A 230,686-nucleotide genomic window follows, 5' to 3' on the forward strand; every position below is an offset into this window, starting at 1 on the left:
TCCATCCCGGCCCTGCTTGCCGGCAATGCCGTGGTGGTCAAGCCGGACAGCCAGACGCCGTACTGCACGTTGGCCAACGCCGAGCTGCTGTATCAGGCGGGTCTGCCGCGCGATCTGTTCGCGGTGGTTCCCGGGCCCGGGTCAGTGGTCGGCACCGCGATCGTCGAGAACTGCGACTACATGATGTTCACCGGTTCGACGGCCACCGGGCGGGCACTGGCCGAGCAGTGCGGTCGCCGGTTGATCGGGTTCTCCGCGGAACTCGGCGGCAAGAACCCGATGATCGTCACCAAGGGCGCCAACCTGAAGGTGGCCGCCAAGGCCGCCACCCGCGCCTGCTTCTCCAATGCCGGTCAGCTGTGTATCTCGATCGAGCGGATCTACGTCGAGCGGGAGGTCGCCGACGAGTTCACCGCCAAGTTCGCCGAGCAGGTGCGCAACATGAACCTGTCGGCGGCCTACGACTTCACCGCCGATATGGGCAGCCTGATCTCCGAAGATCAGATCAAGACCGTGTCCGGCCACGTCGACGACGCAAAAGCCAAGGGCGCCAAGGTGGTTGCCGGTGGCAACGCACGCCCCGACCTCGGCCCGCTGTTCTTCGAGCCGACCGTGCTGTCCGGCGTCACCGACGAGATGGAGTGCGCGCGCAACGAGACCTTCGGCCCGCTGGTGTCGATCTACCCGGTCGATTCCGTCGCCGAGGCCGTCGAGAAGGCCAACGACACCGAGTACGGCCTCAACGCGAGTGTGTGGGCGGGATCGAAGTCCGAAGGTGAGAAGATCGCCGCACAGATCAGCTCCGGCACCGTCAACGTCGACGAAGGTTATGCCCTGGCATTCGGCAGCACCGCGGCCCCGATGGGCGGTATGAAGGCCTCCGGGGTCGGACGCCGCCACGGTGCCGACGGGATCCTCAAGTACACCGAGTCGCAGACCGTCTCCACCGCGCGGGTGATCAATCTCGATCCGCCGCTGGGGATCTCGCAGACGTTCTGGCAGAAGGCACTCACCCCGATGATCCGGGCGCTGCAGAAACTGCCCGGCCGCTAGTTTCCCAGCGCGAGCAGACGCGGAAGTACCCGAAACTGCGGGCTTACGGGTACCTACGTGTCTGTTCGCCAGAAAGAATCAGCCCCGGCCGGCCGGCTACACGCAGACTCAGCTTCCGGCGATGCCGTCCAGGCGCTTGGTGGCAGCTTCGAAACCGCTCACCAGCTCGGCGATGATATCGGCGGCCGGCCGGATCTCGTTCATCCGGCCTACGACCTGACCCACCGGCATCGCGACCGCGGTCGGGTCATCGGACTGGCTCATCCGCTGATGCGCCTCACCGACCAGGATGTTCTGCAGCGGCATCGGCAGCGGTTCGGGGGCGTCCGGTGCATCCCAGGCGTCGGTCCAGCGGCTCTTCAGGATCCGGGCGGGCTTGCCGGAGTAGATCTTTCGGCGCACGGTGTCGGCGGAGGTGGCGTTCAGCAATGCCTCCTGGATCACCGAGGCACCCGACTCGCGACGCACACCCAGGTCGTATTCGGCCGCCGTGAGGAACGCCGAACCCATCCACACACCCTGAGCACCGAGCGCCAGGGCCGCGGCCACCTGCCTGCCGCTGCCGATCCCGCCTGCAGCGAGCACCGCGGCCTTACCGTCGACTGCGTCGACGATTTCCGGCCACAACACCACCGAGCCGATCTCACCGGTGTGCCCTCCGGCCTCATGTCCCTGGGCGATCACGATGTCGACTCCGTTCGCGACATGGCTGAGCGCATGCTTCGCGCTGCCGGCCAGCGCGGCCACCGGGACACCTGCCTTGTGGACCTGCTCGATGACGTCGTTGGGCGGCGAACCCAGCGCGTTGGCGATCAGCTTGATCGGATGGCGCAACGCCACCTCGACATGGCTTCGCGCCACCGAGTGCAGCCAGCCCAGCACACCGGTGTTGTGCTCACCCTCCTCGGGAAGAGGCGGAACGCCAAGATCGGCAAGGGTTTTCGCGACGAAGTCCCGGTGAGCCTGCGGGATGAGCTTGTCGATGTCGACGGCGCTGCCCTCGGTCGGGATCTTGTTGGGCATCACCACGTCGACGCCGTACGGCTTACCGTCGGTGTTGGCGTCCATCCACGACAGCACGTTTTCCAACTCGTCGGGATCGTTGAACCGCACGCACCCCAGCACTCCCAGACCGCCGGCCCGGGTGACCGCCGCGGCCACCTTTTCCGACGGGGTGAAGACGAAGATCGGGTATTCGACCCCGAACCGTTCGCAAAGGTCGGTCTTCACGACTTGGCTCCGACGTGATTGGCGTGCACCTCGTCAGCCGCACGCTCCTCGGTGGTGTCCTTGGCCCAGCGGTAGTCAGGCTTGCCCGCAGGCGAACGCTTAACCTCGTCGACCAGCCACAGGCTGCGCGGCACCTTGTATCCCGCGATCTCGCTGCGCACGAACGTGTCGAGATCGGCCAGGGTCGGACGCGCACCCTCGCGTGCCTGCACCACCGCGGCGACGTGCTGACCGAAACGCTCGTCGGGCACACCGACCACGAGCGCGTCGAACACGTCCGGGTGGCCCTTCAGCGCGGCCTCGACCTCTTCGGGGTAGATCTTCTCGCCGCCGGAGTTGATCGACACCGAGCCGCGGCCCAGCATGGTCACGCTGCCGTCGGCCTCGACCTCGGCATAGTCACCCGGGATGGCATAGCGGACCCCGTTGAAGGTCCGGAAGGTCTCGGCGGTCTTCTTCTCGTCCTTGAAGTAACCGACCGGGATGTGACCGCACTTGGCGATGATGCCGCGCACGCCCGAGCCCGGGACCACCTCGTTGCCGTCCTCGTCGAGCACCTTGGTGTTCTTGTCGATCGTCACCCGCGGGCCGCCGGTGTGGCTCTGCCCCTTGGCCACCACGGAGGTACCGCCGAAACCGGTCTCCGACGAGCCGATCGAGTCGGTGATGATCCGGTTGGGCAGCAGCTCCAGGAACTTCTCCTTGAGGCTCGTGGAGAACAGGGCCGCGGTGCTGGCCAACAGGAACAGCGACGACAGGTCGTACTCGTTACCCGCATCCTGGTGGGCCAGCAGCGCATCGAGCAGCGGCCGGGCCATCGCGTCACCGGTGAAGAACAGCAAGTTGACCTTGTGCTCGTGGATCATCCGCCACGCCGCGTCGGCGTCGAACTCCGGCATCAGCACCACGGTGTGGCCGGTGAACAGGGCCATCCAGGTGGCCGACTGGGTCGCGCCGTGGATCATCGGCGGAATGGGCAGCCGGATCATCGGCGGGTTGGCGACGGCCTGCTTGGACAGGTCGTATTCGTCGGCGACGGGCTCGCCGGTGGCGAAGTCGGTGCCGCCGAACAGCACCCGGTAGATGTCCTCATGACGCCACATGACGCCCTTGGGGAAGCCGGTGGTGCCGCCGGTGTAAAGCAGGTAGATGTCGTCCTCGCTGCGCGGGCCGAAGTCACGCTCGGGTGAGTGCTCGGCGATGGCCGAGTAGAACTCAACGCCGCCGTAGCGCTGGAAGTCGTCATCTGACCCGTCTTCCACCACCAGGACGGTCTTCACATTCGGGGTCTCCGGCAGGACGTTGTCCACCCGGTCGGCGTAGCGGCGCTCATGGATCAGCGCCACCATGTCCGAGTTCTCGAACAGGTACTTCAGCTCGCCCTCGACATAGCGGAAGTTGACATTGACCAGGATCGCGCCGGCCTTCACGATGCCCAGCATCCCGATGACGATCTCGATGCGGTTGCGACAGTAGAGGCCGACCTTGTCGTCCTTCTTGACGCCCTGGGCGATCAGGTAGTGGGCCAAACGGTTGGCCTTCTCCTCCAACTGCGCATAGGTCAGCTGTTCGTCGCCACAAATCAGGGCAACACGGTCAGGCACAGCGTCGATGGCATGCTCGGCAAGATCCGCAATATTCAGAGCCACAGAACCTAAACTAGAACGTGTTACATTTCGAGACAAGTCTGGGTTGGAAATGCATAGGAGCTGGCACCCGTGAGCGATACCGAAAAAGGTCCCGACGCCCTCATTGAGCAGCGCGGACACACGCTGATCCTGACATTGAACCGGCCCGAGGCGCGGAACGCGCTTTCCACCGAGATGCTCTCGATCATGGTCGAGGCCTGGGACCGCGTCGACAACGATCCGGAGATCCGCACCTGCATCCTCACCGGCGCCGGCGGGTACTTCTGCGCGGGCATGGACCTCAAGGGCGCGACCAAGAAGCCGCCGGGCGATTCGTTCAAGGACGGCAGCTACGACCCGTCACGTATCGACGGTCTGCTCAAGGGCCGTCGGCTCACCAAGCCGCTGATCGCCGCGGTCGAGGGCCCGGCCATCGCCGGCGGCACCGAGATCCTGCAGGGCACCGACATCCGGGTGGCCGGCGAGAGCGCCAAGTTCGGCATCTCCGAAGCCAAGTGGAGCCTGTACCCGATGGGCGGCTCGGCGGTCCGCCTGGTACGCCAGATTCCCTACACCATCGCGTGCGACATGCTCTTGACCGGACGGCACATCACCGCCGCCCAGGCCCTGGAGTACGGCCTGATCGGTCACGTCGTTCCCGATGGCACTGCGCTGGAGAAGGCCCTGGAGATCGCCGAGGTGATCAACAACAACGGCCCGCTGGCCGTGCAGGCGATCCTCAAGACCATCCGCGAGACCGAGGGCATGCACGAGAACGAGGCGTTCAAGCCCGACACCGCCAACGGCATCCCGGTATTCCTGTCCCAGGACGCCAAGGAAGGCCCGCTGGCCTTCAAGGAGAAGCGCGCGCCCAAGTTCCAGATGCGCTGATTCGTGGCGCGGCCACCGGTGCCGGCACTGTTCTAGCCTGCGGCCGGCACAGACCGCCGTCGTCGCGATTTCGCCCCCGCCAACTGTCCTCGTCGTGGCACTGAGCAGCTCTATACTCGTGCCAACTTTGCCGGGACGGGAGCCGGGCATGCCTGAACGCGATGAGGCGTCTGCGCCGACCGCCGACAACTCGGTACGCCGTGGCCTGTTACTGCAACTCGCCCTGCGAATGCTCATGGCGATGTTCATCGGTGTGGCCCTGCTGTCGCAGCCTCCGCACTCGAGCCTGTGGCTGCACCGGGCAATTTTCGCCGGCTACGTCGCGGCGGTCTCGGTGTGGAGCTGGTGGGCGCTGCGCTCTGCCGATCGGTTGGGCGGAGGAACCCGGCGATCGGTGGCGCTGCTCATGCTGTGCGTGGATCTCCTTGCGGTAGCGATCATTTCAATGGAGACCGGGATCAGTTCGGCAGAGACCTGGACCTCCGGCGTGGTACAGCACGGGCTTTTCCTGATCCCGCTGATCGCGGCAGCGCAGCTCGATCCCGTTGTCAGCGCCGCGATCGCGGTCCCAACGGTGGTCACATTCTTTGTGGTGAGCTGGGTCGACAAGGCCGCCAACGGCAATGAGCCCTGGGGGTCGATCCTGGCGCGGACCGCCGTGCTGTTCGGCTTGGCTGCCGGGTCCGTCGCGTTGTCGTGGATTCAGCAATCAAGAACCAGGACCATCACCAGCCTGGCCCTGGAGCGGGCCCGCCTGCTCGAAGAAGTGATCAGCCTGGAGAAGCGCGAACGCCAATCGCTTTCCGAACGCCTGCACGATGGTGCGCTCCAGTACGTGCTGGTGGCGCGACGCGATATGGAGGAGGTCCGGGACGGATCGGTCGACGGGATGGACCGCGTCGACTTCGCCTTGGCGGAGTCCTCCCGCCTGCTGCGTGACGTGGTCCGTGAACTGCATCCCGAAGTCTTGGCCCGGGCCGGCCTCAAAGCGGCGATGACCTCACTTGCCGACGGCATCGCGACGCGCACCAACCTCGCAGTCCAGTTGGACGCCGACAGCTGGCCCGACGACTTACGCACCGACGCCGATCACCTGATCTACAGTGCAGCTCGGGAATTCTCGACGAACGCCATCAAGCACGCGCAGGCCGACAATCTACGGTTCACCTTGGGGTACAACGGCATTCAGGCCGCATTGCACATCGCAGACGACGGCGTTGGCATTCCACCGGAGCGTCTGGCGCAAAGCGTCGAAGACGGCCACATCGGGTTCGCCTCGATTTGCGCCAAGGTTCTGGCTGCGGGCGGCACATTCGTGGTCGCGGGCGCGCCCGGAACCACCGTGTCGATTTCGGTGCCCGCGAAGTGCACCACCGACGCGAACCTCCAGATGAAGTAGTCGTTGCCGCAAAACTGAGGCCCCGCTCGATGTTTCGAGCGGGGCCTCAGTGTCAAGCCGTCAATGCAGCGCTAGCGCCAGTGCCCGGGCGGACGCGGTCCCCAATGTCCGGGCGGGGGCGGCGGCGGACCCCACGGCCGTGGCGGCTGTCCCTTATACCGATCTGACGCAGCCGACGAAGAGGATAGTGGAGATCATGGTGGACGCCGTTGCCATAAAAAAAATCTTCTCTAGAGCTGTAGTGCTAGCGTGACGGGCAACGGCGGAGCGGGCGGTGAGAACAGTGGAGCCGGTCCGCCGAACTGCAGGCTCGCCGGCGCCGGACCGGCCATTGGCTCTGCGCTGGCTTGAGCCGCCATACCCACGGCCCCGGCGAACAGCGCCCCGCTCACCAGCAACCCACTCAACACACTTCGCCCAGGTAAATGTCGTGCCATCTCGTGCACTCCTCTAGTCGTCGCGTCATCCCCCGATATTGCGAGACTATCTAATTAGGCTAGCTAGGCGAAACTCGTGAGACCGTTACACAGCGGATGCTTAACCAACGCATAGGGATACACAGCAGGCGATACACCAAGGGACGCTGGGCGCCGCGTCTGTGCTGAGCCCCAGCCGCTAAGCCCCGACCGGAGCGCTCGGAGTGAACACGACCGGCATCGATTCCGGGCCGCTGACGAAGTTGGCCGGACGCAACGGCAACTGATTGTCGTCGGCCAACCGCAGATCGGGCAGCCGTTCGAGCAACCGTTCGAGCATCAGGCGCAGCTCCAGGCGGGCCAGTTGATTACCCAGGCAGAAATGTGTCCCGAATCCGAAAGCCAAGTGACTGTTGGGGTTTCGATCGATGCGGAATTCGTCAGGATTCTCGAAAACGGCTTCGTCGAAGTTGGCCGACTCGAACATCAGCATGATCTTCTCGCCGGACTTCAAGTCTGTTCCATGGAAGGTGGTGTCGGCGGTCAGGGTGCGGCACATGTTCTTGACCGGTGAGGTCCAGCGCAGGGCTTCCTCGATCGCGCCGGGCAACAGGGACTGATCAGCGACCAGCCTGTCCCACTGATCCCGGTGCCGCAGCAGCTGATCGGTCCCACCCGAGAGCGTGTGGCGCGTGGTCTCGTCGCCGCCGATGAGGATCAGCAGCGTCTCCATGACGATCTCGTCATCGCTCATCTTCTGCCCCTCGACCTCGGCATTCACCAGGATCGAGAACAGGTCATCGGTCGGCTCGGCGCGGCGCTTGGCGATCACCTCCATGGTGAACGCGGTGTAGGCGGCAAATGTCTCCATCAGCATGTTGATGGCCGTCTCGTCGAGATGCGAACTCAGCCCGCAGACCAGGTCATCCGACCATTTCAGCAGCATGTCCCGCTCGGTGGGCAACACACCGAGCATGTCACCGATCACCGCCATCGGCAGCGGGGCGGCGATATCGCGGACGAAATCGCATTCCCCGCGTTCACACACCGCATCGATGAGGGTGTCGCACAGGCTCACGATCGAGGGCACCTTGTCCATCACGCGCTTGCGGGTGAAGCCGGAATTGACCAGCTTGCGGCGCAACACATGTGCCGGATCGTCCATGTCGATCATGTACGGCATGCCGGGCTGATCGGGGCGGATCCCACCGGCGCTGGAGAACAGCTCGGGGTTGCGCTCGGCATCGAGCACCGCCTGGTAGCTGGCCGCGGCGGCCTGACCGTTGCGGTCCCGGAACACCGGCGCGTTGGCGCGCATCCACCGGTAGGCCTCCCGCGCGCCACTGTCGGCGTAGAAGCGGCCGTCAGCCAGATCGACGTCGGGTTTGGTGGGCAGTACCTGAGTCACGAAATCTCCTTGGCGTCAGCGAACGTCATCTGCACATTGCGAACCGAACTGGACAACATCGCCCGTTTGGGCAGTCCCAGGGCCGCCAGTTCTTCGGCGTACGGGTGGTCACCGAGCCGGACCCGGGCCCCGCCCGGCCGATAGCGCACGCCGGAATTCCGCATCGTGCCTTCGGTTTCGCGCAGCACCCCGTCGAGGTGGGAGAAGGTCGACTGCACCTGTGGTTTGGCGGTGAACCGGGATGGAACGGGAAGCCCGGGTTTGAAGTCCATCCCCACCGCCAGCTTGCCGTCGATACTCACATCGAAGCTGAACGGCCTACCGTCACGAACGGTAAAGTCCGCCAAGACTTTCGGATAGCCCCAGATCTGCCGGCCGGCTGCCAGGGTGAACTCCCCGTCGACCGGCAGGTGATGCACGAAAGCGCCGGCCGAACCAAGGCCGCGCAGCCCGGCCTCCTGCGAGCCGGGCCGGTTCACCATGACGTTGGTGCCGTATTCCAGATACGGTCCGAGGTCGCCGTCGACGTAGTGCATCAGCATCAGCACGACGATCGCCCGCTGCGGCCTGCGCCGGTAGACCTGCAGACCGCTGTAGTCGATCATCCGCTGCGCGGCGCCGGCGTCCACCGAGAACATCGCCATGTGCTGTTCGGCGGTGCGAATCTGCACCGGCATGGTCAGCACGGTGCCGGCGACGGTGTGCTGCGAGGGCCCGGAAGTTGGCGCGCTGTGACTCACGCCATAAATCTAGAACCTCGAGTAGACACATCGCAAGGAAGTGTCTAGTCGTTCAGACGAGAGCGGCAAGATCCTTGATCTGCTCGACCGAGCGAGCCCCGACCACCATCATGGTCACGCCCGAAGCCTCCCAGGCCTTGATCTGCTCTTTGACGTAGTCGAGGTTACCGACGATCGCGGAGTCATCGACCAATTCGTCGGGGATGATCTTGGCGGCTTCGTCTTTCCGGTCATTGCGGAAAAGCCGGGTGACGTCGTCGACGACCTCGGCATATCCCATCCGCCGGTAGACCTCGGCGTGGAAGTTGGTGTCCTCCGAACCCATCCCACCCATGTACAGCGCCAGGTGCGGCTTCATCAGCTCCATGATCGCCGGCCGGTCGTCGGTCACCACGACCTGCGCGGTGGCACAGATCTCGAAGGTCTCCCGGGTGCGCCGAGCACCCGGCCGGGCGAATCCCTCATCGAGCCATTCGTTGTACATACCGGCGATGCGCGGCGAGTAGAAGATCGGCAGCCAGCCATCGGCAATCTCGGCGGCCATCGCGACGTTCTTGGGCCCTTCGGCACCCAGCATCACCGGGATGTCGGCACGCAGCGGATGGGTGATCGGCTTGAGGTTCTTGCCCAGCCCGGTGGTGCCCTCGCCGGTCAGCGGCAACGGGTAATGCGGGCCGTCGCTACGCACTGGGGCCTCCCGCGCCCAGACCTGACGCAGGATGTCGATGTACTCGCGGGTGCGGGCCAGCGGCTTCGGGAACTTCGCGCCGTACCAACCCTCGACCACCTGCGGGCCGGAGACGCCGAGCCCGAGGATGTGGCGGCCGCCGGACAGGTGATCCAGTGTCAGCGCAGCCATCGCGCAGGCGGTCGGGGTACGGGCGGACATCTGGATGACCGAGGTCCCCAGCCGCATGCGGGTGGTTTCCCGGCCCCACCAGGCCAGCGGGGTGTAGGCATCCGAGCCCCACGCCTCGGCGGTGAAGACGGTGTCGAAGTCCTCCGCCTCGGCGGCGGCGACAAGTTCGGCGTGGTTGGTCGGCGGCTGGGCGCCCCAATATCCGAGTTGAAGACCCAACTTCATTAGCTCGCCTTTCCACACACGGTTGAAACCATTCTTAGAACCTGTTCTACTCGATGCTGTGACCACAGGCCAAAGCAGCCCGGTGCAGATCGACAAGCATGAGCGGCCCCTCTCGGCGCCGCTGAAGCTCTCATTCGACTACACCCGTTCAGTCGGACCGCTCCTGTCCCAGTTCTTCACCGCACTACGTGATCGACGCATCGTCGGCGTACGCGGGTCGGATGGTCGGGTGCACGTACCACCCGCTGAGTATGACCCGATTACCTACGCGGCTTTGACCGAGGTCGTGCCCGTCAGCGCGGTCGGCACTGTGCAGTCCTGGACCTGGCAGTCGACGCCGCTCGGGGGTCAGCCACTGGACCGGCCGTTCGCCTGGGCGCTGATCAAACTCGACGGCGCGGACACCGCGCTGCTGCACGCCGTGGATGCCCCCGAGGGCACGCTGAAAAGTGGCGACCGCGTGCATGCCCACTGGATCGACGAGCCGGTCGGCGCGATCACCGATATCGCCTATTTCTTGCCCGGCGATACCGAAGAATCCGTGGAAGCATCGTCCAGTCCCGACGACCGCGAGCCGGTCACGGTGCAGGTGACGCCCAGCTTCATCGAGATCCAGCACACCGCATCCCTGCCCGAGACCACGTTCCTCAAGGCTCTCGAAGAAGGCAAGCTGCTCGGCGGCCGGACCAAGAAGGGCCGAGACGGCCAGCCCGGCAAGGTCTACTTCCCGCCGAAGGAAGCCGATCCCGCGACCGGGTTGGCGCTCGACGAGTTCATCGAGCTGCCGGACCAGGGCACGGTCACCACGTTCGCGATCATCAACATCCCGTTCTCCGGCCAGCGCATCAAGCCGCCCTATGTCGCGGCGTACGTGCTGCTCGACGGCGCCGACATCCCGTTCCTGCACCTGGTAACCGAGATCGACCCGGCGGACGTGCGGATGGGTATGCGCGTGCAAGCCGTGTGGAAGCCCCGCGAGGAATGGGGCCTGGGTATCGACAACATCGACTACTTCAAGCCAACCGGCGAACCCGACGCCGACTACGACTCCTACAAGCACCACCTGTAAAGGCCTGCAAATGACTGATATCGCAGTGGTGGGCTTCGCGCACGCGCCCCACGTCCGTCGCACCGACGGCACTACCAATGGCGTCGAAATGCTGATGCCGTGTTTCCACAAGCTCTATGAAGAACTCGGCCTCAAGCAGACCGATATCGGATTCTGGTGCTCGGGCTCTTCGGATTACCTTGCCGGCCGCGCATTTTCGTTCATCTCCGCGATCGACTCGATCGGCGCGATCCCGCCGATCAACGAGTCGCACGTCGAGATGGACGCGGCCTGGGCGTTGTACGAGGCCTACATCAAGCTGTTGACGGGCCAGGTGGAGACCGCGCTGGTGTACGGCTTCGGCAAGTCGTCCGCCGGCACGTTGCGCCGGGTGCTGGCCATGCAGACCGACCCCTACACCGTCGGGCCGCTCTGGCCGGACTCGGTGTCGATGGCAGGCCTGCAGGCGCGGGCCGGCCTGGATGCCGGCAAGTGGACCGCCGAGCAGATGGCTCAGGTGGCGCTGGATTCCTTTGCCGCGGCCGGTCGTACCGATAACGTGGCAGTAACCGGGACCATCAGCGACCTACTGGCCCAACCGTTCTTCGCAGACCCGCTGCGCCGTCACGACATCGCCCCGATCACCGACGGTGCGTCCGCGATCGTGCTGGCCGCCGGCGACAGGGCCCGCGAACTCCGCGAGAACCCGGCCTGGATCACCGGTTTCGAGCACCGGATCGAGACGCCGATCCTGGGTGCGCGGGACCTGACCACCTCGCCCTCGACTGCTGCGTCGGCCAAGGTGGCCACCGGTGGCGACGCGGGCTCGATCGACATCGCGGAAATCTACGCCCCGTTCACCCACCAGCAACTGATCCTCGCCGAGGCGATCGGGCTGGGTTCGTCGACGAAGGTCAATCCGTCTGGCGGCGCCCTTGCCGCCAACCCGATGTTCTCGGCCGGACTGGAACGCATCGGTTTCGCCGCGCAGCACATTTTCGACGGTTCTGCGCAGCGCGTCCTGGCGCATGCCACGAGCGGCCCTGCGCTGCAACAGAATCTCGTCGCGGTCCTGGAGGGCAAATAATGGCTAAGAATCTCGCCGCGGTCCTGGGCACCGGGCAGACGAAGTACGTCGCCAAGCGCCACGACGTCTCGATGAACGGTCTCGTGCGCGAGGCCATCGACCGGGCGCTCGCGGATTCCGGTTCGACGTTCGACGACATCGACGCCGTGGTGGTCGGCAAGGCGCCCGACTTCTTCGAGGGCGTGATGATGCCCGAGCTGTTCATGGCCGACGCCACCGGCGCGACCGACAAGCCGCTGATCCGCGTCCACACCGCAGGCTCGGTGGGCGGGTCGACCGCGATCGTGGCGGCCAGCCTGGTGCAGTCCGGTAAGTACAAGCGTGTGCTGACCATGGCGTGGGAGAAGCAGTCGGAATCGAATGCCATGTGGGCGTTGAGCATTCCGGTTCCCTTCACCAAGCCCGTCGGCGCCGGGGCGGGCGGATACTTCGCCCCGCACGTACGGTCCTACATCCGGCGCTCCGGCGCGCCCAACCACATCGGGGCGATGGTGGCGGTCAAGGACCGGCTCAACGGCGCGAAGAACCCGTTGGCCCATCTGCACCAGCCCGACATCACCCTGGAGAAGGTGATGGCCTCTCCGATGCTGTGGGATCCGATCCGCTACGACGAGACCTGCCCGTCGTCCGACGGAGCGGCGGCCATGGTGATCGGCAACGAAGACGCAGCGGAAGCTCATCTCGCCAACGGGCATCCCGTGGCGTGGATCCACGCCACCGCCCTGCGGACCGAGCCGCTGGCCTACTCCGGTCGCGACCAGGTCAATCCGCAGGCCGGCCGCGACGCGGCCGCCGCGTTGTGGCGCGATGCCGGCATCACCAGCCCGATCGACGAGATCGACGCGGCCGAGGTTTACGTGCCGTTCTCCTGGTACGAGCCGATGTGGTTGGAGAACCTCGGTTTTGCCGCCGAAGGCGAGGGTTGGAAGCTCACCGAGGCCGGCGAGACGGCCATCGGCGGGAAGATCCCGTTCAACGCCTCGGGTGGTGTGCTGAGCTCGAACCCGATCGGCGCATCCGGAATGATCCGGTTCGCCGAATCGGCCATCCAGGTCATGGGTAAGGCCGGCGACCATCAGGTCGAGGGTGCGCGCAAGGCACTTGGCCACGCCTACGGCGGTGGGGCGCAGTACTACTCGATGTGGGTTGTTTCGAGCGACAAGCCTGCCGCCACGTCATGACCATGAAGTACACCCTGAGCGTGGCCATGGGCCCGCTCGAGCATCTGACCGGATTGGCCCGCACCGCAGAGGAAGTCGGGTTCGATTCGATCGCGCTGCCCGACTCGCTGTTCTACATGGAGAAGCAGGCCGCGGACTATCCGTACACCCCCGACGGGTCCCGGATGTGGAATGCCGAGACCCCATGGGTGGACCCGCTGATCGCAGCGGCGTCGATGGGTGCGGCGACCTCGACGTTGCGGTTCTACACCAACGTCATGAAGCTCGGCTCGCGTAACCCGCTGCTGCTGGCCCGCCAGGTCGGTTCGGTGGCCAACCTGACCAACAACCGGTTCGGGTTCGGCGTCGGAATCGGCTGGGCACCAGAGGAATTTGAGTGGTGCGGGGTGCCGTTCGCCAAGCGTGGCGCGCGCGTAGACGAGATGATCGAGGTGCTCAAGCTCGTGCTCGGCGGTGGCATGGTCGAGTTCCACGGCGAGTTCTACGATTTCGAACGCCTGCAGATGAGCCCGGCACCGTCGGAGCCCGTGCCGTTCTACGTCGGCGGGCACACCCCGGTGGCCCTCAAGCGGGCGGCACGGGTCGGTGACGGCTGGACCAGCGCGATGATGACGTGCACACAGCTGGGCGAGACGGTGGCGGCGATCAATACGCTGCGGAGCGAATATGGCCGGGCCGATGTGCCTTTCGAGTTCCAGGCGGTGTGCATCGACAAGTTCGACCTCGACGGGCACCGCGAGCTGGCCGCCGCCGGCATCACCGACAACATCGTGATCCCGTGGATGCTCGAGGGCCTGGGCTTCGATGCTCCGTTGGAGAAGAAGCAGGATTCACTCAAGCGGTTCGCCGACACCTACATCCGCTCCGGCTGGCAGGACTGAGATGGCCATCACCAACCCTGAGCATCCAGCCCACCTGGCCGGCAAGCGATCCCGGGACGCGGTGGCCGCTCGGGACAAGCAGGCCTGGCTGGACAATTTCGCCGACGACGCGATCGTGCAGGACCCCATCGGGCCGTCGTTCTTCGACCCCGAAGGCAATGGTCACCGGGGCAAGGAAGCCATCGCCGCGTTCTGGGACAAGGCCATCGCCCCGACCGACAACCTCAAGTTCAACTTCGTCGACACGTTCCAGTGCGGCAACGAGGAAGCCAACGTCGGCAGCATCGTCACCACCATGGGCGGGCACCGGATCACCACCCCGGGTGTGTTCACCTACCGCGTGAACGACGAAGGTCAGATGGTCGCGCTGCGGGCCTTCTGGGAAGTGGACCGCGCGAGCGCGGAGAAGATCGAAGGCTAGCCAGCGCTCACGCGGCGGCGAAGGGTAGCTAGAGCTCGGCGAGCCCCGACAGGTAACGCTGGGCCAGCTCCCGGTACGCCGCCGGATTGCTCTGCACCCAGGTCTGTGCGCCGGTGCCCGCGATGGGTCCGCGGATCTTTGCGGGCGCGCCGGTGACCAACACCTCGTCGGGAATCTTGGTGCCCCCGACCACCAGGGAATGTGCCGCGATCAGGCTGCGTCGCCCGATGACCGCCCCGTCGAGCACCGTGCAGTGGTTGGCGATCAGTGCCTCCTCGCCCACGTGTGCGCCGTGCACTACGCACATGTGGGCCACGGTCGCGCCGGGCCCGATGTCGACGGGGATTCCCGGTGGCGCGTGCAGCACAGACCCGTCCTGGACGTTGGCGCCCTCACGGATGACGATCGGGGCGAAGTCGCCTCGCAGCACGGTGTTGAACCACACCGAGGCTCCCGCCTCGACAGTCACGTCGCCGATCAAAGTCGCCGTCGGGGCCACGAAAGCACTTGGGTCGACCACGGGCGAGCGGCCCTCGAACGAATACAGCGGCATCGTCCACATATACCGCAGGAAACTGGCGTCAGCGCGACGACGCGTACCCTGAACAGTAACTATGTCGCTCACGACAACAACCCGCCCCAAGTTCTTGCTCACCATCGGCCTTGCCACGGCCATCGTCGGCACGGCCGCAGCGTGCTCTCCAGCCGCTGATTCACCGAGTACGCCGTGGGTGGCCACGCCGTCCCCGTCGTCCTCTGCCGCAGCGCCGAAATCATCGAAACCGGAGGCATCCGACTACAGCCACCTGCTGCTGCAGGCCGAAGATGTCAGCATTCCGCCGGACACGTTCACCGCGCGGTCGAGCAACGTCAATCCCGATGGTCAGTCCGGAGCCAGCGCGTTGTTCGTCAACGCCGACGACACCAGGGCGATCGCCGACACGATCCTGATCTACCCGGATGCCGCGACCGCCTCCGCGACCCTCAAGCAGGCGTCCGCGGCCGTCAGCACGATGGTGACCGGCGGGCAACCGCAACCGGTGCCCGTGGGTTCGAACGGCACCGTCATCGCGGGGACCGCGCCCGACGGCTCCAAGGCGGTGACGCTGCTGATGTACACCCAGGGGCGCGCGGTGGTGCGCCTCGAGTTCGACAGCAACCCTGACGATCCGGTGCCACCGCAGACGGTGGCCAGCGTCGGACGCATGCAACAGATTGCTCTGCGAATCGGCCTTCCGGAGCGCGAGTAACCCCCGTTCACGATGGGTATGCCCCAGGTCACGCCTTAATTATTGCCAGAAGGCCGCAAAAAACTGTAACGTGTTCTAGTTAGAGAGCACCGATACGGGAGGCCCACCGTGACTACCGAACATGCCGGCATCAGAGAGATCGACACCGGCGCCCTGCCAGACCGCTACGCGCGGGGTTGGCACTGCCTGGGACCGGTCAAGGATTTCCGCGACGGTCAGCCACACTCTGTTGAGGCATTCGGCACCAAGCTGGTTGTATTCGCCGATTCCGAAGGCGACCTGAAGGTCCTCGACGGGTACTGCCGGCACATGGGCGGCGACCTGTCGCAGGGAACCATCAAGGGCGACACCGTCGCCTGCCCGTTCCACGACTGGCGCTGGGGCGGCGACGGCAAGTGCAAGCTCGTCCCCTACGCCAAGCGCACCCCGCGGCTGGCCCGCACCCGGGCCTGGCACACCGACGTGCGCGGCGGCCTGCTGTTCGTCTGGCACGACCACGAGGGCAACGACCCGCAGCCCGAGGTCCAGATCCCGGAGATCCCCGAGGCGGCCAGCGACGACTGGACCGAGTGGCAGTGGAACTCGATGTTGATCGAGGGCAGCAACTGCCGCGAGATCATCGACAACGTCACCGACATGGCGCACTTCTTCTACATCCACTACGGTCTGCCGACGTACTTCAAGAACGTCTTCGAGGGCCACATCGCCTCGCAGTACCTGCACAACGTGGGCCGTCAGGACATCGGCGGCATGGGCACCCAGTACGGGGAGTCCCACCTGGATTCCGAAGCCTCCTACTTCGGCCCGTCGTTCATGATCAACTGGCTGCACAACAACTACGCCGGTTACAAGGCCGAGTCGATCCTGATCAACTGCCACTACCCCGTGAGCCAGGACGCATTCATGCTGCAGTGGGGCGTCATCGTCGAAAAGCCCAAAGGCATGGACGAAAAGACCACCCAGAAGCTGGCCAACGCGATGACCGAGGGCGTCAGCCAGGGCTTCATGCAGGACGTCGAGATCTGGAAGCACAAGACCCGCATCGACAACCCCCTGCTGGTCGAAGAGGATGGCGCCGTCTACCAGATGCGCCGCTGGTACCAGCAGTTCTACGTCGACGTCGCCGATGTGACGCCGGACATGACCGACCGCTTCGAGATGGAGATCGACACCACCGCGGCCAACGAGAAGTGGCATGTGGAGGTTGAGGAGAACCTGAGGATCCAGGCCGAGCAGAAGTCGGCCGAGAAAGAAACAGCGCAGTCCTGATGACGACACGCAACGAGCGGAGCCAGGCCCCCGATGTCGAGGACCTGGCCCGCTCGATGCTGTTGCTGCACGGCGCGCATGACGATGACGATCATCACGCCGGCAGCGGCAGCAGTGCGGGTTCATCGTCCGGGTCATGGTCCAAGGCACCGGATTTCGCGTCCGATCCGCAACGCGCCGCCGCGGTCCGCGAGTCCAGCGCACGCGACCGCGAGCGCTACCTGACCTCAGGCCTGGTGTCGGTGGACTGCCGGTTCTGCCACGTGGCGGTCCAGGTGAAGAAGCTCAGCGCGGAACACACTTCGGTGCAGTGGAATTCCGAGGCGGTGCAGCGCTGTGCGACTTTCGAGGAGATCCGTTCCACCGGTGGGGATCCGGCCCGGGTCCGGTCATGCCCGCGACTGACCGACAGCATCAAACATGCGGTGGCCGAAGGGTGCCTGGAGGAAGTGTCCTCCGCCCCCTCTCCCGGCGACGGCTGATTTTCACAGCCCCTTGAACCGCTCCTTGACCGTCTCGGAGGTCAACCCGTAGTCGGCCAGTGAGTAGGTGTGCTTCGGTGCGCGCGGCCCCTGCTTGCTGGCGTTGTGACTGTCGATCATTGCCTGCCGCGCGGCATCGGTGAAGTCAATCCCGAACGTGCGGTAGATGCCTTCGACCGCACCGATCGGATCCTTGATGAACTCGAAGTAGTCCACATCGCAGAACTGGGCCGGATCGTGCCTGGCCCGTTCGGTGTTGAACAGCTCCAGGCCGCGCGACCAGGTTTCCATGGCGTCTTCGCCGATCACGTTCCCGGTGAACGTGTTGGACCAGCCGGCGGTCGTGTGCTGCGACAGCGAGCACATCGAGGCCATGATGGTCTCGGCCGGGCGGTGGCACTGGACGACGAGGGCATCCGGATACGTGGCGAACAACGCATCGAGAGCGAACAGGTGACTGGGGTTCTTGAGCACCCAACGCTTTTCGGCCTCGTTGAGGCCGATCAACTGCAGGTTCTTGCGGTGCCGCGCATACGGCTTGGTCCAGTCCTGGTGGGCCAGCCACTGTGAGTAGGTCGGTACATGGGCCAGCGTCTCGTAGGACACCGAGTGCAACGACTGACGCAGCAACTGCCAGCATTCCTCGACCTCATCCGCGGTCATGAAATGCAGCCCGGTGTAATCCGGGTTCTCCTCATGCGCCTGCTTGAACCGGGCGTCGAGCGCACTGAAGACCGGGTTGTCCGGCCAGGTTTCCCGCGGCGGCCGCGGCTGCGGGAACTCCGCCAGCCACATCTCCAAACCCTGATGCATCGGGTCCGCGGCCAGTAACCGGTGGATCACCGTGGTCCCGGTGCGCGGCAGACCGGTGACGAAGATCGGCCGCTCGATCGGTACGTCGACGTGCTGCGGGTACTGCTTGAACGCGGCCTCCGAGACGAGACGGGCCACCAGCGCATTCCGGGTGAAGAAGCGCTGCATCTTGCTGCCGAGCTCGGTCAGATCGGCGTCGCGCTGGTAGGACTCCAGCAGCACCCCGAGTGCTTCGGTGTAGTTGTCGTCGTCGGCGCCGAAATCCTCCAGACCGCACGCCTTTACCGCCGAGGCGTGCAGATCCTCGACAGTGCCGACGTTTGTGCGTGCAGTGCTCATGCTTTGTATTCTCCACAGTTCACATCGAGGGCCTGGCCGGTGATGCCGCTGGACAGGTCGCTGGCCATGAACAGGATCGCCGAGGCTACCTCGTCCTCGGTCGGCAGCCGCTTGAGGTCCGAACCGGCCGCCGACGCGTTGTAGATCTGCTCCACGGTGGTGCCGTACTTCTGCGCCTGATGGTTGAAGTAGCCCTCCAGAGTTTCACCCCAGATGTAGCCGGGCAGCACCGAGTTGACCCGGACACCCTTCTCCCCCAGCTCGGTTGACAGGGTCTGGGACATGGCCAGCAGGGCCGACTTGGCCATCTTGTAGGCGCCGTACTTGGCCTGCGAGTGCCGCACGACCATCGAATTCACATTCACCACGGAGCCTTTGGCGGCTTCCAGGGCCGGAGTGAAGCCCTGGGTCATGCGCAGTGCGCCGAACACGGTCAGCTCGATCGCGTCCCGCATGTGCTCGAAGGTGGTGTTCGCAAACGGCTTCATGGACGGCACCCGGAACGCGTTGTTGATCAACACGTCAGCCTTGCCGTACTCCTCCATGGTGCGGGCCACCACGTTGGCAACCTGCTCCTCGTCGGTGATGTCGGTGCCCACCGCGAGCGCGCGCCGGCCCAGTGCCGTCACCTCTTTGGCCACGTCCTCGAGCCGCTCCACCGTGCGGGCGGCCAACACGAGGTCGGCGCCGTTCTCCGCACATCGGCGGGCCAGCGTCGTCCCGAGCCCGGGCCCGACACCGCTGATGACGACAACCTTGTTCTCGAGCAGTCCGGCCATCGGTCAGCCCACCATCCTTTCGCCAATAAGTTTCTGACGCAGCGCAATCCGCGCTCGCCACTCGTCGTCGGAAATCTTGTTGCTCTCGTAATACGGCAGTTTCTCGGCCAGCGAGCCGATGTCCACCAACTCTGCGGTCGGCCCGTCCTCGGCGGTCAGCTCACGCGAGACCCGCTGCCAGCGGAACTGCAGGTATCCCTTGGCGTGGCCCAACGTCTCACACCAGTTGGTGACCCCGGGATTGTTCTCGGACACCACGATCCGGATCTTGCCGTCCGGGTCGGCTTGCGCCTGAGTGCCGTTCAGCGAGGTCTGGTGGTTGATGTAGTCGAGAGAGATGTACCAGAGACTACCCAGCTGGAAGCCCAGGTAGGGCGCATCCGACACCGGCAGCGTGATGATCATCGCTTGGTCCGGTGTCATGTCGTAGTGCCCGACCGACGAGTATTGGGTGGCCAACCCGCCGGGAGTCAGGCGCGGTGCGGTCAGCTCGTTGACCGGCAAATTGTCGTAGAACCACTTCGGGAACTGCAGCCAGGTCTTGACCCGCTGCACGAGTTGCTTACCCGCAGTGGCGTAGCGCTTCTCGATGAGTTCCCGGGTCAGCGGCGCCGGCGCGGTGCCGGCGGTGTCGGTACGCGAGATCGCGAAGGTGCCGCGCTGCGCCGACCAGTCGTTGTAAACCTCGCGGATAACCAGCTGCGAAGGCGTGGCCGGACTGAACCGCCACTCGAAGGTGCCGTCGGCGGCGATGTCGAGCTTGCGATCGTCGAACGCGGTCTCACTGTCCGGAACGTTCGCGTCGGTGTACTCGCCGCCCAGCAGCTGGAAGCTGACGTCGGTGGTGGTGCCCCGCCGTCCGGTGACGACGTACTCGTGGCCGGGTTGAACCCGGGTGCCGAAGTACATGGTGTCGGGGTTGTCCAGGCCCATCTTCGTGAACGGCCCGGTTCCGCTGTGCAGGAACGGGTGTTCGCGGTCGTAGTCGAATGCGACGTGCGTGCACGCCGCGATGCATCCGGCCAGGTACTGCAGGCCCTCGAGGAGATCGGCGTCCGAGGAGATGAACGGCGCGGCGGTCACCAGGCGTTCCGCCTCGGCGATGGCGTCGGCCAGTGGTTGTGAGTACATCCAGCATCTGCTCTCTCGGTCCAATATTGGACCGCAGTGGTAGAGTTTCCTACCCGACACTAGAACGCGTTCCAATTCGAGTCAACGCCCGTTTGTCGCCAGGGAGGATCGATGTCAGACGCCGAGCCGGCCGGCCGCGCCTCACCACCCACTGCCCGCGTGGTGGCCATCCTGGATTTCCTCTCCCGCCACCCGCAGGAGCGGTTCGGGCTCTCCGAACTCACCCGCCGGGTCGGACTGAGCAAACCGACCTGCCTGGGCATCCTGAGCGCCCTCACCGAATCGGGCTACCTGATCCGGGACGGCGAAGACAAGACGTACCGCCTTGGGCCGAGCCTGATCTCGCTCGGCCACGCGGCACAGGAGTCGATGCGCGTCAACCCGGCCGCCCGAGCCGAGTTGCACGCGCTGTCAGCCACTTTCGATACCTCCGCGGGCCTGACCGCCGTGGTCGACGACCGCATCACCGTGCTGGAGGTCGTCGGACCGCCCGGCCGCGACGCCGGCGTACGGGTCGGGCAGAGTTATCCGTTCGCGCCGCCGGTCGGCTTGATGTTCGTGCTGTGGGACGACGCCGCGTTGCGGGCCTGGCTGGCCAAGGCACCGACCATCCCGCTGCGCACCGAATCTGCCCGGCTACAACGGGTTATCGAAAGCTGCCGCGCTGACGGATATCTGGTGGAGCGCCTGACCCCCGGCGGCCGCAGGCTCTACGCGCTGATGGCAGGGATGTCGACCAACCTGCCCGACGAGCTCCGGGCGCTGCTGAGCGAGTTGGTCTCCGACATCGGCGAGCGGGTGTACCTGCGCGACGAGGAGCCACCCGGTGTGCACAGTGGCCGCATCCGTTCGGATATCAGCGTCATCTCGGCGCCAGTCTTCGACCACTACCGGCGTCAGGTGATGGCAGTGTCACTGCACATCGGAACGGCCTTGACGGACAAGGAGATCGCCGATCGGGCCCGGGCATTGGTGGCCACGGCCGACGCGTTGACCGAACAGCTGGGCGGCATCAAGCCGACGCGGTGAAGCCGTTCAGAAGTTGTTGCAAGTGTCGAAGACCGTCTGCAGCAACCCCAGATAAGGCTGATTGGCCGGTTGAGCAGCGATGCCCTCGGCCATTCGCTGACGCTGATCCCGCGGCGCCTCGAGGAACTGCCCCAGAACCGACTGCACTGCCGGTGAAGCGCCGGCCATGGGACTCTGCGCATTGAGCGCACCCATCACCTGCGAATAGCTACAGCTGGTGTTCACAGCCGAATCAAGCCTGGGATCTGCAGACGCGACCCCCGCGCCGGCAGACAGGGATGTTGCCAAAACGCCGACGGCGACAGCCACTTTGATCGGCGATAGTTCAATCATGCGCAGACCTCCTCCCCCCGATGCCCGGGACTCTACCCGCCCAAAGTGAATGCGCTTAGGGTTTTGGCAATTTGCTACACCGACCGAAGATTCTGCCATTTGCCCAATTTGTCGATTTGTCGCCGCTATGCAGAACAGGCGCAGGCAAATCAGCGTTCGTCGGGCGGAAGCAGTAGCGAGCGAGCTACCGACCGGGGAGCCGTGTCCCTCAACAGCGCACTTGCCGGCCGCTGGCGCACCCGCTGCGGCCACCAGAACCAACGTCCCAGTAGCGCGGCGATGGACGGCGTCATGAGCGCACGCACCACCAACGTGTCCAACAGCAGGCCTATGCCGATCGTGGAACCCACTTGGCCGATGATCCGCAGATCACTCACCACCATCGACATCATGGTGAACGCGAAAACCAGTCCCGCGGTCGTCACCACCTTGCCGCTACCGCCCATGGCGCGGATGATGCCGGTGTTGATCCCCGCGCCGATCTCTTCTCTCATCCGCGACACCAGCAGCAGGTTGTAATCGGAACCGACCGCCAAAAGAATGATCACGGACATCGCGAGCACGAGCCAGTGCAGGTCTATCCCGAGAATGTGCTGCCAGATCAGCACCGAGAGCCCGAAGGCCGCACCCAGCGACAGCGCCACCGTGCCAACGATGACCAGCGCAGCGATCAGGCTGCGCGTCACCAGCAACATGATGATGAAGATGAGGCACAGCGCAGCGACTCCCGCGATCAGGAGGTCATAGGTCGAGCCGTCCCGCATGTCCTTGAAAGTCGGTGCGGTACCGGCCAAGTAGATCTTGGCGCTCTCCAACGGGGTGACCTTCAACGCTTCTTCGGCCGCCTTGACCACCGCGTCGACCCGCGAGATGCCTTCAGGTGTCGCGGGATCCCCGCGATGCGAAATGATGAAGCGGGCCGACTTCCCGTCGGGCGAGAAAAACAGGGTCATCGCACGCTTGAAGTCCTCGTTCTGGAGGACTTCGGGCGGCAGGTAGAAGGAGTCGTCGTTTCGGGCGGCGTCGAATGCCTGGCCCATCGCCGTGGCGTTCGCGCTCATCTCATCCATCATCGCGAGGGTGCCGGCCATGGTGCTGTGCATGGTCAGAATCGAGGCTCTCATCGCCTTCATGCTCGCGATCATCTTCGGGAACTGCGCCATCAACTGCGGCATCAGCACATCGAGCTTGTCGGTCTCCTGACTGAGCTCACGCAATTTGTCAGAGACCGCATCGACCCCGTCGATCGAGTCGAACAGGGCTCTTGTCGACCAACAAAATGGGATGTCGAAGCAATGCGGCTCCCAGTAAAAATAGTTGCGGATCGGCCGGAAGAAGTCGTCGAAATCAGCGACGTGGTCCCGTAGCTCATCGGTGACAGCTTCCAACTCGCGCGTGTTTACCGTCATTCGATGTGTCGTGGTGGCCATTTGCTGACCCACACTGGAAAGATGCTGGGTGACGTTGATCATTGTGGTCAGATCATCTGCCTGTTTCAACAGGTCCTTCATCCGATCCTTCTGGAACGGCATTACCTGTTTCTGATTGGCACTCTGCAAGCTGAGCAGGAACGGTATCGAAGTCCGGTCGATCGGGTTGCCCTCGGGTCGGGTTATCCCCTGCACGCGCGATATGCCCGGGACGGCGAAAATCCCCTTGGCCACCTTGTTCAAGATCAGCAGATCTGATGGATTGCGCATATCGTGGTCGGCTTCGACCATCATGATGTCAGGCGTCATTCGGGACTGCGGGAAGTGCCTCTCGGCCGCCGCATACCCGACGTTGGCCGGAATGTCGGCAGGTACGTAAAGGCGGTCGTTGTAGCTCGTCTGATAAGCCGGTAGAGCCAACAACCCGGTCAGTGCGATTGCGCAGGCGGTGACGAGAATGGGTCCCGGCCATCGGACGATCGCCGTCGCTAGCCGCCGCCACCGCCGGACGCTGATCTTGCGCTGGGGTTCGAAGAGCCCAAAACGACCGCCCACCGCGAGCACCGCCGGAACGAGCGTGAGTGCGACGGCGACCGCGACCACCATCGCGACCGCGGTCGGAAGGCCCATCGTCTGGAAGTAGGGCAGTCGGGCGAAACTCAGGCAGAAGATGGCTCCGGCGATGGTCAGCCCAGAGCCCAGGACGACCTTCGCCACACTCCGATATGTGGTGTAGAAGGCGGTTTCCCGATCTTCGCCGGCTTGCCGTGCCTCCTGATATCGGCCGAGGAAAAAGATGCCGTAGTCGGTTCCCACCGCGATGCCCAGCGATACCAGCAGGTTGACCGCGAACGTGGACAGCCCGATGACCTGGTGCAGACCCAGGAACGCGACCACCCCACGAGCGGCCTGAACCTGGATCCCCACCATGACGAGAAGGAGGACTGCGGTGACCACGGAACGGTAGACCAGGAGCAGCATGGTAAGGATCACCACGAGAGTGACGATGGTGATCTTGATGATGGATTTGTCCCCGGCGTGGTTCATGTCTGCGACCAACGGCGCGGGACCGGTGACGTAGGCCTTCACTCCCGGCGGAGCCGGTGTGCGAGCCACGATGTCGCGAATGGCTTCCACTGACTCGTTCGCCAAGGGTTCGCCTTGGTTACCAGCCAGATTCAGCTGGACATAAACGGCCTTGTTGTCTGCGCTCTGGACCGCCGGCGCGGTGAGGGGATCGCCCCAGTAGTCCTGCACGTGCTGCACGTGGCGGGTGTCGGCCTTCAACTGCCGCATCAGGTCGTCGTAGTAGCGGTGCGCCTCGTCGCCCAAAGGTTGTTGGCTCTCGACGGCAATCATCGCCACACTGTCGGAATCCGATTCGCCGAAGTTCTTGCCGATGCGTTGCATCGCATGGAACGACGGGGCGTCTTTGGGGACCAGCGACACCGAATACTGCCGGCCGACGTGTTCGAGCGACGGAATGGCGAAGGTCGCAACCGCGACGAACACCAACCAGCCGAGGATGATCGGCACCGCCAACCGGTGAATCGTCCTCGCAATACGCGGTGGCCCGTTACGCACCACGGTCAGCGTTCGTCGGGATTGAGCAACAGGGAACGGACCAGCGGTCGGGGCCCGATGGGCCTCAGCAGCGCACTGGCCGGTCGCTGCCGAACGTGCAACGGCCACCAGAACCATCGGCCCAGTAGGGCCGCGATGGACGGTGTCATGAAGGCACGTACGACCAGGGTGTCGAATAGGAGACCGATACCGATGGTGGAACCGACCTGGCCGATGGTGCGCACATCGCTGGCCAACATCGCCAACATGGTTGAGGCGAACACCAGACCGGCGATCGTCACCACCTTGCCGCTGCCGGCCATGGCGCGGACGATGCCCGTATTGATGCCCGCCGGGATCTCCTCTTTCATCCGGGACACCAACAACAGGTTGTAGTCGGAACCGACCGCCAACAGGATGATGAGTGCGATCGCGAGCACGATCCAGTTCAACTGGATGCCGAGGATGTGCTGCCAGATCAGGACCGACATGCCGAACGCCGCACCGAGAGACAGCGCGACCGTTCCCACGATCACCATTGCGGCAACCAGACTCCGAATCATGATCAGCATGATGATGAAGATCAGACACAGTGCGGCAATACCCGCGATCAGGAGGTCATAGGTCGACCCGTCCACCTGATCTTTCGCCATCGCCGAGCTGCCCGTGAGATAGAGCCTGGCGTTCTCCAGCGGTGTTCCCTTGAGCGCCTCCTCGGCCGCAGTCCTGATCGGGCCGACCCGCGAAATGCCTTCGGGCGTCGCCGGATCGCCTCGCTGCGAGATGAGCAGACGCGCCGTCTTTCCGTCCGGCGACAAGAACACGTCCATGACCCGCTTGAAGTCCGCGTTCTTGAATACATCAGGCGGGATGTAGAAAGAATCGTCATTCTGGGCATCGTCGAAGGCTCGGCCCATAGCCGTTGCGCCATCGGACATCTCGTCCATCTGAGCCAGGATCCCCGCCATGGTGCTGCGCATCGTCAGCATCATGGTCCGGGTGCTCTCCATTGTGGCGATCATGGCTGGAAACTGGGCGATCATCTGCGGCATGAGAATGTTCAGCTGATCGAGGTTGCCGATCAGCTGATGCATCGAGACGGTGAGCTTGTCGACACCGTCCAGCGCCTCGAAAAGCGATTTGATGGACCAGCACAGCGGGATGTTGAAACAGTGAGGCTCCCAGTACAGGTAATTGCGCACAGGGCGCCAGAAGTCGTCGAAGTCCGCCATGTGGTCCCGCAGCTCCAGCGTGGTGTCTTCGAGTTCGTGTGTCTTGCCCACCAGACTGTTGGTCGTGACGGCGAGTTGCTGCATCAAGCCGTACATGCGTTGCATCACGGCGATGGTCTTCGAAATCTCGTCGGCCTGGGTGAGCAAGTCGTTCATGCGGGCCTTCTGAAACGGCAAGAGCTGCAGTTGGCCGGCATTCGAGGCGCTGATGATGAACGGAATCGTCGTGTGCTTGAGGGGAATACCCTCCGGCCGGGTCGCGGCCTGCACGCGGGCCACCCCGGGGACGGCCAGAATGCCCTTGGTCAGCTTGTTCAGCACCAGAAAATCGGACGAGTTCCGCATGTCATGGTCAGCCTCGACCAGCAACACATCGGGCGAGGCCATCAGCGACTGCTGAAAATGCCTGCCGGCGGCCTCGTACCCGGCATTGGCAGGAATGTCTTTCGGTAGATACTTCTGGTCGTTGTAGCCGGCCTGATATGCGGGCAGCGCCAACAGCCCGATCAATGACACTGCACAGGCGGCGACGAGAATGGGTGCAGGCCAACGAACGATTGCCGTGCCGATGCGGCGCCATCGGCGAGCAATGATCTTGCGTTTGGGCTCGAACAATCGGAATCGACTGCCCAGCGCAAGGACCGCCGGGATCAGCGTCAGTGCCACCGCAACCGCCACGAGCATGCCGAGGGCACACGGAATGCCAAGGGTCCGGAAGTACGGCAAGCGGGTGAAGCTGAGGCAGAAAACGGCACCGGCGATGGTCAATCCAGATGCCAGCACCACCTTGCCGACGCTGCGGTAGGTGGTGTAAAACGCCAGTTCCTTCTCCTCGCCGGCCTGGCGCGCCTCTTGGTAGCGCCCGACGAAGAAGATGCCGTAGTCGGTGCCGGCTGCGATGCCGAGAGTCACCAGAAGATTGACCGCATAGGTTGACAGGCTGATCAGGCCCTGATCGCCGAGAAGTGCCACCACTCCTCGGGCCACCTGCAGCTGGATGCCCACCAGGAACAGCAGGATCACGGCCGTGAAGATCGAGCGGAAGAAGAACAGCAGCATCGTCAGGATCACCGCGAGGCTCAGGCCCGTCACGAGGAGGACGGTCTTGTTGCCGCTCGCGCTCAGGTCAGCGACCATCGCCGCCGGCCCGGTGACATATGCCTTGACCCCCGCAGGAGGTGAACTTCGGTCGACGATGCCCCGGACCACTTCCAGGGACTCATTCGACAGCGGTTGGCCAAGGTCGCCCGCGAGACCCATCTGGACGTACACGGCCTTGTTGTCGGCGCTCTGCGCCGCGCCGGACATGAGCGGATCTCCCCAGAAATCCTGCACATGCTGCACGTGGGTCGGGTCGGCCTTCAGCTGGCGGATCAGATCGTTGTAATACCGGTGTGCCTCATCACCGAGTGGTTGGTCGCCCTCCAGCACGATTATCGCCGCGCTGTTCGAGGTCGCTTCGTGGAAGTTCCTCCCCATGCGTTGGACCGCCTCGAACGATGGCGCGTCGTTGGGGATCAGCGATACGGAGTGCTCCTTCTCCACTTGCTCCAGCGGAGGTACGACGGCGCTCAACACATATGCGATCACCAACCAGCCGAGGATGATCGGCACCGCCAGCACGCGGATCATCCTCGGGATGAACGGCGGTTTGGCCTCCGGAGTCGGACCAGGAGCCGGGCTCGTCGTCGGGCTGCTCATGCGGCCTTCAGAAGGCAGTAGGTGAAAGCGCTTTCGCCATTCTCGACTCTTTCCGACTTCACCTTGTCATCGATGATGATGCGGCAACCGATTGTGTTGCTGTCACCCTGCGCGATGACATTGACCATCGATGTGGCCTCGCTCATCGGGAAATTCAATGACCATGGCAGGGTTGCCCCTTCGACGAACTGCGGCTCGGCGTCGACGTCGAAGTAGCTGATGTTGGCGACGGTCCCGGGCGGGCCAAATACCTCGTACACCAACTGCTTAGGGTCGTAGGGCTTGCGTTCTCCGAGTTCGGTGTCGGCGTAAGCAGGGCGGGTCTCAGAGCCGAAAACACGATGCAGCCGCAGAACGGTGAATCCTCCGGCACCCAGGATCACCAATATCAACAGCGGAATCCACACCCGCTTCAGAACCCCCACTATCAAGTACCCCCTGAATCCGCGGTCTAGTCCGGACCATCCACGCCGCAGGAGCCGGCGAAGCACATCGACCGCAATCCTCGGCGAGACATCGGCAATACTGATGCGGTTGGCATTCGAATCCAGCCAGGCGGAGTGGTCACGGCAGACACACGATAGCTCGGGCAGGACAGTTCGAACCTGACAAGTACATCACTCAGGCCACCTCCATATCGGTCCATTCCCAAGGTGATACGGGATCGTAATGCATATCGCACACCGTCGAAGTGGGAACGGAATTTAACGCAGCTAATAGTCTCGCGTCCCTGGGCAATCGCTGCGGGACAGCTGTGGGCCATGACAATTCCGTGGTTTCTACGCACGGCCGCAGGCATCGACGAGGAAGAAGTCCAGGATTGCCGCGTTCACCGCGTTCGGCCGCTCCAGGAAACCGAGGTGACCGGCATCGGCGATCTCGAGATATCGCCCGTTGGGCAACGCGTCTGCCACCTCTGCTCCCAGATACGGCGGCATCACAAGATCGTCGGCAAATCCGATGACAAGGACGTCGGTGGTGATCGTCCGGTAGGCGGGTCTCCGATCGCTCTGCGGCGCGACGCCATACTGGGCGCGAATACCCGGTGTCACCTTCGCCGGCCACCTGGTGAACATGTCGATCCAGTCACGTACGGCTTCCTCATCATTCAGCGTTTTCGGTGAAAAGCTCTCAAGCAAGCGAAGTTTCGCATCATAGGTGGCGGGTAGCCGCGCCCCGGCACTGGCCAGGTCCTCTTCGGCGGTACGGAAGAATTCCCGCGTACGGTCGTGACGTGCCCGGGTAGCCATCAACGCAGCCTGACTGACCAATTCAGGGTGGTGCAGCATCAATTCTTGTGCGATATATGAGCCCATCGAGACTGCCACCACCCGGACCGGGGCAATATCGAGTCGCTCGATCAGCTCGGCCGTGTCAGCGACCATCGTCGCCGAACTGAAGCCGTCGGTTTCCGATGTTGCGCCCACACCCCTGTTGTCGAAGGTGATCACCCGATATCCGGCGGCGCGGAATGCGGGTACCTGATGGAGATCCCAGGTCCGACCGACCCCGCCTTGACCGGCGATGAACAACACTGGCTCCCCGTCGCCGCCGTGATCGGCGTAGGCAAGGTTCACTTTCCATTCCCCGAACAGGCACTCACGCGTCCAGCCTGGCGAATTCGCCCTGCCGGTACTGATCGACACAGGCGGCGCGCCGGACCTTGCCACTCGTGGTGATCGGGATCGAACCGGGCGGCACCAGAACAAGATCTGCCACTCCCAGGCTGTGTGTGTTGAAGATGGCCGAGGTCACATCACGCTTGACGGCTGAGAGTTGCTCCGCGGGCACATCGGGTGACTCCGGCCGCTTCCTGAATTCGATGATAACGACCAGCTTTTCGGTAGGGCCGTCCGGGACCGCGATGGCTGCACACCGGCTGCGGCTGACCTCCTGGACCGTCGCCTCGATGTCGTCGGGAGAGTGATTACGCCCGTAAACGATCAGCAGATCCTTGATCCTGCCGATGACGTACAACTCGTCGTCGAACATGAATCCCGAGTCCCCGGTACGCAACCAAGGGCCTTCTGGCGTACCCACTGCCGGAGCGGCAATCCTTGCACCGAAGGTTGACTCGGTTTCATCCGGCCTGTTCCAGTAGCCGCTTGCGACGTTGTCGCCGTACACCCAGATCTCCCCGACGCTTCCGGGTAGACACTCGGCGTGGGTCTCGGAGTCGACGATCCTGATCGTCGGCGAGGCGGGAATACCGTAGCTGACCAGGGGTGTACCTACCCCGTTCTGGCAGCGCTGCGCAATACCGGCGGTCAGCGGTTCCGATTCGAAGCGCACGATGGCCGGCGGTTTACCCGATTCCCGCGTCGCGATGTACACCGTGGCTTCAGCCATCCCGTAGGAAGGTCGTATCACCGCCGGGTCCAGGTTGTGCCTGGCAAACCGCTGGGTGAACCGCTCGAGTGTTGCCGGGTGCACTCGTTCGCTACCCGTGATGATGGCGAGCACATTCGACAGGTCAAGCCCGGCCATGTCGTCGTCCGATGTCTTGCGCACCGCCAGTTCGAACGCGAAGTTCGGTGCGGCCGTGTAGGTGCGACCGTTCGTGGCCAGCATCTGCATCCACCGGGCGGGACGTTGCAGGAACGCCACTGGGCTGATCAGCACGGCCGGCACTCCGGCAAGCACCGGCGCGCACACCCCCAGATACAAGCCCATGTCGTGATAGAACGGCAGCCAGGACACGATGGTGGAGCCTTCGGGAATGACATTGTTGAATTCCGCGAAGTAGCCCGACGTCAACTGTTCGTAGTTGGCCAGCAGGTTTCGGTGCGACATCATCACTCCGGCCGGCCGCCGGGTCGAACCGGACGTGTACTGCAAATAGGCTGTGTCCGTCGCACTTTCGTTCCCCAACCCACCGCCTGCCGGGGCACCGAAATCCAGCGTGTCAACCTCGACGATCGCCGGAGCCCACACGGAATCCGATCTCACATACTCGGCCACTATGCCGGCGACCCCCGAGGTGGTGAGGATGACCGTTGGCGCCGCGTCTTGGAGCACCGAGCTGACCCGCTCATCGCTAACCCCCCCGAGCGGAACCGCCAGCGGAACGGCCATTCGCCCCGCCTGCATCGCGCCGAAGAAGGCGACGATGTAGTCCAGCCCCTGTGGCGCGAGTATGAGCGCACGGTCACCGGTTGAGCCGGACTTGCCGAGTTCTCGCGCAACGGCGCACGCCCGCCGGTACAGCTGCGAGTACGTCAAACTCTGCGCCGAGCCGTCCCAATCATTTTCGTAGTCAACAAACGTCACCGCAGTGTCGTCGCCCTGCAGACCAGCACGTTCTTGCAGCAGCGTCAAAATGGAAGCCTCGCCCACGGAAGTCAGACTATCGCGGTAAGCGTGCCGAGATATCCGGAACAGCCAGCAAACTAAATTTGAGTAGCCTTACGAATCACATCCACGTCATTCCGCGCCAACGTGCCAAAGTGAGCGAAACACTGACACGAAAGCGGCGAAATGCCTCTGATCTTGACTGTTAAGGCTTGAGCAGGCGAAAGGGCCCGAAGTAGTTGAAATCGCCTACATCTCACCTGTGGATTGATCCGATCGCGAGACAACTTTGCGCAGCGAACATACTGTTAACGTTTGTGAGCGCCCGCGACGGGCGTTGAGCCGTTAATGGACGCTCGCGACCAGCGATCAAATTCTGCGGCTCGGCGTACGAATGCAGGTATCCAGCCTCATCGCGGATGAACCGCGGAAAGGCTTGCCGGGAGGAGTGGCAGTTGAATGCATCCGAAATCGGGCGTGGGGGGCTTCCAGGAGCGGATGCCGGTATCGGCGCGACCCGCGGACCCGCCGCACCGGTCACCCCAGTCGCCGTCATCGGCATGTCCTGCCGGCTTCCGGGTGGCATCGACTCCCCCGAGCGCCTGTGGGAGGCGTTGATTCGAGGCGATGACCTGGTCACCGAGGTTCCGCCTGACCGCTGGGACGCCGACGAATACTACGACCCGGAGCCTGGGGTGCCCGGTCGGTCGGTGTCGAAGTGGGGTGCGTTCCTCGACGACGTTGCCGGCTTCGACGCTGAGTTCTTCGGCATCAACGAACGTGAAAGTGTCGCACTCGATCCGCAGCAGCGATTGTTGCTGGAGACCGCCTGGGAAGCCATGGAGCACGCCGGACTCACTCGTGATGTGCTTGCCGACTCACTGACAGGCGTGTTCGTCGGACTGACGCACGCCGACTACCAGATGCTGGCAGCCGACGCTCAGGTCCTGGAAGCGGCATATGGCTTCAGCGGCAACAACTTCAGCCTGGCCTCCGGCCGGATCGCCTACGCGCTCGGTGTGCATGGCCCTGCGCTCACGGTAGACACAGCGTGCTCGTCCGGCCTGACGGCGGTCCACCTGGCGTGTCGCAGCCTGCACGAGGGCGAGAGCGATTTCGCTCTGGCGGGCGGCGCCACACTCGCATTGGACCCGCGCAAGTTCGCTTCGGGTTCAGCCGAGGGCATGCTGTCGGCGACCGGGCACTGCCACGCCTTCGATGTCGCGGCCGACGGGTTCGTAAGCGGTGAAGGCTGTGTCGTGGTGTTGCTCAAACGGCTGCCCGACGCCATGAGGGACGGCGACCGCATCCTCGCCGTCGTACGTGGAACAGCTGCGAATCAAGACGGTCATACCGTGAACATCGCGACCCCGTCGGAAGCCGCCCAGACCGCGGTCTATCGGGCGGCCCTGACCGCAGCCGGGGTGGATCCCGGCACCGTCGGAATGGTCGAGGCGCACGGCACCGGGACACCGGTGGGTGACCCCATCGAATACGCCAGTCTGGCCAAGGTTTACGGCATCGACGGCCCCTGTGCACTCGCGTCGGTGAAGACCAATCTCGGACATGCCCAGGCGGCCTCGGGTCTTGTCGGGTTGATGAAGGCGGTCCTCGCCGTGCAGCACGGCGAGGTTCCACAGAACCTGCATTTCACCCGCCTGCCCGACAAGCTCGCCGAGATTCCGACCAATCTCTTTGTCCCGCAGGAGGCCACACCGTGGTGCACCAACGGGCACCACCCCCGGCGCGCAGCAGTGTCCTCCTATGGACTTTCGGGTACCAACGTTCACGCGATCGTGGAGGAGGCCCCGGTACCGGCGTCGGAATCCGAACCGGCCCAGTCGCCTGCGTCCTTGCTGTTCCCGCTGTCATCCACCTCGGCCGAAGAGCTGCGCCGCACCGCGGGCCGGCTCGCCGACTGGATACGAGCACACGACGATGTCGACCTGACGGATCTGGCCTACACCTTGGCCCGTCGTCGCGTCCATCGGCCGGTACGCACCGCCGTCAGCGCGGGTAGCCGACCGGAACTTGTTTCCGCCTTACGGGAGGTCGCCGACGGCGATACCCCCTATCAAGCCGCCGTGGGGCGCGACGATCGAGGACCGGTATGGGTGTTCTCCGGTCAGGGTTCGCAATGGGCGGGAATGGGCGCCGATCTGCTGGCGACCGAGCCGGTGTTCGCCGCCACCGTGGCGCAGGCCGAACCGATCATCGCGTCAGAGTCGGGATTCTCTGTGACCGAGGCGATGTCGTCGCCGGAAACCGTCAGCGGCCAGGACCGGTTGCAGCCGACATTGTTCACCATGCAGGTCGCCATGGCCGCCACCATGCGGGCACATGGCGTGCACCCCGGTGCGGTCATCGGCCACTCCCTGGGCGAAGGCGCAGCAGCTGTCGTCGCCGGGGCACTTTCACTCGAGGACGGGCTGCGACTCATCTGCCGCCGGTCTCGACTGATGTCCCGAATCGCCGGCAAGGGCGCCACTGCGGCCGTGGAACTGCCTGCCAAACAGGTGCTTTCGGAGTTGACCGGCCGGGGCATCAACGACGTTGTGGTGGCGGTGGTGGCTTCGCCGCAATCCACTGTCGTCGCAGGTACCACACAGACGGTACGAGACCTGGTGGCGGACTGGGAACAACGCGGGATCATGGCCCGCGTAGTCCCCGTCGATGTGGCCTTCCATTCACCTCAGGTGGAACCGATCGTCAGCGATCTCACCGAGGCGCTCGCAGATCTCAACCCTCTGACACCGGAGATCCCGTTCTATTCGGCGACCCTGTTCGACCCACGGGAGCAGCCGGTGTGCGATGCCCAGTACTGGGTGACCAACATGCGCAAGATGGTGCGCTTCGCCACCGCGGTACAGGCTGCGCTGGAGGACGGCCACCGCGTCTTCGCCGAGCTTTCGCCGCATCCGCTGCTCACCCGCGCCCTGGAACAGACCGCCGCCGGCCGCGAAACGCCGATGGCCGCCCTGGCCGCGATGCGCCGACAGCTTTCGATGCCGAACGGCCTGCGCGGGCTCCTGATCGACCTTCACAGTGCCGGCGCCGAGGTCGACTTCTCAGTGCTGTGCCCAAGTGGTCAGCTGGTGGACGCGCCGCTACCGTCCTGGACGCACCGCCGGCTGTGGCTCAGCGGCGGCGGCCAGGAAGCGCCGACCCACGGCGGTTGCACCATCGCAGTGCATCCGCTGTTGGGAGCCAACGTCCGATTGCACGAGGAACCGGAACGCTACGTGTGGCAGGCCGATGTCGGCACCGCCGCCCAGCCGTGGCTCGCAGATCACCAGGTTCGCTCGGTCCCGGTGCTTCCTGGCGCCGCGTACTGCGAGATGGCGCTGGCTGCCGCCCGGACCGTGGTAGGTGAGGTCTCAGAAGTCCGCGATATCCGGTTCGAGCGGGCATTGCTGCTGGACGAGGAGACGGTGGTCGGCGCCTCGGCGACGGTATCGTCTCCCGGCGTCGCCGACTTCACCGTCGAAACCGACGTGGAGGGCCAGCAGGCGCGGCACGCAACGGCTGTCCTGCGGGCCGCGGCGGATGAGATTCCGCCCAGCTACGACATATCTGCGATCATGACCGCTCATCCCTGCGCCGAGGACGGCACCGAGGTGCGTAATCGAGTGGGCCGGCATGGTATTCAGTACGGTCCGGCGTTCACCGGTCTCGTGACCGTGTACACCGGCGAGGCAGAGGCGCGCACGGTGCTCGCCGAGGTGGCGCTCCCCCGTTCGATCCGCTCACAACAGGACGCGTACGGGGTGCATCCGGCGCTGTTGGATGCTTGCTTCCAATCGGTCGAGGCTCATCCCGATGTCCAGGCGCTCGGCGGAGACGTGCTGGGGTTGCCGCTGGGGGTGCGACGGTTACGCACGTACGGCCCGGCCCGCAACGCGCACTACTGCTACACGCGGTTGACCGCCGCTGACACCACGGGCATCGAGGCCGACATCGATGTCCTCGACCCGGACGGCGCTGTGCTGCTGAGTGTGCAGGGACTACGCCTGGGGACCGGCGTATCCGCCAGCGCGCACGACGACCAGGTTCTCAGCGAGAGACTGCTCGCCGTCGAATGGCGTCAGCGGGAACTGCCGGAGGTGGAATACCCCGATGCCGGCTCGTGGCTGGTGATCAGCGCCGCTGCGGGCGCGGACGTGGTCGCCGACAAGCTGTGCGACATCCTGAAAGACCTTGGCGCACTGTGCACCAGCATGAGTTGGCCCAACCAGGCTGACGACTCACTCACCTGCGCGCAGCTCGCCAGTCATCTACGGGCCGGCCGATTCACCGGAGTGGTCATCGTGGCGGCGCCGAATGACGGTGACCACGCCGAACAGTCGCCGCTGTTGGGGCGTGAATATGTACGCCATCTGGTCCACATGACCCGCGAATTGCCGGAGATCCGCGGTGAACTGCCCCGCCTGTATGTCGTGACCCGCAATGCGCAGACAGTGGTGGCCGGCGATGTGGCCAATCTGGAGCAGGCCGAGCTACGCGGCCTGATCCGCGTCATCGGTACCGAACACCCGCATTTGGCCGCCACGCAGATCGATGTGGACCAGACCGTCGACGTGGATCAATTGGCCGCACAGTTGCTCAGCGGGTCCGATGAGGACGAGACCGCATGGCGCAACGGGCGGTGGTACGCCGCCCGGCTGTGCCTCGCCCCGCTGCGTCCCGAGGAGCGGCAGACCACCATTTCGCATCATGAACGCGACAGGATGCGGCTGCAGATCCGCACGCCCGGGGACCTGGAGTCGATGGAACTCGTAGCCTGCGAACATGTTCCGCCGGGACCGGGCCAGATCGAGGTCGCAGTGACCGCGTCCAGCATCAACTTTGCCGATGTACTGGTCGCTTTCGGCCGCTACCCCGCCTTCGACGGCCGACTTCCCCACCTCGGCATCGACTTCGCCGGGGTGGTGACCGCGGTCGGACCCGACGTCACTGACCACAAGGTCGGTGACCATGTGGGCGGTCTGTGTGCCGAGGGCTGTTGGGGTACGTTCGTCACCTGCGACGCCCGCCTGGCCACCACCTTGCCGGCCGGGTTGTCCGACCCCGAGGCAGCGGCACTGACCATCGCGACCGCCACCGCCTACTACGGCCTCAACGACATGGCCCGCATCAAGGCGGGCGACAAGGTGCTGATCCACTCGGCCACCGGCGGGGTCGGCCAGGCCGCGATGGCCATCGCCCGCGCCGCCGGCGCGGAGATCTTCGCTACGGCCGGCAGTGAGCAGCGGCGGCAGTTGTTGCGGGACATGGGCGTTGAGCACGTCTACGACTCCCGGACCCTGGAGTTCGCCGATCGGATACGCCAGGACACCCAGGGTTACGGGGTGGACATCGTGCTCAATTCGGTGACCGGCGCCGCCCAGCGGGCCGGCCTCGAATTGCTGGCGTTCGGTGGACGATTCGTGGAGATCGGCAAGCGGGACATCTACGGTGACACCCGGTTGGGACTCTTCCCCTTCCGGCGCAACCTCTCGTTCTACGCCGTCGACCTGGCGCTGATGTCCGTCAGCCATCCGGACCAGCTGCGGGAGTTGCTGTCGACGGTGTATCTGCTGAGCGCCGAGGGCGACCTGCCGATGCCCGAGTTCACCCGCTATCCGCTCGCCGACGCCGCCACCGCCATCCGGATGGTGAGCGGTGCCCAACACACCGGCAAGCTCGTGCTCGACATACCGCACACCGGCTCCACCCGGCTTGTGGTTCCGCCATCTCAGGTGCGGGTGTACCGGACGGACGGCGCGTACATCGTCACCGGCGGACTCGGAGGCCTTGGGTTGTTCATGGCCGAGAAAATGGCAGCCAACGGGTGCGGACGTATCGTGCTGTCCTCTCGGTCACAGCCGAGCGCACCGGTGTCGAAGATCCTCGATCGCATCCGCGCGACCGGTGTCGACGTACTGGTCGAGTGCGGCGACATCGCCGAAGCAAGCACCGCGGAACGATTGGTGGCAGTGGCGACCGCCGATGGGCTTCCGGTGCGGGGGGTGTTACACGCGGCGGGGGTGATCGAGGATGCTGCGCTGACCAACATCACCGACGAGCTCATCGAGCGGGACTGGGCACCAAAGGTCTACGGCGCGTGGAATCTGCACACTGCGACCGCCGACCAGCCTCTGGACTGGTTCTGCTCGTTCTCGTCGGCGGCGGCGCTGGTCGGTTCACCCGGGCAGGGGGCCTATGCCGCGGCCAACAGCTGGCTGGACGCCTTCAGCTTGTGGCGCCGGTCCAAGGGATTACCGGGCTCCGCCATCGCTTGGGGCGCGTGGGGGAAGATCGGCCGCGGGACCGACCTGGCCGAAAGCGCCGGAATCGCCATTGCGCCCGACGAAGGTGCGTATGCGTTCGAAGCATTGCTGCGTCACGACCGGGCGTATACCGGCTATGCGCCGATCACGGGCGCGCCCTGGTTGAGCATGTTCGCCGAACGCAGCCCGTTCGGCGAGGCATTCCGATCAACCGGCCAAAGTTCAACGGGCACCAGCAAGCTGCACGCCGAACTCGATGAGCTGCCCCCGGAAGAGTGGGCCGGCAAATTGCGGCATGTCATCTCCGATCAAGTGAGCGTGATCCTGCGCCGCAGTGTCGACCCCGACCGGCCCCTCTCCGAGTACGGCATGGATTCACTGGGAGCACTCGAACTACGAACCCGCATCGAGAACGAAACCGGAATACGGATCTCGGCAACAGGAATCACCACCGTTCACGGTCTGGCCGACCTGCTGTGCGAAAAGCTCCTGCCCGCAGGAGCGACCTGACATGCCGGATGGCAAGCGGTTGAATCAGCCGAGTCAGATCGCCTACAGCAAACATTCGACCAGGCAGGCGAAACGAGGCGCCCGCAGACGAGCAAGTCCGCACCCGAGTCGCGCGGTAAACCATCGGCCGCCTTCGCCAATCCTTTACCCACACCAGGTGGCAGATCCGGAGCCGATCAGCATCTCAAGCTCACTGATTCGGCCTCCACCGACAGCACCACGCGAAACCATTTACTCGACAATCGATCTGAACAATTCGACACCAACAAAGTTGGGAAGAGCAGCAGAGTAGTACCGAGATCGGCGGAACCGATGCGCGATGGGGCCGCGTCGTTCAGGTTCCGCACACCACGACTTGTGCAGCCCCGCGGATTCGCACGGCCAAACGAGCCCGAAATCGCCAAGATGAAGTTTCGAGAATCCGAACAGCAAATAACAACCAAGGTAGGATTTCGGTCATGTGGGGCTCGTTGGTAGTACTAGCACTTTTGACCACGATCAATCCGGTGCGCCTCGGAATCATCCTCTTGGTGCTCTCGCGGCCACGACCCGTGCAAAATCTGCTCGCTTACTGGGCGGGCGCAGTGCTGATAGGAATGGCCAGCCTCGTCATTCCACTCATCGTGCTCCACTCCACTCCGGCGTCCTCCGCATTCGCGAGGAAATTTGCGCACCCCACCGCGGACCCGCTCACCCAGCGCATCACAATCGGCCTGGGCGTACTTCTGCTGGCGATCGCCGCATTCATGGTGGCCCGCAACTTGTTGCGCAAACCCGCCGCCGTAGGTAGTCATCGGAGGCCGACGGGAGACGGCGTTGGCACCACCTCCACACTCGTGGATGATGCGGGCGCGCCACCGGCCATCACAAAGCTGTTGTACTCCAGCCCGGCCGACTCCGATGCCGATCCAAAATCTCCGCGGTTGCTCGGCCGAATCCGCGAAGCCTGGCAGAACGGGTCACCCTGGATCCCCTTCGTCATCGGGATCATCGTGGTCCCACCACTCGACGGGATTCTGTTCGCCCTGGCCATCGTCGTCGCGTCAGGCGCGTCGTTCCAGGTCCAGTTGATCGCACTGATCGCATTCGTCTTCGGCGTACTTCTGGTGGAAGAGTTCATTCTCGTCAGCAATGCAATCGCACCGGCGAAAACCCAAGCGACACTGCGCAAACTGCATGAATGGGCCAGCGCCCATCGTCAGACGTTCGCGGCCGCCATCTGCGCAGTGGTCGGGGCCTCCCTGGTACTCCGGGGCTTGGGCGGCCTCTGATCCGAGCCGCTGGCGATCCAGGCCGACGCGCCCTGGCCGTGGCTTAACTACAATCGCGCAATTGATCACCGTACTGGCTCAACGAATCTGCTGCCAGCATCTCGTAATGCGTGCAGTCCACTGAAAATGTGCTGACTCGACCCGAAACGTAGGGGCGCCAACTCCTCAGCAGCAGTTGCGGATTCATCCGGTTGCGGAACATTCGCCACCGCGACTCCGGTGCGGAGTCACCGAGTCTGCCGTTCACATGTTGCCGAGCGGAGAACAGTGCCATGTCCCCGTCGAACACCTCAGGTGTGTGATTGCGGTAGAGCGATTGATTCGCAATGACGCTTCGAACCATGAATTCCAGCACCGCCTGAGGTGGTAATGCGAGTTCCGAATTCTGCTGCCGGATCAGCTCTTCAGCTTTCGGCCTGGTAAGGAGCATCGATTTCATCGGGACCCGTACCCGATTCGCCAGCAGCAGACGTTCCAGCACCAGACTCTGGGCCACCGCTGGGTTCTGTTCCAGAGTCTTGTTGGCGATGAAACCGCCGACGACCTTGTTACTGACCGGCGCAGGGTCCAGGAGGACAAGGCTTTGGATGTCGCAACCACGGTGTTGTAGTTCGATCGCCAGTTCATGCGCGACGGCCCCTCCGAACGACCAGCCGAGAATCCGGTAGGCGCCGTGCGGTTGGACAGTCTGCAGCCTGTCGGCGTAGCACTTCGCCATGTCACGGATACTGACCGGGTCACTTTCTCCATCCCCCGACATCTGGTTGATACCGATGATCGGACAATCCAGATACGCAGCCAGGGCGCGATATGACCAGCTCAGCCCGAATACATCGTGGATACACCAGATCGGAGTGCCGTTTCCTTCTTGAAGGACTTCCACGGGGACGACTTCAGTCGCGTTGTCATGCCTGCCGATCTGCCGGCTGAGGCTTCGCACGGACGGCGCGAGGAACAAGGACCGCACCGCCAGATCGGCATCCAATGATTGGTTTATCACGGCGACAACCCGCATGGCAGACAACGAATCTCCACCCAGGTCGAAGAACGAATCATCCACGCCGACCCGCTCCAGACCGAGAACCTGGGCATAGATATCGGCGAGGACCTTCTCAGCCTGAGTCGTGGGTGCGCGGTATCCGTCGCTGAGGTCGGTGTAGCCGGGTGCGGGCAGAGCGCGTGTGTCGAGTTTGCCGTTCACCGTCAACGGCAGTGCGTCAAGGGCCATGACCACGGCGGGCACCATGTAGGTCGGTAACCGCTTGGCCAGCTCAGCCCGCACATCCGTCAATTCCGCTGAGCCAGTGACATAGCCGATCAGGCGCTTGTCGCCGGCGCCGTCTTCTCGAGCGATGACCACCGCCTGCTCGACCCCGTCGATTTCAGCAAGCGCGGCGCGCACCTCTGCCAGTTCGATTCGATACCCGCGGATCTTGACCTGCTCGTCAGAACGACCGACATACCTGAGTTGCCTGTCGGAGCCCCAGCGCACCAGGTCGCCCGTACGGTACATCCGTGCCCCCGGCGCACCGAAAGGACATGCCACAAATCGAGACGCGGTCAGACCGGTGCGGCGCCAGTATCCGGTCGTCACCGCACCGCCGGCCACGTACAACTCGCCTGTCACCCCCGGGGGCACCGGACGCAGCCACGTATCCAGGACGAACATGGCCGCCCCGGGCAGGGGTGAGCCGATCGGCGCACCTCTGCCCGCAGTCAACGGTGCGCTCATCGCGACCCACACGGTCGTCTCGGTCGGGCCGTACGCATTGATCATCACTCGTCCGTAGGACCATTGATCCACGACGTCTGCCGGGCACGCCTCGCCGCCCACCAGTACGGCGGCCGATTCCAGAGCGCCCGGCGAGATTGCCTGCAGGGCTGAGGGTGTCAGGCTCACCACCGTTGCGCTTTCCGCCAGCAGCAGTGCCTCGAGGTCCTGCGGTGAGCGAGTCACGTCTTCAGGCACTACTAGCAACCGCCCACCGTGCAGCAGTGCGCCCCAGATCTCCCACACCGAGAAGTCGAACGCGTAGGAATGGCACTGAGTCCAGGTCTGACCAGGTGAGAGATCCAGGCCGACATCGAGTGCGCCGAACAGCCCGATAACGTTGCGATGAGTTACCGCAACTCCTTTCGGTCTGCCGGTCGTACCCGAGGTGTAAATGAGGTAGGCGATGTCATCGGCGGCCGGCGCGGACAACCCAGTGCACGGGTAGTTCTCGATCGCCGGGTCATTGATGTCAATGACGTCCATCCCCTGGCCGTCCAGCCGGCCCGCCAGCGCAGCTGTCGTCACCGCGACAATCGGCGCGGCATCAGCCACCACGAACTCAATCCGCGCATCAGGATGCAGCGGGTCGATCGGCAGATAGGCGGCTCCGGCTTTCAGTACCGCCAGCAGCGCCACAATCGCCTCCGCGCTGCGCGAGAACAACAGTGCGACGTGCTGTCCGGGACCCACTCCGTGACCAACCAGACTGTGCGCCAGCCGGTTCGACGCTCGATCCAACTCCGAATAGCTCATGGACCGGCCGTCGAAGGTCAACGCCGCCGATTCCGGTGCCCGCTGCACGCGCTGGGCGAACGCATCCGGTACCGATACGCACGGCGATTCTTGCCGGTCCAGCAGCGCCCGATTGCCAGCCTGGTCCAAACAGGTGCGCTCGTCGCGATCCAGTAGATCCACCGACGAAAGCCTGCGCGTCGGGTCCGCAGTCATGGCCGTGAGGACGCGTTGCAGCCGATCGATCAGCGTCTTGATAGTCGACTCATCGAATACGTCGGTCCGATACTCCATCGACCCGCTGATGCCGGCAGAATCGCCCGCCCGGGTCCAGCGTTCTGCCAGCGAGAGCACCAAGTCCATCCGAGCGGTGTGCGTGTCGGCGGCCAGCGGGGTGACCTGCAGGTCACCGAACCTCAGATCCTCGACGACACCCTCTGTCGGGCGCGCGAAGTTCTGCCAGGCCAACATCACTTGCACGACAGGATGGTGTGCCAGGGTGCGGGTGGGGTTGATGCGGTCGACGAGCACCTCGAAGGGCACATCCTGATGCTCGTAGGCAGCCATGCTGCGTTCCCGCACCTGACCGACCAACTCGGCGACTGTGGGGTCACCGGCAACATCGACCCGTAACACCAGCGTGTTGATGAATACGCCCACCAGATCACCGAGAGCCGGATCATCACGCCCGGCGATCGGAAAACCGACTGCCACATCGGTATTGGCGCTGAGGCTCGCCAGCAGCACGGCGAGCGCCGCCTGGACAACCATAAAGTTCGTGGCGTTGTTATCGCGAGCCACCGCACGCAGCCGGTCCTGGAGCTGCGCCGGCCAGTTCAGCTCCACACTGGCGCCGCGATAGTCGGCTGCCGGCGGGTAAGGCCGGTCCGTGGGCAACTCAAGCCGCTCGGGCAACCCCGCCAACTCGTTTTCCCAGTATGCCAATTGGGCCGCGATCGGGCTTTCGCCATCAGTCAGATCACCCAACTGTTCGCGTTGCCACAACGTGTAGTCGACATACTGCACAGGCAACGGCACCCACCGCGGTTGGGCTCCGCGAGACCGACTCTCATAGGCAACGTTCAGATCTGCGATCAGCCGGGCCATCGACCAGCCGTCCGCCGCGATATGGTGCACCACGGCACCAAGCACATACTCATCTGCAGCGAGCTTGAACAGGCGTGCAACGAAGGGAATCTCGGCGGCCAGATCGAAACAATGCCGCACAGTTGCACCGACCGCCTCGCGCAGTTGATCTGAGGACCAGCCGACCACGTCAACGACCTGCCAACCGAAATCTGCGTGCTCGGACGGCACCACCACCTGCTGCGGCACTCCGTCCACCGCGGGGAATATTGTCCGCAAGCTCTCTTGCCGGGCAACCACATCGACAAGGGCTGCCCGTACGGTGCCAGGATCCAGCTGGCCACGTAGCCGCACCACCACCGGAATGTTGTAGATCGGCGACGGCCCATATAGCTGTTCCAGGAACCAGAACCGACTCTGCGCGAAGGACAACGGAACCGTTGCGGGCCGCGGCCCAGCGACCAAGGGCTTACGTGCACTTCCGTTCGCGCCGATGCGCGGCGCCAATTGGGCAACCGTCGGCGTCTCGAACAACATGCGCACGGCGATCTGTGCGTCCAGGGACTTGTTCGCAGCGGCGACCACCCGCATCGCTGACAGAGAGTCGCCGCCCATGTCAAAGAACGAGTCGTCGACACCCACGCGCTCGACCCCGAGCACCTCGGCATAGATCCCGGCAAGGATTTCCTCGACAAGTGTGGCCGGGGCTCGGTACGGCGCCGCCTTGTACTCGGGTGCCGGCAGCGCGCGGGTGTCGAGTTTCCCGTTCGATGTCAGTGGCAGCGCTTCCACCACCATCAGCGCCGCCGGAACCATGTAAGCCGGCAGTCGCGCTGCCAGCGCACCTAGCGTCCGGTCGGGGTCCACGGCGCCGGGGACTGATTCGACGACGTAGCCGACCAGACGTCTGTCGCCCGGATTGTCCTCGCGGACCACCACAGCCGCTTGGTCTATCCCATCCAGATCGGCCAAGGCGGTTCGGATCTCACCGAGTTCGATGCGGTAGCCGCGGATCTTGACCTGCTCATCGGCGCGCCCCAGGTAGCGCAACTGTCCGTCGGCGGCCCAACACACCAGGTCCCCGGTGCGATACATCCGGGTTCCGGATCCCCCGAAGGGGCAGGCCACGAACCGTGACCCGGTCAACGCGGACCGGCCCATGTATCCGCAAGCCACACCCCGACCTGCCACATACAACTCTCCGACCACCCCGGCGGGCACCGGGCGCAACCATGGATCGAGCACGAACAATGCCGATGTGGACACCGGCCCACCGATCGGGACAACTCCGGTGCCTGCCGTCAGCGCTGTGCTCATCGACGCGTAAACCGTCGCCTCAGTAGGGCCGTAGGCGTTGATCACCACGCGCCCTGGTGCCCAGCGGTCCACCACGTCACCCGGACAGGATTCACCGCCCAGGAGCAGCGCTGTCGTTTCGAGGCCGTCGGGCGAGAGCGCCGCCACGGCCGACGGGGTCTGAGTCAGCACATTGACGTGCTCTGCGACCAGCATGTCGTGGAACATCTCCGGTGATCCGGCGATGTCTTCGGGCACCACGACCAGCCGTCCGCCGGTCAGTAGCGCAGCCCAGATTTCCCACACCGAGAAGTCGAACGCATACGAGTGGCATTGTGTCCAGACCTGATTCGTCGGCAGGGCAGCAGGCATCGAGACGGCGAGGTGGGTGAGGTTTTGATGCGTGATCCCCACCCCCTTCGGGGTGCCGGTGGTACCCGAGGTGTAGATCAGGTAGGCGATCTCGTCGGCCGCGGGTGCAGGCAAGCCCGTGTTCGGGTAGCCGTCGATGCGGACGTCATCGATGTCGATGACCAAGAGATCGGCTCCGTCGAACCGGTCCTGGTGCGCTGCGGAGCTGATCACGGCGCTCGGAGCGGCATCGGCGAACATAAACGCAATGCGTGAGTCCGGATGAGCGGGGTCCATCGGCACGTACGCCGCCCCGGCCTTGAGCACCGCCAGCATCGCCACGATCGCTTCGGTGCATCGGTTGAACAGCAACGCCACATTCTGTCCGTGCCCTACACCACCGCTGACGAGTAAGTGCGCCAACCGATTCGATGCCTCGTCGAGTTCTCGGTAAGACATCGACCCACCTTCGGAGGTCACCGCCAACGCCTGCGGGGCGCGTGCCACCTGTTGGGCGAACACCATCGGCACAGACGCCGGTGCGGTGGATCGGGTGAGCGCTGCGCGGTTGCCGATTTCCGTCAGTCGGTCGCACTCTCCGCCGGCGAGCACGTCCACCGACGAGATCCGCAGCGCGGCATCGGTGGTCACTGCCGCCACCACCCGCTGTAACCGCTCGATCAACGTTTCGATGCCCGCCGCGTCGAACACGTCGGTGCGGAACTCCACCGAACCGACGATGCCGTCGGGTTCTCCGACCCCGGTCCACCGTTCTTCGAGGGAGAACGCCAGGTCCATGCGGGCTGTCTGGGTCTCGGCGGGCAGTGGATTCACTCGCAGGCCACCCAGGAGCGGCTCAGCTGCCGGCTCACCGCCATCTGTTCCCGCGAGGTTCTGCCACGCCAGCATCACTTGGACCAGCGGGTGGTGGGTCAGGCCCCGTATCGGGTTGAGCCGATCGACGACCACTTCGAACGGCACGTCCTGGTGCTCGTAGGCGGCCAAGCTACGCCGGCGCACCTGAGCGATGAGCTCCTCGATGGTGGGATCGGCGTCGAGTTCGACCCGGAGCACCAACGTGTTGACGAAGAAGCCCACGAGATCGTCGAGCGCCGGATCGCACCGTCCGGCGATCGGGAAGCCCATTGCCACATCGCTACTCGCGCTGAGTTTCGACAGCAGTAACGCCAATGCGGCCTGCACCACCATGAAACTGGTCGCATTGTGTTCACGCGCTGCACGCGCTATCTGCTGCTGCAACTCAGCCGGCCACGCCACCGCCACGCTGGCTCCGCGATAGTCGGCCACCGGCGGGTATGGCCGGTCGGTGGGTAGTTCCAACCGCTCGGGCAGCCCGGCCAACGCCTGCTCCCAGTAGGCCAACTGCTTGCCGATGCGGCTGTCACCGTCGGCCACCTCGCCCAGGTGATCGCGCTGCCACAGTGTGTAATCCACGTACTGCACCGGCAACGGCTTCCAGTCCGGAGCTTGCCCGGCACATCTGCTGAGATAGGCCACACCGAGATCGCGGACCATCGGCGCGATCGACCAGCCATCAGCAGCGATGTGATGGATCACCGCCACCATCACATGTTCACTCTCGCCCACGCGGAGAAGCGTTGCACACAAGGGTATTTCGGCCGATAGATCGAAACAGTGCCGTACTGTTTCGTCGACGGCCTCGCCGAGTCTCTGGGCCGGCCAACCGCGGGCATCAATCACTTGCCAACCGAATCTGGCTTGCTCCGCAGGCATCACGATCTGCTGGGGCAATCCATCGGGCGCTGCGTACAGCGTGCGCAGGATCTCATGGCGCCCCACCACGTCGGCAAACGCCGCCCCGAGCGCGTCGGTGTCCAGCTCCCCGCCTATCCGGTACGCGGTGGGCATGTTGTAGACCGGTGACGGGCCTTCCAATTGATGCAGGAACCACAATCGCTGTTGGGCATAGGACAGCGGCACGACCACGGGCCGCTCTTGGACCCTCAAGGGCGCGCCCGCCCGCTCCCCGGCATAACCGGTGATCCATTCCGACAACCCGGCGACGGTGGGCGCGTCGAACACCACACGGACTGCGATGTCCACGTCCAGACTGGTGTTGATCGCGTTGATCAGCCGCATGGCTTTCAGTGACTCTCCGCCCAGGTCGAAGAACGAGTCGTCGACGCCAACGCGCTCCAGCCCCAGCACCTGGGCGTAGATGCCGGCCAGGATCTCCTCGGTGGCCGTACTCGGCGCCCGATAGCTGTCGACGTCGATGTACTCCGGCGCCGGCAGCGCCCGCCTGTCGAGTTTCCCGTTGACTGTCAACGGTATTGCGTCTACCACGACCACGGCTGCCGGAACCATGTACCCGGGCAATCGCTGCGCGAGCAAGGCACGGACAGCGGCCGGATCCGCGGTGCCCGTGACATAACCGACCAGCCGTTTGTCGCCGGGCCGGTCCTCACGGGCCACGACTGCGGCCTGATTGATCTCATCCAGGTCAGCCAGGGCAGACTGGATTTCACCCAATTCGATCCGATAGCCCCGGATCTTGACCTGCTCATCAGCGCGGCCGAGATATTGCAACTGCCCGTCCGCACCCCAACGGGCCAGGTCCCCGGTGCTGTACATTCGCGCTCCGGCATCACCGAAGGGGCACGCCACAAACCGCGAAGCCGTCAACCCTGCCCGGCGGATGTATCCGAACGCCACACCACGTCCCGCCACGTACAACTCCCCCACCACGCCCGGCGGGACTTCCCGAAGCCACCGATCCAGCACGAACACGGCAGCTCCCGGCACCGGCACACCGATCGGCACCACTCCTGTATTGGGCTGCAACGGGGCGCTTATCGTGGCGTACACCGTCGCCTCGGTCGGCCCGTAGGCGTTGATCATCACCCGCCCGGAGTCCGCCCATTCATCCATCACCTCAACGGGGCAGGCCTCACCGGCCACCACCAACGCCGCCGACTCCAAGCCCCTCGGTGAGAGCATCCCCACCGCAGACGGAGTTTGACTCAGAACACTGACCTCGTGCTCGATCAGCAGCGTGTGGAACTCTGCCGGTGAGCTCGCCACCGCTTCGGGGACGATCACCAGCCGACCACCGTGCAGCAGCGCGCCGAAGATCTCCCACACCGACACATCGAAGGAATAGGAATGCCACTGTGCCCAAGCCCGCGGCGACAGATGGTCGTCGAGGGATGCCAGCAGCTGAGTGACGTTCTGATGAGCGACCGCGACCCCCTTCGGCACACCCGTGGTCCCTGAGGTGTAGATCAGGTAGGCAAGATCGTCAGGAGCAGCTACGGGCAGCGGCGTGAAGGATTGCGCGGCAATGCGTGGGTCAGCGATATCGATCACGGTCACGCCACAGCCGTTCAGTCGCCCAGCCAGACCGGCAGTGGTCACAGCGGCGACCGGTTCGGAATCAGCAAGCATGAACCGGATCCGTGCGTCGGGGTGCATCGGATCGATCGGCACGTACGCCGCACCCGACTTCAACACCGCAACGATCGACACAATCGCTTCAGCACAACGGGAGTACAGCAACGCCACACACTTGCCGGGCCCGGCGCCGAGACCCACCAGCCACTGCGCCAAATGATTCGATGCCTGGTCCAACTCGCGGTATGTCTGTGTGTGGTCCCCGCACACCAGTGCCACGGCATCGGGTGTGGACGCCACCTGCTGCGCGAATCGCACGGGCACCGACACTGCCGGAGCTCCGGTTCTGGTCAAAGCTGCGCGGTTGCCGACCTCGTCCAACCGGGCATGGTCGACGATGTCCAACACGTCGACCGACGACAACGTCCTGGCCGGGTCTGTCGTGAATGCCACCAGCACCCGCTGCAACCGCTCGGCCAACACCTCGATGCTGGTCGCATCGAACACGTCGGTGCGGTACTCCACCATCCCAGAGATACCCGCAGGCGCACCGTCGTCGCCGAAGCACTCGCCCAGCGAGAACACCAAATCCATACGCGCTGTGGAGGTTTCCGCCGTCAAAGGTCTGGCCTGGACATCACCCAACACCGAGTCAGCAGCAGCACCGTTGGCCGGCCGGGTGAAGTTCTGCCAGGCCAGCATCACCTGAACCAACGGGTGATGGGCCAGCGATCGAGTCGGCTGGAGCCGATCCACCAGTACCTCGAACGGCACATCCTGGTGCTCGAGCGCGGCCAGGCTGCGCTGCCGCACCTGCTCCAGGACCGCTCCGACGGTGGGATCACCGTCCAGATCCACCCGCAGCACCAATGTGTTGACGAAGAACCCCACCACCTGATCGAGCGCGGCATCACCACGTCCCGCGATCGGAACTGCCACGGCCACATCAGAAGTCGCGCTGAGCTTCGACAGCAACACGGTGAGCGCGGCCTGCACCACCATGAAGCCGGTCACGCCATGGCCATGCGCCACCCGCGTCAGTTGCTCCTGTAGCTCGGCAGGCCACTCCACTGCCACGCTGGCACCGCGGTGGTCGGCCACCGGCGGATAGGGACGGTCGGTAGGTAGCTCCAGGCGTTCTGGTAGCCCGGCCAATGCCTGCTCCCAATACGCCACCTGCCCGGAGATGCGACTGTCCGGATCACCCAGCGCACCCAGATGCCCGCGCTGCCACAGGGTGTAATCCACATACTGCACCGGCAACGGCGCCCAGTCCGGCGCATTGCCCCCGCATCGCGCGGCATAAGCTCTGCCCAGATCTGCCACCAACGGTGCGATCGACCAACCATCCGCCGCGATGTGGTGCACCACCGCCACCAACACATATTCATCGGCATCGACCCGGAAAAGAGTCGCTCGTAAAGGAATCTCGTTGGCGAGATCAAACGACTGTGCTAACGCCTCCCCGATAGCCTCCGGCAGCCGGCCGTCGGACCATCCGCCGGCCTCAACCACCTGCCAACCGACGTCGACTTGGTCTACCGGAATGACCCGCTGCCGAGGAACTCCTTCGACCGCGGGAAACACCGTTCGCAGAGACTCATGGCGCTCCACCACATCGACCAGGGCTTGGCCGAGCGCAGCGACATCCAACCAACCACTTATCTGGTAGGCCACCGGCATGTTGTAGATCGGTGACGGCCCCTCAAGCTGATCCAGGAACCACAGCCGCTGCTGGGCGTATGACAATGGAATGACCGCCGGGCGTTGTTGGGCCACCAACGGCTCCCGCCGACCTGAACTCTCGCCGGCACGCGCCGCAAGCTCTGCCACCGAAGGTGTCTCGAACACCGCCCGAACCGCCAGATCAGCACCCAAACTGGCATTGATCCCATTGATCAACCGCGTCGCCGACAACGAATCCCCACCCAGGTCGAAGAACGAGTCATCCACCCCAACGCGCCCGAGACCGAGAACCTGCGCGTAGATCCCGGTCACGATCTCCTCGCTGGGAGTGCTCGGAGCCCGATAACGATCGACATCGAGATATTCCGGCGCCGGCAACGCTCGGCGGTCGAGCTTGCCGTTGACCGTCAATGGCAGGGTGTCCAGCACGACCACCGCGGTGGGCACCATGTAGCCGGGCAACTGTTGTCCCAACGCCGCACGGACTGCGCCTGGATCAACGTTCGCTCCGACCAGTTCGGTCACATACCCGACAAGGCGCTTGTCCCCCGGCTCCGGATCGGTAACAAATGCAACCAGAATCCTCTGCAAACGCTCCGCCAGATCAGTGACGTCGAAACTGGAGAACGGTTGACCCTTACCCATCGTGCTGAGGACCAATTCATCCCCGGCACTGGAGAAGACCAGACCGAAGCCGCCGACAACACCGGCATTGGTCAACGACGCCGAAGCCTCCGCACCACCGAAGTCCAACGTGAACGTAGACGGAAGGAAGTTGACACTCACCCGATTCGCCATCTGACCCGCCACCCGCGGGTTGATCTTGCGCTCTAGTGCGTGTACCGGAAAGCGCTGATGCTTCAGGGCTTCCTGTATGTGGCTCTCGACATCGTCGATGAATTCGGAGATCGACGTTGCGGGTGAGGCTTTCACCACCAGCGGCACCACGCCGGCCACCATGCCGGGCAGCGTCCGCGACTCTGGACTTACGCGCCGGCTGACCGGGAAGTCGAGCACGACGTCCGAGCCCTCAGCACACCACCCACGCACCAGCAAGGCACAAGCCGCGGTGATGACCGATGAACGAGCAACATTCTTCGACCGTGCCAGTATGTCGACTTGGCGCAGTACCTCCGAGTCGAATTGCGCTGAGGCAGAATACCAATGCTCCTCAGCGTCATCGACGGATTCAGTCTGCCAAGAGTTCGGGCCGGCTTCCGGTGGAAGATTCCCAGTCCAGTAGCCGTGGTCGTCGAGATACTCGCTGGAGGCTTCGTACTTCGACTCGTTGTCGATCAGATCGGCCAGCGATCCGAAGATCGGCGGGGGTATGGGTGCACCGGAGAAAACTGCGGAGTACACCGACGCGAGCCGAGACCCCACCAGCGCAATCCCGGTCCCGTCGAGCACGATGTGGTGACAGCACGCGATCAGGAAATGTTCATCGTCCCGTGTCTGGAACAGTGCAAATCTGAACAGCGGTCCGGCGAAAGACATTGGCGTGCGCTGGACGGAGGCCGCCATGTCACGGGCCTCTGCCACGGGATCGGACGCGCTGCGCAGGTCGTAGAAGGCCAACTCCACATCCGGGTGGTCGACCGCCTTTTGGTAGACCTGCCCATCCACCTCGAAGAAGGTGGCTCTGAGCGGCTCAGCCTCTCGCACCACTCGATGGATCGCCCACTCGAGGGCGTCGCGGTCGAGCGCGCCCGCGATTTTCACGAACAGACCGAGTAACCACTCCGTGCCGGATTCGGCCACGTCGTGCGCAAGCCAAATATCGAGCTGTGCGCGTGTTACCGGCAGCGACTGTTGATCAAGCTGCATCGGACTCTCCCACCGCAGTTTTTCGGCCCCCCGCGCCTGCTATTTGTCAGAGTCCCGCCAACCTGTCGCGCAGACTCTTCGGACGTATGTCAGGCCAGTTCTGTTCGATGTAGTCCAGGCAGGAAGCTCGATCCGCTTCGCCGTATACGACCTTCCATCCGGCGGGGACATCAGCGAACGTTGGCCACAGACTGTGTTGCTCCTCGTCGTTGACCAAGACGCGAAAGCTGCCATTGTCGTCGTCAAACGGATTGATGCTCACTTGGTCCTCCCCATCGTCGAGTAGACCAGTGAAAATCGATCGACAACCCGGCGCAGGCACCCAGCCCCGCCAGTTGCTTCACGATGCCTGTTTCCTGTGGCCCACTCCAGCTATGACGTTCTTGTTGCAGGGCGCCAGCATATCCACTTATCTTGACGAGAGTGCAGAAATTAGAAATCAAAGAATTTCCCGTTGCTACCTCTTCCCCATTCACCTTCTAACTTGTCACGAGTTCCGCGAATCGGCAAACCTTTTTCAGGCCCCGTCCTGACTCGCCGCCAGCTGGTACGACCGGTGGTGACCTGCGGGTTGGCCAGCCTCGGCTGATACGCCGCCAAATCCGGCTACCCCATGGACCGTGATTCCGGCGAAAACTGCGGCCGGCCACCCCGCCCAAGGTCGGACGAGAGCTGCTCCGCTGCGACCGTCGGGCGCGCAAACGGAGAGGAGAGGCTCCGCTCTGCGACAGCCAGCCTTCCGGCAGGGGCGGACACCCCGCTCGACGGGACGCCTCCACGCGCGGCGGACATCCCCACCCCGAGACGAACACAATGTCGTTGCCGGAGCTAAATGCCCAGCAACTACACAGTTTCGATCGGCATCCATCGGCAGTCTTGTCGAAGCGGCCGCACGTCGCGTGCGCAGGCACAACACGCTCGTCATGTAGCGCTTCGCAAGCGATGGGGTCGGCCCGCCGGGGCTAACACTCGAACGTCATCAGGCGAACACGACGACGCGCCCGGCGGCGGGGACTCGCCCGGAGATCTCACCTATGAATACGGCGACGACACGTCTGTAGTTCAATTCAGCGAAGCGAACAATCAGGGCATGGAACGCCGCAGACGCGCCGCAGCGCGGTAGAGGGCGCCGCCATCGAGCCGACCTTGCCGACCAGCAAAGTTTGTCGGTAGCGTAAGGAGCTTTCAATACGGGGTAATGGCCGCCAACGGCGAAGCGGATTGAGTTAGCCAGACCCGCCTTAGGTGATCTTGAATATGCAAAATCAAGATCGTTTGTATGAAATTTGCGATTGCAAACAGACAACCACTACGTACTGGCGCGGCGAAGCACTTAATACGCCCATTTTTGGCTAGTTTGGCAAACAACCGGCAGCCGAATAATGTTTGCAATTGATTAGACGTCTGTATGAAGTCTCCGGCGAACGCCGGAAACATTCAGCTGACGGTTGCCAGAACGAACGGCAAGACCCCGGGCGCTCCGGCATCACGCAGCAGTCGCGCGGCCATGGTCAGCGTCCAGCCGGTGTCCGTCATATCGTCGATCAGTAGCACCGGACCATCCCAGTGTCCGCCTGTCTCCTCGTCGGCGACACCCCTTTGCGGTCGTTCCCAGGCACCGTCCAGCGCCGCTACTCGGTAGGCCGAGTTCGCGGCGGTGACGGGCCGGCGCTCGGGGGTGTAGCTCAGGATGCCGAGATTCGTCAGCCGCCCGATCTGCGCCAGCCGCTGCACGGTCGACGAGATCAACGTCGGGTGCGTGAGGGAATCCAGCCCCATCACCGCCACCGGCCGCTGATCCCAGTCCCAGGCCTTGAGCACCTCGATGGCCGCGGCGATTACGTCGTCGGGCACCTCACCGTCAGGTTCGGCCAGAAGGCGCCGTAGCCGCGCTCCCCAGCCGAGATCGGTGAGTCTGCCGATAGCCCGACCCGGCGCGGCGCCCTCGGTGATCCGGCCGGACAGCGGCACCCCCAACGCAGCAAGCCCGGACGGCCACTGCTTGCGCGGGGCCACCAGGACACCGGGTCTCGACAACCGTTGCGCGGTGTCGGTGAGGATGTCCTGCGCCACCGCCGCCTCGTAACGTCGACCCGTGCAGTTGTCACAGCGCCCACACTGTGCGCCAGGCGCCAGCTCGGGATCATCGAGCTGGCCACGCAGGAACACCATCCGACAGCTGTCAGTCGCCTGATAGTCGAGCATCGCCCCTTGCTCCCGGCGGCGCGCCTCGTCCAGTGCCCGGTAGCGGGGCTCGTCATAACTCCAGGGCTGTCCGGTGCCGATCCAGCCGCCCTTCACCCGGCGGACCGCACCGTCCACGTCGAGCACCTTGAGCACCATCTCGAGACGCGACCGGTTGAGATCGACCAGCGGTTCCAGCGCCTGGGTGGATTGTGCCCGGTCGGTCTCCAGTGCACCGATGACGTGGCGCACCATGGATTCCGATGGGAAGGCCACCGACGCGAAGTACCTCCAGACGTCCTGATCCTCGGTGCCGGGAAGCAGGATCACCTCGGCGCTGTCGGTCGCACGCCCGGCACGCCCGACCTGTTGGTAATAGGCGATCGGAGACGACGGCGCCCCCAGATGCACGACGAAACCCAGGTCGGGTTTGTCGAAGCCCATCCCCAGCGCCGACGTCGCCACCAGTGCCTTGACCCGGTTCTCGAGCAGGTCGGCTTCCAGTTGTTCACGTTCGGTGGTGTCGGTCGACCCGGTGTAGGCGGCCACCTTGTGTCCACGCTCGGCCAGTAGTGCGGCCACGTCGTGGGCCTGGGCCACCGTCAGGGTGTAGATGATGCCGGAGCCGGGCAGGCCTTCCAGTTGTGCCGCGATCCACGCGGCCCGCTGCGCTGGGGTGCCCACCTGCACCACCGACAGACGCAACGACTCGCGATCCAGCCCGCCGCGCAGCACCAAGGTATCCGAACCGCCCACCCCCAACTGGGCCGCGACGTCAGTGACCACCCGGTCATTGGCAGTCGCAGTGGTCGCGAGAACCGGTACCTGAGAACCTAATTCGGCGATCAAGGTACGAATCCGGCGGTAGTCCGGCCGGAAGTCATGTCCCCAGTCGGAAACGCAGTGCGCCTCGTCGACCACCACCAGGCCCGCATCGGCGGCCAGCGCCGGCAGCACGTTGTCGCGGAAGTCGGGATTGTTGAGGCGCTCGGGGCTGACGAGTAGTACATCGAGTTCGCCGTCGGCCACCTGCCGGTGAATCGCGTCCCATTCGGTGACGTTGCCGGAGTTGATCGTGGCGGCCCGCACCCCGGCCCGCTCGGCAGCGGCCACCTGGTTGCGCATCAATGCCAGGAGTGGGGACACGATGACCGTCGCCCCGCGACCGGAGGCTCGCAGCAGCTTGGCCGCGATGAAGTAGACCGCCGATTTACCCCACCCGGTGCGTTGCACGACCAGTGCGCGGCGCCGCTGCACCACGAGGGCCTCGATCGCGGCCCACTGGTCATTGCGCAGCACCGCCCCGGGCCCGGCCAGTTGTTCGAGGATCGACTGGGCCTGCTCGCGGGTTGCCATGGCCCAATCATGCCGGGCGCGCCCGACACTGCCGAAATGCAACAGCCCGCTGAGCATTCAACTCAGCGGGCTGTTGTCGATCGAATCTCAGGCTTTCGCGGCCGCGGCTTCCTGTTCGCGCTTGATCTCCAGCGCGATGTCGATCAGCTGATCCTCCTGGCCGCCGATCAGCTTCCGCTGGCCGACGCGGAGCAACAACTCGTGGGCGGGCACCCCGTAGCGTTCGCCCTGGCGCACCGCGTGCTTGAGGAAGCTGGAGTACACCCCCGCGTAACCCATCACGAGCGCGTTGCGGTCCAGCAGGCACTCGGCCGGCATCGCCGGGGCGACGACCTCTTCGGCGGCATCTGCGATGTCGAAGAAGTCGATACCGGTCTTGACGCCGATCTTGTCGAACACCCCGACCAGCGCCTCGACCGGTGCGTTGCCCGCACCCGCGCCGAACCGACGGCACGAGCCATCGATCTGCTTGGCACCCGCGCGCACAGCCTCGACCGAGTTGGCCACCCCAAGGCCGAGGTTCTCGTGGCCGTGAAAACCAACCTGCGCATCGTTACCGAGTTCGGCAACCAGAGCCGCCACCCGGTCTGCGACACCTTCGAGCACCAGGGCACCGGCGGAGTCCACGACATACACGCACTGGCAGCCGGCGTCGGCCATGATGCGGGCCTGCTTGGCCAGCTTCTCCGGCGGAATGGTGTGGCTCATCATCAGGAACCCGACGGTCTCCAGCCCCAGCTCACGGGCGAGCCCGAAGTGCTGGATCGAGACGTCGGCCTCGGTGCAGTGGGTCGCGACGCGGCAGATCGAGCCGCCGTTGTTCTGAGCTTCCTTGATGTCTTCCTTGGTGCCCACACCGGGCAGCATCAGGAAGGCGATCTTGGCTTCCTTGGCCGTCTCGGCGGCCAACTTGATCAGCTCCTGCTCCGGGGTCTTGGAGAACCCGTAGTTGAAGCTGGACCCGCCCAGACCGTCGCCGTGGGTGACCTCGATGACCGGGACACCGGCGGCGTCCAGGGCGGCGACGATCGCGCCAACCTCGTCCTTGGTGAACTGGTGCCGCTTGTGGTGGGACCCGTCACGCAGCGACGTGTCGGTCATCCGGACGTCCCACGCCGGATTGAAGAAAATGTCGGTCATGCTTGCGCTCCCGTCCCTGCCGAAGCCCGATCCTTGGCGATCTCCTCGCCGACCTTGGTCGCCGCGGCGGTCATGATGTCCAGGTTTCCAGCGTAGGGCGGCAGGTAGTCACCGGCACCCTCCACTTCCACGAACACGGTGACCAGGTGGTTTCCACCGTTGACCACCGACGGTTCGTCGAACTGCGGTTCGTTGAGCAGGCGGTAGCCCGGCACATAGGTCTGTACCTCGGCCACCACGTCCTTGATCGACTGCGTGATCGCGGCGTGATCGGCATCCTCCGGAATCGCGCAGAAGATGGTGTCGCGCATGATCATCGGCGGCTCGGCCGGGTTGAGGATGATGATCGCCTTGCCGTTGCGGGCCCCACCGATGTCGCGCACGCCTGCGCTGGTGGTCTTGGTGAATTCGTCGATGTTGGCGCGGGTGCCCGGTCCGGCCGACGCCGACGACACCGACGCCACGATCTCGGCGTAAGGCACGTCCACCACACGACTCACCGCGTAGACCATCGGGATGGTGGCCTGGCCGCCGCAGGTGACCATGTTGACGTTCGGCGCATCGAGGTGCGCACGCAGGTTCGCCGGCGGAATGACGCCGGGGCCGACGGCCGCCGGGGTCAGGTCGATCGCGCGGATGCCGGCCTCGGCATAGCGCGGAGCAGCGTCCCGGTGCACGTAGGCGCTGGTGGCCTCGAACACCATGTCCGGCTTCTCGTTCTGGGCGAGCAGCCAGTCGACACCCTCATGGGAGGTTTCCAGACCCAGCTTGCGGGCCCGGGCCAGACCTTCGGACGCCGGATCGATGCCGATCATCCAACGCGGCTCCAGCCACTCCGAACGCAGCAACTTGTAAAGCAGGTCGGTGCTGATGTTGCCCGACCCGACGATGGCAACAGATGCCTTTTCAGCCATATCGGCTCCCTATCCTCGAAACATCATTCGAAAGAAAGATGTACAGAACCTAACCCCGCGAAGTCAGCGACGAAATCGCTGCCCGGAGGTGCATCTATCGCACGCGTGCACGAGCCCGGCAACACGATGTCACCGGCCTTCAGACGCACCCCGAAGCTCTCCACCTTGCGGGCCAACCAGGCCACCGCGGTGACAGGATTTCCCAACACCGCGTCGCTACGTCCCTCGGCCACGACCTTGCCGTGGTTGGTCAGGACGGCGTCGATATTGCAGATATCGATGTCCTTGGGCGACACTCGCGCTTCCCCCAGCACCCAGCCTGCGCTGCTGGCGTTGTCCGCGATGGTGTCGCACAACTTGATCTGCCAGTTGGTGATGCGGGTGTCGATCAGCTCGATCGCCGGGGCGAGCGCGGCCGTCGCGGCCAGCACGTCCTCCTCGGTGCAGCCGGCCCCGGGCAGATCGTCGGCCAGGATGAACCCAACCTCGACCTCGACGCGCGGGTACAAGAACTTCGACGAGGGCACCGGAACGTTCTCGAACACCTCCATCTCATCGAGGAGATGGCCGTAGTCCGGCTCGTCGACACCCATCATGTCCTGCATCGCCTTGCTGGACAGCCCGACCTTGTGACCGATGATGCGCGCGCCCTCGGCGACCCGCTGCCGGATGTTGATCAGCTGGATCTCGTAGGCGTCAACCACGTCGATATCGCCGTACCGGTCCGTGAGCGGCGTCATCGGAACCCGGCTCCGCTCGGCCTCGGCAAGATCGGCCGCGAGCTCGTCTCGCACCTCGACACTAAGCATTCTGGTGAATTCCCCTCGCTTCTTTGACCGGCGCAGTTGTCCACAGGCCCGGCAATTCTATAACGTGTTCTACATGACTGGACAGGAGTACGACGTTGTCGTGGTCGGCAGCGGCGCTGCCGGCATGGTCGCCGCCCTCACCGCAGCCCATCAGGGCCTCTCGACAGTAGTCGTAGAGAAGGCGCCGCACTATGGAGGTTCCACTGCGCGGTCAGGTGGTGGGGTGTGGATCCCGAACAACGAGATTCTCAAGCGTGACGGGGTCAAAGACACCCCCGAGGCCGCCCGCACCTACCTGCACAAGATCATCGGTGACGTGGTGCCGGCGGAGAAGATCGACACCTACCTCGACCGCTCGCCGGAGATGCTGTCGTTCGTCCTGAAAAACTCCCCGCTCAAGCTGTGCTGGGTGCCCGGGTACTCGGACTACTACCCCGAGACGCCCGGCGGTAAGCCCACCGGTCGCTCGGTGGAGCCCAAGCCGTTCAACGCCAAGAAGCTCGGAGTTGACGAGAAGGGCCTGGAGCCGCCGTACGGCAAGGTGCCGATGAACATGGTGGTGATGCAGCAGGACTACGTGCGGCTCAACCAGCTCAAGCGTCATCCCCGCGGCGTGCTGCGCAGCATCAAGGTGGGTGTCCGCTCCGTGTGGGCCAACGCCACCGGCAAGAACCTGGTCGGCATGGGCCGCGCGCTGATCGCCCCGCTGCGGATCGGCCTGCAGCAGGCCGGCGTCCCGGTCCAGCTGAACACCGCGCTGACGGATCTCTACGTCGAGGACGGGGTCGTCCGCGGTATCTATGTGGTTGATGCTCGCGACAGTTCCGCTGAGCCGCAGCTGATCCGGGCCCGCCGTGCGGTGATCCTGGGCTCCGGCGGATTCGAGCACAACGAGCAGATGCGAGTGAAGTACCAGCGCGCACCGATCACCACCGAGTGGACCGTTGGCGCGGTGGCCAACACCGGCGACGGCATCCTGGCCGCCGAGAAGCAGGGCGCCGCACTCGAATTCATGGAGGACTCGTGGTGGGGCCCGACGGTCCCGCTGAACGATTCGCCGTGGTTCGCCCTGTCCGAGCGCAACTCCCCCGGCTCGATCATCGTCAACATGGCCGGCAAGCGATTCATGAACGAATCGATGCCGTACGTCGAGGCCTGCCACCACATGTACGGCGGCGAATACGGCCAGGGCGCGGGCCCCGGTGAGAACATCCCGGCCTGGCTCATCTTCGACCAGCAGTACCGCGACCGCTTCATCTTCGCGGGTCTGCAACCCGGACAACGCATTCCGAAGAAGTGGCTGGAATCCGGCGTCATCGTCAAGGCCGACACCCTCGAGGAGCTGGCCGCCAAGACCGGTCTGCCCGCCGACGCGTTCGGCGCGACCATCGACCGGTTCAACGGCTTCGCCCGCTCCGGGGTCGACGAGGATTTCCACCGCGGCGAGAGCGCCTACGACCGCTACTACGGCGATCCGACCAACAAGCCCAACCCCAACCTCGGCGAGATCAAGCACGGGCCGTATTACGCGGCCAAGATGGTGCCGGGCGACCTGGGCACCAAGGGCGGTGTCCGCACCGACCTCGTCGGCAAGGTGCTACGCGACGACGACACCGCGATCGAGGGCCTCTACGCCGCAGGTAACGTGAGCTCACCGGTGATGGGTCACACCTACCCCGGCCCGGGCGGCACCATTGGTCCCGCCATGACCTTCGGATACCTCGCGGCCCTCGACATCGCCGCGGCCGCCCCGGCGGCGACATCAGACCAGAGGAAGGCTCACTAGTGCCGATCGATCTCGACAAGGCGCTGGGCGCCGAGCTGGAACCCATCGAGTTCTCCTGGACCAGCAGCGACATCCAGCTGTACCACCTGGGCCTCGGTGCGGGTGCCGACCCGATGGACGCGCGCGAGCTTCGCTACCTCGTCGACGACACCCCACAGGTGCTGCCGACGTTCGGCAACGTCGCGGTCAGCTTCCACATGACCGAGCCGCCCAAGGTGCAGTTCCCAGGCATCGACATCGAGCTGTCCAAGGTGCTGCACGCCAGCGAGGCGGTGAGCGTGCCCGGCCCGATCCCGACCAGCGGCACCGCGAAGTCAGTGCAGCGTTTCACCGAGATCTGGGACAAGGGCAAGGCCGCCGTCATCGTCAGCGAGTCGACGGTGACCGATCCGTCCGGCACGGTGCTGTGGACCACCAAGCGGTCGATCTTCGGCCGCGGCGAGGGCGGTTTCGGCGGCGAGCGCGGTCCGGCCACCTCGGCCGAATTGCCCGATCGCGCACCGGATATCGAGATCTCGTTGCCGACGCTGCCGCAGCAAGCCCTGCTGTACCGGCTGTGCGGTGACCGCAATCCGCTGCACTCCGACCCAGCGTTTGCCGCGGCGGCGGGCTTCGACCGGCCGATCCTGCACGGACTGTGCACCTACGGCATCGGCTGCAAGGCCATCGTCGACAACCTGCTCGACGGCGACGTGTCCCAGGTGGCGTCCTACGGCGCCCGGTTCGCCGGCGTGGTGTTCCCCGGCGAGACGCTGCAGGCCAACATCTGGAAAGAAGACGGCAAGTTCATCGGCGTGCTCACCGCACCGTCGCGGGACAACGCCGTCGTGCTGTCCGGTGTGGAGCTCGTCCCGGCGTAGCCTTCTTCTCTTCCCCGCTTTGTCACGCTGGAGTGGCTGTCGACCTCGACAGCCACTCCAGCGTTGCATTGTGGGCGAAGAACGGTTGACGATCAATGGCTTTGTCACGCCAGAGTGGCGCCTGACATCGATGGCCACTCTGGCGTGACAAAGTGAATGCCTCCGCGGCTGGCGCCACCGCGATAGCGCCACCGCGATAGCACAGACCCGCCGCGCCGTCATCTGTCATCGCAGCGTGGCTGTGGACAACGACTGTCACGCCAGCGCCTGTGGATAACCGACGTGACGGATATAGCATTGCGCTGCACACTTTCTCGCCATGGGAGATCCATTCGTCGGCAGTGAGGCCGTGGCCAACGGCGAGCTACGCAAGAGCGCACTCCGCACCAGATACACGAGAGTTTTCCGGGACGTCTACGTAAGCCGGGGCACCGAACTCACACCGCTTGTGCGAGCCAAGGCCGGCTGGTTGTGGTCTCAACGCCGCGGGATTGTGGCCGGAAACTCGGCAGCAGCTGTTCACGGCGCGCAGTGGGTTGACCTCGAAGCCCCGCTGGAAATGATCCACTCCAACCGCAATCCGCTTGCGGGCCTTCATGTTCGGACCGAAGAGATCTCAGATGACGAGATCATCTGGGTCGATGGGATTCCGGTCACCTCCGTCGCCCGCACCGCGCTAGATGTCGGTAGTTGGTATCCGCGGGATGACGCCGTGGCCGCGCTCGACGCATTGGCCCACGCAACTGACCTCAAGGCTGCCGACGTCGACCTGCTGGCGCAGCGATACGCCCGACGTCGGGGCATTCAATGCGCCCGCACAGCCTTGGATTTGATGGACAGCGGTGGGCAGTCTCCCAAGGAAACCTGGCTGAGATTGATACTCATCGACGGGGGCCTACCTCGACCGCAAACTCAGATCCCGGTTTACGACGGGCCAGGCGATCCATTTGCGTATCTCGACATGGGCTGGGAGGACATCAAAGTCGCAGCCGAGTACGACGGCGAGGAGCACCGGGCGAGCAGCTGGCGGTACGGCTGGGACCTCAGGCGAGCCGAGCGGATACAGCGCGAGGGCTGGATAAACATCCGGGTCTCGGCCGGCGAACGCGGAGACAATATTCTGCGCCGGGTGGTCGCGGCTCGGGCACAACGAATGTCACGCTAGCGCGACCCTCGATGTCGAGCGCCACTCTGACCTGACAAGGTCGGCGCCTCGGCAGCTCGGCCCGGCCCATTGTCACGCTGGAGTGACTGTGGGCGCCGACCGCCACTCTGGCGTGACAATGAACGCACGACGGGCGCCGCTTCGCACCGACGCCTGTCGTACCGAAACGCGGAACTACATCCGCTTCCAGAGATCGTCTCCACCGGAATGACGTGGGGCCTCGGGTGCCACCGGAACCGGGCCGGGAGCCGGCTGACTCGGGGCGGGCGCGGCAACTGGCGGCGCGGCCGCGGCGGGCGGTGCCGAATGTGCAACCGGCGGCGCCGCATGCGGAGCAGCCGACGCAGCCCCGCCGGACGGGGCATTCATCTGGGTCTCCCGCGCATCCAGACCGGCGTCGCGCCGGTCCTGCGCAACGTCGCGGTCGTTCTGCGCTGTCTCGCGATCGTTCTGCTGCTTGTCCCGATCGTCGAGCTTGGCTTCGCGTTCGTCCTGCTGCTGTTGGGGATTCGGGCCGCCGGGACCACCTGGGCCACCGGGCTCGCCGGCACCTGGTGCGCCGCCGTTCTCCGAACCGCCGCCCTTCGCGCCTTCCATGGCCTTCATCAACGGCTCCATCAGGGAGCCGAACTGCCCACCCATCTGGCCCGCCATCTGGGCGGGTGCGCTGGCCATCTGGCCCATCTGGCCCATCTGCCCCATCATCTGGCTGAGCTGGCCGACGCCCTGACCGCCGGAATCGTCGGCTTTCTCGTAGGCGCCCTGAGCGTCCGACAGCTTGGCGTTGAACATGTTTTCCTTGGCCGACAATGCCGTCACATTGGTGGTCAGCGAGGCCGCCAGAGTAGGCACGATGCCGGCGATGGTCATGCTCATCGCATCCTCACCGGGCTGAATCGACGGTATGTCGGGCATGCTCAACGATGCGGCGTCCCAGCCGAGCGTCCCGCCCATTGACAATGGACTACCCACGGTTGTCCCCTTCCCGTCGAGGTCGATCACCAATCGTCATAGTCGTCGTCACCATCCCCCGTGTCGTGTTCCAAAGGAGCCGGGACCGCGAGCCCGGTCGCAGTGCCCCCACCGCCACCGGCACGCTGGCCGCCGCCCATCATGCCCATGCCACCGCCCATGCCGCCGGCCGAGTTGGCCGCCGCCACTGGGGCGACACCGCCGACCACAGCGGCGCTCGCACCGGGATCGACCGAGACCGGTGAGGTACTGCCACCGCCTACCATCTTGGCCAGCAAGGGCGTCTGCGGGCTGCCGCCACCTGAGCCGCCGGGCAGACCCGCGGCCTTGACCATGCCCGCACCACTACTGGGACCGGAGCCCCCGGCCGCCGGATGGTTCGAGAACGCCGAGAACGGGCTGGGCCCACCGCCCGTGCCCTTGCCGCCCGAACCCAACATCGAGGTCAGCTGCTGCAGAGGCTGCGACAACTGCTGTAACGGTTGGGAGAGCTGCTGCGGAATCTGACTGGCCATCTGCGGGATCTGGCCGAGCATCTGCGGCAGCTGGCTGATCAGCTGCATCATCGAATCGGCACCCTTTTGGGCCGCCTGCTGCGCCTGGGCCGTCGGAGGGGTGCCGACCTGCGGAAGGTTGGCCACCGTGCTCAGGCTGTCCGCCATCTCCGCGGAGGCAGCCGAGACCGTCGCGGTGTTCTGCGCCAGCCCCGCCTTGACCCGGCTCTCGATCAGCTGCTGCGCATTGCCGAAGAACGACCCCGCGGCCTGGATCATCTCCACCTCATGCTGGACCTCTTGGGCCGCCGCATTCACGATGGTCTTGGTCTCGACCACGGACGCCGCCATTTTCGTCAACGCAGTGGAGATGGCCTGCGCCTGTAGGCCGTTGGCCTCGTGACCGCCGATCATCGTGGTCGCCTCGCCCGAAGCTGCCAGCGATGCGGCGCCTTCCCAGTTACCCTGCAGCTTCGACAGCTGACTGGTCTGTTGCGGGACGACGGTGCCACTGATCTTGGCGGCGATCTTCTGATACGACGCCGCTGCCGCGGTCAGCTGCCCTTCATCTACATTCGGCCACCCCGGACCGAGCAACGTCTGCGACCCGTACGGGCTACTGTCGCGCTCCACCGCCATACCGCGGCCCCCTTCTATGCGTGATGCACAACCGGAGCAAACATTACCGTGCCCGACGGGGGTGGCGATGCACCTTTATCCGAGGATCAATCCAGACGTCGGCACGCCGGTGCCCGCGGTGACCAACACATGCTCGACGCCGTCGACCTGGTTGACCGAGGTACCCCGCAACTGGCGCACGCCCTCGGCGATGCCGTTCATCCCGTGGATGTAAGCCTCACCGAGCTGACCACCGTGGGTGTTGATCGGTAGTCGGCCGCCGATCTCGATGGCGCCGCCGGCAATGAAGTCCTTGGCCTCGCCCTTACCGCAGAAGCCGAGCTCCTCGAGCTGGATCAACGTGTACGGGGTGAAGTGGTCATAGAGGATCGCCGTCTGGATGTCGTCGGGCGACAGGCCACTCTGCTGCCAGAGCTGACGGCCGACGAGGCCCATCTCGGGAAGACCGAGCTCGTCGCGGTAGTAGGAGTACATCGTGAACTGGTCGGTGCCGGCGCCCTGAGCGGCGGCCTCGATGATCGCCGGCCGGTGCTTGAGATCCTTGGCCCGCTCGGGCGTGGTGACCACGATGGCCACGCCGCCGTCGGTCTCCTGGCAGCAGTCCAGCAGCCGCAGGGGTTCGGCGATCCACCGTGAGTTCTGGTGGTCCTCGATGGTGATCGGCTTGCCGTAGAAGTGGGCCTTCGGGTTGTTCGCGGCGTGCTTGCGGTCAGCCACCGACACCGCACCGAAATCCGCACTCGTGGCGCCGTATTCATGCATGTAGCGCTGCGCGATCATCGCCACCGATGCGGCAGGTGTGCTCAGCCCGTGCGGGTAGGACCAGCTGTACTCCACGCCGCGCGAGTCGGCGTTGACGGTCAGACCGGTCATCACCTGGCCGAACCGGAACTCCGAGCGTTCGTTGAAGGCCCGGTAGGCCACAACGACTTCCGCGACACCGGTCGCGACGGCCAGGGCCGCCTGCTGGACGGTCGCGGCCGCGGCACCGCCGCCGTAGCCGATCTGACTGAAGAACTTCAGGTCCCCGATCCCGGTCGACCGCGCCACGGCGGTCTCCAGGTTGGAGTCCATCGTGAACGTCACCAAGCCGTCGACATCGGACGCCTTGAGGCCGGCGTCGTCGAGTGCGTCGAGCACCGCCTCGGCGGCCAGACGCAGCTCACTGCGACCTGAGTTCTTGGAGAAGTCGGTAGCGCCGATACCGGCGATGGCGGCTTTACCAGACAGGCTCACTGTAGCGCCCCTTGCGTTTGTGATGAGCGCTCGCGCGAAGAACCGAGAACGAGGGTGGACGTGGCGATGACATGGTTGCCAAGGCTGTTGCTGCCCACCACTTTCAGGCTCACCAGGTCGCCGTCGATCTCGGTGACCTCACCGGTGAAGGTGATCGTGTCGTAGGCGTACCACGGCACTCCGAGTCGCAGCTTGATCGATTTGATGAAGGCGTTCGGCCCGGCCCAGTCGGTCACGTACCGGCCGACCAGCCCGGTGTCGGTGAGGATGTTGACGAAGATGTCCTTGGATCCCTTGGCCTGCGCCAAGTCCCGGTCGTGGTGCACATCCTGGTAGTCGCGCGTCGCGATGGCGGTGGAGACGATGAACGTCGGGTCGCCATAGATCTTGAGTTCAGGGAGTGCAGTGCCCACTCGAACGTCGGAAACAGTCAGGCTCATGCTTGTGGCTCCCATGCGTACAACGTCCAAGCCGGGCTGATCTCACTATCCGGGAAGTCGAGATAGGTTGCAGTGACGGGCATGCCGATCTTCACCTGGTCGGCGGCGATCCCGCGCAGCTCACCCAGCATCCGGACCCCCTCCTCGAGTTCGACGAGGGCGATCACGAACGGCAGGCTGCGTCCGGGCACCTTCGGCGCATGGTGCACCACGTAGCTGAACACCGTGCCCTTGCCGGACGCCACCAGGTAATCGGACTCCGTCACCGGGTCCTTGTAGTCCTTCCACACCGCCGGCACCGGCGGGTGCTGCAGCGTCCCGTCCGGACGGCGCTGAATCCGAAGTTCGTGCGCATTGATGCCGTCCCAGAAGAACTTGGTGTCCCGCGACGAGGACGGCCGCATCAGTTTGTCCGGATCGAGATCCTCAGGAATGACCGCTGTTTCGGCTGACGCCTCCGCGGCAGGCTTTCCGGCCGGCAGAAACTTCATGATCCGCCAGTCCATGTCGGCAACTTCCTCGTCACCGACATGCCAGCGGATCTTCTGATTGATGAAGTAGCCCTCACCCAGCGCGGTCTGCTTGGGGCCGACGATGCCGACGATCTCGGCGCTCATCACCACCTGCTCGCCGGGCTCGAGGTAACGGTGATAAGTCTGGTCGCAGTTGGTGGCCACGACGCCGACATACCCGGCGTCGTCGAACAACTTCATCGCACGGCCCAGCGGATCATCGTCAGAGCGGGTGCGGCCCAAGCCCATCATGGTCCAGACCTGGATCATCGCCGGCGGCGCCACGATGCCGGGATGCCCGGCAGCTCTTGCTGCCTCCGCGTCGACGTAGATCGGGTTCTTGTCGCCGATCGCGTCAGTCCAGTGGTGAATCATCGGCTGATTCACCAGATCCCGGGCTACCGTCGGTTGGCTTCGCCCAGCCGCGATGATCTCGTCGATGCCTGCTTGCAGATCGCTCATCGGGTCACCCTCGGCACCCGCAGGCCCGACGCCGCGATCATCTCGCGCATGACCTCGTTGACGCCACCGCCGAAGGTGATCACGAGGTTGCGTTTGGTCATCTTGTCCAGCCAGACCAGCAGTTCGGCGGTCTCCGAGTCGGCCGGGTTGCCGCAAGTGCCGACTACCTCTTCGGCCAACCGGCCAACCTCTTGCAACCGTTCGGTGGAGAACACCTTGGTGGCGGCGGCATCGGCCACGGCGATCGTCTCGCCGGAGGCCGCGACCTGCCAGTTGAGCAGCTCGTTGATACGCCAGATCGACTTGATCTGTCCCAGAAGGTGTTTCACGGCATCCTGCTCGATCGGCGTGACACCGTCCGAGCCGGGCTTGGATGCCCAGGCGTGCACCTGGTCGTAGATGCCGGCGATGCGACCGGCGGGCCCGAGGCCGACCCGCTCGTGGTTGAGCTGGGTGGTGATGAGCTTCCAGCCGCCGTTCTCCTCACCGACGAGCATGTCGGCAGGTACGTGCACATCGTTGTAGTACGTCGCGTTGGTGTGGTGGGCCCCGTCGGACAGGATGATCGGGGTCCAGGAGTAGCCGGGATCCTTGGTGTCGACGATCAGGATCGAGATGCCCTTGTGCTTGGCCGCGGTCGGGTCGGTACGGCAGGCCAGCCAGATGTAGTCGGCGTCATGCGCGCCGGTGGTCCACATCTTCTGTCCGTTGACGATGTATTCGTCACCGTGACGCACCGCAGTGGTGCGCAGGGACGCCAGGTCGGTGCCGGCGTCAGGTTCGGAGTACCCGATGGCGAAATGCACTTCACCGGCGAGAATTCCTGGCAGGAATTTTTTCTTCTGTTCCTCGGTGCCGAGCGCCTGCAGGGTGGGGCCCACCGTCTGCAACGTGACCATCGGCAAGGGGATGTCGGCCCGGTTGGCCTCGTTGATGAAGATCTGCTGCTCGACCGGACCGAAGCCCAGGCCGCCGTACTCCTTGGGCCAACCGACGCCGAGCTTGCCGTCGCTGCCCATCCGCTTGATCACGGTGCGGTAGGCCTCGTTGTGCCGGTCGGTCTCCATCGCCGCGGCCTCTTCGGGCGTGATGAGAGTCGAGAAGTATTCCCGCAGTTCGGCTTGCAGCGCGCGCTGCTCCGGGGTCAGATCGATGAACATTACGCTCCCACCAAATCGAGTCGATGCGCTTGCCCGCCCAACAGCCGGGTCAGATCCTTGATCGAGGAGTAGTAGCGGTCCATCGGGTAGGTGATGTCCATACCCATACCGCCGTGCAGGTGATGGCACAGCCGCATGGCCGGAGCGGCCTGCGAGGTGAGCCAGTAGCCCAGGATGGCCAGATCCTCGTCGGCATCGAGGCCTTCGGCCAGCCGCCACAGGACCGAGGTGGACAGCAAAGAGATTGTCCGCGAGGCGATGTAAATCTCGGACAGCTGTGCGGCCACCGTCTGGAACGTCGAGAGCGGACGGCCGAACTGCTCACGGGTTGCCACATAGTCGGCGGTCAACCGCAGCGCGCCGGCCACCAGACCGGCCGCGAACGCCCCGGTGACGGCCAGCGCGAGCTCGTTGACCCGGCGCGCACTCGCACCGGCGAGCACGTCGTCGGCGTCGATCGCGACGTCGGCGAAGGTGACCACGTATTCGTCGGAACCGTTGGAGGTCGGGGTCTTGGTGACCGTCACACCGTCAGCCGTGGGCGACACCACCACCACCGCGTTGTCGGCGGTGACCACCAACCACTTCGCCGTTTCGGCGTAGGGCACACCGACTTTGGTGCCGTTGAGCTTACCGTCGGCATAGTTGGTCGCAGGCCGTTCCGGGAGCGACTTCCCCGGCTCGTTGAGCGCTGCCGACAGCACCGCGCCCGTGGCGACCCCAGCCAGATACCGATCCTGCTGGGCGTCGGAGGCCAGATCGAGCAGCGACACCAGACCTAGGCCGATGGTGGCCAGCGCCGCGCCGATGGTCCCGTGCCGACCGATCTCGGTCAACGCGGTGGACAACTCGGGCAGACCCAGACCGTCACCGCCGAGCCGGTCCGGCACCCCCAGCGCCGCGACCCCACCGGAAACCAGTGCATCCCAGGTGTTGTCACGCTCGAGAACGGACGTCACCACGTCAGCGACGGCCTGCTGCTCCGGGTTCGGTGTGAAATCCACCCGAATCCTCCTTGATTCGTTAGCGGGTCAGTGAGCTCAGGCTCAGGCCTGTTGTGCCGGCTCGCCGGCTCCGGCTTGATCTGCCGGCTCGCCGGCGACCGGGCACTTGCCCGTGAAGTCCACCGGCCAGTGCTTGATGCCGTTGAGCCAACCCGACTTCAGTCGCTCGGGATCACCGATCGGCTTGAGGTCGGGCATGTGATCGGCAACTGCGTTGAAGATCAGGTTGATCGTCAGGCGGGCCAGGTTGGCCCCGATGCAATAGTGCGCGCCGGTGCCACCGAAGCCAACGTGCGGGTTCGGGTCGCGAAGGATGTTGAATGTGAACGGGTCGTCGAACACGTTCTCGTCGAAGTTCGCCGAGCGGTAGGACATCACCACGCGCTCGCCGGCCTTGATCTTGACGCCGGAGATCTCGGTGTCCTCGCTGGCGGTGCGCTGGAAGGCCGAGACCGGCGTGGCCCAACGGATGATCTCGTCCACCGCGGTCTTCGGCCGCTCCCGCTTGAACAGCTCCCACTGATCGGGGTTCTGCGAAAACGCGATCATGCCGTGCGTGATCGAGTTGCGGCTGGTCTCGTTGCCCGCGACCGCCAGCATGATGACGAAGAAGCCGAACTCGTCGTCACTGAGCTTCTCGCCGTCGATGTCGGCCTCGATCAGCTTGGTGACGATGTCGTCCGTGGGGTTCTTGCCCCGCTCCTCTGCCATCTTCATCGCGTAGGTGATGACCTCGAAGGACGACGCCGCCGGGTCGATGTCCGCGTATTCGGGGTCGTCACCGGCGGTCATCTCGTTGGACCAGCGGAACAGTTTGTCGCGGTCGTCCTGCGGCACACCGAGCAGTTCGGCGATGGCCTGCAGCGGCAACTCGCAGGACACCTGCTCGACAAAGTCTCCGGTATCCGACGCCACGGCGTTCTTGACGATCTGCTGAGCGCGGTTGTTCAGCTCGTCCTCGAGCCGCGAGAGCGCCCGCGGAGTGAAACCACGAGAGATGATCTTGCGCAGCCGGGTGTGGTGCGGCGCGTCCATGTTGAGCAGGACAGCACTCTGCACGTCTACGGCCTCGCGGGGCATCTCCTGCGGCCAGACCGGGATCGCGCCGTTCATCGCACTCGAGAACACCTCGCTGCGCAGCGAGACGTCCTTGACGTCCTCGTGCCGGGTGACGAGCCAGTAACCCTTGTCGCCGAAGCCTCCGGTGCCACCGGGCACGTCGACCCAGTGCACCGGCTCGGCCCTACGGAGCTCGGCGAGCTCTTCCACCGGAAGGCCCTTGAGGTTGAGCTCGGAATCGAGGAAGTCGAATTCCTTGGAGATGTTTGGGCAGCCCATGTGTCTAACTCCTAGTGTCTGCAGCAAGCCGTGCGCGTAGCCAGCAATGCTTGAAACAACGTGGTCTAGTACCAATTGAGACCATTGAAACACGGCTTGACCGCAGATCAAAGGCAGTGATACATCCGCGCTTGTCAGAGTAATGAAACGTGTTCTAGCCTGGCTTCATGGGTAACCCTGTCATCGTCGAAACCACCCGCAGCCCCATCGGCAAGCGCAACGGCTGGTTGTCCGGCCTGCACGCCACCGAGCTTCTCGGAGCCGTCCAAAAGGCCCTCATCGAGAAGGCCGGCATTGATGCCGGCAGCGTCGAGCAGCTGATCGGTGGCTGCGTCACGCAGTACGGCGAGCAGGGCAACAACGTCACCCGGCAGTCCTGGCTGGTCGCCGGGCTGCCCGAACACGTCGGCGCCACCACCGTCGACTGCCAGTGCGGCAGCGCACAGCAGGCCAATCATCTGATCGCGGGCCTGATCGCCACCGGCGCCATCGACATCGGCATCGCCTGCGGCATCGAGGCGATGAGCCGGGTCGGCCTGGGCGCCAACGGCGGCGGCGCCCGCGCCGCGTCCTGGGACATCGACCTGCCCAACCAGTTCGAGGCCGCCGAGCGGATCGCCAAGCGCCGCGGCATCACCCGCGCCGATGTGGATGCGCTGGGTCTGGCGTCGCAGCTGAAGGCCAAGCAGGCCTGGGCCGAGGGCCGGTTCGACCGGGAGATCTCCCCGATCGAGGCACCGGTCATCGACGAGAACAAGCAGCCGACCGCCGAATGGAACACGGTCAGCCGCGACCAGGGTCTGCGCGACACCACCGCTGAGGGCCTGGCTGGGCTGAAGCCGGTGATGGAGGGCGGCATCCACACTGCCGGTACGTCCTCGCAGATCTCCGACGGTGCCGCGGCGGTGCTGTGGATGGACGAGTCCGTGGCAAAGGCGCTGGGCCTCAAGCCGCGCGCCCGCATCATCAGTCAGGCCAACGTCGGCGCCGAGACCTACTACCACCTCGACGGGCCGGTGCAGTCCACCGCCAAGGTCCTCGAGAAGGCCGGCATGAAGATCGGCGACATCGACCTGGTCGAGATCAACGAGGCGTTCGCTTCCGTGGTGCTGTCCTGGGCCCAGGTGCACGGCGCCGACATGGACAAGGTCAATGTGAACGGCGGCGCCATTGCGCTCGGCCACCCCGTCGGTTCGACCGGCGCCCGCCTGATCACGACGGCTCTCCACGAACTGGAGCGCACCGACAAGAGCACGGCGCTGATCACCATGTGTGCCGGTGGCGCGCTGTCCACCGGCACGATCATCGAGCGCCTCTAGTGGCCTTCAGTGAAGCCGAGCGCATCGCGGCCGCGCAGGCCTACATCGATGCGCTGGTGACGCATGAGGCCGACGCGGTGCCGTTCACGGCGGACTGCATCCGCATCGAGATGGGACTCAAGACGGGTCGTTCCGGAGATCACTTGCGCCGCAGCCTGAATCGCGGGCCGCAGTTCAAGTTGATCGAGAAGACGACGCCACCGGAATACAGCGTCGACGGCGACAACATCCGCGCCAAGTTCGACGTACTGACCAAGCCGCGCCTGTTCGGATGGCGGGTGTGCTCGCACGTCGACGAGACGTTCCTGATCCCCGCATCCGACGGGCAGATCCATCACATCCGCGCCTCCCTGACCCCGTTCCTCAGCCGCTAAGGTCCACCGCATGGCCAACACCCCCCGCCCGCTGAACGCCAAACAGGTCGAACGGCTCAACGCGAAATCGACCGGCACCGCCATCAAATGGATGTCGCGCGCCCAGACCTGGATCTTCAAGAAGACGGGCGGGCGGTTCGGCGACAAGTTCCTGCGCGGCGCCGAGGTCGGCATCCTGACCACGACCGGGCGCAAGTCGGGCGAGGAACGGGACAGCCCGCTGCTGTTCCTGCAGGAAGGCCGGCGCATCGTGCTGGTCGCCTCGCAGGGCGGCCGGGCCACCAACCCGATGTGGTACCTCAACCTGGTCGCCAACCCCAGGGTGAAGTTCCAGACCAAGCAGGAGACCCTCGAGCTGACCGCGCGCGACGCCACCGATGCCGAGCGCGACGAGTACTGGCCCAAGCTCGACGCCATGTACGCCGACTTCGTGAACTACCGGTCCTATACCGACCGCAAGATCCCGATCGTGATCTGCGACCCGGCCTGACCTGAGGTTCCGCGAGAGCGCGCCCCCGACCCTGAGGTCGGGGGCGCTTTCTGTTGCCAGGTGTCCCGGAGCTGACCAATTACGCAACTCTGAGTAGCAGAATTGACGAGTGAACAGAAGTTTGATTATGTTCTGTGAGCCCGCACACAGTGGACGTTAGGTGAGCGGCAGCCCACATTTTCGTAAACGACGGAGACCCTATGCAACGACCCAATCGACGCCGGGCTGCCGGTGCCGCCGCAACCACCCTGACTGCCTGTTCCTTGTTCGCCGCAGCGACCCTGCCCGCAGCAGCGATGACCGTGACCTTCATCCGGCACGCCGAGTCGCAGGGCAACGCCTCCGGATACATCGACACCAGCACTCCGGGGCCGCATCTGACCAACGATCAGGTGAACCAGAACGGCGGCGCGACCGGCCAGGAGCAGGCGTTGGCCTGGGCCAATGCTCAGTGTCCGACCGCGCAGTGCACCAAGTACGACGCGCTCTACGCCTCGACCATGATTCGCACCCAGGAGACCGCGGCGCCGTTCGCCGCCAAGCGCGGGCTGCCGGTCACGATCCTGGGTGCGTACGACCCGGACAACCCGCAGCGGAACTCCGGCGTGCAGGAGATCAGTGCCGGCATCTTCGAGGGCGTGCCCGAAGGTGAAGGCATCGGCCGCATCGGCTACATCGTCGCTCCCCTGGCCTGGACGTTGGGGCTGCAGTTCGTCTCGGTCCCGGGCGGTGAGAACGGCCTCGAGTTCAACGAGCGGGTCACGAATGCGCTCGCCGACGTGGAGTCAGACACCACGGACACCAATGGTGACGGCGAGATCGACGCTGCGGTGTTCTCGCACGGCGCCACCATCATGATGTGGACGATGATGAACGTCGACAACCCGAACCTGCTGCTGTTCGCGCAGCATCAGTTGAACAACACCGACACGGTCGTCGTGGAGAAGAATGCCGACGGCAGTTGGACCCTCAAGGAATGGGCCGGCCAAGAGGTTGGCGAGGCCGACTATGCGACCAAGATGCTCGTCAATGTGCGTGACCTGATCGTGGCGCCGCAGAAGGCGATCTACAACATGCGCACCCCCGTCCTGTCGCTCGACGCTCAGGGCGTCGTGACCACGGGCGCACAGGGCATCCAGGACGTCGCACAGGCCGGCGTCAAGTTCGTCACGGACTCGGTGACCGACACCGTCAACGCGATCACCGGCATCCCCGGCTCACTGGGCCAGTCGACATCGCAGATGTCGAAGCTCAGCACAGTGAGCGCCGTGGCCGACACCAAGGCTGATGTCGTCGACGACGTTGCCGAAAAGTCAACGCCGGCAACCGATAATGTCACGACGGAGCTCACGTCGACCGTCGAGAACGTCACCGAAGGTCCCACGACAGCGCTCGGGAAGACCGCCGAGCCGGCCAAGGCGAAGATCACCACCGCCCGTACCCCCAACGGCGCCACCACGCTGAGCGATGGCAACAAGGCAGAGCCGGGTAAGGCCGTCTCCGCGGTTCGCGACCGGGTCAACCGTGCCGCGGACGACGTGCGCAGCGGGATCGAATCCTCGGCCAAGCAGGCGCGTGAGACCGTCAAGAAGCTCGCCGGCGCCGACAAGGCTGCAAAGTCGGACAAGTCGGACAAACACGCGGCCAAGCCCAAGGCCAAACACGCCGCCTAAGCCACGAGCAGACGCAAACCTGCCCCAAATCGCTTGATTTGGGGCAGGTTTGCGTCTGTTCGGCAGAAGAAAGTTAGGCGCCGTAGACAGGAACCGCGGGGCGAGCCTTGGCCAGCAGGTCATTGACGACCGGGCCCAGCTCGGCAGGATCCCACTTGGCGCCCTTGTCGATCTGCGGTCCGTGCGCCCAGCCCTCGGCGACGCGGATCTTGCCGCCCTCGATCTCGAACACCTTGCCGGTGACGTCACGCGACTCGACGCTACCCAGCCACACCACCAGCGGGGAGATGTTCTCCGCGGCCATGGCATCGAAAGCCTCGTCCTGGGTGGCCATCATGTCGGCGAAGACGGTCTCGGTCATCCGGGTGCGGGCCGAGGGTGCAATGCCGTTGACTGTGACGCCGTAGCGACCCATCTCGGCAGCGGCCACCAGGGTCAGCGCGGCGATGCCGGCCTTGGACGCACTGTAGGTGGCCTGCCCGACGCTGCCCTGCAGGCCGGCACCCGAGCTGGTGTTGATGATGCGCGCATCGACAGTCTCGCCGGCCTTGGACTTGGCCCGCCAGTACGCGGCGGCGTGCTTCATGGTGGCGAAGTGCCCCTTGAGGTGCACGGCGGTGACGGCGTCGAATTCTTCTTCGGTGGCGTTGGCGAACATCCGGTCACGCACGATGCCGGCGTTGTTGACCAGCACGTCGAGGGTGCCGAAGGCATCAACAGCGGTCTGGATCAGGCCTTCGGCCTGCGCCCAGTCGGCGACGTTGGCACCGCTGGTGACCGCTTCGCCTCCGGCAGCGACGATCTCGTCGACCACGTTCTGCGCGGCGCTGCCACCACCAGCCGGCGAACCGTCCAGGCCCACCCCGATGTCGTTGACCACGACCCGGGCACCTTCGGCGGCGAATGCGAGCGCATGCTCACGTCCGATACCGCCACCGGCACCCGTCACGATGACCACGCGGCCGTCGAGCAATCCCATTGTCATGTCTCCTTTTTCGAATTACTTGATGTCGGCGGTCGTGGTGGACAGGTAGTGCGGCGGCTCGCCGCCACCGTGCACCTCCAACGACGCGCCGCTGATGTACGAGGCCGCATCCGAGGCCAGAAATGCTGTGGCCCAGCCAATATCAGCCGGCTTGGCGAGCCGCCCCAGCGGCACATTCCGCGAGATGGCAGCGATCGAGTCGGCGTCACCGTAGAACAATTCAGCCTGTTCGGTCTCGACCATGCCGACCACCACCGAGTTCATCCGGACCTTGGGCGCCCACTCGACGGCCAGGGTCGAGGTGAGGTTGTCGATCCCGGCTTTCGCCGCGCCGTACGCGGCCGTCCCCGGGGTGGGCCGGTGGCCGCTGACGCTGGAGATGTTGACGATGGAGCCGCCGGAGTCCTGGCTCTGCATCACGGCGTTGGCATGGGTGGACACCGAGAGTGCGCCGATCAGGTTGAGCTCGATGATCTTGGTGCTGAACTTCGCCGACGCGTCGGCGGCGAGCACGTATGGCGAGCCGCCGGCGTTGTTGACGACCACATCCAGGCGGCCGTGCCTCTCGACGACTGCGTCGATGAGCGACTTCACCGAGTCGTCATTCCGGATGTCGCAGGCGTGGAACTCGTAGGGCAGTCCCTCAACCGGACGGCGTGCGCAGGTCACCACAGTGGCGCCCTGACCGGCGAAAACCGCGCTGATTCCAGCGCCAACCCCTCGCACCCCGCCGGTCACCAGGACCACCTTGCCGGTCAAACCCAAATTGATGGCACCAGCTTCTGGCGTATCGGTCACTGTGCTAGCGTACCAAGCAAGTGCTTGCTTAGGTAGCGACCCCTTCAGGAAGTGGATTGATGACGATCACCACCAAGACAGTCGAGCCGGGCATCGTCTCGGTCACCGTCAACTACCCGCCCGTCAACGCCATCCCGTCGGCCGGCTGGTTCGAACTCGGCGATGCGATCACCGCTGCCGGCCGCGACCGCAGCACCCACGTGGTGATCCTGCGGGCCGAGGGTCGTGGTTTCAACGCCGGTGTGGACATCAAGGAAATGCAGAACACCGAGGGCTTCACCGCGCTCATCGACGCCAACCGTGGCTGCTACCACGCCTTCAAGTCGGTGTACGAGTGCGAGGTCCCCGTCGTCGCGGCTGTCAACGGATTCTGCGTGGGCGGGGGGATCGGCCTGGTCGGCAACGCCGACGTGATCGTGGCCTCCGATGACGCCAAGTTCGGCCTCCCGGAGGTGGAGCGCGGCGCCCTGGGCGCGGCCACCCACCTGTCCCGGCTGGTGCCGCAGCACCTGATGCGCCGGTTGTTCTTCACCGCCGCCACCGTGCCCGCCGAAACGTTGCACCACTTCGGTTCGGTGCACGAGGTGGTTCCGCGCGACGAGCTCGACGAGGCCGCGCTGCGCGTCGCCCGGGATATCGCCAGCAAAGACACCCGGGTGATCCGGGCGGCCAAGGAGGCGCTGAACTTCATCGACGTGCAGCCCGTCACGGCGCGCTACCGGATGGAGCAGGGCTTCACCTTCGAACTCAACCTGGCCGGTGTGTCCGATGAGCACCGGGATGCGTTCGCAGGAACCGAGAAGGGAAAGCAGTGAGCGACAAGAGAACAACTCTCGACGAGGCCGTCGCCTCGATCGAAAGCGGTATGACCATCGGCATCGGCGGCTGGGGCTCGCGGCGCAAGCCGATGGCCTTCGTGCGTGCCCTGCTGCGCACCGACGTCAAAGACCTGACCGTGGTCACCTACGGCGGTCCTGATCTGGGACTGCTCTGCTCGGCCGACAAGGTCAAGCGCGCCTACTACGGCTTCGTGTCCCTCGACTCGCCGCCGTTCTACGACCCGTGGTTCGCCAAGGCCCGCACCACCGGTGCGATCGAGGCCCGTGAGATGGATGAGGGCATGCTGCGCTGCGGCCTGCAGGCTGCCGCCCAGCGGCTGCCGTTCCTGCCGATCCGCGCCGGACTCGGCAGCGACGTCCGCACGTTCTGGGGCGACGAGCTCAAAACCGTGAAGTCGCCGTACCCGACCGACGGTGCCTACGAGGAGCTCGTCGCGATGCCGGCGCTGAACCTCGACGCGGCGTTCGTCCACATGAATCTCGGTGACGCCCAGGGCAATGCCGCCTACACCGGCATCGACCCGTACTTCGATGACCTGTTCCTGATGTCGGCTCAACGCCGCTTCCTCTCGGTGGAGCGCGTGGTCTCCACCGAGGAACTGGTCAAGGCCGTCCCGACGCAGGCCCTGCTGATCAACCGGATGATGGTCGATTCTGTGGTCGAGGCTCCGGGCGGCGCCCACTTCACCACCAACGAACCCGACTACCGGCGCGACGAAAAGTTCCAGCGCCACTACGCCGAGGCCGCCGGCTCCGACGAGACCTGGGCCGAGTTCGTCAAGACGTATCTGTCCGGTAGCGAGGCCGATTACCAAGCGGCCGTGCGGAAATTCAAAGAGGAGCAAGCATGATTGCCGTGACCCGCGCCGAGGTGTGCGCCGTTGCCTGTGCCGAACTGTTCCGCGACGCCGGCGAGATCATGGCCAGCCCGATGACCACCGTCGTCCAGATCGGTGCCCGGCTGGCCCGGCTGACCTTCTCCCCCGACATCGTGCTGACCGACGGTGAGGCCCGGATCCTGGCCGATACCCCGGCGATCGGCGCCCCCTTCACCGTCGAGGGCTGGATGCCGTTCAACCGTGTCTTCGAGACCCTGGCCTGGGGCAAGCGCCATGTGGTCATGGGCGCCAACCAGATCGACCGCTACGGCAACCAGAACCTGTCGGCGTTCGGCCCGATCCAGCACCCGACCCGGCAGATGTTCGGCGTCCGCGGCGCCCCGGGCAACTCGATCAACCACGCCACCAGCTACTTCGTGGGTAACCACTCCAAGCGCGTGTTCACCGAATCGGTGGACATCGTCTCCGGAATCGGTTGGGACAAGATCGATCCGGAGAACCCCGCCTACCGCTTCGCCAACGTCTACCGCGTGGTGTCCAACCTGGGCGTGTTCGACTTCAACGGCCCGGACCACCAGATGCGCGCGGTGTCGCTGCACCCCGGAGTCGAGGCCGATCAGGTCGCCGACAACACCTCGTTCGAGGTGCACGGCCTCGACGCCGCGGAAACCACCCGGCTGGCCACCGATGACGAGCTCAAGCTCCTGCGCGAGGTCATTGATCCGAAGTCGTTGCGCGACAAAGAGGTCAAGGTCTAGAGAATGGGCAAGCTCAAGACTCCGCTGACCGAGTTGGTCGGCATCGAGCATCCCGTCGTACAGACGGGCATGGGATGGGTGGCCGGAGCACGACTGGTCGCCGCAACCTCCAACGCCGGCGGCCTCGGCATCCTGGCGTCGGCGACGATGACGCTCGAGGAACTCCAGACCGCCGTCACCAAGGTCAAGGCCGCCACCGACAAGCCCTTCGGCATCAACATGCGTGCCGATGCGGGCGATGCCGGTGCGCGCGTCGACCTCCTGATCCGCGAAGGAGTCAAAGTCGCCTCCTTCGCTCTAGCTCCCAAGCCCGAGCTGATCGCCAAGCTGAAAGACGCAGGCGTCGTGGTGATCCCGTCGGTCGGCGCAGCCAAGCACGCCAAGAAGGTAGCCGGCTGGGGTGCTGACGCGGTGATCGTGCAGGGCGGGGAGGGCGGTGGCCACACCGGTCCGGTCGCCACCACGCTGCTGTTGCCCTCGGTGCTCGATGCGGTCAAGGACACCGGCATGCCGGTGATCGCTGCCGGCGGTTTCTTCGACGGGCGTGGCCTGGCCGCCGCGCTGACCTACGGTGCGGCCGGCGTGGCGATGGGGACCCGGTTCCTGCTGACCTCGGATTCCACCGTGCCCGACGCGGTCAAGGAGCGGTACCTGCAGGCCGCCCTGGACGGCACCGTGGTCTCCACCCGCGTGGACGGTATGCCGCACCGGGTACTGCGTACCGGCCTGGTGGAAAAGCTGGAGAGCGGTTCGCCGGCACGCGGTTTCGCCGCGGCGGTCGGCAACGCCCAGAAGTTCAAGAAGCTCTCGGGCATGACCTGGCTGTCGATGATCAAGGACGGCATGGCGATGCGGCACGGCAAAGAACTCACCTGGTCGCAGGTCGTGATGGCGGCCAACACCCCGATGCTGCTCAAAGCTGGTCTGGTGGAGGGCAATACCGACGCCGGCGTGCTCGCCTCGGGGCAAGTGGCGGGCATCATCAACGACCTGCCGTCGTGTGCTGAGCTGGTCGAGAAGATCGTCGATGACGCTGTCGCACACCTGCAGTCAGCGTCGGGTTACATCCAGTAAGTCTCTCGCCGAGCAGACACAGAATCGCCCTTTCCGATGCGAACGGGGCGATTCTGCTGGGGCCCCTCCCGCTTGCGGGGGACTGCTCGCGGTGATTCTCGGCCCTTGGCACAGTGGAGGCATGGATAACCGTCCCGTCCAGCACCCTGTGGTCAGGCGAGCCGCCGAGGAACTGCACAACTTCAACGGCAGGCACCCTTGGAGCCACAACGATCATTTCCACCGTTGGATCCTGGCCAATCTGCCCGCGCGCCAAGACTCCGCGATCGATGTCGGCTGCGGTCAGGGCGCTTTGGTGGCCCAACTGGCCGCTCGGTTCACGCACGTCCGCGGCACGGATCGTGATGCGGGCATGCGTGCCGAAGCTGCCCGACATTGTGCCGGGCTGACCAACGTCACCATCGACGAAGCCCAACTCGCCCAACTCGACGGGCCGGTCGATCTGGTCACCATGATCGCGGTACTTCACCACCTCGACGTCGAACAAGCTCTGATCGACGTCCAACGGCTACTTGCCCCCGGTGGACGGCTTCTGGTTGTCGGACTGGCTGCCCGCGCCTCGATCCGTGATACCGCGTGGGATCTGGCGTCCGCGGTGACCAACCCTTTTATCGGTCTGATCAAGCATCCGCGGCCAGTGCCCGGAGGTCCGGTGCCCCCGCCCTTCCCGGTTCGCGATCCGCAGCTCAGCTTCGACGAGCTGCAAGCGATGGTCCAGGGCGTCATGCCGGGCGCGACGATGCGCCGGCGGCTGGCGTTCCGACACACCATCTCCTGGACGAAGCCCGGCTGAGCCGAGCAGCCCGCGGTCCGAGGTTTGCCAACCGAACAGCCCCACCAAGGGGCGATTCTGTTCGATCCGCTGCTCGTGGCAAGGGAAAGCCGCTGCGCGGGCGGCTCACCACCCGACCGGCACGATTCGGGGCAGCGGTCCTGGCGATTGTTACCGGGGTGATAAATCATCAGGCCCAATTGGCGGCACGAACCGCTGGATTCCGGTCCACCCTCATACCTGATTTCGGTGACCATTCCGGCCGTCACCGCAGGTGAGGACAGCCATCACCGCCTCACCGGCAGCCCACTGTATGACTGTCGCGTTCCCGTGAAATGACTTGTGCGTTAACGCAATTTCACACCACTCCCCAACCCCCGGTGCGTTCTTTTGATGCCCCCCGCAACGCCCCTACGCTCGGTAATCAACAGGCCGGAGGGACAGATCGTGGTGGATTCACACGCGGGCAGCGCAACACCTGCCGATGCTTTGCTGCGACTGGGGAAGTACTTCCATCGCGGTGAGATTTCCGACGATCAGCGAACCCTCTACAAGATCGGTGGCCGCTCAGCCGACGACTTCTACCGGGACCGTTGGGCGCACGACAAGGTCGTGCGATCGACCCATGGCGTCAACTGCACCGGCTCCTGCTCATGGAAGATCTATGTCAAGGACGGCGTGATCACGTGGGAGTCGCAGCAGACCGACTACCCCTCGGTCGGTGCCGACAAGCCCGAGTACGAACCACGGGGTTGCCCACGGGGCGCATCCTTCTCGTGGTACACGTATTCCCCTGCCCGCGTTCGTTATCCGTACGTACGCGGGGTGCTGCTCGAGTACTACCGCGAGGCCAAGGAACGGCTCAAGGACCCGGTCCTGGCGTGGGCCGACATCGTCGAGGATCCGGAGAAGTCCCAGCGGTACAAGGCGGCCCGCGGCAAGGGCGGTTTCGTGCGCGCCGAATGGTGGGAGGCCGCCGAGATCGCCGCCGCTGCCCATGTCCACACCGTCAAGAAATACGGACCGGACCGCGTGGCGGGCTTCTCACCGATCCCGGCGATGTCGATGGTGAGCCATGCCGTCGGCGCCCGGTTCATCTCACTGCTCGGCGGGTCGATGTTGTCGTTCTACGACTGGTACGCCGACCTGCCGGTCGCCTCGCCGCAGGTGTTCGGGGACCAGACGGACGTTCCCGAATCGGCCGACTGGTTCGACGCGGGCTACCTGATCATGTGGGGCTCCAACGTCCCGGTCACCCGAACCCCGGACGCGCACTACATGACCGAGGCCAGGTACCGCGGCCAGAAGGTCATCGTGGTGTCGCCGGACTATGCCGACAACACCAAGTTCGCCGACGAATGGCTACCGGCGCGCCCAGGTACCGACGCGGCGCTCGCAATGTCGATGGGGCACGTCATCCTCAAGGAGTTCTTCGTCGAGCGGCAGACGCCCTACTTCACCGACTACGTCAAGAAGTACACCGACCTGCCGTTCCTCATCACGCTCACCGAACGAGACGGACGGGTGCTGCCCGGGAAGTTCCTCACCGCAGCCGATCTGGGCGGCGAGGCCGCCGAAACGGAAGCAGCCGAATCCAAAACCGTCCTCTTAGATCAGGCCGGGCGACCCGTGGTGCCCAACGGGTCTCTGGGACACCGGTTCACCGCCTCCGGCGAGGGGCACTGGAACCTCGACCTTCAGGGTGTTCACCCGATGCTGACCCTGCTGGGCAACCATGACGGCACCGCTACCGTCGCGCTGCCCCGGTTCGACAGTGACAAACCCGGCGTCATCGAACGCGGCGTACCGACCAGAATCGTTGCCGGACACCGGGTGACGACGGTCTTCGACCTGATGCTGGCGCAGTACGGAGTGGCTCGTGACGGGCTCCCCGGACAGTGGCCGTCCGGATACGACGACGCCTCGCAGCCCTACACCCCGGCCTGGCAGGAGGAGATCACCGGCGTACCGGCCCAGGCCGCCGAACGCATCGCGCGGGAGTTCGCCGACAACGCAGAACGTTCCAAGGGCCGGTCGATGATCCTGATGGGCGCCGGGACCAACCACTGGTTCCATTCCGATCAGATCTACCGGTCGTTTCTCACCCTGGTCATGCTCACCGGCTGTCAGGGCGTCAACGGCGGCGGCTGGGCGCACTACGTCGGCCAGGAGAAGTGCCGGCCGGTCACCGGCTGGGCCACGCTGGCATACGGGCTGGATTGGCAACGGCCGCCGCGGCAGATGCAGGGCACGGTGTTCTGGTACCTGGCGACCGACCAGTGGCGGTATGACCCGTTCACCTCGGAGGTGATGGCCTCCCCACTGGCCGAGGGCCGGTTCACCGGCCAGACCGCCGCCGACAACATCGCGCTGGCGACCCGACTCGGCTGGATGCCGAGCTACCCGACCTTCAACCGCAACCCGCTGGACCTCGCCGACGAGGCCGCCCGCCTCGGCAAAGACGCCTCGGAATACGTTGTGGACGGGCTCAAGTCGGGCCACCTGCAGTTCGCCTGTGAAGATCCCGACGCCCCGGAGAACTTCCCCCGCTGCCTGACGGTGTGGCGGTCGAACCTGCTCGGCTCCTCGGCCAAGGGCAACGAGTACTTCCTCAAGCACCTGCTCGGCACCGATTCCGCGGTGGAGGCCCGGGACGAGGACGGCATCCGCCCGCAGGAGGTGCGCTGGCGCGACGAAGCTCCCGCCGGCAAGCTGGACCTGCTGCTGTCCCTGGACTTCCGCAACACCAGTACGACACTGTTCTCCGACATCGTGCTGCCCGCGGCCACCTGGTACGAGAAGCACGACCTGTCCAGCACCGACATGCATCCGTTCGTCCACGCGTTCTCGCCGGCCATCTCACCGCCCTGGGAGACCAAGACCGACTTCGACGCGTTCCACCGGATCGCCCGTGGCTTCTCCTGGTTGGCCGAGAAGCATCTCGGAAAGCGCAAGGACATCGTGGCCATGCCGCTGCAGCATGACAGTGCCGATGCCACCGCCCAGCCCGGCGGTCGCGTGCTGGACTGGAGAGCCGGTGAATGCGAACCGATTCCGGGCAAGACCATGCCCCGGCTGGTCACGGTGGACCGCGACTATCCGGCGATCGCCGAGAAGATGGCCGCCCTCGGGCCGATGGTGGAATCCGTCGGGCTCACCACCAAGGGCGTGACCACGCATCCGGACGCCGAGGTCGAGTACCTGGGCGGCGTCAACGGCACGGTGGTCAGCGGCGTCGCGGCCGGACGCCCGTCACTGGCCAAGGACACCCACGCCGCCGAGACCATCCTCGCATTGTCGGGCACCACGAACGGTCGCCTGGCTGTCGAGGGTTTCGAGGCGCTGGAGCGTCGCACCGGGACCGAGCTGGTCGACCTGGCCAAGGAGAGCGAGGGCAAGCGAATCACCTTCGCCGACACCCAGGCCCGGCCGGTGCCCGTCAACACCTCGCCGGAATGGTCCGGCTCCGAGACCGGCGGTCGGCGATACTCCCCCTTCACCATCAACACCGAGCGGCTCAAGCCGTGGCACACGCTGACCGGACGCCAGCACTTCTATCTGGACCACGACTGGATGAGTGAACTCGGCGAGCAGCTGCCGACGTTCCGCCCGCCGCTGGACGTGACGGCGCTGTTCAATGAACCATCGGTGGGCAGCACAACCGGCGATGCGGGCGGCTCGATCACGGTGCGGTATCTGACACCGCACTCCAAATGGTCGATTCACTCTGCCTACCAAGACAACCTGTACATGCTCACGCTGTCTCGCGGCGGCCAGTGCATCTGGATGTCGGACGTGGACGCCGCCAAGATCGGGGTCAAGGACAACGACTGGATCGAGTGCACCAACCGCAACGGCGTGGTGAACGCACGGGCCATTGTCAGCCACCGCATGCCCGAGGGTCTGGTGTTCATGTACCACGCCCAGGACAAGGCCGTGGACGTGCCGCGCACGGAGAAGAACGGCAAACGCGGCGGGATCCACAACGCGCTGACCCGGATCATGATCAAACCGACGCACCTGATCGGCGGGTATGCGCAGCAGTCCTTCGCCCTGAACTACCACGGGCCCACCGGAAACCAACGCGATGAAGTCACCACGATTCGTCGTCGCTCGCAGGAAGTGGAGTACTGACATGAGAGTCATGGCGCAACTCGCGATGGTGATGAATCTCGACAAGTGCATCGGCTGCCACACCTGCAGCGTCACGTGCAAGCAGGCCTGGACCAACCGCAGCGGTGTGGAATACGTGTGGTTCAACAACGTGGAAACCCGACCCGGACAGGGCTATCCGCGCCAGTACCAGGACCAGGAGCGCTGGAAGGGCGGCTGGACGCTGAACAAACGCGGCAAGCTCACCCTCAAATCCGGCTCCCGGTTCAAGCGGCTGCTGAACATCTTCGCCAACCCAGACCTGCCGACCGTGTCGGACTACTACGACCCGTGGACCTACGACTACGAGAACCTGCTGTCGGCGCCGGCCATGGACACCACCCCGGTGGCCCGGCCGAAGTCGCTGATCACCGGGCGCGACACCAAGGTCACGTGGGGTGCCAACTGGGACGACGATCTGGGGGGCGGTCCCGAACAAGTGGGCCGAGATCCTTTGCTGGCCAAGGTGGCTGAAGTCTCGGAGAAGGTCAAGCTCGAGTTCGAGCAGACCTTCATGTTCTATCTGCCGCGCATCTGCGAGCACTGCCTCAACCCGGCCTGCGCCGCAGCGTGTCCGTCGGGCGCGATCTACAAGCGCTCCGAAGACGGCATCGTGTTGGTGGACCAGGACAAGTGCCGCGGTTGGCGGCAATGCGTCACCGGATGCCCATACAAGAAGATCTATTTCAATCACAAGACCGGCAAGGCCGAGAAGTGCACGTTCTGCTATCCCCGCGTCGAGGTCGGCATCCCCACGGTGTGTTCGGAGACCTGTGTCGGGCGGCTCCGCTATATCGGCGTGATGCTGTACGACGCGGACGCCGTGCTGGAGGCTGCCTCCGTCACCGACGACAAGGACCTCTACCCGTCACAGCTCGGAGTGTTTCTCAACCCGCACGACCCACGCGTCGTCGCCGAAGCCGAACGGGCCGGAATCTCACCCGAATGGATTGAGGCGGCACAGAATTCACCGGTATACCGGTTGATCGTCGACTACCAGGTGGCGCTTCCCCTGCATCCGGAGTACCGGACGATGCCGATGGTCTGGTATGTGCCGCCGCTGTCGCCGGTGGTGGACATCCTCAAGGAGACCGGCCACGACGGCGAGAACAAGAACAACCTGTTCGGCGCCATCGACACGCTGCGCATCCCGGTCGAATACCTCGCCGAGTTGTTCACCGCCGGTGAGGTGGGCCCCGTGCGGGCCTCTCTGCAGCGGCTTGCGGCCATGCGCGCCTACATGCGGTCGGCCAACCTCGGCGAAGAATTCGACGAGACCATCCCGGAATCGGTGCGCTTGAGCGGCGATGAGATCGAGGCGATGTACCGGCTGCTGGCGATCGCCAAATACCAGGACCGGTATGTCATCCCCACCGGGGCCGGCTCCGACGCGCACCGCCTCGATGCGCTGGCCACCGGATGCAGCCTGGATGACGACGGCGGGCCGGGAATGACCGCATACGACACCATGGTGGACAAGTTCCACCTGACCAACACCAATGATGCTGTTCCACAGGGTGATCCGACTCGGGTCAACCTGCTCAACTGGGACGGCCGGAGCACAGACGGGTTGTTGCCGACAACATGAAGCTACTCACCCGCGGCCGCAGAACAGGTGCAGGCAGTGCCCTGTCCGAGTATCAGCAACGCCTGGTGTGGCGCATCACCGCGCTGCTGCTCGACTACCCGACCGCCGAAACAGCCGACCTTGCCGGGCAACTGGACGCTGTCGCGGCGGAGCTCCCGGAGGCAGCACGAGCGCCGCTGACGGAGTTCCTCCGCCGGTTCGGCGAAACAGATCCGATGCAGCGCGCGTCGAACTACGTCGCGACGTTCGACATGCAACGGCGCAGCAGCCTGCATCTGACCTATTACGCCTACGGCGACACCCGCAAACGGGGTATGGCCCTGTTGCGGTTCAAGCATGCCTACCGCCAGGCAGGGATAAACGACGGCGACCTGGGTAATTCAGAGTTGCCCGACTATCTGCCGATGGTGCTCGAGTTCGGCGCGACCGTCGATCATGTCCAAGGTGAGCGGCTGCTGGCCGAGCACGTCCCGGTACTCGAGCTGCTGCGGCTCTCCCTGCAGGACAACGGGTCCTACTACACCGGGCTGCTGGCCGCGGTCCTTACCACGTTACCTCCGGTCAACACCGCCGACCGCCGCCGGATCGCGCAGCTCGCCGCCGAGGGCCCACCCGATGAGGATGTCGGCCTCGACCCGTTCGCGATGGACCCGATGGCATCTGGAGGAACCCGCCGATGAGCGCTTGCGCGAAGAGAGAATGGCAATGAGCAATGTGCTGTGGATGACCCTGCCGTACATTGCGTTCACCTCTTTCGGACTCGGGCATATCTGGCGCTACAAGGCCGACCAGTTCGGGTGGACCACACGGTCTTCGCAGATCTACGAGAGCAGGCTGCTGCGGCTGGGCAGCCCGCTGTTCCATTTCGGCATCCTCGGCGTATTCGCCGGGCATGTCGTGGGGCTGCTGATCCCGCAGTCGTGGACCTCGGCGGTAGGCGTCTCCGAGCACGTCTACCACCTGATGTCGGTGAGCATGGGATCGCTGGCCGGAGTGGCTGTGGTCGCCGGGGTGGGGATCCTGCTCTACCGCCGGGTCACTGTCCCGGAGGTCCGCACAGTCACCACGTTCAACGACAGGGTGATGTACCTGCTGCTCGTCGGGGCTCTGGCGACCGGGATGCTGAACACCCTGACCAACGTGTTCTCGACCTACAACTACCGCGAAACGGTGTCACCGTGGTTCCGCAGCCTGTTCACGTTGCATCCGGCACCGGAGCTGATGGCCGAATCCCCATGGACATTCCAGGCGCACGTCCTGATAGTGCTTGCCCTGCTCGGCTTCTGGCCGTACACCCGGTTGGTGCACATGTTCAGCGCACCGATCGGTTACCTGGTTCGGCCCTATGTGGTCTACCGCAGCCGTGATCCGCAGCGTGCGGACAAGAACCGCTACGCCAAGGCGTGGGTGACACCGCAGGCGCCACCCACGCGCAGCCGTTGGGTGTGAGGCTCAGCCGAGCACGTCACGGATCAGGCGTCGCGTGCCGACTTGTGCACGGTGACGCACCGTCGAGCTAGCTGTACCAATCGGGCAGCGAACACTAACGGGTGTACCGGGGGACGCCGGCCGTCGCCAAATCAGGACAGCGAGTCCACCACTGTCAAAAGTTCGGCCACACTGCCGATGACATGAGTGGCACCGGCGGCCGACAACTGGTCGGAATTGTGCGCGCCGGTGAGGACGCCGACCGAGGCCCTGGCCCCTGCGCGAAGCCCGCTGGTGACATCCGATGACGTGTCTCCCACAACAACCATCGATCGCACAGAGTCGGTTTCCGTACGCATCAGCGCAGTCAATGGCATGTCCGGATGTGGACGACCCCGGACGCCGGACCCCGGACACAACACCACGTCAGCGAGATCGTGCCAACCCAGCGCATCGATGATCGCCGACTGGGTGTCGGCGGCGAAACCCGTTGTCAGCGCGGTCTTGATACCACGCCCGCGCAGGGCGGCCAAGAGATCTTCGGCGCCCGGGATCGCACTGCAGTTACCGTCAGCTACCAGTTGTGCATAACACCGCTCGAACTCCTTGTTCGCGGCCTGCGCCTGTTGCTCGTTTCCGCCGGACAGATGCCGGAAGACCAGAATCTTCGACTGCCCCATGGTGTCGGAGACATAGCGCAACATCTCGTCACGGTCGGCATCGGTCTTCGACAGGCCCGCGAAACTGTCGGCGGCAAGAAACGCCTGCTGCACGAGACCGCTGTCCTGCACCGTGGTGCCGGCCATATCGAAGACGACCAGACCGATCGGCTGGTGGGTGTCGTTACTCATTTGTTGATTCCTTTTCCTCTGAAGTGAACAGCTCAGTACGTGCTGCAGGCGACGAGTTCCAGCTGAGCTCGCATCAACCGGCGCGCCCCGGCCGGCAGCGGCTTCAACGCATCGCGACGGCGACGCGCGGGGCGACACCGCCGCGGGCGGCTGCCACCGCAGCATCGATATCGGCCAGCGGATACGGCGGAGAAACCAGATCCGCAAACAGCTGTTGGGCCTCGGTGCGCGCCAGGAAGTCGACGGCTTCGGCCAGGTCGTCCAGACGATAGTTGTGACAACCGACCAAGGTGGTCAGGTTCTTGACGTACCCACTCGGTTCGAAACTGATCTCCGGGGCCGGCGACACCGATCCCACCAGTGCGATCCGGCCACCCACGTCAATGACCTCGAGTGCCGATTGCACCGCTCGGCTGCTGCCGGACAATTCCAGAATCACATCGGCGCCGTATTCCTGTGCCGCGCTGGACAGTTGATCGGGTGCACACACACTTGTCGCGCCGAACCGGACAGCTGCCTCACGCCGGCTCTCCTCGACATCGCAGGCGATGACGTGGCGCACCCCGGCGTCACGCGCATAGGCGATGGCGGTGAGGCCGAGCATTCCGCAACCCTGCACGATCACTACGTCGTCGGCACCGAGCCCGACGCGCCTGGCGGCGCAGACCACGGTGGCGGTGGCACAGTTTGCGGGCGCGGCCAGGGCCGCGGGTAGCGCGTCGGGCACCCGCACCAGACCGGTTCCCGCCAGCAGGTGGCAGTGGGTGGCCAAGCCTCCGTTGAACCTCCAGTGCTCATCGATGGCCTCGTGGCCGTACTTGCGCACCGACAGGCACTTCTGTGAAAGCCCGCGGCGACACCGCCGGCATTGTCCACAGGCCGTGCCGATGGTCCAGGTGATGCGATCACCGGGTCCGATCGGCTGACCGTCATGGCCGTTGACCGGCCCTCCGGTGGCCACCACAGTGCCGACCGCTTCATGCCCGAGCACTGTCGGCAGCGGGGTTGGGCGGTCACCATTGATCGTGTGCAGGTCACTGCCGCAGATGGTGGCCAGCTCGACACCGACCAACACCTCGCCGTCACGCAGCTGCGGCAACGGCTCCTGGCGCAGCGAGAATCCCGCGTCGACACCCGACCACACCGCCGCGCTGGTCTTCGTCATGGTTTGCATTGTCACTCCTTGGTCAATGAGGGCAGTTCGACTCAGCGCCGAATGGTGAGCGCAACCAGGGCACTGGCCACACATGAGGACGCGACGATCGGGAAGATCAGCCCGGTGTTTCCGGTGTCGTCCATGATGTGGCCCACGATCGGCTCGGCCGCCCCGGCGAACAGGTACGAGAAGAAGTTCACCACTCCGGTTGCCGTACCGGCCATTTGGGCTCCCGCGATATCGGGGCACAGTGCCCAGAACGAGGACTGCGGGCCGTAGACGAAGAAGCCGGTGAAAAACAGCACCACCATGCCTGCGACGGTGCCGAGGTTACCGAGGTACATCGTGATCGCGCACGCCGCACCCAGCGCCATGAACAGGAAGATCGGACGATCGCGGCGAGAACCGAACAGTCGGTCGGACAGTTGGCCGTTGACCAGTGCGCCGACGGCCATGCCCACCGGGAGCGCGACCGAAATCCACACCGGACTGATCGCGCCGCCACCTTTTTGCCAGTCCGCGCCCAGGAAGTACACCGGCACCCAGATCAACAGGCCGTAGCGGGCGGCGTTCTGGAAGCCGATTGCGATACCGGTCGACCAGATCTTCGGGTTGCCCAGCACGGCCTTGTACCGATCCAGCGAGCGGCTCGTATCGACATTGGCTGCCGACGGTTCGACCTGTTCGGCGTCGCGGGTGAACGAGGGTGGCGGGGTAACCCCGGCCGCCTTGGGGTTCTCCCGCGCAACCAGATAGAACGTAATGCCACCGACCAGCATGAGCAGTACCGGGATTCGGAAGATCCACTGCCAGTCCAATTTCAGTGTGTCCACCACAATCGTCGAGGTGATGAAGGCCAGCACCGAGGCCATACCTGCCGCGAAGGTGTAGAAGCCGAAGCTCTTTCCCCGTTCGTGTGGACCCCACCAGTTGGAGATCACCCGGCCGCCTGAGGGAAAGCCCATGGATTGGCTGAAACCGTTGGCGCCCCAGAATATGGCCAGCGACTTCGTGCCCACCGCAAAGCTGGTGCACCAGTTCAGGATTGTCGAGAGCACGGCTCCCAACGCCATCAGGCGCCGTCCGCCGAATTTGTCGGCCAGGTTGCCGTTGATCATCTGGCCGGCCGCATAGCACCACAACATCGCCCCGCTGATGGCGCCCAGGGTGGTCTTGCTCAGGCCCAGATCCTCCTCGATGCCGGGGATGGCAAAACCGAAGGTCTGTCGTCCGGTGTAGAAGAACAGGTAGCAGAACATCGCCGCAAGCAGCATCCGCCACTTCAACCGCGAGAACTTCGCCTCCGATACTGCGACGGGATCGAGTGTGCCCGTTGACTTTTCAAATGTGTTGGACATCGACTTCTTTCACGAGTCTGGTCGGCGGTACCGGTTATGCGGCTTGGGTCTGGTTTTCGGAAACGAGGGTGGTAGCCACCCAGAACGCGTCGTAGTTGTGCAGATACGCCAGTTGTCCGTAGGGCTCGTCGAGCGGTTCGGGACGGGGTAGTCGTCGGTTGACGATGAACGGGATCTGCAGCTCACCGAGTGCACCGTGCGAGCGCAGCGGGACGTCGAGCCCACCGAGGTCGTGCCATTGCTCGTAACGCCCTAGTACCCAATCGGTTTCGGCCAGGACAACAATGTCGCCCAACCGGTCGGCGGGTAGCCGAAAGCGGCGGGCGGCCGCCTCCCGTTCGAGGACTTCCTGCACTCCCTCAACCGCCCGCAGTCCGTCTATCACTGCACATCGGTCGGAATCTGCAGGCAGGTATACGGTGGCGAAGGAGCCCAGTGCACCGTGATGCACGGTGTAGGGATCGGTGATCGGCAGGATGACCCGGACATCGCCGGCGCCGACCCCGTCAGCTGAGATGCCCAGAATCCGGCGCACTTCGTCCTCGACATAGACGGCGTTCGGTTTGCCTGCGCTGTCGGTCTTGGCGCTCATCCCGTGGTCGGCGGTGAGCACAACGATCGCACCCAGCTCATCGAGTCGGGCCGCGTATGAATCGATCATCTCGTAGAACCCGTTGGCAACCTCGGTCCCCGGGGCATGTTTGTGCTGGATGTAGTCGGTCAGTGACAGGTACATCAGGTCGGCGCCGCGGGACTGCAAGATCGCCACGCCCGCGGCGAGGACGAACTCCGACAGCTCCGCCGAGTACACCCGCGGCAATGGTTTGCCGGTGAGCCGCAGAACGTCGTCGATACCGTTACCGGTCACGGTCGCCTCGTCGGCCTTCTCGGCCGAGAAGCAGATGCCCTTACGGTCCGGGGCGACGAATTCAGTTCCACCGGAAAGGCTCGGACCGGATTCCACCAGTCCCGCACCGAGCAGACGCCGCAGTTTGTCCTTGGCGGTGACCACCACGACGTCCAGGCCGGCGTCGTTGGCGGCAGCGAAGATCGTCGGCGCACGCAGGAACCGCTTGTCGTTCATCAGCACTTCTTCACCGGTTGCGGTGTCGAACATGTAGTTGCCACTGATGCCGTGCACATCCGGTGGGTGTCCGGTCGCGATCGAGAGGTTGTTGGGGTTGGTCAGGGCGGGCATGGCGCAATGCGCCGGCCAACAGACCCCGTCACCTTCGAGGACCCGGCTCAGCCACGGCATCCGGCCGGCCTTCATCGCTTCGGTGTGGTAGTCCGGCTCGCTGCCGTCGATACAGATCACCACGACCGGTGCGGCCGGTGGCGTATACGTTCGCCCGTTGACGCTGAATGAGTGGATCTCCACTGACGCTCCTGTTGCGTGCCGACAAGACCAGAACGCAGGTAAGAGTGCACGTGATCGGCGCCACACAGAACCCCTGATTTGGCTATAGCGGCTATAGCCCGGGCGACGAGTCCGGCCGGCCGGTCAGTTGGGCCAGGCCGCGATACCGTCGACCAACCGCGCGAACGCCTCCTCGGGAGGTGTCAGCACCCGGTCTGCCCGCCGGACCAGGTAGACGGTCCGGCTCGGCGGCGGGGGCTGCACCGACAATGCCACCAGCAGGCCGGACGCCCGTTCCCGCGCAGTCGAATGTTCGGACAGCAACGCCAGCCCGAGCCCGGCATGGACGGCCTCTTTGAGCGTATCGGGACCCCACAGGTCCCATTGCTCAGCCGCATCCAGCGACCACAGCCGCAATGCGGCCTCCTGCTGGCGTCGGGTCGCCGAGCCGACCTCGCGCATGAGAAATCGTTGTCCACCAAGGTCTTCGGTCCCCAGGGGTCGCCCGGCCAGCGGCGTTCCAGCGGCGGCGACCAACACCATTTCCTCTTGGAACAAGGGTTTGGCGACCAACTGCTCCTCGGCCGGAGTGTCAGCGCACAGTCCCAGCGCGACTTCTCCCCGCAGCAACCAGTTCTCTACCGTGTCCTCATTGCCGACGCGGATCTGACACTCGACTTTCGGTGCCTGCCTGCTGAATTCGGATACCAGGCTGGGCAACAGGTACGTGCCGAGGGTCGTAGTGCCGGCCAAAACGAGTCGGCCGGCCTGCAGTCCCTGCAGGCCGGCCACCTGACGCTCCAGGCTGTCCAGTAGGTCGAACACCTTCCGGGCGTGGTCGACGACGACCTCCCCGGCCGGAGTGGTCCGGGCGCCCTGGGCGCTGCGCTGGACCAGGTGTACACCCAGCGAGCTCTCCAGGTTTCGGACGTGATTGGAGACGGACGGCTGGCTCATGAACAGCTTCTTGGCCGCACCGGAGAATCCACCGGCGTCGACCACTGCCATCAACACTTCAAGCTGCGTCAGGCTCACCACCATGGGGCCATCATGGCCTGTCGTCCGGCTACGGCCAACTCGCCGTCACATCACCCTCCCACCGGCGGCGGCCATTGCGAGCAGACGTGAACCTGCCCCTTTTCGCTCGGAAAGGGGCAGGTTCACGTCTGTTGGGCGAAGAAAACTCCGCCGGAAAACTAGAGGCGCTCGATGATGGTCACGTTGGCGGTGCCGCCGCCCTCACACATGGTCTGCAGGCCGTAGCGACCGCCGGTGCGCTCCAGAGTGTTCAGCATGGTGGTGAACAGCTTGGCACCGGTGGCGCCCAGCGGGTGGCCCAGCGCGATGGCGCCGCCGCTCGGGTTGACCTTGGCCGGATCGGCCTTGGTCTCCTTGAGCCAGGCCAGCACGACCGGCGCGAAGGCCTCGTTGATCTCGACGGTGTCGATGTCGTCGATCGACAGGCCGGTCTTCTCCAGCGCGTACTGGGTGGCCGGGATCGGGCCGGTCAGCATCATCACGGGATCATCGCCACGTGCGCTGATGTGGTGGATGCGGGCGCGGGGCTTCAGGTTGTACTTCTTGATCGCTTCCTCGGAGGCCAGCAGCACGGCCGCCGCACCATCGGAGATCTGGCTGGCGAGCGCGGCGGTCAGCCGGCCGCCCTCGACGAGCGGCTTGAGCGAGGCCAGCTTCTCCAGCGTCGACTCACGCGGTCCCTCGTCGACACCGAAGTCGCCGACCGGGACGATCTCGTTGTCGAAGTGGCCGGCCCGGATCGCGGCGAACGCGCGCTGGTGGCTGTTGTAGGCGAACTCCTCCATCTCCTCGCGGGAGATGTCCCACTTCTCGGCGATCATTTCCGAGCCGCGGAACTGCGAGATCTCCTGGTCGCCGTAGCGGTGCAGCCAGCTCTTGGATTCGTTTGTGGGCGAGGTGAATCCGAACTCCTTGCCGACCACCATGGCCGAGGAGATCGGGATCCAGCTCATGTTCTGCATGCCGCCGGCCAGGATGAGATCGGCCGTGCCCGACATGATGGCCTGGGCGCCGAAGGAGATGGCCTGCTGGCTGGAGCCGCACTGCCGGTCGACGGTAACGCCGGGGACGGCCTCGGGATAGCCGGCGGCCAGCCAGGTCAGGCGGCCGATGTTGCCGGCCTGCCCGCCGATGGCGTCGACGCAACCGACGATGACATCGTCGACCGCACCCGGATCGACGTCGGTGCGGTCGAAGATCGCGCGGAACGCGTGCACACCGAGGTCGATCGGGTGCACCTGCGCCAGAGAGCCGTTCTTCTTGCCGACCGGAGTACGCGCGGCGTCGACGATGTATGCCTCAGGCATTAGTTGTCTCCTTTGACAGTGGCGTTCCCTGCGGTGATTCCGCCGAGGACGATGGCGAGGTATTGCCGGCCGACCTCTTCGGCCGAAAGCGGTCCACCCGGCTGATACCAGCGGACCGAAACCCAGGTGGTGTCGCGGATGAACCGGTACACCAGGTCGACGTCGATGTCCTGACGGAACGAGCCGTCGGCGATGCCCTGCTGCAGGATGTCCACCCACATCTTGCGCTGTTCCCGGTTACGTTCGTCGACGAAACCGAACTGCGGGATGCCGGACAGCCGTTTGGCCTCGTCCTGGTAGATCACCACCTGTGCGTGCCGGTGCTCGATCGCCTCGAACGAGGCCATGAACAAGCCGGTCAGCCGGCCCAACGGACTGGACTCCTCGTCGAGGATCTCCAGGTACCGCGCGAACAGCCAGTCCAGAAAGTCCCGCATGACTTCCTCGACCATCTGCTCCTTGGACTTGAAGTGGTGATAGAGGCTGCCCGACAGGATTCCTGCGGAGTCAGCGATATCGCGGACTGTCGTCGCCTTCAGACCGCGTTCGGCAAACATCGTCGCGGCAAGGTCCAGAAGCTCGTCGCGTCTGCTAGCCGGCTGGCTGGGCGTATCCGGCGCCATCGTCACAGCATAGCAACCAAGCGCTTGCTAGGTCACTTTCGGGGCGTTTTGTCATGCCGGGCCAGTTCGGCGCCCCGGCGATCAAGCCACCCGGCATGAACGGCGACACCGAGGCAGAGCACATCAAACAGTGGGTGAAGCAGCATTTCAGCAGCACAAAGGTTGACGGTGTGACGATCTACGATCTGACAAGCTCCGCTCAACCGAGGTCCGTTCCCCCTACATGGATTTGAGCCCGGCACAGCAGAGGCTGTGCCGGGCTCAAACGTTTTCGATCAGCAGGGCACGAACGGCGGGCACGGACCCCGTCCCGGAGGCGGCGGCAGTCCCGGCCCCGGCCCGAATCCCGGTCCACCCGGCCCCGGTCCGAATCCCGGTCCGCCGGGCCCACCCGGGCCACAGGGCGCTCCGGGCGGACACGGCGGAGGCGGCGCTGCCGCCGCAACCGCAGAGCCGATCGTCGCTCCACCGAACAGCGACAGTGCCAGCAGGGCCGAACCGGCGGCGGCCCGACGTTTCATCGTTCGCACAATCCACTTCCTCTCATCGTCGATCGCATACAACTCGCCGCCGCGGCAATACGTTGGGCGGCAGACGAATCGTCGCGAGACGCACTGTGCGGCCACTTTGCCGTCCCTATCGCCCAGCTATGAATCGCCACAGGAGATCTGTCGGACTTTCTCCTGCAGCTACTTCATAGGTGTGCCACAGAATCACCACAGTCGATGCATAACGCGACTTACGAGAATCTGCCGGTGCCCAGTTCCGAGGATGCCCCCGTTGAAACAACGATGGTCGCCACTGCGCGGGCCGTGATGACCCGCGCCGATGGCAGCCCGATTCGGGTGCTGGTCGTCGACGACGAACCCGGTCTGGCCGAGTTGGTGTCCATGGCGTTGCGCTACGAAGGCTGGCAGGTCTCGATCGCGGCCGACGGATCATCGGCGATCCGCCACGCCCACGAAAACCCGCCCGACGTCGTCGTCCTGGACATCATGCTGCCGGACATCGACGGACTCGAAGTACTTCGGAGACTGCGCGAGACACGGCCCGGGCTGCCACTGCTCCTGCTGACCGCCAAGGAGTCACTCGAAGACCGCATCGCTGGGCTCGCCGCCGGCGGCGACGATTACGTCACCAAGCCTTTCAGCGTCGAAGAACTGGTGCTGCGGTTGCGTGCGCTCATGCGGCGCACCGGCGTCTCCGACGACACCGGGGCATCGAAACTCGCCGTCGGCGACCTGGTGCTGGACGAGGACAGCCACGAGGTCTTCCGAGGCGGGGACGAAATTATTTTGACAGCAACAGAATTCGAATTGCTTCGATACCTGATGCACAACTCCAGGCGGGTGCTGACCAAGTCACAGATCCTGAGCCACGTGTGGAACTACGACTTCGACGGGCGTTCCAATGTCATCGAGTTGTACATCTCCTACCTGCGCCGCAAGATCGACGCAGGCCGCACACCGATGATCCACACGCTCCGCGGGTCCGGATATGTCCTCAAACCACCCCGCTGAGCCACGTTCACCGGTGCGGCTCCGACGCCCCCGGACGTGGTCGCTGCAAACCCGCCTGCTGCTGGTCCTGGCGGGACTGCTCACCTTTGTGTGCGTTGGCATCGGAGCCGGGACCCTGCTGGCCATGAACCATTTCCTGACCCAACAGCTGGAGCACCAGGTATTCGACGCGGGATCTCGGTCGGTGGTCTTCTACAACTTGGGCCCTCCGCCGTTCGTGCGGTTCGAAGGCCCCGGGCCGATGTTTCTCGACGGCCCCGGTCAGTCGGTCGGCACCGTAGGGGCTGTGATCACCGACGGCCACACCACAGAAGCGGCCGTGATCTCGGCCGACGGAGATCGACGGGAGCTCTCTCCCAAGGCATTCGAGCAGTTGTCCGGGATCGGGAAACAAACCCTGGTCCGCATCGACCTGGACGGACTCGGGGACTACAAGCTCGTCAGCGTCAGCGTCACCGGCGACGACGGGCAGACAGTCGTGGCGGGACTGCCGATGGCCGGCGTCACCAACACCCTGTTGTCGATGCTGGGCTTCTTCAGCGCCGTCGCGGCAACAGCGTTGATCCTGGCCACCACTGCCGGCATCGTGATCACCCGACGCCAGTTCGCACCGCTGGCGCGGGTGGCGGCCGCAGCGCACCGGGTTGCTCAGCTGGAACTCGACCGCGGGGAGGTCGCCCTGCCGACGCCCCTGGTTCCCGTCGACCCGGACAGTGCCCGCACCGAAGTCGGACAACTGGGTTCGGCCTTCAACCGGATGCTCGACCGCATCGCCGACGCGCTGGTAGTACGGCACGCCAGCGAGACACGGGTACGACAGTTCGTCGCCGAAGCCAGCCACGAACTGCGCACACCGCTGGCGTCCATCCGGGGCTACACAGAACTGGCTCGCCGCAGACTGGCCGGCTGCCCGGACGACCTGGCCCATGCGATCGAACGCGTCGACGCCGAATCAAAACGGATGACCCAACTGGTCGAGGACATGCTGTTGTTGGCGCGGATGGATTCCGGACGCCCGCTCGACTTCGAACCTGTCGACCTGTCCGAGCTCGCCGTCGATGCCGTGAGCGACGCCCACATCGCGGGGCCCGTTCATCGTTGGTCGGTCAATGTGCCCGACCAGCCGGTGCTGGTCGCCGGAGATCGGCTCCGGCTACACCAGATGCTGGCGAACCTGCTCACAAATGCCCGGGTGCACACACCCCCGGGCACCCGGGTCAACACCGCCCTGCGCCGAAACGGAGATGACCAGGTGGTCTTGACGGTTACCGACAAAGGGCCGGGCATCCCGCAGGATCAACAACCGGAGATATTCGAACGCTTCGCCCGCGGCGACTCGTCCCGGTCCCGGCGCGCCGGGAGCACGGGCCTGGGCTTGGCCATCGTGCGGGCACTCGTCAAGGCCCACGACGGCACGATCGAGGTTCGTAGCATTCCTGGCGAAACAGCGTTCGTCATAACGCTTCCCGCGATCCTGCCGGACTAGTCACCACTGCGGATGCGGCGCGCCGTCGTACGCGCCGCACCCGCAGGGTCGCTAGCGGGGGCCGGGACCGCCGGGATGGCCCGGGGTGGGTGCGGGAGCGCCGGGCCCCGGAGGCGGGCACGGCTGCAGCGGTGCACACGGGGCCGGGACGGGGCCCGGTCCGGGCGGCGGGGGCGGCGCGGCGTTCGCCACCCCGCTGAATCCCAGTGCGGCCAGTGACATTCCACCGACGATTGCGACTCCGCCGAGCAGGCGGCGCGGATGCGACTTCATTCTCATTCCTTTCCGTGCGCGGATCCTGATTGACACCTCGTGCACCGCAGTAACTTTGGTGCACGACAATCTCGTCACCGCAACGGAAACATTACATTCAGCACACTATGGAGACCCTGTGCGCAAACTATGCTAAGCATTAGAATCACGCTATTTGCAATATCTTTGGTGCAAATAGCGCTTCTCATAGCTACCGCATTGCTCGCTGACAGCGAATGCTCATGCACTCGCTCACTCGTCCTTCCAGTGCACCCGCCGTCAGTGCCGCCTCAATGGTGGCGGTCACTGGCGCGTCGTCGATAGGCCCCATGGCCGGTAGCACTGCGAGAAGCACCAGCAGAGAGGATCTCGCGGAAATCACGCGATTCTGGCGACCTACCGGTAGTCGTACGACCAGTACGCCGAGCAGTACTCCGGCAGATCGGTCACCACCGGACGGTCAGCTCGCGACCGCGAGAGATTGAACAGATACCACGGGTCCGATTCCGGGTCATCGGATCGCACGCAGGCGCGGATGTGCTCGGGTAACCGGTGCAGCGCAGGGTCGATGTCCGACGACAGCCGGGACAGGTATTCGGCGTCGAGTTGACCGTTCTGCTGGAACCGGTCGATGTTCCGATCGGCCACGAGCCGCTCGGGATTGAGCGCCGCCAACCCCAGCAGCGCCACCACACCGGCGACCAGCACCGCATGCGGCAGCCACCGGCCCGACATCCGCACTCCCGTCTCGGCGACGAGCAGAAAGACCACGCCCAGCCACAGCTCGATCGTCACCACCATCAGCCGATCAGTGCTGAAGCCGTACGCCTGCTGGTACAGCCACATCCGGTGAATGGCTGAGATCACCACGACAACCGATGTGGCGCAGAGTATTCCGACCAGTACCCGCAGCAGGCGACGGTCGGCCGCGTCGGCCCGGCCTGCCACCCTGATCACCACCCCGAGCACCAGCAGGGTCAGCGCCGAGACCCACAGCAGCTGCCAGAAGCCCTGCCGGGCATATTCGGCGTAGGTCAGCCCTTCGGTTTCCAGCACATGGGTGTGACCGCCGAACAGCACCGCGGCCTGCACCACCACGAACGCCAGGAACAGCGCGTCGAGCACGCCCAGCGGCAGCGCCCACTCCCAGCGGGGCACCGCCTTCATCGGCGCGGGCGCCAGGACATCGAGCCGCGGTGGGAATCGGGTCAGGTAGGCACCGCTGAGGACGAAGGACGCCACGATCCCGAAAACCACGACCCGCGCGATGGCGTCGACGCCATCGAAGGTCGGTACCAGGTTGCCGACCAGATGCGCGAAGGCCGCGTCCGCCGAAGCGAACAACGCACCGAACACGAAAGCCAGCAGCACGGTGAGACCGATGACGACGGCGACGCGACCCGGGTTGGCGACACCCACCCGGCTCGGCAATCCACGTCGCACCCACCCGCTCACCCGGGCCGGCAGGGCCCACGCCAGAAACGGCGCGCTGAACACCGCGGTCCAGGTCCGCCCGCCGAAAAGCGGGCACCAGCCGACGATCCAGGCCGCCATGATGCACAGCACACCCAGCCAATCGGCCGCCAGCAGCGCGGGTACCGCCAACAACGCCATGGTCAACGCCATCCCAGCCCACTCCGTGCGGGTCGGTCGGCGCTCGGCAGTGCCGAACACCACGACGAAAACCATGATCCCGACCACGAGGTAGCCGATGCTGAGCACGGACGGCCGCCACACCGCCGTCCCCACCAAACCTGCGGCGACGGCGAGGATCAGCGGTCGGCATGGCGCCGACGACAGCGGCTCGATCGGCCATACCCGCCCTGGCCACACCGTCCACCCGGGCTCGCCCGAGCTCGGCAGCGCCGGACCGATCAGCGGCGGTATCGCCGGTTGTCCCGGATATCGTGGAGCTTCAGGAACTCCTGGAACCACAGTCGTCATGGCAACCTCTCCCCCGTCGTCGATTCGGGAATGCCGACCTTGATCCGGCATCCCGCCCCGGTATCCATCACTTCGATTACCCCGCCGTGCAATTCGACTGCCCACCGCGCGATCGCCAGCCCCAGGCCCGTGCCACCGTCAGAGGTCGCACCGCGGGTGAACCGCTGGAAGACGCGCTCACGCTCGACGGCCGCGATACCCGGGCCCTGATCCGCCACTTCGAGCCGCAGGCCCGACACCTGACGAGTGGCCAGGACCATCACCCGGCCACCGGTCGGACTGTGCCGAATTGCGTTGTCCACCAGATTGACCACCACCTGCCGTAGCCGTGCCGGGTCGGCGACGGCCTTCAAGTCGGGCGGTGACACCCTGATGACGACCGGTATGTCGCTCGCCGACACAGCGACGTGTTCGACGGCGTCGCGCAGAAACTCACCGACGTCGAACCGACTGATCTGCAACGGAATCGCCCCGCCTTCGATACGGGACAGATCGAGTAGGTTGCTCACCAGCTCACCGAGGCGCTCGGTCTGAGACAGCGCGATCCGCATGGTCTGGGCGTCGGGCTCGACCACGCCGTCTACCACGTTCTCCAACACCGCCTGCAGTGCCGTGATGGGCGTGCGCAATTCGTGAGACACATTGCCGATCAGGCCGCGCCGGTACTCGTCGGCAGCCTCGAGATCGGCCGCCATCTGATTGAACGCGGCTGCCAATTGACCGATTTCGTCTCGGGAGGTGGCGCGCACCCGGATGCTGTAGTCACCGCGGGCCATCGCGCGTGCTGCCGCCGTCATCTGCCGCAGCGGCGAGGTCATCCCGTGCGCCAGGAACTGCGTCAAGATCAACGAAGTGGCGAGTGCGGCAAGCAACGCGTACCGGAACTGCCAGCTGGCGCCGACCCAGAAGGTGAACGAGGCCAGCAGGATCGCCCCGCCCACCAGCAGGCCGGTCTTGACCTTGAACGATGCGAATGGATCGAGCGGTCGAGGCAGCCGGTCCCACAGCGCGGTCACCCGGTCGGCGAAGCTCACCGCGGGACCTCCAGGGCGTAGCCCACGCCGTGCACCGTCCGGATCAGCTCGGATCCGAGCTTGCGGCGCAGTGCCTTGACATGGCTGTCCACGGTGCGGGTCTCCACCCCGGCGGCCCAACCCCACACGTGCTCCAGCAGGGTCTCGCGGGCCACCGCAGCCCTGGGCCGGCCGGCCAGGAACACGAGCAGATCGAATTCGGTTCGGGTGAGGTGGATCTCCCGGTCGCCCTCATGGACCCGACGCTCGCTCAGCTCGATGCGATAGTCGCCCACCGACAGCGGCTGGTCGCCGTTCGCCCGGTCCACCCGGCGCAACAGCACCCGCACCCGGGCCACGAGTTCGCGCATGCTGAACGGCTTGGTCAGGTAGTCGTCGGCACCGATACCGAGGCCGATGAGCATGTCGGTCTCGTCGGTGCGGGCAGTCAGCATCAGCACCGGCACGGGAAGCTGCGCCTGAATACGCCGGCACACTTCCAGACCGTCGAAGCCGGGCAGCATCACGTCGAGGACCACAAGATCAGGCGACGTTGCCAGCGCGGTTTCCACCGCCGACGGCCCGTCGACCGCCGTCTCCACCTCGAAAGCCTCGGCACGCAGTCGGGTCGCCACCGCGGCCAGGATGGTCGGCTCGTCGTCGACCACCAGGATTCGCTTCACGAACCCGACTCTAGGTGCAGGTTGTGGTGGTCACGGGCAGTGTTTGTGAAGATCCTGTGGAGACCGTCGCGAATTTGCTGTGGTCGGGTGTCGGGCGTTCTGGTTAGGCTGGCCGGGGTCAGTACGCATGTGGAGGGGCGGCGGTTGGATCAGCAAACGGTGTGGTCCACCGACGAGGTGCGTCAGTTTGCCGGGAAGGCGTACGCAGCGGGCCAGAAACTCGCAGGCGCGGCCGGTTGGTCCGGCACCGGTGCCACCCAGACCTTGGTGTGGGGCGACTTCCAGGGCAGCTGGCGTACCCCGTATCGCGTGCAGGTCAACCTGGTGGGCCCTACGTACAAATGCTCGTGCCCGTCGCGGCAATTTCCCTGCAAACACGTGGTCGGTCTGGTGCTGCGCTGGTGTGGCGGCAGCGTCGACGCCTCGTCGGAGGCTCCAGCGGGCCTCGTCGCGGCTCCCGCGGCTCCCGCAGCCCCGAAAGCGCCGCGTGAGGTCAGCGAGAAGGCCATCGCGGCACGCGAGCACAGCGTCAGCGAGGGCCTGGAGCAGCTCCAGCGGTGGATCGACGATCAGGTCCGCAACGGCATCGCCGGCATCAGCGCCGATCCGTACGCCGGATGGAGCGAGCCGATCGCCAAACGGATGGTCGACGCCAAGGCCCCCGGCCTGGCGCGCTGGTTGCGCAGCCTGCCCGGCCATCTCACCCACGACGAGTGGCCGCGGTTGATCATCGAGGATCTCGGGCTGATCCGGCTGCTGATCGACGCCTACCGCACGATCGACGCGCTGTCGGTGGAGACCGCGGCCGCGGTGCGCCGCCACATCGGATTCACGGTGCCGCGGGCCGAGGTGCTGGCCACCGAACCGGTCAACGACACCTGGCAGGTACTGGGCTACGCCGAGACCTTGGAGGATCGCTACACCACCCGGCGAATGTGGTTGAGCGGCACCGCCACCGGGCTCCTGGTTAACGTGCAGTCCACCGCGCCGAGCGGGGCGAGCTTCGACAACCGGCTCACCCCCGGGCGGGAGTTCACCGGCGGCGTGTACCCGTATCCCGGCGGCCCGTCGAGCTTCCGGGTCGCAATCCCCGACGGCGACGTGCCGACCGAGCCCATCGGGCAACTCGCGGTCGCCGGCACCGGGATCGATTCGGCGCTGGCCGGGCGGGCCCGCGCTCTGACGGTCGACCCGTGGTTGCTCCGGTACCCCGCGATCGTCGCCGCCCGGCCCGTAGAGCTCAGCAGGCCCAAGCGCCGCTACCTGGTCGACGCCTCGGGCAACGCGATGCCGGCGATCTGCGACGACGCCCGCTGGGCTCGACTGCAGGCCGGAAGCGGCGGCCGATTACTGCCGCTGCTGACGGAGATCACCACGGATGGGATCGATCCGCTGTCGATGTTGAGCGACGCGCCGCCATCGCGTCTGGCCGGACCGGCGGTGACCGCGCTGTGACCGCGCTGTGACCGCGCTGTGACCGCGCTGTGAGCGACTACCAACGGATGATCTCCGCCGCCACCGTCGGATTCGGTGCGAAACCCTTACCCGACAGCACATTCGATGTTCCGGTCGACGGCAGCGTTACGGCGGTGCACGACGCCGGCGACCCGGTCGGGTCGGTGCTACGGGTGGCCGGCCTCTACGCCGTCGCCCGGCGGGCCGGGCAGTTGCCGACGTCCGTCGAGACAGGCTCCGATCCGGCACCACCGGAAACCCGGCCGCTCATCACCGCTGCGCACGCCTTTCTCATCGAGCGGGCGCTGACGATCCGTCCCATCCTCGACGGCGTCCTGGCCGACATTGCGGCGGCAGGCCTCCGCCTCCCGCCGCGGCTCATCCCCGAGCTGTTGCGGATCCAGCAGATCGGCGTTGTGACACAGGAACTCTGGGTGGCGATCGGCAACGGTGGCCAGTGGTACGCCGTCGAACACTACGGCCGCGGACATCGCGCGCTGCGCGACGTTCTGGAGGCCCGGCCTACCGAGTGGCCCAAGGAAACCGGCTACACCCACGGCGACACCGCCAAACGCCTCGACTGGCTCGCCGCCGCGCGCGGACTCGACCCGGACCGGATGAAAGCCCGTGCCGCCCGTATCTTCTCGGTCAAGAAGGCGTTGCTCGGGGTGAAGGTCTCCGTCCATCCGCTACCCGGGCCCGACGCCGCCGCGGTTCGGGACGGGCTGAGCACCACCAAACCCGAAGCCGTCGTCGCACGCACGCCGATCGGGTTCTGGAGCGAGGTCTTCGGCGCGGTGGCACCGGAGAAGGTGGCTCGTGCGCTGTCCGACTCCGATCAGGCGGTGCTGGCCGCGCTGACGCTCAGCGCGCTGTGGGGTAACGACCCCACCTGGGCCGTGCCGCTGTTACAGCGTTGTCTGCCCGCCGATTACGCCACCTGCTACGACCCGTCCACCGCCCACCCGGCCATATCCGCCGAGATGATCCGCGCGCTCACCAACATCGCGGAGGCCGCACCGCTGGGGCGCGTCGTCGCGGGCCTGCCGCGACCGTTCGCCCCCGATGTCGCCGCAGCGCTGTTCGGATCCCTGGCCGGGGCCGGCTGGGGCACGGCACGCCAACGCCGCGAGGCCGCTGCACATCTGGCGGCCGGGTATCCACTGGACTGGCTGCGGCGCATCGCGACTCTCGTCGACCACACCGCAGACGAGGAACTGCACAAGTTCTACGCCACCGTTTTCGAGCTGCTCACCCTGCGATCCGACATTGCAAAGGAACTGTCCGATGACTGAAGCGACCCTGCTGCGTCCGCATGCCGAGCAGCTGTTCGCCGCGGAACTCGCGGCCCTGCGCGCCGCAGATGACAAGCCCGCGCCGCCGAACTGGTTGATGTCGCCGCACGCCGTCGTTCGTTATCTGCTCGGTGGGGAAACCGTTGACGGAGTGGAGATCACCCCGAAGTACATCGGCCCCCGGCGAATCGTCGAGGTGGCCGTGGCGACACTGGCCACCGACCGGGCGCTGCTGCTGCTCGGCGTGCCCGGTACCGCCAAGACCTGGGTGTCGGAACATCTGGCCGCAGCGGTGACCGGGGATTCGACGCTGCTGGTGCAGGGCACCGCGGGCACCGTCGAGGAAGCCGTGCGATACGGCTGGAACTACGCCCGGCTGATCGCCGAGGGCCCGTCACAGCAGGCCCTGGTCCCGTCACCGATCATGACCGCGATGCGCGACGGCAAGATCGCCCGCCTCGAAGAGCTGACCCGTATCCCGTCGGAGGTGCAGGACGCGCTCATCACGGTGCTGTCCGAAAAGACCTTGCCCATACCCGAACTCGGTAGCGAGGTACAGGCGACGCAGGGGTTCAACGTGATCGCGACGGCCAACGACCGCGACCGCGGCGTCAACGACCTGTCGTCGGCGTTGCGCCGCCGGTTCAACACCGTGGTCCTTCCGCTGCCTGCGAGCCTCGACGACGAGGTGGAGATCGTGACGCGCCGGGTGGCCGACATCAGCGGGTCACTGCAGCTGCCCGAGGTACCGACATCGGCCGACGAAATCCGCCGGGTCGTCACGGTCTTCCGGGAACTGCGCTCGGGGCTGACCGCCGACGGCCGCAACAAGCTCAAGCAGCCGTCGGGCACCCTGTCCACCGCCGAGGCGATCTCGGTGGTCACCCAGGGCATCGCGATGTCGGCACACTTCGGCGACGGAGTGCTCCGGCCGACCGACACCGCAGCCGGCATCGTCGGCGCGGTCGTGAAGGTTCCGGTCAACGACGCAGTGGTATGGCTGGAATACCTCGAGGCAGTGGTGCGCGAACGCGACGGCTGGGCCGACTTCTACCGGGCATCGCGGGACGTCCTGCACTCGTGACCACCCACGTCCTGGGTATCCGGCACCACGGTCCCGGATCCGCGCGTGCCGTGGTGTCCGAGCTGGACCGCATCCAGCCGGACATTGTGGTGATCGAAGGGCCGGCCGACGCGGACCGGCTCACCACCGACGTGGATGACACCGACATGGTGCCACCGGTGGCCATCATGGCCTACGCGGTCGATGACCCCGCGGTGTCGGCGTTCTGGCCGTTCGGCGGCTTCTCCCCCGAGTGGCAGGCTCTGCTGTGGGCCGCCCGCCACCGGGTGCCGGTACGGTTCTGCGATCTGCCCGCCGCCACTGTGCTGGCACAGCGCGATCAGCGGCACGCGGACGTATCGCGAGTTCGGGTCGACCCGATAGCGGCACTCGCCGACGCCGCGGGGTATGACGATCCCGAACGCTGGTGGGACGATGTGGTCGAATCCCGCACGGACGGAACTGGATTCGAGGCGATCATCGAGGCCATGCAGACGGTGCGGGAGCTCGAACCCGACGATGACGACCCCATCGAGCAGCAGCGCGAAGCACACATGCGTCAGGTGATCCGCAAAGCCGTCAAGGAATTCTCGACGGTGGCCGTGATCTGCGGGGCCTGGCACACTCCCGCATTGGCTGGGACACTGCCCCCGGCAAGCGCCGATTCGGCACTGCTGCGCGGCCTGCCCAAGGCCAAGTCAGCGACGGTGTGGGTGCCGTGGACGCATTCGCGGCTGGCCGCGGCGTCGGGTTATGGCGCCGGTATCCGCTCGCCCGGCTGGTATCAGCACGCGTTCCTGGAGCGGGAACGTCCGGTGGAAACCTGGCTCACGCTGGCGGCCAGGGCATTACGCGACCACGACATCTTCGTCTCCTCGGCCCACGTCATCGAAGGAGTCCGGCTGGCCAACGCGCTGGCCGCGATGCGGGGCCGGGCCCATCCCGGGTTGAGTGAGGTCAACGAGGCCACCGAATCCGTGCTGTGCGAAGGATCCGACACCCGATTCGGACTGATCGTGCGCGAGCTGGTGATCGGGGAGCGGCTGGGCGGCATTCCCGAACATCTGCCGATGGTGCCGCTGCTCGCCGACATCACCAAGCAACAGAAGTCATTGCGCCTCAAACCCGACGCAGGTGCCAAGCAGGTCACCCTCGACCTGCGCAAGCCGAACGACCTCGCGAAGTCCCATCTGCTGCATCGGCTCGCCGTGCTCGACATTCCGTGGGGCGAACCCGAGCTGACCACCGGGCAGGGCACGTTCAAGGAAGCCTGGACCCTGCAGTGGCAACCTGAGTTCGCCGTGAAGGTCGTGGTGTCGTCGGTATGGGGCAACACGGTGTACCGCGCCTGCAAGGCCAAACTGGCCGATACCGCCGAGACCGCTACGCATCTGGGACAGGTCACCGCGGCGATCGAGGCCGCTCTGCTCGGTGGGGTCGACGAAGCAGTCCCGCAACTGCTCGCGATCCTGGAGAACAAGGCCGCCGTCGACCGGGACCTCACCGAGCTCATGGCGGCCCTGCCTGCGCTGGCCCGGTCATTGCGCTACGGCGATGTGCGCCGCACCGACGCGGGTGCGCTCGGTGTGGTCACCACGTCGCTGCTGCGCCGCGTCAACGTCGGCCTGCCCTCGACGCTGACCGGGCTCGGCCCGGACGCGGCCGCCGAGATGCTCGCGCACGTCAACGCGGTCACCGACACCGTCGACCTGCTCGATGCCGACATCCGCGGGGAGTGGCTGGCCACGATCGCGCGTCTGGCCGATCGCGACGATCTGCACGGCAGCCTGGTCGGCCGTTTCGTCCGCATCGGCGTCGACGGAGCGGTGTTCACCACCAGCGAAGCAGCGCGACGCATGCGCCGCGCCTTGAGCATCGGGGCACCAGCCGACGAGAAGTCGGCCTGGATCGAGGGTTTTCTGTCCGGCAGCGGGCTGCTGCTGGTGCATGACACCGAACTGCTTTCTGTTATCGACGAATGGCTGACCGTTTTGACGGCAACGGAGTTCACTGACGTATTGCCGGTGGTGCGTCGGACCTTCAGCACCTTCGACGCGGGCATCAAACGCAACATCGGGCATGCGGTGGCCACGGCAGGCACCGCTGTCCACACCGAATTCGCCATCGACGCCGAACGCGCCCGCCCCGCGGTGATCGCGGCGGCGGCCATCTTCGCACGAGGTATCGCCCATGACTGACGAGACCATCTCCGACGAACGGGACCGCCGGTGGCGGCTGGTGCTGGGGTCGGACGCGGAGTCACTGCCGAGCCTGCAAGGCGGTGATGTCGACATGGACAAAGCGCTGTCGGCGCTCTATGACCGCAAAGGGGGACTCGGCGGTTCGGCTCCATCGGTGGCGCGTTGGCTGGGTGATATACGAAAGTACTTCCCCAGCACGGTGGTTCAGGTGATGCAGCAGGATGCCATCGAACGGCTCAACCTGCGCATGCTGCTGCTCGAACCGGAGATGATGGACAGCGTCGTACCGGACCTGTCATTGGCCACGACGCTCATCACGCTGGGGCAGGCCATTCCCGACGAATCCAAGGCGTCGGCCCGGGCCCTGGTGCGCAAGGTCGTCGAGGACATCGAGCGGCGCATCGCCGGCGGCACCCGGGCCACGCTGCGCGGGGCGCTGTCCCGCAATGCCCGCACCAGCCGTCCGCTGGCGTCCGACATCGACTGGAACCGCACCATCGCGCGCAACCTGAAAACGTTTCAGCCCGAACTGAACACGATCATCCCCGAACGGCTGGTCGGGTTCCGTCGGGCCGGCCGCTCGGTGACCAAGGACATCGTGCTGGCCATCGACCAGTCCGGGTCGATGGCCGAATCGATTGTGTACTCCGCGGTTTTCGGCGCGGTGATCGCCTCGATGCGGTCGCTGCGCACGTCGCTCGTGGTGTTCGATACCGAAGTTGTCGACCTCACCGACCTGCTCGACGACCCCGTCGACGTGCTGTTCGGCACTCAACTCGGCGGCGGCACCGACATCAACCGGGCCATCGCGTACTGCCAGACCCTGATCAGCCGCCCGGTCGACAGCATCTTCGTCCTGATCTCCGACCTCTACGAGGGCGGTGTCCGCGACGAGATGCTCGCCCGCGTCAGACAACTCGTCGACGCGGGCGTCCAGATGGTGGTGCTGCTGGCGTTGTCCGATTCGGGCGCACCGTCGTTCGACCGGGAGATCGCCGCCGATCTGGCCGCCATGGAGATCCCGGCGTTCGCCTGCACGCCCGACGCGTTTCCCGAGCTGCTGGCCCTGGCCATCAACAAGGGCGACATCCGCGGTTGGGCGGACCGAACCGGCCTCGCCCAGCGCGGGATGGACGCGCCCTAGGCCCGCTGGCTGGAAACCGAGATGACCTCGCCGGTGAGGTAGCTCGAGTAGTCGCTGGCCAGGTACGCGATGGTGGTGGCGATCTCCCAGGGTTCGGCCGCGCGACCGAACGCCTCATCCGAGGACAGCCGGTCCAGCAGGGCCGCATCGGCCGACTTCTCCAGGAACTTGTGCCGCGCGATGCTCGGCGACACCGCGTTGATCCGGACCCCGTGCTCGACGGCTTCGATGGCGCTGCACCGGGTCAGCGCCATCACACCGGCCTTGGCGGCGGCGTAATGGGACTGAGAATGCTGCGCGCGCCAGCCGAGGACACTGGCGTTGTTGACAATCACTCCACCGTGCTCGACGTCGCGGAAGTAGCGCAAGGCCGCGCGGGTCGCCCGCATCACCGAGGTCAGCGTGACGTTGAGGACGCGGTCCCACTCGTCGTCGGTCATGTCGACCAGCGGGGTTTCGCCCCCCAGACCGGCATTGTTGACCAGCACGTCCAGGCGGCCCATCTTTTCGACCGACCGGGCGATCAGCGCGTCGACCGCCTCGGTGGAGGTGACGTCGCAGACCACAGCCTCGACCCGACCCAGGCCGAGCTCGGCCAGCTGGTCGCGGGTCTCGTTCAACCGGCGCTCGTGGTAGTCGGACACCACTACGTCGGCACCCTCGAGCAGCGCACGCCGCGCGGTGGACGAGCCGATGCCGGTGCCCGCGGCGGCGGTGACCAGGACGACCTTGCCCGCCAAGAGGCCGTGGCCCTCAACCTCGTTCGGAGCGATGGACAGATCGGTCATCAGTCTTCTCCTATGGTCTTCGCACGAGCGCTCATCCGCGAGCCTCTCGGGGTAGGCCGAGCACCCGCTCGGCGATGATGTTGCGCTGGATTTCGTTGGACCCGCCGTAGATGGTGTCCGAACGGGAGAACAAGTACAGCCGCTGCCACTCGTCGAACTCGCCCCCGGGCAGCGTCAGCCCGGCCGTGCCCTGCACGTCCATGGCGATCTCGCCGAGCTCGCGATGCCAGTTGGCCCACAACAGCTTCGACACGTTGTCTTGGCCAGGTTGTTCGACATCCATGGTGGCCAGGGAGTAGGACCGCATGGCCTGCAGGCCGGTCCACGACTCGGTCAGCCGCTGGCGGATCAGCGGGTCGTCGGCCGCACCGGTGCGCTTGGCCAGCTCGACGAGGTTGGAATGCTCACGCGCGTAGCGGATCTGCTGACCCAGCGTGGATACCCCGCGCTCGAAGGTGAGCGTGCCCATCGCCACGCGCCAGCCGTCACCTGGCTGGCCGACGACGAGGGACGCCTCAGTGCGGGCGTCGTCGAAGAACACCTCGTTGAACTCGGAGTCTCCGGTCAGCTGGATGATCGGGCGGATCTCGGCGCCCGGCTGATCCAGCGGCACCAGCAGATAGGACAACCCGGCGTGCCGCTTGGAGCCCTTCTCGGTGCGCGCGACCACGAAGCACCACTGTGCCCAGTGTGCGAGTGACGTCCATACCTTCTGGCCGTTGATCACCCACTCGTCACCGACCAGCTCGGCCGTTGTCGCGACGTTGGCCAGGTCACTGCCGGCGTTGGGCTCGGAGTAGCCCTGGCTCCACAGCTCGGTGACGTCGAGGATCTTGGGCAGGAACCGCTGCTGCTGTTCGGGGGTGCCGTACTCGATGAGCGTCGGCCCGAGCAGTTCCTCGCCCAGGTGGTTGACCTTGTCGGGCGCGTTGGCGCGGGCGTACTCCTCATAGAAGGCGACGCGGTGCGCGACCGACAGGCCGCGGCCGCCGTGCTCCACCGGCCAGCCGAGGCAGGTCAGACCCGCCGCGGCCAGATGCTGATTCCACGCCCGTCGTTCTTCGAAGGCTTCGTGCTCACGCCCCGGTCCGCCCAGGCCCTTGAGCGCTGCGAATTCGCCTACAAGATTGTCTGCGAGCCACTGCCGGACCTCGGCCCGGAACTCCTGGACCTCTATCACCCCTGTAGGCTAACCTACCAAGCACTTGCTTTGTTAAGGGAGCATCGATGACGAGCGATCGCCGCACCGTTCCAGCGGTGCTGGACCGGATTGCCGTGCAGTATTCGGACCATGAGGCCCTGGTCAGTACCGCCGGCGGAGCCGGCGATCCAGCCTTAGATCAGCGACTGACATACCGAGACCTGCGCGCGCACGTACGCCAAGCCGCCGCGGCGATGATCGACCTCGGTGTCGAACCCGGCGACCGCGTGGCGATCTGGTCGCCCAACACCTGGCACTGGGTGGTGGCCTGCCTGGCCATCCACTACGCGGGCGCACAGATGGTGCCGCTGAACACGCGCTACACCGCCAGCGAGGCCACCGACATCCTGGCCCGCACCGAGGCTCCGCTGCTGATCGCCGCGGGCGAGTTCCTCGGATCGGACCGCGCCGCCGAGCTGAACCGCGATGCGCTGCCCGCTTTGCGCCACATCGTGCGGGTGCCGATCGACAAGAACGACGGCACGTGGGATGAGTTCGTGGCGCGAGGCACTGACCTCGAGGGCGTCGACGCGCGCGCCGCGGCGGTCCAACCCGACGACGTCTCCGACATCCTCTTCACCTCCGGCACCACGGGACGCAGCAAGGGCGTGCGGTGCGCACACCGCCAGTCGCTCGACGGATCTGCGGCCTGGGCCGAGTGCGGTCAAGTCACCAGCGCCGACCGCTACCTGTGCATCAACCCGTTCTTCCACAACTTCGGCTACAAGGCCGGCATCCTGGCCTGCCTGCAGACTGGCGCGACGCTGTACCCGGTGCTCACGTTCAAGCCCGAGCAGGTGCTGAAAACCATCGCCGAACAGCGCATCACTGTGCTCCCCGGTCCGCCGACCATCTTCCAGACCCTGCTGGACCATCCCAACCGCGCCGACTACGACCTGTCCTCGCTGCGCTTCTCGGTGACCGGAGCGGCCGTCGTCCCGGTGGTCCTGATCGAGCGGATGCAATCCGAACTCGACATCGATATCGTCCTGACCGCCTACGGCCTGACCGAGGCGGCCGGATTCGGCACCATGTGTAGCGCCGACGACGATGCCGTCACCGTGGCCACCACCTGCGGCCGGCCCATCGCCGATTTCGAACTACGCCTGGATGATTCGGGCGAGGTGCTCCTGCGCGGACCCAACGTCATGCTCGGCTACCTCGATGATCCAGCCGCAACGGCCGGCACCATCGACTCTGAGGGCTGGCTACACACCGGCGACATCGGCACGCTCGACGCGCGCGGCAACCTGACCATCACCGATCGTCTCAAGGACATGTACATCAGCGGTGGGTTCAACGTGTACCCGGCCGAGATCGAGCAGGTCCTGGCCCGCTTGGACGGGGTCACCGAATCCGCGGTGATCGGCATTCCCGACGAGCGGCTCGGCGAAGTCGGCAAGGCCTACGTGGTGCTCAAGCCCGGGGTGGCGCTCGATGAGGCCGCCGTGATCGCTTACGCGCGTGAGCATCTGGCGAACTTCAAGGCGCCGCGGTCAGTGGAATTTCTGGATGTGCTGCCGCGAAATCCGGGCGGCAAGGTGATCAAACCGGTGCTGCGCAGCAGAGGGACCCGAGAAGGGGTGCAATGGACCTGACATTCGACGACGAGACCGAGGCCTTTCGGGCCGAGGTCCGCGACTTCCTGACGGCCAACCGGGACTCGTTCCCGACGAAGTCGTACGACACCCTTGAGGGTTTCGAACAGCACCGCCGTTGGGACAAGGTGCTTTTCGACGCCGGACTGTCGGTGATCGCCTGGCCCAAGGAGTACGGCGGCCGCGACGCCACCCTGCTGCAGTGGGTGGTGTTCGAGGAGGAGTACTTCCACGCCGGGGCACCTGGCAGGGCCTCCGCCAACGGCACCGCGATGCTGGCCCCGACACTGTTCGCGCACGGCACCGAGGAACAACTTCAGCGCGTGCTGCCGAAGATGGCCAGTGGCGAGGAGATCTGGGCGCAGGCCTGGTCCGAGCCCGAGTCGGGCAGCGATCTGGCCTCGCTGCGCTCGACAGCCACGCAGGTCGACGGCGGCTGGAAGCTCAACGGACAGAAGATCTGGAGCTCACGCGCACCGTTCGGTGAGCGCGGCTTCGGCCTGTTCCGCTCCGACCCGGAGGCGCAGCGTCACAAGGGTCTGACCTACTTCATGTTCGACCTCAAGGCTCCCGGGATCACCGTGCGCCCGATCGCGCAGCTCGGCGGGGACACCGGATTCGGCGAGATCTTCCTCGACGACGTGTTCGTCCCGGACCACGACGTGATCGGCGGCGTGCACGAGGGCTGGCGCGCCGCGATGAGCACGTCGAGCAACGAGCGCGGCATGTCGCTGCGCAGCCCGGCCCGATTCGTGGCACCTGCGGAACGTCTTGTGTCGCTTTGGAAGTCGAATCCAGACCCGGTGTTCACCGACCGGGTGGCCGACGCCTGGATCAAGGCGCAGGCCTACCGGCTGCACACCTTCGGCACCGTGACCCGGCTGGCCAACGGCGGTGAACTGGGAGCCGAGTCCTCGGTGACCAAGGTGTTCTGGTCCGACCTGGACGTCGCCCTGCATCAGACCGCGCTGGACATGCAAGGACCCGACGCCGAGCTCGCAGACCACTGGACCGAAGGCCTGCTGTTCGCGCTCGGCGGCCCGATCTACGCCGGCACCAACGAGATCCAGCGCAACATCATTGCGGAGCGGCTCCTCGGCCTGCCGCGGGAGGCAAAGTGAACTTCGAAATCGACGAACAGCAGCGGGACTTCGCGGCCAGCATCGACGCCGCACTGGGCGCCGCCGATGTCCCGGCTGCGGTACGCGCGTGGGGTGACGGTGACACCGCACCTGGCGCCAAGGTGTGGGCACAGCTGACCGACCTCGGAGTGACCGCTCTGCTGGTGCCGGAGAAGTACGACGGCATCGAGGCCCACCCGGTCGACCTCGTCGTCGCCCTGGAGCGGTTGGGCTATTGGGCGGTGCCCGGTCCGGTGACCGAATCCATCGCCGTGGCACCGATCCTGCTCGCGAACGACGAACGCTCCGCACAACTCGCCTCCGGCGAGCTGATCGCCACCGTCGCGATGCCTCCGCAGGTGCCGCGCGCCGTCAACGCCGATGTCGCGGGACTTACCCTACTGGCCGCCGACGGTCAGGTCGGCGATGCGACGGTGGGCGCCGCCCACGATTCCGTCGACCCGGCCCGAAAGCTGTTCGACGTCACCGCATCCGGTGACACGCAGGCCGCGGACACCGCACGGGCCTACGAGTTCGGTGTGCTGGCGACCGCCGCCCAGCTGGTCGGTGCCGGCCAGGCCGTGCTGGATCAGTCCGTCGAATACGCCAAGCAGCGCACCCAGTTCGGCCGGATCATCGGCTCGTACCAGGCCATCAAGCACAAGCTGGCCGATGTGCTCATCGCCGTCGAAATGGCCCGCCCGCTGGTCTACGGTGCGGCGCTGTCGCTGGCGGAGGGATCGCCCCACACCGCACGTGACATCAGCGCCGCCAAGGTGGCCGCCGCCGACGCCGCGCTGCTGGCCGCCCGCTCGGCGCTGCAGACCCACGGCGCCATCGGGTTCACCCAGGAACACGACCTGTCCCTGGCACTGCTGCGCGTACAGGCGTTGCGCAGCACCTGGGGCGACCCCACTACCCATCGCCGTCGACTCCTGGAGGCCCTCTCGTGAGTGAAGAACGCCAACTGCTGCGGCAAACCGTCGCCGCGCTGGTCGACAAGCACGCCTCCCCCGAGGCCGTGCGCACGGCGATGGAATCCGAACGCGGCTACGACGAGAAGCTGTGGAGCCTGCTGTGCGAGCAGGTAGGCGCGGCCGCCCTGGTGGTCCCAGAGGAACTCGGCGGCGCCGGCGGCGAACTTGCCGACGCCGCAGTGGTTCTCGAAGAGCTCGGCAAGGCCCTGGTGCCCACCCCGCTGCTGGGCACCACGGTCGCCGAACTCGCCCTGCTGGCCGTGGGCGATCACGAACCGCTCGAAGGTCTTGCCGAGGGCGCGTCCATCGGCACCGTGGTGTTTGACGCCGAGTACGTCATCAACGGTGACGTGGCCGATGTCGTCATCGCCGCCGACGGGGAGAACCTGACCCGCTGGACCACGTTCACCGCGACCCCCAAAACCACCATGGATCTGACCCGGCGGCTGTCCGCGGTGATCCCCGGTGACACCGCCGCCCTCGGCGCCGATCCCGGCCTGTCCGACACCGCGGCCCTGCTGATGGCCGCTGAACAGATCGGTGCCGCGTCGCGCTGCCTGGACCTCACCGTCGCCTACACCAAGGACCGGGTTCAGTTCGGCCGCGCCATCGGCAGCTTCCAGGCGCTCAAGCACCGGATGGCCGATCTGTACGTCAAGGTGTCCTCGGCACGCGCCGTCGTCAACGACGCCATCGCCGACCCGTCGCCCACCACGGCTTCCCTGGCCCGCTACTTCGCCAGCGAGGCGCTGTCCGCGGTGACCGCCGAAGCCATCCAGCTGCACGGCGGCATCGCGATCACCTGGGAAAGCGACATCCAGCTGTACTTCAAGCGCGCCCACGGCAGCGCCCAGCTGCTGGGTCCGCCCCGCGAGCATCTGCGTCGGCTCGAAGCCGAAGTGTTCTAACGCGTGCCCATCTTTCGCCGAAATCGCATTCCAGCAGGCGTTTACTCGCACTTTCCCTGCTGGAATGCGGTTTCGGCAGTTAGGGCAGCGTTGCTAACCTCAGTTCGATGACCGATCACGTCGCACTACGAGCCGGGATCCCGCCGTTCCACGTCATGGACGTGTGGCTGGCTGCGGCCGAACGTCAACGCACGCACGGCGATCTGGTCAACCTCTCGGCCGGGCAGCCCAGCGCCGGGGCCCCAACTGCGGTGCGCGACGCCGCCGTCGCCGCGCTGAACGCGGGTCCACTCGGATACACCGTCGCGCTCGGTATCCCGGAGCTGCGCGCCGAGATCGCCGCGTCGTACCGCAAGTACGGCGTCGAGGTGAGTGTCGACGAGGTGGTGCTCACCACCGGGTCCTCGGGCGGATTCCTGCTGACCTTCCTGGCCTGTTTCGACGTCGGCGACCGGGTCGCGATCGCCAGCCCCGGCTATCCCTGCTACCGCAACATCCTGACAGCGCTGGGCTGCGAGGTGGTCGAGATCCCGTGTGGCCCCGAGACCCGGTTCCAGCCGACCGTCGAGATGCTCGAAGCGCTCGATCCCCCCGTGGCGGGCGTGATCGTCGCGAGCCCGGCCAACCCGACCGGCACCGTCATCCCGCCTGTCGAATTGGCCGCGATCGCTCGCTGGTGCGACCGGACGGGCGCGCGGTTGATCAGCGACGAGGTCTACCACGGCCTGACCTATCCGGGCGCCCCCGAGACCAGTTGCGCGTGGGAGACCTCGCGGAATGCCGTGGTGGTCAACAGCTTCTCCAAGTACTTCGCCATGACCGGCTGGCGGTTGGGCTGGTTGCTGGTGCCCACCGAACTGCAGCGTGCGGTCGACCGGCTCACCGGCAACTTCACCATCTGCCCGCCCGCGCTGGCACAGCACGCCGCGGTGGCCGCCTTTACCCCGGACGCGCTGGCTGAGGCCGACGGCCTGCTCTCGCACTACGCCGACAACCGCACACTGCTGCTCGACGGGCTGCGTGGCATCGGCATCGATCGGCTGGCGCCGGCCGACGGCGCCTTCTATGTGTACGCCGACGTCAGCGATCACACCGACGACTCCCTGGCCTGGTGCTCAAAGCTGTTGGCCGACACCGGCGTCGCCATCGCACCCGGCATCGACTTCGACACCGTGCGCGGCGGCGCCTATGTGCGGCTGTCCTTCGCGGGCCCGACCAGCGATATCGAAGAGGCGTTGCGCCGCATCGGTTCCTGGCTGAACTAGCTCGACTCTGCGGTGAGGGCGCGGCCCACCCGCACTTTCACACCCTGAGCGCAGAGTCGACGGCTTTTAGGTCGGCACGGTCCACGTCGGCCAGATCGATACCCTTGGTTTCCCTGGCGAAGTACACCGCGACCAGGGTGATGATCGAGGCACCGGCCAAATAGATCGCGATCGGCACCGACGAGCCGAATTCGCTCAACAACCGCACGGCGATGATCGGCGCCAGTGAACCCGCCACGATCGCGGTTACCTGATAGCCAAGGGAGACACCGGAATAGCGCATCCTGGTGGGGAACATCTCCGACATCATCGCCGGCTGCGGCGCATACATGAAGGCATGGAACAGCAGGCCGATGACGACGGCCGACATGATCACCAGATGGTTCTGGCTGTCCATCATCGGGAAGGCGAAGAATCCCCAGGCTCCGGTGGCGACGGTACCGATCAGGTACACCGGGCGCCTGCCGACGCGGTCCGACAATGCGCCGACCAGTGGGATGGCCACGAGGTGCACCGCATGGGCGACCAACAGCCAGCGCAGGATCGAACCGGTGTCAGCGTGCGCGTGCACCTTCAGGTACGTAATCGAGAACGTGACGACCAGGTAGTACATGATGTTCTCGGCGAAGCGCAGCCCCATCGCGGTCAGAACGCCGCGCGGGTAGCGCCGCAGCACCTCGACGGCGCTGAACGACGACGCCTTGAGCTGTTCGGCTTCCTGCTGTGCCGCAACGAAGATCGGCGCGTCGGTGACCTTCGTGCGGATGTAGTAGCCGATCAGTACCACCACCGCCGACAGCCAGAACGCGACCCGCCAGCCCCAGGACAGGAAATCCGAATCCGACAGGGTGCTGGTGAGTACCAGCAGCACGACGGTGGCCAGCATGTTGCCGACCGGAACCCCTGCCTGTGGCCAGCTCGCCCAGAAACCACGGCTCCGATCGGGGCTGTGCTCGGCCACCAACAGCACCGCCCCACCCCATTCGCCACCGACCGCGAATCCCTGGAGGAATCGCAGCACCACCAGCAGGGTCGGCGCCCAAGATCCGATCTGCCCGTACGTCGGCAGACATCCCATCAGGAAGGTCGCGACACCGACCAGAAGCAGCGAGAACTGCAGCAGCTTCTTGCGGCCGTACTTGTCGCCGAAGTGGCCGAACACGATGCCGCCCAACGGCCGCGCCACGAACCCGACCGCGTAGGTGACGAACGCCGCCAGGATCGCGTCCAGGTCGCTACCGGACTGCGCGAAGAACACCTTGCTGAAAACCAGCGTCGCGGCCGTGCCGTACAGGAAGAACTCGTACCACTCGACGACCGTGCCGGCCATGGACGCGGTGACGACACGTTTCAGGCCGGTGGTCGTCGAGAACTCAGCGAGGGCCTCAGTTCCGTTGTGATCGGCGGCACACATGGTGTGTGAGTATGCAGGTCGGTGTGACCCCGCGTTGGACTACCCCTGAATCAGCGGTGCGCCTGTGGCGGCCTGGACTTCGTCGAACGTGAGGCCTTCAGCGGCCTCGACAAGGGTGAGCGTGCCGTCGCCGGGGATGTCGATGACGGCCAGGTCGGTGATGATCCGGTGGACGACGCGTTCTCCGGTCAACGGCAGCGTGCAGCTCTCGACAATCTTCGGCTGCCCCGACTTGTCGACATGTTCCATCAGGACGATGACCCGACCGGCCCCGTGGACGAGGTCCATCGCCCCGCCCATGCCCTTGACCATCTTCCCCGGGACCATCCAGTTCGCCAGGTCACCGAAGCGCGACACCTGCATGCCGCCCAGCACGGCGACGTCGATGTGGCCGCCGCGGATCATCCCGAACGACAGCGCCGAATCGAAGAACGCGGCGCCGGGGAGCACCGTCACCGTTTCCTTGCCGGCGTTGATGAGGTTGGCATCGATCTCGTCGGCCGTCGGGTACGGTCCGGTGCCCAGGATCCCGTTCTCCGAGTGCAGGGTGACGTGCACATCGGGGTCCAGATAGCCGGGGATCAGCGTCGGGAGGCCGATTCCGAGGTTCACGTACTGTCCGTCCGACAGTTCGCGCGCCGCGCGGGCGGCCATCTGCGCGCGGGTCCAGCCTTTGGTGATCACCGAATCCGTCATGCGGACACCTCTGTCTCCTCGCGCACGGTGCGCTTCTCGATGCGTTGTTCCTGCGGTCCCGTCTCGACGATCCGCTGCACGAACACGCCCGGAAGGTGGACCTGCTCGGGATCCAGTTCGCCTGGCTCGACCAGCTTTTCGACCTGCGCGATGGTGATCCGGCCGGCCATGGCGACCAGCGGGTTGAAGTTCATCGCAGTCTTGTCGAAAACCAGGTTGCCGTGGGTGTCACCGACGGCGGCGTGCACGAGGGCGAAATCGGCGTGGATGCCGGTCTCCATCACGTATCGCCTGCCGTCGAACTCGCGGGTCTCCTTGGGCGGCGAGGCCACTGCGACCGAACCGTCCGCCGCGTAGCGCCACGGCAGCCCGCCGTCGGCAACGAGGGTGCCGACCCCGGCCAGCGTGTAGAAGGCGGGGATACCGGCCCCACCGGCGCGCAACCGCTCAGCAAGCGTGCCCTGAGGGGTCAGCTCGACTTCGAGCTCACCGGCCAGGTACTGACGCGCGAACTCCTTGTTCTCCCCGACGTAGGACGCCGTCACGCGTCGGATGCGCCCCAGGCCCAGCAGAACGCCGAGACCCACGCCGTCGACACCGCAGTTGTTGGAGAACACCGAAAGGTCCTTGGCGCCGGAATCGGCCACGGCCTGAATCAGGCTGTCCGGAATCCCGCAAAGCCCGAATCCTCCGACTGCCACCGATGCGCCATCACCGATGTCGGCGACCGCCTCGTGGACGTCAGCGACCTGCTTACTGGCCATACTTCATGCTCCTGCGTTCGTTCAGTGGATCAATCGCCTATGCGAGGACATCACCATTGGGCTGGGCAACGCAAGGCCCATCAGTGCACCGGCCGGGTTGTGTCCGCTCAGGTGACACCGCGCGCCACCGGCGTCCATTGAGTGGACGCTAGAGTCAGTGGCTGTGACCGACGGCGTAGCTGGCACTCCAGTGATCACGCGGGCCGCGGCGATCCTGCGCGCCCTCGCCGACGCCCGGTCGGACGGGCTCACCACAACCGAGCTCGCCCGCACCACGGACATGCCGCGCGCGACGGCGCACCGCATGCTCACCGCGCTGGCCGGCGAAGGCCTCGTCGACCGCGCCTCCGACACCGGGTTGTGGTTCCTGGGGCCGGAGGTCTACTTGCTGGGTTCGGTGGCCGCCGCCCGCTACGACGCGGCGCCGCTGGCCACCGATATTCTCCGTGCTCTGACGCGTGACACTGGGGAGAGCGCGTTCCTGTCAGCCCGCCGGGGCGATGAATCGGTATGCGTGTCCGCCGAAGAAGGCAGTTTTCCGTTGCGCTCACATGTGCTGTATCCGGGCAAGCGGTTCCCTCTCGGTGTCGCCTCGGCCGGAATCGTCATGCTCGCGCATCTTCCCGATTCGGAGATCGCGGCGTACCTCGATCGTGTTGACCTGACCGCAGATTGGGGTGCGGTGCACTCACCGGCTCAGCTTCGACGCCGCATCGAACAGACCAGGATCAGCGGCTACTCGGTCAACCCGGGCCTGATCGTCGAGGGCAGCTGGGGTATCGGCGCGGCGGTGTTCAACGAGCTCGGTCAACCGATGTGGGCGCTGAGCCTCACCGGAGTGGAGATGCGCTTCGACGCCCGACGCCAGGCCGCGCTCGGAGAGTCGTTGCTGCTGGCCGCACACGCGCTCAGCCAACGCCTGAAGCGGAAGCGACTCAGTGGTGGAGGACGCGCTGCGCGAGATGCTGACGCGGGTGGCCGATGAGGACAGCCGACCGGCGTTTCGGTTGCCGACACACGGGAGCGGTGGCCTGCACCCAGGTGTCGACCTCGACGACAAGGAAGCCCTCGCCGAACGGCTGGGCGACAATGCTCGTCCCTGACGTCAGGGTATTGATCTACGCCATCCGTGCGGACAGCGCCGAACATGAGTCGTACGCCGCGTGGCTTTCGGAGGCACTGAACGCGGACGAACCGGGATCAGTGATCTGGCGCTCTCCAGTGTCATCCGGATACTGACCAACCACCGGGTGTTCCGCGAGCCGAGTTCGACGGCGCAAGCATTCGAGGCGTGCCGTGCGATACGGTCCGCACCGTCGGCCGTGCCGCTGCGTCCCGGGCCACGCCACTGGTCCATCTTCGACTCGCAATGCGCCGGGACGGGAGCGAAGGCGAATGCGGTTCCGGACGCCTTCCACGCCGCGCTCGCCATCGAGAACGGCGCCACCTGGATCACCACAGACGTGCCTTTGCGCGGTTCCCCGGATTACGCTGGCGGACACCGTTCGACTGAAGTTGACTGGCAGGTATGCCATTCATCGAGCACGACCGCGGGCGGGCCTACTACCGGCACTGGGCCGCACCGGAACCCCGTGCAGCGGTCATCTTTCTCCATGGATTCGGTGAACACACCGGGGTCTATCACCGCTACGGATTCGCCCTCAACGCCGTGGGCATCGACCTGTGGGCCGTCGACCAGTTCGGGCACGGCCTGACCCCCGGCACCCGCGGCGATTTCGGCAGCATCGAGGACAGTTCATCGCTGGCCGAAGCCCTGAGCGGGCTTGCCGAGAAGGAGACCCCAGGCATACCGCTGGTGGCACAGGGGCATTCGTTCGGTTCGGTGGTGACCCTGTTCCGGTTGCTCGGTGAGCCCGACCGGTACCGGGCCGGCATCATCTCCGGTGCCCCACTGGTACCGATCCCCGAAATGCTCGACCCGGACACCTCATTGGACCTGGATCCGAACTGGCTCTCGTCCGATCCGTTCTACCTCGACAGCCTGGAGAACGACCCGCTGGCCTTCGTCGACGCCGACGGAGCCGCACTCACCCGCGAGCTGGACCGAGCCTGGGACCGGTTCGGCGCCGAGCTGCCCAAGCTCACGGTGCCCACCCTGGCCCTGCACGGCTCGGCCGACGTCATCGCTCCGATCGGCGCGGTCAAGGCCTATGCCGAACAGATAGAACCGTTGCAGTTCAAGGAGTTTGACGGCAGCCGCCATGACATTCTGAACGAGTCGGTGCACCGTGAGGTCGCCGCGGACATCGTGGAGTTCATCGGCGCGCAGACCGGCTAACGGCCGGCGCCGTACCCCGCGGTGAGCCAGTAGATGGTCCGGTCCAGGCTGGGCAGGATCTCGGTGATCGCGATCTCGCCCGCGGTGAACCTGCCGACCAGCCCGAACACCAGGCTGGTGAGGATGTTGTCGAGATCGTGGACGAATACGTCGTCGACCCCGGCCAGAATGGACAGGCCCGCCGGTACCACCGCGTCGAGGCCGCGACGCACCAGGCGGTCCCCACCCGGCGCGGCCCTGGCCCGCGAGTACGCCCGCAGCATGTCGGGGTGCTTTTCCCACGGTTCGAAAATGGTGCGGAACATCCGGATCAGCGCCTCGTACAAGGACTCCCCCGACTCGCGGGTCTGCCCGGCCACTGCCGAATAGCGGTTCTCGGCCATCCACGAATCGAGCGCGGCAAGGATCAACTCGTCGCGGGTGGAGTAGCGCTTGTAGATCGTGGCCAGTGAGGTCTTGGCCCGGCGCGCCACCTCGCGCAGTTGCACAGCCTCATAACCCTCGGTCTCGAGGATCTCCACGACGATGTCGAGGATCCGGTCACGCTCATCTGCCACTTCGAAAACACCCTTGCCGCCGGAGAGTAACCAGGTTACCGTACCGCTGTAACACGGTTACAGCCATTCGGCGGAGCGAGGATCAATGGGAAATCTGGACGGAAAAGTCGCCTTCATCACCGGGGTAGCCCGGGGTCAGGGCCGCAGTCACGCGGTGGCACTCGCCAATGAAGGCGCCGCCATCATCGGTGTCGACATCTGCGCCGACATCGCCTCCAACCCGTACCCGATGGCCAGCCGCGCCGAACTCGACGAGACCGTCGCACTCGTCGAAGCCGCGGGCGGCAAGATGATCGGCACAGTCGCCGATGTCCGCGACTTCCACGCACTCAAGGCCGCGCTCGATGCGGGTGTCGAGCAGTTCGGGCGGTTGGACATCGTGCTCGCCAACGCCGGTGTCGCCCCCACGGCGTTTCGCGAAGTGACCATCGAAGAAGACCTCGAGATGTGGACCGATGCGGTCAGCGTCAACCTGGTCGGCTCATTCCACACCGCCAAGGCCGCCATCCCCCATTTGATCGAAGGCGGGCGGGGCGGATCGATCGTCTTCACCAGTTCGACCGCCGGGCTGCGCGGCTTCGGCGGCCTGCAGGGCGGAGGCCTGGGCTACGCGGCATCCAAGCACGGCATCGTCGGGCTGATGCGCACGCTGTCCAATGCACTTGCCCCACACAGCATCCGGGTCAACACCGTGCACCCCACCGCGGTGAACACCATGATGGCGGTCAACCCGGCGATGACGGCATTCCTGGAGAACTACCCCGACGGCGGTCCACATCTGCAGAACCCGATGCCGGTGTCATTGCTGGAGCCGCAGGACATCAGCGCAACCATCAGCTACCTGGTGTCCGACGCCGCCAAATACGTCACCGGGGTCACCCTCCCCGTCGACGCCGGCTTCACGAACAAGCTCTGATGGGGCGGGTCACCGGCAAGCGTGTGCTGATCACCGGCGCTGCACGCGGTATGGGCCGAAGCCACGCGGTACGCCTGGCCGAAGAGGGCGCCGACGTGATCCTGGTCGACATCTGCGAATCGTTGCCAGAGGTGGAATATCCCCTGGCCACCCGCGACGATCTGGACGAAACCGCCCAACTCGTCCGGGAGCTCGGCCGCCAGGCACTGACCTATGTTGTCGACGTGCGCGACGGCGAGGCTTTGAGCGCCGCGGTCGCCGACGGCGTCGAGAAGCTGGGTGGCCTGGAGGCCTCCGTCGCCAACGCCGGAGTTCTTACCGCGGGCACCTGGGACACCACCACCGCGGAGCAATGGCGCACCGTCGTGGACGTGAACCTGATCGGCACGTGGAACACCTGCTCGGCCGCGCTGCCGCATCTGGTGGAACGCGGCGGCAGTCTGATCAATGTCAGTTCGGTGGCGGGGATCAAGGGCTCGCCGCTGCACACGCCGTACACGGCGTCCAAGCACGGTGTGGTCGGCCTCAGCCGCGCCTTGGCCAATGAGCTTGCCGCGGTCAATGTTCGAGTCAACACGGTGCATCCCACCGGAGTCGCCACGGGGCTGCGCCCGGACACCTTGCACACCCTGATCCACGAGACCCGCCAGGACCTCGGGGCGATCTTCCAGAACGCGCTGCCGATCCAGATGACCGAGGCGCTGGACATCAGCAATGCGGTGCTGTTCCTGATCTCCGATGAAGCCCGGCACGTGACCGGGCTGGAGTTCAAGGTTGACGCCGGGGCGACGATCCGATGACCGCCTCCGATACCCGGTCCGAGCGTGGCAGACGCGAATTCGCCGAGGTGATGACGTTCGAGGCACCCCCCGACAACACAGCCGCGAACTCCGCATTGATCGACTTCGTGTTCGCCGAGGTGTGGCCGCGCACCGGGCTGTCCCGTCGGAACCGGCGCTTCGTCACCCTGCCATGCGTGGCGGCGGCGGACGCCGAAGGACCGTTGCGCGACCACGTGTACGCCGCGCTCAACAGCGGTGACGTCTCCATCGTCGAAATGCGGGAAACCGTGCTGCATTTCGCGGTATACGCGGGATGGCCCAAGGCCTCGCGGTTCAACGGCGTGGTCGACGAGCAGTGGGACCGGATTCACCGCGAACGGGGTCTGACCCCGCCCGCGCCGGAGCCGTTGCTGCCGCTGACCACGCCCAGCGATCCGGAGGACCGGCTGGTGTGCGGCGAGGAGTCGTTCCGGGACATCAACTGCATGGATTTCGCCCCCACCCGCGACAACCCGTACTCCGGGGCCGGGATCCTCAACTTCGTGTTCGGGGAGATGTGGTTACGGCCCGGGCTGGGCATGAAGGAACGCCGCCTGGTGACGGTGGCCTGCGTGGCCTTCCAGGATGCGCCGCTGCCGATCCTGAGTCACGTCTACGCCGCGCTCAAGAGTCGTGACGTCTCCTTCGACGAAATGGACGAGCTGGCATTGCATTTCGCCGCCTATTACGGCTGGCCCAAGGCTGCGAACCTCAACCTGGTGATCGGTGAGCAGAAGCAGCGGGTGCTGTCGGAGTGGGAAGCCGAGGCATGAAGTTCGAGCACATCTACCCGGCGACCGGCCAACCGAACGGAACCGTGGACCTGGCCGGGGCCACCGAGATCGACGCTGCGGTGGCCGCGGCAACGAAGGCACAGCGGGAATGGGTTTCGCTCACCGTCGATCGGCGCCGGGACCTGCTGATCGGCCTGGCCGACGTCGTGCACGACCGCCTCGACGAACTCGCGAAGCTCAACGTGGCCGACTACGCGGTGCCGATCTCGTTCGCCGGCACCGCAATGCTTCTCGAACGGTTCTTGCGGCATTTCGCGGGCTATGCCGACAAGCCGCACGGGGTGACAACTCCGGTCAACGGATCGTTCGACATCAATCTCGTCGAGCGCGAGCCGTACGGCGTCGTCGGCGTCATCACTCCCTGGAACGGCTCTCTGGTCGTCACCGGATCGTGCGTTGCCCCGGCCCTGGCCGCGGGCAATGCCGTCGTGCTCAAACCCTCGGAGCTCGCGCCGTTCGCGGCACTGCGTTTCGGTGAGCTCTGTGTCGAGGCGGGATTGCCCGACGGGCTGGTCACCGTCGTCCCCGCCAACGCCGAGGGCGGCGACGCCCTGGTACGTCATCCCGGTATCGGCAAGATCGCCTTCACCGGCGGCGGCGCGACAGCACGCAAGGTATTACAGGCCGCCGCAACGAATCTGACGCCGGTGGTCAGCGAACTCGGCGGCAAATCCGCCAACCTCATCTTCGCCGATGCCGATCTGGACCTGGCCGCCACGCTGTCGGCACACCAGGGCCCGCTCATGCAGGCTGGGCAGAGCTGCGCGTGCGCCAGCCGGATCCTCGTGCACGATGGTGTTTACGACGAATTCCTGGAGAAGTTCCTCGGCGTCGTCAGCTCAGCCCGCATCGATGACCCGATGGATCCCACGACCACATTCGGCCCGGTGATCAGCCAGGCCGCGGCCGACCGGATCCTGACCGCCGTCGACACCGCGGTGTCGACGAGGGCGGGTGAATTGTTGTTGGGCGGCAAGCGGATCGGCGGCGATCTCGCTGAGGGCTACTACATCGAGCCGACCGTGTTCGGCGGGGTGGACAACGCCTCGGAGCTCGCACAGCTGGAAACCTTCGGGCCGGTGGTCTCGGTCATGCGGTTCCGCGACGAGGACGAGGCCGTGCACATCGCCAACGACACTCCGTACGGTTTGAACGCGTTCGTGCAGACGACGGACTTGAACCGTGCACACCGGGTGGCCCGGCGGCTGGAATCCGGGTCGGTGTGGATCAACCAATTCAGCGACATCTCTCCGCAAGGCCCCTATGGCGGTTACAAGCAGAGCGGCTCCGGCCGCACCGGAGGTCTGGAAGGTCTGCACGAGTTCCAGCAGGTGAAGAACATCCGCATCGCCGTGCGCTGATTTTCCGGCCCCGGTTGACGTGAGCCAGGCAACACTCCACAATAACCGTCATGTTCGGTCATAAATCCACAATGACGGTCAGTCGTGCTGCCGGTTGAGCGTCAAGAGGCGATCGTCGAGGCGGTAGACACCGCACAGGCGATCAGCACCGACGAACTCGTCCGGCGGCTCGGGGTATCGGCCGAGACGGTTCGCCGTGACCTGGCCTTTCTCGAAGAACGCGGGGCACTGCGCCGCGTCCACGGCGGTGCGGCCGCGGTCGCCGACCACCGCCCCATCGAGCCGTCCTACTCCGAGCGCAAGATGATCCGCCACCAGGCCAAAGCCCAGTTGGCCCGGGTCGCCGCCGGACTGCTCGAAAACGGACAGACGGTGATCATCGACATCGGGACGACAGCCGTCGCCGTCGCCCAAGCCATTCCCCGCGGGTTCACCGGAACCGTGATCACCCCGTCGCTGCCCGTCGCGGTGGAGCTGGCCGACCGCCCCGGAATCGAGTTGCTACTGGCGGGCGGTCGGATCCGGGCCGGTGACCTGGCCTGCTCGAACGCCCACACCAAGGCCGTCTTCAACGACATCTACGCCGACATCGCACTGCTCGGGTCCGGCGGCGTCGATGCGGCGGCCGGACTCACCGACTTCCACCTCGACGAGATCGACGTGCGCCGCACGATCATCGCCAACAGTGCACGCAGCTACATCCTGGCCGACTCGTCCAAGCTCGGACAGGTCGCGCCCTATCGAGTGTGCGATCTGAGCGCCGTCAACGGACTGATCACCGACCAAAGCACCGACCCTGCCGTCGTAACCGCTTTCCAGGAGACGGGAGGTGTGGTCATGCCGGCACGGCCGGCAAGCGCCTGAAACGGGTGCGGGCGACGTTGCAGCGTCGCCCGCGGACCGAGCCATTCCTTCGCGAAACAATCCATTTCAGCCAGAAAGCCCGATCGATGCCCAATTCTTCCACACCGCACACACCACCTAACAGATCTGAAAACGTCACTGAAAGTGTTTCCAAGTACGGGTACACCGAGACCCTGGAACGCGGCACCGGCAAATTTGCCTCGTTCGCCGTGGCCTTCGCGTTCGTCTCGATCGCCACCGGAATCTTCACCACCTACGGCAGCGTGCTCAACAGCTCCGGCCCGATGGGCATCTGGACCTGGCCGTTCGTGATCGTCGGCCAGGTGGCCGTGGCACTACTACTCGGCTCACTGGCCGCACGTATCCCCGTAACCGGCTACGCATACCAATGGGTGTCACGACTGGCCAACCCGATATTCGGCTGGATCACCGGATGGATCTCCTTCACCTTCCTGGCCATCGTGGTGGTCGCGGTGGACTACACCGTCGCCGCCACCGTGGTACCGGCACTGTTCGATTTCGAGGGCACCGCTGCGACGGGCTTCCTGATCACAGCAGGCGTCATGCTGCTGCAGGCACTGCTGGTCGGGTTGTCCACCAAGTGGACCGAACGGGTCAACAACTTCGCCGTCACCGCCGAGCTGATCGTGATGGTCGCGCTGGTGGTGCTGCTGTTCATCGTCGGCGTCATCGCGCACAAGCTCTCGGTTGGAAACCTGTTCTCCCACGGCGCAATCCCCACCGAGAACTACTGGAGTTTCGGCACCGCCACCTCGGTGGGGCCATGGATGCTCGGCTTCCTGCTCGGCGCCTTCACCATCGTCGGCTTCGAGTCGGCAGCCAACCTCGCCGAGGAGACCAAGCACCCCGAAGTCGTTGTGCCGCGCGCGATGTGGCAGGCCGTACTGGCCTCTGGCATCCTGGGCTTCCTGTTCCTGCTGGTGGTGACCGCCGCCGTCAACGATCCTGTCGCGCTTGCGCAGTCGGGCACGCCGATCGCCGATGTCATCCGTGACATCCTCGGCTCGTTCGTCGGCACCGCGCTACTGATCTTCGTCGCGGTCGGAATCTTCGCCTGCGGCCTGGTCATCACGATGAGTGGAGTGCGGCTGGTCTGGGCGATGTCACGCGATCAGCGGTTCCCCGGATGGCAAGCGCTGCAGAAGGTCTCCCCTCGGTTCAAGACACCGCTGAACGCCACGGTGGCCATGTTCATCATCTCGTCGGTGATCCTGGCGCTGTTCTCGACCAGCACCGACGCGCTGTTCAAACTGTTCTCGGCGGCAACGTTGCTTCCGGCGATCATCTACGCCATCACCGTCGGGCTCTACATCACCAAGCGCCGCCAACTGCCGCCCACTGCCGGCTTCAGCCTCGGCCGGTGGGAGGTCCCGGTCATCGCGGTCGCGGTCGCCTGGCTGCTTCTCGCGCTGTCGCTGTTTCGTGACGTCTCCTTCCGCGATCCCTGGCTCTACGTCCTCGTGATGGTGGCTATCGGCGCGGTCTATCTCGGCTACCTGCTGATCACCCGCGGCCGCGACGGACTCAAGATGCCCGGGCTGTCCTCGATCGACGCCGAACTGGACCAGGTCGCGGGCGACACCGAGGGTGCCGTGAGATGACGGTTCTGGCCATCGACCAAGGCACCTCGGGTACCAAGGCGATCGTTGTCGACCCCGAGCAGGGTGTCGTCGGCGTGGCCGAACGGTCTGTGCACCCGCGCTACCTCGAGGGCGGCGGCGTCGAGCAGGACCCGGCAGAACTGCTGGAGTCCGTGCTCGGCGCCGGACGAGCCGCGCTCGCGGAAGCCGGCCGCCCAATCGATGCGGTGTCTCTGGCGAATCAGGGCGAAACCGTGCTGGCCTGGGATCCCGGCACCGGCAAGCCGCTGACCCAGGCCATCGTGTGGCAGGACCGCCGGGCCGAGGCGCTGTGCGCCGACCTCGGCCAGCACGCCGACATGGTCGCCGCCCGAACCGGATTGGTGCTCGACCCGTATTTCTCGGCACCCAAGATGGCTTGGCTGCGGCGCAATGTCCAGACGGCCGGCGTGATAACCACGTCCGACACCTGGCTGCTGCACCAGCTCACCGGCGAGTTCGTCACCGATGCCACCACTGCCAGCCGTTCGGCTGCCGTGGAGTTGGGTGCCCGGGACTGGAGCCCCGAGTTGCTCTCACTGTTCGGTCTGGACGGCGAACGCCTGCCCCGGATTGCGGCCAACGACGAGATCATCGGCACCACATCGGCTTTCGGTCCCGACGTCGCGGTCGGCGGGATCGTGGTGGACCAGCAGGCCGCGCTGCTGGCCGAGGCCTGCCTCGAACCGGGCATGGCCAAGTGCACGTTCGGCACCGGCGCATTCCTGCTGTCCAACGCCGGCACCACCCCGGTGCGCTCCACCACTGGCCTGACCTCGTCGGTGGCTTGGCGGGTCGGCGGGGTCGACTCGTTCTGTATCGACGGCCAGGTCTACACCGCTGCGTCGGCTGTGAAATGGCTGGCCTCGCTCGGCATCATCAGCGGGGCCGCGGAGATGGACGGCATCGCCGAATCCGACAATGCCGGCGTGCTGTGCGTACCCGCGCTGGCGGGCCTGGCCGCGCCGTGGTGGAAATCCCAAGCCACCGCGACGATCTCGGGCATGACCTTGTCCACCGGGCGCGGCCACGTCGTGCTGGCGGTATTGCAGGGGATCGCCGCACAGGTCGCCGAGCTGGTCTCGGCGATCGACGCCGACGCACCACCGTTGACCCGGCTGCGCGCTGACGGCGGGCTCACCCAGTCCACGGTGCTGATGCAGGCCTGCGCCGACATCCTGCAGGTTCCCGTCGACGTGTACCCGTCGGCACATGCCACCGCGCTGGGCGCCGCCGCGCTGGCCCGGCTCAGCCTGGCACCCGCACAGCCGGTGTCCGACGTCGTCACCGACTGGACACCATCGGCCGGTTACGAACCCCGATGGAGCCCGGCCCGAGCGACCGAATTCCGCTCGGCGTGGCGAGAACTCGCCGAAACCACGTACAACCAGGAGATTTCATGAACACCCCGACCTCGGACGGCTTTGACGTCGTGGTCATCGGAGCCGGCATCGTCGGCTCAGCCATCGCGCGCGAGCTGTCCGGATACCGACTGTCGGTGGCCCTGCTCGAAGCCCGCGACGATGTCGGCGACGGCACCAGCAAGGCCAATACCGCGATCCTGCACACCGGATTCGACGCCAAACCGGGCACGCTTGAATCCAGGATGGTCAGCCGGGGCTACGAATTGCTGTCGGAGTACGCGACACACGCCGGAATCCCGGTCGAACACACCGGGGCCATCCTGGTGGCCTGGGACGACGAACAGCTCGACGCCCTACCGGGTTTGAAGGAAAAGGCCGAGGCCAATGGTTATCAGCTTTGCCAGATCGTGGATTCCGCGGCCGTGTACACCGCGGTCCCCGCGCTGGGTCCGGGCGCGCTCGGCGGGCTCACCGTGCCCGACGAATCGATCATCTGCACCTGGACTGTCAACCTCGCACTGGCTACCGATGCCGTCAACCGCGGCACCACGCTGCTGACCGATCACCGCGTCGAACGTGTCGAAACCGACGCCGAGGGCACCACCCTGCACACCAACGCCGGCGCGGTGCGCGCCCAGTGGGTGGTCAACGCTGCCGGGCTGGGCGCCGACGTCATCGACAACCTGTTCGGCTTCTCGCGATTCACCGTCACCCCGCGCCGCGGCGAGCTCATCGTCTACGACAAGCTGGCCCGGCCACTGGTCGACAAGATCGTGCTGCCGGTTCCGACGTCGCGCGGCAAGGGCGTTCTGGTCAGCCCCACGATCTACGGGAACGTCATGCTGGGCCCCACCTCCGAGGATCTGACAGACCGCTCCGCGACGGGCACCTCAGAGACCGGTTTCGAGTTCCTGCTCGAAAAGGGCCGGGCGCTCATGCCGCGGCTGCTGGCCGAGGAAGTCACCGCGACCTACGCCGGGCTTCGCGCCGCCATCGACCACGGCGATTACTTGATCGAACCCGATCCGGCACAGCACTATCTGCTGATCGGCGGGATCAGATCGACCGGCCTGACCGCCGGTATGGCCATCGCCGAATACGCCCGCGATCAACTGGTTTCGGCCGGACTCGACCTGACCCCGGCCGACGAACTGCCCGACCCTCCGCGGATGCCCAACCTGGGCGAGACCTTCCCCCGTCCCTATCAGCAGGCCGAGAAGATCGCCGCCGACCCCGCCTATGGCCGGATCGTGTGTTTCTGCGAACGCGTCACCGAGGGTGAACTGCGCGACGCCTGCCATTCCGTCATCCCACCCGCAGCCCTGGAGGGCCTGCGACGACGCACCCGCGTGATGAACGGCCGCTGCCAAGCGTTCTACTGCGGCGCCGAAGTGCAGTCGGTCTTCGAGCGGGAATCGCAGGGGACGACCCGATGAGCACCCACGACGTCGCGATCATCGGAGGTGGGCCCGCGGGCCTTACCGCCGCCGCTGACCTGGCCGGCTCGGGTCTGAATGTGGTTGTGCTGGAACGCGAATCCGCGGCCGGCGGCATCCCTCGGCACAGCGACCACCCGGGCTACGGCATCCGCGACATGAAAACCTCGATCAGCGGACCCGCCTACGCTCGCCGTCTGGTCAGCGAAGCCATCGCGGCCGGAGCGCAGATCCGCACCAACACCATGGTCACCGGCTGGGCCGGCGACACGTCGCTGGAACTCACCTCGCCCGTGGGCCGCGAGTGTCTCGACGCCCGCGCGGTCATCCTGGCCACCGGGGCGCGCGAGCGGGCGCGCCCCGCTCGCATGATCCCGGGCGATCGGCCCGGCGGCGTCTACACCACCGGGCAGCTGCAGAACATCGTGCACCTGAAGCACCGCAGCGTCGGCAAGCGCGCCGTCATCGTCGGCGCCGAGCTGGTCAGTTACTCCGCGGTGCTCACCCTCAAGCACGTCGGATGCGAAACCGCCCTGATGACAAGCGAATACCCCTCGCCCGAGTCCTACGCGGTGTTCAACCTCGCCGGCCGCACCCCGTTCATGGGTGTCACGGTGGCCACCACCACCCGGGTAACCCGCATCATCGGCAAGGGTGTGGTCGTAGGCGTGGAGGTCGAGAACACCCGTACCGGTCAGCGCCGCATCGTGGCATGCGACACCGTGGTGTTCACCGGCGACTGGATTCCCGACCACGAGCTGGCCCGTTCCGCCGGGCTCGACATGGACCCGAGCAGTCTGGGGCCCGTCGTCGATACCGCGCTGCGGACCAGCCGGGAAGGCGTGTTCGCGATCGGCAACCTGCTGCACCCGGTGGACACCGCCGATATCGCCGCGCTGGACGGCCGTCACGTGGCCACCCAGGTGCGCCGCTACCTCGGCGGCGCGACCACCCCGGACCACGGGATCCGCATCGAGGCCGCAGCCCCGCTGCGTTGGGTCGCGCCCAGCCTGCTGCGGCCCGGCGACCCCGCGCCCGCCCGGAAACGACTGCTGCTGTGGACCGACACCCTGGTGCGTATACCGAAAGTGGTTGCGCGACAGGATGGCAAAGCCATCGGTCGCAAGACGCTGCCGTGGCCCGCCTCACCGGGACGCGTGTTCCGGGTGCCGTCGAGCATCCTCGACGGGGTCGATCACCGCGGCGGGCCGATCACCCTTTCGCTGGGGTGAACCCGATGTTCAGTTCGGTGAGACCGCGCAGCAGGAACGTCGGCTCGTAGGAGTACTGCCGCTGTCCGGCGGGACCGTGCGCCGACTCGTCAATCGTGATGTCCCGCATGCGGTCCAGCAGGCGACGAACGGTGATCTGCCCTTCCACCCGGGCCAAAGGTGCCCCGGCGCAGGTGTGGATGCCGCGCCCGAAGGCGATGTGCTCACGGACGTTCTTGCGATCCGGACGGAAGGTCTGGGGATCGTCGAACTTGCGGGGATCGCGGTTGGCCGCGCCGAGGCACAGCATCACGACGGTCCCCGCCTTCAAAGGGACGCCGCCGAGCGTGGTGGTCTTGCGGACCAGCCGGAAATCGATCTTCGTCGGCGAATGCATCCGCAGCGCCTCCTCGATGAAAGTCGGGATGCCGTCCGGATTCTCACGCAGCATCTGCTGGTATTCGGGGTGATCACCGAGGGTCTGCACCGCAGCGGTGAGCAGCTTGGTGACGGTCTCCTGCCCGGCGGCGAACAGGAAGGTGGCCGGCTTCACCACCTCCAGCAGCTCCGGGGTCGCACCGTCGGGATAGGTGGCGGTAGCCATGCCGGAGAGCACGTCGCCGCGGGGCTCGCGCCGGCGTTCGGCGAGGTATCCGGCGAACTTGTCGTCCAGATACCCCAGCGGGTCGCGGCCGACGGCCGACCCGTCGAGGGCACCGACATGGTTGCCCTCCGGAGGCCCCGCGCCCAACTCGGCGAGAAACTCAGGCCGGTCCGCCTCGGGAACGCCTAGTAGGTCGATGATCGCCGAGGTGGCAAAGGGTTTCGCGTACTCCGACAGGAACTCGCATTTTCCGTTGTCGATGAACTGATCGATCTGGTGATCGACCAACTGCCACATGTAGTCCTCGTTCTCCTTGAGCCGCCGTGGCGTCAGCAGCTTGCTCAGCAGGGAGCGAGCCCGCTCATGCTGCGGCGGGTCCATCACCACCATGTGCTCGTGGATCGGGAACAAGTGGCGGTGCGCCTCGATCTGCTCGCTGATGTCGTCACCCTCGGGTTCGAAGGGCAGCGGCGGGAACAGACCGCCGATCGCGTTGACCGCCGAGAAGGAGGCGTGGTCCTTGAACGCCGCCATGACTTCCTGGTAGCCGGTCACGGCCACCACCCCGTGGTGCGGTTCGGCGAACACAGGCCCGTTGCTGCGCAGGTACTCGTAGTACTCGTACGGGTCCTGAGCTACAGCCGGGTCGGCGAAGTAGTCGACTGAGGCGAGATCGGTCATGGCTCACTGGCCTTTCGTGCTGGTGTTCAGCAGGCTGATCGCCTGGCGCGGGCAGGCGTCGACGGCGGATTTGACGTTGTCCCAGGTATCTTGATCCCACTGCCTGTCCGGCTGGGTAGCGCCGGCCACCTCATCGTCGGACAGGTCGAAAACCTCGGGGGCGAGTTGGATGCACAGCGCATGGCCCTCACACAGGCCGACGTCCACATGCACCCGGGTCGCACTCATGTCTTCGGGCTCTCTTTCCTCAGTTCGAAGTTTGATCAATCGATCAAACCGTTAGGATGGCTCATGCTTACCACCCCCGACCTTCGGCGGTCAAGGACATCGCACGGCCAGAAACATCTGTTGTCGGGCAATGGTTTTCGGAGACTGCACTGATGCCGGCGGCACGCGCGGCCAAGGAGAAGGACGCGGGCACCCGCAGGCGCCTGATGGAGGCAACCGCCCAGGTCATCCGGGACGAGGGATACGCCGCGGCCACCACCCGGCGGATCGCGGCCGTGGCCGGTGTCCGTTCGGCGCTGGTCTACTACTACTTCGACACCCTCGACGACCTGTTCATCTCGGTGCTGCGCAGCGGTGCCGACGCCGCCCTGGCCCGGATGCGCGAGGCTCTCACCACCGACGATCCACTGCGGGCCTTGTGGCTGATCAACTCCGACTCGCGGGTGACCGGCCTCAACACCGAGTTCATGGCATTGGCCAACCACCGCAAGCCGATCAGCGTCGAATTGAAGGCCTACTCCGAGCGGGTTCGCGACATCGAGGCAGCTGCCATGGCGGGAGTCCTGCGTGCCCACGGTGTGGACATGGAGGAGTTTCCGCCTGTCGTGATGTCAATGCTGCTCACCCAGTCCGCCCGCAGCCTGTGCAACGAAGAGGCGGTCGGCGTGACCGAGGGCCACGCCGAGTTCCGCGCCTTCGTCGAGCGATTCCTGCGCCGGTTCGGCAGCGAGGCGGCCGCTACTTGAGCATGCTGCCCGCGTCCACCGTGACCGGCAGACCGGTGATGTAGCGGGCCTCATCAGAGGCCAGGAACAGCACCGCGTTGCTGATGTCGACGGGCTCAACCCAACCGACCGGCAGCACATGCATCATCTGGGCGACCACGGCCATGTCGTCGGGACCCGGGTTCTCCAGGTCGGGGCGGAACAGCTTCATCGTGCCCTCGTTCATGAACATCGGGGTGTTGACGTTCGTCGGACACACCGAGTTCACCCGGATCGAGTGCTGACCCAACTCGACGGCGAAACTGCGCATCAGGCCGATCACACCGTGCTTGGCCGCGATGTAGTGGCCGGTATGCGGGTATGCCTTGAGCCCGCCGACCGAACTGGTCAGGATGATCGATCCGCCCCTGCCACCGGAAAGAATGTGCGGCACTGCGGCTTTCACGGACTTCCAGACACCGGACAGATTGACGCCGATCATGTCGTCCCAGTCAGACTCTTTGGTCTCGTGCAGGACATCGCCACCGTTGCCGATCCCGGCGTTGGCCACCACGATGTCGAGTCGGCCCAGTTGCTCCACACCGCTGTCGACGGTCTCTTTGAGCGCGCCGAAGTCACGCACATCGAGCTCGGCGGTGACGATACGACGGTCGAGACCCTTGATCAGATCCGCCGTTTCGGCCAGATCGTCCGGGGTGGACGCCGGAATCGCACTGGTGTCGGTAATGGGGGCGCAGACGTCGACCGCGATGATGTCGGCGCCCTCTTGCGCCAATCGCAGCGCATGGCTGCGCCCCTGTCCGCGTGCCGCACCGGTAACCAGGGCGACCTTGCCCTCTACCCGACCAGTCATGTGTGTCCTCTTTCCATCGTTTTGATCGATTGATCAAACCCTGGCATCACCCAAGGACAGTGTCAAGGATCACTTTGATCGACTGATCAGGCCGGGGCGCCGGTACAAACGGAACTGGGCCCCACCCTGACGGATGGGGCCCAGCTACGCACCGTGCTACTTGTTACGAGTCAGAGCCCGAGCTCTTCTTGGAGCCACTGGACCCCTTCGACTTGTCAGCTCCGCCGGCCTTGGTCGCCTTGGGCTTGGTCTCCTTCGCCTTGGTTTCCTTGGCCGAGCTCTCCTTGGCCGAGCTCTCCTTGGCCGTGGTGTCCTTGGCGGTAACCTTCGATTCCTTGGTCTTGGCCTGCCGGGCTTCCTTGGCGTCGTTGATCTTGGCCTTGATCCGGTCGGTGATCTTGGTCCTGCCCTTGGCTGTGTCATCGGCCTTCACGGACTTGTCAGCCACCAGCGTGGCAACGGATCCGGCGGCAGCCTCATCCGTCGCCGCGACCTTCGGAGCCTCAACGGCCACGGTCTCGACCTTCGGAGCCTCAACGGCCACGGTCTCGGACTTCGGAGCTTCGACCGCCGGGGCCGCTTCCTTCACCGACTCGGCAACCGGGGCCGATTCCTTCACCGACTCGGTCAGCGCCAGCTTAGGCGCGAACGCGGAAACCAGCTGAGCGGCGACGCTCTGGGGCACCGACGACACGGCCGATGTCGGGGCGGGCGTCTCCGGGGTGTTGTCGATGGCATCGGCCAGGCTCTTGGGGATGTTCACCAGCAGGTTCTGCAGGAGACCCGCGACCACCCGGGCGCCACCCTGCTCGCCGGGCTCGGCCCAGGTGAGGAGGGCCGGCCACTCGGTGTAGCCCCCGGTACCCGTCTCGGGGTCGGCATCGGAGTATTTGAATCCGTTGAGTGCCGCGTTGACGAGGATCCCCGGCGTGTTGACCACGGCGTTGAAGGCCCCCTGCGCGTCACCGGCGGCGACGCTGGTGCTGACCGCCTCGGCAATGCGTGCGAGCTCGAACGCAGGGCCGCTGATCGTCGCGAAGGCACCCTGGAACACAGCGCTGACGAGAACGCTGGAGGTAAAGGTCGCGGCGACGAGGTTCGTGAAGTTCTGCGCGATCTGCTCCGGGATACCGGTCAGATACTCGGTTTCGCCACGCGGAATGCCCGAGAGAATGAACCCGGGAGCGATCAGCGGACCGAAGGCGCCCTGGAACGCGTACAGCATGGAGGCGTTGAACAACTCGTACGCGCCGGCGATATCGCCCGCCTCGAGTGCGGCCTGCGCCGCGTCCAACTTGACCTTGCCGTTGCGGCCGTCGTACCAGGTCTCCAGCGAGGTCGGGATGGCTTGGAACGCTGAACCGAACTTCTCCGCGTAACCCTGCTGGTTCTCCAGCACCTGGCCCAGCAGCGGTGCCGGATTGGCTGCGAGCGCGGCGCCCAGAGACTGCAGGTTGCCGAACGTGTTGCTGAACAGCGTCCCATAGACATCGACCGGCGAGGCGGTGGCGTCCATCGTCGCCGCAGTCAGGTCGTAGGCGAAGCTCTGCGCCTGCTGAATGAGGGTCGTGTTCTGGGCAACCGGGGTCACCGCGAGCGCGCTGGCACTCACCATGGCGACGCCGGCGATAAGGAACCGATCCTTCCGGCTCACCACTGGGGTGTCACCGGAGGAGAGGGCAGGTAGGGGCACGGAAACTCCTGAAGCTGATAATTGACTGAGGAACGACCAAAAATTAGCTTAGCTTTCCCTAAATATCAATAGGTATGCCTACCCTGACCATCTGCATCGTAAATATGTGCTGAAACACGAACTGGGGCCCCCTCTCGTGGGAGGGGGCCCCAGCCGTGTCAACGACAGAAAGTCAGAGCCAGGTATCGGGCGTGGTCGCCGTCAGGAACGCATCCAGATCGTCACGCCACTGCGCCGGGGTGTTCTTGTCCGGCTCGATCCCGGTGTACTCACCGCGGTAGAACAGCAGCGGTCGGGGCTTGCGTTTGGGGACCTCGGACAACGAATGCACCGAACCGAACACCACGAAGTGGTCCCCACCGTCGTGCACGGAATGCACGTTGCAGTCGATGTGGGCGAGGCTGCCGTCAATCACCGGAGAGCCGAGTTCCGAAGGGGCCCAGTCGATCCCGGCGAACTTGTCCGGCGCCTTGGAGCCGAACTGCGCGGACACATGCTGCTGCTTCTCGTGCAGCATGTTCACGCAGAACTTCCCACTGGCCTCGATGGCCTGCCACGCCCGCGACTGCTTGGTGGGGCAGAACAACACCAGCGGCGGGTCCAGCGAAAGCGCCGCGAACGACTGGCAGGCAAAGCCGATCGGCACGTCCTCGTGCAGGGTGGTGATCACTGTGACGCCAGTACAGAACTGGCCGAGCACATTTCGGAACGTGCGCGGGTCGAGCGGCTGAGCCTCGGTCATAAAAAAGCCTGTGTCACTTGAATCCGACGGAGAAATCGTGGCCCCAGAGACTGATCCCGACGCTCTCGCGGGCGATCCAGCTCTCATCCTCGACTTCCAGTCCCTCACAACCGAATTCCATGTCGAACCCACCCGGGGTCTTCATGTAGAAGGACAGCATCTTGTCATTGATGTGCCGGCCCAGCGTCGCCGACATCTTGACCTTGCGGCGCTGCGCGCGATCCAGGCACAAGCCGACATCGTCGGAGTTCTCCACCTCGACCATCAGGTGCACGATGCCGGTCGGGTTGGGCATCGGCATGAAGGCCAGCGCGTGGTGGCGCGGGTTGCAGCCGTAGAAGCGCAGCCACACCGGATCGCCGTCGGCCGGGCGACCCGCGAGCTGCGGGGGCAGCTGCATCGAGTCGCGCAACTTGAAGCCCAGCACGTCCTGATAGAACGCCTGCGCCGCGGCATCGTCGTTACACGTCAGCACCACGTGCCCGAGGCCCTGCTCAGCGGTGACAAACTTGTGGCCATAGGGGCTGACGAACCGGCGGCCCAGATACTGCGCACCGTAGAACGCCTCGAGGACATTGCCTGCGGGGTCGGAGAACCGGATCAGGCCCTCGACGCGGCGCTCACGAATCTCGTCCCTGGTGCCCTCGACGAAATCGACGCCCGCCTTGGACAGGCTCTCCCGCACGGTCTGCAGCGCGGGAGCGTCGGCAACCTCCCAACCGGAGATCAACAACCTGTCCTGATCGCCCGGCACGATCACCAGGCGGGCCGCGAAATCGTCCATCCGCAGGTAGAGTGCGTCCGGGATGGAACCCTCGCCCTCCACCATGCCGAGAACCTTCACGCCGAACTGGCGCCACGCCGCCACGTCGGTGGCCTCGATGCGCATGTAGCCGAGTGCCTTGATGCTCATCTGCTAACCCCCAAGGAAATCGATGGTGAGCTTGTTGAACTCGTCGAACTTCTCGACCTGAGCCCAGTGTCCACACTGCCCGAAGACATGGAGCTGAACCCGCGAAATCTGCTTGAGCGCCACCAGTGCGCCGTCGAGCGGGTTGACCCGGTCCTCACGGCCCCAGATCAGCAGCACCGGCTGACGCAGCTTGTACACCTCGCGCCACATCATGCCGAGCTCGAAATCAGCACCGGCGAACGACTTACCCATCGCGCGGGTGGCAGCCAGTGACTCCGGCGTGCTGGCAATCGCGAACCGCTCGTCGACCAGCTCAGGGGTGACCAGCTTCTGGTCGAACACCATGATCCGGATAAAGGCTTCGAGGTTCTCGCGCGTCGGTTCGAAGTTGAACTTGGCGAGCGCCTTGACGCCTTCGGTCGGGTCCGGCGCGAACAGGTTGACGCTCAAGCCGCCCGGGCCCATCAGGATCAGCTTGCCCGCACGGTCCGGGTAGTCCAACGCGAAGCGGACCGCGGTGCCGCCGCCGAGCGAGTTGCCCAGCAGCGGGATCCGGCCCTGCAGACCGAGGTGGTCGAACAGCCCGAGCAGCGCCTTGGCGCTGTAGCGGTTGTACTGCTCGTGCTCGGTGTGCTTGTCGGAGTGCCCGTAGCCGGGCTGGTCGACCGCGAGCACATGGTAGTGCTCGGCCAGCACCGCGATGTTGCGGCCGAAGTTCGACCAGCTCGAGGCGCCGGGGCCACCGCCGTGCAACAGCACGATGGTCTGCGCATTCGGGTCACCGGCCTCGTGGTAATGCAGCCGCATGTCATCTCTGACCTGCGCGTAGCGCGAGGTGGACTCGAAGGTGATCTCTTGCGTGGCAGTCATGTGTCAGACCATCGTGTCGGCCGGGGGCAGGCCGAACTCGTTGTTGCCGAAGATCAGGTAGGCCCGCTCGGGATCGTTGGCGGCGTGCACCCGGCCGGCGTGAGCGTCACGCCAGAACCGCTGCACCGGAGCGTCGTTGGACAGCGCGGTGGCACCCGAGGCCTCGAAGAGCCGGTCGATCGAGGCGATCGCACGGCCGGTGGCACGCACCTGATCGCGACGGGCGCGGGCCCGCAGCTCGAACGGGATCTCCTCACCCGCGACCAGCAGTGCGTACTCGTCGGCGACATTGCCCGACAGCTGACGCCAGGCCGCGTCGATGTCGCTGGCCGCCTCGGCGATCCGGATCTTGGCGAACGGATCGTCCTTGGCTTTCTCGCCGGCGAAGGCGGCGCGGACGCGCTTGCCCTGGTGCTCGACGTGCGCGTCGTAGGCGCCGTAGGCCATACCCACGATGGGGGCCGAGATGGTGGTGGGATGGATTGTGCCCCAAGGCATCTTGTACACCGGAGCGGTGTTGGTCTGGTACCCGCCGGCGGTGCCGTCATTCATCGCCTTGTAGGACAGGAAGCGGTGCTTGGGCACGAACACGTCCTTGACCACGACGGTGTTGCTGCCGGTGCCGCGCAGCCCGACGACGTTCCAGACGTCGTCGATCTGGTAGTCGGTGCGCGGGATCAGGAAGCTGCCGAAATCGACCGGCCGGCCGTCCTTGATGACCGGGCCACCCAGGAAGGCCCAGCTGGCGTGATCGCAACCCGAGGACCAGTTCCAGGCGCCGTTGACGATGTAGCCGTCACCGGTCTCGGTCACGACACCGGCACCCATCGGGGCGTAGGACGAGGAAATCCGGACCGAGGTGTCCTCGCCCCAGACATCTTCCTGAGCCTGCTGATCGAACAGCGCCAGGTGCCAGTTGTGCACACCGATGATGCCGGCCACCCAGCCGGTGGAACCGCAGGCGCTGGCCAACCGCCGGACCGCCTCGTAGAAAACCGTCGGGTCGCACTGGAGGCCGCCCCACTGCTCGGGCTGGAGCAGCTTGAAGAAACCGATGTCTTCCAGTGCCTTGACGTTCGCATCGGGCAGCTTGCGCAGATCCTCGGTCTCCTGAGCGCGCTCACGCAGCGTCGGCAGCAGTTCGTCGATGCCGGCCAGAACTGCCTGGACGTCACGCTGTTCAATGGATGTCACGGAATGCCTCCCAAGAATCGGACTGCGATGAGCGCGAGCTGACCGCCTAGACAGAGACTAGAACACGTTACGATTTGTGTCGAGTAGCGCCCGGCAATGCAGGGCTGGACCTGGGCAAGTACATTTTTGTAACATGTTCTAGTTATGAGTGATGAGAGGGTCCAGCCGTGACTGATGAACCATTGGGCAGCCATGTGCTCGAACTGCAGGTGAGCGCGGTCATCGAGGAGACGGCCGACGCGCGTTCCCTCGTGTTCTCTGTACCTGAGGGTTCCAACGTCCCCGCCGATCGGTTGCGCTACTCCCCGGGGCAGTTCCTGACGCTGCGGATACCGAGCGATCGCACCGGCTCGGTGGCCCGCTGCTATTCGCTGTCCAGCTCGCCGGTGACCGACGATCAGCTGACCGTCACGGTCAAGCGAACTGCCGACGGCTACGCGTCGAACTGGCTGTGCGACAACGCCCACGCCGGCATGAAGATGCACGTGCTGGCCCCGTCGGGCACGTTCGTGCCGCGCGACCTCAACACCGACTTCCTGCTGCTGGCCGCGGGCAGCGGCATCACCCCGATGATGGCGATCTGCAAGTCCGCGCTCGCCGAGGGCACCGGCAACGTCGTCCTCGTCTACGCCAACCGCGACGAGAACTCGGTCATCTTCGGCGCGACCCTGCGTGACCTCGCCGCCAAGTACCCCGACCGGTTCACCGTCGTGCACTGGCTGGAGACCGTGCAGGGGCTGCCCAGTCCGGCCGCGCTCGCCGGACTCGTCGCGCCCTATGCCGCGCGCGAGGCGTTCATCTGCGGACCCGGGCCGTTCATGGCGTCAGCCGAGCAGGCGCTGCAGCAGGCCGGCACCGCCGACGAGCGCATCCACATCGAGGTGTTCAAGTCGCTGGATTCCGACCCGTTCGCCGCCGTGGTGATCGAGGAAGATGACAGCGACCAGGGGCCGGCCACCGCGATCGTCACCCTGGACGGCACCACCCACGAGGTTCGTTGGCCGCGCTCGGCCACGCTGCTCGACGTCCTGCTGGACAAGGGATTGGACGCACCGTTCTCCTGCCGCGAGGGCCATTGCGGCGCCTGCGCGGTGCTCAAGAAGTCCGGGGACGTCGAGATGAAGATCAACGACGTGCTCGAACCGTCCGATCTGGACGAGGGGCTGATCCTGGGTTGCCAGGCCACGCCGGTGTCGGATTCAGTCGAAGTCACCTACGACGAGTAACGAGCGGATACCTTTCTTGACGATGACGATCAACAGGCTTTCCGCAGCGAGCACGGCAGCAGTGCTGACCGCGTCTGCGCTGGCGTTCCCCGCGTCGGCCACGGCCGCCGCCAACTCGGCCGTCAGCTCGATCCCGAGCCCCCAGGGCACCATCGAGATGCACGTCAGCGCCGACTGCTCGGGCACCACGTGCAACTTCAACACCTCGGCGAATCTGCTGACACCGGACGGCCCCATCGGATTCCCCGGTGATGCGTGGGCGCGTCAGACCATCACCCTGCGCAGTTCCAACAAAGACACCTGGCAGGAAGCGTCCTACAGCGCCCCGGCCGGGATGCCGCGGGAGATCAAGGGCTCCAACCACGACAACGTCCTGTCGAAGTTGTACCGGTCGGTCAACAAGGTCGAGATCTCGGCGACCTACTTCGGCGGCGGGCCGATCGAACGCTTCAGCATCGACGGCGTGTCGACACCCACCAAGTGGCAGACCGGACAGCCGAACACCGAGGACAAATTCATCATCTGCTCGGACATCCACGTGACCTGGGGCGGAGTGAACCTCACCACACCGAGCGCCTGCGTCACCACCGGCTTCTAGCGCTCGGGCTCACTAACCCCGGCGAACAGACGCGGAGGTACCCGAAAAGGGCACTTCAGGGGTAACTCCGCGTCTGTTCGCGGGAAGAAGTCCTACCGCGGCAGGCCGAGCAACCGCTCACCGGCGACGGTCAGCAGGATCTGCTCGGTACCGCCGGCGATCGTCAGGCAGCGCGTGTTGAGGAAGTCGTGCACCTCGTGGTTGCGCACCGCACCGCCGCCGTCGGACAGCTCCAGCCGGAACTCCGCCAGCGTCTGGCGGTAGCGCACCCCGATCAGCTTGCGGGAGCTGGCCTGTGCACCGGTGTCATGACCGCTGACCGCCAGTTGAGCGATCCGCTGGTCCAGCAGTGAGCCCACCTGGGCCGTCAGGATCAACTCGCCGAGGCGGTCCAGATCGGCCGGGTCCACATCAGGCTGCGCGCCGAGGGTGCGCAGCAGCTCCTCCATCGGATTGCCCAGCGCCGTCCCGCCGGCCATCGCCACCCGCTCGTTGGCCAGCGTGGTGCGCGCCAACCGCCAGCCGTCGTTGACGGTGCCCACGACCATCTCGTCGGGCACGAATACGTCGTCGAAGAACACCTCGTTGAACAGCTCATCACCGGTGATCTCGCGCAGCGGGCGGATCATGATGCCGGGTGTCTTCATGTCGATCAGGAAGTAGGTGATGCCTTTATGTTTGGGAGCGTCGGCGTCGGTGCGCGCCAGGCACACACCCCAGTGCGCCTTCTGCGCCGCCGAGGTCCACACCTTCTGACCGGTCAGCTTCCAACCCGGCTCACCGTTCGGGCCTTCTGCCCGAACCGCTTTCATGCGTAGTGCGGCCAGGTCGGACCCGGCGCCCGGCTCGGAGAACAGCTGGCACCACGCCAGGTCACCGCGCAGCGTGGCGGGCACGAACCGGTCGATCTGTTCGGGGCTGCCGTGCTCGAGGACGGTCGGCACCGCCCACCAGCCGATCACCAGGTCAGGGCGCTCCACCTCGGCCGCCGCGAGTTCCTGGTCGATCAGCAGTTGTTCGGCAGGAGTTGCGTTGCGGCCGTAGGGACGTGGCCAGTGCGGCGCCAGCAATCCAGACTCGGCCAGCGCCACCTGCCGCTTTTCCACCGGCAGCGCGGCCACCTCGGCGACCGCGGCGCTGATCTCCGGACGCAGACCGGCCACCGACTCCAGATCGATCCGCAACTCACGGCGCACTCCCTGCTGGGTCAGCGCGGAGACCCGGCGAATCCACCGGCGCCGGCCACCGAGCGCATGCGAAATCCCGTATGCGCGACGCAGATACAGATGCGCCTCATGCTCCCAGGTGATACCGATACCGCCGAGCACCTGGATGCAGTCCTTGGCGTTGGCCTCGGCCGCCTCCACGCCCGCGGCGACCGCCACCGCAGCGGCGATCGACAACTGGGAGTCATCGGATTCCGACACCGCGAGCGCCGCGTCGGCCGCCGACACCGAGATCTGCTCGGAGCGCAGCAGCATCTCGGCACACATGTGCTTGATGGCTTGGAAGCTGCCGATCGGCTTGCCGAACTGCTCGCGCACCTTGGCGTACTCGGTGGCGGTCTGCAGGGTCCAGCGGGCCAGGCCGGCGGCCTCGGCGGCCAGCACGGTCGCGGTGACGTCCTCGAACCGCTGCCGTGAGACCTCGAGCACCTGCGCGGGCGCCGAATCGAGCACGACCCGGGCCAGTGGCAGCGAGAAATCGGTGGCGGTGAGCAGTTCGATGCTGACGCCTGCGGCACTCGCGTCGACCAGCACCACGCGGTCGCCGGCGGGCAGCAACAGCACGCCGGCCGCATCCGCGCCCAGGACGTACTCGGCGGCGCCCGACACCTTGCCGTCATCGAACGTCAGGTCCCCGCTCAGCGCCGCGCCGGCGGTGCGCTCACCCGATACCAGGGCTTCCAGCACGGCGTCATCGGTGACGACGAGGGTTGCCAGGGCCGTGGTGGCCACCGGACCGGGCACCAGCGCGGCAGCGGCCTCGTCGACCATCGCGCACAGGTCCTCGACAGTGCCGCCGGCGCCACCCTGCTCCTCGGGGACCGCCACGCTGAAGATCCCTAGTTCTGCGAGACCCTGAAACGGCCGCCGCCATGCATCGGCATCATGTTCACCGGATCGGACTGCCGCGGCAGTGTCGGTTGCGCCAGCCCAGCTCCTAACCAGGTCACGCGCGGCAAACTGCTCGTCGGTGATGGTGGCAGACGCGCCGGACATGGTGGACCTCCTAGTACCTGAAGCGAGAAGTCCGTGCTTCCCACTAGAACGTGTTCTAATGGTGACAGTGTTCGACCGTCAAGTCGACCCGCATCACAGCAGGACACGTCCGTGTGGTTACCGGCGCGGAGGTGCGTAGAAGGAGATCGCCGTGCGTATCGTTTTCCACGAGGTACGCGACGAGAGGGGGCCACACACCGCATGTCCAGCGCACCACAGCAGGCAGGCAGCGAACCGTCCGGGTCGGACACCCGACCGCGTGAGGTCATGACCGTGGCAGTCCTCGCCGAATCCGAACTCGGCTCCGAAGCACAGCGCGAACGCCGCAAGCGCATCCTCGATGCCACCCTGGCCATCGCCTCCAAGGGCGGCTACGAGGCCGTCCAGATGCGGGCCGTGGCCGAACGGGCCGATGTCGCCGTCGGCACGCTCTACCGCTACTTCCCCTCCAAGGTCCACCTGCTGGTGTCCGCCCTCGGCCGGGAGTTCGAGCGCATCGACGCCAAGACCGACCGGGCCGCGCTCGCCGGTGGCACCCCCTACCAGCGGCTGAGTTTCATGGTCGGCAAGCTGAACCGGGCCATGCAGCGCAACCCGTTGCTCACCGAGGCCATGACGCGGGCCTTCGTCTTCGCCGACGCCTCCGCGGCCGGCGAGGTCGACCACGTCGGCAAGCTGATGGACTCGATGTTCGCCCGCGCAATGAGCGACGGCGAGCCGACCGAGGACCAGTACCACATCGCCCGGGTCATCTCGGACGTGTGGCTGTCCAACCTGCTGGCATGGCTGACCCGGCGGGCCTCGGCCACCGACGTCAGCAAGAGACTGGACCTTGCGGTGCGGCTGCTGATCGGCGCCGAGGACAAACCTAAGATCTAGCGGGTGAGCCTTCCCGTCGAACTCCAGCAGGCACTCGCCCGGGCCGCACTCATACCCCGGCTGCTGATCACCTCCGATTTCGACGGCACCCTCGCCCCGATCGTGAACAACCCGGCCGACGCGCGTCCGCTGCGCGACGCTGCCGAGACCCTGATCGCACTCGCCGACCTGCCCGGCACCGCGACCGCGCTGATCTCCGGGCGGGCACTCGAGGTGCTGCGGGACCTGTCGGGCATGCCCGCAGCCGTGCACCTCGTCGGCAGCCACGGCGCCGAGTTCGACTCCGGATTCACCCACCCCATCGATCGCTCCCTCCTCGACACGATCGCCGCCGAACTCACCGCGATCGCCGGCGCCCGGCCCGGGGTGACCGTCGAACTGAAGCCGGCCAGCGTGGCGCTGCACGTCCGCAACGCCGAACCTGCCGACGCCGACTCCGCGCTGGGGCAGGCACGTGCGGCGTCGCAGACCTGGGATGCGCAGCTGACCGAGGGCAAGGCCGTCCTCGAGTTTGCCGTGATCACCACCGACAAGGGCGAGGCCATCGACATTCTGCGCGACGAGCACGAGGCGTCCGCGGTGATCTACTTCGGCGACGACGTCACCGACGAGAAGGCGTTCCGCCGGCTGCGCGACGGCGACGTGGGCGTCAAAGTAGGGCCGGGCGAAACGCTCGCCGAATACCGGGTCGACGAACCCGAAGATGTTGCGGCAGCACTGAAATACCTGCTCGACGCGCGCCGCTCCGCCGAAACCGCATTCCAGCAGAAAAAGGTCGAGTAGGCACCTGCTGGAATGCCGTTTCGGCGGAATGGAACCGGGCAACCTAGGCCGGCGGGCCCGACGTCCGCCCGCGCACCACCTCGGTTTCCAGCACCTCGATCACCGGCAGCCCATCCCGCGGCGGATTGTGCAGCAGTTCCCCGGCGCGCCGCCCCTTGGCCACACCGGACTGCACCACCGTGGACAGGCCGCGACTCAATGCCTCGGGCACCCCGTCGAACCCCGTCACCGTCATCTCCCCCGGCACATAGATACCGCGGGAGCGCAGATAATCCATGGCCGACAAGGCCAGCACGTCCGCGGTGCACATCAGCGCGGTGATGCGGGGATTGGCATCCAGCGCCACCTCGGCCGCGGCACCGCCGGATGTCGGCAGATGGTCGTAGCTCTCCACCACGGTCAGCTTGTCGGGGGCCAGGCCGGCGGCCGTCATCGCGTCGTACACACCGTGGATCCGCTCGCGCTGCACATGGAAATGCGGCGACAGCATCCGATCCGGATCTGCCAGTGCGGGTTTCGTGCTCTCGTGCGGCCAGCCCCGGCCCAGCCGCATGGTCAGCAGGCCGATGTCGTGATGGCCCAGCTCCAGCACATGCTCGGCCAATCGCCGCATCCCGCCGCGATCATCGATGCCGACCCGCGAGACCCCGGGGACGTCTTTCGGCTGATCGACCACCACGACGGGCAACTGTCGCTGACGCACCACCTGCAGATACGGATCGTCGTCGGAAGCCGAATACACCACGAATCCGTCGACACCCGCGGCGAGTATGGCCGCCGAACCGTCCTCGAAACTGCGATTGGGCCCGATGGCCACCAGCAGCAGCCCCTGCCCCACCGCTTCGCAGGATTCGGCAAGTCCGGCAACGAAATCCAGTGCGGCGGGATCGCTGAACGAATAATTGAGTCGCTCAGTGATGATCAGCCCCACCGCACCGGCCCTGCGGGTCCGCAACGAGCGCGCCACCGGATCCGGTCCGGCGTAGCCCAGCCTCTTGGCCGCGTCGAAGATCCGGTCGCGAAGCTCTGCGGACAACTGGTCCGGCCGGTTGTAGGCGTTGGAGATCGTGGTGCGCGAAACCTTGAGTTCGGCCGCCAACGAAGCCAGGGTGGCCCGCCGCGGCGGGTGGGGACTCCTTGGCATGCTTTCTGACGCTAGTGGATCGCCGAATTCCTCACCCGGTCAACCGTCCACACCGCCAGCCAGATTCCGCACGCGATCGTGACGATCACGAAGCTCGGCGGCATGTTGAAGATTGCCGAGACCGCAAGCCCCGCCCAGACCGACAGCACACTGATCACGGTCGAGATCGTCATTGCGAGAATCGGTCGGGCCGTCACCATGATGGCCGTCGCGGCCGGCGTGACGACAAGTGCGAACAGCAGCAGCGTGCCCACGGCCAGCACCGCCATCGTCACCGCGATCCCCAACAGCACCATGAACAGCACCGACAACGCGCGGACCGGCACCCCTTTGGCCTCGGCCACCTGCGCGTTGACCGATGCGAACAACAGTGGGCGGAAGACGAACACGACCGTGGCGGCCAACACCAGCAGCAGCGCGGTGAACATCAGCAACTGCTGGTGGGTGATGGCCAGCAGGTTGCCGAACAACACATTGGTCAACGTGGACGAATTCTTGGTGGCCAGCGAGTTGAAGAACAGGCCGAAGCCGGTGGCCAGGGCCAGCACCGTACCCGTAGCCACCTCGCGGTCGTGGGCCCGGCTGCCCAGCGCCCCGATGACCAGGGCTCCGCCGACGCAGAACGCCCCGAGTCCCAACCCGACCGGAAGCCCGAGCAGCGCCGCGCCTGTCGCACCGGGCAGACCGATGTGGGCCAGCGCGTGGGCGGCGAACGCGGTATTGCGCACGATGACGAAATAGCCGATCAGCCCGGCCGCCAGCGCCACCAACGTGCCGCCGATCAACGCGTTGCGCATGAACGCCGAGGTCAGGATCTGCCACCAGTTGTGCTGATAGCCCAGTGCCAGATTGCCTTGGGCGAACGTTCCAGCAGCAACCAGACCCGCCGGCATCACACGCTCCTCATGTACATCTGGCCTAGCGGGGTGTTGGCCACCTGCACCTGGGTTCCGTAGAGGTGCGTCAGCAGATCGGCGTCCACCACCTCGTCGATGGCAGCGTGGTGCGCGTGCCCGTCGAGCAGATAGATGGCGCTGTCGAGCACGCTCAAAAGCGGGTTGAGGTCATGCGCGACAACGAGAATCGTCACGCCCAGGTCCTTGTTGAGCTTGGCCAGCAACTGCACGATCTCGTGTTGGTTGCGCAGGTCGAGCGCGGCCAGCGGCTCGTCGAGGATCAGCATCTTCGGATGTCCGACAAGGGCATTGGCCAGGGCGATGCGCTGCCGTTGGCCACCGGACAGCTCCGACAGCCGCATGGTCGCGAAGCCGGTCGCCTCGACCCACTCAAGGGCCTCGTCGACCCGGGCCCGGTCGGCCGCCGACGTGCGGGTGAAACCCCAGCGCCGCCCGGTGAGCCCGAGAGTTACCGCACCGCGGGCCCGGATGGCCTCCCCCGCACCTGCGGCGTAGTCCTGAGGGACGTAGCCGATCAGATCGTTGTGTTCACCCGGCGCGCCGCCGAGCACCCGCACCGAACCCGAGGCTGCAGGCAACAGGCCCAGCACGACCTGCAGCATGGTGGACTTGCCCGATCCGTTGGAACCGATCAGCGCGACGATGCCGCCCGTCGGGATCTCGAAAGTGCCCTCCGACCAGATCAGCCGGCCCCCGCGCACGGCACTGACGTCATCGAAGACGAGGGCAGGCGGTTGGGCAGTGTCCGGCACTAGCTCTGGACCCCGAGCGCTTTGGCGAGCGCAGTCAGTTGGTTCACCTGCCAAGCCTCGAACGAATCCGTTCCCGGCGCCACCGTTTCCGTGACATCGACCACCGGAATTCCGGCGCTCTCGGCGGCCGCCCGGATCTGCTTGGGCAGCGAGCCCTCGGTCTGCGTGTTGTAGATCAGCACATCGACCCCATGATCGGCGAGCAGTCGCAGGAACGTGTCCAGATCGGCCGGCGACGGTTCGGTGTCGTTGGACGACGCGGCCTGATAGCCCGCGGGTGTCTGATTGACCAGGCCGACCGCGGCTGCCATGTCGTCGAACACGGTTTCGGTGGCGGCATAGCGCTTACCGGGCGCCTTGGTCTTGATGTCGGTGATCAGTTGTTGGTAGGGCTGCATCGAGGTGGTGAACTCGGCGCGGCGCTGCGCGAAGTAATCCTTTGCGTCCGGAGCCATTTGGCTCAGTTCCTCGGTCACCGCATCGGCCACGCCGGTCACCGCGACCGGGTCATACCAGGCGTGCGGGTTGGCCGAGGGATCGTCGGACTCACCGACGGCGCGCAGCACGATGGCATCCGGTGCCGTGCTCTGGGCGAGCTTGGTCGCCCACTCGTCGTAGTGGCCACCGTTGATGACGACCAGTCGGGCGCCCTGGAACTTGGCCGCATCCGCGGGCGCGGGCTCGAAGTCGTGGGGATCGACCGACGAGCCGGCCACCACCGTGGTCACCTTCGCGCAGTCACCCCCCAGGGCGGACACGATGTCGCCCCACTGGTCGACGCTGACGACCACGTTGACGGGCGTGGTCACGCAGTTCCCACCGGCCTCGGGTTGCTGGGTTTCCTCTGAGCCGCAGGCGGCGAGGGCGAATGGTGTGGCCAGCAACAACGCGGTGGCCACGGCGCGGAGATTCAGGGGCGGGAGCACGGCGATAACGATAACCGTTTGCATTAGCAGATGCACGCCCGGATGATGATTTATTGAAAATCGTTTTCATTAAGGAGTCCGATGTCCGATCTGCTGCCCGTCACCGTCCTGTCCGGCTTTCTCGGAGCCGGGAAGACCACGCTTCTCAACCACATCCTGGCCAACCGCGAGGGCAGACGCGTCGCCGTCATCGTCAATGACATGAGCGAGGTCAACATCGACGCCGCGCTCATCGCCGGGCAGGGACACCTCGACCGCACGGAGGAGAAGCTCGTCGAGCTCACCAACGGCTGCATCTGCTGCACACTGCGCGAGGATCTGGTGGAGGCGGTCGGCTCGCTGGCGCGACAGAACCGGTTCGACCAGTTGGTCATCGAGTCGACCGGCATCTCCGAGCCCATGCCAGTCGCGGCCACCTTCAGCTGGGAGTTCGAGGACGGCTTCAGCCTCGGCGCGCTGGCCCGGTTGGACACACTGGTGACGGTGGTCGACGCGTCCACCTTCCTGACCGAGGTCGTCCGCGGTGAAGGCCTGGCCGACCGGGATCTGGCCGCCGGCGAGGGCGATGCCCGCAGCATCTCCGACCTTCTCACCGATCAGGTGGAATTCGCCGACGTCATCCTGCTCAACAAGACCGACCTGGTGAGCCCGGCGATCCTCGACACCGTCCACACACTGCTGCGCAGACTCAATCCGACCGCCAAGCTGATCCGGACCGACCACGGCATCGTCGACATCGGCGAAGTACTCGGCACCGGGCTGTTCGACCCGGAGGCCGCCGCCCGGACCCCGGGCTGGGACGAGGAGCTCGCGATGGGACACACACCCGAAACCGAGGAGTACGGCATCAGCTCGATGACCTTCCGCTCCGACCGGCCGTTTCATCCCCAGCGCCTCGGCGACGCACTCGCTCAGGTGACAAGGGTCTTGCGCAGCAAGGGATTCTGCTGGATCGCGAGCCGTCCGACGATCGCTGCCATCTGGTCGCAAGCCGGCCCCAACCTGGCGATCGAACCGGCGCAGTACTGGTCGGGCACCGAGATCGCGCCGGGTCAGGAGATCGTGTTCATCGGAATCAAGCTCGACCGGGACATGGTCCGCCGGCTACTCGACGGCGCCCTGCTGACCGATGCGGAACTGGCCGAGGGCCAGCAGGCCTGGGTCGGCTATCCCGATCCGCTACCGACCTGGAGCGTCACCCACTCGCACTGAGAGGCTTGCGGCCCCACACCGAGTACATCGTCGGTGACCGGTAGACGAACGCCGGGTCCTCCATGGCCCGACGGGCGTCGGCCAGGACCGATTCGGTGATGACTCCGCCGGCGATCATCACGTCGTCGAGCTTCGCAAAGCTCTCCACGAGAAACCCCGATTTCACGCTTCCGCCCCGCTCCGTCGTCGAGCCGACATCGCTGCCCGTGGCCTCCAGACCCAGCCCGTCCACGTGGGCCGGCAGCCGTGCGCCGTAGTGCAGATCCATCACCCCTGCCGCAACCAGAAACGCGTGACGCGCGCGCACGTAGGCATGAAAGCCCGCCGCCGACGGATGGTCCGGGGTGAGTGATTGTGCGGTGCTGTAGTCGGGCTCCTCGACAACCAGCCAACCACCCGGACGGAGCGCCGCCACCATGCGGTGCAGCACCGCGAGCGGATCGGTCATGTGCACCATCAATACCCGGCAATGCACGAGGTCGTATGCCGCCGGCTCGATCTCGTCGCGCGTGATGTCGCAGCGACGTACCTCGATCCCCAGCGCGGGCAAGTCGTCGAGGAACTTCGGATCCAGGTCAACAGCGACGACATGGCCGGTTGGTCCCACGCGGCTGCCGAGCCACCGCGCGACCGATCCCCCACCCGCGCCGACTTCAAGACAATGCCAGCCCGGACCGACCCCGATGGTGTCGAAGGTGCGGGTGGTCCGCGGATCACCCAGACCTTCAAGCCGCTGCAGACGCTCCCGCTCCCGCGTCTCTTCGTAATCTGCGGCAAAGTACCGCCCGCCCTCATCGGCATCGATTGGCATGCCGACATTCTCGCTGACTCCAGCGACTAGTGTGCGTGTCCTACCGTGCCGCCGAGCTCATTGGGTGCGTGCTCCAGCGTCACCGATGCACCTTTCGCGCCGGATTCGACATCGACGATGTGCACCTGATTGGTGGCCGGGTCGGTGACGAACACGTCGTGACCGCGGGCGAAGACGCTCGGACGGGGCTGTTGCCAGTCGTCGGGCTCGGTCCACGGCTCAGCCACCGCGATGGTCTTGATAGTGCGCCCGGACGCCGGGTCGATGACATAGAGATTGCCGTCGGTACCCAGGATGAGGCCTTCGGCGTGCGGTCCGCGCGCCAACGACCGGAACGAGTAGCTGACCTGCGGTGGCAGTGACACCAGGCGCAGCTGATTGCTCGCGGTGTCGACGAGGGCGAACTGGTTGGGCCGCTCCAGCCCGGCGTCGGGATCAACCTTGTAGTCACCGAGGGCTACCGGTGAATCATCATGCCCGCGAAGCGTTCCCACCCTTCCGTACTCAGCCGGAGCGGCCACCTTGGTAAACGCACCGTCGGCGTAGGTCAATACGCCATTCTCACAGCCGAATACGAGGGTGGAGGCGTCGACGACGGTTTCTCCGTGAATACCGGGGCACTCATTGTTGCGGGCGATCTCCCGATCGGAGGCGTCGAAGGCAACCGCACCGCTGCGCTCGTCGGAATTGCCTTCGCTACGCACCCAGCTTCCGTCGTCCAGCACCACTGCGACGCCATGGTGCGGCTGCGGCGCCCTCAGGTTCCTGATCTGCGGTGCGGACGCGGCGATGTCGTGCGGGTCGACCACGGTGATCTCACCGGATCCGTCGGCAAACAGCACGGTGTGTTCGCCGTGCGCCACAACGTGACCGGGCTCCTCGGCCACGAACATGGTGTCGGTCAACTCGCCCGCCGACGCGTCGAGCAACCGGAAGCCCTCATCGGTGGACACCAGCACGTGCGCATCGTCGCCGGCCGGGTTGACCCGCAGGAACCCCTCCATCGGGACGTCCGCTTTGACCTGCAGGCTGTTGCCGTCCAACACGTACAGCCCACCGTCGTAGGTGACCACCAGCGGATCGGCTATCGGCTCCGCGCGCGCCGCCGGCTGCGATTCGCCACCGCCGCAAGCGGCCAAGGCCGCCGCGAGCGCGAGCGCACCGACCGGCGCCATGACCTTCAATGGATTCGGCATCCTTCTCCTTCGTGTGCCTGTTGTTGTGGAGTCACCAGCCCGCGACCGTCATGAAGTCAGGGGTCACGGCCGGGTGGTGCGTACGAACCACCCGGAGGCCGTTCGAATAGTCGATTTCGTGCACTGCCTTTGCCGTCGCGTCGTTGACGTAGGCCCGCCCGGCGCCAACCTCGATCACCGGGGTGCCAACCGGAGGCGCGAGAAGTTCGACGCGGCCGGTGCGCACGCCTGCCGCCACATCGAGCGCATGCAGGCCGCCGTCTTCGGTTAGGGCCAGCACCGTGGTGGCGCCGGCGGTGTTCACCGCAACCACACCGGGCAGCCGCATCGACGACCATCGGCGTCCGTTGAGCAGCCACACCTCGTCACCGGCCACCGCCGCCAACGAATTCCCTTGCCTGCGATAGCCGAACGATCCCAACGGTTCTCGGGGCCGAACCGGCCCGAAGGGGATGCTCTCGGCGGCCGGCACCCCGCCGCGCCGGACGATCTTCAACGCACCGTCACGGCAACCGAGCACGACCGTCCGGCGCAGTACCACCGCGTCGGTGACCGCCGGGCAGTCTCCGAGCACCGTGGTCTGTTCGGCGACCTTGCTGACCAGACCGTGGTCGGCCACGGTCAGCAAGTCGCTGCCGAATGGGATTGCAGCTACTGCGTTTTCAGATTCCGAATGCGCGGCTACCAGCGTCACCTCACCCCGCGCGAAGGCGTCCCGATCCAATGAGGTGACCGCACCATCAGCGCGGCGGGTGACGGCCAGCGCACCGTGGGCCCGTACCGCGATGACCCGCCCGTCGATCCCCCCCACCACGGCGGGCGGTGCGTCATAGAAGTGCGAATGGTCGCCGTGGTCGAAGGTCCATGCCCCGCCGTCGAGGATCGTCAGGCCGGCATCGTCGTGCAGGTAGGCGTACCGGCCGTCACCGCTCACGGCGTCGACGCGGCCGTGTTGCCCCAGACCGGTCTCGACAGAGTCCGCGACATCGAGCACCGCGCCGGCGCCGGCGTGTCGCTCCACCAGGATCAGCCGCGTCACCGGCCGCTCAGACTCCCGCGGCGACGCATTCTGCCGGGCATCCGGAGGGGTGGAGCACCCGGCGATCAGGAGGGCGACGAGCGTGATCACCAAGGCCCTGTTCAGCACCCCAAACTCTTATCATTAATGACATTCATTTTCAATAAGGTCGGATGCCCGCCACGCCCGAGGGCCCGCCTAAGCTCGATCCGTGTCCGAGCACGCCTTCAGCCCCGACGAGCGCCGCGCCGTCTACCGGGCCATCGCCGAACGTCGGGATATGCGCCGATTCGTTCCCGGCAGCACGGTGCCGCCCGAGGTCCTCGGACGGCTGCTGCAGGCCGCCCACGCGGCACCGAGTGTCGGCCTGATGCAGCCGTGGCGGTTCATCCGCATCACCGACGATGCACTGCGCGGCAAGATCCACGCCATCGTCGACCAGGAACGCATCCACACCGCCGACGCGCTCGGCGCCCGCGGCGACGAATTCCTGGCCCTGAAGGTCGAGGGCATCCTCGACTGCGCCGAACTGTTCGTCGTAGCCCTCGGCGAGAACCGCGATCGGCACATCTTCGGCCGCCGCACCCTGCCCCAGATGGACCTGGCCTCGGTGTCCTGCGCCATCCAGAACATGTGGCTGGCTGCCCGCGCCGAGGGCCTCGGCATGGGCTGGGTGTCGATCTTCGAGCCGCTGCCGCTGGCCGAGTTGATGGGCATGCCCGACGGCGCCGAGCCGGTGGCCATCCTCTGCCTCGGCCCGGTGCCCGAGTTCCCGGACCGCCCGGTCTTGGAGATCGAGCACTGGACCGTTGGGCGCCCGCTGCCCGAATTCGTGGCGGAGAACGGCTGGCCGGCCGACGCATCGCCTTAGGCTGGACGGATGGCTGCCTCCGTCGACCTCAACGCCGATCTGGGCGAGAGCTTCGGCGCGTGGAAACTCGGTGACGACGAGGCCATGCTGGGGCTGGTCACCAGTGCCAACGTGGCCTGCGGTTTCCACGCCGGGGACCCAACCCTGCTGTTGCGCACCTGCCGCGAGGCCGCAGCCAGGGGCGTACGCGTCGGCGCCCAGGTGAGCTACCGGGACCTCGCCGGATTCGGCAGACGCTTCATCGACGTCACGCCCGAAGACCTCACCGCCGACGTGATCTACCAGATCGGTGCGCTGCAGGGCCTCGCCCATGCCGCGGGCACGACCGTGACGTACGTGAAACCCCATGGTGCGCTCTACAACACGATCGTCAGCCACCGTGAGCAAGCGGCCGCGGTGGCGGCGGCCGTGCACGCCGTGGACGCCGGCCTGCCAGTGCTGGGCCTGTTGGGATCGGTGTTCTTCAAGGAGGCCCGGCAGCTCGGCCTGCGCACCGTTGCCGAGGCCTTCGCCGATCGCGCCTACCAATCCGACGGCACGCTGGTGTCGCGGCGCGAACCTGGGGCGGTGCTGCACGATCCCTCGGAGATCGCCGAGAGGGTGGCCACCATGGTGTCGGCGGGGCAGGTCAGCGCGGTCGACGGGACCACCATCCCGATCACCGTGGAATCTGTTTGTGTGCACGGTGATTCGCCGGGTGCGGTGGAGATCGCCACCGCGGTGCGCGAACGCTTGAGCACCGAAGGCGTCAATTTGGCCGCGTTCAGCTGACAGATCTACCTGGCATGATGGCCGCGTGGTGGCAAACCCGGCGGTGACGCGGTGGCGGCCGAGTTCCATGCAGATTCTCGTGGCCGGGATCATCGCGTTGGCCCTCGCGGGCACCACGCTGCGTGGGTTCGTCGAGAACACGCCCGACGTCGCGACGGCAGCCACGGTGTTCTGCGGCGTGTTCGTCCAAGCGCTGCCGTTTCTGGCCCTCGGCGTGGTGATCAGCGGGCTGATCGCGGTTTTCGTGACGCCCGAGCGCCTGGCCCGCTGGCTTCCCCGGCGTCGCAGCGCGGCCATCCTGGCCGCCGGTGTCGGCGGCGCGGCATTGCCCGGCTGCGAATGCGGTTCAGTGCCGGTGGCGCGCAGGCTCTTCGGCGATGGAGCTCGCGACGACGCCGTCGGCGCCGCGGCCCTGACCTTCATGCTCGCGGCGCCGGCGATCAACCCTGTTGTGCTGGTGGCCACCGCCGTCGCCTTCCCCGGACATCCGCAGATGGTGGTCGCCCGCTGTATCGCGTCTTTGTGCACCGCGCTGATCATGGGTGTCGCGTGGGCGCGGTTCGGCCGCCCGGAATGGATCGCCCGCCGACTGCCGCGTCCTCAACACAGTGACGGTTCGAGGTGGCTGGTGTTCACCGAAGCGGCCCGCCACGATTTCCTGTCCGCATGCGCGTACCTGGTGGTCGGGGCCGCAGCCGCGGCCGCGCTGCACGTACTCGTGCCGACCTGGGTGTACGAGCACCTGGCCGGCCAGCTGATCCTGGGCGTGATCACCATGGCGGTGCTCGCCGTGGTGCTGGCGTTGTGTTCAGAGGCCGACGCTTTCGTCGCCGCCAGCCTGACCATGCTCCCGCTCCTGCCGCGACTGGTGTTCCTGGTGGTCGGGCCGGCCGTCGACATCAAGCTGTTCGCAATGCAGGCCGGAATGTTCGGACGGGCGTTCGCGATTCGCTTCGCACCGGCGACGTTCCTGGTTGCCACACTCGTCGGGACCGGTGTCGGACTGCTGATCCTGGGGCCGCAGTGAGCCGGGAAACCGAGAACGCCCTCCTACTGCTGATCGGGGTCAGCACGGCGATCATCACCCTCACCGGCACCTTCACCCGTTACGTGAAACCGTCCGTGCTTCCGTTTCTGGCAGCCACCTCCGTGCTGCTGATCATGCTGGCGCTGGCATCGATCGTGGCCGACATCCGCCACGGCGGCGACGAGGCACACGGCCATCACGACCATTCCCACCGACGGGGCACGGCCTGGCTGCTGCTCATCCCGATCGCGCTACTGGCGTTCGTCGTGCCACCGGCGATCCGCCCCCAGGCCGCGTCGGTGTCCGAAGCGTCCACCGATGTGCTGAGGCGTGCCTTTCCTCCCCTTCCCGACGGCCGGGCACCAGAAATCTCGCTGCCCGACGTGCTGACGCGGGTGGCGCAAGACAATGCCGGCACCCTCGATGACCGGACCGTGACCGTCTCCGGTTTCACGATGCGTGACGGTGACCGCACAGATTTGGCCCGAGTGGTGATCATCTGTTGCGCCGCAGACGCTCAGCTGGCCCGCATCCACCTGTCCGGACCCGCTGCCGCTCAGTTGGCCGGGTATCCGGAGAACACCTGGATCAAGGTCGAGGGCACGATCCCTGCGGGACAAAGCGATTCGAGCAGAGGCAGTATTCCGACGATGACTGCCCTGAGCGCGGTCCGCACCGACCCTCCGAAGCGGCCCTACGCTTAGCCGCGGGGTCTCGTGAGGGAACAGTCCCGGCAGTTGGACCCACCGGGCACCCGGTAGAAGAGGCAGCAGCTGCGGCGACGGAATGTCAGCTCAACCAGGTCGCCCGTCCCGATCAACTCGCCCATGGCCAACAGTGATTCGGTGACGTCCCGGACATCGTCACGCAATTCCGGTCGGGCACTGGCAAACTCGGCCGCCGCGGCGACCAACGCCGCGGCGGCATTGCCGTAGAGCAGACGCGGCGCCATCTTGACCCGGAGCCCCGCGGCCAGCGGCTCGAGGTGTTCGGTGATCACCAGCCGATACAGCTGCTGCGTCAGCGGACGGTGATCGTCCACCGGCCCTCCCACCGGCACCGGCAACCTCAGCTCGGTGCGGGCGGCATGGCGCTGCAGATCGGCGAGGTCCGGCAGCACACCGAATTGCAGCGCACACGCCAGCAGCGGTGACCACAAGCGCGAGGCATGGCTGAACTGGACCAGCGACGCTCCGATACGCAGATCCGTCGTGTCGTTGCGCGCGCTCGTCGCGGCGACGAGGTCGGCGCAGCCGTCGTCATAGCAGCGCTGGACCGGAATCCATTCGGCCGGCTCCCCGCCGACGGTGATCGCGAAGAACCCTCCGTACGAGGTGATTTCGCTCAGCTGGTCACCGATGTTCACGGCCTCGCCCCAACCTTGGCAGGGACGGTGACCTGCGGCCTGCCGGTGTCGGCATCGATGGCGATCCGGGCCCCGACCCCGTACACCTCGGACAGCAACCCCTCGGTGAGGATGTCGGCCGGCGTGCCGACCGCCACCAGCCCGCCCCCGTCGAGCACGCAGATCCGATCGCAGTAAGCCGCAGCGAGATTCAGATCGTGCAACGCGGCGATGACCGTCGCACCGGTCTCCCGCAGCAGGTGCAGGGCCTCGTGTTGATGGCGCAGGTCGAGGTGGTTGGTGGGCTCGTCGAGCACGATCACGTCGGTGCGCTGGGCCAGCGCCCGGGCGATGAGCACACGTTGCTTCTGTCCGCCCGACAGCCGGCCGTAACCGGCCCGGCTCAGTTCCGCGATGTCCAGCGCCGTCATCGCCGCGCCGATGATCTCGCGGTCCTCGGCGTTGTCGGCCTCGAAGGACCGCTTGTACGGTGTGCGGCCCATGGCCACCATGTCGAACACGGTGAGCTCGAAATCTCCTGCGGCTTCCTGCAATACCGCCGCGACCCGGCGTGCGGCCCGCTTGCCAGGCAGCTTCCACACGTCGGTGCCGTCGACCAGCACGCGACCGGTGCTCGGTCGCTGCGCCCGGTACAAGGTGCGCAGCAGTGTGGTCTTGCCCGCACCGTTGGGACCCACGACGGCCAGCATCTCACCCGGGGCGACGGACAACGACACGTCGGCGATCAACGGTGTACCGCGCACCGTCACCGAGACCGCCTCGAACGTCACTGCCGCCGTCACGTCACGGCCTTCCGCCGCATCAGCCACAGGAAGAACGGCCCGCCGGCGAGCGCGGTCAGAATCCCCACCGGCAATTCCTCCGGCGCGGCCACGGTGCGGGCCACGATGTCACACAGCACCAGGAACGCCGCACCCAACAAGGCCGCGGCCGGCAGCGCTCTCCGGTGGTCGGCACCGACCAGCAGACGCACCACATGCGGCATGATCAGCCCGACGAAGCCGATCGTGCCGCTGACCGCGACCATCGCCCCGACCATGAGCGCCACGACGACGAACATCCCCGCCCGGAACCGGTGTACGTCCAGGCCGAGCGAGGCCGCCGCCTCCTCGCCGGTATAGAGCAGGTTCAGCGATCGGGTGAAGGCCAGCAGTACGACCACACCGACGAGTACCGCCACTGCGGGCACCCACACCATGCGCCAGGTGGTGCCGCCCAGGCCGCCGAGCATCCACCGCACGGCCGCCTGGGTCTTGTGCGGATCGTCCGAGGTGACGATCAGCAGGCTGGCCACCGCGGACAGCACTTCGGCCACCGCCACGCCGGCCAGGATCAACCGCGCTGTCGTCATGCGCCCGCCCGAGCGGGCCAGGAAGTACACCGCGACGAGTGCGAGGAAGGCTCCGAGGAAGGCCGCCAGCGGCACGGTGAACACCTGTAGCGCACCGGCGCCGACCACCAGGATCACCACGGCGCCGACCGATGCCCCCGAGGAGACCCCCAGCAACATGGGATCGGCGAGTGGATTACGCACCACGGCCTGCAGCGCCATCCCTGACGCCGCCAGGCCGGCCCCGACCACCGCGCCCAGTACGACCCGGGGAAGCCGGGCGTCGAGCACGATGGATTCTCGTACCGCAGGCCAACTCTGCTCGACCAGGCCCGGATGGACGGAGTGCAGCACGATGGCCCACACCTGCCCGGGCGCGATGGACACCGACCCGATCGCGACACCGGCGGTCATCGCCATCAGCAACAGCCCGGCCAGTGCGGCGAGGGTCAGCCGGTAGGGCATCAACTGAACCGGTCGGGGTGCAGCTGCCGGGCCAGGGCGTCCACTGCCCGGCCCACCCGTACGCCGACCACAACCGAGGACAACGGGAGGACCGCGAACCGCTGCTGGGCGACAGCCGGAACATGCTGCAGCAGAGGATGTTCGGTCAGGAACCGTTTCTTGTCCGCGACCGGCTGGTCTCCGTAGTCGTAGATCACGATGACCTCGGGTGCGCGATCGGCGAACTGCTCGAACGACACGTCGCCCCACACCTTGGGCACATCGGCGAACACGTTGACGCCACCGGCGGCCTCGATCATCAGGTTTCCGATGCCCTTGCCACCCGAGGTGAACACGGTCGCCTCACCGCTGTCGTAGACCGCGACGCGCACGGGCCGCACCCCGCGCAGCGTCGCCGCGGACTGCGCCAGCTCTCCATGGAGCTTCTCGATCTGTTGCTCGGCCCCGTCGGTGACGCCGAAGATTGTTCCGATGCTTCGGATTTCGTCATCGACGGTGGATATCGTGACGGGCTCGGACCGGCAATCTTCGATGTTGAGGTAGGTGTGGACCCCGGCGTCGTTCAGCCGTTGCCTGCCGCGGCCCTCTTTCTCGTCGAACGCGCTGTCCCAGCCGCCGTAGACGAAATCGGGTTCGACGGCCAGCAGCGACTCGTAGGACGGGTACTCCTTGGCCAGCACCGGAACGGTGTCGTAGGCGGCCTGGTATTCGGGCAGGATCCGATCGTCGAGGTAGGACGTGCCGACCATGGAATGCTCCAGGCCCAGCGCCAGCAGCGTTTCGATCGCATGCTGATTGAGCGCGACGGCACGGGTCGGCGGCCGGTCGTAGGTGGTGCTGACGCCGCAATTGTCCACGGTGACCGGGAAACCCGGCGGCGCATCACCTGCGGTGTCGGGCACTGCGGTCGAGGCGCACCCCGACACCAGTAACGCCGACGCCAGTCCCGCGATCAGCCAACGTGCAGCCATGGGCGTACCCATCCTCTCCGGGGAGATCCGCCCCAGTGCGTGCGAGGCGGCGACTGCGGTGCGTATCTGGCTCTCGACGGTCAGCGGAGGCTGGCCGATCGATCACAGTGGCGGGACCGCGCCGGATTTACACCGGCTTCCACGATCCGCAGTCGCCCTATCGCCGTCGATCGTAAGTCAAGCCGGGCCGACCACCGGCAGCAGCGCCATCTCCCTGGCGTTCTTGATCGCCGTGGCGACCTGACGCTGTTGCTGCGGGGTGAGCCCGGTGATGCGCCGGGACCGGATCTTGCCCCGTTCACTGATGAAAGTGCGCAGCAGGTGGACGTCCTTGTAGTCGACCTCGGTGACCCCGAGGGCGGTCAGCTGATTGCGCCTCGGCTTCTTGAGATCGGTGGCCGGAGGGCGCTTCTTGTTGTTCCGCCGGGAATTCGTCGCCATCACCAGCTCGACTTCCGCACGCCCGGCAGTTCACCGCGGTGCGCCATTTCGCGCACCCGGACCCGCGACAGCCCGAATTTGCGCAGGTGACCTCGCGGGCGGCCGTCGACCGCGTCTCGATTGCGCAGCCGCACCGGGCTCGAATCACGCGGCAGCCGTTGCAGCGCCGAGACAGCCGCGGCTTTCTGCTCGCGGGTGCTGTCCGGATTGCGGATGGCCTCTTTGAGCTCGGCCCGCCGTTCGGCGTAGCGCTCCACGAGTTCCAGGCGCCGTTCGTTCTTGACGATCTTGGATCGCTTGGCCATCAGCGCTCCTCGCGGAAGTCGACGTGACGGCGGATGACCGGGTCGTACTTGCGCAGCACGATCCGGTCCGGGTCGTTGCGGCGGTTCTTGCGGGTGACGTAGGTGTACCCGGTCCCGGCGGTCGATTTCAGCTTCACGATCGGCCGGATATCGGTGCGGGCCATCAGATCTTCTCCCCTGCGCTACGCAACCGGGCCACCACGGCCTCGATGCCGTCGCGGTCGATCACCTTGATCCCCTTGGCGCTCACCCGAAGTCGGATCCGGCGGCCTTCGGTGGGTAGGTAGTAGGTCTTGTTCTGAATGTTGGGGTTCCAGCGGCGGCGACTGCGCTTGTGCGAGTGCGACACCGTGTTGCCGAACCCGGGCGAGCGCCCGGTGACTTGGCAGTGGGCAGACATCGGTCTCCTTCGGATGGGGTAGCCTTACGATAATGATAATCGTTTTCAACAACAACTTCGTCGGGAGGTGCAGTGCGAACCCCTGTGGTGCTGATCGCCGGTCAAGGTGACAGCGACGGCGTAGCGGAAGAATTGGGACGCAGGCCGGGAACCGTGCTGGTGCGCCACGGCTTTGACGGCCAGGTGGTCCTGCGGACCGTGTCCGACAACGGCGGGTCGTCCGAGCTCGCCCTCGAGCTCGCCCACGGTTGCGTGTCCTGCACGGTCCGCGATGACCTGCTGATCCTGTTGCGGCGGCTGCACCAGCGCGGCGACGTGGAGCGCATCGTCGTGCAGTTGATGCCGTGGTTGGAGGCCGAGGCGGTGTGCTGGGCGATCAACACCATCCGGGTCCACGTCGGGCCCGGTTACCTCGACGGGCCCGCCGCCCGCGACGTCGGCATCGAGGCAGTCATCGCATGCCTGGACGCCACGGTCTGGCTGCAACAGTCCGTCGGCGACGAGGAACTTCCCGACGGACGCACGGTCGCCCAGGTGGTCGTCGGTCAGGCCGAGTTCGCCGACATGCTGGTGCTCAACGAGCCCGACGCCACCACACTGGCAGTGCTCCGCCGGCTCGCACCCCGCGCCCGCATCACCGTGGGCCCCGACCGGGTCGAGCTCGCCCTGGCGCATCTGGAACCGAACAGCCGGCGCGGACGCACCGCCACCCCGCACGATCCACTCCTGGCCGGTGAGCCGCCGCTGGAACCCGACGACGAGGTCATCATCGTCGAATTCGCCGCACGCCGGCCGTTTCACCCGCTGCGCCTGCACGACGCCGTCGACCACCTGCTCGACGGCGTGGTGCGCACCCGCGGCCGAGCCTGGCTGGCCAACCGCCCGGCCGACGTCATGTGGATCGAATCCGCGGGCGGCGGAATGCACTTCAGCAACGCCGGGAAATGGTTGGCCGCAATGGGTTCCACCGAACTCGCCTACACCGACCCGGAACGCCTGGCGATGGCCGCGATCGACTGGCATCACCAATTCGGCGATCGGCACGTATCGCTGACGGTACTGGCCTGCGGTGCCCGGCCCGGTGAAGTCATCGAGGCACTGCGCGGCGCGCTGCTCACCGACGACGAGCTGGCACGACCGGACCTGTGGGCCGATTACCCCGACCCGTTCGGGGATTGGCACGAGGAACCCTGTCAGCCGGCGGTCGAAGAACCCGCCGTGTCCGGCCATCAGGAAGCCCACCAGGAAGGGGAATCCCAGTGAAACCCGCAATCCACCCCGACTACCACCCGGTGGTGTTCCAGGACGCCGCGACCGGCACCCAGTTCCTCACCCGGTCGACGGCGACCAGTGAGCGCACCATCGAGTGGCCCGCTCCGGACGGCATCCAGACCTACCCGCTGATCGTCGTCGACGTCACCAGCGATTCGCATCCGTTCTGGACGGGCACCGCACGGCACCTCGACTCGGCCGGGCAGGTGGAGAGGTTCCGCCGTCGTTACGGACAGATCTAGCCATAGGGTGGGGCCATGCGGCTCAAGCCCGGCAGACCCGACCTGGCCCCCTATGCGCGGTTCGTCGACGCGCCGGCGGCCACACCGCAATCCCCGGTCACCGTCACCTGGGCCGGGGTCAGCACGCTGCTGGTGGACGACGGCTCGTCGGCGGTGATGACCGATGGGTTCTTCTCCCGGCCCGCGCTGCCGAGCGTCGTCGCGGGCAAGCTGGCGCCGTCACTGCCCCGCATCGAGGGCAGCCTGGCCCGCCTCGGCGTCGACAAGCTCGAAGCCGTGCTGCCGGTACACAGCCACTTCGACCACGCCATGGACTCGGCAGTGGTGGCCGAGCGCACCGGCGCCCGACTTGTCGGCGGCACATCGACCGCCCAGGTCGGCATCGGAGGCGGACTGGCCGCCGATCGGATCACCACGGCCACCCCGGGCGAAGCCATCACCCTCGGCGCCTATGACGTGACGCTCTTCGAATCCGAGCACTGCCCGCCGGACCGCTTTCCCGGCGTCATCACCGAACCCGTCGTCCCCCCGGTCAAGGTCGCGGTCTACAAGTGCGGGGAAGCCTGGTCGACGCTGGTGCACCACCGGTCCAGCGACCGCCGCCTGCTGATCGTCGGAAGCGCCGGCGCGGTGCCGGGCGCCCTGGACGGGCAGCGCGCCGAGGTCGTGTACCTCGGAATCGGCCAACTCGGGCTGCAGTCCGAGCAGTATTTCGAAAGCTACTGGACCCACACCGTGCGTGCGGTCGGGGCACGTCGGGTGGTGCTGATCCACTGGGACGACTTCTTCCGTCCGCTGCACAAGCCGCTACGCGCCCTGCCGTACGCCGGCGACGACCTCGATGTGTCGATGCGGGTGCTGTCCGGACTGGCAGACCAGGACGGGGTGAACCTGCACCTGCCCGCCGTGTGGGAACGGTCCGACCCCTGGCGCTGACCTTCGCGCTCGTCGCGCTGGCCGTAGTCCTGGCTTTCGCGATGGCGCGCCCCAACGGCTGGCCCGAAGCGGTCGCGGCAGTGCCCGCCGCCGGATTGCTCATCGCGTTCGAGGTGATCTCGCCGGACGACGCACTGGCCGAGGTCAATCGCCTGCTGCCCGTGGTCGGCTTCCTGGCGGCCGTGCTGGTGCTCGCCCACCTGTGTGACGACGAGGGCCTGTTCCACGCCGCGGGCACGCTGATGGCGCGGGCCAGCAGGGGCGATTCCCGGCGGCTCCTGACCCGGGTGTTCCTGATCGGGGCGACGACGACGGCCGTGCTGAGCCTGGACGCGACCGTCGTGCTGTTGACCCCGGTGGTGCTGGCCACCGCCCGCACCTTGGCGATACCGCCCCGACCGCATGCCTATGCCAGCGCGCATCTGGCCAACTCCGCGTCGCTGCTGTTTCCGGTGTCGAATCTGACCAATCTGTTGGCCTTCGCCGTGGCCGGACTGTCCTTCACACAGTTCAGTGCGGTGATGACGCTGCCCTGGCTGGCCGCGATCGGCGTCGAATTCCTCGTACTGCGCTGGGTTTTCCGCCACGAGTTGAATCGCCCGGCCGTCGAGGTGACTCCGCCGCCGGCTGAGGTTCCGGTGTTCGTGCTCGTGGTGCTGGGTTTGACGCTGGCAGGTTTCGTCGTCACCTCAGTGTTCGACGTGTCCCCGGCGTGGGCGGCACTGGCCGGGGCGGTGGTGCTCGGTGTGCACAGTCTGGCGCAGCGTCGCAGCACGATCGGCGGGATCGCACGCGCGGTCAATGTGCCATTCCTGGCATTCGTGCTGTGCCTCGGTGTGGTGGTAGACGCAGTCGTGCAGAACGGCCTCGGCGACGCCATGCGCGGGTTGCTCCCCGTCGGCGACTCGTTGCCCGCTCTGTTGGGCCTGGCGGCAGTGGCGGCCGTGTTGGCCAATCTGGTCAACAACCTGCCCGCAGTGCTGGTTCTGCTTCCGTTGGTGGCCGGCGCCGGTCCGGCTGCCGTGTTGGCCGTGTTGATCGGGGTCAACATCGGCCCCAACCTCACCTACGTCGGCTCGCTGTCAAACCTACTGTGGCGCAATGTGGTTCACCGCGAGGGCCTGCCTGCACGGTTCAGCGAGTTCAGCCGGGTGGGGCTCGCGACAGTCCCGCTCACCCTCGTTGCCAGTGTGCTGGCGCTCTGGGTGGGCCTGCGCCTCTTCGGTGGCTAGGAGGCTTACCACTCCTTGAGCACGCGAAGCTTGTTCGCATTGTTCATCGCGGCGCGCCGCAGGCGCTTCAGCTCGGGGTAGAAGGCGTTGGCCTTGTTGGCCTCCTGGCCATTGAGCGGCAGATCGAACGCGCCGATCAGTTTTTCCTCCAGGAACCACGGCTCAGGGTGCACCATCCACGACACCAAGGCATTCTCGGCCATCCACTGCGTCAAAACGGATTCTCCGCCGGCGAAGGTTCGTCTGTCGCCGGAGCCGATACGGCGCAACTTGAAGCCGAGCTCGTCAGCGAGCAGGATGCCGAGCGTCTTGCGCAGCGTCGAGCCCTCGGCGCTGGCGTTGGCTGCGCCGTAGTGGTACTTCACCCGCTTGCGCAGATTCTGGGTGCTCGGCGGCTTTCCGCTCGCCGGCGGGCGCGTCGGACTGATCCCGACGTAGAGAAGTGTCAGACCATCCCGCTGCTGACACCCCGAGACGTCGATGTCAGCGGGCACCGTACGGAACCACCACCCGTTGGCGCCGGGCGCATCGGGAACCGGACAGGGTTCGCTGAACACTTCGTCCCGCGTAAATGGCTGGGCGGCAAGAAAATTCGCGGGGCTGCTGGCACTTCGCCCTTTAGACATCGGCTAGCTCCGGCGCTGGCGGGCGATCTCGGCCAGCACCACACCAGCGGCCACCGAGGCGTTCAGCGATTCCGTTGGCCCCGCCATCGGGATCGACACCACCGCATCGCAGTTCTCGCGCACGAGCCGGGACAGGCCCTTGCCCTCCGAGCCGACCACCACGATCATCGGGCCGGTGCCCTCAAGCTCGTCGAGCGAGGTGTCGCCACCGGCATCCAGGCCGACCACCTGCAGACCGGCGTCGGCGTAACTCTTCAGCGTCCGCGTCAGATTCGTCGCCCGCGCCACCGGCGTACGGGCTGCAGCCCCGGCGCTGGTGCGCCACGCCACCGCCGTCACCGAGGCCGAACGACGCTGCGGGATCACCACGCCCTGTCCACCGAACGCGGCCACCGAGCGCACGATGGCACCCAGGTTGCGCGGATCGGAGATGTTGTCGAGGGCCACCATCAGCGCGGGCTCCCCGGAACTGCGGACCGCCTTCAACAGGTCATCGGGGTGGGCGTAGTTGTACGGCGGCACCTGCAGGGCCAGACCCTGGTGCAGCGTGTTGTTGCTCATCCGGTCGAGGTCGTGGCGCTGTACTTCGAGGATCGAGATACCGCGGTCGGCAGCGATCTGGACGGATTCGGTGAGCCGTTCATCGGCCTCGGCGCCCAGTGCCACATACAGCGCGGTGGCCGGGACCTTGGCCCGTAGGCACTCCACCACCGGGTTGCGGCCGAGCACCAACTCGGTGTCATCGGTCTTCTTGTGCCGGCCCTGCGCCTGACGTGCCGCCTTGGCGGCCTTCTTGGCCGCCGGATGGTGCGGACGCTGATCCGCGCGGGGCGTGGCCCCACGACCCTCCAGCCCACGGCGACGCACACCGCCGGATCCGACCGTCGGTCCCTTTTTCGTCCCCGGCTTGCGCACTGCGCCGCGCCGCTGCGAATTCCCGGCCATCTATGCTCCGTTCCCGTCCACCAATGCCCACTGAGGACCGTCAGCGGTGTCGGTTACCTCGATGCCGGCCGCCTTGAGCCGATCCCGGATGGCGTCGGCCGCCGCCCAGTCCCGGTTGATCCGGGCCTCGGCCCGGCCTGCCAATGCCCACTGCACCAGTTCGTCCACCGCGGCCAGCGCAGCCGAAGTCTCGTCACGGGACTCCCAGCGCTCATCGAGCGGATCACACCCCAGGATGCCCATCATCGCCCGGATCGCGGTCGCCTGCGCCATCGCGCCCTCGTGGTCACCGGCATCCAACGCGCGGTTGCCTTCTGCGCGGGCGGCATGCACCTCGGCCAGAGCGATCGGCACCGCGAGGTCGTCATTGAGTGCGGCCGCGAACTTCGGCGTCCAGTCGCCGACGGCTACGGCGCCCACCCGGTTGCGCACCCGGTGCAGGAAGTCCTCGATGCCGCTGTAGGCCTTCACCGCGTCCTGCAGCGCGTTCTCGGAGAACTCCAGCATGGACCGATAGTGCGCGCTACCCAGGTAGTAGCGCAGCTCGGCAGCTCGAACCCGTTGCAGCACAGCGGGAATCGAGAGCACGTTGCCCAGCGACTTGCTCATCTTCTCACCGCCCATGGTGACCCAGCCGTTGTGCAGCCAGTACCGGGCGAAACCATCACCCGCGGCCTGGGCCTGGGCGATCTCGTTCTCGTGGTGCGGGAACACCAGGTCCATTCCGCCGGCGTGGATGTCGAACTCCGCGCCCAGATAGGCCTCGCACATCGCCACGCACTCGGTGTGCCAGCCGGGGCGGCCCCGGCCCCAGGGCGTCGGCCACGACGGCTCGCCCGGCTTGGCGCCCTTCCAGAGCGTGAAATCGCGCTGATCGCGTTTGCCGGTCGCCGACCCCTCGCCCTGGTGCACATCGTCGATCCGGTGGCCCGACAGCGCGCCGTAATCGGACAGGCTCAGGACGTCGAAGTAGACGTCGCCGCCCGCGGCATAGGCATGGCCCTTCTCGATCAGGCGGTCGATGAGCTCGACCATCTGGGTGATGTGTCCGGTGGCCCGCGGCTCAGCCGACGGCGGAAGCACGCCCAGCGCGTCATACGCGGCGCTGAACGCCCGCTCGTAGGTCGCGGCCCACTCCCACCACGGACGGCCTGCATCGGCAGCCTTGTTGAGGATCTTGTCGTCGATGTCGGTGACGTTGCGGATGAACGCAACGTCGTATCTATTGGCGGTCAGCCAGCGGCGCAGCACGTCGAACGCGACTCCGCTACGGACATGGCCGATGTGCGGCAAGCCCTGAACGGTGGCACCGCACAGGTAGATCGAAGCGTGCCCCGGCCGCAGCGGTACGAAATCTCGTACGGCACCCGCCATGGTGTCGTACAGCCGCAAATCGGAGGCAAACCCCGACGCGACGGCTTGAGCGCGATCGGTCACGACGTGCCAGCTTACCGGCCTATTCCGCAGGAACCACCAAAGCGCTGGCTATCGCGGCCAATCCTTCACCCCGGCCGGTCAGACCGAGCCCGTCGGTGGTGGTGGCAGACACCGATACCGGCGCCCCGATCAGCTCGGCGAGCAGCCGCTGGGCCTCCTCGCGGCGCGGCCCGATCTTGGGCCGGTTGCCGATCACCTGCACTGTGGCATTGCCGATCTCGAAGCCCGCTGTCTGCACCAATCCGCGGACATGTCGCAGCATGTCGGCGCCGGTGACTCCCCGCCATTCCGGCCGGTCGGTGCCGAACACCGCGCCGAGGTCGCCAAGGCCCGCCGCGCTGAGCAGCGCGTCACACAGTGCGTGGGCGGCGACGTCACCGTCGGAATGGCCGGCGCAGCCGTCGGCGCCTGCGAATTCCAAGCACAGCAGCCAACAAGGCCGCCCCGGCTCGATCGGATGGACGTCGGTACCGAGCCCGACCCGGGGAATCAACATGCGATCCTCACGAGACACGCGCCAGGATGGCCTCGGCGAGCAGCAGGTCCAGCGGCGTGGTGATCTTGAAGGCCATCGGATCGCCCTCGACGATCTGCACCGGCGTACCGATCTGTTCGACGAGCGAGGCGTCATCGGTGACGACACCGGCCCCGGCCCGTTGATAGGCGCGGCGCAACACGTCTGTGTGGAAGCCCTGCGGGGTCTGTACGGCCCGCAGACCGGCCCGCTCGGGCGTCCCCAACACCGCGCCGTTGGCGTCGACGGCCTTGATGGTGTCGACCAGCGGGAGGCCGGGAACGACGGCAGCGTGACCGTCAGCCAATGCGGCAACCACGCGGGCGATCAGCGACGGAGGGGTCAATGCCCGGGCAGCGTCGTGTACGAGGACGAAATCAGGCGCCCCGGAGGACGCCGCCACCGCAATATCCAAGGCCAGCGCCACCGATTCGGTCCGGTCAGCTCCCCCGGGCACGATCTGCGCACGCCCACCGAAGACCAAGGTGGCCTCGTCGGTGAGCGCGGGCGGAACCGCGACCACGACCTTGTCGATCACCCCTGAGGCCAGCAACCCGTCGAGGGCATGCTCCAAGAGGGGTTTGTCCCCCAGTTTGACGAACGCTTTGGGTCTACCCGCGCCTAGCCGCTCACCGGAGCCGGCGGCTGGGACGACCGCGACAGTTGTTGCCACCACGCGTCAGGACGCGGCGGCCAGAACCTCGTCGAGGATGGTCGATGCCTTGGCGTCATCGGTGTTCTCGGCCAGCGCAAGCTCGCCTACCAGAATCTGCCGGGCCTTGGCCAGCATTCGCTTCTCACCCGCGGACAGACCGCGTTCCTGATCGCGACGCCACAGATCCCGGACAACCTCGGCAACCTTGTTCACGTCACCCGAGGCCAGCTTCTCGAGATTGGCCTTGTAGCGGCGCGACCAGTTGGTCGGCTCTTCGGTGTGCGGAGCCCGCAACACCTGGAAAACCTTGTCGAGACCTTCCTGGCCCACGACGTCGCGGACACCGACATACTCGGCGTTGTCTGCGGGTACTCGAACGGTCAGATCCCCTTGGGAAACCTTCAGGACGAGATATTCTTTCTGCTCGCCTTTGATCGTCCGGGTTTCGATCGCCTCGATCAACGCAGCACCGTGGTGTGGATAGACGACGGTGTCTCCGACCTTAAAAATCATCTGATTCGAGCCCCTTTCGCTAGTCCATCCTAACACGGGCCCAGATCACACGCGCACCAACTATGCAGGTCAGGGGCACTGCAGGTGAAGAGCGGGGGTTGACATGGTGACGAAACCGTGCAACCCCCGGGCCCGTCGAGCACGCGAAACGGGTGCCCCCGCAAAGGCGTTGCCGGCCCGAGACGGCCCTAGCCGAGCCCTAGCATTCCGCCCGCCGACGCCACCTACTACTGTGCATAGTCGAAGTACGCCGACCCAGCTCAGGAGGCTTGAGTGAACCGCTTCGCAATGCGTGCCTCGGCCGGTCTCGCCGCATGTGGCCTGACCGCAGCCGTTCTCACCGGGTGCGGCGCCGGCCAGGTCTCCCAGACGGCAACCCAGGAGCCCGCGGTCAACGGCGCCAGCGCACAGTCCGGCGCGATCGCGCTGCGCAACGTGCACCTGCGCGCGCCACAGGAGAAGGACTACGTCGAGCCCGGCTCCGAGGCCGAATTGCTGTTCGTCGCGGCCAACGGATCCAACGAGAAGGCCAACAAGCTCGTCTCGATCACGACCACTGTCGGCGACGTGGCACTGACCGGGGACCAGACCATCCCGGCGGGCGGCGTCCTCGTGGTGGGCGAGCCCGACGGCCAGCTGAAACCGCTGGAGAAGACCGAGGCCGCCGACGCCGTCACCGCCAAGGTCACCCTGACCAAGCCGGTCACCAACGGCCTGCTCTACGACTTCACGTTCAAGTTCGAGAACGGTGAGACCACAGTCGCAGTGCCGATCTCGGCAGGCGAAGCGCCCCGGCGCGACAAGTCCGGCGAGGGCCCGGCCGAGGCCGGCGGTCACTGACCTCACCCCCCGCTGACCCACGGGGCCCCCGACCGGCGCGTGCACACCGCCGATGTCGGGGGCAGCCGTTAGTGTCGCGGCGTGGCCGCTTCGAAAGTACGTTCGCAATACCGGTGCTCGGAGTGTCAGCACGCCACCCCGAAATGGGTGGGCCGCTGCGCCAATTGCGGCACCTGGGGCACGGTCGACGAGGTGGCGGTGCTCGCCCTCCCCGGTGGCAGAGCAGGTGGATCCTCACTTCGTTCGGTGGCCCCGACCTCACCCGCAGTACCGATCACCTCGATCGATCCGGGTATCACCCGGCATTACGCGACCGGGGTCAGCGAGCTGGATCGGGTTCTCGGCGGCGGCCTGGTGGCCGGTTCGGTCACGCTGCTGGCGGGGGATCCCGGAGTAGGCAAGTCCACCCTGCTGCTCGAGGTCACCAATCGCTGGGCGCACACCGGCCGCCGCGCGCTGTACCTGTCCGGCGAGGAATCCGCGGGCCAGATCCGGCTGCGCGCCGAACGCACCGGCTGCACGCACGACAACGTATATCTGGCAGGCGAATCCGATCTTCAGATCGCCCTGGGTCACATCGACGAGGTCAAACCCAGCCTGGTGGTGGTGGATTCGGTGCAGACCATGTCCACCACCGAAGCCGACGGGGTAACCGGCGGGGTGACGCAGGTGCGCGCGGTGACCACGGCGCTGACCGGCTATGCAAAAACCGCTGTCGGAGACCCGGCGGTAGCCATGATCCTGGTCGGGCACGTGACGAAGGACGGCGCCATCGCGGGCCCGCGTTCCCTGGAGCATCTGGTGGACGTGGTGCTGCATTTCGAGGGCGACCACACGTCGAGCCTGCGCATGGTGCGCGGGGTCAAGAACCGGTTCGGCGCCGCCGACGAGGTCGGCTGTTTTCAGATGCACGACAACGGGATCGAGTGTGTGAGCGATCCGTCCGGCCTGTTCCTCGACCAACGTCCGGCGGCAGTTCCCGGCACCGCCGTCACAGTCACCCTGGACGGCAAGCGTCCGATGATCGGCGAGGTGCAGGCGCTGGCCGTACAACCGGCAGGTCCGCCGCGCCGTGCGGTCAGCGGTATCGACTCGGCCCGCGCGGCGATGATCAGCGCGGTGCTGCAGACACGCTGCGCGCTGCCCATCGGCGGCCACGACCTTTACGTGTCGACCGTCGGCGGCATGCGGCTGACCGATCCGTCCTCGGACCTGGCCGTGGCGGTCGCCATCGCGTCGGCCTACCTCGACATCGCGTTGCCGATGAACGCCGTCGTGATCGGCGAGGTGGGGCTGGTCGGCGACCTGCGTCGGGTCACCGGCATGGACCGCAGGCTGGCCGAGGCCGCCCGGCTGGGCTTCACGACCGCCGTGGTGGCGCCCGGTGTCACCAGCGCGCCCGCTGGGCTGCGCGTCATCACCGTCGATCACATCGGGGCGGCTTTGCGGGCACTCAAGGACATCGCGGTTGCCGGCACCGCATAACTGCACGATTGCCAGCAATCCACGACATCGCGGACAATGGCGGCCGACCCTAGGAGAATTGATGGCCGTGAACTCCGGTGCCAGAGCCAGCCGCACCGTCGTGCATCTGGCGCGGCCGACGCTACGAGAAACCCTCGGCCGCCTGGCGCCCGGTACCCCGCTGCGCGACGGCCTGGAACGCATCCTGCGCGGCAGGACGGGCGCGTTGATCGTTCTCGGCTACGACGACAGCGTGGAAGCCATCTGCGACGGTGGGTTCGCACTGGACGTGCGTTACGCCCCCACCCGCCTGCGTGAGCTGTCGAAGATGGACGGCGCGGTGGTGCTGTCGAGCGACGGCGGCCGCATCGTGCGGGCCAACGTCCAGTTGGTGCCTGACCCGTCGATCCCCACCGACGAATCCGGCACCCGCCACCGCTCCGCCGAGCGCACCGCGATCCAGACCGGTTATCCGGTGATCTCGGTGAGTCATTCGATGAGCATCGTGACGGTCTACGTCGCCGGGGAGCGGCACGTGGTACCCGATTCGGCGACCATTCTGTCGCGGGCCAACCAGACCATCAACACGCTGGAGCGCTACAAGGGCCGGCTCGACGAGGTCAGCAAGCAGCTGTCCACCGCCGAGATCGAGGACTTCGTGACACTGCGCGACGTCATGACCGTGGTGCAGCGCCTGGAGATGGTGCGCCGGATCAGCCTGGAGATCGACGCCGACGTCGTCGAGCTCGGCACCGACGGACGCCAGCTCAAACTCCAGCTCGACGAACTGGTGGGCGACAACGAGGCCGCACGTGAGCTGATCGTCCGCGACTACCACGCGCTCCCGGACCCACCGACCGCCGCGCAGGTCGGCTCGACACTCGACGAGCTGGATGCCCTTACCGACAGTGAGCTGCTCGACTTCACCACGCTGGCAAGGGTTTTCGGATATCCGTCGACGTCAGAGGCGCAGGACTCAGCCATGAGCTCACGGGGTTACCGCGCGATGGCCGGGATACCGCGACTGCAGTTCGCCCACGTCGATCTGCTGGTCCGCTCGTTCGGCTCGCTCCAGGGCCTGCTGGCCGCCAGCGCCGACGATCTGCAGTCGGTGGACGGCATCGGGTCGATGTGGGCCCGGCACATCCGCGAAGGTTTGTCCCTGCTGGCCGAGTCGACGATTGCCGACCGGTTGGCCTGAGCGTCAGTTACCCGGTGTGGCCGGCTCAGCCGGCGCGCCGCCCTCGGCCGGCGGCCCTGGCTGCTGCGGATTGGGCTGGGCCAGGATGAACGGCACCGGGGCCGATCTCAGATTGCCCAGCTGCACCATCAGGTTGTAGGTGCCAGGCCCGATCGGCTGACGCGGCATCGGGCACTGCGGCGCCGAGCTCATGCCGGTCCAGGTCACCTCGGTGGTCACCTGCTCCCCCGGGTTGAACGTCTTGACCAGGGTCTCGTTGGACGGCGCGCAGTCCAGGTTCGACCACAGCCGGTTGTTGTCGAGTGAGTACACATAGGCGGCCAGCACCGCGGCACCCACGTCGCGTTTGCAGGCGACCAAACCGATGTTGGTCACGACCATGGTGAACTTCGGCTGCTCACCCACCACGTACTGGGGTTGGCTGGTGATGCCCTTGACCGCGAGGGTCGAATCCGGGCAGTCGTCGCCCTCCTTGAGCAACGGCGGCGGGGTGACGGCGGCAGTCGGCGTTGCCGTCGGCGGCGGCGCATGCTGGGCCGGCGGCACCACCGGGGTCTTGACCTCGGGGTTCTCACCCGGCAGCGGGGGCGGCGCGGCGGCGGCGGAGGGTTCGTCGGCGGACTTGGTCTCGGCTCCGGAACTGCTGGTCATGATCACCGCGACGATCGCGGCGACGATCCCCACGACGACTACCGCGATTCCGATGGCCAGCGCCCGGCGCCGCCAGTAAATCTGCGAGGGCAGTGGCCCATGAGGTTCGAGATCCAACACGGCTTTCACGGTAAGCCCAGGTCATACCCAGTTGTCCGAGGCGCCTCGGCGTGTCGGGGGCTGCAGCGAAATTCTCAGGCTTCGCCGATGTTGCCGAGGTGGCTGCGCAGCTCCACGTGACCGTCCGAAAGGTGGTAGGTGGCGCCGACGATTGCCTGGGTGCCCGCCGCCAGCCCCTGCGAGATGGCGGCAGACCGCATCTGCAGCTGGTTGACCGTCTCCTTGACGTGGTAAGCCTCGAACTCGTCGACGCGCGTCAGACCCGAGTGGCGTCCCATCAGGATCGACGGGGTGACCCGCTCGACGATGTCGCGCACGTAGCCGCCGGGCATTTCGCCCTCGTCGAGGGCGTTGATGGCGGCCTTGACGGCGCCGCAGCTGTCATGGCCGAGGACCACGATCAGCGGCACGTTGAGAATTGACACCGCATATTCGATCGAGCCCAGCACCGCGTTGTCGAGGACGTGGCCGGCGGTGCGCACCACGAACATGTCGCCCAGGCCCTGGTCGAACAGCAACTCCGCTGCCACGCGGCTGTCACCGCAGCCGAACACTACGGCGGTCGGCTTCTGACCGTGGGCCAGTTTGGCACGACGGGCGATGTCCTGGCTGGGATGCTGCGGTTCGCCTGCGACAAAGCGGGCGTTACCGTCCTTGAGTGCCTTCCATGCGGACACCGGATTCGAATTGGGCATGTCAGTCATTTTGCATGAGACGCCGATGAGCATCGACCCAGAAGTACTCGTCGGTTGGTATGAATATGCCCAGCGTGACCTGCCGTGGCGCCGACCAGGCGTTTCTGCGTGGCAGATCTTGGTCAGCGAGTTCATGTTGCAGCAGACACCGGTTGCCCGGGTCGAGCCGATCTGGCTGGCCTGGATCGAGCGGTGGCCCACGCCGTCGGCCACCGCGGCCGCCGGATCGGCCGAGGTGCTGCGCGCCTGGGGCAAGCTGGGTTACCCGCGGCGGGCCAAGCGCCTGCACGAGTGTGCTGTGGTGATCGCAGGCGAATACGGAGACGAGGTGCCCGCCGACGTCGAGACGCTACTGACGCTGCCCGGCGTCGGTGCCTACACCGCGCGGGCGGTGGCCTGCTTCGCGTATTCGGCGAGCGTTCCGGTGGTCGACACCAACGTGCGCCGGGTGGTCACCAGGGTGTTACACGGCCAGGCGGATGCGCCCGCCCGGGCCCGCGACCTGGACGACGTGGCCGCACTGCTGCCGCCCGATGCGACCGCACCTATCTTCTCGGCCGCTCTGATGGAGTTGGGCGCAACGGTGTGCACTGCCCGCGCGCCGCAGTGTGGCAGCTGCCCGTTGAGCCGATGTCGTTGGCGGACCGCGGGTTACCCCGCCGGAACGATCGCCAAGCGGGTGCAGCGTTACGCCGGCACCGACCGCCAGGTCCGCGGCAAGCTGCTGGATGTCTTGCGCGACAGCAGTTCTCCGGTTACCCGTGCCCAACTTGACGTGGCGTGGCTGACCGATACCGCCCAACGCGACCGGGCACTGGACTCACTGCTGGTGGACGGCTTGGTGGAGCAGACCGCCGATGGCCTCTTCGCGCTGGCCGGCGAAGGTGAAAATACATGAGCTCGGCATGAATCTGGGCTGCAGCACACCATTTTGGCGCTGCTTCACATAGAACGGATCTATGCCAAGCAAAATCTTAGCGACGTTTGCGTGTACGGCACTGGGATTGGGGCTGGGCCTCGCGGCACCGGCCAACGCCGCACCGTCCGGCACCGGATCGGCCGCCGATACCGTGCGCGACCTGGAGAGCCGGGGGTATCACGTGCAGGTCAACTCGAACGCCAACACGGGCCTGTCGAATTGCCGGGTGACCGGCGTGCATGGTCTCGCCGACTCCAACATCGACGAGAACGGGTACCGGATCGATCCGTCCCGGCACACCACGGTCTACGTCGACGCGGCCTGCCAGCCCGACGGCTGACTCGTCATGCCGTCACAGCCTCTTCGTCTGTACCACAGGCAAATTGGCGTCGATAGTCCGAAGGCGTCACTCCGATCACCCGGCGGAAATGATGGCGCAGCAGCGTCGCGGTGCCGAACCCGGACTGCCCGGCGATCCGGTCGACATCCAGATCCGTCTCTTCGAGCAATCTGCGCGCGTAGAGTACCCGCTGATCAGTGATCCACTGCATCGGCGTGGTGCCGGTCTCCTCGACGAACCGGCGGGCGAAGGTACGCGTGGACATCGCAGACCGCTTGGCCAATGTCGTCACGGTGTGCGGCTTTTCCAGGTTGGTCATGATCCAATCCAGGTGTGGCGCAAAGCCTTCCGAACACCTCATCGGAATCGGCTGGTCGATGAACTGGCGCTGCCCGCCGTCGCGCTGCGGCGGGACCACCATGCGCCGGGCAATCTTGTTGGTCACCTCGCTGCCGAGTTCACGGCGAACCAGGTGCAGGCACGCATCGATGCCCGCCGCGGTGCCCGCGCTGGTGATCAGATTGCCGTCGTCGACGAACAGCACGTTGCGATCAACGCGCGCGGTGGGATATCTGCGCGCCAGGTCGTCGGCGTGCATCCAATGAGTGGTGCACGGCCGTCCATCCAACAGGCCCGCCGCACCGGCCAGGAACGCACCAGAGCACACGGTCAGGATGATCGATCCCGCGTCGGCGGCAGCACGCACGGCCTCCAGCGCCTCGGGCAGGTAATCCGTGCCACCTATCGCGGGGATCGCGACCAGGTCCGCACCCTGAAGCGCATCCAGGCCGTATTCAGGGGTCAGCGTCGCCCCGACGGATGTTCGTAGCGGCTTCCCCGCCTCGGGCCCGCAGACCTTGAAGTCGAAGTTCGGCACCCCGTCTGCGGACCTATCGATCCCGAAAACCTCACAGATGACCCCGAACTCGAAAACCGCCAGTCCGTCGAGCACCAGAGTGGAGACGCTTCTCAGCATGGCAGTATTTTATCGTAAGGCGTCAGCGCTGCCACTGTTGGCTGGATATTTCCCCGACGAGCATTACTGCCATGACTCTTGCACTCGCTCTGACCATCCTGATCTCACCCTTCGCGGTCGCCGCGGCAGTGGGCTGGGCGGCACGGCGCAGCAATGTCCTGCGGTTCCGCCTCGACCTGTTCGACATCGACCAGCCCGACTACGAGACATATCGCGCCGGCCATGACCTGGACGCGATACGCAGCCGGTTCGAACACGAGCCTGCCTGGCCGAGTGCAGGCGTCCTAGGCGAGCGCCGTTAGAAACGCCGTAACGGCCTCGCGGTACACCTCGGGCGTGTCGTCGTGGATCAGGTGACCCGCGTCAGGTACGTGCAAATACCTTGTGTCCTGCCCGATCTCGGCCATCCGGCGCATCTGCCCGGGCGGCGCCACTGAATTTCCCGCCTCCATGAGCAAGGACGGCACAGCCACATCCCGCCACTGCTGCCAGTAGTCCCGCGTTCCCCACTGGGCAGCGATGTCCAGCCACCACTGCGGATACCCGTGCAGTCGCCAACCGGTGGCCGTCCGGTCGAACGCCTCCAGGAAGTACTGACCCGCGACGGGCCCGAACTCGTCGTAAATCTCTTGCGCCGAACCGAATTCGACCGGAAGGGCATGCACCCACGGCTCCCAGGGCCCGGTGGTGCGCCCGCGGAAATCCGGGGCCATGTCCTCAACCACCACCGCGCTGGCCAGTTCCGGGCGGGCCGCGGCCAGACACCACGAATGCAGCGCACCCATCGAATGCCCCACCAACATCGCCGGCCGCCCGAGTGCGGCCACAGCCTCGCCCAGATCCGCGACGAAACGCTCGGTGCTGATCGGATACGGATCGACCACATCCCGCCCGCGGTGCCACGGTGCGTCATAGGTGTAGACCTCGCCCAGCCCTGTCAACCAGGGCAGTTGGCGCGACCAAGTGCTACCGCGGCCCATCAACCCGTGCACCAGGACGATGGGCTCGCCGCGCCCCCCTCTGTGGATGAGCAGATCTGTGACCATCCCGTTATCTTGCCGCGGACGCCGGGTAGCCTGAACACCATGCCCGTCGTGAAGATCAACGCCATCGAGGTCCCGCCCAACGCCGGTCCGGAACTGGAGAAGCGGTTCGCGAACCGTGCACATGCCGTCGACAGTCAGCCCGGCTTCCTCGGCTTCCAATTGCTGCGCCCGGTCAAGGGTGAAGACCGCTACTTCGTGGTGACGCAGTGGGAAACCGAAGAGGCCTTCCAGGCCTGGGCTTCGGGCCCGGCCGTCGAGGCACACAAGGGCCAGCAGGCAAAGCCTGTGGCCACCGGCGCATCGCTGCTGGAGTTCGAGGTTGTGCTGGACGTTGCAGGGCCCGCTGCCCAGGCGTAGCCGCGGCCGGTCGCTGCACCGCGCGGTCGGCCTGACGGCTATCGCAGCGGTCGCCGCGACCCTGGCTTGTGGCTGTGCGCCGAGTGTCGCGCCCGCGGCCGAGGTGTCCTACGGCGCGCACATCGACACCATCACCCCACCCGGTCTGCGGGCCAAGCAGACCATGGACATGCTCAACTCCGACTGGCCGATCGGCCCCGTCGGCGTTCGCACCCTGGCTGCCCCCGAAAAGGTCGACCTGGTGGGCACCAAGATGGACTCGATCTGGTGGGATCGACCGTTCAAGGTCACCTCGGTGGACATCGGGGCCGCGCAGGCGACATTGCACGTCCTTACGTCCTACAACGTGGCCCAGGACATCGAGCTCAGGACGAACGACGCCGGGCTGGTCGACCGCTTCGACGTCACGCTGGTCCCGCCGAGGATCGACAAGTGGTCCGATATCGACACCGAGCTGACCAAGTCGGGCGCACGCTACTCCTACCGCGTGTCCAAAGTGGTCGACGGCAAGTGCGAGCAGGTTGCCGGCACCAACACCGACATGTCACTGCCGCTGGCTTCGATCTTCAAACTCTATGTACTGCTAGCAGTTTCGGACGCCGTCAAGGCCGGCACCCTGAGCTGGGACGATCACCTCACGATCACCAAGGAAGGCAAGAAGCTCGGCTCCGCCGGGCTGGACAAGCTGCCCCCCGGCGCTCAGATCACGGTGCGGACCGCCGCCCAGCAGATGATCTCGGCCAGCGACAACATGGCCACCGACCTGCTGATCGGACGGGTGGGCCCGGCCGCGGTGGAACGCGCACTGGTGACCGCAGGGCACCACGATCCGGCCAGCATGACTCCGTTCCCGACCATGCACGAGGTGTTCTCGGTCGGCTGGGGCGAACCGAACCTTCGCGACCAGTGGAAAACCGCCTCCCCCACTGATCGGGTGGCGCTGCTCCAGCAGACCAATTCCCGTCCCTACGAACCGGATCCGTACCGCACCCATACGCCGGCATCCAATGACGGCCTCGAGTGGTTCGCCAGTGCAGCCGACATCTGCCGGGTGCACGCAGCGCTGCAAGCCTCGGCCTACGGCGCTGCGGCGCCGGTGAAGGACATCCTGTCGGCGCTGCCCGGTATCGACCCGGATCCGGATAAATGGAAGTACATCGGCGCCAAGGGCGGCAACCTGCCCGGCGATCTGACTTTCAGCTGGTACGCGGTGGATTACACCGGGCAACCGTGGGTGTTCAGTTTTCAGCTGAACTGGCCGAAGTTCCGTAGCCCCACTGCCGCGGGGTGGTTGCTGCAGGTCGCCAAGCGGGCGTTCGCCATGGCACCGGTCGGCTAGCTGCTTCGCAGCGTCCAGGCCTGGCCGCGGAAATGCATCACGGTGCGGCTCATCGGTGCGATGTCGATGCGCCAGAACGACTTTGGTGGCGCATCGAGGGCAACCAGGATGGCCGCCCGGACCACCGCCGGGTGGGTCACCGCGACGAGCCGGCCCCGTGTCGAGGCCAAGCTGTCCATCCAACGTTGCACCCGGTTGACGAGATCGACCACTGATTCGCCGCCGTGCGGTGCGCGGGTCGGATCGGTCAGCCAGACCGCCAGGTCCGCGGGCGGCATGGCGCTCAACACACCGCCGCGCCAGCTCCCGAAATCCAGATCGGCCAGTTGAGGTTCGACCACCGCCGACAAGCCCAGCAGTTCGGCCGTCTGGCGGACCCGTTTCTCCGGGCCGCAGTACGCGGCGTCGATGGCGCCCAGTTCGACGGTCGCATCGGCCTGGCGATGGCCCAGCGAATTCAGCGGCTCATCGGTGGGGAATCGTCCGGCCGCCGTAGCGTCGGTCATGGCATGGGACACCAACGACAACCGGACAACTTCACTCACTGGAACTCACGCCGCAACTGACTCCCGCTTGCCGTCCAGCAACCGCGACAGCGACGCCGCTCCGACAAGTCCGATCGTCGCCCAGATGATCACCTGGGTGCCCAGGCCGTAGAGCCGGAACTCGTAGAGATCAACCGCCGGGAAACCCGGGAACACGATGTTGCCGGCATCATCCCGCAACGGGCCGGGTGTCTCATTGATCGTGGGCAGGATCAGCATCAAAACCGCCACCGCGACGATGTACGCCGCAGCCCCCGCGAGGGTCGCATTCCAGGAACCGAGCTTCGGTGCCAGTTGATGGCCGAGATACGCCGCGGCGACCATCAGCAGCGCCGACAAGCCGACCATCAACAAGTACAGCAGCGCCCGCTGCGTGATCGTCTCATCGAGGCTCGTAGCCGGAGGATTCGGCGGGTACTTGAGCGAAGGCACGATCCACAGCGAGATCAGCATGCCGCCGGCGATGAGCACGGACAGCGTTCGCGCCGACAGGTTGTTGAGCCGGCCGTATGCCACACAGAACACGACGGCAAACAACGCACCCATCGCGACGCTGAACAGCAGCACACCAAGTCCCATGCCTATGTTGGACTGAATCCCGCGGCTGAAGAGCTCACCACCCTCTTCACCATGGCTGTGGCCACCATGTGCAACAGACATTGCCTCATGGGCCGCCGCAGTACCGTCCTCGAAATCGATTGCGCGGCCGACGATGGGTTCGATGAAGATCTTCGACCACACGAACGCGAAAACACCAGCTAGGGCGCCGGCGAGTACGCCGCGCCAGATGACATGTTTTTCCATTGTTTTGTTGTCCCCAGCGTCAGGTCAGTGGCAGGGGAAACCGAGCAGGTGCCGGGCGTCGTGGACGAACTCATGGATGTACATGTTGTCCCCGAAAACCGAGGTGGCACCCTGGTCGACGCCGACGAAGTACAGCAAGACCAACGCAAAGAACGCGGTCAAAGACAACCAGGCCACAGCACTGGCGGCAGACAGGTCGACTGCGGCGGCCCGGCTCTTACGCGCCTCGGGAGTAGTCATCGGAGTTCCTTTCGGGGATATCGCGTCCCAGTTCAAGGGTGACAGGCCAGGGTCTGACTGTTAACAGTGGCGCGGCCGTCCTGGATTCTCACCAGATTCCTATGCCTGTCGATTACACCAGCATCCTAACTACCGCGCAGGAGATCGCTCGTCGGCAGGTATGAAACCGGTATGAAGAATGCCCCCACCGAAACGGTGGGGGCATTCTTCGTCTGGAGCTTATTCCGCAGTGGCTCCGGCCTTGGCCAGATCCGGACCGTCCGAGCCGGCCGCCTTGGGCGCACCGGAGAACGTAAACTTCGCGTCCTCGCCGGCGCCTTCGCCGTCCCAACCCTCGACATCGACCGTGACCAGCTGACCGGGGCCGAGCTCGTCGAAGAGGATCTTCTCGGAGAGCTGGTCCTCGATCTCGCGCTGGATGGTGCGCCGCAGCGGGCGGGCACCGAGCACCGGATCGAAGCCTCGCTTCGCCAGCAGGGACTTGGCCTTGTCGGACAGCTCCATGGCCATGTCCTTGGCCTTGAGCTGCTTTCCGACGCGGCCGATCATCAGGTCGACCATCTTGATGATCTCGTCCTGCGTCAACTGGTGGAACACGATGATGTCATCGATGCGGTTGAGGAACTCCGGCCGGAAGTGCTTCTTCAGCTCGTCGTTGACCTTCTGCTTCATCCGCTCGTAGTTGTTCTCGCCACCACCCTGGGTGAAGCCGAGGCCGACCGCCTTGCTGATGTCGCTCGTACCGAGGTTCGAGGTGAAGATCAACACGGTGTTCTTGAAGTCGACCGTGCGCCCCTGACCGTCGGTCAGGCGACCGTCCTCCAAGACCTGCAACAGGCTGTTGTAGATCTCCTGGTGGGCCTTCTCGATCTCGTCGAACAGCACGACACTGAACGGCTTGCGACGCACCTTCTCGGTGAGCTGGCCGCCCTCTTCGTAACCGACGTAGCCCGGAGGGGCACCGAACAGTCGCGACGCCGTGAAGCGGTCGTGGAACTCGCCCATGTCGATCTGGATGAGCGCATCGTCGTCGCCGAACAGGAAGTTGGCCAGCGCCTTGGACAGCTCGGTCTTACCGACACCGGACGGGCCGGCGAAGATGAACGAACCGGACGGGCGCTTCGGGTCCTTCAGGCCGGCACGGGTACGGCGGATGGCCTTGGAGACAGCCTTGACGGCGTCCTCCTGGCCGATGATCCGCTTGTGCAGCTCATCTTCCATGCGCAGCAGCCGAGTCGTCTCCTCCTCGGTCAGCTTGAACACCGGGATGCCGGTCCAGTTGCCGAGCACTTCGGCGATCTGCTCGTCATCAACCTCGGCGACAACGTCGAGATCGCCTGAGCGCCACTGCTTCTCGCGCTCCCCGCGCTGAGCGACCAAGGTCTTCTCACGGTCGCGCAGGCTTGCCGCCTTCTCGAAGTCCTGCGCGTCGATCGCGGATTCCTTCTCCCGGCGCGCGTCGGCGATCTTCTCGTCGAACTCGCGCAGGTCTGGCGGAGCGGTCATCCGGCGGATGCGCATCCGGGCACCGGCCTCGTCGATCAGGTCGATGGCCTTGTCCGGCAGGAACCGGTCGTTGATGTAGCGGTCGGCCAGGGTGGCCGCGGCCACCAGCGCGCCATCGGTGATCGAGACGCGGTGGTGCGCCTCGTAGCGGTCGCGCAGACCCTTGAGGATCTCGATCGTGTGCTCGACCGTCGGCTCACCCACCTGAACCGGCTGGAACCGGCGCTCCAGGGCGGCATCCTTCTCGATGTACTTGCGGTACTCGTCGAGGGTGGTGGCACCGATGGTCTGCAGCTCGCCGCGGGCCAGCTTCGGCTTCAGGATGCTGGCCGCGTCGATGGCGCCCTCGGCGGCACCCGCGCCGACGAGGGTGTGCAGCTCGTCGATGAACAGGATGATGTCGCCGCGGGTGTTGATCTCCTTGAGCACCTTCTTGAGGCGTTCCTCGAAGTCACCGCGGTAGCGGCTGCCCGCGACCAGCGAACCCAGATCCAGGGTGTAGAGCTGCTTGTCCTTGAGTGTCTCGGGGACCTCGCCGTGCACGATGGCCTGCGCCAGGCCCTCGACGACGGCGGTCTTACCGACGCCGGGCTCACCGATCAGCACCGGGTTGTTCTTGGTACGCCGGCTCAGCACCTGCATGACCCGCTCGATTTCCTTCTCACGGCCGATGACCGGATCGAGCTTGCCCTCCATGGCGGCGGCGGTGAGGTTGCGGCCGAACTGGTCGAGAACCAGTGAAGTGGACGGATTGCCCGACTCACCACCACGACCACCGGTGCCGGCCTCGGCGGCTTCCTTGCCCTGGTAACCACTCAGCAGCTGGATGACCTGCTGGCGCACCCTGGTCAGCTCGGCGCCGAGCTTGACCAGCACCTGCGCGGCCACTCCTTCGCCCTCACGAATCAGGCCGAGCAGAATGTGCTCGGTGCCGATGTAGTTGTGACCGAGCTGCAGCGCCTCGCGCAGGGAAAGCTCCAACACCTTCTTGGCGCGCGGCGTGAACGGGATGTGACCGGACGGTGCCTGCTGGCCCTGGCCGATGATCTCCTCGACCTGGCTGCGCACGCCTTCCAGCGAGATGCCCAACGACTCCAGCGACTTGGCGGCTACGCCCTCGCCCTCGTGAATAAGACCCAACAGGATGTGCTCGGTCCCGATGTAGTTGTGGTTGAGCATCCGGGCTTCTTCTTGCGCCAGGACGACGACCCTGCGGGCACGGTCGGTGAATCTCTCAAACATCGGTGGTTACCTGCTCTCCATCGCGTAGCGATACCCGCGTACGGCTTCGTTATATCGGTTTTCTCGTAGCCCGCACGTAGTACCTACCGTCCACTCTAGTGGGCGGCCGCCCCGGGTGCGGAGGTTGGACCCAGGACAAGCTGTCCACATCGAGTGCTGCAGAAGAGCAACGCCGCCGGTAGACGATTCGTTTCCGAAAACCTTCCGATTCGGGTTCGCCACTAGCGAAAAACTCCGGACCGGGAATTCTCACCGGTCCGGAGCTGGCAACTATCGGTTACGTTGCGGTCGTCTATGTTGCTGCGTGGAAAGCGTCGATGACGTCAGCAGGGATGCGGCCGCGAGTCGACACGTTGTGCCCGTTGCGGCGGGCCCATTCGCGGATGGCCGCGCTCTGCTCGCGATCGATGGCGCCACGGCCTCGGGCCGGACCTGCCACCCGTCCGCGCCGACGTCCGCCGACCCGGCGTCCGGCCTCGACCCACTGCTTCAGGTCGTTACGGAGCTTGGTGGCATTCTTGGAGGAAAGGTCGATCTCATAGGTGACACCGTCGAGGCCGAATTCGACCGTCTCGTCGGCGGTGGCTTCGCCGTCGAAATCATCGACCAACGTGACGGTCACTTTCTTAGCCATTACCCCGCACCGAACCCTTCTGCTTACGCATTGGCGACTTACGCCCGAGTATCCTGCATCCGCGCCCCAATGTGCCACAAAACGCGCACATTTCCAACAACGCGTGGATCGCGGCGGTTCAGTTGCTGTGGATCAGTTACCGTGACGGCGAACAATCGGGAACAAAACCGTGTCTCTAATAGACAACCCTGTCAACGCCATCAACAAGCGATCGACACCCATTCCGGTTCCGGTGGTCGGCGGCATCGCATACTCCAATGCGGCAAGGAAATCGTCGTCGAGAACCATTGCTTCGTCATCGCCGGCGGCCGCCGCACGGGCCTGGGCCTCGAATCGTTCCCGTTGGATTACCGGATCGACGAGTTCGGAATATCCGGTGGCGAGCTCGAAACGCCGTATGTAGAGGTCCCATTTCTCGGTCACCCCGGGGATGCTGCGGTGAGCGCGGGTCAGCGGCGAGGTCTCGACCGGGAAGTCGCGGACGAACGTAGGCGCCCACAACTTCTCGCCGACAGTGTGTTCCCAGAGTTCCTCGACCAATTTTCCGTGCCCGTAACCACGGTCACGCGGAATCTCCACCTCGAGCCGATCGGCAATAGCCCACAAGTAGTCCACTGATGTCTCCGGCGTGATCTCCTCACCCAGAGCCTCAGACAACGAAGGATACATTTCCAACGTGTCCCATTGCCCGTCGAGATCGTAGATAGTGCCATCGGGCAATGGCACTTGCCGGGTGCCGATTGCCTCGTCGGCAACCTCTTGAATAAGTTCGCGGGTAACTACCGCAGAATCGTTGTAGTCGCCGTAGGCCTGATATGTCTCCAGCATCGAGAATTCCGGCGAGTGCGTAGAATCAACGCCTTCGTTGCGAAAGTTCCGATTCAACTCGAAAACCCGGTCAAAACCGCCGACGATGCAGCGCTTGAGGAACAGTTCCGGCGCGATCCGCAGGTACAAATCCACATCGAGCGCATTCGAGTGGGTAATGAACGGCCGGGCTGCCGCTCCACCGGCCAGCGTCTGCAGCATAGGTGTCTCGACCTCGAGGAAGCCCCGGCGTTCCAGTGCCGAACGCACCGCCCGCACCACCGCTACCCGCTGACGCGCAATACTGCGCGCCTCCGGACGCACGATGAGATCCACGTAGCGCTGACGCACCCGCGCTTCTTCGCTCATTTCTTTGTGAGCAATGGGCAGCGGGCGCAGAGCCTTGGCCGCCATCTGCCACGAATCGGCCAGCACGGAAAGTTCGCCGCGCTTGGAGCTGATCACCTCGCCGTGAAGAAACACGATGTCGCCGAGGTCCACATCGGCCTTCCACGCATCGAGCGACTCCTGCCCCACCTGGGCCAGGCTGATCATCGCCTGCAACTGCGTGCCATCGCCCTCCTGCAGCGTCGCGAAGCACAACTTGCCCGAATTGCGGGCGAACACCACCCGCCCCGAGACACCGACCATCACGCCGGTCTGGGTGTCGGCGACCAGGTCCGGATAGGCGCTGCGCAGTTCAGCCAGCGAATGCGTACGCGGGACGGTCACCGGATAGGGTTCGCGGCCCTCGGCCAGCAGCCGCTCCCGCTTGGCCTGACGAATCCGGAACTGCTCGGGAAGGTCGGCCTGGGACTGGGACGCGTCGTCGCGATCGGCTGGGCTCACAGAGTGCCAGCTTAAATGAACCCGCGAGCGCATAATTGCACGCCGACAAGCTGGCGGGGACTATCCGCATCCTGACGGGGACAGACTGCAGCCCAGGTGTGCACAACCTCACAACAATGGCGAATTGGTTCTGCCTATTTGGCGGGCTTGAGCCGGCCGCGCTGGCTGTCACGGTTCCGCTCGAACACCAACCGCAGGCCGTCAAGGGTCAGGTGCGGGTCGTAGTGCTCGACCGTGCGCAGGTCCGGCAACACCAGCGGCGCGGTGTAGCCGGTCGCCACGACCGCGACATCGTCGCCGGCGAATCCGTCGACATCCGCGCGGATCCGGTGGACCAGCCCGTCGACCAGCCCGGCGAACCCGAAAACCGCTCCGGCCTGCATGCACTCGACGGTGTTCTTGCCGACCACCGAACGCGGACGGGTCAGCTCGACCCGGCGCAGGGCAGCCGAGCGGGCCGCGGCGGCATCCGAGGACACCTGCACACCGGGTGCGATCGCCCCACCCAGGAACTCCCCCTTTGCCGACACCACATCGACACAGATCGACGAGCCGAAATCGACGATGATCGCCGCAGTGCCGTATTTGTGATAGGCGGCAAGGCAATTCACGATCCGGTCCGCGCCGACTTCCTTGGGGTTGTCGACCAGCAGCGGGATACCGGTACGCACACCGGGTTCAATCAGCACATGCGGCACCGTCGGCCAGTACTGCTCGAGCATGAGGCGCACCTCATGCAGCACCGAGGGTACCGTGGACAGCCCGGCGGCCCCGGTCAGACGCTCGGAGTCATCTCCGATCAGGCCGTCGAGGGTGAGCGCCAATTCATCTGCAGTCACCTCGGATTCGGTCCGGATCCGCCACTGCTGCACCACTTTCGCGTGATCCCCTGAACCGGAGATCAGCCCGACGATGGTGTGGGTGTTGCGGACGTCGATGGCGAGCAGCATCAGCGCGGTGACATCAGTTCGGACGCGTCCTCGGGGACGTAGGCCGGGTCATGGCTGTGCTCGCCGAGATCGATCTGCTTGTTGTCGGCATCTACGAACACGATCCGCGGCTGGTAGGCACGGGCCTCGGCATCCTCCATCACCCCGTAGGCGATCAGGATGACCAGATCGCCCGGGTGGATGAGATGCGCTGCGGCGCCGTTGATCCCGATCACCCCGGTGCCGCTCTCGCCGGTGATGGCGTACGTCACCAGGCGGGCACCGTTGTCGATGTCGACGATCGTCACCTGCTCACCCTCGAGCAGGTCGGCCGCTTCCATCAGGTCGGCGTCAATGGTCACCGAGCCCACGTAGTGCAGGTCGGCCTGCGTCACCGTGGCACGGTGAATCTTCGATTTCAGCATGGTGCGCTGCATCAGTTCCTCCAGGGCAATTCGTGATTGTCGCTGTCACCGACGCGGGGGTGTCCGTCGATTCCCGCCGACGCTCCGATATCGACCGATATGTTGTCCAGCAGCCGGGTCCGGCCCAGCCGAGCGGCCACCAGCAACCGGGCCTGACCTTCGCTCGGCGCGGGACCCAACATCGGGTCGCGCACCTCCAGGTAGTCGACGTCGATGGCGGGCACCTCGTCGAGCACCGCCCGGGCCGCGTCGACGGTCGCCGACGCCCCGCCCGCCGCCGCGTACTTCCCTGCCAGCAGGGCCGCCGACAACGCGCCGGCCTGTTCACGCTCGTCGGCATCGAGGTAGCGATTGCGCGACGACATCGCCAGTCCGTCGGATTCCCGGACGATGGGCACCCCCACGATCTGTACGTCGACATTGAGGTCGGTGACCATCTGCCGGATCAATGCCAGTTGCTGATAGTCCTTTTCGCCGAAGAAGGCCCGGTCGGGCCGGACGATCTGGAGTAGCTTGAGCACGACGGTGAGCACACCGGCGAAGTGGCCCCGGCGCGACGCGCCTTCCAGTTCATCGCCGGCTGTCCCGGGCTGCACACTGGTACGGGGTCCGTTGGGGTACATGTCCGAACCGGTTGGGGTGAAAGCGATCTCGACGCCCTCCGCACGCAGCGCGGCCAGGTCCTCATCGAGGGTCCGCGGGTAGGCGTCGAGGTCTTCGCCCGGCGCGAACTGCAACGGGTTGACGAAGATCGACACCACGACGACCGCGCCCGGAACCCGCTTGGCCGCCCGGATCAGGGTCAGGTGTCCTTCGTGCAGTGCACCCATGGTGGGCACGAGGGTGACCCGGCGGCCACTGGTGCGCAGGGCCCGGGCGACCGCTGCGACATCGGCGGGTGCCGAGTAGACGTTCAGCTCGCCGGCGACGAACTTGGGCGTGTTGCTGGGGGTCATCCGTGACTCGTTTCAGGGCGGTTTTTGGGACCTGCTTCTGGGCTCGTCTCCCGGAGAGCTGCGAGCACCCCCGCAGGCGCGTGAGCACGTTGGGCGGTGCGCAGTGAGTCGACCCGATATGCCTGGGCCAGTTGAGGATCCAATGCCCTTAGCGCATTCAGATGCGCGGTAACCGCGGCGGCGTCACCGCGCGCAACCGGCCCGGTCAACGCGGCCTGACCGCGTTGCAGCGCGTTCTCCAGCGCGGCCTGGGCCAGCGGGCCCACCACACGTTCCGGCAGACCGCCGGGCGCATCGCCGACGAGTTCCTGGCCGAGCAGTTCCTGGCCGCGAAGCGAGGCACGCAAGATGTCGACCGCATCGAGCACCAGGGTGACCAGGTGGTTGCCGGCATGCGCCAGCGCCGCGTGGTATTGCGTTCTGGCGTATTCGGGCACCCGGAACGGCTCGCCGCCGATCTCGAGCACCAGCGACTGACCGATCGCATAACCGACTTCGTCGGCCGCGGTGACACCGAAACACGTATCGGCCAGCCGCGAGATGTCCTCGTCCGAGCCGGTGAATGTCATCGCCGGATGGATCGCCAGCGGAATGCACCCCTGCTCGGTCAGCGGGGCCAGCACCGCGACCCCGTTGGCACCGGAGGTGTGCACCACGATCGTGCCGGGCCGCACCGCACCGGTGGCGGCCAGACCCGACACCAGAGATGTCAGCTCAGCGTCGGGGACCGCCAACAGCAAGAGTTCGGCCCGCTCCGCCACCTCGGGAACGGGAAGGACGGAGGTTTCGGGCAGCCGACGCTGCGCCCGCAGCCGCGACGCCTCGGATATCGCGCTGCACGCCACCACCACGTGTTCGACACGTTCCAGGGCATAGCCCAGCGCAGTGCCTACCCGGCCGGCGGAGATGATGCCGACGCTGAGCCTGGCCGGACGCAATCCCTCAGGAGGGGACCACCCGTTTGCAGGGGGCTGCTGCATCGCAGACGACCTCACAGGTTGAAATGGTTTTACGTTCCAGTCCCGCGTTGCGGGTACCGGACGGTCGCCACGAGACTAGCTCACTCCTTGCGGCGCCTGCGACGCCCGCCTTCGGCGGGACCCGTCTGAAACCGTGCCAGCAGCTCGTTCACCGACTGCCCATCGGCATGGTGCCCGTTCGGCGGCTCGGGCTCGTCGTCGGTGCGGTGCCGCGATGCCCGTCGCGGCGGCTCGGGTGGTTGCGAGGACTCGGTGGCCAACGCCGGGGACGGCTGTGCCGGTGCGGGCAGGCCGGCGTCGGAAACCTCACCCGCGGCGGAGTGACGACCACGCGGCGGCTCGGGAGCCTGACCTGGTGACATCGCGGGCGCCGGAGTCGGCGCGGGCTCAAGTGCCGGCTCAGCTGCCGGAGCTGGTTCGGGCTTGGGCGCCGGAGCTGCGGTGGGTGTCGATTCTTGGGCGCGGCGCCGGCCGACGTACTCGTTTGCGGCGCCGTTCTGGGCTACCGGTGTAGCCCAGTTGCTGCCCGGTACGCCTGCGGGAATCCACTGTCCCTCGGCGGGTGCCGGTTCCCAACCCGTCGCCGCGGGTTCAGCGGCGGGCGCCGACGTGCTCGGGGGCTCGGGTTCCGGGGCTTCGATGGTGGGTGACGGCTGCATCGGCGGCATGGCCGGTGGCGGCGGGGGCGGCGCCCAGGTCGACGGAGGCTCGGGCTGCCGGCGGGCGGCCGGTGGCGGCTCGGGCCGGGGCTGCGGTTGGGGCTCAGGCCGAGGCCCGGATACCGGTTGCGGCTCAGGCCCGAACACCGGTTGCGGCTCGGGCCGGGGCTGCGGTTGGGACTCAGGCCGGGCAGCCGGTTGCGGCCCGGGCCGCGGCGATGCCTTGGGCTCCGGCTGGCGCGGGGTTTCTTGCTGGCGCGGCGGCTCCGGGCGCCGGCGACGACGCGGCTGCTCTCCGGCGGGCACTGGCCGCGAGGGCAGCCGGTGCACGCCACCGGACGTCACCCAGTCGTTCTCCGGCGGATGCGGCTCCGCCGGGACATCGATGATCGGGCTTTCCTGGGTACGCGACATGCGGATGTCCGTGACCTCGACGGGCGGCACGTCCAGACGGCTGGCGGTGACCCGGCCGGCGGTACGCACCGCGCTCTTGTCGGTCTCGATGGCTGGGCGGTGTACCAGGTCCGTGTCGAACAGGATCTCCAGATTCGCCCGCAATGCGGCCAGCTCGGAGCGCAGCGCGGCAACCTCGTCGGCGGCCTGGGCGCGCAGCTCCGAGGCCAGCTCGCGGCGCAACTGGGTTTCGACGGTCAGCTCGTACTCCCGCCGCGCCGAGATCTCGCGATCCAGCTGCAGGTCGTAGACGAACTTCAGATCGCGGGCCTTGGCCTGGTCCAGGTCACTCTGGCGCCGATAGATCACGGAGACGAAGGCCGCCACCACGGCGGCCCACAGGGCCAGGATGACAGCGAGTTTCAGCAACTCGACACGATCGGTGAACACCAATGCGGAACTGGCCAGAATGGCGAGCACCAGCAATACCGTTAAGAGCAGCCAGCCTGGCCTTCGGCCGCCGCGCCGTGGCCGACCACCGCGGGGCAGAACGGTCATGCGCCGACTGTACCCGTCAGAGGTCATCCAGCCTGGGGACCGCTGCGGCGATTCGGCCAACTACCTGGCTGAAATCGTTCACTCGGTCGCAGTATCTCCGTTGTCCGGCGGTTCCTCGGGAGACTTGCAGCAATGCTGTAGCCACACCGCCGCGACGATCAGCGCCAGGGCACTGATCGCAGCCACCACCGCGCCGGGAGTGTCCTCGCCGGCGACCCTCAGGTCGCCGCGCCGGGGCAACAGGTACACCAGCACCCCGATCCACCAGCCCGCGGCGATGGCGCCGACCCAGGCCGAGGCCTTGGCGATGACGACCGACCGGGCCACCGTGAGTGGGTGCAGGCGGCCCCCACCGACCCCGATCTGACCGTCGTTGATCTTGGCCCGTACATAGAACGCCCAGCCCGCCTCGGCGATCGCAACCGCCAGCAGTGAGAGTCCGGTCCAGATGGTGAGCGGCGGGAACCACCGGTAGAGGCCACCGACCAGCAGGTAGCCGACGATGGCGACGACGACCACCGCGCCGGCCAGGTCGCGTTTGCGCGTCGGGCCCATCAGTCGGCCACCGGTTCGGTGCGGAAGTCCAGCGCCAGATCGGTGCGCCTGACCCCGGCTCGTTCGGCCGGGTCGATCTCCTCCAGCAGGTGCGCGACCCGCCGGGTGCGGCCGATGACGGTCAGCGTGGCATCCGGATCCACCGCCAACCACGGGATCAGCACGAACGCGCGCAGATGAGCCAGCGGGTGCGGCAACGTCAGGTCGTCATCGCGGGACTGCACCTCGACGTCACCGTCATGGCAGGTGACCAGGTCGACGTCGAGGGTGCGCGGGCCCCACCTCTGCTCCCGGACCCGGTCCGCGGCCGTTTCCAACTCCTGGCCGCGTCGCAGCCAGCCGTGTCCGTCGAGGCCCGGATCGTCGGCGAGCAGTACCGCGTTCAGGAACGGCGCCTGCTCGACTCCGCCCCAGGCGTCGGTCTCGAACACCGGCGACACCGCGCGGACCGCACTCCCGAAGCCGTCGACCACCGACTGCAACCGGGCCAGCCGGTCGCCGAGATTGGACCCGATCGACAGAACGGTCGATGTCACGTGGAGTTCCCCCGCCTCGATCGCCGGGCCACCACCGCGACATCGTCGAAGGTCAGCGGAATCGGGGCGCTCGGCTTGTGCACGACGACCTCGACCGCATGCAGACGCTCGTCGGCCATGATGGCGTCGGCGATCTCGGCCGAGACCGTCTCGATCAAGTTCCGCGGCGGGCCCGCGACGATATCTGCTGCCCGCTGGGCCAGTGCGCCGTAGTCGAGTGTGTCGGCGAGATCGTCGGTGGCTGCCGCCCGGCGCAGGTCCACCCATGCCGTGATGTCGATGACGAAGTCCTGCCCGTCGCGGCGCTCATGGTCGAACACACCGTGATTGCCACGAACCCGTAAGCCGCGCAATTCAATTCGATCAGCCAATCTGACCTCCAGATTCCCAGGCTTCCAGTACGGCGAGCGCGTCGACGGAGGCCACCACATCGTGCACCCGAACTCCCCAGGCCCCGCGCTGGGCCGCGAGCATCGAGATCACCGCGGTGGCGGTCTCACGGCCGTCCGGTGGGCGCGGGGTCCCGTCGGGCCCGGCCAGCAAGGCACCGAGGAAACGCTTGCGTGACGCACCGACCAACACGGGGATCCCGGTCGCGATGAATTCGGGCAGCGCGTGCAGCAGGGCCCAATTGTCCTGCGCGGTCTTGGCGAATCCCAGACCCGGGTCGATGATCAGCCGCTCCGGGGCAACGCCCGCAGCGACCGCGGCGTCGACCGCGGTCAGCAGTTCGGCCCGAACCTCGGCCACCACATCGCCGTAACCCGGAGCGCGGTGCGGCCGCTCGGTGCCGACCGAACGCCAGTGCATCAGGATCCACGGCACTTTCGCCTCGGCGAGCAGCGGCGCCATGTTGGGGTCCGCCAGGCCGCCGGACACGTCGTTGACGATCTGCGCGCCACTTTCCAGGGCCACCTTCGCCACATCGGCGTGCATGGTGTCGATGCTGACCGTGACGCCTTGGGAGGCAAGCGCTTCGATGACCGGAGCGACCCGGGCCGCCTCCACCGCAGGGTCGACGCGCACCGCACCGGGCCGGGTCGATTCCCCGCCGACGTCGATGATCGCGGCCCCGGCAGCGGCCAGCGCCAGCCCCTGTTCGACGGCGCGGTCGCGGTCGATGAACTTGCCGCCGTCGGAGAAGGAATCGTCGGTGACATTCACCACCCCCATGACCTGCACGCGCGTTCCGCGAGGGACCATCGGCCTGGCTGGGTTCACTTCCGCAGGATCAGTTCCAGCGCCTCGGCCCGAGAAGCCTTGTCGGTCTTGAACTGTCCCCGCACCGCGGAGGTGGTGGTGACCGCGCCCGGCTTGCGGACGCCGCGCATGGCCATGCACAGGTGCTCGGCCTCGATCACCACGATGGCTCCGCGCGGATCGAGCTTGCGCATCATCGCGTCGGCGATCTGCGCCGTCAGGCGTTCCTGCACCTGCGGACGCTTGGAGTACAGGTCGACCAGCCGGGCGATCTTCGACAGACCGGTCACCCGGCCGTCCACCCCGGGGATGTATCCGACGTGGGCCACCCCGTGGAACGACACCAGGTGATGCTCACAGGTGGAGTACAACGGGATCGACTTGACCAAGACGAGCTCGTCGTGTTCCTCGTCGAAGGTGGTGTTGAGCACCGCGTCCGGGTCGGTGTAGAGACCGGCCATCAGTTCCTTGTACGCACGCGCCACGCGGGCCGGGGTATCCAGCAGACCCTGACGGTCGGGGTCCTCACCGATGGCGATCAGCAGCTCACGCACGGCCGCCTCGGCGCGCGGTTGGTCGAACACCCGCGTGGCCGTATCGGTGTTGTTGTGATGCTCGCGCAGCGACTGCGCCATCGAAGCCTCCGTTCTCGGATCAGCCGTGGGCCGGCGGGTTGGGCCGATCGGCCCGCTCAGTACCACCGTCCTGGCCCGCCTCGTCGTTCGGATTCGGCTGACCGGGATGAGGATAAGGCTGGTACGGGTATGGCTGGGGCTGTTGCCATCCCGACGGGTGCGGCGGCGGGTACCAGTAGCCCTGCTGTTGCGGGGGCGGCTGGTATCCCGGCTGCGACGGCGACGGCGGCCAACCCGGGGCGTGCCAGCCGGCCGGAGCACCGTAGTCGGGCTGGGTCGAGCCGTTCGGGGGCGCACCGTTGGTGCCGGCACCGTTGGTCTCGTTCGTCCGCTCGGCCTCGCGGCTGGCGGCCGCGATGGCGGCCTTGAACGCGGGCTCGGGCACCGGCGGCGGCCACGGCTCGCCGCGCTCGATGGCGATCTCGCCTGGGGTCTTGATCGGCGGCTTGTCCGACGGCACCCGGCCGCCGAAATCGTCGAACATGGTCAACCGGGGACGCTTCTTGACGTCGCCGAAGATGGCCTCGAGCTCGACGCGGTGCAGCGTCTCCTTCTCCAGGAGTTCGCCGGCCAGGGTGTCCAGCACATCGCGGTAGTCGCTGAGGATTTCCCACGCCTCGGTGTGCGCGGCCTCGATGAGCTTGCGCACCTCATCGTCGATGTCGCGCGCCACCTCGTGACCGAAGTCGGCCTGAGTGCCCATCGTGCGGCCCAGGAACGGATCACCGTGCTCGGTTCCGTAGCGCACGGCCCCCAGCTTGGAGCTCATGCCGTACTCGGTGACCATGGCGCGGGCGATCTTGGTGGCCTGCTCGATATCGGACACCGCACCGGTGGTGGGCTCGCGGAAGACGAGCTCCTCGGCAGCGCGACCACCCATGGCGAACACCAGGCGGGCGATCATCTCCGAGCGGGTCATCAGGCCCTTGTCGTCCTCGGGCACCGCGACGGCGTGGCCGCCCGTGCGGCCGCGGGCCAGGATGGTCACCTTGTAGATCGGCTCGATGTCGGGCATCGCCCACGCGGCCAGGGTGTGCCCGCCCTCGTGGTAGGCGGTGATTTTCTTTTCCTGCTCGCTGATGATGCGGCCCTTGCGGCGCGGGCCGCCCACGACGCGGTCCACGGCCTCTTCCAGCGCCGCGCTGGTGATGACGGTGCCGTTCTCGCGGGCGGTCAGCAGCGCGGACTCGTTGATCACGTTGGCCAGATCCGCGCCGGACATGCCGACGGTGCGCTTGGCCAGGCCGTCCAGGTCGGCGTCGGGGGCGATCGGCTTGCCCGCCGAGTGCACCTTGAGCACCGCGCGACGGCCGGCCAGGTCAGGATTGGACACCGGGATCTGCCGGTCGAAGCGGCCGGGCCGCAGCAGGGCCGGGTCGAGGATGTCGGGCCGGTTGGTGGCCGCGATCAGGATGACGCCCTGGCGATCGCCGAAACCGTCCATTTCGACCAGCAGCTGATTCAGCGTCTGTTCGCGCTCGTCGTGACCGCCGCCCATGCCGGCGCCGCGCTGACGGCCGACGGCGTCGATCTCGTCGACGAAGATGATGCACGGGCTGTTCGCCTTGGCCTGCTCGAACATGTCCCGCACGCGGGAGGCGCCGACGCCGACGAACATCTCGACGAAGTCCGAACCCGAGATCGTGAAGAACGGGACCCCGGCCTCACCGGCGACGGCACGGGCCAGCAGGGTCTTGCCGGTTCCGGGCGGGCCGTAGAGCAGCACGCCCTTGGGGATCTTGGCGCCCAGCGCCTGATAGCGCGACGGGTTCTGCAGGAAGTCCTTGATCTCGTAGAGCTCCTCGACCGCCTCGTCGACGCCTGCGACGTCGGCGAACGTGGTCTTGGGCATGTCCTTGCCCAGCTGCTTGGCCTTCGACTTGCCGAAGCCGAAGCCCATCCGGCCGCCGCCCTGCATCCGGGAGAACATCACGAACAGGCCGACCAGCAGCAGCAACGGCAGCATGTAGATCAGCATCGAGCCGAGGAAGCTGCCCTGATTGACGGTGGTGCCGAACTTGACGTGCTTGGCATCGAGCTGGTCGACGAGCTTTACCGCATAGCCGGTCGGGTACTTCGTGATGACCTTGTCGCTGTTCTCGGTCTCGTCCTTGCCGCTCTTCAGATCGAGCCGCAGCTGTTGCTCGCGGTCGTCGATCTGGGCGCTGTTGACGTTGTCGGCATTGATCTGGGCCACCGCCACCGAGGTGTCGACGGGTTTGTAGCCGCGGGTGTCGTCACTGAAATAGAAAAACGACCAGCCCAGCAACAGCACGACCGCGACAACGGTCAACGTACGGATCACATTTTTGCGGTTCATCGATCACTCGGCCGAGTTCGGCCCGGTCCTTCCAACGTGCGCAGTTGAGACATTCAAGGCTACCGCTTGACCAACGTCCGGCAGTTCCCGACGGTATCTAGCCGACGGCGGGCCGCTGTGCTTGGGTGAGATCGTGCTCACTTCTGCCGAATTGCTCCTCGCGTGCGCGTGACCCAACGGTTGGTCGACACCAATGGCGTGACGCTGAAGGTGACCGAGGCGGGTGAGCACGGAAATCCGGTGGTGGTGCTGGCCCACGGGTTCCCGGAGCTGGCCTACTCATGGCGGCACCAGATCCCCGTGCTTGCGGCCGCCGGCTATCACGTCCTGGCCCCTGACCAGCGGGGTTACGGTGGCTCATCACGGCCCGAGGCCATCGATGCCTTTAACATCGTGGAGCTGACCGCCGACATCGCGGGGTTGCTCGATGATGTCGGCGCCGCGCAGGCGGTGCTCATCGGTCACGACTGGGGCTCGCCCGTCGTCACCAACTTTCCGTTGTTCTTCCCTGATCGGGTCGCGGCGGTGGCCGCGCTGAGCGTGCCCCCGGTCCCCCGGGCATCCGGGCCGCCGACGCAGATCTGGCGCAAGATCGTCGGGGACAACTTCTTCTACATCCTGTACTTCCAAGAGCCCGGCGTCGCCGACACCGCACTGGGCGCCGATGTCCGTCAGTCGCTGCGCCGCATGATCGCGATGGAAGGCATCAGCGCTCCCCCGGACAGCCTGTCGGATCGACCGCTGCCGCCACTGCCGGACTGGATCACCGCCGACGAGTTCGAGCGTTACGTGCAGGCCTACGCCGAGACCGGCTTCACCGGGCCGCTGAACTGGTACCGCAACTTCGACCGGAACTGGGAGCTCACCGCGAGCACTCCCGCATCGGCTATCACGGTCCCGATGCTGTTCGTCGCCGGCACCGCCGACCCGGTGCTGGGCTTCACGCCGCGCGACCGGGTGCGTGACGTGGCCACCGGTGACTACCGCGAGGTACTGCTCGACGGCGCCGGACACTGGCTGCAGCAGGAACGTCCCGATGAGGTGAACAAAGTGCTGTTGGAGTTCCTGGAGGGCCTGAAGTGAGTCCGTTGAATTTCGGCGTCTTCATCACGCCGTTTCACCCGGTCGGCCAATCCCCGACCACCGCACTGCAATACGACATGGACCGGGTCGAGGCGCTGGACCGGCTGGGCTACGACGAGGCCTGGTTCGGCGAACATCACTCCGGCGGTTACGAACTCATCGCCTGCCCGGAGGTGTTCATCGCCGCCGCCGCCGAACGGACCAGGCACATCCGGTTGGGCACCGGCGTGGTGTCCCTGCCGTACCACCACCCGCTGATGGTGGCCGACCGGTGGGTGCTGCTCGACCACCTGACCCGCGGCCGGGTGGTGTTCGGAACCGGGCCGGGTGCGCTGCCGTCGGATGCCTACATGATGGGCATCGACCCGGTGGATCAGCGGCCGATGATGCAGGAATCCCTCGAGGCGATCCTGGCGCTGTTCCGCGCCGCACCCGACGAACGGATCAGCCGCGAGACCGACTGGTTCACCCTGCGCGACGCGGCACTGCACATCCGCCCGTACACCTGGCCGTATCCCGAGATATCGACTGCGGCAATGATTTCCCCGTCGGGCCCGCGGTTGGCCGGGGCGTTGGGCACCTCGCTGCTCTCGCTGTCGATGTCGGTGCCCGGCGGCTACGCGGCCATCGAGACCACCTGGGACACCGTGCGCGAGCAGGCCGCCAAATCCGATCGGCCCGAACCGGACCGGCAGAACTGGCGGGTGCTCGGGGTCATCCACCTCGCCGACACCCGCGAACAAGCCATTGAGGACTGCACCTACGGCCTGCAGGATTTCGCCAACTACTTCGGCGCGGCCGGTTTCGTCCCGTTGTCCGAGAAAACCGAGGCAGCCGGTTCCGCATACGAGTTCGTGGAAAACTATGCCTCCAAAGGCAATTGCTGTATCGGCACGACCGCCGATGCAATCGCCTACATCCAGGACCTGCTCGACCGCTCCGGCGGGTTCGGCACCCTCCTGCTTCTCGGCCACGACTGGGCGCCGCCGGCCGCCACGTTCCATTCCTACGAACTGTTCGCCCGCGAGGTGATCCCACATTTCAAGGGTCAGCTCACGGCGGCGCGGGCCTCGCACGACTGGGCCAAGGGCATGCGAGATCAACTGCTGGGCCGCGCCGGGCAGGCGATCGTCAACGCGATCACCGAACACACTTCGGAAAGCAACGAGGGGAAGAGTTGATGCGCGCCGCGGTCCTGCGTGACGGCCGGATGATCGTCCGTGATGACGTGCCCGAACCGGTGCCCGGCCCGGGGCAGGTGCTGGTCGAGGTGAAGGCCTGCGGAATCTGCGGGTCCGACCTGCATTTCGCCGCCCACGGCGCCGACATGCTGGCCGCGGGCGCCGACCTGGAGGGTGTGCCCGATATGGACATCGACCTGGCCGGCGATGTCTTCATGGGGCATGAGTTCAGCGCCGAGATCCTCGACGCCGGACCGGGAACCGAGGCACCCGCCCCCGGGACACTGGTGACCTCGGTGCCGGTGCTGATCTCGGCCGGCGGGATCGCGCCGATCGTGTACAGCAACACCACCGTCGGCGGGTATGCCGAGCGGATGCTGCTCTCCGCCCCGCTACTACTGCCGGTACCCAACGGTCTGAGCGCCGCACAGGCCGCGCTCACCGAACCGATGGCCGTCGGCCTGCATGCGGTCAACGCATCGCGCATCGAACCCGGCGAAACGGCACTCGTCGTCGGCTGCGGCCCCGTCGGCGTCGCGATCATCGCGGCACTGAAACTCCGGGGCGTGGAAACCATTGTGGCGTCGGACTTCTCCCCCACCCGCCGCGAACTCGCTGCCACCATGGGCGCCCACATCACACTGGATCCGGCCGCGGATTCACCCTTCCATCAGTGCCAACCCACGGTGGTCTTCGAGGCGGTCGGCGCGCCCGGGATCATCGACGACGTGCTGCGCCGCTCGCCCCCGGGCGCCCGTCTCGTGGTGGCCGGGGTCTGCATGCAGCCCGACACGGTGCATCCGTTCTACGCGATCACCAAACAGATCAGCATCCAGTTCGTCTTCGGCTACGACCCGACCGAGTTCGCGAACTCGCTGCGTGCCATCGCCGAGGGGGAAATCGACGTCGTGCCGATGATCACCGGGACCGTGAAGCTCGACGGGGTAGACGGCGCATTCGACGAACTCGCCTCCCCCGACCGGCACTGCAAGGTCCTGGTGACTCCGTGACGTCCCGGTAGGGTTTCAGTCATGCCGATCGCCGGGAATGTGAAATTGCGGGTACTCGGCGTTGCCACGGCGGGATTGATCGCCGTCAGCGCAAGCGCGTGCGATGCGACCTCAGGCCCCGCCGCGGGCGCACCGGACGGCGCCCGGCAGGTGACCGTCGTCGGATCCGGCCAGGTGCAGGGCGTGCCGGACACCCTGACCGCCGACGTGGCGATGGAGTTCACCGCGCCAGACGTGTCCGACGCCCTCAACCAGTCCAGCCAACGGCAGCAGGCCGTGATCGATGCGCTGGTCGGATCGGGCATCGACCGCAAGGACATCAGTACCACCCAGGTCAGCGTGCAACCGCAATTCACCGACAGCAAGATCTCGGGCTACCGGGCCAGCAATGCGATCAAGGTCAAGATCCGCGACACCGCCAAGGCGTCGGCGACCCTGGCCTTGATCGCCAGCACCGGAGGGGATGCCACCCGCATCAACTCGGTCGACTATTCGATCGAAGACGACTCAGACCTAGTGCGTGACGCTCGCGCCCGGGCATTCGACGACGCCAAGAACCGCGCCGAGCAGTACGCCGGATTGTCCGGACTGCACCTGGGCAAGGTGATCTCGATTTCCGAACAGACCGGTGGCTCGACCCCGCCCACACCCACCCCGATGCCGCGGGCGGCGATGCAGGCCGTCCCGCTGGAACCCGGTCAGCAGACGGTGGACTTCTCGGTGACGGTGATCTGGGAGCTCACCTAGCCGGCTCACCCCCGCCGAAACCGCATTCCGGCAGCGAAAGTGCGAGTAAGGCACTGCTGGAATGCCATTTCGGCGCAAAGGGGCTCAGCCGGCGGGCGCAATGTCGACGGGAATGCCGTTGAGCACCGCGGTGCCCGACAGCGGATCCAGATGGGTGCCGTCGTTGAGCTGATTGACGTTGGCCCCGGGATGACTGGCCGCGAGCTGCTGACCGGTGCCGCCGCGGTCGTGACCCCAGCCGTGCGGCAGCGAGACCACGCCGCGCCGCATGCCGTCGTCCACCTCGATCGGGGCCAGCAGCTCACCGCCCGGACCCTTGATCACCGCGATGTCGGTGAGTCCCAGATCAGCCGCGTCGTCGGGGTGGATCTGCAGGGTGCACCGGTTGGAGCCGCCCGACAGTGCCGGGAGGTTGTGCATCCAGCTGTTGTTGGACCGCAGGTGACGTCGACCGATCAGCAGGAAGCCGCCTGCCGAGCGGCCGAGGGCGTCGCGCAGCCGCGCCACGTCGGCGACGATCGGATCCGGTGCGAGTTCGATTCGCCCACTTGGGGTTCGCAGGATCTCGGGGATCCGTGGCTGTAGCGGCCCCAGGTCGATGCCGTGTGGGTTGGCTTTCAGCCGCTCCATGGTGAGCCCGTCGGGCCTGGCGCCGAAGGCGTCGCCGTAGGGCCCTATCCGCAGCGTCATGTCCAGGCGTCGTTCGTAGCCGGGCCCGTCGTACAGCATGGCGGTGAGCTCGTCGACGTTCCGCCCGGCCACCGGTGAATCGGGGTTGGCGGTCTCTTTCATCAGGGTCGTCGCGATCACCTGTGCGTCGACAAGTGCGGGATCACCGTCGGCGCCGATGCCGTAGAGGATGAGGGCGAGCCGGGACAGGATCTCGGGCTCGTCGGGCCGGCCGTCGAGCGGGAGCGCCGGCGACGAGTACCGCACATTGTTGCGGACCGCGAGGTTGTTCAGCGCGACGTCGAAGTGGGCGCTGCAGGCCGGCGGGGGCGGCGGCAGGATGACATCGGCGTGGCGGGTGGTCTCGTTGAGATAGGGGTCGACGCTCAGCATGAATTCGACGCTGTCGAGTGCCTTGTCGAGCCGGTCGCCGTCGGGCGCGGACAGCACCGGGTTTCCCGCGATGGTGATCATCGCCTTGATCTGCCCATCGCCCACGGTGTCGATCTCCTCGGCGAGTGCGGCGGCCGGCAGCTCGGAGAGCACTTCGGGATATCCCGAGACCCGGCTCGCCCACCGACCCGTCTTGAAGCCGCGACCCGGTTTCGGCGGACGCGGCGCGGGTGCCGCCGCGCCGAGCGCGAACATCGCCCCACCGGGGCGGTCGAGGTTCCCGGTGAGGATGTTGATCACGTCGACGAGCCAGCTGCCGATGGTCCCGAACTCGACAGTCGACGTACCGATCCGGCCGTAGACGGCCGCCGTCGGCGCCGCAGCGAGCTCGCGGGCCAGGTCCCGGATCTCGTCGGCGCCCACCCCGCAGGCCGCGGCGACAGCCTCGGGTGAGAACTCGTCGGCCAGCGTGCGGACCTCCTCGATGCCGGTGACGTGCTCGGCGAGTCCACCGAAATCGACGAGGTCCTCGCCGAACAGCACGTGCACGATCGCGAACAGCAGTGCCGCGTCGGTACCCGGCCGCGGCGCGAGGTGACGGTCGGCCAGTTCGGCGGTGCGGGTGCGGGCCGGGTCGATGACGGTGAGCCGCCCGCCGCGCTTGCGCAGAGCCCGCAGCTTGCCGGGGAAATCGGCGGCGGTGGCCAGGCTGCCGTTGGACACCATCGGATTCGCGCCGATGATCACCAGATAGTCGGTGCGGTCGAGATCCGGCACGGTGAACGCGACCGGGCTGCCGAACATCAGGCCGAGCGCGACGTGCTTGGGCATCTGATCGAGCGTGCTGGCGCTGAACACCTGCCGGGTGCCCAGGCCCTTGATGATCAGCGGCGCATACAGGCTGCCCGCGATGGTGTGCGCGTTCGGATTACCGAGGTACACCCCGACCGAGGATCCGCCGTACTCGCCGATCACCGCGCCGAGGCGCTCGGCCACGACCGCGTACGCCTCATCCCAGGTGGCCTCGGTCAGCACCCCGTCGCGCCGGACCAAGGGGCGCGTCAGCCGGTCCGGATCGTTGTCGAGCTCGCCGAAGCTCGCGCCCTTCGGACAGATGAATCCGGCGCTGAACACGTCGTCACGATCACCGCGAGCAGCGGTCACCCGGCCGTCGGAGATGGTAAGTGTCAGGCCGCAGGTGGCCTCACAGAAGGGGCAGATCCGCAGGGCAGTGCAGGTGTCAGCCATGCCCAGAATTGTGCGCCGGACCCCGGCCTTTTGTAAGCCTCCGGCTTAGTGCCAGTTCGTAAGCCTTCGGCTTAAGGCCCTTCGTACACCTTTGGATCGAGAGTGCCGATGTAGGGCAGGTCGCGGTAGCGCTCGGCGAAGTCCAGCCCGTAGCCGACGACGAACTCGTTGGGGATGTCGAAGCCCACATAGGCGACGTCGAGCTCGGTCTTGACGGCCTCGGGCTTACGCAGCAGCGTGCACACCCGCAGCGAGCGCGGGTGACGCGTGGCCAGGTTGCGCAGCAACCAGGACAAGGTCAGCCCCGAGTCGATGATGTCCTCGACGATCAGCACGTCGCGGTCGTTGATGTCGCGGTCGAGGTCTTTGAGGATGCGCACCACACCCGAGGACGACGTGGACGAACCGTAGGAGCTGACCGCCATGAACTCCAGCTGCGTGGGCAGCGGGATGGTCCGGGCCAGATCGGTGACGAACATGACCGCGCCCTTGAGCACGGTGACCAAAAGCAGGTCGTCGTTCCCCAGGTCGTTGCGGTACTGCTCGGCGATCATCTCGGCGAGTTCGACGGTGCGGGTCCGGATCTGCTCCTCGGACAACAGCACCGATTTGATGTCTCCCGCGTACAGCTCGGCAGAGTCGACAGCCACTCCGACAGCGTGCCACGTGAGAGGGCCGCTTTCCAACGCGGATCGCTAGACCGGTTCGGTGTGCATCGTCAGCACGCCGCCGCGCCGCGCCGCGAACAACCGCTGTTTGCGCAGCCCGGACCCGACGGCCACGCCGCCCTGCCCGCGCCAGGCCGTCACGAGCCGGTCGACCCCACGGATCTGGATGTCGGTCAGATCACACGCGCCGCCGTCCAGCAACCAGGCCCGGATCACCCGGCGCCGCACGGCGTCGGGCAACACCGACAACCGGGCAGTGTCCAGACCGCCGGCCTCGGTGCGCGTCCCGGCCAGGGCCTCGCCGGCCAGGGCGTCGAGCGTCTCGGTGTCCTCCCGCAGCGCGGTGGCGGTGCGGGCCAGGGCCTCGGCCACGCCACCGCCGAGCACGTCCTCCAGCAGCGGCAGCACCTCGTGCCGCAGCCGGACCCGGGTGAACCGGGGTTCGGTGTTGTGTGGGTCCTGCCACGGTGTGAGGCCGAGTTCGTCGCAGCCCGCACGGGTCAGCGTGCGCCGTACCCCCAGCAGCGGCCGGTGCCACGGCGGGTCGTGGGGGCGCATCCCGGCGATCGAGCGGGCACCCGATCCGCGGCCCAGCCCCAGCAGCACCGTCTCGGCCTGGTCGTCGAGGGTGTGGCCCAGCAGTACCGGTGCGCCGTCGCGGGCCGCGTCCAGGGCCGCATAGCGCGCCTCGCGCGCGGCGGCCTCGGGGCCGCCGGACCGGCCGACATCGACTGAAAGAACTTGAGCTGCAACACATCCCAACGCCATCGCCTGGCCGCGCGCAGCGTCGGCAACCGCATCCGACGCCGCTTGCAGTCGGTGGTCGACGATCAGCGCAGTGGTGGGCCGCAACTCCGCGGCAACCGCGGTCAGCGCCAGGGAGTCCGGGCCGCCGGACAGAGCCACGCACCAATTCTCGCCGTCGATCCGCTCGCCGGCGCCCGCCACCGTTTGCCGCAGCGCGGCTACAGCACCCGATCGATCCATCGTTGCGGTTCGTCGATCTCGTCGGGTAGCGGCAGGGTGTCGGGGCTCGACCAGATGGTGTTGAACCGGGCCATCCCCACGGTCGTGACCACGTGGTCGACGAACGCCTTACCCCGGGTGTACTGGCTGATCTTGGCGTCGAAGCCCAGCAGTGCGCGCACCAACCGTTGCAGCGGCGGCTGTTTGCGCTGCCTGCGTTCGTCGAAGCGACGCCGGATGGTCGACACGGTGGGCACCACCACCGGGCCGACGGCGTCCATCACGTGGTCGGCGTGCCCCTCCAGCAGGGTGCCCAGCACCAGCAGCTGGTCCAGGGCACGACGCTGGGGCTCGGCCTGCACGGCACGCATCAGGCCGAGCACACCGGTCGAATTGGGGTCCGGCGTCGCCCCATTGCGCTGATTCCGGACAAACTCCGCGAGCCGCCCCACCATCTCGGTCACGTCCTCGCCGGCATCCTGGGTCAGCACCGCCAGGGCCTGTGACATGTGATCGGCCAGCCAGGGATTGGCCCGGAACTGCACCCGGTGGGTGACCTCGTGCAGGCACACCCACAGCCGGAAATCCGCTGGGGTGACGCGCAACTGACGTTCCACCGCGATGACGTTGGGATACACCAGCAGCAGCTCGCCACCGTCGGGGCCGAACGGGTCGTACTGGCCGAGGATGCCCGTGGAGATGAATGCCAGCACGGCGCCGGTCTGCGCCCCGGTCACCCGTCCGGTGATGAATCCTGGCTTTTGTGAATCACTTTCGTCACCGGATTCAGCTCCGGTGGTCATCACCCGCATGGAACGGGTGGCCGCACGAATCCACTCGGGACGATCCACCACACGGGCCTCGGGTACCTCCGCACCCTCGATCAGACCCGTCACCTCGCGCACCGGCAGCTCGGCGGCCTTCGAACTCTCCGAGAGCTGCTCGATCACCTGGTTGCGGGTGTAGTCCGTGGACGCCGGAGCCTGCCGGGCCAACTTCGCCCCGACCGTCGCGGCGAAGTCCCAGTCGACCGCGCGGCCCGCGGTCATGGCGTCCCGATCGCTCATGTGCCACATCCGCATGACCGCAGCACCGCGGCCAGCTCATCGATCGCGGTACGGCCCGTCGGGCCCGCGTTGTTCGAGATCAGTGCGAACGTCAGCACCCGGCCGTTGTCGTCGGTGACGATGCCGGCCAGCGCATTGGTCCCGGTCAGCGATCCGGTCTTGGCCCGCAGCCAGCCCGCGGCGTCACGCCCGGCGTCGGTGTCGAGGTAGCGGTTGGACAGCGTGCCGCTGCCACCTGCGATGGGCAGCAGATCCACCAGCGGCCGCATGGCGGGTTCGGTGTTGCCTGCCGCGATGTTGACCACCTCGTCGAGGATCCGGGCGGTCAGCCGGTCGTCAGTCGACAGGCCGCTGGAATCGACCAGTTTGGCGGCCGACATGTCGATGCCGACGCCCTCGAGTTGGCTTGTCACGGCGTCGACGCCACCGTCGAAACTCTGTGGCCGGTGCAGTTGAGCGGCGACCTCGCGGGCGATCGACTCGGCCATCACGTTGTCGGATTCGTTCATCATCTGGCGCAGCCGCTCGATGAGGGGGGCGGACTGCACCGCGGCGATCTGCCTGCCGCCCGAGACCTCGGTGGGAAGGACCGTCACCGTCGCGGGGTCCACCCGCAGGGCGGTGGCCAGGGCCCGGCCGGCGTCGAGCGCCGGTGTGGTCGACCGTCTGGATTCCACCGTCGTCGGCTGGATACGTCCGCCGTCGAGCATCACCGGTTCCATCGGTGCGATGTCACCGCCCTCGATATCGGCGGGATCCCAGCCCGGCGCCATCGTCGGGCCGCTGTAGTCGCTGGTGTCCACCCGCACCGCGGTGACCGTGATACCGCTGCCGCGCACCTGCTCGGCCAGGTCACTGATCCGGGCCGCACCCTTGTACCAGGTGTCGGTGTCATCGGGCGCCGCTGAGAGCGTGGTGTCCCCGCCGCCCTTGAGCACCACCAGACCGGGCTGCGAGTCGACGGCCAGGACCGTGGTGGCCAGCCGGGCGTTGCGGTCCAGCGTGAGCAGTGCGGCGGCCGTCGTCAGCACCTTGTTGACCGAGGCCGGCTGCATCGGCACCCCGGAATTCTGTTCCCACAGTTCGGCGCCGGTCTCGCCGTCGGTGATCCGGCCGGTCACCTCACCGAGATCGGGATTCGCCAGCGCCGGTGCCAGCGCCGCGATCAGGCCGCTCACGGTCGGAGTCGGCGCCGACATGTCCACCGGGACGATCCCCGGGCTGGCAGTCGCCGGGGAAGGCGCAGGCGTGACCGCCGCGGCATCGCTGGAGCGGTGCCCGGTGAGCACGGCAGCAAGCGCGACGACGCCGGCGACCAGCACCAGGACCACGACGCCAACCGCCACATGGGTGGACTGCCGCCACCGAGTGGGCCGCATATTTCTCCTGCTCTGCCGGTGGTGGGGACGAGCCACCCGTTTAGGCCAGACTATCGCTCGATTAGGGTTGACCCGCGTCGTCGCCCGACGACCCAAGACTGACCGCAGATGCGAAGGAGCCGCGACGGTGAAGTTCGACGTCGTCATCGAGATCCCGAAGGGTTCGCGCAACAAGTACGAGATTGACCACGAGACCGGCCGGGTCAAGCTCGACCGCTACCTCTACACATCGTTCGGTTATCCCGCCGACTACGGGTTCTTCGAGGACACCCTCGGCGAGGACGGCGATCCGCTGGATGCGCTGGTGCTGCTGCCCGAGTCGGTCTTCCCCGGCTGCACGGTCGAGGCCCGCCCGGTTGCGATGTTCAAGATGACCGACGAGGCCGGCGGCGACGACAAGTTGCTGTGCGTGCCCGCCGGGGATCCGCGCTGGGACCACATCCAGGACCTCGGCGACGTGCCGCAGTTCGAACTCGACGCCATCAAGCACTTCTTCGTGCACTACAAGGATCTCGAGCCCGGCAAGTTCGTCAACACCGCCGACTGGGTGGGCCGCGAAGAGGCCGAAGCCGAGCTGCAGCGTTCGGTCGAGCGGTTCAAGAGCTCAGATCACTGAATTTGCCTGGCTGTAACACGGGGTAACTCCCCTGTGCTCTGCGCCTTTCATGCTTGACCAGGTGTTGATGCATCAGGGCATGGGGCTTGAGGCGTACAACGCATTGCCGACGCGCCGTGCGGTGCACGCCGTGTACGAGTGCTGCTACAGCGTGGTGCTCGCGACCGATCTGGCCGGTGGGCGTCCGTTCGCCGACCATGCCGCGCTGTTCCGGCAGGCCGATACCCTGCTGTTCAGTCTCGGTGAGGATTCCATCGACCGCGTGCTGCAGGCCTATCCGCACATCGGGCGGCGCCCCCGCAGCCCGAAGTCGGTGTGCGAACAGTGCTCGGTGTGGGACGACGATCCCGCGGTGATGACACAGCTCAACTCCGAGGTCCGGCATTACACCGAGCTGTTCGGATTCGGCTTCGTGATGTTCGTCCAGGACTGCTGTGCGCAGCGGGCCATGGCCGGGATCATCGACCGGTTGCACAACGACCGCGACACCGAACGCAAGGTGGTCCGAAACGAACTGGCCCGCATCAACCGGGCCCGGCTCGAACGCATGCTCGGGCCCGAGGGTGGTTACTACAACTGGTAGCCGTTGGCTGATACCGTGGCCTCGCACGCCTCACCCTGGCGTACCGTGGTGCAGCAGAGCAGATTTCATTGCCAGACGTGCACCGACCGAGGACAGCCATGCCCCATTCCGCGAACCGCGTCCTGCAGATCGGCCCGCTGAAGCCCTCACTCGCGGAAACCCTGCGTACCGATTACCAGGCGTATGTCCTCCGCAACGGGGACCAACGCGAGGCGTTTCTGGCCGAACACGCAGCCGAGATCACTGCGATCGTGGTCTCGGGCGTCACGCGTATCGACCCAGATCTGATGGCGGCGCTGCCGAACCTGAAGGCCGTGGTGAACTTCGGTGTCGGGTACGACAACATCGACGTGGATGCTGCCGCGGCACGGGGTATCGGCGTCAGCAACACCCCCGATGTACTCAACGACTGCGTCGCCGACACCGCAGTGGGCCTCCTCATCGACACCATGCGGCAGTTCTCGGCCGCCGACCGTTACCTTCGGGCCGGCCGCTGGCCGGTGGACGGGAACTACCCACTGACACAACAGGTTTCGGGCTCTCGCGTGGGCATCCTCGGGCTGGGCCGGATCGGCGAGGCCATCGCCACCCGGCTCAGCGCATTCGGCTGCTCGATCAGCTATCACAACCGCAGACAGATCCCCGACAGCCCGTACGACTACGTCGGCTCACCGGTCGAGCTGGCCCGCCGGGTTCAGGTGCTCGTGGTCGCCGCGGCCGGCGGCTCCGGCACCCGGCATCTCGTGAACCGAGAAGTGCTCGATGCGCTGGGGGGTGACGGCTACCTGGTCAACATCGCCCGCGGCTCCGTCGTCGACCAGGACGCCCTGGTGGACGCGCTGACCCAAGGCCGGCTGGCCGGCGCGGGACTGGACGTGTTCGCCGACGAACCGAACGTCCCGGGTCCGTTGACGGAACTGGACAACGTGGTGCTGCTGCCCCATGTCGGCAGCGGCACCGTGGAAACCCGGGCGGCCATGGAGGCACTGGTCCTGGCCAACCTGAACCGTTTTCTGCAGTCCGGTCACTTGGTCACGCCCGTTCGGTGAATCGGGCCCGTGACGGGCATGGTCCGGCGATGATGTGCCGATGGATGACCTCGTACACGGCCACTGTGACGAACGCTTTCACGCCGTCCGCGACGCGCTGTCGGATGCGCTCGCCAGCGGAGAGGAGACCGGCGCGGCCATCGCGATCGACATCGACGGCCGGCCCGTCGTGGACATGTGGGGCGGATACGCCGATGCTGAGCGGACCCGTACGTGGGACGCCGACACCATCGTGAACGTCTTCTCCTCCACCAAGACGGTGACGGCACTGGCCGGGCTCATGCTGATCGACCGCGGCCTGATCACCGCCGACACCCCGGTGGCCGAGTACTGGCCCGAGTTCGCCGCAAACGGCAAGCAGGACATCGAGTTCCGCCATCTGTTGACCCACAGCTCAGGGTTGTCCGGCTGGGACCAGCCATTCACCATCGAGGAGAGCTACGACTGGGACAAGTCCACGGCAGCGTTGGCCGCCCAGGCACCGTGGTGGGAGCCGGGCACCGCATCGGGTTACCACGCCCTGACCCATGGACACCTGATCGGCGAGGTGCTGCGGAGGGTTACCGGAAAGACATTGAAAGAGTTTGTCCACGAAGAGATCTCGGGACCACTGGGCGCCGACTTCCAGATCGGGGCGGGCCCTGAGGACACGCACCGCATTGCTGACATCATCCCGTCCGACGAACCACTCGATCTGCCGTTGGACCAACTGTCCGAGATCGCCCTCAAGACCTTCATGGGCGCGCCGTCGCCGGCGATCGCGAACACCGCGGCCTGGCGCGCCGCCGACATCGGTGCGGCCAACGGACACGGCAATGCGCGGTCGCTGGCCAGGATCCTCTCGGCAATCTCGTTGGGCGGCACGGTGGACGGCGTCACCCTGCTCAAGCCCGAGACCGTCGAGTCGATCTTCGAGCTACAGCTCGAGGGCCCCGACGTGGTGCTGCTCGGGCACCCGCTGCGCTGGGGACTGGGATTCGGCCTACCACAGACGCAAACCGTGTCCTATGTCCCAGATGGCAAGATCTGCTTCTGGGGCGGCTGGGGCGGCTCGTGGGAGACGTGCAACCCCGAGCACCGCGCCACGTTCGCCTATGTGATGAACAGGATGGGGCCGGGCGTCGAAGGATCTGAACGCACCGCCCGCTACCTCAACCTGTTCTACAAGGCTCTGACCTGATCACCGATAGAAATCGCGTGGACAGGTCGGGGCCGCCAAGTGGGCCGCAACCGGGTGACGGCACCCGTTACTATTTGTCGACGTCTCCATGGACGCACAATCACGTCGGAGGTGACGATGACTAGCCAACCGGATCCGGCAAGCTGCTCGGTGGAAGAGAGCCGCGTCGGCGAGGTGAGTGTGGTGGCAGTGGCCGGAACGGTCGACATGCTCACCGCACCCAAACTCGAAGAGGCGATCAACTCTGCCGCCAAGAGCTCCCCCTCGGCCATCGTGGTCGACTTGAGCGCCGTGGAATTCCTGGCGTCGGCCGGGATGGGCGTACTGGTGGCCGCCCACGAACAGCTGGGCGATACCGCGCGGTTCTCCGTCGTCGCCGACGGACCCGCCACGAGTCGGCCGCTCAAACTGGTCGGAATCGCCGAGGTGGTAGATCTGTACGCGACGCTCGACGAGGCATTGGCCGCATTGAAGACATAACACCGGCGACAACGGGGTAGCCAGCAGGTCGACATGACAAACGCAGGCCAGTCAGCTCAGTTCACGAAGCATGTCACGGCCGCACCGGAAGGTGCGGCGCGGATACGCCGTGAGTTCTCCAGTTGGCTGGGCACGCATCTCACACTCGACCCGACCAAGGCCAGCGATGTGGTGCTCGCCGTGAACGAAGCGCTGGCCAACGCCGCGGAGTTTGCGTACATCGGTGCCCCGGCGCCGGGGGTGATGCATGTGCGGGCCGATTACAACGGGGACACGGCGGTACTCACCGTCACCGTTACCGACGAGGGCGTGTGGCGGATCGCCGAAACAGACCACAAGAACCCGGCCCGCGGCCGCGGAATCCCGTTGATGCGCGCGCTCACTGATCGAGCCGTCATCGACTCGAACCACGCAGGGACCGAAGTCCGCCTGCAGTGGGAACACATCGATCAGGACTGCGGAAGCCGTACCACCTGAACGAAGAACTCGTCGATCTGACGCACCGCATCCATGAACTGGTCCAGGTCAACGGGTTTGGTGACGTACGCATTGGCATGCAGCTTGTAGCTGCGAAGGATGTCCTCTTCGGCCGACGAGGTGGTCAGCACCACGATCGGGATGTGGCACAGGTCGGCGTCGGACTTGATCTTCTCCAGCAACTGCCGCCCGTCGTACTTCGGCAGGTTGAGGTCGAGCAGGATCAGGTCCGGCCGCGGCGCATTTTCGAAGGCGCCACGCCGATACAGAAAATCCAAGCCTTCCTCGCCGTCGCGAGCGACGTGCAAGGCGTTCTTGATCTTGTTGTGTTCGAACGCTTCCCGGGTGATGAGCTCGTCACCGGGATCATCCTCGACCAACAGGATGTCAATGGCTCGGCTTTCCGAGGAGGTCATTCAGGGATTCCTTCCGACTGAGGTTCTGAGACGCCGTTGGGCACGGTGGTGGGCGTGACGGGCAGAGTGAACATGAACCGGGTGCCGTCGGTGTAGCTCGTGTCGATCCAGATGGAGCCGCCGTGGTGCTCGACGATCTTCTTGCACAACGACAGCCCGATACCCGTACCGCTGAAAGCGTCGCGACCGTGCAGGCGCTGAAAGATGACGAAAACCTTGTCCACGAACTCCTCGCCGATGCCGATCCCGTTGTCCGACACACTGAATACCCAGTTTTCGGCCAATTCATCCGTGCCGGCCCGGCAGCCGATGACGATCCGGGGCGCCACCCCCTCGCGACGGAACTTCACTGCGTTGCCGATCAGGTTCTGCCACACCATCGTCATAAGCGTGGGATCGCCGTCGATGCGGGGGAAACGCTCTGCCGGGCGAAGGATCTCGGCACCCGACTCATCGATCGCGGCGGCCACGTTGTTCAGCGCGGCGTCGAGGGTGTCGTTGAGATCCACCTCGGTGTAGGCGGCATTGAGCCGCCCCACCCGAGAGAACGTGAGCAGGTCGTTGATCAGCACCTGCATGCGCTTGGCCCCGTCGACGGCGAAGCCGATGTACTCGATACCCCGATCGTCGAGTTTGTCGCCGTAGCGTTTCTCCAGCAGTTGACAGAACGAAGTGACCTTTCGCAGGGGCTCCTGGAGGTCGTGCGAAGCGACATAGGCGAACTGCTCGAGTTCGGCGTTGGACCGGCGGAGCTCGTCGGCCTGCTGGTCCAGAGCGGCCTGGGCCGACCGCGAGGCGTCGAGTTCGTCGACGATCCGTTGACGCATGTCCTCGACATCGGCGCCAATGGCTCGGATGTCCTTGGGGCCCTTCAGAACGATACGTTCGGTGAAGTTGCCTTCGGTAATCCTGCGGCATGAGGCGGCGAGCGCGGCCAGTGGCCGGGTGACAGCGCTGCGTACGAGCACGGTCATCAGAACCGCCATGACGAAGAACGCCGCGACCATGGTGATCACCACACCGTCGCGCCAGCCCCGAACGAGTGCCAGCTCATCGACACTGGTCTGCCTGGCCTGGCTCAGGTTGGTGTTCTGGACATCGAACAGCCCACGTAAACGGTCGAATTCGGTCTTTCCGCGATCTGCGGCACCGGTGTCCACGACCGCAGGACTGCCGACCTTGACACTCTCGATGAGCGGCTCGGCATCGGTGAACCGCCATGCGGCGGCCCCGTTCTCGATCGCATCCAGATCGGCCAGGAGATCTGTGTGGCCGGCCAGATATCCGCGGATCTCCGCGGCCGCGGCCGCTTCGGCGCGCTGTCCATCACCGTAAGGTTCAAGGAACCGGGGGTCCGCGGCGATGGCATATCCCCGCACTGCCGTCTCCTGGTCGCGCAGTGCCCCTTGAAGTTGGTAGGCGGCAACTCGCGCGGGCTGAAGGTCGTCGATCAGCTCACGTGATACCGCATCGGTGCGGCCCACCAAGGCAATGCCGGCTATCGCACCGGTGAGGACGATCACGCACATCACCGCCACCAGAAGGTTCTGCCAGCCTTGCACCGTCAGCTTCATACAGTGGAACGCTCCACTCTGATCAGCGCGATGTCATCGCTGAGACCGCCGTGCGGACGCGCGCGGGATTCGACTTCACCGATCAAAGCACCGACGAAGTCGCGACTGGGCAGGTCCGCAAACGAATTGGCCAGCTCGAGCAGGCCGTCTTCGCCGAGACGTTCGCCGCCGGGTCCCACGTGCCCCTCGAACAATCCATCGGTGAGCAGAAGCAGGCCGTGCCTTTCCGGTAATTGCAGTCTGTTGACCGGCCAGTGTGTAGCGCCCAGGCCGAGCGCCGAACCGGCCGTCGGCTCGATCCACCGGACGGCGTTGTCGCCTTGGATGAGCAGACCGGGATGGCCGGCGCGGACCACGTCGTACTGCCCGCTGTCGGGATCGAGCGCCACACTGAGCAGTGTCGCGAAGATGCCGGGCCCGTGGCGTTCGGTGGTCAGGATGCGGTCCAGTTGACGCATCCGCTCGTTTCCCCGCAGACCGGCGAATGTGAGTGCGCGCCAAGCGATCCGCAGAGCCACTCCCAGCGCCGCCTCGTCCGGGCCGTGGCCGGCGACATCACCCATCATCACGTGTACGGTCCGGTCGAGAGTCTGCACGACGTCGTAGAAATCCCCACCCAGCAAGGCCTCTCGCCGGTTGGGCAGCGACCTGGTGATGACCTCGACGCCGGGATCGTCCAGGAGCAACGCGGAAGGCAGCAGGCCGCGCTCGAGTCGGGCGTTCTCTCGTTCCCGTAGCCGGCTGGCGTGCAGGTCGACCGCCGTCAGCTCGGCGCGCTTGCGCTCGATGGAATACACCACCGCGCGTCGCAGCATGTCCGCATCGACGCGACCCTTGACGAGGTAATCCTGAGCGCCTGAGGCGACCGCCGAGACACCGAAATGCTCATCATTCAATCCGGTGAGGACGATGACCGGGACCGCCGGATCGAGCCGACCCAACCGATGCAGCGCATCGATGCCTTGCGCGTCGGGCAGATTCAGGTCGAGCAGTACACAGTCGGGCCGATCGTCGATCAAAACGTGCTCGGCAGCCGACATGGACTGCACCCAGACGAGGTTGATTTCGGCAGTGCCGGCGATATCGGCGATCTGCTCTTCGACCAACAAAGCGTCGCCGCGGTCATCCTCGACCAACAACAAGGACAACCGTCGGTCCAGGGCCGGACCGGCGAGAGTGGCAGCGAAATACGGTTGCTCCGCGCGCATGGGTTCACGTCCTTCACTCAACTGAGGCCACCCCGGTCGCGCTGACCCTCTGTTTTAGTGACGACGTCGTTGAGAATACCTATGCGTAAGCGTCAATTCTCCGTCTGCCGATTATCCGGCCAGGATCAAGAGGCTCTGGCCTGAGAACGCAACTCGAGCCTGCGCAGCACATCGGCCCCCAGCCCGCGCGGGTCTTGGCCCGCCGTGGCCGGGATCAGGGTGACACCGTCGGCCACCTCTGCCGCCTCGATGTCGGCGATGAGGCCCGCCAGTCCGTCAACCGTCCCGATGTAGCGCACCTGCGCCTCGGGGCCGGCCACCGTCAGGCTGCAGCGGGCCGAGCGGTAGTCACCGGCCACCGCGACGGTGACGTCGAGGATCACCGAGACCTCGGCGTCCTCGGACTTGAGACCGGATCGGATCCGCCGCGCCTGGGCCAGGTCGGGCGCGGAGATCCGCGCCGTCGGTCGGTCCCCGTCGGTCAGCTCGGTCCACGCCTCGGCATCCGCCACGAATATCCGCACCTCGGCCACGCTAAGTGCAAATACCGCACCTGCACAGACTTACGTTCAGGCGGAATCCAACGGACTAGCGGGAGTCACGCACCCGGGTCTTGTACAGGCTCGCGGCGGTGGTGATCGCCAGCGTCACAATGATCACACCGAGGCTCGCCAGGGTCGGGATCTCCGGCACATGCACCGGCTCGCCGCCATTGATGAACGGCAACTCGTTCTCGTGCAGCGCGTGCAGCACCAGCTTCACGCCGATGAAAGCCAGGATGAACGCCAGCCCCTGCGACAGATAGACGAGCCGCTTGAGCAGGTCACCGAGCAGGAAGTACAGCTGCCGCAGACCCATCAGGGCGAACACGTTGGCGGTGAACACCAGGTAGGGCTCCTGGGTCAGACCGTAGATCGCCGGGATCGAGTCCAGGGCGAACAGCAGGTCGGTGGTGCCCAGGGCGACGATGACCAGGAACATCGGCGTCATCAGCCGCTTGCCGTTCTCGTGCACCCACAACTTCAGGCCGTCCCACTTGTCGGTGGTGCGCAGGTGTTTACGGGCGAACCGCACCACACCGTTGTCGCCGTCGTCGTCGTGGTTGGTGTCGCGGACCAGGTTGATCGCGGTGTACACCAGGAACGCGCCGAAGATGTAGAACACCCAGGAGAACTCGTTGATCGCGACCGCGCCGAGCGCGATGAAGATGCCGCGGAAGATCAGCGCCAGGATGATGCCGACCAGCAGGGCCTGCTGCTGGTAGATCCTGGGCACCTTGAAGCTGGCCATGATGATCAAGAAGATGAACAGGTTGTCCACCGACAGGCTGTATTCCGTCAGCCAGCCGGCGAAGAACTCCAGCCCGAACTGGTGGCCGTGGAAGTACCAGACCCATGCGCCGAAGGCGACCGCCATGCCGATGTAGATCGACAGGTACGTCGCGGTCTCGCGGGTGGTGGGTTCGTGTGGGCGTCGCCCGATCACGACGACGTCGAACAGCAGAACGGCGATCGTCACCGCCAGGGTGATGATCCATTCCAGCTGAGTTACCTGCATCGAAAAATCCTCCGGTCGTCAAAACGCCGGAGGTCTCTTCCACCAGTGACCGGCACCGGCCCGCGACACCGATCGATCCATTGACGACCGACGTGATGACGACATCGCAGCGAAGGAATACTCCCCTCCGCCGACCAGTCTGCCTGACCGGGACCTCGAATCGAAATCGAACCGGCACGCCGCACCCCGACCGGCGAGCCGTCTCGCCGCCGGCTTAGTAGTTTGTAGTCGTGACAGCTGCCGCCAGTGCACACGAGATTCCACCGCAATACGTCCTATCCCCACTGGCCCCCGAGCCACGGACGCTCGTCGACATCCTGCACGACACGGCCAGGCGTTTTCCCGATGCACCGGCCCTCGACGACGGCTCCGTACAGCTCACCTACTCCGAGCTGATCGCCGACGTCACCGACAGCGTGGCCTGGCTGGCGGCGCGCGGTATCGGCCGCGGCGACAAGCTCGGAATCCGGATGCCCTCGGGCAGCTATGCGCTGTACGTGGCGATCCTGTCGGTACTGGCCTGCGGCGCCGCCTACGTCCCGGTGGACGCCGACGACCCCGACGACCGGGCTGAGCTGGTATTCGGCGAGGCAGGAGTGGTCGGGGTGATCACCGAGGCCGGCCTGGTCCGCGGGCCCGGGTCCTCGCGCGGCTGGCGCGCCGCCGAGCCGCTGGGGCGCGACGACGCCTGGATCATCTTCACCTCGGGCTCGACCGGCACCCCGAAGGGTGTGGCCGTCACCCATCGCAGCGCCGCCGCGTTCGTCGACGCCGAAGCTCGGATGTTCTTGCAGGACAACCCGATTGGCCCTGGCGACCGGGTATTGGCCGGACTGTCGGTCGCGTTCGACGCATCGTGTGAGGAGATGTGGCTGGCCTGGCGGCACGGCGCCTGCCTGGTGCCCGCCCCACGCTCGTTGGTGCGCAGCGGCATGGACCTGGGCCCGTGGCTGGTGAGCCGCGACATCACCGTGGTGTCCACGGTGCCTACACTGGCCGCGCTGTGGCCGGCCGAGGCGCTGGAAGCGGTCCGATTGCTGATCTTCGGGGGCGAGGCCTGCCCACCCGAGCTGGCCGCCCGGCTGGCGGTCGACGGCCGCGAGGTGTGGAACACCTACGGCCCCACCGAAGCAACCGTCGTCGCCTGCGCGGCACAACTGGACGGTCAGGGCCCGGTCAGCATCGGCCTGCCGCTGGCCGGCTGGGACCTGGCGGTGGTGGACAAAGATGGCCTGCCGGTGGCGATCGGCGACGTCGGCGAGCTCGTGATCGGCGGCGTCGGGCTGGCCCGCTACCTCGACCCCGAGAAGGACGCAGAAAAGTACGCCCCGATGCCGACGCTGGGCTGGAGCCGGGCCTACCGCAGCGGCGACCTGGTGCGACTGGAGACCGACGGCCTGTACTTCCAGGGCCGCGCCGACGATCAGGTCAAGGTCGGCGGCCGTCGCATCGAACTGGGCGAGGTCGACAACGCACTCGTTCACCTACCCGGGGTGAGCGGCGGTGCGGCCGCGGTGCGCAAGACCGCGAGCGGAACACCCCTGTTGGTCGGCTATATCGCCAGCGCCGATCCGGGCTTCGACCTGGCTGCGGCGCGCACCGCGCTGTCCGAGTCACTGCCGGCCGCCCTGGTGCCCCGCCTGGTGCTGCTCGACGAACTCCCGACCCGCACGTCGGGCAAGGTGGACCGCGACGCACTGCCGTGGCCACCGTCCGGAGGTGCCGATCAGGACGCCCCCGAACTCGACGGCACCATGGGCTGGCTGGCCGGATTGTGGCGCGACGTACTCGGTACGCCAGTCGAAGGTCCGGAGGCCGACTTCATCGCGCTGGGCGGCGGCTCGCTGTCCGCCGCACAGTTGGTGGCCGCATTGCGCCAGCGCTACCCACTGGTGACCGTCGCCGACCTCTACGACCACCCCCGGCTCGGTTCACTGGCCGGCTATCTCGACGAGCTCAAACCGCCGCCGGAGATCCACACCCGTGAGGTCACACCGACGCCGCTGCTGACCCAGGCCGCACAGGTCGCACTGTCGCTGCCGTTGGCCACCCTGACCGGCATGCAGTGGGTGGTCTGGCTGGCACTGCTGAACAACCTGGCCGCCGTCTCGGGAATCGTGTCGTGGGCGCACCCGCTCAGCTGGTGGTGGGTACTGGCCGGGTTCCTGCTGTTCGTCACGCCGCTGGGCCGCATGGGCATCGCCGTACTGTTCGCCCGGATGCTGCTGACCGGGCTTGAGCCCGGCACCTACCGACGCGGCGGCGCGGTCCACCTCCGCGTCTGGATCGCCGAGCGGCTGGCCGATGCCAGCGGCGCGGAGAACCTGGCCGGTGCGCCGTGGATGGTCTACTACGCCCGCGCCCTGGGCAACAGCGTCGGCAAGGGCGTCGACATGCACTCGGCTCCGCCCGTCACCGGAATGCTCAAAATGGGCCACCGCGCTTCGGTCGAACCCGAGGTGGACCTGACCGGGCACTGGATCGACGGCGACCTGTTCCACGTCGGGCCGGTATCCATCGGCAACGACGCCACGATCGGCGCTCGCACCACGCTGCTCCCCGGGGCGAGCATCGGCAAGAACGCCGATGTCGCGCCCGGCTCAGCAGTGACCGGCAAGGTGAAGAACGGTCAGTTCTGGAAGGGTTCGCCCGCCGTGAAATCCGGCAAGGCCCGCCACCCGTGGCCCGATCACCGGCCGCGGCGCGCCCCGCTGTGGGTCGCCGTGTACGGGGTGTCCTCGCTGCTGCTCGCCGGCCTGCCGCTGCTGGCCCTGGCCGCCGGCCTCGCGGTGATCGCCTGGGGAGTGCACGGCACCGCCTCACCCGCCGATGCTGTGGCGCCGGCCCTGGCATGGACCCCGGCCGCAGCGTTGGTTGCACTGCTCACCTACGCCGCGCTGACCGTGATCGGGGTGCGTCTGCTCTCAGTGCGCCTGTCGGAGGGCTACCACCCCGTGCGCAGCCGGGTCGGCTGGCAGCTGTGGACCACCGAACGCCTGATGGACGCGGCCCGCAACTACCTTTTCCCGATCTATGCCAGCCTGCTCACACCGTGGTGGCTGCGCCTGCTCGGAGCGCAAGTCGGCCGGGACACCGAAATCTCGACGGCCCTGTTCACCCCGAAGTTCACCGAGGTGCAGGACGGCGCGTTCCTGGCCGACGACACCATGGTGGCCTCCTACGAACTGGGCGGCGGCTGGATCCATGTCGCCAAAGCCACGATCGGCAAGCGCGCCTTCCTCGGCAACTCAGGCATCACGCAGCCGGGCCGCAAGGTGCCCAACGACGGGCTGGTGGCCGTGCTGTCGGCCACGCCGCACAAGGCCAAGGCCGGCTCCTCCTGGCTGGGCAGCCCACCGGTCCGCCTGCGCCGCAACGCCACCGCCGCCGATGCGCTACGCACATTCCATCCGCCGGTCCGGCTCAAGATCATGCGCTCGGCGGTCGAAACCTGCCGGTTGATCCCCGTGATCGTCACCTTCGCCATCGGCATCGCGGTGCTCGGTGCGATGCAGGCCGTGACGATCCGGTTCGGCTTCCTGTGGACCGCAGTGTCCGCAGGTGTGGTGCTGCTGGTCGCCGGCACGGTGGCCGGGACCATCGCGGTGATCGCAAAGTGGTTGGTGGTCGGCCGGATTCGCGCGGTGGAACATCCGCTGTGGTCGTCGTTCGTGTGGCGCAACGAGGTGTCGGACACCTTCGTCGAAACCGTCGCCGCACCCTGGTTCGCCCGGGCCGCCAGCGGCACCCCGGTGATGAACCTGTGGCTGCGCGGGCTGGGCGCCTCGATCGGGCGCGGCGTGTGGTGCGAAACCTACTGGCTACCCGAAGCCGATCTGGTGGCGCTGGAGACCGCGTCCACCGTCAACCGCGGCTGCGTGGTGCAGACCCACCTGTTCCACGACCGCATCATGCGGCTGGACAGCGTTGTGCTCGAAGAGGGTTCGACGCTGGGGCCGCACTGCGTGGCACTGCCCGCGGCGCGCCTGGGTGCCGGCGCCACGGTCGGCCCGGGTTCGCTGGTCATGCGGGGCGATGAGGTACCACCGTCGACACGCTGGCAGGGCAACCCGATCGCCCCGTGGAACATGTTCGGCAAGAAACGTGCCAGCGAAAAATCCACGGACAAGGCCGCAGAGAAGTCGGACAAGACTGCCAAGAAGACAGAAGACCCTGCCGCGTGACCCGATCGAAGAAGGCCGCAAAGAAAGTGACGCCCGCACCAGTTATCGATCCTTATCTGCCCACCAACGGCAACTTCGGGTACCGGGTGTCGCGCTACGAACTCGATCTGGAATACAAGGTGGCGATCAACCGGCTGGCCGGGACCGCCACCATCACCGCGGTGACCTTGGCCGCGATCCGCACCTTCACCCTCGACCTGTCCGACGCACTTGCGGTGTCGCGGGTCTCGGTGAACGGCCGCCGCCCCGCCCAGTACCGATGTTCGGGCGGGAAGCTGTCGGTCACCCTGCCCTCGGCCCTGCCCGCCGGTGCGGCGATGACCGTCGTCATCCGCTACAACGGAACCCCGCGCCCCATCGAAACCTTTTGGGGTGAAGTCGGTTTCGAGGAACTGTCGAACGGGGCCCTGGTGGCCGGCCAACCCAACGGGGCGGCCTCCTGGTTCCCGTGCGACGACCATCCCAGCTCGAAGGCCAGCTACCGGATCCAGATCAGCACCGACAGCCCGTACTACGCCCTGGCCAACGGCGAGTTGATCTCCCGAAAAGCCCGCGCCGGCCACACCGTGTGGACCTACGAACAGGCCGAACCGACATCGAGCTACCTGATCACCCTGCAGATCGGCCAGTACGAGAGCCAGCGGCTGACCAAGACACCGGTACCGATGCACGCGGTGCTGCCCGCCCGGCTGCGCCGCAATTTCGAGCACGACTTCGAAGATCAGCCGCAGATGATGAAGCTCTTCATCAAGATGTTCGGCCCCTATCCGCTGGCCAGCGGCTACACGGTGGTGGTCACCGAAGACGACCTTGAGATACCGCTGGAGGCCCAGGGCATCTCGATCTTCGGGGCCAACCACTGCGACGGGCACCGCGGCGCCGAGCGGCTGATCGCCCACGAACTGGCCCACCAGTGGTTCGGCAACTCGGTGACGGCGCGACGCTGGCGCGACATCTGGCTGCACGAGGGATTTGCCTGCTACGCGGAGTGGCTGTGGTCCGAGCACAGCGGCGGGCACACCGCCGCGGAGTGGGCCGAGCACTATCACGAGCGGCTGCGCGACAAGCCCCAAGACCTACTGCTGTCCGATCCCGGGCCCGAGGACATGTTCGACGACCGGGTCTACAAGCGCGGAGCGCTGACCCTGCACGCGCTGCGCACCCTGATCGGTGACCGCAATTTCTTTGCGCTGCTGAGGGATTGGACGGCCCGCTACCGCCACAGTACGGCATTCACCGACGATTTCACCGGGCTGGCCGCCGGCTACACCGACGAGCCACTGCAGCCGCTGTGGCAGGCCTGGTTGTATTCGAAAGAGCTGCCGGACCTGTGACCGACGGCGGCGCCGCCCCGGCAACCGGCCCCATCACGCGCAGCAGCGTCGCCCGCGTCGGGCTGGCGACGGCGATCAGTGCGGTGTGCGGCTACGCCGTGCTGTACCTGGCGGCTCGGGCCCTCGAGCCGGCCGGATTCTCGGTCTTCAGCGTGTTCTGGGGCGCGTTCGGCCTGGTGACCGGGGCCGCCAACGGCCTGCTGCAGGAGGCCACTCGTGAGGTCCGCTCGTCGCGACACCGGGATCTCAGCGGCGGCCCCACCACGCACCCGATGCGGATCGCCGGGCTGGTCGGCATCGTCGCGGCGCTCGTCATCGCGGTCAGCTCGCCGCTGTGGAGCGCACATGTGTTCGTCGAGTCCCGCGCGCTGAGCGTCGTGCTGCTCAGCGTCGGGCTGGCCGGATTCTGTCTGCACGCCACCCTGCTCGGCATGCTCGCCGGGGTGAACCGGTGGACCGAGTACGGAGCACTGATGGTGACCGACGCCGGAATCCGGGTGGCCGTCGCCGCCGCGACGTTCGTGCTCGGCTGGGGCCTCGCCGGGTTCCTGTGGGCGACCGTGGCCGGCGCGGTGGCCTGGCTGATCATGCTGATCGCCGCACCGGCAGCGCGCCTGGCCGCCGGACTGCTCACCGCGGGCAGCCCCACGACGTTCCTGCGCGGGGCCGCGCACTCGATCGCCGCGGCCGGCGCCAGCGCGGTCCTGGTGATGGGATTCCCGGTGCTGCTCAAGGCCACCTCGGGTGATCTGGGCGCGGCCGGCGGTGTGGTGATCCTGGCCGTGACGCTGACGCGTGCGCCACTGCTGGTTCCGCTCACCGCGATGCAGGGCAACCTGATCGCGCACTTCGTCGACCAACGCGACAAACGGCTGCGGGCGTTGCTGGTTCCCGCGGCCGCGGTGGCCGCGCTGGGCGCTGTAGGCGTGGCCGCAGCCGGACTTCTGGGGCCCTGGCTGCTGCGGGTGGGGTTCGGCGACGAATACCGCGCCGGCGGCGCCCTGCTCGCCTGGCTGACCGCAGCTGCCGTCGCCATCGCGATGCTGACACTGACCGGCGCCGCCACCGTCGCCGCCGCCCTGCACCGGGCCTACGCGCTGGGATGGATCATCGCCACCGTCGCGGCCGTGGCACTGCTCCTGCTACCGGTGGGGCTGGAGACCCGTACCGTCATCGCGCTGCTGTGCGGACCGCTGGTGGGTATCGCGGTTCACCTGGGCGCGCTCGTCCGACGGGCTCCCGGATGATTGCGGAGCGGCTCCGGCCGCGACATTGGGCCGCCGTGTAGTTTGGTGCCCATCGACATGCGCTTTCACGACATTTGGATCATCATCCCCGCCTTCAATGAGGCGAGCATCATCGGCGACGTCATCTCCGACGTGCGCTCGGTTTTCCCCAACGTGGTGTGTGTCGACGACGGCAGCCGTGACGGCACTGCCGACCTGGCCGTGCGGTCCGGCGCGCATGTCGTCCCGCATCCGGTGAACCTCGGTCAGGGCGCGGCAATCCAGACCGGCGTCGAATACGCGCGCAGCCGGCCCGGCGCCCGCGTATTCGCCACGTTCGATGCCGACGGTCAGCATCAGGTCAAGGACGTGGTGCGGATGATCGACCGGCTCGACACCGACGGTGCCGATCTTGTGGTGGGAACCCGGTTCGCCAACCCGGACGCCCACGCGGTGACGCATACGCCGCCGTTGAAGCGGATCATCCTGCGCGCGGCGGCATTCCTGAGCCCGCAGAGCCGCGCATTCGGGCTCACCGACGCGCACAACGGCCTGCGGGTGTTCAACAAGTTGGTGGCCGACGAGCTCAACCTCACCATGAACGGCATGAGTCACGCCGGTGAGTTCATCTCGCTGGCGTATGAAAAGCGTTGGCGCGTGGTCGAGGAACCGGTCGAGATCCTCTACACCGACTACTCGAAGTCCAAGGGGCAACCACTGCTCAACGGGGTGAACATCCTCTTCGACGGGCTGTTACGCAGGAGGATGTCCCGATGAACTGGATTCAGGCGCTACTGATCGTCGCGGTGCTGGTGCTGTTGGCGTACCTGCTTGGGTCACGGCGCAGCGCACGATCCAAGGCGTGGGTGAAGGTCGGTTTCGTGTTGTTCGTGGCGGCGGGCATCTACGCGATCCTGCGCCCCGACGACACCACTGTGGTGGCCAATTGGCTTGGCGTGGACCGCGGTACGGACCTGATGGAGTACATGCTCATCATCGCGTTCGTCTTCGTCACGCTGTCGACGTACCTTCGCATCAAGGATCTCGAGCTGCGCTACGCCCGGCTGGCCCGGGCCGTGGCCCTGCAGGACGTGCGGGTGCCGGAAGACGCTTAGCGGCTGAGAAGCGCCGCCAACATAGCGATCCGGGCGTCCTCGAGTTCCGGCAGTGGCAGCACGCGGCGCACCATGGCCGCGCCGTCGAACGTGTTGAGCAGGACGGCCAGCACCACGCTGAATGAATCTTCGGGGAATTGGTCGACCCCCGGTGTGGTCTTGGCGACTTCATGGATGTTGTTGACGTACTCGGCGAGCACCACCTGCAGCGGGCCCCGTAGCTTCTCATCGGTGCGCGCCGCCATCAGCAGCTCATGCCACACGGTGTTGGTATCACTGCCCGCGATGTCCCGCAGGATCGTCAGTACCGCCGGCAACGGCGGTTGCTCGGCGGCGATGTCTGCAATCAGCTTGCTTCCCAATTCCAACTGACGGCGCGCCACCTCTCGCGCCGTGGCCGCCATGAAATCGCTCATGGTGGGGAAATGCCGGAACAGCGCGCCATCGGAAACCTTGGCCCGCTTGGCGATCACCGCCGCCGACGCCCGCGCGTACCCGACCTCGACGATGGTGTCGATGCTGGCGTCGAGCAGGCGCGCCACGGTTTCCTCACGACGCTGCCGCTGGGTTCTCGCCATGTCTAGACGGACGTGTGGTCCAGTTGCTCGACACCGGCCCGCAGGTACCGGCCCGATTTCACCGATTCACCGTAGCCGTCCCGGAACTGACCGTTGCGGAACACCACGGCACCGTTGACGGCGGTCGCGATGACGGCGTCGTCGCTGCGGTTCACCATGCGGCTCAGCCCGCCGTAGAACGGGACCGACTCCTCGTGGTAGGCCTCCACCGTGTCGTTGAGGCCGGCTGGGTCGATCACCACGAAGTCGGCGCGGTCACCTTGGCGCAGCGTGCCGGCCCGGACGCCGAACCAGTCGGCCACCTCGGCGGTCAGCCGGTGCACGGCATGTTCGGTGGTCATGAATGGCCGTCCGGCCAGCTGGGCATCGCGTACCCGCTTGAGCAGCTTCACCGGGTAGTTGTAGAACGCCATGTTGCGCAGGTGCGCACCGGCATCCGAGAAACCCATGTGCACCGACGGTTCCTTGGCCAGCTTGTCCAGGAACTTCGGCCGGTCGTTGGCCACGATGGTGGTCCAGCGAACGTTGCGCTCACCGTTGTCGACCAGCACATCGAGGAAGGCGTCGAGCGGGTGGATGCCGCGCTCGTCGGCGATCTGCCCGAAGCTCTTGCCGATCAGCGCTTTGTCGGGGCATTCGACGATCCTGGCGTCGTGGAAGTCGCGGTGCCACAAGGTCGGTCCGAGCACGCGCCGGTCGAAGGACTTGCGGAACCGGCGTCGGTATTCGGGGTCGGCGAGCAGCTTGTTGCGCTCGAACTGATCTTTGAGATGCAGCGCGGCCGTTCCGGCGCCGAACTCCTCGAACACGGGCAGATCGATTCCGTCCGAATACAATTCGAACGGCACCGGCAGATGCTGGAACCGCACATTGGCGCCCAGGATCCGGTTGAGCAGCCGGACACCCGGCCCGAGCACCCGCACCGCACCGGGCGAGGACTTGGCGTCGGCCGATACCAGCAGGCTCATCCGCACACCCCGGCGTCGACCGAATTGGCCGCTGCTCTCCAGGAAGAAGTTCAGTGCCTCATGAACTTTCGCCACATTCGGCGCGCTCTGCAACATCCGTCCGCGCTTGCGCAGGACTTTGATCAGGCGCCGGCGCTCACGCCAGGTCGCGAACGTCGACGGCAATGCGCGGGACCGGAACCGGTCCCCATCGAGCTTGTCGATCGCCGCGTCCATCCCGGACAGACCGAGCATGCCCGCGTCGAGGGCCTCGTCGAGCTTGGCCGCCATCGTTTCCAGTTCGGCGTCGGTCGGGGTGACGCCGCGGGTGGTAGCCCGGTCCAATCCCAGCACCGAGGCCCGCAGATCCGAATGCCCCAGCAGCGACGCGATATTCGGGCCCAGCGGCAGGTCGTCGATGACCTTCACGTACTCGGCCGGACCCGACCAGGTCTTGTGCTGCTCCAAGGCGCCCAGCACGAACTGGCGCGGAACCGCCTCGACGCGGCTGAACAGATCGGCAGCATCCTCGGTGTCGGCGTAGACCGTCGAGAGCGAGCACATGCCGAGCAGCACGGTCGTCACGCCGTGACGCACCGATTCCCGCAGGCCCGGATCGAGCAGGACCTCGGCGTCGTAGTGGGTGTGCACATCGACGAAGCCGGGCAACACCCATTTGCCGCCGGCGTTGATGACGTCGGGACAGTCGGTCTCGTCGATCGGCGTGGCCGATACCGCGACCACCACCCCGTCGCGAATCCCCAGCGTACGGACCTGCGGCGGGGCGCCGGTGCCGTCGAACCACAGGCCGTTGCGAACGATGACGTCGTAGGACATGACGCAACGCTAGAGCAGAAAGTGAGTACTCACAATCTTTTAGCGAGAATTACTCCGGAAGAATTCGACCGTCTTGGGGATACCCGCGGCCAGATCCACCTGTGGCCGCCAGCCCAGCACCTCACGCGCCCGCGTGATGTCCAGACGGGAACGGCGCAGGTCACCGAGCCGCGGCGGGTGCATCTCCGGGTCGTCCGCTGCGCCGACGGCCAGGGCGATCGCCATGTGCATTTCGCGGGTCGAGGTCTCCACCCCGGTGCCGACGTTGAACCGCTGTCCACCGCCCGCGGATCCGGACGCCTTCACGAAGGCGTCCACCACGTCGTCGACGTACACGTAGTCGCGGGTGTCACTGCCGTCACCGAAAATCTTGGTGGTCCGCCCGGCCAGCAGGCCCTGGGCGAAGATCGCCACCACGCCGGCCTCGCCGTGCGGATCCTGGCGCGGGCCGTAGACGTTGGCCGGCGCGATGTGTGAGCAATCCAGGTCGTACAGATTGCGGAACATGTTGAAGTACACCTCGCCGGCCACCTTGCTCGCCGCGTAGGGCGAAGCCGGGTTCGTCGGGGTGTCCTCGTTCGTCGGATAGGACGGCGGGGTGCCGTACACCGAGCCGCCCGACGACGTGTGCACCACCTTGCGCACGCCGGACTGCCGGGCCGCCTCGGCCAACCGGACCACGCCCACCACATTCACCGTGGAGTCCAGCTGCGGGTCGTCCACCGAACGCTTCACCGAGATCTGGGCCGCCAGGTGGAAGATCACCTCGGGCTGGGTGTCCTTGAACAAGCCCAGCAGGTCCGCGTCGACGATGTCGGCCTTGACGAACTCGAAGTTGTCGCTGCTCTCGGCGTTGCTGAGGTTCTCTGCCCGCCCCGAGCTGAGGTCGTCGAGCCCGACGACGCTGTGCCCGTCTGCCAGCAGCCGGTCAACCAGCGTCGATCCGATGAAACCTGCCGCTCCTGTCACCAGTGTTCGCACGGCCTCACCATACCGACGGCAGATTGGCCTCCGCTGGGTCCGTACAGTCGGCAAGAGTGAACAAGGTCGCCCGCATTGCCGCCGCGCTGATCGCGCTGCACCTGGTGGTCCGGGCAGTACTCGCATTCGGCGGCTATTTCTACTGGGACGATCTGATCCTGATCGGCCGGGCCGGAACCCAGAATCTGCTGTCGCCGTCGTACCTGTTCGACGATCACGACGGCCATGTCATGCCCGCGGCGTTCCTGGTGTCCGGCGCGGTCACCCGGGTGGCCCCGTTCTCCTGGGTGCTGGCCGCGGTGAGCCTGGTGGTGATGCAACTGCTGGCCTCGCTGGCGCTGCTGCGGGCCCTGTGGGTAATCCTCGGCTGGCGGCCCGTGCTGCTGATCCCCCTGACCTTTGCCTTGTTCACGCCGTTGGCGTTGCCCGGGTTCGCCTGGTGGGCGGCGGCATTGAACTCCCTGCCGATGCTGGCCGCCCTGGCGTGGGTGTGCGGTGAGGCCGTGCTGCTGGTGCGGACCGGGGCTTCCCGGCACGCGGCCTTCGGCGTGCTGGTGTTCTTCGGCGGGCTGCTGTTCTTCGAGAAGGCCGCGGTGATCCCGTTTGTGGCGTTCGCGGTCGTCGCGCTGCTGGGATACGTCACCGGGACCTTTTCGTTGGCGGACGTGTGGCGGCGAGGTCTTCGGTTGTGGGTTTCATGCCTCGCGCTCCTTGTTGCCTGGATCGGGGTGTACCTCGTCGTCGTCGATCAGAAGCGGTGGAGCTTCGACCTGGGGATGACGTGGGATCTGCTGAGCCGCTCCTTTACTCACGGCATCGTGCCCGGGATCGTGGGTGGGCCGTGGTCCTGGCAACGCTGGGCACCCGCGTCCCCGTGGGCCACCCCGTCCTTCTCGGTGATGGTGCTGGGCTGGGTGGTGCTTGTTGTCGCCGTCGCGGTCGTGCTGGTGCGCAAGGCCCGCATCTGGCCGGTCTTGGTCGTGGCCCTGGGTTACGCCGTGGCCTGCCAGATCCCGATCTACCTGATGCGCTCGTCGCGATTCACCGCATTGGAATTGGCGCAGACGCTGCGCTATCTGCCGGACCTCGTGGTGGTGCTGGCGCTGTTGGCAGCGGTGGGATTCTGTGCGCCGAATCGAAGTTCTTCCGGCCTACTCTCGGCGTCGCGGGCGCGCACTGCCGTATGTGTCAGTGTTGCAGCGCTTTTCGTGGCGAGCAGCCTGTATTCGACGTTCACCTTCTTGAAGGTGTGGCAGGACAACCCGGTGCCGGCCTATCTGAACAATGCCCGCGCGTCTTTGGCGTCCACCTCATCGGCCGCCCCACTGCTGGATCAGGAGGTCGATCCGCTGATCCTGCAACGCGTGGCCGCCCCGGAGAACCTGGCCAGCCACATGTTCGCACTGGCCTCGCCACGACCCGAGTTTGCCTCGGCGACAACTGATCTGCGGATGTTCGACCGGACCGGGGCGCTGCTCCCTGCCAAGGTGACCTGGGTGCGCACCATTGTCGAGGGCCCGGCACCTCGCTGCGGTTTCCTGGTCCAACCAGATCAACCGGTTGTCATGCCCCTGGATGGGCCCCTGCTGCCGGCCGACTGGACCGCCGAGATCAACTACCTGGCCAATAGCGACGGATCACTGACCATGGCCCTGGCCGAAGGCCCCGAGGTGAAAGTTCCGGTGCGGCCCGGCCTCAACCGGGTGTTCGTCCGACTGCCCGGGGCCGGGCAGTCCATCTCCGTGGCCGCCAACACCGCCGCGCTGTCGGTCTGCATCTCCCCCGGACCTATCGGATTCCTGGCACCGAGGTAGTTCGGGTGCTGAGATACTGACGGTTGACTGTCGGGATCCTGGTGGGGGGCATTCTGTGAGCGCGCTTGATGGCTTCTATTCCACGTGGAGTAAAGCCAAGGACACGTTCGGCGTAGGTACCCCCACCGACGGCAGCCACTATGACGGCAGCAGCTCGAAGCTGATGCAGATGAAGTCCACCATCGAATCGGCCACGCCCGACGACCGCTGGCAAGGCACAGCGTCACAGGCCTACGCCGCGGCCAACAAAGAGCACGCCGCGGTATACGAGAAGCTTTCTGACCTCGACAGGAAGATGGCAG

At 66.1% G+C, this 230,686-nt stretch carries 204 protein-coding genes and 2 riboswitches (2 of these 206 cut by a window edge); of the genes, 92 read left to right on the forward strand and 112 right to left on the reverse strand.

Features of this window, described 5'->3' with window-relative positions:
• On the forward strand, positions 1-1,053 hold the 3' portion of the coding sequence (locus tag HBE63_RS21845) for a succinic semialdehyde dehydrogenase (RefSeq protein WP_166906613.1). The gene continues 501 nt to the left of window position 1, outside the view; only the last 1,053 of its 1,554 coding nucleotides appear in the window; its start codon lies off the left edge, out of view; the stop codon is at positions 1,051-1,053.
• Positions 1,054-1,161: 108 nt separating this feature from the next.
• Here HBE63_RS21845 and HBE63_RS21850 read toward each other — a convergent pair whose 3' ends face one another.
• Complete coding sequence (locus HBE63_RS21850; protein ID WP_166906614.1) at positions 1,162-2,283, reverse strand: nitronate monooxygenase family protein; 1,122 nt, start codon at positions 2,281-2,283, stop codon at positions 1,162-1,164.
• Positions 2,280-3,968 (reverse strand): acyl-CoA synthetase, encoded by a 1,689-nt coding sequence (locus tag HBE63_RS21855; protein WP_208301485.1) that lies wholly within the window; start codon positions 3,966-3,968, stop codon positions 2,280-2,282. Before HBE63_RS21855 ends, HBE63_RS21850 begins: the two co-directional genes overlap by 4 nt.
• 33 nt (positions 3,969-4,001) lie before the next feature.
• Here HBE63_RS21855 and HBE63_RS21860 point away from each other — a divergent pair, with 33 nt between their 5' ends.
• Together HBE63_RS21860 and HBE63_RS21865 are read left to right on the forward strand one after the other, a co-directional pair.
• Positions 4,002-4,802: a crotonase/enoyl-CoA hydratase family protein gene (locus tag HBE63_RS21860; protein WP_055117759.1), complete on the forward strand. Its 801-nt coding sequence runs from the start codon at positions 4,002-4,004 to the stop codon at positions 4,800-4,802.
• A 94-nt stretch (positions 4,803-4,896) separates the two neighbouring features.
• Positions 4,897-6,201 carry a sensor histidine kinase gene (locus HBE63_RS21865; protein WP_243858210.1) on the forward strand — a complete coding sequence of 435 codons (1,305 nt, stop codon included), beginning with the start codon at positions 4,897-4,899 and terminating at the stop codon, positions 6,199-6,201.
• Positions 6,202-6,816: 615 nt separating this feature from the next.
• On the opposite strand, the gene HBE63_RS21870 is transcribed toward HBE63_RS21865, so the two are convergent.
• The 3 genes from HBE63_RS21870 to HBE63_RS21880 form a co-directional block, all read right to left on the reverse strand.
• Positions 6,817-8,013 carry a cytochrome P450 gene (locus HBE63_RS21870; protein ID WP_166910055.1) on the reverse strand — a complete coding sequence of 399 codons (1,197 nt, stop codon included), beginning with the start codon at positions 8,011-8,013 and terminating at the stop codon, positions 6,817-6,819.
• 8 nt (positions 8,014-8,021) lie between these two features.
• A complete protein-coding gene (locus HBE63_RS21875) occupies positions 8,022-8,702 on the reverse strand; it encodes an acetoacetate decarboxylase family protein (RefSeq protein ID WP_166910057.1) in 681 nt (226 codons plus the stop codon).
• A gap of 115 nt (positions 8,703-8,817) precedes the next feature.
• Positions 8,818-9,849, reverse strand: a complete 1,032-nt coding sequence (locus HBE63_RS21880; RefSeq protein ID WP_166906616.1) for an LLM class F420-dependent oxidoreductase — start codon at positions 9,847-9,849, stop codon at positions 8,818-8,820.
• Between the two features lie 58 nt (positions 9,850-9,907).
• Here HBE63_RS21880 and HBE63_RS21885 point away from each other — a divergent pair, with 58 nt between their 5' ends.
• The 5 genes from HBE63_RS21885 to HBE63_RS21905 are packed head-to-tail and all read left to right on the forward strand — an operon-like array spanning position 9,908 to position 14,467.
• Positions 9,908-10,918 (forward strand): Zn-ribbon domain-containing OB-fold protein, encoded by a 1,011-nt coding sequence (locus HBE63_RS21885; RefSeq protein WP_166906617.1) that lies wholly within the window; start codon positions 9,908-9,910, stop codon positions 10,916-10,918.
• A gap of 4 nt (positions 10,919-10,922) precedes the next feature.
• Positions 10,923-11,984: a thiolase domain-containing protein gene (locus HBE63_RS21890; protein WP_208301487.1), complete on the forward strand. Its 1,062-nt coding sequence runs from the start codon at positions 10,923-10,925 to the stop codon at positions 11,982-11,984.
• Positions 11,984-13,165 carry a thiolase domain-containing protein gene (locus HBE63_RS21895; RefSeq protein ID WP_166906619.1) on the forward strand — a complete coding sequence of 394 codons (1,182 nt, stop codon included), beginning with the start codon at positions 11,984-11,986 and terminating at the stop codon, positions 13,163-13,165. Before HBE63_RS21890 ends, HBE63_RS21895 begins: the two co-directional genes overlap by 1 nt.
• 2 nt (positions 13,166-13,167) lie before the next feature.
• Positions 13,168-14,046, forward strand: a complete 879-nt coding sequence (locus HBE63_RS21900) for a TIGR03619 family F420-dependent LLM class oxidoreductase (RefSeq protein WP_166910059.1) — start codon at positions 13,168-13,170, stop codon at positions 14,044-14,046.
• A gap of 1 nt (position 14,047) precedes the next feature.
• Positions 14,048-14,467, forward strand: coding sequence for a nuclear transport factor 2 family protein (locus tag HBE63_RS21905; protein WP_166906620.1), 420 nt, complete (start codon positions 14,048-14,050; stop codon positions 14,465-14,467).
• A 28-nt stretch (positions 14,468-14,495) separates the two neighbouring features.
• Here HBE63_RS21905 and HBE63_RS21910 read toward each other — a convergent pair whose 3' ends face one another.
• Positions 14,496-15,020 carry a gamma carbonic anhydrase family protein gene (locus HBE63_RS21910; RefSeq protein ID WP_166910061.1) on the reverse strand — a complete coding sequence of 175 codons (525 nt, stop codon included), beginning with the start codon at positions 15,018-15,020 and terminating at the stop codon, positions 14,496-14,498.
• A 61-nt stretch (positions 15,021-15,081) separates the two neighbouring features.
• Between HBE63_RS21910 and HBE63_RS21915 the strand changes: the two genes are divergently transcribed.
• The 3 genes from HBE63_RS21915 (at position 15,082) to HBE63_RS21925 (ending at position 17,468) form a co-directional block, all read left to right on the forward strand.
• Positions 15,082-15,717, forward strand: coding sequence for a hypothetical protein (locus HBE63_RS21915; RefSeq protein WP_166906621.1), 636 nt, complete (start codon positions 15,082-15,084; stop codon positions 15,715-15,717).
• A gap of 108 nt (positions 15,718-15,825) precedes the next feature.
• The gene (locus tag HBE63_RS21920; protein ID WP_166906622.1) at positions 15,826-16,986 is read left to right on the forward strand and encodes a Rieske 2Fe-2S domain-containing protein; all 1,161 of its coding nucleotides are present in this window, start codon (positions 15,826-15,828) and stop codon (positions 16,984-16,986) included.
• Complete coding sequence (locus HBE63_RS21925) at positions 16,986-17,468, forward strand: hypothetical protein (RefSeq protein ID WP_166906623.1); 483 nt, start codon at positions 16,986-16,988, stop codon at positions 17,466-17,468. The genes HBE63_RS21920 and HBE63_RS21925 overlap by 1 nt, the downstream gene beginning before the upstream one ends.
• 3 nt (positions 17,469-17,471) lie before the next feature.
• On the opposite strand, the gene HBE63_RS21930 is transcribed toward HBE63_RS21925, so the two are convergent.
• From HBE63_RS21930 to HBE63_RS21940, 3 genes are read right to left on the reverse strand one after another with little or no spacing between them, the layout of a single operon-like run.
• Positions 17,472-18,620: a sulfotransferase gene (locus tag HBE63_RS21930; protein WP_166906624.1), complete on the reverse strand. Its 1,149-nt coding sequence runs from the start codon at positions 18,618-18,620 to the stop codon at positions 17,472-17,474.
• Positions 18,617-19,399, reverse strand: a complete 783-nt coding sequence (locus HBE63_RS21935; protein ID WP_166906625.1) for an SDR family oxidoreductase — start codon at positions 19,397-19,399, stop codon at positions 18,617-18,619. The genes HBE63_RS21930 and HBE63_RS21935 overlap by 4 nt, the downstream gene beginning before the upstream one ends.
• 3 nt (positions 19,400-19,402) lie before the next feature.
• On the reverse strand, positions 19,403-20,530 hold the full coding sequence (locus HBE63_RS21940) for a hypothetical protein (RefSeq protein WP_166906626.1): 1,128 nt from the start codon (positions 20,528-20,530) through the stop codon (positions 19,403-19,405).
• A 111-nt stretch (positions 20,531-20,641) separates the two neighbouring features.
• On the opposite strand from HBE63_RS21940, the gene HBE63_RS21945 reads away from it, so the two are divergent.
• The gene (locus HBE63_RS21945) at positions 20,642-21,559 is read left to right on the forward strand and encodes an IclR family transcriptional regulator (protein ID WP_166906627.1); all 918 of its coding nucleotides are present in this window, start codon (positions 20,642-20,644) and stop codon (positions 21,557-21,559) included.
• Between the two features lie 6 nt (positions 21,560-21,565).
• Here HBE63_RS21945 and HBE63_RS21950 read toward each other — a convergent pair whose 3' ends face one another.
• From HBE63_RS21950 to HBE63_RS21975, 6 genes are all read right to left on the reverse strand, one after another.
• Positions 21,566-21,784 (reverse strand): hemophore-related protein, encoded by a 219-nt coding sequence (locus HBE63_RS21950; RefSeq protein ID WP_243858212.1) that lies wholly within the window; start codon positions 21,782-21,784, stop codon positions 21,566-21,568.
• Between the two features lie 257 nt (positions 21,785-22,041).
• The gene (locus HBE63_RS21955) at positions 22,042-24,915 is read right to left on the reverse strand and encodes an RND family transporter (protein ID WP_371815050.1); all 2,874 of its coding nucleotides are present in this window, start codon (positions 24,913-24,915) and stop codon (positions 22,042-22,044) included.
• The gene (locus HBE63_RS21960) at positions 24,912-27,818 is read right to left on the reverse strand and encodes an RND family transporter (protein WP_166906629.1); all 2,907 of its coding nucleotides are present in this window, start codon (positions 27,816-27,818) and stop codon (positions 24,912-24,914) included. Before HBE63_RS21960 ends, HBE63_RS21955 begins: the two co-directional genes overlap by 4 nt.
• Positions 27,815-28,225: an MmpS family protein gene (locus HBE63_RS21965; RefSeq protein WP_305848721.1), complete on the reverse strand. Its 411-nt coding sequence runs from the start codon at positions 28,223-28,225 to the stop codon at positions 27,815-27,817. The genes HBE63_RS21960 and HBE63_RS21965 overlap by 4 nt, the downstream gene beginning before the upstream one ends.
• Before the next feature lie 372 nt (positions 28,226-28,597).
• Entirely contained in the window at positions 28,598-29,395 is a 798-nt protein-coding gene (locus HBE63_RS21970; protein WP_166906630.1) for an alpha/beta fold hydrolase, read from the reverse strand.
• 22 nt (positions 29,396-29,417) lie between these two features.
• Positions 29,418-31,154, reverse strand: coding sequence for an AMP-binding protein (locus HBE63_RS21975; protein WP_166906631.1), 1,737 nt, complete (start codon positions 31,152-31,154; stop codon positions 29,418-29,420).
• Positions 31,155-31,669: 515 nt separating this feature from the next.
• Here HBE63_RS21975 and pks2 point away from each other — a divergent pair.
• Both pks2 and HBE63_RS21985 read left to right on the forward strand, forming a co-directional pair.
• Positions 31,670-37,888, forward strand: a complete 6,219-nt coding sequence (gene pks2, locus HBE63_RS21980; protein ID WP_243858764.1) for a type I polyketide synthase — start codon at positions 31,670-31,672, stop codon at positions 37,886-37,888.
• Between the two features lie 458 nt (positions 37,889-38,346).
• A complete protein-coding gene (locus HBE63_RS21985) occupies positions 38,347-39,159 on the forward strand; it encodes a GAP family protein (RefSeq protein ID WP_243858214.1) in 813 nt (270 codons plus the stop codon).
• A gap of 43 nt (positions 39,160-39,202) precedes the next feature.
• Here HBE63_RS21985 and HBE63_RS21990 read toward each other — a convergent pair whose 3' ends face one another.
• The 6 genes from HBE63_RS21990 to HBE63_RS22015 all read right to left on the reverse strand — a co-directional run bounded on the left by HBE63_RS21990 (position 39,203) and on the right by HBE63_RS22015 (position 57,689).
• Positions 39,203-51,286, reverse strand: a complete 12,084-nt coding sequence (locus HBE63_RS21990; protein WP_166906633.1) for a non-ribosomal peptide synthetase — start codon at positions 51,284-51,286, stop codon at positions 39,203-39,205.
• A 46-nt stretch (positions 51,287-51,332) separates the two neighbouring features.
• Positions 51,333-51,548: an MbtH family protein gene (locus HBE63_RS21995; protein WP_166906634.1), complete on the reverse strand. Its 216-nt coding sequence runs from the start codon at positions 51,546-51,548 to the stop codon at positions 51,333-51,335.
• 1,175 nt (positions 51,549-52,723) lie between these two features.
• Positions 52,724-54,826 (reverse strand): RecQ family ATP-dependent DNA helicase, encoded by a 2,103-nt coding sequence (locus tag HBE63_RS22000; RefSeq protein WP_166906635.1) that lies wholly within the window; start codon positions 54,824-54,826, stop codon positions 52,724-52,726.
• A gap of 87 nt (positions 54,827-54,913) precedes the next feature.
• Complete coding sequence (dmpG, locus tag HBE63_RS22005; RefSeq protein WP_166906636.1) at positions 54,914-55,966, reverse strand: 4-hydroxy-2-oxovalerate aldolase; 1,053 nt, start codon at positions 55,964-55,966, stop codon at positions 54,914-54,916.
• Positions 55,963-56,880 (reverse strand): acetaldehyde dehydrogenase (acetylating), encoded by a 918-nt coding sequence (locus HBE63_RS22010; RefSeq protein ID WP_166906637.1) that lies wholly within the window; start codon positions 56,878-56,880, stop codon positions 55,963-55,965. Before HBE63_RS22010 ends, dmpG begins: the two co-directional genes overlap by 4 nt.
• A gap of 23 nt (positions 56,881-56,903) precedes the next feature.
• A complete protein-coding gene (locus tag HBE63_RS22015) occupies positions 56,904-57,689 on the reverse strand; it encodes a 2-keto-4-pentenoate hydratase (RefSeq protein ID WP_166906638.1) in 786 nt (261 codons plus the stop codon).
• A gap of 73 nt (positions 57,690-57,762) precedes the next feature.
• Between HBE63_RS22015 and kstD the strand changes: the two genes are divergently transcribed.
• The 3 genes from kstD (at position 57,763) to HBE63_RS22030 (ending at position 61,500) form a co-directional block, all read left to right on the forward strand.
• Entirely contained in the window at positions 57,763-59,475 is a 1,713-nt protein-coding gene (kstD, locus tag HBE63_RS22020) for a 3-oxosteroid 1-dehydrogenase (protein WP_166906639.1), read from the forward strand.
• The gene (locus HBE63_RS22025) at positions 59,475-60,335 is read left to right on the forward strand and encodes a MaoC family dehydratase (RefSeq protein ID WP_166906640.1); all 861 of its coding nucleotides are present in this window, start codon (positions 59,475-59,477) and stop codon (positions 60,333-60,335) included. Before kstD ends, HBE63_RS22025 begins: the two co-directional genes overlap by 1 nt.
• 319 nt (positions 60,336-60,654) lie before the next feature.
• Entirely contained in the window at positions 60,655-61,500 is an 846-nt protein-coding gene (locus HBE63_RS22030; protein WP_166906641.1) for a hypothetical protein, read from the forward strand.
• Between the two features lie 174 nt (positions 61,501-61,674).
• Here the strand turns inward: HBE63_RS22030 and HBE63_RS22035 are convergent, their stop codons facing one another.
• The 8 genes from HBE63_RS22035 to HBE63_RS22070 form a co-directional block, all read right to left on the reverse strand.
• Positions 61,675-62,472, reverse strand: coding sequence for a hypothetical protein (locus HBE63_RS22035; protein WP_166906642.1), 798 nt, complete (start codon positions 62,470-62,472; stop codon positions 61,675-61,677).
• A gap of 26 nt (positions 62,473-62,498) precedes the next feature.
• Entirely contained in the window at positions 62,499-63,605 is a 1,107-nt protein-coding gene (locus tag HBE63_RS22040; RefSeq protein ID WP_166906643.1) for a hypothetical protein, read from the reverse strand.
• 75 nt (positions 63,606-63,680) lie between these two features.
• On the reverse strand, positions 63,681-64,835 hold the full coding sequence (locus HBE63_RS22045) for a lipid-transfer protein (protein ID WP_208301489.1): 1,155 nt from the start codon (positions 64,833-64,835) through the stop codon (positions 63,681-63,683).
• Positions 64,836-64,837: 2 nt separating this feature from the next.
• Positions 64,838-65,281 carry a MaoC family dehydratase gene (locus HBE63_RS22050; protein WP_166906645.1) on the reverse strand — a complete coding sequence of 148 codons (444 nt, stop codon included), beginning with the start codon at positions 65,279-65,281 and terminating at the stop codon, positions 64,838-64,840.
• Positions 65,278-66,255, reverse strand: a complete 978-nt coding sequence (locus HBE63_RS22055) for a bifunctional MaoC family dehydratase N-terminal/OB-fold nucleic acid binding domain-containing protein (RefSeq protein ID WP_166906646.1) — start codon at positions 66,253-66,255, stop codon at positions 65,278-65,280. Before HBE63_RS22055 ends, HBE63_RS22050 begins: the two co-directional genes overlap by 4 nt.
• Positions 66,252-67,415, reverse strand: coding sequence for an acyl-CoA dehydrogenase FadE29 (gene fadE29 / locus HBE63_RS22060; RefSeq protein ID WP_166906647.1), 1,164 nt, complete (start codon positions 67,413-67,415; stop codon positions 66,252-66,254). The genes HBE63_RS22055 and fadE29 overlap by 4 nt, the downstream gene beginning before the upstream one ends.
• The gene (locus tag HBE63_RS22065; RefSeq protein ID WP_166906648.1) at positions 67,415-68,419 is read right to left on the reverse strand and encodes an acyl-CoA dehydrogenase family protein; all 1,005 of its coding nucleotides are present in this window, start codon (positions 68,417-68,419) and stop codon (positions 67,415-67,417) included. Before HBE63_RS22065 ends, fadE29 begins: the two co-directional genes overlap by 1 nt.
• A 42-nt stretch (positions 68,420-68,461) precedes the next feature.
• Positions 68,462-69,757 (reverse strand): cytochrome P450, encoded by a 1,296-nt coding sequence (locus HBE63_RS22070; protein WP_166906649.1) that lies wholly within the window; start codon positions 69,755-69,757, stop codon positions 68,462-68,464.
• A 167-nt stretch (positions 69,758-69,924) separates the two neighbouring features.
• Here HBE63_RS22070 and HBE63_RS22075 point away from each other — a divergent pair, with 167 nt between their 5' ends.
• The 4 genes from HBE63_RS22075 (at position 69,925) to HBE63_RS22090 (ending at position 73,613) form a co-directional block, all read left to right on the forward strand.
• A complete protein-coding gene (locus HBE63_RS22075) occupies positions 69,925-71,076 on the forward strand; it encodes a steroid 3-ketoacyl-CoA thiolase (protein WP_166906650.1) in 1,152 nt (383 codons plus the stop codon).
• On the forward strand, positions 71,076-71,450 hold the full coding sequence (locus HBE63_RS22080) for a hypothetical protein (RefSeq protein ID WP_166906651.1): 375 nt from the start codon (positions 71,076-71,078) through the stop codon (positions 71,448-71,450). The genes HBE63_RS22075 and HBE63_RS22080 overlap by 1 nt, the downstream gene beginning before the upstream one ends.
• 10 nt (positions 71,451-71,460) lie before the next feature.
• Positions 71,461-71,940: a nitroreductase family deazaflavin-dependent oxidoreductase gene (locus tag HBE63_RS22085; protein WP_166906652.1), complete on the forward strand. Its 480-nt coding sequence runs from the start codon at positions 71,461-71,463 to the stop codon at positions 71,938-71,940.
• A 200-nt stretch (positions 71,941-72,140) separates the two neighbouring features.
• On the forward strand, positions 72,141-73,613 hold the full coding sequence (locus HBE63_RS22090) for a histidine phosphatase family protein (protein ID WP_166906653.1): 1,473 nt from the start codon (positions 72,141-72,143) through the stop codon (positions 73,611-73,613).
• A gap of 73 nt (positions 73,614-73,686) precedes the next feature.
• Here HBE63_RS22090 and HBE63_RS22095 read toward each other — a convergent pair whose 3' ends face one another.
• Together HBE63_RS22095 and HBE63_RS22100 are read right to left on the reverse strand one after the other, a co-directional pair.
• On the reverse strand, positions 73,687-74,592 hold the full coding sequence (locus HBE63_RS22095) for an SDR family oxidoreductase (RefSeq protein WP_166910069.1): 906 nt from the start codon (positions 74,590-74,592) through the stop codon (positions 73,687-73,689).
• Between the two features lie 21 nt (positions 74,593-74,613).
• The gene (locus HBE63_RS22100) at positions 74,614-75,396 is read right to left on the reverse strand and encodes an SDR family oxidoreductase (RefSeq protein ID WP_166906654.1); all 783 of its coding nucleotides are present in this window, start codon (positions 75,394-75,396) and stop codon (positions 74,614-74,616) included.
• Positions 75,397-75,455: 59 nt separating this feature from the next.
• Here HBE63_RS22100 and echA20 point away from each other — a divergent pair, with 59 nt between their 5' ends.
• From echA20 to narI, 9 genes are all read left to right on the forward strand, one after another.
• Complete coding sequence (gene echA20 / locus HBE63_RS22105; RefSeq protein WP_166906655.1) at positions 75,456-76,211, forward strand: (7aS)-7a-methyl-1,5-dioxo-2,3,5,6,7,7a-hexahydro-1H-indene-carboxyl-CoA hydrolase; 756 nt, start codon at positions 75,456-75,458, stop codon at positions 76,209-76,211.
• On the forward strand, positions 76,208-77,086 hold the full coding sequence (gene ipdA / locus HBE63_RS22110; protein ID WP_166906656.1) for a cholesterol ring-cleaving hydrolase subunit IpdA: 879 nt from the start codon (positions 76,208-76,210) through the stop codon (positions 77,084-77,086). The genes echA20 and ipdA overlap by 4 nt, the downstream gene beginning before the upstream one ends.
• Positions 77,083-77,832 (forward strand): cholesterol ring-cleaving hydrolase subunit IpdB, encoded by a 750-nt coding sequence (ipdB, locus tag HBE63_RS22115; RefSeq protein WP_166906657.1) that lies wholly within the window; start codon positions 77,083-77,085, stop codon positions 77,830-77,832. The genes ipdA and ipdB overlap by 4 nt, the downstream gene beginning before the upstream one ends.
• 3 nt (positions 77,833-77,835) lie before the next feature.
• Positions 77,836-78,906, forward strand: a complete 1,071-nt coding sequence (gene ipdC / locus HBE63_RS22120; RefSeq protein ID WP_166906658.1) for a (3aS,4S,5R,7aS)-5-hydroxy-7a-methyl-1-oxo-octahydro-1H-indene-4-carboxyl-CoA dehydrogenase — start codon at positions 77,836-77,838, stop codon at positions 78,904-78,906.
• Between the two features lie 121 nt (positions 78,907-79,027).
• Positions 79,028-79,699 (forward strand): bifunctional 2-polyprenyl-6-hydroxyphenol methylase/3-demethylubiquinol 3-O-methyltransferase UbiG, encoded by a 672-nt coding sequence (locus HBE63_RS22125; RefSeq protein ID WP_166906659.1) that lies wholly within the window; start codon positions 79,028-79,030, stop codon positions 79,697-79,699.
• A 426-nt stretch (positions 79,700-80,125) separates the two neighbouring features.
• Positions 80,126-83,812: a nitrate reductase subunit alpha gene (locus HBE63_RS22130; RefSeq protein ID WP_166906660.1), complete on the forward strand. Its 3,687-nt coding sequence runs from the start codon at positions 80,126-80,128 to the stop codon at positions 83,810-83,812.
• Position 83,813: 1 nt separating this feature from the next.
• The gene (narH, locus tag HBE63_RS22135; RefSeq protein WP_166906661.1) at positions 83,814-85,418 is read left to right on the forward strand and encodes a nitrate reductase subunit beta; all 1,605 of its coding nucleotides are present in this window, start codon (positions 83,814-83,816) and stop codon (positions 85,416-85,418) included.
• Positions 85,415-86,098: a nitrate reductase molybdenum cofactor assembly chaperone gene (gene narJ, locus HBE63_RS22140; RefSeq protein WP_166906662.1), complete on the forward strand. Its 684-nt coding sequence runs from the start codon at positions 85,415-85,417 to the stop codon at positions 86,096-86,098. The genes narH and narJ overlap by 4 nt, the downstream gene beginning before the upstream one ends.
• Positions 86,099-86,123: 25 nt before the next feature.
• Positions 86,124-86,867, forward strand: coding sequence for a respiratory nitrate reductase subunit gamma (gene narI, locus HBE63_RS22145; RefSeq protein ID WP_166906663.1), 744 nt, complete (start codon positions 86,124-86,126; stop codon positions 86,865-86,867).
• A 131-nt stretch (positions 86,868-86,998) separates the two neighbouring features.
• Here the strand turns inward: narI and HBE63_RS22150 are convergent, their stop codons facing one another.
• The 7 genes from HBE63_RS22150 to kstR2 all read right to left on the reverse strand — a co-directional run bounded on the left by HBE63_RS22150 (position 86,999) and on the right by kstR2 (position 94,539).
• Entirely contained in the window at positions 86,999-87,697 is a 699-nt protein-coding gene (locus tag HBE63_RS22150) for a phosphonatase-like hydrolase (RefSeq protein ID WP_166906664.1), read from the reverse strand.
• A 103-nt stretch (positions 87,698-87,800) separates the two neighbouring features.
• Complete coding sequence (locus HBE63_RS22155) at positions 87,801-88,862, reverse strand: zinc-binding dehydrogenase (protein WP_243858216.1); 1,062 nt, start codon at positions 88,860-88,862, stop codon at positions 87,801-87,803.
• Positions 88,863-88,903: 41 nt separating this feature from the next.
• Positions 88,904-90,211, reverse strand: a complete 1,308-nt coding sequence (locus HBE63_RS22160) for an MFS transporter (RefSeq protein WP_166906666.1) — start codon at positions 90,209-90,211, stop codon at positions 88,904-88,906.
• 34 nt (positions 90,212-90,245) lie between these two features.
• Positions 90,246-91,592 carry a phosphonoacetate hydrolase gene (gene phnA / locus HBE63_RS22165; protein WP_166906667.1) on the reverse strand — a complete coding sequence of 449 codons (1,347 nt, stop codon included), beginning with the start codon at positions 91,590-91,592 and terminating at the stop codon, positions 90,246-90,248.
• A 123-nt stretch (positions 91,593-91,715) separates the two neighbouring features.
• On the reverse strand, positions 91,716-92,612 hold the full coding sequence (locus HBE63_RS22170; protein ID WP_166906668.1) for a LysR family transcriptional regulator: 897 nt from the start codon (positions 92,610-92,612) through the stop codon (positions 91,716-91,718).
• A 155-nt stretch (positions 92,613-92,767) separates the two neighbouring features.
• Entirely contained in the window at positions 92,768-93,916 is a 1,149-nt protein-coding gene (fadA6, locus tag HBE63_RS22175) for a steroid 3-ketoacyl-CoA thiolase FadA6 (protein WP_166906669.1), read from the reverse strand.
• Positions 93,916-94,539: a TetR family transcriptional regulator KstR2 gene (gene kstR2, locus HBE63_RS22180; RefSeq protein ID WP_166906670.1), complete on the reverse strand. Its 624-nt coding sequence runs from the start codon at positions 94,537-94,539 to the stop codon at positions 93,916-93,918. Before kstR2 ends, fadA6 begins: the two co-directional genes overlap by 1 nt.
• Before the next feature lie 815 nt (positions 94,540-95,354).
• On the opposite strand from kstR2, the gene HBE63_RS22185 reads away from it, so the two are divergent.
• On the forward strand, positions 95,355-96,059 hold the full coding sequence (locus HBE63_RS22185) for a response regulator transcription factor (protein ID WP_166910071.1): 705 nt from the start codon (positions 95,355-95,357) through the stop codon (positions 96,057-96,059).
• Complete coding sequence (locus tag HBE63_RS22190) at positions 96,037-97,545, forward strand: cell wall metabolism sensor histidine kinase WalK (RefSeq protein ID WP_166906671.1); 1,509 nt, start codon at positions 96,037-96,039, stop codon at positions 97,543-97,545. The genes HBE63_RS22185 and HBE63_RS22190 overlap by 23 nt, the downstream gene beginning before the upstream one ends.
• Positions 97,546-97,596: 51 nt before the next feature.
• Here HBE63_RS22190 and HBE63_RS22195 read toward each other — a convergent pair whose 3' ends face one another.
• From HBE63_RS22195 to HBE63_RS22210, 4 genes are all read right to left on the reverse strand, one after another.
• Positions 97,597-97,818: a hypothetical protein gene (locus tag HBE63_RS22195; RefSeq protein ID WP_166906672.1), complete on the reverse strand. Its 222-nt coding sequence runs from the start codon at positions 97,816-97,818 to the stop codon at positions 97,597-97,599.
• A gap of 375 nt (positions 97,819-98,193) precedes the next feature.
• Entirely contained in the window at positions 98,194-99,741 is a 1,548-nt protein-coding gene (locus HBE63_RS22200; protein WP_166906673.1) for a DUF4153 domain-containing protein, read from the reverse strand.
• Positions 99,738-100,757, reverse strand: a complete 1,020-nt coding sequence (locus HBE63_RS22205) for a HAMP domain-containing sensor histidine kinase (RefSeq protein ID WP_166910073.1) — start codon at positions 100,755-100,757, stop codon at positions 99,738-99,740. The genes HBE63_RS22200 and HBE63_RS22205 overlap by 4 nt, the downstream gene beginning before the upstream one ends.
• Before the next feature lie 14 nt (positions 100,758-100,771).
• Positions 100,772-101,437 carry a response regulator transcription factor gene (locus tag HBE63_RS22210; protein WP_166906674.1) on the reverse strand — a complete coding sequence of 222 codons (666 nt, stop codon included), beginning with the start codon at positions 101,435-101,437 and terminating at the stop codon, positions 100,772-100,774.
• Positions 101,438-101,581: 144 nt separating this feature from the next.
• Here HBE63_RS22210 and HBE63_RS22215 point away from each other — a divergent pair, with 144 nt between their 5' ends.
• The 5 genes from HBE63_RS22215 to HBE63_RS22235 are packed head-to-tail and all read left to right on the forward strand — an operon-like array spanning position 101,582 to position 108,595.
• Entirely contained in the window at positions 101,582-102,892 is a 1,311-nt protein-coding gene (locus HBE63_RS22215) for an SWIM zinc finger family protein (RefSeq protein WP_166906675.1), read from the forward strand.
• Between the two features lie 29 nt (positions 102,893-102,921).
• Positions 102,922-104,187, forward strand: coding sequence for a hypothetical protein (locus HBE63_RS22220; RefSeq protein WP_166906676.1), 1,266 nt, complete (start codon positions 102,922-102,924; stop codon positions 104,185-104,187).
• Positions 104,180-105,271, forward strand: coding sequence for an AAA family ATPase (locus tag HBE63_RS22225; protein WP_166906677.1), 1,092 nt, complete (start codon positions 104,180-104,182; stop codon positions 105,269-105,271). Before HBE63_RS22220 ends, HBE63_RS22225 begins: the two co-directional genes overlap by 8 nt.
• Positions 105,268-107,448, forward strand: coding sequence for a DUF5682 family protein (locus HBE63_RS22230; protein WP_243858218.1), 2,181 nt, complete (start codon positions 105,268-105,270; stop codon positions 107,446-107,448). The genes HBE63_RS22225 and HBE63_RS22230 overlap by 4 nt, the downstream gene beginning before the upstream one ends.
• Complete coding sequence (locus tag HBE63_RS22235; RefSeq protein ID WP_166906678.1) at positions 107,441-108,595, forward strand: VWA domain-containing protein; 1,155 nt, start codon at positions 107,441-107,443, stop codon at positions 108,593-108,595. The genes HBE63_RS22230 and HBE63_RS22235 overlap by 8 nt, the downstream gene beginning before the upstream one ends.
• Here HBE63_RS22235 and ipdF read toward each other — a convergent pair.
• A complete protein-coding gene (gene ipdF, locus HBE63_RS22240) occupies positions 108,592-109,383 on the reverse strand; it encodes a (5R,7aS)-5-hydroxy-7a-methyl-1-oxo-2,3,5,6,7,7a-hexahydro-1H-indene-carboxyl-CoA reductase (RefSeq protein ID WP_166906679.1) in 792 nt (263 codons plus the stop codon). The two genes, HBE63_RS22235 and ipdF, sit on opposite strands and share 4 nt — an antisense overlap.
• Positions 109,384-109,414: 31 nt before the next feature.
• Positions 109,415-110,563 carry an acyl-CoA dehydrogenase IpdE1 gene (ipdE1, locus tag HBE63_RS22245; protein ID WP_166906680.1) on the reverse strand — a complete coding sequence of 383 codons (1,149 nt, stop codon included), beginning with the start codon at positions 110,561-110,563 and terminating at the stop codon, positions 109,415-109,417.
• A gap of 47 nt (positions 110,564-110,610) precedes the next feature.
• On the opposite strand from ipdE1, the gene fadD3 reads away from it, so the two are divergent.
• The 5 genes from fadD3 (at position 110,611) to HBE63_RS22270 (ending at position 116,453) form a co-directional block, all read left to right on the forward strand.
• Positions 110,611-112,182, forward strand: a complete 1,572-nt coding sequence (fadD3, locus tag HBE63_RS22250) for a 3-((3aS,4S,7aS)-7a-methyl-1,5-dioxo-octahydro-1H-inden-4-yl)propanoate--CoA ligase FadD3 (protein ID WP_166906681.1) — start codon at positions 110,611-110,613, stop codon at positions 112,180-112,182.
• A complete protein-coding gene (locus HBE63_RS22255; RefSeq protein ID WP_166906682.1) occupies positions 112,173-113,303 on the forward strand; it encodes an acyl-CoA dehydrogenase family protein in 1,131 nt (376 codons plus the stop codon). Before fadD3 ends, HBE63_RS22255 begins: the two co-directional genes overlap by 10 nt.
• The gene (locus tag HBE63_RS22260; protein WP_166906683.1) at positions 113,300-114,256 is read left to right on the forward strand and encodes an acyl-CoA dehydrogenase family protein; all 957 of its coding nucleotides are present in this window, start codon (positions 113,300-113,302) and stop codon (positions 114,254-114,256) included. The genes HBE63_RS22255 and HBE63_RS22260 overlap by 4 nt, the downstream gene beginning before the upstream one ends.
• Entirely contained in the window at positions 114,253-115,188 is a 936-nt protein-coding gene (locus HBE63_RS22265; RefSeq protein ID WP_166906684.1) for an acyl-CoA dehydrogenase family protein, read from the forward strand. The genes HBE63_RS22260 and HBE63_RS22265 overlap by 4 nt, the downstream gene beginning before the upstream one ends.
• A gap of 107 nt (positions 115,189-115,295) precedes the next feature.
• Positions 115,296-116,453, forward strand: a complete 1,158-nt coding sequence (locus HBE63_RS22270; protein ID WP_166906685.1) for a pyridoxal phosphate-dependent aminotransferase — start codon at positions 115,296-115,298, stop codon at positions 116,451-116,453.
• A gap of 37 nt (positions 116,454-116,490) precedes the next feature.
• Here the strand turns inward: HBE63_RS22270 and HBE63_RS22275 are convergent, their stop codons facing one another.
• From HBE63_RS22275 to HBE63_RS22285, 3 genes are read right to left on the reverse strand one after another with little or no spacing between them, the layout of a single operon-like run.
• Positions 116,491-117,867: an MFS transporter gene (locus HBE63_RS22275; RefSeq protein WP_166906686.1), complete on the reverse strand. Its 1,377-nt coding sequence runs from the start codon at positions 117,865-117,867 to the stop codon at positions 116,491-116,493.
• A 39-nt stretch (positions 117,868-117,906) separates the two neighbouring features.
• Entirely contained in the window at positions 117,907-118,563 is a 657-nt protein-coding gene (locus HBE63_RS22280; RefSeq protein WP_166906687.1) for a 3-oxoacid CoA-transferase subunit B, read from the reverse strand.
• Positions 118,560-119,327: a CoA transferase subunit A gene (locus HBE63_RS22285; protein WP_166906688.1), complete on the reverse strand. Its 768-nt coding sequence runs from the start codon at positions 119,325-119,327 to the stop codon at positions 118,560-118,562. The genes HBE63_RS22280 and HBE63_RS22285 overlap by 4 nt, the downstream gene beginning before the upstream one ends.
• A gap of 163 nt (positions 119,328-119,490) precedes the next feature.
• Between HBE63_RS22285 and HBE63_RS22290 the strand changes: the two genes are divergently transcribed.
• Positions 119,491-120,312: an IclR family transcriptional regulator gene (locus HBE63_RS22290; protein WP_243858220.1), complete on the forward strand. Its 822-nt coding sequence runs from the start codon at positions 119,491-119,493 to the stop codon at positions 120,310-120,312.
• A 543-nt stretch (positions 120,313-120,855) separates the two neighbouring features.
• Complete coding sequence (locus HBE63_RS22295) at positions 120,856-121,626, forward strand: alpha/beta fold hydrolase (RefSeq protein WP_166906690.1); 771 nt, start codon at positions 120,856-120,858, stop codon at positions 121,624-121,626.
• On the opposite strand, the gene HBE63_RS22300 is transcribed toward HBE63_RS22295, so the two are convergent.
• Entirely contained in the window at positions 121,623-122,183 is a 561-nt protein-coding gene (locus HBE63_RS22300; protein WP_166906691.1) for a TetR/AcrR family transcriptional regulator, read from the reverse strand. The two genes, HBE63_RS22295 and HBE63_RS22300, sit on opposite strands and share 4 nt — an antisense overlap.
• An 85-nt stretch (positions 122,184-122,268) precedes the next feature.
• Between HBE63_RS22300 and HBE63_RS22305 the strand changes: the two genes are divergently transcribed.
• The 9 genes from HBE63_RS22305 to HBE63_RS22345 all read left to right on the forward strand — a co-directional run bounded on the left by HBE63_RS22305 (position 122,269) and on the right by HBE63_RS22345 (position 132,611).
• Positions 122,269-123,099, forward strand: coding sequence for a mycofactocin-coupled SDR family oxidoreductase (locus HBE63_RS22305; RefSeq protein ID WP_166906692.1), 831 nt, complete (start codon positions 122,269-122,271; stop codon positions 123,097-123,099).
• Positions 123,099-123,899 (forward strand): mycofactocin-coupled SDR family oxidoreductase, encoded by an 801-nt coding sequence (locus HBE63_RS22310; RefSeq protein WP_208301183.1) that lies wholly within the window; start codon positions 123,099-123,101, stop codon positions 123,897-123,899. The genes HBE63_RS22305 and HBE63_RS22310 overlap by 1 nt, the downstream gene beginning before the upstream one ends.
• A complete protein-coding gene (locus HBE63_RS22315) occupies positions 123,896-124,693 on the forward strand; it encodes a carboxymuconolactone decarboxylase family protein (protein ID WP_166906693.1) in 798 nt (265 codons plus the stop codon). Before HBE63_RS22310 ends, HBE63_RS22315 begins: the two co-directional genes overlap by 4 nt.
• A complete protein-coding gene (locus tag HBE63_RS22320; protein WP_166906694.1) occupies positions 124,690-126,075 on the forward strand; it encodes an aldehyde dehydrogenase in 1,386 nt (461 codons plus the stop codon). The genes HBE63_RS22315 and HBE63_RS22320 overlap by 4 nt, the downstream gene beginning before the upstream one ends.
• A gap of 84 nt (positions 126,076-126,159) precedes the next feature.
• Complete coding sequence (locus HBE63_RS22325; protein ID WP_166906695.1) at positions 126,160-126,939, forward strand: DeoR/GlpR family DNA-binding transcription regulator; 780 nt, start codon at positions 126,160-126,162, stop codon at positions 126,937-126,939.
• 86 nt (positions 126,940-127,025) lie between these two features.
• On the forward strand, positions 127,026-128,561 hold the full coding sequence (locus tag HBE63_RS22330; protein WP_166906696.1) for an amino acid permease: 1,536 nt from the start codon (positions 127,026-127,028) through the stop codon (positions 128,559-128,561).
• Positions 128,558-129,982, forward strand: a complete 1,425-nt coding sequence (locus tag HBE63_RS22335; protein ID WP_166906697.1) for an FGGY family carbohydrate kinase — start codon at positions 128,558-128,560, stop codon at positions 129,980-129,982. Before HBE63_RS22330 ends, HBE63_RS22335 begins: the two co-directional genes overlap by 4 nt.
• Positions 129,979-131,379 (forward strand): NAD(P)/FAD-dependent oxidoreductase, encoded by a 1,401-nt coding sequence (locus HBE63_RS22340; protein WP_166906698.1) that lies wholly within the window; start codon positions 129,979-129,981, stop codon positions 131,377-131,379. The genes HBE63_RS22335 and HBE63_RS22340 overlap by 4 nt, the downstream gene beginning before the upstream one ends.
• Positions 131,376-132,611 carry an NAD(P)/FAD-dependent oxidoreductase gene (locus HBE63_RS22345; protein WP_166906699.1) on the forward strand — a complete coding sequence of 412 codons (1,236 nt, stop codon included), beginning with the start codon at positions 131,376-131,378 and terminating at the stop codon, positions 132,609-132,611. Before HBE63_RS22340 ends, HBE63_RS22345 begins: the two co-directional genes overlap by 4 nt.
• Here HBE63_RS22345 and HBE63_RS22350 read toward each other — a convergent pair.
• On the reverse strand, positions 132,592-133,875 hold the full coding sequence (locus HBE63_RS22350; protein WP_166906700.1) for a cytochrome P450: 1,284 nt from the start codon (positions 133,873-133,875) through the stop codon (positions 132,592-132,594). The genes HBE63_RS22345 and HBE63_RS22350 overlap by 20 nt on opposite strands.
• Before the next feature lie 3 nt (positions 133,876-133,878).
• Entirely contained in the window at positions 133,879-134,103 is a 225-nt protein-coding gene (locus tag HBE63_RS22355; RefSeq protein WP_166906701.1) for a ferredoxin, read from the reverse strand.
• A 152-nt stretch (positions 134,104-134,255) separates the two neighbouring features.
• On the opposite strand from HBE63_RS22355, the gene HBE63_RS22360 reads away from it, so the two are divergent.
• A complete protein-coding gene (locus HBE63_RS22360; protein ID WP_166906702.1) occupies positions 134,256-134,849 on the forward strand; it encodes a TetR/AcrR family transcriptional regulator in 594 nt (197 codons plus the stop codon).
• Here HBE63_RS22360 and HBE63_RS22365 read toward each other — a convergent pair.
• From HBE63_RS22365 to hsaA, 6 genes are all read right to left on the reverse strand, one after another.
• Complete coding sequence (locus tag HBE63_RS22365) at positions 134,842-135,681, reverse strand: mycofactocin-coupled SDR family oxidoreductase (protein WP_166906703.1); 840 nt, start codon at positions 135,679-135,681, stop codon at positions 134,842-134,844. The two genes, HBE63_RS22360 and HBE63_RS22365, sit on opposite strands and share 8 nt — an antisense overlap.
• A gap of 163 nt (positions 135,682-135,844) precedes the next feature.
• Positions 135,845-137,374, reverse strand: a complete 1,530-nt coding sequence (locus HBE63_RS22370) for a hypothetical protein (protein ID WP_243858222.1) — start codon at positions 137,372-137,374, stop codon at positions 135,845-135,847.
• Between the two features lie 172 nt (positions 137,375-137,546).
• On the reverse strand, positions 137,547-138,116 hold the full coding sequence (gene hsaB / locus HBE63_RS22375) for a 3-hydroxy-9,10-secoandrosta-1,3,5(10)-triene-9,17-dione monooxygenase reductase subunit (protein ID WP_166906704.1): 570 nt from the start codon (positions 138,114-138,116) through the stop codon (positions 137,547-137,549).
• Between the two features lie 13 nt (positions 138,117-138,129).
• Entirely contained in the window at positions 138,130-139,029 is a 900-nt protein-coding gene (hsaC, locus tag HBE63_RS22380; RefSeq protein WP_166906705.1) for an iron-dependent extradiol dioxygenase HsaC, read from the reverse strand.
• A 3-nt stretch (positions 139,030-139,032) separates the two neighbouring features.
• On the reverse strand, positions 139,033-139,899 hold the full coding sequence (gene hsaD, locus HBE63_RS22385) for a 4,5:9,10-diseco-3-hydroxy-5,9,17-trioxoandrosta-1(10),2-diene-4-oate hydrolase (RefSeq protein ID WP_166906706.1): 867 nt from the start codon (positions 139,897-139,899) through the stop codon (positions 139,033-139,035).
• A 3-nt stretch (positions 139,900-139,902) separates the two neighbouring features.
• Entirely contained in the window at positions 139,903-141,093 is a 1,191-nt protein-coding gene (gene hsaA, locus HBE63_RS22390) for a 3-hydroxy-9,10-secoandrosta-1,3,5(10)-triene-9,17-dione monooxygenase oxygenase subunit (RefSeq protein ID WP_166906707.1), read from the reverse strand.
• Between the two features lie 167 nt (positions 141,094-141,260).
• On the opposite strand from hsaA, the gene HBE63_RS22395 reads away from it, so the two are divergent.
• Positions 141,261-142,319, forward strand: a complete 1,059-nt coding sequence (locus HBE63_RS22395; protein ID WP_166906708.1) for a ferredoxin--NADP reductase — start codon at positions 141,261-141,263, stop codon at positions 142,317-142,319.
• 28 nt (positions 142,320-142,347) lie between these two features.
• A complete protein-coding gene (locus HBE63_RS22400) occupies positions 142,348-142,917 on the forward strand; it encodes a hypothetical protein (protein WP_166910081.1) in 570 nt (189 codons plus the stop codon).
• Between the two features lie 92 nt (positions 142,918-143,009).
• Here HBE63_RS22400 and HBE63_RS22405 read toward each other — a convergent pair whose 3' ends face one another.
• Positions 143,010-145,139, reverse strand: a complete 2,130-nt coding sequence (locus tag HBE63_RS22405) for an acyl-CoA dehydrogenase (RefSeq protein ID WP_166906709.1) — start codon at positions 145,137-145,139, stop codon at positions 143,010-143,012.
• 273 nt (positions 145,140-145,412) lie between these two features.
• Between HBE63_RS22405 and kstR the strand changes: the two genes are divergently transcribed.
• Together kstR and otsB are read left to right on the forward strand one after the other, a co-directional pair.
• Positions 145,413-146,018: a cholesterol catabolism transcriptional regulator KstR gene (kstR, locus tag HBE63_RS22410; RefSeq protein WP_164480958.1), complete on the forward strand. Its 606-nt coding sequence runs from the start codon at positions 145,413-145,415 to the stop codon at positions 146,016-146,018.
• 3 nt (positions 146,019-146,021) lie between these two features.
• Positions 146,022-146,801, forward strand: coding sequence for a trehalose-phosphatase (gene otsB / locus HBE63_RS22415; protein WP_166906710.1), 780 nt, complete (start codon positions 146,022-146,024; stop codon positions 146,799-146,801).
• A gap of 43 nt (positions 146,802-146,844) precedes the next feature.
• Here the strand turns inward: otsB and HBE63_RS22420 are convergent, their stop codons facing one another.
• Genes HBE63_RS22420 through HBE63_RS22435 form a run of 4 tightly spaced genes read right to left on the reverse strand, consistent with a single transcriptional unit; the run spans position 146,845 to position 150,564 of the window.
• Positions 146,845-147,945: a LacI family DNA-binding transcriptional regulator gene (locus HBE63_RS22420; protein WP_166906711.1), complete on the reverse strand. Its 1,101-nt coding sequence runs from the start codon at positions 147,943-147,945 to the stop codon at positions 146,845-146,847.
• Between the two features lie 11 nt (positions 147,946-147,956).
• A complete protein-coding gene (locus tag HBE63_RS22425) occupies positions 147,957-148,838 on the reverse strand; it encodes a metal ABC transporter permease (RefSeq protein WP_166906712.1) in 882 nt (293 codons plus the stop codon).
• Positions 148,838-149,614, reverse strand: coding sequence for a metal ABC transporter ATP-binding protein (locus HBE63_RS22430; RefSeq protein ID WP_166906713.1), 777 nt, complete (start codon positions 149,612-149,614; stop codon positions 148,838-148,840). The genes HBE63_RS22425 and HBE63_RS22430 overlap by 1 nt, the downstream gene beginning before the upstream one ends.
• Entirely contained in the window at positions 149,614-150,564 is a 951-nt protein-coding gene (locus HBE63_RS22435; RefSeq protein ID WP_166910082.1) for a metal ABC transporter solute-binding protein, Zn/Mn family, read from the reverse strand. Before HBE63_RS22435 ends, HBE63_RS22430 begins: the two co-directional genes overlap by 1 nt.
• A 57-nt stretch (positions 150,565-150,621) precedes the next feature.
• On the opposite strand from HBE63_RS22435, the gene HBE63_RS22440 reads away from it, so the two are divergent.
• The gene (locus tag HBE63_RS22440; protein ID WP_166906714.1) at positions 150,622-151,752 is read left to right on the forward strand and encodes a GTP-binding protein; all 1,131 of its coding nucleotides are present in this window, start codon (positions 150,622-150,624) and stop codon (positions 151,750-151,752) included.
• Here HBE63_RS22440 and HBE63_RS22445 read toward each other — a convergent pair.
• The 3 genes from HBE63_RS22445 to HBE63_RS22455 are packed head-to-tail and all read right to left on the reverse strand — an operon-like array spanning position 151,736 to position 154,906.
• A complete protein-coding gene (locus tag HBE63_RS22445) occupies positions 151,736-152,563 on the reverse strand; it encodes a class I SAM-dependent methyltransferase (protein WP_166906715.1) in 828 nt (275 codons plus the stop codon). The two genes, HBE63_RS22440 and HBE63_RS22445, sit on opposite strands and share 17 nt — an antisense overlap.
• A gap of 26 nt (positions 152,564-152,589) precedes the next feature.
• The gene (gene aztD / locus HBE63_RS22450; protein WP_166906716.1) at positions 152,590-153,759 is read right to left on the reverse strand and encodes a zinc metallochaperone AztD; all 1,170 of its coding nucleotides are present in this window, start codon (positions 153,757-153,759) and stop codon (positions 152,590-152,592) included.
• Positions 153,760-153,790: 31 nt separating this feature from the next.
• Positions 153,791-154,906 carry an ABC transporter gene (locus HBE63_RS22455; RefSeq protein WP_166906717.1) on the reverse strand — a complete coding sequence of 372 codons (1,116 nt, stop codon included), beginning with the start codon at positions 154,904-154,906 and terminating at the stop codon, positions 153,791-153,793.
• 151 nt (positions 154,907-155,057) lie between these two features.
• On the opposite strand from HBE63_RS22455, the gene bluB reads away from it, so the two are divergent.
• The 4 genes from bluB to HBE63_RS22475 all read left to right on the forward strand — a co-directional run bounded on the left by bluB (position 155,058) and on the right by HBE63_RS22475 (position 158,150).
• On the forward strand, positions 155,058-155,648 hold the full coding sequence (gene bluB, locus HBE63_RS22460; RefSeq protein ID WP_243858765.1) for a 5,6-dimethylbenzimidazole synthase: 591 nt from the start codon (positions 155,058-155,060) through the stop codon (positions 155,646-155,648).
• Positions 155,649-155,657: 9 nt separating this feature from the next.
• On the forward strand, positions 155,658-156,419 hold the full coding sequence (locus tag HBE63_RS22465) for a LamB/YcsF family protein (protein ID WP_166906719.1): 762 nt from the start codon (positions 155,658-155,660) through the stop codon (positions 156,417-156,419).
• A 67-nt stretch (positions 156,420-156,486) separates the two neighbouring features.
• The gene (locus HBE63_RS22470) at positions 156,487-157,446 is read left to right on the forward strand and encodes a permease (protein WP_166910084.1); all 960 of its coding nucleotides are present in this window, start codon (positions 156,487-156,489) and stop codon (positions 157,444-157,446) included.
• Positions 157,443-158,150 carry a TIGR03943 family protein gene (locus tag HBE63_RS22475; RefSeq protein ID WP_166906720.1) on the forward strand — a complete coding sequence of 236 codons (708 nt, stop codon included), beginning with the start codon at positions 157,443-157,445 and terminating at the stop codon, positions 158,148-158,150. The genes HBE63_RS22470 and HBE63_RS22475 overlap by 4 nt, the downstream gene beginning before the upstream one ends.
• On the opposite strand, the gene HBE63_RS22480 is transcribed toward HBE63_RS22475, so the two are convergent.
• The 8 genes from HBE63_RS22480 to rpmB all read right to left on the reverse strand — a co-directional run bounded on the left by HBE63_RS22480 (position 158,147) and on the right by rpmB (position 162,724).
• Positions 158,147-158,812 (reverse strand): (2Fe-2S)-binding protein, encoded by a 666-nt coding sequence (locus HBE63_RS22480; protein WP_166906721.1) that lies wholly within the window; start codon positions 158,810-158,812, stop codon positions 158,147-158,149. The two genes, HBE63_RS22475 and HBE63_RS22480, sit on opposite strands and share 4 nt — an antisense overlap.
• The gene (locus HBE63_RS22485) at positions 158,809-159,594 is read right to left on the reverse strand and encodes an ABC transporter ATP-binding protein (RefSeq protein WP_166906722.1); all 786 of its coding nucleotides are present in this window, start codon (positions 159,592-159,594) and stop codon (positions 158,809-158,811) included. Before HBE63_RS22485 ends, HBE63_RS22480 begins: the two co-directional genes overlap by 4 nt.
• Positions 159,591-160,607 carry an iron ABC transporter permease gene (locus HBE63_RS22490; RefSeq protein ID WP_166906723.1) on the reverse strand — a complete coding sequence of 339 codons (1,017 nt, stop codon included), beginning with the start codon at positions 160,605-160,607 and terminating at the stop codon, positions 159,591-159,593. Before HBE63_RS22490 ends, HBE63_RS22485 begins: the two co-directional genes overlap by 4 nt.
• The gene (locus HBE63_RS22495; protein ID WP_166906724.1) at positions 160,607-161,578 is read right to left on the reverse strand and encodes an ABC transporter substrate-binding protein; all 972 of its coding nucleotides are present in this window, start codon (positions 161,576-161,578) and stop codon (positions 160,607-160,609) included. The genes HBE63_RS22490 and HBE63_RS22495 overlap by 1 nt, the downstream gene beginning before the upstream one ends.
• Positions 161,579-161,640: 62 nt before the next feature.
• A riboswitch (cobalamin riboswitch) is annotated at positions 161,641-161,719 on the reverse strand.
• Between the two features lie 36 nt (positions 161,720-161,755).
• Positions 161,756-162,019, reverse strand: a complete 264-nt coding sequence (gene rpsR / locus HBE63_RS22500; protein WP_166906725.1) for a 30S ribosomal protein S18 — start codon at positions 162,017-162,019, stop codon at positions 161,756-161,758.
• Complete coding sequence (rpsN, locus tag HBE63_RS22505; protein ID WP_166906726.1) at positions 162,019-162,324, reverse strand: 30S ribosomal protein S14; 306 nt, start codon at positions 162,322-162,324, stop codon at positions 162,019-162,021. The genes rpsR and rpsN overlap by 1 nt, the downstream gene beginning before the upstream one ends.
• Entirely contained in the window at positions 162,324-162,488 is a 165-nt protein-coding gene (rpmG, locus tag HBE63_RS22510; RefSeq protein WP_003882496.1) for a 50S ribosomal protein L33, read from the reverse strand. Before rpmG ends, rpsN begins: the two co-directional genes overlap by 1 nt.
• Complete coding sequence (gene rpmB / locus HBE63_RS22515; RefSeq protein ID WP_069426744.1) at positions 162,488-162,724, reverse strand: 50S ribosomal protein L28; 237 nt, start codon at positions 162,722-162,724, stop codon at positions 162,488-162,490. The genes rpmG and rpmB overlap by 1 nt, the downstream gene beginning before the upstream one ends.
• Positions 162,725-162,796: 72 nt before the next feature.
• Here rpmB and mrf point away from each other — a divergent pair, with 72 nt between their 5' ends.
• Genes mrf through HBE63_RS22535 form a run of 4 tightly spaced genes read left to right on the forward strand, consistent with a single transcriptional unit; the run spans position 162,797 to position 166,406 of the window.
• On the forward strand, positions 162,797-163,987 hold the full coding sequence (gene mrf / locus HBE63_RS22520) for a ribosome hibernation factor-recruiting GTPase MRF (protein ID WP_166906727.1): 1,191 nt from the start codon (positions 162,797-162,799) through the stop codon (positions 163,985-163,987).
• Positions 163,984-164,238, forward strand: a complete 255-nt coding sequence (locus tag HBE63_RS22525) for a type B 50S ribosomal protein L31 (protein WP_166906728.1) — start codon at positions 163,984-163,986, stop codon at positions 164,236-164,238. Before mrf ends, HBE63_RS22525 begins: the two co-directional genes overlap by 4 nt.
• 15 nt (positions 164,239-164,253) lie before the next feature.
• Entirely contained in the window at positions 164,254-165,174 is a 921-nt protein-coding gene (locus HBE63_RS22530) for an MBL fold metallo-hydrolase (RefSeq protein WP_166906729.1), read from the forward strand.
• Between the two features lie 41 nt (positions 165,175-165,215).
• Complete coding sequence (locus tag HBE63_RS22535) at positions 165,216-166,406, forward strand: SLC13 family permease (protein WP_371815051.1); 1,191 nt, start codon at positions 165,216-165,218, stop codon at positions 166,404-166,406.
• Positions 166,407-166,411: 5 nt separating this feature from the next.
• On the opposite strand, the gene HBE63_RS22540 is transcribed toward HBE63_RS22535, so the two are convergent.
• The 6 genes from HBE63_RS22540 to carD all read right to left on the reverse strand — a co-directional run bounded on the left by HBE63_RS22540 (position 166,412) and on the right by carD (position 171,096).
• Positions 166,412-166,900, reverse strand: a complete 489-nt coding sequence (locus HBE63_RS22540; RefSeq protein ID WP_243858225.1) for a GIY-YIG nuclease family protein — start codon at positions 166,898-166,900, stop codon at positions 166,412-166,414.
• A gap of 135 nt (positions 166,901-167,035) precedes the next feature.
• Entirely contained in the window at positions 167,036-167,977 is a 942-nt protein-coding gene (gene rlmB / locus HBE63_RS22545; RefSeq protein WP_166906731.1) for a 23S rRNA (guanosine(2251)-2'-O)-methyltransferase RlmB, read from the reverse strand.
• Positions 167,978-169,414 carry a cysteine--tRNA ligase gene (cysS, locus tag HBE63_RS22550; protein ID WP_208301184.1) on the reverse strand — a complete coding sequence of 479 codons (1,437 nt, stop codon included), beginning with the start codon at positions 169,412-169,414 and terminating at the stop codon, positions 167,978-167,980.
• A gap of 19 nt (positions 169,415-169,433) precedes the next feature.
• Positions 169,434-169,910: a 2-C-methyl-D-erythritol 2,4-cyclodiphosphate synthase gene (gene ispF / locus HBE63_RS22555; RefSeq protein WP_166906732.1), complete on the reverse strand. Its 477-nt coding sequence runs from the start codon at positions 169,908-169,910 to the stop codon at positions 169,434-169,436.
• Positions 169,911-169,917: 7 nt separating this feature from the next.
• A complete protein-coding gene (ispD, locus tag HBE63_RS22560; protein ID WP_166906733.1) occupies positions 169,918-170,601 on the reverse strand; it encodes a 2-C-methyl-D-erythritol 4-phosphate cytidylyltransferase in 684 nt (227 codons plus the stop codon).
• A 6-nt stretch (positions 170,602-170,607) separates the two neighbouring features.
• Positions 170,608-171,096, reverse strand: a complete 489-nt coding sequence (gene carD / locus HBE63_RS22565; RefSeq protein ID WP_003930663.1) for an RNA polymerase-binding transcription factor CarD — start codon at positions 171,094-171,096, stop codon at positions 170,608-170,610.
• 273 nt (positions 171,097-171,369) lie between these two features.
• Here carD and HBE63_RS22570 point away from each other — a divergent pair, with 273 nt between their 5' ends.
• The 3 genes from HBE63_RS22570 to disA all read left to right on the forward strand — a co-directional run bounded on the left by HBE63_RS22570 (position 171,370) and on the right by disA (position 174,601).
• Positions 171,370-171,936 (forward strand): hypothetical protein, encoded by a 567-nt coding sequence (locus HBE63_RS22570; protein WP_166906734.1) that lies wholly within the window; start codon positions 171,370-171,372, stop codon positions 171,934-171,936.
• Between the two features lie 81 nt (positions 171,937-172,017).
• Complete coding sequence (gene radA, locus HBE63_RS22575) at positions 172,018-173,421, forward strand: DNA repair protein RadA (RefSeq protein ID WP_166906735.1); 1,404 nt, start codon at positions 172,018-172,020, stop codon at positions 173,419-173,421.
• 100 nt (positions 173,422-173,521) lie between these two features.
• The gene (gene disA / locus HBE63_RS22580; protein WP_208301491.1) at positions 173,522-174,601 is read left to right on the forward strand and encodes a DNA integrity scanning diadenylate cyclase DisA; all 1,080 of its coding nucleotides are present in this window, start codon (positions 173,522-173,524) and stop codon (positions 174,599-174,601) included.
• 3 nt (positions 174,602-174,604) lie between these two features.
• Here disA and HBE63_RS22585 read toward each other — a convergent pair whose 3' ends face one another.
• The gene (locus HBE63_RS22585) at positions 174,605-175,372 is read right to left on the reverse strand and encodes a hypothetical protein (protein WP_208301185.1); all 768 of its coding nucleotides are present in this window, start codon (positions 175,370-175,372) and stop codon (positions 174,605-174,607) included.
• A 74-nt stretch (positions 175,373-175,446) separates the two neighbouring features.
• Positions 175,447-176,067 (reverse strand): carbonic anhydrase, encoded by a 621-nt coding sequence (locus HBE63_RS22590; protein ID WP_166906738.1) that lies wholly within the window; start codon positions 176,065-176,067, stop codon positions 175,447-175,449.
• 25 nt (positions 176,068-176,092) lie between these two features.
• Between HBE63_RS22590 and HBE63_RS22595 the strand changes: the two genes are divergently transcribed.
• Together HBE63_RS22595 and HBE63_RS22600 are read left to right on the forward strand one after the other, a co-directional pair.
• Positions 176,093-176,965 (forward strand): A/G-specific adenine glycosylase, encoded by an 873-nt coding sequence (locus HBE63_RS22595; protein WP_208301186.1) that lies wholly within the window; start codon positions 176,093-176,095, stop codon positions 176,963-176,965.
• A gap of 61 nt (positions 176,966-177,026) precedes the next feature.
• Positions 177,027-177,326 (forward strand): hypothetical protein, encoded by a 300-nt coding sequence (locus HBE63_RS22600; RefSeq protein ID WP_166906740.1) that lies wholly within the window; start codon positions 177,027-177,029, stop codon positions 177,324-177,326.
• A 4-nt stretch (positions 177,327-177,330) separates the two neighbouring features.
• Here the strand turns inward: HBE63_RS22600 and HBE63_RS22605 are convergent, their stop codons facing one another.
• On the reverse strand, positions 177,331-178,302 hold the full coding sequence (locus HBE63_RS22605; RefSeq protein WP_166906741.1) for a helix-turn-helix domain-containing protein: 972 nt from the start codon (positions 178,300-178,302) through the stop codon (positions 177,331-177,333).
• A 71-nt stretch (positions 178,303-178,373) separates the two neighbouring features.
• On the opposite strand from HBE63_RS22605, the gene HBE63_RS22610 reads away from it, so the two are divergent.
• The gene (locus tag HBE63_RS22610) at positions 178,374-178,604 is read left to right on the forward strand and encodes a hypothetical protein (RefSeq protein ID WP_166906742.1); all 231 of its coding nucleotides are present in this window, start codon (positions 178,374-178,376) and stop codon (positions 178,602-178,604) included.
• Here the strand turns inward: HBE63_RS22610 and HBE63_RS22615 are convergent.
• Positions 178,587-179,348 carry an alpha/beta fold hydrolase gene (locus HBE63_RS22615; RefSeq protein WP_166906743.1) on the reverse strand — a complete coding sequence of 254 codons (762 nt, stop codon included), beginning with the start codon at positions 179,346-179,348 and terminating at the stop codon, positions 178,587-178,589. The two genes, HBE63_RS22610 and HBE63_RS22615, sit on opposite strands and share 18 nt — an antisense overlap.
• A gap of 39 nt (positions 179,349-179,387) precedes the next feature.
• Between HBE63_RS22615 and HBE63_RS22620 the strand changes: the two genes are divergently transcribed.
• Complete coding sequence (locus HBE63_RS22620; RefSeq protein ID WP_029108325.1) at positions 179,388-179,705, forward strand: antibiotic biosynthesis monooxygenase; 318 nt, start codon at positions 179,388-179,390, stop codon at positions 179,703-179,705.
• A complete protein-coding gene (locus HBE63_RS22625) occupies positions 179,680-181,044 on the forward strand; it encodes a serine hydrolase (protein ID WP_208301187.1) in 1,365 nt (454 codons plus the stop codon). The genes HBE63_RS22620 and HBE63_RS22625 overlap by 26 nt, the downstream gene beginning before the upstream one ends.
• On the opposite strand, the gene HBE63_RS22630 is transcribed toward HBE63_RS22625, so the two are convergent.
• From HBE63_RS22630 to ftsH, 17 genes are all read right to left on the reverse strand, one after another.
• Entirely contained in the window at positions 181,041-181,589 is a 549-nt protein-coding gene (locus tag HBE63_RS22630) for a histidine phosphatase family protein (protein WP_166906744.1), read from the reverse strand. The genes HBE63_RS22625 and HBE63_RS22630 overlap by 4 nt on opposite strands.
• Positions 181,590-181,595: 6 nt before the next feature.
• A complete protein-coding gene (locus HBE63_RS22635; protein WP_166906745.1) occupies positions 181,596-182,393 on the reverse strand; it encodes a CbtA family protein in 798 nt (265 codons plus the stop codon).
• A 24-nt stretch (positions 182,394-182,417) separates the two neighbouring features.
• Positions 182,418-182,633 carry a CbtB-domain containing protein gene (locus tag HBE63_RS22640; RefSeq protein WP_166906746.1) on the reverse strand — a complete coding sequence of 72 codons (216 nt, stop codon included), beginning with the start codon at positions 182,631-182,633 and terminating at the stop codon, positions 182,418-182,420.
• A 26-nt stretch (positions 182,634-182,659) separates the two neighbouring features.
• Positions 182,660-182,770: riboswitch (cobalamin riboswitch) on the reverse strand.
• Between the two features lie 82 nt (positions 182,771-182,852).
• Positions 182,853-185,381 (reverse strand): ATP-dependent protease ATP-binding subunit ClpC, encoded by a 2,529-nt coding sequence (clpC1, locus tag HBE63_RS22645; protein WP_166906747.1) that lies wholly within the window; start codon positions 185,379-185,381, stop codon positions 182,853-182,855.
• Between the two features lie 292 nt (positions 185,382-185,673).
• A complete protein-coding gene (gene lsr2 / locus HBE63_RS22650) occupies positions 185,674-186,015 on the reverse strand; it encodes a histone-like nucleoid-structuring protein Lsr2 (RefSeq protein WP_166906748.1) in 342 nt (113 codons plus the stop codon).
• A gap of 132 nt (positions 186,016-186,147) precedes the next feature.
• Entirely contained in the window at positions 186,148-187,671 is a 1,524-nt protein-coding gene (lysS, locus tag HBE63_RS22655; RefSeq protein ID WP_371814799.1) for a lysine--tRNA ligase, read from the reverse strand.
• 134 nt (positions 187,672-187,805) lie between these two features.
• The gene (locus tag HBE63_RS22660) at positions 187,806-188,621 is read right to left on the reverse strand and encodes a type III pantothenate kinase (protein WP_166906750.1); all 816 of its coding nucleotides are present in this window, start codon (positions 188,619-188,621) and stop codon (positions 187,806-187,808) included.
• Complete coding sequence (gene panD / locus HBE63_RS22665; RefSeq protein ID WP_166906751.1) at positions 188,621-189,037, reverse strand: aspartate 1-decarboxylase; 417 nt, start codon at positions 189,035-189,037, stop codon at positions 188,621-188,623. The genes HBE63_RS22660 and panD overlap by 1 nt, the downstream gene beginning before the upstream one ends.
• Positions 189,037-189,981, reverse strand: coding sequence for a pantoate--beta-alanine ligase (gene panC, locus HBE63_RS22670; protein WP_166906752.1), 945 nt, complete (start codon positions 189,979-189,981; stop codon positions 189,037-189,039). The genes panD and panC overlap by 1 nt, the downstream gene beginning before the upstream one ends.
• Entirely contained in the window at positions 189,978-190,961 is a 984-nt protein-coding gene (locus HBE63_RS22675) for a Rossmann-like and DUF2520 domain-containing protein (RefSeq protein ID WP_166906753.1), read from the reverse strand. The genes panC and HBE63_RS22675 overlap by 4 nt, the downstream gene beginning before the upstream one ends.
• An 80-nt stretch (positions 190,962-191,041) precedes the next feature.
• Complete coding sequence (locus HBE63_RS22680; RefSeq protein WP_166906754.1) at positions 191,042-192,571, reverse strand: DUF6779 domain-containing protein; 1,530 nt, start codon at positions 192,569-192,571, stop codon at positions 191,042-191,044.
• A 78-nt stretch (positions 192,572-192,649) separates the two neighbouring features.
• Complete coding sequence (locus HBE63_RS22685; protein ID WP_166906755.1) at positions 192,650-193,126, reverse strand: DUF3180 domain-containing protein; 477 nt, start codon at positions 193,124-193,126, stop codon at positions 192,650-192,652.
• Complete coding sequence (gene folK, locus HBE63_RS22690; RefSeq protein ID WP_166906756.1) at positions 193,126-193,662, reverse strand: 2-amino-4-hydroxy-6-hydroxymethyldihydropteridine diphosphokinase; 537 nt, start codon at positions 193,660-193,662, stop codon at positions 193,126-193,128. Before folK ends, HBE63_RS22685 begins: the two co-directional genes overlap by 1 nt.
• A complete protein-coding gene (gene folB / locus HBE63_RS22695) occupies positions 193,659-194,033 on the reverse strand; it encodes a dihydroneopterin aldolase (RefSeq protein ID WP_166906757.1) in 375 nt (124 codons plus the stop codon). Before folB ends, folK begins: the two co-directional genes overlap by 4 nt.
• Entirely contained in the window at positions 194,026-194,865 is an 840-nt protein-coding gene (gene folP, locus HBE63_RS22700; protein ID WP_166910092.1) for a dihydropteroate synthase, read from the reverse strand. The genes folB and folP overlap by 8 nt, the downstream gene beginning before the upstream one ends.
• A gap of 14 nt (positions 194,866-194,879) precedes the next feature.
• Entirely contained in the window at positions 194,880-195,497 is a 618-nt protein-coding gene (folE, locus tag HBE63_RS22705; protein WP_166906758.1) for a GTP cyclohydrolase I FolE, read from the reverse strand.
• A gap of 19 nt (positions 195,498-195,516) precedes the next feature.
• Positions 195,517-197,817 carry an ATP-dependent zinc metalloprotease FtsH gene (ftsH, locus tag HBE63_RS22710; RefSeq protein ID WP_166906759.1) on the reverse strand — a complete coding sequence of 767 codons (2,301 nt, stop codon included), beginning with the start codon at positions 197,815-197,817 and terminating at the stop codon, positions 195,517-195,519.
• Between the two features lie 168 nt (positions 197,818-197,985).
• On the opposite strand from ftsH, the gene HBE63_RS22715 reads away from it, so the two are divergent.
• Genes HBE63_RS22715 through HBE63_RS22730 form a run of 4 tightly spaced genes read left to right on the forward strand, consistent with a single transcriptional unit; the run spans position 197,986 to position 201,838 of the window.
• On the forward strand, positions 197,986-198,900 hold the full coding sequence (locus HBE63_RS22715) for an alpha/beta fold hydrolase (RefSeq protein ID WP_166910093.1): 915 nt from the start codon (positions 197,986-197,988) through the stop codon (positions 198,898-198,900).
• Entirely contained in the window at positions 198,897-200,081 is a 1,185-nt protein-coding gene (locus HBE63_RS22720) for an LLM class flavin-dependent oxidoreductase (protein WP_166906760.1), read from the forward strand. Before HBE63_RS22715 ends, HBE63_RS22720 begins: the two co-directional genes overlap by 4 nt.
• On the forward strand, positions 200,081-201,091 hold the full coding sequence (locus tag HBE63_RS22725; RefSeq protein WP_166906761.1) for a zinc-binding dehydrogenase: 1,011 nt from the start codon (positions 200,081-200,083) through the stop codon (positions 201,089-201,091). The genes HBE63_RS22720 and HBE63_RS22725 overlap by 1 nt, the downstream gene beginning before the upstream one ends.
• A gap of 21 nt (positions 201,092-201,112) precedes the next feature.
• Positions 201,113-201,838: an SIMPL domain-containing protein gene (locus HBE63_RS22730; protein ID WP_166906762.1), complete on the forward strand. Its 726-nt coding sequence runs from the start codon at positions 201,113-201,115 to the stop codon at positions 201,836-201,838.
• Between the two features lie 84 nt (positions 201,839-201,922).
• Here HBE63_RS22730 and HBE63_RS22735 read toward each other — a convergent pair whose 3' ends face one another.
• The 5 genes from HBE63_RS22735 to dacB form a co-directional block, all read right to left on the reverse strand.
• Complete coding sequence (locus tag HBE63_RS22735; RefSeq protein ID WP_166906763.1) at positions 201,923-204,148, reverse strand: molybdopterin oxidoreductase family protein; 2,226 nt, start codon at positions 204,146-204,148, stop codon at positions 201,923-201,925.
• Positions 204,149-204,219: 71 nt separating this feature from the next.
• Positions 204,220-204,798 carry a hypoxanthine phosphoribosyltransferase gene (hpt, locus tag HBE63_RS22740; protein ID WP_208301188.1) on the reverse strand — a complete coding sequence of 193 codons (579 nt, stop codon included), beginning with the start codon at positions 204,796-204,798 and terminating at the stop codon, positions 204,220-204,222.
• 45 nt (positions 204,799-204,843) lie between these two features.
• Positions 204,844-205,803, reverse strand: a complete 960-nt coding sequence (tilS, locus tag HBE63_RS22745; protein WP_166906765.1) for a tRNA lysidine(34) synthetase TilS — start codon at positions 205,801-205,803, stop codon at positions 204,844-204,846.
• Positions 205,782-206,849, reverse strand: a complete 1,068-nt coding sequence (locus HBE63_RS22750) for a zinc-dependent metalloprotease (RefSeq protein WP_166906766.1) — start codon at positions 206,847-206,849, stop codon at positions 205,782-205,784. Before HBE63_RS22750 ends, tilS begins: the two co-directional genes overlap by 22 nt.
• Complete coding sequence (gene dacB / locus HBE63_RS22755; protein ID WP_166906767.1) at positions 206,846-208,228, reverse strand: D-alanyl-D-alanine carboxypeptidase/D-alanyl-D-alanine-endopeptidase; 1,383 nt, start codon at positions 208,226-208,228, stop codon at positions 206,846-206,848. Before dacB ends, HBE63_RS22750 begins: the two co-directional genes overlap by 4 nt.
• Before the next feature lie 127 nt (positions 208,229-208,355).
• Between dacB and HBE63_RS22760 the strand changes: the two genes are divergently transcribed.
• From HBE63_RS22760 to HBE63_RS22785, 6 genes are all read left to right on the forward strand, one after another.
• Positions 208,356-208,844: an inorganic diphosphatase gene (locus tag HBE63_RS22760; protein ID WP_166906768.1), complete on the forward strand. Its 489-nt coding sequence runs from the start codon at positions 208,356-208,358 to the stop codon at positions 208,842-208,844.
• 67 nt (positions 208,845-208,911) lie between these two features.
• Positions 208,912-209,427, forward strand: coding sequence for a 2-oxo-4-hydroxy-4-carboxy-5-ureidoimidazoline decarboxylase (locus HBE63_RS22765; protein WP_166910094.1), 516 nt, complete (start codon positions 208,912-208,914; stop codon positions 209,425-209,427).
• A gap of 98 nt (positions 209,428-209,525) precedes the next feature.
• Positions 209,526-210,476: a 2-hydroxyacid dehydrogenase gene (locus HBE63_RS22770; RefSeq protein WP_166906769.1), complete on the forward strand. Its 951-nt coding sequence runs from the start codon at positions 209,526-209,528 to the stop codon at positions 210,474-210,476.
• A 40-nt stretch (positions 210,477-210,516) separates the two neighbouring features.
• Positions 210,517-211,656 (forward strand): serine hydrolase, encoded by a 1,140-nt coding sequence (locus tag HBE63_RS22775; RefSeq protein WP_166906770.1) that lies wholly within the window; start codon positions 210,517-210,519, stop codon positions 211,654-211,656.
• 117 nt (positions 211,657-211,773) lie between these two features.
• Positions 211,774-212,136 carry an STAS domain-containing protein gene (locus tag HBE63_RS22780; RefSeq protein WP_166906771.1) on the forward strand — a complete coding sequence of 121 codons (363 nt, stop codon included), beginning with the start codon at positions 211,774-211,776 and terminating at the stop codon, positions 212,134-212,136.
• Between the two features lie 33 nt (positions 212,137-212,169).
• Positions 212,170-212,613, forward strand: a complete 444-nt coding sequence (locus HBE63_RS22785; protein ID WP_166906772.1) for an ATP-binding protein — start codon at positions 212,170-212,172, stop codon at positions 212,611-212,613.
• Here HBE63_RS22785 and HBE63_RS22790 read toward each other — a convergent pair.
• The 5 genes from HBE63_RS22790 to HBE63_RS22810 all read right to left on the reverse strand — a co-directional run bounded on the left by HBE63_RS22790 (position 212,586) and on the right by HBE63_RS22810 (position 217,368).
• A complete protein-coding gene (locus tag HBE63_RS22790; protein ID WP_166906773.1) occupies positions 212,586-213,029 on the reverse strand; it encodes a response regulator in 444 nt (147 codons plus the stop codon). The two genes, HBE63_RS22785 and HBE63_RS22790, sit on opposite strands and share 28 nt — an antisense overlap.
• The gene (locus HBE63_RS22795) at positions 213,026-214,603 is read right to left on the reverse strand and encodes a CHASE3 domain-containing protein (RefSeq protein WP_166906774.1); all 1,578 of its coding nucleotides are present in this window, start codon (positions 214,601-214,603) and stop codon (positions 213,026-213,028) included. Before HBE63_RS22795 ends, HBE63_RS22790 begins: the two co-directional genes overlap by 4 nt.
• Entirely contained in the window at positions 214,600-215,811 is a 1,212-nt protein-coding gene (locus HBE63_RS22800) for a PP2C family protein-serine/threonine phosphatase (RefSeq protein WP_166906775.1), read from the reverse strand. The genes HBE63_RS22795 and HBE63_RS22800 overlap by 4 nt, the downstream gene beginning before the upstream one ends.
• A gap of 125 nt (positions 215,812-215,936) precedes the next feature.
• Entirely contained in the window at positions 215,937-216,344 is a 408-nt protein-coding gene (locus HBE63_RS22805) for a hypothetical protein (protein WP_208301189.1), read from the reverse strand.
• Positions 216,345-216,399: 55 nt separating this feature from the next.
• Positions 216,400-217,368: a TerC family protein gene (locus tag HBE63_RS22810; protein ID WP_166906776.1), complete on the reverse strand. Its 969-nt coding sequence runs from the start codon at positions 217,366-217,368 to the stop codon at positions 216,400-216,402.
• A 230-nt stretch (positions 217,369-217,598) separates the two neighbouring features.
• Between HBE63_RS22810 and HBE63_RS22815 the strand changes: the two genes are divergently transcribed.
• From HBE63_RS22815 to HBE63_RS22835, 5 genes are read left to right on the forward strand one after another with little or no spacing between them, the layout of a single operon-like run.
• A complete protein-coding gene (locus HBE63_RS22815; RefSeq protein WP_166906777.1) occupies positions 217,599-221,552 on the forward strand; it encodes a Pls/PosA family non-ribosomal peptide synthetase in 3,954 nt (1,317 codons plus the stop codon).
• Entirely contained in the window at positions 221,549-222,886 is a 1,338-nt protein-coding gene (locus HBE63_RS22820) for a M1 family metallopeptidase (RefSeq protein WP_166906778.1), read from the forward strand. Before HBE63_RS22815 ends, HBE63_RS22820 begins: the two co-directional genes overlap by 4 nt.
• A complete protein-coding gene (locus HBE63_RS22825) occupies positions 222,883-224,133 on the forward strand; it encodes a hypothetical protein (protein ID WP_166906779.1) in 1,251 nt (416 codons plus the stop codon). Before HBE63_RS22820 ends, HBE63_RS22825 begins: the two co-directional genes overlap by 4 nt.
• Before the next feature lie 57 nt (positions 224,134-224,190).
• Positions 224,191-224,889, forward strand: a complete 699-nt coding sequence (locus HBE63_RS22830) for a glycosyltransferase family 2 protein (protein ID WP_166906780.1) — start codon at positions 224,191-224,193, stop codon at positions 224,887-224,889.
• Positions 224,886-225,227, forward strand: coding sequence for a DUF2304 domain-containing protein (locus HBE63_RS22835; protein ID WP_166906781.1), 342 nt, complete (start codon positions 224,886-224,888; stop codon positions 225,225-225,227). Before HBE63_RS22830 ends, HBE63_RS22835 begins: the two co-directional genes overlap by 4 nt.
• Here the strand turns inward: HBE63_RS22835 and HBE63_RS22840 are convergent.
• Genes HBE63_RS22840 through HBE63_RS22850 form a run of 3 tightly spaced genes read right to left on the reverse strand, consistent with a single transcriptional unit; the run spans position 225,224 to position 228,570 of the window.
• Positions 225,224-225,805 carry a TetR/AcrR family transcriptional regulator gene (locus HBE63_RS22840; RefSeq protein WP_166906782.1) on the reverse strand — a complete coding sequence of 194 codons (582 nt, stop codon included), beginning with the start codon at positions 225,803-225,805 and terminating at the stop codon, positions 225,224-225,226. The genes HBE63_RS22835 and HBE63_RS22840 overlap by 4 nt on opposite strands.
• A gap of 2 nt (positions 225,806-225,807) precedes the next feature.
• On the reverse strand, positions 225,808-227,589 hold the full coding sequence (locus tag HBE63_RS22845; protein WP_166906783.1) for an amidohydrolase family protein: 1,782 nt from the start codon (positions 227,587-227,589) through the stop codon (positions 225,808-225,810).
• Between the two features lie 39 nt (positions 227,590-227,628).
• Positions 227,629-228,570 (reverse strand): GDP-mannose 4,6-dehydratase, encoded by a 942-nt coding sequence (locus HBE63_RS22850; protein WP_166906784.1) that lies wholly within the window; start codon positions 228,568-228,570, stop codon positions 227,629-227,631.
• 56 nt (positions 228,571-228,626) lie between these two features.
• Between HBE63_RS22850 and HBE63_RS22855 the strand changes: the two genes are divergently transcribed.
• Entirely contained in the window at positions 228,627-230,384 is a 1,758-nt protein-coding gene (locus HBE63_RS22855) for a hypothetical protein (RefSeq protein ID WP_166906785.1), read from the forward strand.
• A 55-nt stretch (positions 230,385-230,439) separates the two neighbouring features.
• A protein-coding gene (locus HBE63_RS22860) for an EspA/EspE family type VII secretion system effector (RefSeq protein WP_208301190.1) crosses the window boundary here: on the forward strand, positions 230,440-230,686 show its 5' end (the start). Its footprint extends 311 nt past the window's final position; 247 of the gene's 558 nt are visible here — the first part of the coding sequence; it begins with the start codon at positions 230,440-230,442; its stop codon lies beyond the right edge, outside the window.

It is taken from the genome of Mycobacterium sp. DL440, assembly GCF_011745145.1.
Taxonomy (GTDB): Bacteria; Actinomycetota; Actinomycetes; order Mycobacteriales; family Mycobacteriaceae; genus Mycobacterium.

Coding starts and splice junctions, on each gene's coding strand:
- HBE63_RS22440 (WP_166906714.1), top strand. CDS start 150,622: ATGTCCGATCTGCTGCCCGTCACCGTCCTGTCCGGCTTTCTCGGAGCC.
- HBE63_RS22795 (WP_166906774.1), bottom strand. CDS start 214,603: ATGAAGCTGACGGTGCAAGGCTGGCAGAACCTTCTGGTGGCGGTGATG.
- HBE63_RS22780 (WP_166906771.1), top strand. CDS start 211,774: ATGACTAGCCAACCGGATCCGGCAAGCTGCTCGGTGGAAGAGAGCCGC.
- HBE63_RS22535 (WP_371815051.1), top strand. CDS start 165,216: ATGGCGCGCCCCAACGGCTGGCCCGAAGCGGTCGCGGCAGTGCCCGCC.
- folP (WP_166910092.1), bottom strand. CDS start 194,865: ATGGTCCCTCGCGGAACGCGCGTGCAGGTCATGGGGGTGGTGAATGTC.
- clpC1 (WP_166906747.1), bottom strand. CDS start 185,381: ATGTTTGAGAGATTCACCGACCGTGCCCGCAGGGTCGTCGTCCTGGCG.
- HBE63_RS22255 (WP_166906682.1), top strand. CDS start 112,173: ATGGACCTGACATTCGACGACGAGACCGAGGCCTTTCGGGCCGAGGTC.
- HBE63_RS22605 (WP_166906741.1), bottom strand. CDS start 178,302: ATGCTGAGAAGCGTCTCCACTCTGGTGCTCGACGGACTGGCGGTTTTC.
- HBE63_RS22015 (WP_166906638.1), bottom strand. CDS start 57,689: ATGCTTAGTGTCGAGGTGCGAGACGAGCTCGCGGCCGATCTTGCCGAG.
- HBE63_RS22350 (WP_166906700.1), bottom strand. CDS start 133,875: ATGACCGATCTCGCCTCAGTCGACTACTTCGCCGACCCGGCTGTAGCT.
- HBE63_RS22010 (WP_166906637.1), bottom strand. CDS start 56,880: ATGGCTGAAAAGGCATCTGTTGCCATCGTCGGGTCGGGCAACATCAGC.
- dacB (WP_166906767.1), bottom strand. CDS start 208,228: ATGCGGCCCACTCGGTGGCGGCAGTCCACCCATGTGGCGGTTGGCGTC.
- HBE63_RS22030 (WP_166906641.1), top strand. CDS start 60,655: ATGGGAGATCCATTCGTCGGCAGTGAGGCCGTGGCCAACGGCGAGCTA.
- HBE63_RS21905 (WP_166906620.1), top strand. CDS start 14,048: ATGGCCATCACCAACCCTGAGCATCCAGCCCACCTGGCCGGCAAGCGA.
- HBE63_RS22640 (WP_166906746.1), bottom strand. CDS start 182,633: ATGACTACTCCCGAGGCGCGTAAGAGCCGGGCCGCCGCAGTCGACCTG.
- HBE63_RS22845 (WP_166906783.1), bottom strand. CDS start 227,589: ATGTCCTACGACGTCATCGTTCGCAACGGCCTGTGGTTCGACGGCACC.
- HBE63_RS22360 (WP_166906702.1), top strand. CDS start 134,256: ATGCCGGCGGCACGCGCGGCCAAGGAGAAGGACGCGGGCACCCGCAGG.
- HBE63_RS22070 (WP_166906649.1), bottom strand. CDS start 69,757: ATGGGCTGCCCAAACATCTCCAAGGAATTCGACTTCCTCGATTCCGAG.
- HBE63_RS21925 (WP_166906623.1), top strand. CDS start 16,986: ATGACGACACGCAACGAGCGGAGCCAGGCCCCCGATGTCGAGGACCTG.
- kstD (WP_166906639.1), top strand. CDS start 57,763: ATGACTGGACAGGAGTACGACGTTGTCGTGGTCGGCAGCGGCGCTGCC.
- rlmB (WP_166906731.1), bottom strand. CDS start 167,977: ATGGCCGGGAATTCGCAGCGGCGCGGCGCAGTGCGCAAGCCGGGGACG.
- HBE63_RS22085 (WP_166906652.1), top strand. CDS start 71,461: ATGGCCAACACCCCCCGCCCGCTGAACGCCAAACAGGTCGAACGGCTC.
- carD (WP_003930663.1), bottom strand. CDS start 171,096: ATGATTTTTAAGGTCGGAGACACCGTCGTCTATCCACACCACGGTGCT.
- HBE63_RS22810 (WP_166906776.1), bottom strand. CDS start 217,368: ATGCAGGTAACTCAGCTGGAATGGATCATCACCCTGGCGGTGACGATC.
- HBE63_RS22465 (WP_166906719.1), top strand. CDS start 155,658: ATGGCTGCCTCCGTCGACCTCAACGCCGATCTGGGCGAGAGCTTCGGC.
- HBE63_RS22075 (WP_166906650.1), top strand. CDS start 69,925: ATGGGTAACCCTGTCATCGTCGAAACCACCCGCAGCCCCATCGGCAAG.
- ipdF (WP_166906679.1), bottom strand. CDS start 109,383: ATGACCGATCTGTCCATCGCTCCGAACGAGGTTGAGGGCCACGGCCTC.
- HBE63_RS22445 (WP_166906715.1), bottom strand. CDS start 152,563: ATGCCAATCGATGCCGATGAGGGCGGGCGGTACTTTGCCGCAGATTAC.
- HBE63_RS22765 (WP_166910094.1), top strand. CDS start 208,912: ATGCATCAGGGCATGGGGCTTGAGGCGTACAACGCATTGCCGACGCGC.
- HBE63_RS22435 (WP_166910082.1), bottom strand. CDS start 150,564: ATGCAAACGGTTATCGTTATCGCCGTGCTCCCGCCCCTGAATCTCCGC.
- hsaC (WP_166906705.1), bottom strand. CDS start 139,029: ATGAGCATCAAGGCACTCGGCTACATGCGCATCGAGGCCACCGACGTG.
- dmpG (WP_166906636.1), bottom strand. CDS start 55,966: ATGACCGACATTTTCTTCAATCCGGCGTGGGACGTCCGGATGACCGAC.
- HBE63_RS22725 (WP_166906761.1), top strand. CDS start 200,081: ATGCGCGCCGCGGTCCTGCGTGACGGCCGGATGATCGTCCGTGATGAC.
- rpsR (WP_166906725.1), bottom strand. CDS start 162,019: ATGGCGACGAATTCCCGGCGGAACAACAAGAAGCGCCCTCCGGCCACC.
- echA20 (WP_166906655.1), top strand. CDS start 75,456: ATGACGATCACCACCAAGACAGTCGAGCCGGGCATCGTCTCGGTCACC.
- HBE63_RS22200 (WP_166906673.1), bottom strand. CDS start 99,741: ATGACGACTGTGGTTCCAGGAGTTCCTGAAGCTCCACGATATCCGGGA.
- HBE63_RS22730 (WP_166906762.1), top strand. CDS start 201,113: ATGCCGATCGCCGGGAATGTGAAATTGCGGGTACTCGGCGTTGCCACG.
- narH (WP_166906661.1), top strand. CDS start 83,814: ATGAGAGTCATGGCGCAACTCGCGATGGTGATGAATCTCGACAAGTGC.
- rpmG (WP_003882496.1), bottom strand. CDS start 162,488: ATGGCCCGCACCGATATCCGGCCGATCGTGAAGCTGAAATCGACCGCC.
- HBE63_RS22285 (WP_166906688.1), bottom strand. CDS start 119,327: ATGGCCAGTAAGCAGGTCGCTGACGTCCACGAGGCGGTCGCCGACATC.
- HBE63_RS22315 (WP_166906693.1), top strand. CDS start 123,896: ATGACCGCCTCCGATACCCGGTCCGAGCGTGGCAGACGCGAATTCGCC.
- HBE63_RS22590 (WP_166906738.1), bottom strand. CDS start 176,067: ATGCCCAATTCGAATCCGGTGTCCGCATGGAAGGCACTCAAGGACGGT.
- HBE63_RS22190 (WP_166906671.1), top strand. CDS start 96,037: ATGTCCTCAAACCACCCCGCTGAGCCACGTTCACCGGTGCGGCTCCGA.
- HBE63_RS22340 (WP_166906698.1), top strand. CDS start 129,979: ATGAACACCCCGACCTCGGACGGCTTTGACGTCGTGGTCATCGGAGCC.
- HBE63_RS22280 (WP_166906687.1), bottom strand. CDS start 118,563: ATGACGGATTCGGTGATCACCAAAGGCTGGACCCGCGCGCAGATGGCC.
- HBE63_RS21900 (WP_166910059.1), top strand. CDS start 13,168: ATGAAGTACACCCTGAGCGTGGCCATGGGCCCGCTCGAGCATCTGACC.
- HBE63_RS22235 (WP_166906678.1), top strand. CDS start 107,441: ATGACTGACGAGACCATCTCCGACGAACGGGACCGCCGGTGGCGGCTG.
- HBE63_RS22750 (WP_166906766.1), bottom strand. CDS start 206,849: ATGAGCGATCGGGACGCCATGACCGCGGGCCGCGCGGTCGACTGGGAC.
- HBE63_RS22490 (WP_166906723.1), bottom strand. CDS start 160,607: ATGCCCTACCGGCTGACCCTCGCCGCACTGGCCGGGCTGTTGCTGATG.
- HBE63_RS22365 (WP_166906703.1), bottom strand. CDS start 135,681: ATGACTGGTCGGGTAGAGGGCAAGGTCGCCCTGGTTACCGGTGCGGCA.
- fadA6 (WP_166906669.1), bottom strand. CDS start 93,916: ATGCCTGAGGCATACATCGTCGACGCCGCGCGTACTCCGGTCGGCAAG.
- ipdB (WP_166906657.1), top strand. CDS start 77,083: ATGATTGCCGTGACCCGCGCCGAGGTGTGCGCCGTTGCCTGTGCCGAA.
- HBE63_RS22055 (WP_166906646.1), bottom strand. CDS start 66,255: ATGAGCGATCTGCAAGCAGGCATCGACGAGATCATCGCGGCTGGGCGA.
- HBE63_RS22595 (WP_208301186.1), top strand. CDS start 176,093: ATGAGCATCGACCCAGAAGTACTCGTCGGTTGGTATGAATATGCCCAG.
- HBE63_RS22775 (WP_166906770.1), top strand. CDS start 210,517: ATGGATGACCTCGTACACGGCCACTGTGACGAACGCTTTCACGCCGTC.
- bluB (WP_243858765.1), top strand. CDS start 155,058: ATGCGCCGATTCGTTCCCGGCAGCACGGTGCCGCCCGAGGTCCTCGGA.
- HBE63_RS22770 (WP_166906769.1), top strand. CDS start 209,526: ATGCCCCATTCCGCGAACCGCGTCCTGCAGATCGGCCCGCTGAAGCCC.
- tilS (WP_166906765.1), bottom strand. CDS start 205,803: ATGGATCGATCGGGTGCTGTAGCCGCGCTGCGGCAAACGGTGGCGGGC.
- HBE63_RS22685 (WP_166906755.1), bottom strand. CDS start 193,126: ATGGGCCCGACGCGCAAACGCGACCTGGCCGGCGCGGTGGTCGTCGTC.
- HBE63_RS22680 (WP_166906754.1), bottom strand. CDS start 192,571: ATGACCGTTCTGCCCCGCGGTGGTCGGCCACGGCGCGGCGGCCGAAGG.
- HBE63_RS21930 (WP_166906624.1), bottom strand. CDS start 18,620: ATGAGCACTGCACGCACAAACGTCGGCACTGTCGAGGATCTGCACGCC.
- HBE63_RS22000 (WP_166906635.1), bottom strand. CDS start 54,826: ATGGCAACCCGCGAGCAGGCCCAGTCGATCCTCGAACAACTGGCCGGG.
- ispF (WP_166906732.1), bottom strand. CDS start 169,910: ATGTTGATTCCCCGGGTCGGGCTCGGTACCGACGTCCATCCGATCGAG.
- HBE63_RS22635 (WP_166906745.1), bottom strand. CDS start 182,393: ATGGAAAAACATGTCATCTGGCGCGGCGTACTCGCCGGCGCCCTAGCT.
- HBE63_RS22470 (WP_166910084.1), top strand. CDS start 156,487: ATGCAGATTCTCGTGGCCGGGATCATCGCGTTGGCCCTCGCGGGCACC.
- HBE63_RS22095 (WP_166910069.1), bottom strand. CDS start 74,592: ATGGGATTGCTCGACGGCCGCGTGGTCATCGTGACGGGTGCCGGTGGC.
- HBE63_RS22040 (WP_166906643.1), bottom strand. CDS start 63,605: ATGGCGGTGGAGCGCGACAGTAGCCCGTACGGGTCGCAGACGTTGCTC.
- panC (WP_166906752.1), bottom strand. CDS start 189,981: ATGACCCCCAGCAACACGCCCAAGTTCGTCGCCGGCGAGCTGAACGTC.
- HBE63_RS22660 (WP_166906750.1), bottom strand. CDS start 188,621: ATGCTGCTCGCCATCGACGTCCGCAACACCCACACCATCGTCGGGCTG.
- HBE63_RS22275 (WP_166906686.1), bottom strand. CDS start 117,867: ATGTGTGCCGCCGATCACAACGGAACTGAGGCCCTCGCTGAGTTCTCG.
- HBE63_RS22305 (WP_166906692.1), top strand. CDS start 122,269: ATGGGAAATCTGGACGGAAAAGTCGCCTTCATCACCGGGGTAGCCCGG.
- HBE63_RS22335 (WP_166906697.1), top strand. CDS start 128,558: ATGACGGTTCTGGCCATCGACCAAGGCACCTCGGGTACCAAGGCGATC.
- kstR2 (WP_166906670.1), bottom strand. CDS start 94,539: ATGGCGCCGGATACGCCCAGCCAGCCGGCTAGCAGACGCGACGAGCTT.
- HBE63_RS22150 (WP_166906664.1), bottom strand. CDS start 87,697: ATGAGTAACGACACCCACCAGCCGATCGGTCTGGTCGTCTTCGATATG.
- HBE63_RS21875 (WP_166910057.1), bottom strand. CDS start 8,702: ATGCCGGTGCAGATTCGCACCGCCGAACAGCACATGGCGATGTTCTCG.
- HBE63_RS22310 (WP_208301183.1), top strand. CDS start 123,099: ATGGGGCGGGTCACCGGCAAGCGTGTGCTGATCACCGGCGCTGCACGC.
- narI (WP_166906663.1), top strand. CDS start 86,124: ATGAGCAATGTGCTGTGGATGACCCTGCCGTACATTGCGTTCACCTCT.
- HBE63_RS21945 (WP_166906627.1), top strand. CDS start 20,642: ATGTCAGACGCCGAGCCGGCCGGCCGCGCCTCACCACCCACTGCCCGC.
- HBE63_RS22800 (WP_166906775.1), bottom strand. CDS start 215,811: ATGCGCGCGGAGCAACCGTATTTCGCTGCCACTCTCGCCGGTCCGGCC.
- lsr2 (WP_166906748.1), bottom strand. CDS start 186,015: ATGGCTAAGAAAGTGACCGTCACGTTGGTCGATGATTTCGACGGCGAA.
- hsaB (WP_166906704.1), bottom strand. CDS start 138,116: ATGACCGAGGCTCAGCCGCTCGACCCGCGCACGTTCCGAAATGTGCTC.
- HBE63_RS22330 (WP_166906696.1), top strand. CDS start 127,026: ATGCCCAATTCTTCCACACCGCACACACCACCTAACAGATCTGAAAAC.
- HBE63_RS22425 (WP_166906712.1), bottom strand. CDS start 148,838: ATGCCGGCGGGTCTGGTTGCTGCTGGAACGTTCGCCCAAGGCAATCTG.
- HBE63_RS22530 (WP_166906729.1), top strand. CDS start 164,254: ATGCGGCTCAAGCCCGGCAGACCCGACCTGGCCCCCTATGCGCGGTTC.
- HBE63_RS22170 (WP_166906668.1), bottom strand. CDS start 92,612: ATGGTGGTGAGCCTGACGCAGCTTGAAGTGTTGATGGCAGTGGTCGAC.
- panD (WP_166906751.1), bottom strand. CDS start 189,037: ATGCAGCGCACCATGCTGAAATCGAAGATTCACCGTGCCACGGTGACG.
- pks2 (WP_243858764.1), top strand. CDS start 31,670: ATGTCCTGCCGGCTTCCGGGTGGCATCGACTCCCCCGAGCGCCTGTGG.
- hsaD (WP_166906706.1), bottom strand. CDS start 139,899: ATGACTGCCACGCAAGAGATCACCTTCGAGTCCACCTCGCGCTACGCG.
- HBE63_RS22185 (WP_166910071.1), top strand. CDS start 95,355: ATGACCCGCGCCGATGGCAGCCCGATTCGGGTGCTGGTCGTCGACGAC.
- HBE63_RS21990 (WP_166906633.1), bottom strand. CDS start 51,286: ATGCAGCTTGATCAACAGTCGCTGCCGGTAACACGCGCACAGCTCGAT.
- HBE63_RS21935 (WP_166906625.1), bottom strand. CDS start 19,399: ATGGCCGGACTGCTCGAGAACAAGGTTGTCGTCATCAGCGGTGTCGGG.
- HBE63_RS21985 (WP_243858214.1), top strand. CDS start 38,347: ATGTGGGGCTCGTTGGTAGTACTAGCACTTTTGACCACGATCAATCCG.
- HBE63_RS22345 (WP_166906699.1), top strand. CDS start 131,376: ATGAGCACCCACGACGTCGCGATCATCGGAGGTGGGCCCGCGGGCCTT.
- folE (WP_166906758.1), bottom strand. CDS start 195,497: ATGGCGCAGTCGCTGCGCGAGCATCACAACAACACCGATACGGCCACG.
- HBE63_RS21940 (WP_166906626.1), bottom strand. CDS start 20,530: ATGTACTCACAACCACTGGCCGACGCCATCGCCGAGGCGGAACGCCTG.
- HBE63_RS22295 (WP_166906690.1), top strand. CDS start 120,856: ATGCCATTCATCGAGCACGACCGCGGGCGGGCCTACTACCGGCACTGG.
- fadD3 (WP_166906681.1), top strand. CDS start 110,611: ATGACGAGCGATCGCCGCACCGTTCCAGCGGTGCTGGACCGGATTGCC.
- HBE63_RS22495 (WP_166906724.1), bottom strand. CDS start 161,578: ATGGCTGCACGTTGGCTGATCGCGGGACTGGCGTCGGCGTTACTGGTG.
- HBE63_RS22620 (WP_029108325.1), top strand. CDS start 179,388: ATGCCCGTCGTGAAGATCAACGCCATCGAGGTCCCGCCCAACGCCGGT.
- HBE63_RS22355 (WP_166906701.1), bottom strand. CDS start 134,103: ATGAGTGCGACCCGGGTGCATGTGGACGTCGGCCTGTGTGAGGGCCAT.
- HBE63_RS22835 (WP_166906781.1), top strand. CDS start 224,886: ATGAACTGGATTCAGGCGCTACTGATCGTCGCGGTGCTGGTGCTGTTG.
- HBE63_RS22600 (WP_166906740.1), top strand. CDS start 177,027: ATGCCAAGCAAAATCTTAGCGACGTTTGCGTGTACGGCACTGGGATTG.
- HBE63_RS22405 (WP_166906709.1), bottom strand. CDS start 145,139: ATGTCCGGCGCGTCTGCCACCATCACCGACGAGCAGTTTGCCGCGCGT.
- HBE63_RS22830 (WP_166906780.1), top strand. CDS start 224,191: ATGCGCTTTCACGACATTTGGATCATCATCCCCGCCTTCAATGAGGCG.
- HBE63_RS21960 (WP_166906629.1), bottom strand. CDS start 27,818: ATGAGCAGCCCGACGACGAGCCCGGCTCCTGGTCCGACTCCGGAGGCC.
- HBE63_RS22160 (WP_166906666.1), bottom strand. CDS start 90,211: ATGTCCAACACATTTGAAAAGTCAACGGGCACACTCGATCCCGTCGCA.
- HBE63_RS21880 (WP_166906616.1), bottom strand. CDS start 9,849: ATGAAGTTGGGTCTTCAACTCGGATATTGGGGCGCCCAGCCGCCGACC.
- HBE63_RS22675 (WP_166906753.1), bottom strand. CDS start 190,961: ATGCAGCAGCCCCCTGCAAACGGGTGGTCCCCTCCTGAGGGATTGCGT.
- ipdC (WP_166906658.1), top strand. CDS start 77,836: ATGGGCAAGCTCAAGACTCCGCTGACCGAGTTGGTCGGCATCGAGCAT.
- HBE63_RS22615 (WP_166906743.1), bottom strand. CDS start 179,348: ATGGTCACAGATCTGCTCATCCACAGAGGGGGGCGCGGCGAGCCCATC.
- HBE63_RS22195 (WP_166906672.1), bottom strand. CDS start 97,818: ATGAAGTCGCATCCGCGCCGCCTGCTCGGCGGAGTCGCAATCGTCGGT.
- HBE63_RS22125 (WP_166906659.1), top strand. CDS start 79,028: ATGGATAACCGTCCCGTCCAGCACCCTGTGGTCAGGCGAGCCGCCGAG.
- HBE63_RS22155 (WP_243858216.1), bottom strand. CDS start 88,862: ATGACGAAGACCAGCGCGGCGGTGTGGTCGGGTGTCGACGCGGGATTC.
- HBE63_RS21915 (WP_166906621.1), top strand. CDS start 15,082: ATGTCGCTCACGACAACAACCCGCCCCAAGTTCTTGCTCACCATCGGC.
- HBE63_RS22735 (WP_166906763.1), bottom strand. CDS start 204,148: ATGGCTGACACCTGCACTGCCCTGCGGATCTGCCCCTTCTGTGAGGCC.
- ftsH (WP_166906759.1), bottom strand. CDS start 197,817: ATGAACCGCAAAAATGTGATCCGTACGTTGACCGTTGTCGCGGTCGTG.
- rpsN (WP_166906726.1), bottom strand. CDS start 162,324: ATGGCCAAGCGATCCAAGATCGTCAAGAACGAACGGCGCCTGGAACTC.
- HBE63_RS22785 (WP_166906772.1), top strand. CDS start 212,170: ATGACAAACGCAGGCCAGTCAGCTCAGTTCACGAAGCATGTCACGGCC.
- HBE63_RS22320 (WP_166906694.1), top strand. CDS start 124,690: ATGAAGTTCGAGCACATCTACCCGGCGACCGGCCAACCGAACGGAACC.
- rpmB (WP_069426744.1), bottom strand. CDS start 162,724: ATGTCTGCCCACTGCCAAGTCACCGGGCGCTCGCCCGGGTTCGGCAAC.
- HBE63_RS22225 (WP_166906677.1), top strand. CDS start 104,180: ATGACTGAAGCGACCCTGCTGCGTCCGCATGCCGAGCAGCTGTTCGCC.
- HBE63_RS22420 (WP_166906711.1), bottom strand. CDS start 147,945: ATGCCAAGGAGTCCCCACCCGCCGCGGCGGGCCACCCTGGCTTCGTTG.
- aztD (WP_166906716.1), bottom strand. CDS start 153,759: ATGCCGAATCCATTGAAGGTCATGGCGCCGGTCGGTGCGCTCGCGCTC.
- HBE63_RS22610 (WP_166906742.1), top strand. CDS start 178,374: ATGACTCTTGCACTCGCTCTGACCATCCTGATCTCACCCTTCGCGGTC.
- HBE63_RS22050 (WP_166906645.1), bottom strand. CDS start 65,281: ATGAGCCTGACTGTTTCCGACGTTCGAGTGGGCACTGCACTCCCTGAA.
- narJ (WP_166906662.1), top strand. CDS start 85,415: ATGAAGCTACTCACCCGCGGCCGCAGAACAGGTGCAGGCAGTGCCCTG.
- HBE63_RS22090 (WP_166906653.1), top strand. CDS start 72,141: ATGCAACGACCCAATCGACGCCGGGCTGCCGGTGCCGCCGCAACCACC.
- HBE63_RS21895 (WP_166906619.1), top strand. CDS start 11,984: ATGGCTAAGAATCTCGCCGCGGTCCTGGGCACCGGGCAGACGAAGTAC.
- HBE63_RS21910 (WP_166910061.1), bottom strand. CDS start 15,020: ATGCCGCTGTATTCGTTCGAGGGCCGCTCGCCCGTGGTCGACCCAAGT.
- HBE63_RS22790 (WP_166906773.1), bottom strand. CDS start 213,029: ATGACCTCCTCGGAAAGCCGAGCCATTGACATCCTGTTGGTCGAGGAT.
- fadE29 (WP_166906647.1), bottom strand. CDS start 67,415: ATGTTCATCGATCTGACCCCGGAGCAGCGCGCGCTGCAAGCCGAACTG.
- HBE63_RS22270 (WP_166906685.1), top strand. CDS start 115,296: ATGACCGATCACGTCGCACTACGAGCCGGGATCCCGCCGTTCCACGTC.
- HBE63_RS22840 (WP_166906782.1), bottom strand. CDS start 225,805: ATGGCGAGAACCCAGCGGCAGCGTCGTGAGGAAACCGTGGCGCGCCTG.